The organism is Pseudomonas sp. 10(2024) (genome assembly GCF_045164175.1).
GTDB classification, from domain to species: domain Bacteria; phylum Pseudomonadota; class Gammaproteobacteria; order Pseudomonadales; family Pseudomonadaceae; genus Aquipseudomonas; species Aquipseudomonas alloputida.
The window spans coordinates 4,257,849-4,488,534 of sequence record NZ_CP174006.1; the positions used below are offsets into that span (position 1 = coordinate 4,257,849).

Consider the following 230,686-nt stretch of genomic DNA (forward strand, 5'->3'; position numbering starts at 1 on the left):
CGAGCTTCAACAGATACTCCTTGCTCAGGCTCATTCGCAACCAACCCTCATTCCATTCATCCGCAGAGACCGGCTTGTCATCGCGTATCACTTCATCTGGCAAGGAGGGCTCGCCCGGCTTTGACTTCCCCGTAACATAAACGCGTACAATCTGGCCCTGCGCGAAGAAATGCCAGCTATCACTGTTTAAAGTAAACGTTACACTATCGACGACCTTCGACACTGGAATGTCCGAGGTCGCAAAGTCCGGGCACTGAACCGCTTGAAAAGCATCGGATGTCAGTGGTTGAATTTTCAAGCCATAGGCAGGTGAGCGCTGCTCGCCATCATCAGCATCTTTAACGGTATAAAACACTTTGACCCGCTTGCCAAAATTGGCAGGTACCACAGCACGGGGAATCTGGAACTCCCAGGGATTACCTATGGTCGGTGTATCGGTTTGGTACTTACCTGTAGTACCAAACCCCTCCCAGTACATGGTTATCTTGCCATCATTGGTCTCCGACTCCTGCGGCACCCGGATTGTTGTCCCAAACTTCAAAAGACTCGGGCTGATATAAGCGAATGAAACCATCTCTGGATCAACTTCCTCGCCCGGATCAGGTTCTTGCTGTGTAGCATCCGGGTTGAACGGTGGTTTAAGAACCAACGGCTTCTTCAAGATAAGATCCAAGGGTGTGGAGTCGGCCGCCCCGCCCACCCTGGCCCATTGCCAAGTCAGCTTTACCGCTTCACCGATGTGTTCTTGCAACCATTGCGCCGGCACAAGAAAACGCAAGCGCTTGCTGTCCAGAATTGAACGGTCTATACGCAGCATGTGTCGGCTAACCTTCTTGCTCACAGCCGTAAGCAGCAGTTCATCACCGTGTCGAATGCCGTAATCATCCACTTCAACCGGTAAGCCGTCCCCATACTTGGCCGGGTCAAGCCAGTCGTCACTGTGCCCCGGTATTACCGGGGGGGGCAAACTTGGCGACTGCCCCGCGTTTTGCTTGATGGTGAAGCGCTGGACCGGAGACTGGCTTTTTCCACCGTCTTTATAGTTGACGGTATAGCTCAGCTCGCACCACCCTCCGGCTATTAAAAACTTGATTTCGTCAATTACCCAAAGCAATGGCTCATCAGAACCCTCACCCAACTCTTTGGTGTATTCTTCGGAATTACCTAATTCGTCGCGCCATGAAAGCACAACGTTATCACCCGCTGTCATGAAGGGATAATGGGTGGTAACAACACGGCCATCCCCCTTCAAGCGTGCGAGGTCAATTACAAGACCGTCACTGTCCATGAAGTGCGGGGGCGGCAACATCAGAGCAGGCTCAACTTGCTTGTTGATATAGAAAAACAGCCGGCTGGATGACTCTTCCAGGGCAGGGCCTGGCATGACGTTACCCCGAATATCGGTTCGCGCGTATGAATAGAACGCATAGCCCTTGTTCAGGCCTTGCAGCAGGCCATTATCTATTTCAATCAAGAAACTGCCATCAGGCTCCAGATCAGTCACAGGTAGCGGGTTTGGGTCACGGTCGTGAATTTCGCCCAGTGCGCCACACCCGAAAAAGCGCGGAGCGACGAAATGGCCCAGGTCTATTCCTGGGTACTTGATGTACGTTTTCAGCGCTTCAGTCCCTAAATCTTCAAGACTCAGCGAATCACCCTTCAATAACGGAATCTCGGGGCGCGGCAGCGCCGCAGTTGAAGCCAATAAGCCCTCGGATTGCTCGTCATGCCGCTTGCGAAGTTTCATTCGCTAATCCCCACCGTATTAATTGCTTTGATCAGCACTGGTTTTAACTGCTGATCTCGATGGGGATTTTTTACACCTTGGCCCGCCTTGCCGAAACTAGCACTTTTAACAGGTGGCAACGGTTATGCCGTTTGCTAGTGTCCGTGCTTATGCATCCCGTACCTCACCCCTGGAGCGCTCTTCATCATGGCCACCGAATCCAGTATCAATTCCAATGCTTTCAATTTTTTCAATCACATGCAGAGCGGTGTTGACTCGCGAACGGGCCTTTATTCCTTTCAAATCGCCCTGTCCGCGTTTTACGGCAGTGACCTGTTGGCGCCTGAAATCGAACTGAACCTACGCTACAGCCAACTGAACACGCAGGATCGCGGCTTTGGCAGGGGCTGGAGCCTGCCCACCACCGAGTTCGACCCTGCCCAGAAACGCAGGATCATTTCCCTGGCCAATGGCGAAACGTTCAAAGCCGACGGCCGTGTTGGCACTACCAACCAGTTGACGATGTCGGAGAAAAAGATCGACACGTTCCACCTTTATGAGGACGCTGAAGACCGCTGGCGGGTGGTGCACCGCTCCGGCATGGTGGAAGTGCTCGAGCGAAAAGGTTCAAGCGCGAATGGCAGGGCGGTGCCGACCCGCATCTTCAGCCGCCAGGGGCATTGGCTGAACCTGGAATACGGCACCCATGACGGCTTCCCGATGTTGACCAAGATCACCGACATGCGCGGCGTCACGCTGCTGGAGGCCGTTCGCAACAGAGATGTGCAGTTGAGGATGCCAACTGACACGGGAAACGCCACCTATACCATGGTGTTGGGCACCGACAACCGGGTAACCCGCATCGAATTGCCCACCGACAACCAGGCGAGCTGGCGTTTTTCCTATATCCGCGTCAGGAATGTCGATTGCATCAGCACGGTGTACACCCCTGCGGGCGGATTCGAAGAACTGAAATACGATGATTACGGCCACGAGTTCCCGATCGGTTCGGGCCTGGACCCGCTGCCTCGAGTAACCCGGCATGTGCAGCACCCAGGCAATAAGCAACCCCCGATCGACACGCGTTACACCTATTCCAGCAACGGTCACAACTTCCTGGGTGGCAATGCACCACTGGAGTGGATAGACGATGGCCTGGACAACCTGTTCCGCAAGGATATCGACTATGACTATGCCACCACAGAGACACTCTGGGTGGATGAAAGGCCCGTTCGCAGCACCGTCCGAGAGTTCAACAAGTTTCACCTGAACACCCGTGAAGCTGTGTATCGGGGCACCAAGCTGAACGCCGACAACACTGAAGTCATCGGCAATTTCATTGAAGAGAAAATCACGACGTATAACCTGAAGCCCGGGCGCTTCGAGGAGCAAGTGAACGCCTGTCAGTACCCGATCAAGATCGAAACCCGTTGGCGGCTGCGCGATAGCGGCCGTCAACACGTGGAAACCATCAGGGCCGAGTACGACGATCACGGAAATGTGTTGATGCAGCAAGCAGCGACCGGCGTCGTGGAGACAAACCGTTGGTACCGGAATGGGGATGCGGGTTACCCAGGCAATGCTGAAAACTTTGTGTGCGACCTACACACGAAAACCGTGACACCGGCGGCTGGGCACGGTGGAAACGCCCCAACACTGGTCACGACGCATACGTACAATCAAATCAAAGTACTGGCCAGCAGCAGCGAAGCGACCGGGCAGGAAAGCTGGTGTGCCCTTCATAGCGAAACACTGAGCCACAACGATCGCACACTGAAAGTCACGGCCTATGACTATCACGAGCAGGAAAATGAAGAAGTGCAACAGGCAGAGCCATTGCAACATGGTCGCCTGCAAAAACGCACCACGGGCTTCCCGAACCCCGCCTTTGGCGAGCCGGGCCAGCCTGAAATGCTGGAAAGCACTGTTGACTATGCCTACCAGTTCGAGACGCTCGATTGGGACAAGATGCGCGACGAGCGCTTGCATGATTTGGCTCCAATTACCGTGCTGAAAACGGTGCATGACACCGTGGGGCATGACCTGGCCAGCATGCAGACCAGCGAAGGGCACTCACTGTTCTCTGGCGAACTGGTGCTGAGCACCGACGAGGACAGGGTAGAGAGACGCATCGTCACCGACAAACTGCACCGCAAGATCTTTGAAGTCGTGGCAGGGGGTGGCGCCAGCGAAGCGGTGCGCAGTAATGAGTATGTGCTTTGTGCCGAAGAGGGTGAGCAGGCGAGCCAGCGCTTTACCTCACCTACATGCGTGATCACTGAAACGCGGTTCGATGGTTTGGGCCGCGTGCACCAGGTGTTGGCGAGCCATATAGACCCGACAAGGCCCAACGCTTTGTTCCAGGTCCAGGAACTGGTGCACGACGCCTGGGGACGCGAAATTGAAGACAGGCAGTACGACTGGCTGGAGGGCAAACCCTTCCCTGCCGACGTGCCGTTCCTGGCCCAGCGATACCTGTACGACAACTGGGAAGGACGCAGTGTGGTGATCCGCCACGACAACGTTCAGGAACACACGCTTTTCGACCCCACCGTGGAAGATGAAAACAGGAACGTGTGCAAGACCACATGGTTGCAGGTGGCGCAGCAAACGGAGAAAAGCGAGAAGGTCAGGACCTGGAGCAATGCGTTCGAGAAGGAGGTACGGATAGAACGCCTGAGCCCTGACGATATGATCGAGGCGGAACAGGTGATGCACTACGACGGCCTTGGCCGATGCGTGAGCAAAATTGATGAACGCCAGTATGAGACAACATTTGAATACGACCCGTTCGGCCGCTTGAGTGCCAGCACGCGGCCAACCGAAACGCGTATCGAGCATCGTTATGCCCACCACACGGACGCCGAATGGTCGACCAGTATCACCGCCTTTTCCAACCGCGAGTCCGACCCTCCCTTCGAGGTGGGCAGCCAGTGCTATAACGGGGTGGGCAAGGTGACTTCGCGCACCATTGGCAAGCGCACCGAGGAGTTGCGGTACAAACCCGGCCAATCGAAACCAGCGGCCATGATCACCGGCGCGCGCGATACCATCAGCTACGAGTACGACCTGGCGCTCTCCCCTCATCCTACCCATATGCGCGTGAATGCTGACGTAAAAGGCGACGAGTACATCTATGACCCGATCACAGCCAGGATGAAGGAGTCGCGCGGTGCCAACGGCAAACGGGTCTATCACTACAATGCGCATGATCAGTTAACCGGCGAGACCCTCGAAACGGCAGGCGATGTGCCGCGCACGGCCGAGTATGTCAGCACCTTCCACAACCGCCTGACATCGAGCAAAGATGCCGGGGGCATGACTGCCGTCCATGAATACGACGAGAAAGGGCTCATCACGGCAACACGCCAAGGCAACCTGCTGGCATCCTTCGGCTACAACGGCCTGGGCAGGCTGATATCACTAACCAGCACCGACACAGTTAGCAACAGCTCACTGACCACATCTCTTGAGTACGACGACCACGGGCGTGAAATCAAGCGCACCCAGCAGCTAGACACAAGGCCTTTGCCTACGTTGTCTCAGGTGTGGGGCAAGGACAATTTGCTCGAAAGCCGCGTATTGCGCGACGGGCCCGGGCCTGATGATGTTGTGCTCGGGGAAGCATTCCGCTACGACCGGCTGGGGCGACTGAGCACGGTCGAATACAGCGGCCGCGAGATCCCCAAAGATGAGGCAGGCCGCACGCCCCGCCAACAGGCATTCGATTACGACAGCATTGACAATATTCGTGTCTGCATCACCCGCTTTGATGACGACACCAGTGAGATTGCGACGTATGAATACAACAAAGACGACCGTTTCCTGCTGAAATCGTTGACGCTCTCCACGAGCGGCAGTACGCCAGAAACCTTCACATTCTCCCATGATGCCAATGGTAACCTGACGGTCGACCAGCATGGCCGCGTGCTGGAGTACGACGAAGAAAGCCAGTTGTTGCAAATCAGAGGCCAAAGCCAATATCAATACGACGGTGAAGGGCAACTACTGACCAGCCAGGCAGCCAGTGGCTCGCCAAGGCAACTGTGGTTCGACGAGAACCGGCTGAGTCTGGCCATCCAGGACGGCAACTACACACGATATAGCTTCCATGCCGATATACCGCTGGCCCAACAAAGCGATGCCCCCGCCAGAACGTTGTTGCTGCAAACCGATTCCAGCCACAGTGTCATCGCCGAATGCGAAGCTGGCGCGGTTCGCGACATACGCTACAGCGCCTACGGTCAGCGGCACGTCACGGTGCCTGTCCACAGCAACTTGGGCTTCAACGGTGAGGCACTGGATGAAGGCAGTGACTGGTACCTGCTGGGGCGGGGCATGCGCGCCTATAATCCGGGGCTTAGGCGCTTCAACAGCCCCGATCCGCGCAGCGTGTTCGACACCGGTGAACTGAACCCCTATACCTACTGCCTGAACAACCCGATTGCCTTGCGCGACCCCAGCGGCTTGACTGCAACGGGCGACGGTGGCAGACCGCGGCGCCCTGACGAAGATGACCCGAACTGGCTGGGGCGCAGGAAGCCTGGTGGCGGCACATTGAACTGGATCATGTTGGGCCTTGGGGTAGCGCTTACTGTTGCAGCAGTTTTTACCGCAGGTGCGTCACTGGCTGCGGTAGGGGCACTCGGCGCTGCCGCGAAAGCCGGGATGAGCGCTGCTACCCTGGCCGTCAGAGCAGGTACCGCCAGCTTCCTGCAAAAAGTATTGGTCAAGGTTGCAGCTACCTCCATTAAAGCAGCGCTCATGAACACCCTCTTTGCAGGGCTGTCCCTTGGCGGTACCGCAGCGCAGGCAGTTTCAGTCATCAAGAACGATGAGGCTGCGGGAACGGCGGCAATGATTCTGGGTATAGCTGCTATTTCCACGGGAATTGCAAGAGTGTCATACAGTGCGTTCAAGTTGGCTTTTTCTGGCAGCAAAGCGGCTAATGTAGCACCACTGGGTGTAGTGCAGGAGGTAGCTGAGAATGTAGACGACGCTGCTGGTGGTGCAGCTGGTCGTGTAATTGGTAGTGAAACTGGTGCTTATAATACTCAGTTTTTACATAAGAGCTTTATAGCCAGATACACAGATTTTAATCGTTTTTCTCTCATGCCTCACCGTTGACCGAGCGATACGATCCACTAGTGCTTGTTTAAAGCTAAAACAACTCAATCTCAAATCACAAATAGATACCACCTAAAACGCCGGCCCAACAAGTACCTGCAACCCTAATCCTGGGCTGCAGCCTAAACTGGGCTGGCTTTTTATTTTCTTATTCTTCTCATCGCCCCACCTAGCATTTTTACCAGTATCCACAACTTCCACTCCACGCTAGCCTTCTCTCACCAACAACCGGTAGCAGGCCAACCCGGCCCCTCCTTATCGTGATGTGTATGGGAGCACTTCGCATGAGTAATGACTCGGCACGTCTACTTGCAGCAAAGGCACGTCTTGACTATCAAAAGCAGCGTGTTGCCAGGTTGGCGGCGCAGCAGGTCGATGCCCTGGCGCCCCCTGAAGTTCAAGGGATAGTCGACCCAGCGGACGGGACCTTGAACAAGGACGTCCTCGATGCGGACCTTGATGTGGTCATACAGGAATGGCTAAACCTGCCCGACCCAATCCTGGGTGACAAGGACACATTGCAACTGGAAATGGCTATCGTTGACGGACAGGGTGTCGGTGACTTTCTGGAAGTTGGCGCCAGCGCCCAATACGATAAGGACAGTGTATTCCCTACGACGCTGCAGATACCCAAAGCTGATTACCCCCATGACGGCAAGCGCCAACTGCGCTATAGAATCGACAGGTACAATACGCCTACGCCAGAATACTCTCCCGCAATCGATCTGATATTCGATAAAACACCGCCGTGGGATGCTGTTGAACCTGAAGCAGCGGCACTCAATGGAAACGTGGTGACAGACGATTTTTTCGGCACCAATCCAACCGGCCTGACAGTAACATTACCGCCTTATAATGACCAGGACGAAAAGGATACTTACGCACTTTATTACTCTGACACCGTTCCGGTTGAGGGGCAAATACCACCCCCCATTGGTTATGGCCCACTACCTGCGAACCGGGAACTACTAATAACCAAGGCCGACATAGAAAGGCTGAGTGACGGTCACTTCTACATTGTTTATATCCTGTTGGATAAAGCCACCAACCGCAGCCGCATCTCCAAGATCGCGGAGGTTTATGTAAACCTTGGGTCATTACCCACCGCGCTACAAGCGCCAGTAGTACCCCTCGCCCAAGGTGATGGCCTGATCGACCTGGCCGATGCGCAGGCAGGCGTCATGGTTGAAGTCGACTATACCAACTACCGGAGAAGCGACATTGTCGAGGTCACCTGGGGCACGTCCAAGCCCTTCACCGAAGAAATTGGCTCGCGTGAGCTGCCGCTTTCCATCAGTGTCCCCCACGATCGCCTGCGTGAAGCCTATGGTGCCGCAGATACCGAACTAGAGACCGATGTCAGTTATCGTGTACTGCGCCATGGCGTTCCCTATGGCCCGGAAAGCACCACGCTGAAGGTTGATTTCTCTGTCGCAGGCCCCGACCGCCCCGACCCCGACCCCACTTGGCCAGACCCCATCAACAGCAAACTCGACGCCCCTGCGGTCTGGGGCAAGAACTCTCAACAGGAAAACGTGCTGGATCGGAGTGATTCCGGCGAGGAGGCCACATTCAAGGTCAAACGTCATGACGATGCCAAAGATACTGACATCATGGACTTCTATTGGGCCGGCACGCTGGTCACCGAGGCCACGTACTCTGTCGATTTAAGCGACCCTGCAGATATCGAGCGACCGCTTCCCTGGACCTACATACTTAATGCCAGCAATAACCCCACGCTACCGGTGCACTACACCATCCGCAAAGCGACCGGGGCAGGTAACGAGCAAAACTCGCCTACTGCTGTGGTCAATGCCAATGCCGTTGTCATCGAGCCGGACGCTCCCGAGTTTCAACGTCTGTACAATAATAGATTCCTCAACTGTGAATCCCTTTGGGAAGACCCCCTGAACCCAACTGGCGACCCTGCGTTCAAGGTGTTCGTGCCACCACTGAACCAGTACCTGCCCAATGGCGGTGAGGTAACCCTGACATGGACTGGATGGGGTGGCTACACCGGGGATAATGAGATTCCGGCAGCCAGACTGACCCATCCCCGTACAATCAGCGCAGCAGAAGCGGCCGCGGGCTTTTATTGGGAAGTCAAACCCTACAATCCCCACATCCTCAGTATCTATGACCCCACTGGACTTGGCGCGGATGGTCGCGGCCGCGTCCAGTACAGCTTCCAGCATGGGGGAGAAACCGTCACATCGAAAACAGCCGAAGCTGTGGTCAGCCTGGGCACAGGATCAGGCACCTGTGCGATTCCATGAACGGGGCGCCCATGGACGGGCTGGCAAGGTAGCCCGCGCTCATAGATAGGAAAAGCCGCGAGCTTAATCAGGCTTTTCCTACAGGAAATGTCCGCTAAATCCATAGACTTCGGCACCAATGGCCAGCCTGCAACAGGCGCTGGCCGGTTACGACTTGGACAAGACACAGGTATTCGCATGTCAGCATTCTCCCCCTTGCCCCTACGCCAGGTTCTGCGCGCAGCCACATTCGCCCCTGCGCTCCTGCTCAGCCCGGACAGCTGGGCCCAGACACCGATCAAGAATGACACAACGATCGATGGCAGCGCAGCACTTGACAACTACACGGTAATGGACGGCGCCACCCTCACGGCCAACGGCGCCATTACTCGTGACATCAGGGTGCTGGAGGGCTCAAGGCTGGTGCTCAATGGTAGCCAGGTAAACGCCACTGGCAACGCCGCAGGCCTGCGCATCAGCGCGGCCGGGGCCACTATCAGCAACAGCCGCGTGACATCTGCCTTCCAGGGCCTGTCCATAGGCAGCGGCGCACAGGTTGACGCGTTTGACAGCACCATCAGCGGCGGCGCGGTGGGCGCAGTCATCAACAATAGCCTGCTGACGCTGTCAGCCAGCCACGTCACTGGTACCAACACCAACAGTGCCGGGATCAACCTGTTCGATGGCAACCTGCAGGCCACTGCAGGCAGCCGCATCGTCGGCGACCAGGATGGCCTCCGCGTGCGTGGCGACAGCGGCCAGCCCGCCGGAACCAGCACAGTGGTACTGGATGCCAGCCACGTAGAGGGCCTGAACGGTTCTGCAATTGCCGTCGCTACGGCGGGGAACGCACCGGCGAGTGCCAGGATCGAGGTATTGAACGGCTCCACCCTCAAGGCCGGTAATGGCACACTGGTGGAAGTCGGCGCCGTCGGCACCGCCGATATCCTGGTCAGCGCCAGCGCCCTGGAGGGCGATATCGTCGTCGCCGAAGGCGGCAGCGGCAAGCTGACCTTGGCCAACCAGGCAACCCTCAAAGGCCGCCTGGAAAACCTTGACCTGCTGGCCTTGAACAGTGGTGGCCAATGGACCATGACTGGCGACGCACAGCTCAAGGACTTGGCGCTGGACGGCGGCGCAGTGGCGTTTGGTGATGATGGCGAGTTCTACACCTTGCAGGTGGCCAACCTGGAAGGTAGCGGCACCTTCATCATGAACGCCGACTTTGCCGACGGCAAAAGCGACCTGCTCGAGGTGACGGGTGCCGCCACCGGCAACCATGAGATCCGCGTGACCAGCACAGGCAAAGACCCGCTGGCCGACACCGAACTGCATCTGGTGCATACCGCCGCAGGCGATGCGAGCTTCTCGCTGGCGGGCGGCCCGGTTGACCTGGGCACCTTCGCCTATGGCCTGACCCAGCGCGGCAATGACTGGTACCTGGACGCCTCGATGCGCTCGCTCAGCAATGGCACCAAAACCATCCTGGCACTGGCCAATACCGCCCCTACCGTCTGGTATGGCGAACTTACCACCTTGCGCAGCCGCATGGGGGAGGTACGCCGTAACGACGGCGCAGCGGGTGGCTGGATGCGCAGCTATGGCAACCAGTTCAACGCTTCTACCTCCGGCTTCGGCTACAAGCAGCAGCAACAAGGGCTGTCGTTCGGTGCCGACGGTCGCCTGCCAATCGGCGATGGCAACTGGCTGGTCGGGGTCACAGCGGGCTACAGCAACTCAGACCTCAACTTGCAGGGCGGCAGCTCGGGCAAGGTCGACAGCTACCACATGGGGGCCTACACCACTTGGCTCGACTCGCAAAACGGCTACTACTTCGATGGCGTTGTAAAAGTCAACCGCTACCAGAACCGGGCCGATGTGCAGTTGAGTGATGGCAGCAAGACCAAAGGCGACTACAGCAATCACGGCATCGGGGTGTCACTGGAGGCCGGTCGGCATATCAAGCTGGAGGATGGTTACTTCATCGAGCCTTATGCCCAACTGGCAGCCATGACCATCGAAGGTCAGTCGTATCACCTGGCCAATGGCTTGCAGGCCAGCGGTGAAGACACCCGCTCGCTGCAGGGCAAGCTGGGTACAACTGCCGGGCGCACCTTCGACTACGGCCAGGGCCGCATGATTCAGCCTTATGTACGGGTTGCCGGGGCTCACGAGTTCGTCAACAACAACCGCGTGAAGGTGAACGGCAACAGCCTCGACAATGACCTGGCGGGCTCGCGCGCCGAACTGGGCGCCGGTGTAGTGGCAGCCTGGGACCAGCAATGGCAGGTACATGCGGAGTTCGACTATGCCAACGGCGAGCAGCTCGAACAGCCTTGGGGGGTGAGCGTGGGCGTCCGTTACAACTGGTGATTGCAGCACCCTGCGGCGCCGTCCGGCGCACGCAGGGCACAAATCAGCACTCAATGCTTGTCCTTGACAGGAGACCAAGCCATGTCATTGATTACCCTGATCCGTTCACTCTGGTCCTCGCTCAAGGGGCGGACCACTCAGGCAGACCCGCTCGATCCACCCGAGATCGCGGCGCTGCTGCCAGACCTTGAGGGTGGCGAAACCCACTTGCTGCGCTTCAGCGCAACCCATCAGCCGCTTGAGGTCAGGTTCAAGATGTGGAAGAACTCCAATCCCGCAATGGGTGAGGAAACGCTGACGCTGTACTGGGACGATACAGCAGTCGCTCAAAAGTCATGGACAGCGCCGGTGCCCGAGGACGACCTGTTCCTCCATGTACCGCAACACCTGTTGCTCAGTGAGGGGAGACATAACCTGTTTCATGATGTAAAGCTCTACAACGGCAACCATTCGTCTTCACTACCCTTTCACATCACCATCGACCGAACGCCCCCTCAACTTCCGACGGACAACATGCTGGTGTTCGACCCTGAGGTGGTCCAAAACGGTGTCACCGACGCCTATCTGGTGGAGCACAATGAAGAACTGGAGGCCACTGTGCCCCTTTATTCAGGTATCCGTGTGGGTGATGTGCTGACCTGGTATTGGTCCACCTCCCCCTCCGGCATGGACCAGGCAGGGAGCAGGTCCGTAACACAGGGAGACCTCAACAAACCGCTGAAGGTGATCATCCCAGGCAAGCACATCCGTGATATGGCTGACGGCCTACGCTATGCGCGGTACACGGTTCAGGATTATGTGGGCACGCCAGAGCTGCAGTCGCAAATTGTGCTGCTGGACGCCAAACCCACTCCGTTACCCGTGAACTTCTCCACACCCTACCTAGAGGAAACGGGCAGTACGGGCAGCAGCAGCACGCTGGACCCGCTTCGGGCCTCGAATGGCGCAACCGTCATCATCAAAGCAGGTAACCCCTTCGAGCCCACTGACAGCGTGAGGGTACACTGGGCAAACCCGGGGGAACACGGCGCCTATGACGCCCCCGTCGAGGTGGCTACCGGCAACATCGCCTGCCCCATCCCCAGAACCAACGTTGCGGCCCGTATGGGCAGTAGCCTTGCGCTGTATTACACGGTAACCCGTCGCGGCACAACTCATACATCCGGGCTTCACACGCTGACGGTACGAGCCCCCACCAATCTGCCCCCGCCTCAGTGTGAGGCGATCCAGAGTGGTAAGCTGAGCCTGAGTGGGATGGGAGACCAAGCCACCTTTACCCTCAACATCTGGCCACTCAGGGATACCAGTCAGTTCGTCAGGCTGCACATCACCGGCAAGCGTAACGATGGAGGCGACGCTCCTGTCGTGGTCACAGACGCGACCCCGGTAACGTCGGCAACAGGGATCATGACGGTAGGTTCGGTAACCCCGGCAGCGCTGGGCGTGTTCACGGTCTCTTACCAGATCGACATCCTGTGCTATTTCAGCGTGGACAACAAACTCTCCTGGATCCCGTTCCCTCACGTACCCGTGACACTGGTGGGTTGACAAAAACCACTCGCTCGGCTGTTCAAGGAAACCGGCTTCGACAAGGAACCACGCCCTCAAAGCCCCCGTAGGCTTTGCGCTGTTCGTCTGTGCGAAGGGCGCCTAGCAGTGGCACTTTGAATTTCAAGGCTGATGATGGATTCAGGCAAACTGCGCTGAAACGAAAAAAGACGCCGAAGCGTCTTTTTTCGAGGACTTACAGAATCTCATGCGACTCTGTAGATCTTGATTTGGAGCGGGAAACGAGACTCGAACTCGCGACCCCGACCTTGGCAAGGTCGTGCTCTACCAACTGAGCTATTCCCGCAATTTGAAGCTTTACCACGTTCGGCGTGAAGCGCCTTTACAGCCTTCACCACCACTGCACCGCATAGACGCCACAGTATTTAAACTGGAGCGGGAAACGAGACTCGAACTCGCGACCCCGACCTTGGCAAGGTCGTGCTCTACCAACTGAGCTATTCCCGCATTTGGCGTCCCCTAGGGGACTCGAACCCCTGTTACCGCCGTGAAAGGGCGGTGTCCTAGGCCACTAGACGAAGGGGACACACAACACTTTTCAGTGCACCAGAACATGAACCTCACGATTCAGCCTGGATTTTCTTTTCCTGCCCCGCCGTTAAGCAGTGCCGGAGAAACTGGAGCGGGAAACGAGACTCGAACTCGCGACCCCGACCTTGGCAAGGTCGTGCTCTACCAACTGAGCTATTCCCGCATTGGCGTCCCCTAGGGGACTCGAACCCCTGTTACCGCCGTGAAAGGGCGGTGTCCTAGGCCACTAGACGAAGGGGACACGCTGCTGGCATTACTGCCTGCTTTCACTCCCTGCTGCGTTTCGCTGTGTGCTTTACGCTGCAAGTGGCGCGCATTCTATGGATGGTTCGGGAAGGCGTCAACCCCTTTGTAGAAATTTATTTAAATCAATGACTTCCGGGTACACCCAGCGCTCTTTTGGCAAGCCTGCTGGGGTTTGGCGTTGATTTTCTGGCGTCAAGTCAGCATTAATGTGCCAGCATCCAGTCATGGCACAGTTTGCCGATAGAAAAAGAGAATGGCTGTCAGGGCCTCTCGCGAGCACGCTCGCTCCTACACTCAATCATGCAAACCTATTCATGAGGCATTAACGGTGACACCACTTCTGATCACCCTGCTCATCGTGGCGGGCATCGCGTTGCTGATCGTGATCGGCTACCTCAACAATGTGGTCGAGAATGGCAAGCTTGAGCGCGCCCGGATGAAGATCGAGCTCGCCGACCGCCTGCGCCGCTGTGGCGAGATCACCGAGACGTTCCCCGGCCAGTTCATGACCCCGGCCCTCAAGTTGCTGCTGACCCGCCTGGAGCTGAACCTCAACCAGCGCCTGCTGGCGGTGGACAAGCGCAATGCCGAATTCAAGGCGCGCATCGCCGAACTGGAAGGGCTGATTGCCCTGGGTGACAAGATCCCGGTCAACAACCCACCTAACCCGATCCACACCGAGATCAAGGCCAAGGACGTACGCTTCTTGCTGGAGGCGCTGCACAATCAGGTGACCCGCGCTGCCCATGAGGGCTTCTTGCCCGCCGTCGAGGCCAAGCATTGGGTCAAGGAAATCCGCCATATCCTGGTGCTGCTGCATATAGAGTTCTTCAACAACCTCGGCCAACAGGCCCTGCAAAAAGGCCAACCCGGCCAGGCGCGCCTGGCCTTCGAGCGCGGCGTGCAGTATTTGCGCAAGCAGCCGGAGCCGAAGGTGTATGAAGAGCAGCTGACGTATCTTGAGAAACTGTTGGCCCGGGCCAATGCCCAGGTGCTGGACCGCATGGCACCGGCGGAGGACGAGCACAACGAACTGACCGATGGGCTCAAGACCGATGAGGAAGAAACCTGGAAGAAGAAGGTGATCTACGACTGATTGGTTAACCTGTACCGGCCTCTTCGCGGGTAAACCCGCTCCTACGCGGCGGTGTACCCACATCGGGTGTTGGGCGCAGGCCGTTGTAGGAGCGGGTTTACCCGCGAAAGGGCCGGGGCTGCTGGCCAATATCCCTGGTCATTCATCGTTGCCGCCGCCACCGTATTCGCGGGTAAACCCGCTCCTACAAGCGAAGAGGCCGGCACAGGCAACATCGATCAGCAGTCAGTCAACGTCAGAAAGATCGCCGCCAACCGCTCCAGCCCCACCTGATCCGCCTCGCTGAACCGCCCGACCGTCGGGCTGTCCAGGTCCAGCACGCCAATCAACCTGCCGTCCTTCACCAACGGGATCACCAGCTCACTGTTGGAGGCACTGTCACAGGCAATGTGGCCAGGGAATGCATGTACATCCTCGACCCGCTGGGTCTGTCGCGTTGCCGCCGCAGCCCCGCACACACCTTTACCGAACGGAATACGCACGCACGCCACCTGACCCTGGAACGGGCCCAGTACCAGCTCTTCGTTGCGGTTGAGGTAGAACCCCGCCCAGTTCAGGTCGTCCACCTGGTTATACAGAAACGCGGAAAACTGCGCGGCGTTGGCGATGAAGTCACGCTCATCGGCGAACAGCGCCTGCACTTGCGCCGCCAGCAGGTTATAGCCGTCGAGGCCGGCGCCACTGGCATTGAGGTCGATCATTTACTTTTGCTCCAGCAATTGCAGCCCGACCCAGTAGCGGGCGAACTGATAGGCACAACGGCCATTACGGTTGCCGCGGCCGGTGGCCCAGCGCACGGCGAGGATGTCGAGTTCTTCGGTACGCTGCCACACAAGGCCCGCAGGTTGTGCCAACTGGCCAATCCAGTGCTCCACAACGTTCAGGAAATGGTCCTGGGTGAACGGGTAGAACGACAGCCACAGGCCAAAACGGTCAGACAGGGCAATCTTGTCCTCCACGGCTTCGCTGGGGTGCAGCTCGCCGTCCACACGCTTCCAGTTCTCGTTGTCGCTTTCCTTCTCGGGCACCAGGTGGCGGCGGTTGGAGGTGGCGTACAGCAGCACATTGTCCGGGGCCTGCTCCAGCGAGCCGTCGAGCACGCTCTTGAGCACCCGGTAGTCGCCCTCCCCGGCTTCGAACGACAGATCGTCGCAGAACAGGATGAAGCGTTGCGGCAGCTTCTGCAGCTGCTCGACCACCCGTGGCAGGTCGGCCAGGTGGTCACGTTCGATTTCGATCAGGCGCAGGCCGGCGCTGGCGTGCTCGGCCAGCAGGGCACGTACCAGCGACGACTTGCCGGTACCACGCGAGCCCCACAGCAACGCGTGGTTGGCTGGCAGGCCGTTGATGAACTGGTGGGTGTTGCGGCCCAGCTGGTCGCGTTGTTTGTCGACGCCGATCAGGTCGGTCAGGCGGATGTCCAGGCTGACGTCCAGCGGCAGCAGGTAGCCGCTGCGGCCATCACGCTGCCAGCGCGCGGCCAGTGTGGTGCCCCAGTCGATGCGCGGGCGTTGTGCCGGCAACAGGGGTTCAAGGCGCACCAGTACCGATTCGGCGCGGTCCAGAAAAGCGATCAAGCGAGCGTCCATGACGACTCCTAACAATTTCAGTTTTTTGGGGGCCGCTGCGCGCCCCTTCGCGGGCTTGCCCGCTCCCACAGGGCTTGCAGCCTGGGGCTAAGCTGTACCTGTGGGAGCGGGCAAGCCCGCGAAGGGGCGCCAAGCGACCCCCGCTTGGCGATCAACTGAAATGAACAGACAGACCCACCAGCAGCCGGGGCTATTCGGCTATGCTTGCGCAGCGCAAGGAACGGGAAACCGGCTCGGGACTCATGGATATCAAGTTCACCAATCGCCTGTCATACAAGCAAGCCCGGTTGACAGTCCTGGTCGGCTTCATCCTGGGAACATTGCTCAGTCTCATCCAGATCGGCATCGATTATGCCAGCGAAGACGCGTCCATCAACCGTGAAGTGAACGCGTTGCTGCAAATCAGCCACAACCCGGCCTCGCGTATCGCCTACAACATCGACTCGGAACTGGCGCTGGAGCTGACCCGCGGCCTGCTGCAGTCGCCAGCCGTCATCCGCGCACGGCTGATCGACAACAACGAAACGGTACTGGCCGATGTCGAGCGGCCCAGGCTGCAGGACCGCTACCGGCCACTCAGCGACTTCCTGTTCGGCGAGCAACGCCAGTTCAAGGAGCGCCTGTACCTGACCCACATGCCAGAGGAGTACCTGGGCACCCTGTACCTGGACATCGACACCTTCGCCTTCGGCAGCCGCTTTCTCGACCGTGCCGGCATCACCCTGCTCAATGGTTTTGCCCGCAGCCTGGTGCTCACCGGCCTCCTGCTGGCGCTGTTCTACATGATGCTGACCAAGCCGCTGGTGACGGTGATTGGCGCACTCAGCGGCAGCGATCCGCGCAAACCCCGGCAAACGCGCCTGGAATGCCCACACGGACACGAGCATGACGAAATCGGCGTGCTGGTGAAGGTCGCCAACCAGCAGTTCGTCAGCATGGCCACCGAGATCGAACAGCGGCGCACCGCGGAAAACCGCCTGACCCAGTACCTGAACGAGCTGGAAGACATCGTGTCGGCGCGCACCAACGAGCTCAAGGCCAGCAACAGCAGCCTGAGCCTGTCCAACCAGGAGCTGGAACAAGCCCGCAGCCGAGCGCTGGACATGGCCCAGGCGCGCGCCGCCTTCCTGGCCAACATGAGCCACGAAATCCGCACCCCGCTCAACGGCATGCTCGGCATGATCGCCCTGGCGCTGGACAACCCGCTGCCCAGCGAGCAACGCCAGCAACTGGCTATCGCCCATGACTCGGGCAAGGTGCTGGTAGAGCTGCTGAACGATATTCTCGACTTGTCCAAGTTCGATGCCGGCCAGCTTGAGCTGGAACGCATTGCGTTCGACATGGGCTCGATGGTGGAAGACACTGCCAACCTGCTGTCGCAGAACACCGCGCAAAGCGTGGAGCTGACCTGCCTGATCGCCAGCGACTTCCCCAGCAGCGTGCTCGGCGACCCCACGCGTGTGCGGCAGATCGTCAGCAACCTGCTGTCCAACGCACTGAAATTCACCCGCTTCGGCCGCGTCGACGTGCGCTTGGCGGCCATTGTCGGTGGTGTGCGTCTTGAGGTACGGGATACCGGCATCGGCATCCCCGAAGACGCCCAGGCGCGCATCTTCCAGCCTTTCACCCAGGCCGGCGCCGGCATCACCCGCCAGTACGGTGGCACCGGCCTGGGCCTGGCGCTGACGCGCAACCTGTGCAAGGCCATGCAAGGCCACCTGCACATTCGCTCCGAGCCGGGCTTTGGCAGCTGTTTTACCGCCGAGTTGCCGCTGACCGTGCACACCGAAGCCATCCCGCCAGTGCCCTTGCATGGCCGCGTGGCCGCACTGAGCGCAGCCGGCAGCGGGCTCAATGAACTGTTGCAGCACTTGTTGCCCGCCTGGGGCCTGACCTACCAGCGCCATGACAGTTGCACCACGCTGGATGCGGCAGTGATCGACCTGTTGATCACCGACGACGTCGAGCACCTGTTCGCACTGCGCCCAGCATTGAAAACCCCGATTCTGCTGGTGACTGCCTACGGCAACTTCCTGCCCAACGAGCAATCCCTGGCCTTGGCCCCGCTGCACCAGCTGGCCCGACCATTGGCACGCAACGCCCTGTACCAGACCCTGCGCCGCACCTTGCAAGGCCATGAACCCGAACACCCGCTGGCCATCCCGGCCATTACCCAGGAACAAGGCCGTGCGAGGATTCTGCTGGTAGAGGACAACCCGGTGAACCAGCTGGTGGCCAAGGGCATGCTGGCCAAGCTCGGCTGCCAGGTGCAACTGGCCACCCAGGGCGCGGAGGCCCTTGAGCTGCTGGCGCGTGAGGAATTCGACCTGGTGCTGATGGACTGCAACATGCCGGTGATGGACGGCTACGAGGCCAGCCGGCGTATCCGCCAAAGCGGCCGCTGGCCCGAGTTGCCCATCGTCGCCCTCACCGCCAACGCCATGCCCGAAGAGCGCGAACGCTGCCGGGCGGCGGGCATGAACGACTACCTGGCCAAGCCATTCCGCCGCGAAGAGCTACTGGCCCTGGTCGACCATTGGGTGCCCTTCAGCGGCTGAGCAAACGCTCGATGTCCGCCTCCAGGGCCTGTGGCTTGGTGGTGGGGGCATAGCGCTTGACCTGGCCACTGGCCGGGTCGACCAGAAACTTGGTGAAGTTCCACTTGATCTTCTGGCTACCCAAAATACCCGGCGCGCGCTGCTTGAGTTCGACGAACAGAGGGTGAGCGCCCGGGCCGTTGACCTCGACCTTGCGAAACAGCGGAAAACTCACGCCGAAATTACGCTCGCAGAACTGCGCAATTTCCCGCGCATCGCCAGGTTCCTGCTTGCCGAACTGGTTGCACGGAAAGCCCAGTACCACCAGGCCACGGTCGCGGTAGGCCTGCCACAGTTGCTCCAGGCCCTTGTACTGCGGGGTAAAACCGCACTGGCTGGCGGTATTGACCACCAACAGCACCTTGCCCGGGAAGTCGCCGAGCGTCTTGTGCTCGCCGCCCAGGGTCACGCAGGGAATGTTCAGCATCGTTGCAGCCATGGTCGGGCTCCGGTCAGTCGCGCGGACGAAGGTCGATGCACACCGAGTTGATGCAGTAGCGCAGGCCGGTCGGTGGCGGGCCGTCAGGGAACACATGCCCCAGGTGCGCGTCGCAACGGGCGCAGGTGACCTCGGTACGGATCATGCCGTGGGATGTGTCGCGGATCTCGATCATCGCGCTGTCCTCGATCGGCGCGTAGAAGCTCGGCCAGCCGCAGCCGGCGTCGAACTTGGTCTGCGCATCGAACAGCGCCAGGCCGCAGCAAATGCAATGGTAGATGCCATCGCGGCGCTCGCTGTTGTACTTGCCGCTGAATGGCCGTTCGGTGCCCTTGAGGCGGCAGACCTGGTACTGCTCGGGGTCGAGCATCGACCGCCATTCGTCCAGGTTTTTTTCGATCTTTTTCATGTAGGGACCTCGGCAGGCTGAATTTCACCCCGCACCGTCTTTTCCGGGGCGCGGGTGGCACGTATATTAGTTGGCTTCGTGTGCCAGGCGTTCAGTCTGGCACCCGCTTCCTGCCCTTTCAAACCTTTCGGCGGGGCGTAGCGCGTTTTCTCAATCGGGATCCCATCATGCAGTTCAGCAAATCGAACAAGCTCGCCAATGTCTGCTACGACATTCGCGGCCCAGTGCTCAAGCACGCCAAACGCCTGGAGGAGGAAGGCCACCGCATCCTCAAGCTGAACATCGGCAACCCGGCGCCGTTTGGCTTCGAGGCGCCTGATGAAATCCTTCAGGATGTGATCCGCAACCTGCCCACCGCACAGGGCTACAGCGACTCCAAAGGCCTGTTCAGTGCCCGCAAGGCGGTGATGCAGTACTGCCAGCAGAAAGAAATCGAAGGCGTCACCATCGAGGACATCTACCTGGGTAATGGTGTGTCCGAGCTGATCGTCATGTCGATGCAGGCGCTGCTCAACAACGGCGACGAAGTGCTGATCCCGGCCCCCGACTACCCGCTGTGGACTGCCGCCGTGAGCCTGGCCGGCGGCAAGCCGGTGCACTACCTGTGCGACGAGCAGGCCGACTGGTTCCCGGACCTTGAGGACATCAAGGCCAAGATCACCCCGAACACCAAGGCGCTGGTGATCATCAACCCGAACAACCCGACCGGCGCCGTCTACTCCAAAGAGCTGCTGCTGGGCATGCTGGAGCTGGCGCGCCAGCACAACCTGGTGGTGTTCTCCGACGAGATCTACGACAAGATCCTGTACGACGAAGCCGTGCACATCAGCACCGCCTCGCTGGCCCCGGACCTGCTGTGCCTGACCTTCAACGGCTTGTCCAAGTCGTACCGGGTGGCAGGTTTCCGCTCCGGCTGGCTGATCATCTCCGGGCCCAAGCACCACGCACAAAGCTACATCGAAGGCATCGACATGCTGGCCAACATGCGCCTGTGCGCCAACGTGCCGGCCCAGCATGCCATCCAGACCGCGCTGGGCGGCTACCAGAGCATCAACGACCTGGTGCTGCCGCCGGGCCGCCTGCTGGAGCAGCGCAACCGCACCTACGAACTGCTCAACGATATCCCTGGCGTCAGCTGCGTGAAGCCGATGGGGGCGCTGTATGCGTTCCCGCGGATCGACCCGAAGGTTTGCCCGATCCTCAACGACGAGAAGTTCGCCCTTGACCTGCTGCTGTCGGAGAAGCTGCTGATCGTACAAGGGACGGCGTTCAACTGGCCGTGGCCGGACCACTTCCGCGTGGTGACCTTGCCGCGGGTGGATGACCTGGAAGCGGCAATTGGCCGGATCGGCAATTTCCTGAAGGGTTATTCGCAGTAGGGTTCGACGGGGGGGCGCCGGGGGCCACGAGAGGTTCGACGCGGGGGTGGTGGTGGGGCGCAGATCGAGCGCCGCCCGCGCGGCGCTTCGCGGGTAAACCCGCTCCTACGTTTGTTTCGGGCCAATTATGCCTGTGGGATTTGCGCGCGAAGGCCCTGGCGCATGGCTCGATATCGCGTCGTACAAACAAGGCGATCGCGCGCGCCTGGCACAGGATGGACTGGCCCGAAACAAACGTAGGAGCGGGTTTACCCGCGAAGCGCCGCGCGGGCGGCGCTCGATCTCACAGGCGCCACACCACTTGCGGCAAACACCCAACGGCCTTGACGCAGCCCCCAAGCCGAATGTTTCTTACATCCTGCAACGCTCTATCCCACAGCCCCCACGCCATCCTCTGCCATACTCCGCCGTACACAGTTTGAAATAGTCCCCCGATTGAATCGGCGCGGCAGGCCCCTTATATACCCCGCAGTAAGCGACAACTCATCCGTCAGGAGAACGTAACAACCATGATGCGCATTCTGTTGTTTGTAGCCACCAACCTCGCGGTGGTGCTGGTTGCAAGCATTACCCTGAGCCTGTTCGGTTTCAACGGGTTCATGGCCGCCAACGGGGTCGACCTGAACCTCAGCAGCCTGCTGGTGTTCTGCGCCGTGTTCGGCTTTGCCGGCTCCCTCGTCTCGCTGTTCATCTCCAAGTGGATGGCGAAGATGACCACCGGCACCCAGATCATCAGCCAGCCGCGCACCCGCCACGAGCAGTGGCTGCTGCAAACGGTCGAAGAGCTGTCCCGCGAAGCGGGCATCAAAATGCCTGAGGTGGGTATCTTCCCGGCTTACGAGGCCAACGCCTTCGCCACCGGCTGGAACCGCAACGACGCGCTGGTAGCGGTGTCCCAGGGCCTGCTGGAGCGCTTCTCGCCCGATGAAGTGCGCGCGGTACTGGCCCACGAAATCGGCCACGTTGCCAACGGCGACATGGTCACCCTGGCGCTGGTGCAGGGCGTGGTGAACACCTTCGTGATGTTCTTTGCACGCATCATCGGCAACTTTGTCGACAAGGTCATCTTCAAGAACGAAGAGGGCCAAGGCATTGCCTACTATGTGGCGACCATCGTTGCCGAGCTGATCCTTGGCATCCTGGCCAGCATGATCGTGATGTGGTTCTCGCGCCGCCGCGAATTCCGCGCCGACGAAGCCGGTGCGCAGCTGGCCGGTACCGCAGCAATGATCGGCGCCCTGCAGCGCCTGCGCGTGGAACAAGGCCTGCCAGTGCACATGCCGGACACCATGAAGGCCTTCGGCATCAATGGCGGCCTCAAGCACGGCCTGGCCGGGTTGCTGATGAGCCACCCACCGCTGGAAGACCGCATCGAGGCCCTGCGTCAGCGCGGCTGATTCACAACCTGAGAATACAAAGGGCGACTTCGGTCGCCCTTTTTTATTCCCGGCCTTACGCAGCCTTCTGTGGGAGCGGGCGCGCCCGCGAACACCGGCAAAGCCGGTGCCATCTACCGCGTCGCCTGTTTCGCGGGCGCGCCCGCTCCCACATGGGCCGCGTCAGCCTGCCATACCTGCTTTTCGGCTGACCTGATACACCCGCTCCAACAAACTCGACGCCCCGGCCTGCATGAATTTCGGGCTGTCCTCAATCACCTCCACAGCCTCCAGCTGCTCCACATGCCACCCCGCAAACCCCTGTCTCAGCTCTTCATCCCTGACCGAAAACGGCGGCCCGGCCAACAACGACTGGTCATACTCCAGCGTCACCACCAACCCACGGCAATTCGCCGGCAGCAAACCCGACAACAGCTGCATATACCGCGCACGCATCTGCACCGGCAGCGCAATCACCGCCGCCCGGTCATACAGCCCCACGCAGTCAGCCACATCCTCTGCCCGCAAGGCAAAGAAGTCGCCACACCACAGCTGTACATCTCCACTGCGCCAAACCTCGAATGCGCCCTGCTGCCGCACTTCGGCCTCAAGCCCGTGCTCACGGAAAAAATCCTCCACCGCCCGCCGCGACAGCTCCACACCCAATACGCGATGGCCCTGCCCTGCCAGCCAGGCCAAGTCCAGGCTCTTGCCGCACAACGGCACCAGCACGCGGCTGCCGGGCGCCAACTGCAACTGTGGCCAATACGTCTGCAGATAGGGGTTCACCTGCGCCTGGTGAAAGCCGATCTGGTTGTCGGCCCACCGCTGCTGCCAGAACGCTGGTTCCATGATTACTCCCGATTTTTAGATGATTTGTCGGTAAAACTTGGTTTGGATTTCGATCTGTAGTTATTCGATGATGGTTGCATCTTAACCTTCAGGACCCCGCCATGCTGCCCAGCCTGTTCATTTCCCATGGTTCCCCCATGCTTGCCCTGCAACCCGGCGCCAGCGGGCCGGCACTGTCCGGGTTGGCCAACGCGCTGCCCCGGCCGAAAGCGATCGTGGTGGTGTCGGCACACTGGGAAAGCCGCGAGCTGCTGGTCACCGGCAGCGCGCAGCCCGAAACCTGGCATGACTTCTACGGCTTCCCACCGGCCCTGTATGCGGTGCAGTACCCGGCGCCGGGCGAGCCCGGGCTTGCTGGCCAGATCAGTGAGCGGTTGAAGGCTGCGGGGTTACCCGCGCGACTGGACATGCAACGCCCATTCGACCATGGCGCCTGGGTGCCGCTGTCGCTGATGTACCCGGATGCGCGCATTCCCGTGGTGCAGGTTTCACTGCCCAGCCACATGGGGCCGGCGCTGCAGCTGAAGGTGGGCCAGGCACTGGCGGGGTTGCGTGCCGAGGATGTACTGCTGATGGGTTCGGGCAGCATTACCCACAACCTGGGTGAGCTGGACTGGCATGCAGGGCCGGATGTGATCGAGCCGTGGGCGCTGGCGTTCAGGGATTGGGTGGTAGACCGGTTGCAGGAGGATGACCAGGCGGCGCTGCTGGATTACCGGCAGCAGGCGCCGTTTGCGGTGCGCAACCATCCCAGTGATGAGCATTTGCTGCCGCTGTTCTTTGCCCTTGGGGCCGGGAGCAAGTTCGGCGTGGTGCATCAGGGGTTCACCCTGGGCGCGCTGGGGATGGACATCTATCGGTTCGACTGAAGGGCCTCTTCGCGGGCTTGCCCGCTCCCACAGGTACCCCACAGATTTCAGTACCTGTGGGAGCGGGCAAGCCCGCGAAAGGGCTGGTACAGGCAAAAAAAATCCCCGACCTAAGCCGGGGATTTTTTCATTACGCCAGGATCAATCCTCGCGGTAGCGACGCAGCTTCAGCTGCTTGCCAGCCACGCGGGTGTCCTTGAGCTTGGACAGCAGCTTCTCGAGGCCGTCTTCCGGCAGCTCGACCAGGCTGAAGCTGTCGCGCACCTGGATGCGGCCGATAGCGTCACGCGCCAGGCCACCTTCGTTGAGGATCGCCCCCAGCAGGTTCTTGGCAGCGATACCATCACGGGCACCCAGGGCGGTACGGCAACGCACGCGGCCTTCGGCCAACGGCAGCGGTGCACGGCGCTCACGGTCACCACGGTCAGGACGCTCGCCACGCTCACCGCGCTCGGTACGCTCACCACGCGGGGCGAAGCTCGGCACCAGCGGCTGCTCACGCTCTACCGCCGCCAGGTCCAGCGCCTGGCCATTGGTGGCCTTGCGCAGCAGGGCCGAAGCCAGGGCACGCGCGCTGCAACCCAGGTCGGTGGTCAGGCGGTCGAACAGCTCGCCGTGGGTGGCTTCTGCTTCGGCTACCAGCGGCGCCAGGCTCGAGGTCAGCTTCTTGATGCGGGCATCCAGCACGGCCTGGGCATTCGGCAGGCGCGCTTCGGCAACCTTCTGCCCGGTAACACGCTCGATCACCTGCAGCATACGGCGCTCGCGCGGGGTAACCAGCAGCAGTGCACGGCCATCGCGACCGGCACGGCCAGTACGGCCGATACGGTGTACGTAGGACTCCGGGTCGTACGGCATGTCAACGTTGAACACGTGAGTGATGCGCGGTACGTCCAGGCCACGGGCAGCGACGTCGGTGGCGACGACGATGTCCAGGCGGCCATCCTTGAGCGAGTCGATCACGCGCTCACGCTGGTTCTGGGCGATATCGCCGTTCAGTGCAGCAGCCTTGTAGCCTTTGGCTTCCAGCGCGGCGGCCAGGTCCAGGGTGGCTTGCTTGGTACGCACGAAGGCGATCAGCGCGTCGAACTCTTCCACTTCCAGCAGACGCAGCACAGCCGGGATCTTCTGGTCCGCGTGGACCATCAGGTGGGCCTGCTCGATCGCGGTAACGGTCTGGGTCTTGGTCTGGATCTTGACGTGCTTGGGTTCACGCAGGTGACGCTCGGCGATCGAACGGATCGAAGACGGCAGGGTTGCGGAGAACAGTACGGTCTGACGGGTAGCCGGGATTGCGTCGAAGATCACTTCGAGGTCGTCCATGAAGCCCAGCTTCAGCATCTCGTCGGCTTCGTCCAGTACCAGGTACTGTACAGTCGACAAGACTTTTTCGTCACGACGCAGGTGGTCGCACAGACGGCCCGGGGTGGCCACGACGATTTGCGCGCCGTTGCGGATCGCACGCAGCTGTGGGCCCATCGGGGCACCACCGTAGACGGCGACAACGTTCACGCCCGGCATCTGCTTGGCGTAGGTTTCGAAAGCGGTAGCAACTTGCAGCGCCAACTCACGGGTTGGCGCCAGGATCAGGGCTTGCGGTTCGCGCTTGCTCACATCGATCTTGTTCAGGATCGGCAGGGCGAAGGCAGCGGTTTTGCCGGTGCCAGTCTGCGCCTGGCCGATCATGTCGTGACCGGCGAGGATGATCGGGATCGATTGTTGCTGAATGGCGGACGGCTCTTCGTAGCCGGTAGCCACAACGGCAGCAACAATGTTCGGGTTAAGATCGAGAGCGGCGAAGCCGCCGGTTTCCTGGGTCATGGGTCTGCCTCTAGGTGCATCCGCAAAGACCCATGCTCCAAAGCTGCACATGCCTTGAAAGACCGTCAGGTCACCCAGGCAGCTTTGGCGGCGGGGATTTGCGAAAACGATTGAAAAAGAAAACTTGGGAAGGTCCGCCTAGCGGACGCGCAGCCGAAGCTGGACTCGGAGGATTTGCACCACCTGATTTTGAGGTCCGCTAAAAGACCGGCGCGTACTATACCTGAAATAGTCGCGTACGTGAGGAAAATTTTCATGGAGGCAGGGCCAGTATCGGGCTATCGCGCACGACAGGCTGAATCGATAATCCCCTGAAGCCTTACGCGCTCGGTGTCGGCGCGCGTCCGCCATTCAGGTAGCCGGCCGAATCTCGCGGATCAGTCCGTCGAGGCTGTACCCCAAACGCGGCGCCAGCGCCTCGGCCCGGGCTCTCAAACCGTCCAGGTCCAGCGACTGCTCCAGGTCTGCCGGCACCAGCAGAATCACATTGCCCTCCTTCACAGGCAGCTCCCAGTAATGCCGGTGGTACAACCCGCGCAGCAACGCCGCGCCCAGCGGCCTGCCATCATCGGTGGCCCACTGGTTGATCACCAGCCAGCCGCCCGGGTTCAGGTGCTGCTGGCAGTTCTCCAGAAAGTTCCACGCCAGGTGCCCGACCCCAGGACCATGGTCGGTGTACAAGTCAACGAACAGCAGGTCGGTCTTCTCTGCCGTGGGCAGCAGCTCCAGGGCATCGCCGATGCGCACATACAGCCGCGGGTCGTCGTCCAGGCCCAGGTAATCCATGGCCAGGCGCGGCACATCCGGGCGCAGTTCGATGGCCTCGATGTCTTCCAGCGGCAGGAACTTCATGCAGGCCTGGGTCAGCGTGCCGGCGCCCAGGCCCAGAAACAGTGCGCTCTCCGGCGATTCGTGGCACAGCGCCCCCACCAGCATGGCGCGGGTATAGTCGTACTCCAGCCAGCTGGGGTCGGCGGTGAACACGCAGCTTTGCTCGATCGCATCGCCGAATTCCAGAAAGCGGTAGTCGTCTACTTCGTACACGCTGATGACGCCAAACGCATCCTCCACCCGTGCCAGCAGCCGCTCTTGCCGTTCCGCCGTCATGTCCACCACCCACCTGCGCAAAAACGCGCATTGTCCGCCAACACCCTTGATGCAACAAGCGCAGCGCCAACTGTTACCATGGCTCATAGCCTACAACCGACAAGACCGAGCCCAAGATGAACCAACCGTGGAGCCCCGACAGCTGGCGCGCCCTGCCGATCCAGCAGCAACCGACCTACCCCGATGCCGCGCACCTGCTGAAGGTTGAACAGACCCTGGCCAGCTACCCGCCGCTGGTGTTCGCGGGTGAGGCGCGCGAGCTGCGCCGGCAGTTCGCCGAGGTCACCGAAGGCCGTGCCTTCCTGCTTCAGGGCGGCGATTGCGCCGAGAGCTTCGCCGAGTTCTCGGCTGCAAAAATCCGTGACACCTTCAAGGTGTTGCTGCAAATGGCCATTGTCATGACCTTTGCCGCCGGCTGCCCGGTGGTGAAAGTGGGGCGTATGGCCGGGCAGTTCGCCAAACCGCGCTCATCTGGCGATGAAACCATCGGCGACGTCACCCTCCCCGCCTACCGTGGCGACATCGTAAACGGCATCGGCTTCGACGCCAAAAGCCGCATTCCGGACCCGGAGCGGCTGCTGCAGGCCTACCACCAGGCCACCGCCAGCCTCAACTTGCTGCGTGCGTTCGCCCAGGGCGGGTTTGCCGACCTGCATCAGGTGCACAAGTGGAACCTGGACTTCATCGCCAACTCGGCGCTGGCCGACAAGTACCACCAGTTGGCCAATCGCATCGATGAAACCCTGGCGTTCATGCGTGCCTGTGGCCTGGACAGTGCGCCGCAACTGCGCGAAACCAGCTTCTTTACGGCTCACGAAGCGCTGCTGCTGAACTATGAAGAAGCCTTCGTGCGCCAGGACAGCCTGACCGGCGACTACTACGACTGCTCGGCGCACATGCTGTGGATCGGCGACCGCACCCGCCAGCTCGATGGGGCTCATGTGGAGTTCCTGCGTGGCGTGCACAACCCGATTGGGGTAAAGGTTGGCCCGAGCATGAACCCCGAAGAGCTGATCCGCCTGATCGACACGCTCAACCCGGCGAACGACCCGGGGCGTTTGAACCTGATCGTGCGCATGGGCGCGGGCAAGGTTGGCGACCACTTGCCGGGGCTGATCCGCACTGTCGAGCGCGAGGGGCGCAAGGTGCTGTGGAGTTCCGATCCGATGCACGGCAACACCATCAAGGCCAGCAGCGGTTACAAGACCCGCGATTTTGCGCAGATTCTGGATGAGGTGAAGCAGTTCTTCCAGGTACACCAGGCCGAGGGCAGCCATGCCGGCGGTATCCATATCGAGATGACTGGGCAGAACGTCACCGAATGCATCGGCGGTGCCCGGCCGATCACCGAGGATGCGTTGTCTGACCGGTATCACACCCATTGTGATCCGCGGATGAATGCCGATCAGTCGCTGGAGTTGGCGTTCCTAATTGCCGAAACCCTCAAGCAGGTGCGGCGCTGAGCGCTTTTCGCTTTTCGCTTTTCGCTTTTCGCTTTTGACCTTGCTTCTAAGCGCGCGGTAGCTCAGGCGACGCAGATTGCGACTTCAGGAGGCCGAGCGTAGGCATTGCGGAGGGAGATGACGGGCATGGATGCCCGTCAAGCGCTGAGGCCCCATGGATGGGGCCTGCAGCGCGTGCTCCCGGGAGCAAGGCCGGAGCGAGGGGACCCCGGAGCGTAGCGTAGGGGCCGGATGATGGGAGCCGACGGTTTTTGGTCCCTTTTTGCCACGACAAAAAGGGACCCGCCGTAAGGGCGGAAAGGTGAGTCGGCGTCGCCATCGCAAACGGACTGTACGCCCGATCAGAACCAGCGCTTAAGCTTTGAGCTTTTGAGCTTTTGAGCTTTTGAGCTTTTGAGCTTTTGAGCTTTTGAGCTTTTGAGCTTTTGAGCTTTTGAGCTTTTGAGCTTTTGAGCTTTTGAGCTTTTGAGCTTTTGAGCTTTTGGGCCTTTGGGTTGTGCGCTTTCACATCAAGTAGACATTCATTCACGATGTAGGCGCCTATTCACCTTTCCGCCCTTCCGGCGGGTTACTTTGGTCGTGGCCAAAGTAACCATGGGCCTGTCCCGTGACAACGGACGCCAAGAGGCTGGCTATTGAGCCGCCTTTCTCAAGCCTTTTGCATATTCGTTCGGTGAACGATAGCCCAGTGCTGAGTGCAGTCGACTGCTGTTGTAAAACCCGTGGATGTAGTTTGCGATCGCCAGGTGCGCCTGCTGCTTGCTGGGGTAAACCCGGCAGGCCTCTTCTCGCTTCAACGTGGCAAAGAAGCTCTCAGCCACGGCGTTATCCCAACAATTTCCCTTCCGGCTCATGCTCTGCGTGAAGCCTTTCTTGGCCAGAGCGAAGCGAAATTTGCTGCTTGCATACTGACGCCCCTGATCGGAGTGGAAAACAACACCGTAGAGGCCAAGGCACGCGTTCCAAGCGTTGATGAAGGCTCGCTCAACCAAGTCGTCCGGCATCCGATCCGCCAAGCTGTAACCCAGCACTTGGCGCGTCTGAATGCTCAATACCACTGCCAGATACAACCATCCCTCTTTGGTGGCGATGTAGGTGATATCGCTGACCCAGGTGGGCGTGGCGCTGCTCACGGAAAACTGTCGGGCCAGCACATTGTCCGCTACGGGTAGGTAGTGGTGGCTATCAGTCGTACAGGGTTTGAAACCGCCTTTGCATTTGCCTTGAATATGTTCCTCGTGCATCAGCCGACCTATCCGCTTATGGCCCACTGCATGTGCCTGCCGGCGCAAAGCTTCGACCAACCGTGGTCGGCCATATGTATTCCGGCTGGCCGCGTAGGCCTTGTGCAAATCAACGCGAATCTGAGCGTCTCGATCTGGACGGCCCTGGCGATGCTGATAGTCGTAAAATCCCGAAACTGAGACACCCATCACCCGGCACAGCAATCGCACCGGGAATTGAGCCCGTTCACTAGCGACGAAGGCGTATCTCACCTGGACTCTTTGGCAAAGAATACCGCCGCCTTTTTTAGGATTTCGCGCTCCAGCTTGAGTTCAGCATTCTCGGCCCTGAGCCGCGCCAGTTCGCTGTCGTCTTTACTGACAGGGCGTCGGTCGGGGGAGCTTAACGCGTGTCCTTTGCGAGACGCATCAACCCAGTTATCCAGCGTCTTTACGGGAATCTCGAGTTGCCGGGCGGCTTCGGTTCTTCCTACCGTTTGCGCCAAGGCAACGGCTTGGATTTTGAACTCATCGGTGTAGTTACGGTAGGTTCGAGTGGACATGACAACCTCCAAGAGAACGATTCAAGTATCGCCTCTTGGCGTCCGTTGTCACGGGGCAAGCCCACCAAAACCGTCGGCTCCCATCATCCGGCCCCTACGCTACGCTCCGGGGTCCCCTCGCTCCGGGCTTGCTCCCGGGAGGACCGCGCTGCAGGCCCCATCCTGGGGCCCAGCGCTTGACGGGCATCCATGCCCGTCACCTCCCTCCGCAAGCCCTGCGCTCGGCCTCCTGAAGTCGCAATCTGCGTCGCCTGAACTACCGCGCGCTTAGAAGCAAAAGCCAAAGCAAGAGCTGGAGCTGGAGCTGGAGCAGAAGCGACTGCCACGCCTGGCATCACTTCCTCAGTGGATCATCCCAGAAATGCCGCTCGGCCTCTTGCTGGATATCCGCCCGACTCAACCCCAAGTCGCGCAAAGTTGCATCACTGAGACTGGCCAGTTCCTGACGCTGACGGTACAACTCCAGCCAACGCGCCAGACGCTGCAAGGCCGCATGCCACAGGTAGCTCAGGGAAAAGGCAGGTTGCTGGATGCTGCTGACATGACCTTTCATCGTGAAGCCCTCCGTGTTGATGGCCTCAGTCTCACGCCAGGCTTAAGATCAATCCAACGAATGTTTCTGATGCGATGCATCTCGGAGATTGATGCAATGTCCCAGTACCAGAGCCTCGACGCGGACGTCCTGCGCACCTTCGTCGCCATTGCCGAGCAAGGCGGCTTTACCCGCGCTGGCGAAGTGGTCAACCGCACCCAGTCAGCGGTCAGCATGCAGATGAAACGCCTGGAAGAAGACATTCTGCAGCGCCAGCTATTCGAACGTGATGGCCGTCAGGTGCGGCTGACCGCCGAAGGCCAGGTACTGCTGGGGTATGCCCGGCGCATTCTCAAGTTGCATGGCGAAGTGTTCAACACCCTGCGCATGCCGCACATGGTTGGGCTGGTGCGCATCGGCACACCAGACGACTACGCCATGCGCTTCCTGCCGACCATCTTGTCGAGCTTTGCCCAAGCCTACCCGCTGGTGCAGGTGGAAGTGCATTGCGATTCGTCCAAGCAGCTGATGCTGCGCCAGGATCTGGACCTGACCATCGTCACCCGCGAGCCCGGCAACGAGATTGGCCAGTTGCTGCGCCAGGAACGCCTGGTGTGGGCCGCGGCAGAAGGCTTTTGCCCACACGAACAGCGGCCGATGCCGGTGGCGCTGTTCAACACCGACTGCTTCTGTCGCGCCTGGACCTGCAACGCGCTGGAGGCACAGGGCATCGATTACCGTATTGCCTATACCAGCCCAAGCCTGGCGGCGATCTTTGCCATCGTCACCGCCGGGCTGGCAGTGACCGCGCAGCTGCAGAGCCTGATCGGGGGCAACATCCGCATACTGGGTGAGAGCGAAGGGCTGCCGCAGTTGCCGATGGCCAATGTAATGCTGGTGCGCAGTACACAGCCCCCCTCGCCAATCACCGACTGCATGGCCGACTACATCGTTGAGGGTTTCAAGTGATCGGGGGCCGAAAAACGGCCCCAACCTCTCAAAGCTCAAACCCCAGCATCACCGCACAGACCACCAGAAACACACAGAACATTGCGCGCAATACCTTCTCCGGCAACGCGTGGGCCAGCTTCACGCCCCAGCTGATGCTGAGCAAGCCACCCACCGCCAAGGGAATCCCAACCCCCCAGTCAACGCTATGGTGCACGCCATAGGTCACCAGCGTGACCAAGGTACTCGGCGCCGCCAGCGCCAGTGACAGCCCCTGCGCCACCACCTGAGTAGCGCCAAACACACTGGTCAGGATCGGCGTGGCTACCACGGCCCCACCCACCCCGAACAAGCCGCCCATGGTGCCGGCAAAGCTGCCCAGCACACCCAGCCACGGCCAGGCATGACGCAGCTCGGCACTCGGCGGCGACACCTTCATGAACATCCGCACCACGTTCCACACCGCCAACGCTACCAGGAAGCCGACAAAACCCAGGCGCATGGAATGCGCATCAAGCCCCACCGCCCAGATCGACCCCAACCAGGCGAACAGGAAGCTGCACGCCGACAGCGGCAACGCATGGCGCAACGCGATGCGGTTGCGCTGGTGATACCGCCACAGCGCCAGCAGCACGTTCGGCACCACCATCACCAACGCGGTCCCCTGCGCCAACTGCTGGTCCAGGCCGAAGAGCACGCCCAGCGCCGGAATCGCAATCAGCCCGCCGCCTATGCCAAACAAGCCCCCCATGGTGCCCAGGGCTGCGCCCAGCACGATATACAACAACCACTCGATCATCAGGGCCTCGTCCGCCTGTTCCAATAATGCGAGCATGCTAACGATTGTGCGCTGGCGGGGAAACGCACAGCAGCGCACAATGGCTGTGCGTTTTTCGCAAAAGCAAGGCAGCCATGAGCCCCGATACCCTGACCGACCAATTGAGCCTGTTCCTCGATGTGCTGGAAACCGGCAGCTTTTCTGCCGCCGCCCGTCGCCACCCGCTGACCCCGTCTGCGGTAGCACGGCGCATCGACAACCTGGAAAGCGCCGTCGGCAGCCGCCTGTTCACTCGCAGCACCCACGCGGTGCGGGCCACGCCTGCAGGCAACGCCTTTGCCGAGCGGGCCAGGCGCATCATCGAGGAGTTGCGCCTGGCCCGGGCTGAAGCGGTGTCACTGAGCAATGCCCCGGAAGGCCTGATCCGCATCGACGCCCCTGCCGCGTTTGGCCGCCGCCACCTGGCCCCGGCCATTGCCGACTTCCTGGTGGCCTACCCGGGCCTGGACGTGCAACTGCGTTTGATCGACAGCTTTGTCGACCTGCAGGGCAGCCACCTGGGCGAGGTCGACCTGGTGCTGCGCGCCGGCCCCTTGGCCGACACCCGCCTGGTCGCCACACCGCTCGCCTACATGGTACGCATCGCCTGCGCCAGCCCCGCCTACCTGGCCAGCCGCGGCATCCCCACCTGCCCCAGCGAACTGCCCGGGCATGACGGGCTGGACTGGGATGGCCTGGCGCCGCCGTTCGCCTGGCGCTTCAGTGTGGCCGGGCAAACCCGCCTGTATCGCCCCGCGCGCATGCGCATGGCCGCCAACAACGCCGAAACCCTGTTGTTCGGCGCCCTCGCCGGCCTGGGGATAGCCCACCTTCCCACCTGGCTGATCAGTGAATACCTGCTGCGCGGCGAGCTGATCCCGTTGTTCTGCGACGGCGGCTTGCCTGAAGCGGAGACCAGCGGCATTTACGCGCTACGACTGGCACATGAAACGAACTCTCGCAGCCGTTTGCTGCTCGAATTCCTCAAGAGCCGCTTCAGCCCGATTCCACCCTGGGACCTGGCCTTGCGCAGTGAACTGCGCGATTAATTCGCGCACTGATGATCAGCGTGCCAGAATTTTCCATTGATGACTTTCAAGGACCTGCATGAACGCCGACACCCAAGCCTCCTGTGACGAGCTGCTGCTGGACAACCAGGTCTGTTTCGCCCTGCACTCCACCTCGTTGCTGATGACCAAGGTCTACAAACCGCTGCTGCAGGCGCTAGGCCTGACCTACCCGCAATACCTTGCCATGCTCGTACTCTGGGAGCGTGACGGCCTGACCGTGGGCGAAATCAGCCAGCACCTGCTGACCGACCCGGGCTCGCTGACCCCGCTGCTCAAGCGCCTGGAAAGCGAAGGCCTGTTGCAGCGTAACCGCAGCCGCGAAGATGAACGGGTAGTGATGGTGCAACTGACCGACAAGGGCCGCGCCCTGCAACAGCGGGCCAAAGAGGTGCCGCAATGCATTCTCAAGGCCAGCGGGCGCAGCCTGGAGCAGCTGCAGCAACTGCAAGCCGACCTGCTGATCCTGCGCGACAACCTGCAAAAAAACCTCTGAGCGCTATGCTGTGAGATGGCCGTTCAGATGAACGGTGATGATTTATCTTGCGCGCTAACTAATTGCGCGCTAATTTAAATCCCACACCAACCCCCGCCCTCCTGCAAACGGGAGTGCACAGCACATTAGCGAGGCTCAAGATGCAAAAGGTCACTCCGCTGTACATCGCAGAAGCAACCTCCACCGGTGGGCGCGACGGCAAATCCCGCTCCAGCGACGGCAAGCTGGAAGTCAAGCTCAGCACCCCCAAAGAACTGGGCGGCGCGGGCGGTGACGGCACCAACCCCGAGCAGATGTTCGCCGCTGGTTACTCGGCCTGCTTCATCGGCGCCTTGAAGTTCGTGGCCGGGCAAGAGAAGAAAGCCCTGCCGGCAGATTCCTCGATCACCGCCAAGGTGGGCATCGGCCAGATCCCGGGCGGTTTCGGCCTGGACATCGACCTGCACATCAACCTGCCGGGCCTGGCCCAGGCCGATGCCGAAGGGCTGGTGGAAAAGGCGCACCAGGTGTGCCCGTACTCCAATGCCACCCGCGGTAATGTGGATGTGCGCCTGCACGTAACCGTCTAAGGCGCAAAGGCTTGCGCGATCCCCTGTGGGTGGGTTTACCCGCGAAGAATACACCGCGGTGGATGGCACGGGCTTCGCCCGTGTTCGCGGGCAAGCCCGCTCCCACACGGATCTGCGCCAGCTTTTAGAAATTGAGCACGACAGTTGCACCCACAAAAGCACGAGCACACAGGTATAAAAAAACCCGGCTTGCGCCGGGTTTTTTGCGTCTCGCAAGAAGCATTACTTCTTGGAACGGCCTTTGAAGCTGTTGTCGCGAGTGTCGATGTCGATCCACTCGTCGATCTGGATGAAGTCGGCAACCGAGATCTCGGTACCGTTCGCCAGCTTGGCAGGCTTCATGACTTTGCCGGAGGTGTCACCGCGAGCAGCGTTCTCGGTGTAGACAACTTTACGGCTGATGGTGGTCGGCAGCTCAACCGACACCAGACGGCCTTCGAAGAACACGGCTTCGCAGACGTCTTCCATGCCTTCTTCGATGTACGGCAGAACGGCTTCGATGTCCTCGGCGTTCAGCTCGTACATGGTGTAGTCGGTGGTGTCCATGAAGGTGTACTCGTCACCATTGATGAACGACAGGGTCGCTTCTTTGCGATCCAGGATCACGTCGTCCAGCTTGTCGTCCGCACCGTATACGGTTTCGGTCTTGTAGCCGGTCAGCAGGTTCTTCAGCTTGGTCTTCATGATCGCGCTGTTACGGCCCGACTTGGTGAACTCAGCTTTTTGAACCAGCCACGGGTCGTTGTCGATCCGCAGGACGGTACCGGGTTTCAGTTCTTTACCAGTTTTCATTACGAAGTATCCGAATCTGGATGGATTTATAAAAATCGAGGCCGCGTATCATAGCGAATTTCGGTAAAAGTGTACTAGCGCTGTGGCAAGGTCCGGCTGAGCGGCCTGTCGCGCCCCCCAAAGGCGAGCATGCTGCTGCAGTTCCGGCCAATGCTGGCGGGCCGCCCGCCAGGCCTGGCCCATGTCGAAATCCATGTTCCAGGCACGCCACAGGCCCAACAGGGCTGCATCGGCATCGTCTGACAGGCCGCAGCGATAATGCGCGAGGAACGCTTCGAGCTTTTCCCAATGGGCATTCTCGTCCTGCACATAGATGTGCCACAGCATCGGCTGCCCCGCCCACTGCGCACGCACGAACGAATCTTCGCCACGCACGGCATTGAAATCACAGCTCCATAACAGCCGGTCGAAGTCGTCCTGGCTGACGAAAGGCAGCACCTGAACGGTCAGCGCCCCGCGGGTGCGCACATCACCCACGTGCAGCGGGCCCTCGCCCAACCACTGGCTGAGCCCCGCGACGACGCGCCCTTGCGGGACCAACAGGTGGCAAGGCTGGTCAGCCGTGGCCAGGGCATCAAGCCAGTTGCCCAGCTGCGGGTTTTCATAGGCAAATAGCGAGATCAGCAGCGCACCCGGCACAAGGTCTACACCAAGCCCCTGCAAAAAGGCACGGCGCGCCTCCGCCGACTGCTGGAACGCGTCACGCCGGGCCAGCAGCGAACCTTCGCGCAGCAAACCACCCGTTTTGTCGGTAAAGCCCGGGAAGAAAAATACCTTGCGCAAACCGTTGGGCTGCGGCGAAGGCAACCCGTGGCAACCCTCCACCCAGTCCTCGGCACTCAGGTACTCGAGGTTGAGCCAGAGCGGCGGCTGCGGGCGGGCACGCATGGCCTCGACATAGGCTGCGGGCAACTGGCAGGCGAATGCGCCGATCACCACATCGGCCGGCGCCACCGGCAACCACGCTGCCGGCCAGTGGCGTACATCCACACCGTGCTGCCACTGTTGCGCCGCCGTGGCATCGGCGCCAGGGCACATGGGCGTGAAAGCGTTGAGGTCATCCACCCACAGGCGCACCGCCAGGCCGTGCTCGGCCACCAACTGCCGGGCCAGGCGCCAGGTCACGCCGATATCGCCGTAGTTGTCGACGACGCTGCAGAAGATGTCCCAGGTGGCTTTCATGCGCCCCTCCCGTGCTGGTGCAAAAACCGCGAATTCTGCGCATAAATTGGCGCTGACAAAAGCACCTGCGCAGAAAAATGCCCAAGCGCATGCGACAATGCCCCCCTACCACGTTGCCAGGAGGCTGCCATGCCGCGCCACCGTGAATTGAAGATCACCCTCAAGCCGTTGCCGTTGATCATGTGCGTTGCCTTGGGCCTGTGGCTAGGCGCCATGGCCATTGCCGCGAGCCTGTGGCTGGCCCAGCAATTGTGGCCACAGCAGGTGCAACCTCTGGCCCAGGTTGTAGCCCCGCATGCAGACCGCCCCGTTGCAACGCCTGCACCGGCCACTGCCCAGGATGCCCAGGCCGAGATGTTCGAACGCTACAAGGACATCCTGCACAAACAGGAGCTGCAACAGGCCGCCGATGCCGCCCAAGGCAACCCGCGCAACCTCAACAGCCCCAAGTGCCAGTTCTGGCTGCAGCAAAACCGTACCGCGCCCACCGAAAAAAGCCAGGCCAACGTGCTGGAGTTCTGTTACTGACCATGGACAAGCCCCACCTGCTGGCGCTGATTGTCGCCACCCTCGAGCATGACCTGGACGTGCTGACCCGCGCGGCGCAAACCGCCTACGAGGCCGCCACCGCCGAAGAGAACATCGCCGAGAACAAGTACGACACGCTTGGCCTGGAGGCCTCGTACCTGGCCACCGGCCAGGCGCGCCGCAGTGCCGAGATCCGCCAGGCGCTGGTGATCTACCAGCAGTTGCTGCTGCGTGATTACGACCCGGCGCGCGGTGTGCAGGTAAGCAACCTGGTGACCCTGGAAAATGAAGATGGCGGGCAGCGCCGGCTGTTTCTCGGGCCTGAGGCAGCGGGGTTGAAGATTGGCGAGGGTGACGGGCTGGTGACGGTGATTACCCCGCGTTCGCCGCTGGGGCAGCTGTTGCTGGGCAAGCGGGTGGATGACGAGGTGAGCCTGGGGGCGCAGGTATCGTTCATTGTCGATGTTGTCTGAACCGGCCTCTTCGCGGGCACGCCCGCTCCCACAAGGACCCCACTGTCTTCAGGGCTGTGATATCCCTGTGGGTGCGGGCGGGCCCGCGAAAAGTCCGGCACAGGCAATAATTCTCTAAAGGGCCTGCAGGGCATCGAACCGCCCCGCCAGCCCCTGCTCGGCAAACTGCTCCACCACAAAATCGATGAACGCCCGGGTCTTGCCCGGCAACAGCTTGTGCTCGGCGAAATACAGGCTGATATGCCCATCGTCCACATACCAGTCCGGCAACACCCGCAGCAGCCGCCCGGCCAGCAAGTAGGGCACGGCAAACGGCAGGCTCACCAGGGCAATGCCCAGCCCCTGCTCGGCCACCGCGCACGCCGCGTCCGAATCGCTCATGGTCATCGCCTGGCGCAATTGCAGCGGCTGCTGCGCCTGCCAACGGCTGGTCAACGGCCACGAGCGCACCCGCCCGGTCTGCGGTGACCGCACCAGGATGCCGTCATGGCGTTGCAGCACCTGCGGGTCTTCTATCGGCGCGTGCCGCTGCAGATAGGCCGGCGCCGCCACCAACACCCGGTGCGCGGGGGTCAGCTTGCGCGCCACCACCCCTGGCGGCAGTTCGAAACCACCGCCAATCGCTGCATCGAAGCCCTGGCCGATCAGGTCGACCTGGCGGTTGTCGAAATGCCAATCCGGGGTAATCGCCGGGTAACGGCGCAAGAATTCCCCCAGCAACGGCAGCACGTACAAACGCCCGAACACGGTGCCCATGCTCACCCGTAACGACCCGGCCGGCTGGCCTTCTGCACTGGCCAGGTTGGCCACGGCGTACTGAATGGTGCGAAAGCTGTCACTGACCTCGCCGAGAAAACGCTGCCCCGCTTCGGTCAAGGTCAGCTTGCGGGTACTACGCTGGAACAACCGCACACCCAGGCGCGCTTCCAGCTGCGCAACGTGCTTGCCCACGGCAGCCGGGGTAAGGCTCAGGCGCCTGGCGGCTTCGGCAAAACTGCCGACCTCGGCACTGCGGATGAAGCATTCCAACGCGCTGAATGATTCCATGGCCATGATTAGCAACCAAAGGTTTACTCTGCTGATAGTGATTACCATCTTATCAGTAGGCAATCGAGCGCCGATACTGTGCCCATCCAAGGCATTTCGGCCTGGCTTCCAGCAGGAGAACAGCATGTCCAAGCAACTTACACTCGAAGGCAAAGTGGCCCTGGTTCAGGGCGGTTCCCGAGGCATTGGCGCAGCTATCGTAAGGCGCCTGGCCTGCGAAGGCGCGCAAGTGGCCTTCACCTATGTCAGCTCTGCCGGCCCGGCTGAAGAACTGGCTCGGGAAATTACCGAGAACGGCGGCAAAGCCTTGGCCCTGCGGGCTGACAGCGCTGATGCCGCGGCCGTGCAGCTGGCGGTTGATGACACCGTGAAGGCCTTGGGCCGGCTGGATATCCTGGTCAACAACGCCGGTGTGCTGGCAGTGGCGCCGGTGACAGAGTTCGACCTGGCCGACTTCGATCATATGCTGGCCGTGAACGTACGCAGCGTGTTCGTCGCCAGCCAGGCCGCGGCACGCTATATGGGCCAGGGCGGTCGTATCATCAACATTGGCAGCACCAACGCCGAGCGCATGCCGTTTGCCGGTGGTGCACCGTACGCCATGAGCAAGTCGGCACTGGTTGGCCTGACCCGCGGCATGGCACGCGACCTCGGGCCGCAGGGCATTACCGTGAACAACGTGCAGCCCGGCCCGGTGGACACCGACATGAACCCGGCCAGTGGCGAGTTTGCCGAGAGCCTGATTCCGCTGATGGCCATTGGGCGGTATGGCGAGCCGGAGGAAATTGCCAGCTTTGTGGCTTACCTGGCAGGGCCTGAAGCCGGGTATATCACCGGGGCCAGCCTGACTGTAGATGGTGGGTTTGCAGCCTGATTGAACGGTTGCCTGTGCCGCGACAACGCAGGCACAGGCTTAGCCTTTCTGTGCCCCCAGGCACTGTTCCATCACGTCCAGAAAAGCCCGGGCAGCCGGTGTGGGGCTGGACGACCACACCGCATACAAGTGCCGCACCGGCGCATCCACCAACCGCGCCACGGCCACCCCTTCGATGCCCTGAGCCACCCGCTCGGGCACCAGGCCGACGGCCATGCCCCGCTGCACGAATTTCTCTACCAGACGAACATGCCCGATCTCGAACTGCACCCTGCGCTGCAACCCCACCGCCTGAAACGCCTCGTCGGTCTGTCGTCGCGCCCCGGTGCCTTCGGGGAAATCCACCAACACTTCGCCTGCCAGGTCAGCCAGCGCCAGCTGTGCCCTGCCCGCCAGGCGATGCCCCAACGGCAACACCGCCACCAGTTCTTCCCGGGCCAGCAACCGATGCTGCACCCCCTGCACTACTTCGCCCTGCCACAGCCCGATAAAGCCGACGTCCAGGCGCCGCTCGAGTACGTCAGCGATCAGCAATTCGCTCTTGGCCGTGAGCCAGCGCACATCCACATCCGGATAACGACCGTGGAACACCGCCAACAGGTCGACCAGATCCAGCGCGGTGAGCGAGCTGATTTCACCAATCGCCAGCCGCCCGCGCACCTGGCCGCAGGCCGCTGCCACGTCATCGGCAATGCGCCGGGCCGCTTCCACCGCGGGCCGCGCGCTGAGCACAAAGGCTTCCCCCGCAGGGGTCAGGCGTACCCGCCGCGAACTACGCTCGAACAGGCTCACCCCCAGCTGCGCCTCCAGCCGCGCCACTTGATGGCTAAGGGCCGACTGCACCACATGGCAGCGCTCCGCCGCGCGGGTAAAACTGCCGGTGTCGGCCACGGCAAGGGCATATTCGAGCTGCTTGAGGTTCATCGATCTATCTGCTTTCAAGATGAATAAACTGAAAACTATACATTGGTGTCATGCCTGACACTTGCTGATAATCATCACTACACACCACTGCCCCCACGAGAATTGCATGCACACCCCCACTCTCAGCCGCGCCTTGATCCTGCTGATGGCTACCGCCACAGGCCTGGCCGTGGCCAGCAACTATTACGCCCAACCGCTGCTACACAGCATCGCCCAGCAGTTTGGCTTGAGCACCGCCAGCGCCGGCAGCATCGTGATTGCCGCGCAACTCAGCTATGGCGCCGGCCTGTTGCTGCTGGCACCGCTGGGCGACCTGTTCGAGCAGCGCCGGCTGATTACCGTGATGACCATTGTCTCCACCCTGGGCCTGGTCATCAGCGCCTGCGCACCCAGCCTGCCTTGGCTGCTGCTCGGCACGGCGCTGACCGGGCTGTTCTCGGTGGTGGCACAGATCCTCGTGCCGATGGCAGCGACCCTGAGCGAGCCCCATCAGCGTGGGCGCGCGGTCGGCACACTGATGAGCGGCCTGCTGCTGGGCATCCTGCTGGCGCGTACTGCTGCCGGCTTCATGGCCGAGCTGGGTGGCTGGCGCAGTATCTACGTGCTGGCCGCAGTGCTGATGGCAGTTACCGCCGTGGCGCTGTACCGCAGCCTGCCACAGCACCACAGCCACGCCGGGCTGAAATACCCGGCGCTGATCGGCTCCGTGTTCCGTCTGTTCATCGAAGAGCCCGTGCTGCGCCTGCGCTCGCTGCTCGGTCTGTTGGCATTCAGCCTGTTCGCCCTGTTCTGGACCCCACTGGCGTTTCTGCTGGCGAAAGGCCCCTACCACTATTCGGATGCAGTGATCGGCCTGTTCGGCCTGGCCGGTGCGGCGGGTGCATTGTCGGCCAACTGGGCCGGGCGCCTGGCAGACCGTGGCAAGGGCGCGCTGGGTACCACCGTGGGCCTGGTGGTGTTGCTGCTGTCGTGGGTGCCGCTGTGGTTTGCCGAACAGTCGCTGCTCGCCTTGCTGCTGGGCGTGCTGATGCTCGACCTGGCGGTACAACTGGTGCATGTGAGCAACCAGAACGCGGTGATCGCCCTGCGGCCCGAGGCACGCACGCGGCTGAATGCCGGTTATATCACCTGCTACTTCATTGGCGGGGCACTTGGGTCGTTGCTGGGCACGCAGCTGTTCCAGCGCCAGGGCTGGATGGGGATCGTGGTGGCGGGGCTGGTGATTGGCGGGCTGGCGTTGCTGGCCTGGGGATGGGCCGAACGCAAGCGCAAGAACACCTTGCAGGTGGCCTGAAAATGCTTGCTGGATTCTTCGCGGGCACGCCCGCTCCCACAGGTGCCTCACAAACCTCAGGGCAGTGATACGCCTGTGGGTACGAGCATGCCCGCGAAGAGGCCAGCCATGGCGACAAAGTACCGCACTACCCTCCGTCGCAATGCCGTTGACTTGCCTGCCGGGGCAGCGCTCAGTAAGCGCTGGAATGCCCTTTCCCTGACAGGATGAATTTATGACAAGACTCACGGTACAGTCCGGCGATTTCTTGCAAGGTGAAGGCGAGTATCGCAATGGATCGCTCACACTCAAGACCGCGCGCAGCCCCTCACCCGGTGAGCGGATTTCCCTGGCACGCATCAGCGACTTGCGGCTGGCCAGCCTGGAAACCAACCGCAGCCTTGGCAGCGCCTTGGGCTGGGGCGTGGCCGGCGCCCTGGTGGCAGGGCCAGTAGGGCTGCTGGCCGGGCTGTGGTTGGGTGGCAAGGAAGAAGAAGCGACCTTTCTGGCCACCTTCAAGGATGGACGCAAGCTGATGGCCATTACCGATGGCAAGACCTGGTCGAAGATCGATGACAACTGGCGGCAGCACAAGCGGCCGATCAGGACAGGCTGACTGAATACACCGGGCCTGGATCGTTTTATGTGGAAGGCGGCTGGTAAGATGCCGCCTTTTTCATGGCCTGTGCCGGCCTCTTCGCGGGTAAACTCGCTCCTACAGGGGTATCACCATCTGGTGTATCACCACGCGGTGCATCACCAACCGGTGGAACACCAACCGGTGCATCATCACCCGGTGTAGGAGCGGGTTTACCCGCGAAAGGGCCGGCACAGGTATCGCGCATCCAGGAGCCCCACCGCATGCCCCCGCATCACCCCCGCCTGCCCCTGAGCCTGCTCAGCCTGGGCCTGGCCCTGCAGTGCCCCTCTGTGTTTGCCGAAGACAGCGTGATGCTGGCCCCGTTGCAGGTCTCCGACACCTACGCCAATGATGGCTACCAGGTACGCCAGGCCGCTGTGGGCGGCTTCCAGCCCGCGCCCCTGCTCGACACCCCCGCCTCTGTCAGCGTGTTCAGCCAGCAGTTGCTGGAAGACCGCCAGGTACGCAAGCTTAGCGAAGTGTTGCAAAGCGATGCCTCGGTCGGCGAAAGCTATGCACCCATCGGCTACTACGAAAACTTCAATGTGCGCGGCTTCGAGCTGAACGCCGCCAGTAGCTACCGCATCAATGGCCAGACCATTGCCGGAGAGCAGAACGTAGCCCTGGAAAACAAGCAGCAGGTGGAATTGCTCAAGGGCCTGTCCGGGCTGCAAGCCGGCGTGTCGGAGCCGGGCGGCTTGATCAACTATGTGACCAAGCGCGCCGAAGACATACGCAGCGTCACGGTATCGACCAACGAACAGGGCGAACGCTATCTGGCCACCGACCTTGGCGGCTGGTTCGGCAGCGAAAAGCAGTTCGGCCTGCGCGCCAACCTGGCCCATGAAGACATCCGCACCTACGTCGACCACGCTGACGGCAAGCGCGACTTCGCCTCGCTGGCATTCGACTGGCAGATCAACCCGGATGCCACCCTGCAGCTGGATGCCGAGTACCAGCATCGCGAACAGGCGTCGGTGCCGGGTTACCAACTGCTCGGAGGCACTGACGTGCCCCACGGCATCGACCCGGAAGACCGCCTGGCCTACCAGCATTGGGCAAAGCCCGTGCAGAACGACTCGCTGAACCTGGGCGGGCGCTTCGAATACCGCTTCAACGATACCTGGACCGGCACCGTGAGCGCCTCCCGCAGCAAAGTGGTGATCGACGACTACAGCGCGTTTGCCTGGGGTTCGAGCGAGGGGGCGTTTTTCGGCAGCAATGGTGACTACGACATCTATGACTTCCGCAGCCCCGACGATACCCGCCGTACCGACGAGGCGCAGGCCATGCTCAACGGGCACTTCGATGCGCTGGGGGTGGGGCACGAGCTGACTGTGGGTACCAGTGCGCAGCGACGCACACTGGATCAGCGCCCGTACTACAACGAATGGCTTGGGACCGGCAACATCCATACCGGCGCCCCAGACCTCGATCCATCCGACAAACCCGTCGGCGCCAGCGAACGCCGGCTGGACAGCCGCCAATACGGCTTGTTCGTCAGCGACCGCATCAGCTTCAACGAGCAATGGCAGACCGTGCTGGGCGCCCGTGAAGTGCGCCTGGATGAAAAGACCTGGGACGAGAACGGCGTAGCCGGGCGCCATACCCGCCAATACGAGCTACTGCCCAACGCTGCGCTTATCTACAAACCGCAGCCGAACACCACGGTATACGCCAGCTACGCCAAGGGCCTGTCTGCCGGAGGCACGGCCCCTTGGTTCGCCAGCAATGCAGCTGAGATCCTGGCGCCCACCACCTCCCGCCAATTGGAACTGGGCGTCAAGCACGACTGGCAAGGCCTGAGCCTGAGTGCCGCCCTGTTCCAGATCCGCCAGGCTTACCAGTACGCGCGCCCGGACGGCACCGGCAACTTCACCTATGTGCAGCAAGGCCAGCAGAAGAATACCGGCCTGGAACTGGGCGCCAGCGGCCGGGTGACCCCGAACCTGCAGGTACAGGCCAGTGCGGCAGCCATTCGGGCGCGGGTGCAGAACAGCGGTACCGAAGCCTATGAAGGGCACCAGGCGATCAACGTGCCTAAATTCCGGGCGGCGCTGCATGCGGAATATACCCTGCCGGTTCCGGGGCTCGCGCTGCTGGGCGGTGCGCGGTATAGCGCCAGCAAGTATGCGAGCCAGGCGGGCAATGTTGAGGTTGGCGGGTATACCGTGTTCGACCTTGGCAGCCGCTACAGTACCCGTGTTGCCGGGTATGACACGGTGCTGCGGCTGACGGTGGATAACGTGCTGGACAAGCGTTACTGGCGCGATGTGGGGGATTACCTGGGGGATAACTACCTGTTCCAGGGGGCACCGCGTACCGCTCGGCTTTCGGCTTCGATCAGCTTCTAGATTGCCGGGGCCGCTCTGCGGCCCTTTCGCGACCTGTGGGAGCGGGCTTGCCCGCGAACACGGGCGAAGCCCGTGCCATCCACCACGGTGTTGGCTTCGCGGGCAAGCCCGCTTGTGTCGCGATGGGCTGCACAGCAGCCCCAATGGCCCTGAAAACAAAAAGCCCCCGTACTTTTCAGCGCGGGGGCTTTTCGTAGAATGTGGCGGTGAAGAAGGGATTTGAACCCTTGATACGATTTCTCGTATACACACTTTCCAGGCGTGCTCCTTCGACCACTCGGACACTTCACCGTTTCTCTTCAAGCCTTGCGGCCTGTCGAGGTGCGCTAATTTAGTGAAAGACTTTCCCTTTGGCAAGCATTTTTTTCAATTTTTTCATGTATTTGCACTTGGGCTGCCATGAGCACTGACCGACCAGTCAGCCTTGCTGCTTTACCTCGCCCTTGGCGCTGGGTAACGTCGTCGCCACGCCAACAAAAGGACTCTGCCATGAGCGAGCTGATTACCTACCACGCCGAAGACGGCATCGCCACCCTTACCCTGAACAACGGCAAGGTCAATGCCATATCGCCGGACGTCATCACTGCCTTCAATGCAGCGCTGGACCGCGCTACCGAGGAGCGTGCAGTAGTGATCATCACCGGGCAGCCGGGCATTCTGTCAGGCGGTTACGACCTCAAGGTGATGACCCGCGGCCCCCAAGAGGCCATCAGCCTGGTCACCGCCGGTTCCACCCTCGCCCGCCGGCTGCTGTCGCACCCGTTCCCGGTGGTGGTCGCCTGCCCCGGCAATGCCGTGGCCAAGGGCGCCTTCCTGCTGCTGTCGGCCGACTACCGCATTGGCGTCGAAGGGCCGTACAAGGTATGCCTGAACGAAGTGCAGATCGGCATGACCATGCACCACGCCGGCATTGAACTGGCCCGCGACCGCCTGCGCCGCTCGGCCTTCCACCGCTCGGTGATCAATGCCGAAGTGTTTGACCCGCAGGGTGCCGTGGATGCCGGCTTCCTCGACAAGGTGGTGCCGGCCGAGAAGTTGCAGGAAGCGGCAATGACCGCAGCGCGGGAGCTGAAGAAGCTCAACATGCTGGCGCACAAGAACACCAAGCTGAAAGTGCGCAAAGGGCTGCTGGAGGCGCTGGACAAGGCGATCGAACTGGATCAGCAGCATATGGGCTAGCCGCACGGGCCCTTTTCGCGGGCTTGCCCGCGAAAGGGCCGGAACAGGCCTGCACCAAGGTTTGCCCCAGCCAGTGCACACCCGTACACTGCACCGCGACCGTCTGGTGTGAGTCGTACCATGCTTTATTCATTGCGTATGTTCCTGCTGGGGCTGCATTTTCTTGCCGTTGGCACCGTGGGCCTGCTCATTGGCCTGTGCCGCCCCTTCAACCCTGACAACAGCCGCGTTTTCGCCCGGCTCTACAGCTTGCCGGCCACCTGGCTGATGCGCATCAAGGTCAAGGCCGAAGTCGGCCCATTGTGGGACCACCCGCCCGGCTGCGTGATCGTGGCCAACCACCAGTCCAACTTCGATCTGTTCGTGCTGGGCCAAGTGGTGCCGCAGCGCACCGTCGCCATCGGCAAGAAGAGCCTGGGCTGGATCCCGCTGTTCGGCCAACTGTTCTGGCTGGGCGGCAACGTGCTGGTCGACCGCAAGAATGCCTATCAGGCGCGCAGGGCCATACAGAAGACCACCCGGGTTCTGCAGGACGACACCTCGATCTGGATTTTCCCCGAAGGCACCCGCAATCCCGGCGAGCATCTGCTGGCCTTCAAGAAAGGCGCATTTCACATGGCCATCGAGGCCGGTGTGCCGATCGTGCCGGTCTGCGTCAGCCGCTATGCCAGGCGCCTGAGCCTGAACAGCTGGCGCCAGCGCACGGTAATCGTGCGCTCGCTGCCGCCCATTGCCACGACGGGCATGACGCTGCAGGACCTGCCAGCGCTGATCGAGCAATGCCGTGGGCAAATGCAGCAGTGCATTGACCGCATGGAAAAAGAACTGGCCTGATCCGGGGTTGCTCTGGAGCCGGGTACAGCCCAAGCTGTATCCGTGTTCAAACGAATAAGCGGACAACCATGGGTCGAGTCGTGGCATCGGCGGTGTACAGCGCCGGCAGAAAGGTCACCAACATCAGCATCGACGAAGGCAGCGAGTGGGCGCGCAAGCCGGGGCATTTCGTGTGGATCGGCCTGGAAGAGCCCAATGCCGAAGAGCTGGCCAACCTGCAGTCGCAGTTCAACCTGCACGAACTGGCCATCGAAGATGCCCTGGAAAAACACAGCCGGCCCAAGCTGGAAACCTTCGGTGACGCGTTGTTCATCGTCACCTATTCGCCAGTGCGCCACGAAGGCAAGCTGGAATTCATCGAAACCCATATCTTCGCGGGCAACGGCTACATCATCACCTGCCGCAACGGCCACTCCAAATCCTACGCCATGGTCCGCCAGCGCTGCGAGGCTCGGCCCCTGCTGCTGGAACATGGCGAAGACTTCGTGCTGTACGCCCTGCTCGACTTCGTCACCGAGAACTACCAACCGGTCAGCGAGGCCATTCATGGCGAGATCGAAGCGCTGGAGGAAAGCGTACTGGGCGGCTCGCTGCGGGAAGACGACATCCGCCGCCTGCACAGCCTGCGCCGAGACATCCTGCGCCTGCGCCGCTACGTGGCACCCCTGGTTGAAGTGAGCGAAGAACTGCAGCGCCTGAGCTTCCCGTTCATCGACAAGAACATGCGCCCGTACTTTCGTGATGTGCAGATTCACGTGACGCGGCAGATGGAGGACTTGGCCGGTATACGCGACATTGCCAGCCAGACGATCGAGATCGGCATGCTGCTGGAGTCGTCACGGCAAAGCATCGTGCAGCGCAAATTCGCGGCCTGGGCGGCGATTCTGGCATTCCCTACGGCGATTGCCGGGGTTTACGGGATGAACTTCCAGAACATGCCGGAGCTGAGTTGGCACTACGGTTACTTCGCGGTACTGGGGGTGATTGCGACGGGGTGTGCCGGGTTGTATGCCAGCTTCAAGAAATCGGGTTGGCTTTGATGGCCTCTTCGCGGGCGCGCCCGCTCCCACAGGTCGCACACAATGCTGGAAATTGTGCATCACCTGTGGGAGCGGGCGTGCCCGCGAAGGGTTGCCACCGATTACGCGGCGCTGTCGCCGGCCTTTGACGGCTGCTGGATAAAGCGCAACATCCACTCCCCTACCAAATCACCCTGGTGCTCGGTGGCCAGGCTGGCGACGGCCTTGTGGTACACCTCGTCACCCAGGTATTCCTGGCGCGCATCGAGCAGTGCGCGGGAGTAGTCATGCACGAATTCCGGGTGGCCCTGGAAGCACAGCACCTGGTCGCGAATGTGGTACGCCGCATTCGGGCAGAAATCGCTGGAGGCGATCACCGTAGCGCCTTCCGGCAGTTCGGTCACCTGGTCCTGGTGACTGATCAGCAAGGTCAGTTCCGACACCTCCGGGTCCATCCACGGCGCATGCGCCGCCAACGAGTAGCGATGAATACCCACGCCCCAGCCTTGCTCAGCCCGCTCGGCCTTGCCACCCAGGGTCAAGGCCAGCAACTGGTGGCCAAAACACACGCCCAGCAGCTTTTCACCGCGCTCGTAAAGCTTGAGCAGGTAGGCCTTTAGCGTCTGGATCCACGGGTCGGTACCGAACGAATCGGCCTTGCTGCCCGTCACAAGGTAGGCATCGAACTTTTCACTGTCGGCGGGATAGTCGCCGTGCATCACGTTGTACACACAAAATTCGGCGGCAATCGGCTGACGCGAGAAGAGCTGCTCGAACATCCTGCCGTAGCCCTGATATTGCGCCGTCAACTCCGGTCGCAGGACATCGGTTTCAAGGATGCAGATGCGTAACGACATAGGGGTAGTCCTGAACGACATGGGTGGGAATCTGCTGTAGAGACTGCCGCGAAAGGCACGTACAAGCAAGTAGGCTGCACTGACGAACGGTCACATTTCGTCGGCGCGTGCCGGGTACTTGCGCCACTGTCTAGATAGAGCGTGCCAGCTAGATAGCACTTGGCCTCATAGCCAGAGGAATGGTTTTAGTGCACGGTTAGAACAAAGGGTTCTCAAATATGGATAACGCACACCCTACTGTTGAAGGTATATCCACTTTCAAGAGGCAAGCAGTCCGGCGCCATGCAACGCCACTGCGATCGACCCGAAGCGCGACGACAAGGAAGCCAACGGGTATTCAGGAATAACAACAAGAAGGCGGTCCGCCATGTTCAGACAATCGAAAATTCGCCAAGCCGGGCTCATTTTATTTGCCACCACGTTGCTATTGATCTTGCCGAACCTGACACGTTTGTTTGGCTGACGGCAGCGGTGGCGCCAACGGGCAACGCACAGGTAACCTGCTGGCCTTGATGGTCGGAGATTGCCTATGCGCCACTGCCTTGCCCTGCTAGCGTTGCTCCTGAGCCTGCCCTTGTCGGCGGCGCAACTGCACCTTGAACTGGGCGCTACACCGCGCCAGTGGAGCAGCGCCGAACTGCTTGGCCACCCTGAGGCCCGGGACATCAGCATCGAACAGGACGTATCCTACAAACGCCCCATGCACTATCGGGCAGTGCCGCTGGCCACGCTGCTGGAAGGTGTGAGCGCCCGCGATCACCTGCAGGCCGTGGCGCTGGATGGCTTTGCCGCCGAAATGCCCGCTGCAGCATTGCTGCAGCCAGGGCCAGCACGGGCCTGGTTGGCCGTGGAAGACCCAGGCAAGCCGTGGCCGCCACTGGGTCAAGGCAAGCCAAGTGCCGGGCCGTTCTACCTGGTGTGGACTGCGCCGCAGGCCAGCGGCATCCGCCCTGAACAGTGGCCATTCCAGATCGCCACCCTTCGCAAGCTGGCCCCGGTGGACCAGCGGTTTCCTGCACTGCTACCCGACCCGAAGCTGCCGGCCGACAGCCCGGTGCGTCAGGGCTTTGCCCTGTTCCAGCAGAACTGCCTGGTGTGCCATCGGTTGAACGGTGCGGGGGATGGCCAGGTGGGGCCGGACTTGAATGTGCCGTATAACCCGACCGAGTATTTTCAGCCGGTTTATTTACGCAAGTTGATACGCGACCCGCAAAGCCTGCGGCAGTGGCCGCAGGCGAAGATGCCGGGGTTTGCCGAAAGTGTGTTGAGTGAACAGGAACTGGATGCGCTGTTGGCCTATTTGGGGCACATGGCAACGCGTAAGCCTTGAGGGCCTCTTCGCGGGTAAACCCGCTCCTACACGGTGATGGACAAACACCGGGGGTTGGACACACACCGGGGGTCGGACACAGGCCGTCGTAGGAGCGGGTTCACCCGCGAAATGGCCGGGCCTGCTGGCCAATATCCCTGGCCGTTCACCGTTGCCGCCGCCACCGTATTCGCGGGTGAACCCGCTCCTACAACGGCAGGTGGTGTCCATCCATCAATGTGTAGGCGCGGGTTAACCCGCGAACGGGCCAACACAAAACTGTCAGGCCGTGAGCCGCTCGTGCTTGACGCCCCACCCTTCCACCTCACCCCCATACGGTGTCACCAACTGCTCGAAGGCCTCTTCAAAGTCGCCAATCCCGCCATGGGTGGCGTACATGACCTTGCTCAGTTCCAGGTGCCAGGCACCGTCGCCCAGCTCCTTCACCTGGGCATTGAGCGATTCCCCGCGAAACTGCCCGGCTGCACGACGGGCCCCTGCTTCGTCCGGGAATACGGCATAGAACTCGATGGGGTGGATCTGGGTGAAGTCGAAACCGCCTGCCTTCATCTGGCGCAGGACGTTGCTGCTGATATCGTCGTTCTGGCTGCTCATGAATCGTCCTCCTGAATAAAGCAATGGATAGACTTTCCGTGCACTACGCACCTGCCGGCAACGGCCGGGCAGTTCGAGCTGATGCAAGACGCGAATTATTGAGGCGGCGCCAACCCACAGAACAGGTAGGCCCTCCACCAGCGTAGCGCCTGCCAGGGCACCACGCAAACGTGTGGTTCAGGGTACTTCGTGAATGCTGGTGATGGTCACACCACTATGCTCTTTGAGCCAGCGTGCGGTCGGGGAGATGATACGGTCCTGGAAGTCGTTGAGGTCCAGCTCATCCATCACCGGAAACAGGTGTGAGCGGATGGCCCGCGCAGCGTCTTCCTCGCTGGGGCAATGCTCGGCATGCAACAGCAATGCGGACGGTTCGCCCTTCTGGTCGGCAAAAATGACTTCCCACTCTTTCATTGAACGGACCCTCTCAGTCAACGAACACCAGGTGTGTGATGCCTGAATAACTGACCTTGGGGCGGGGATAATGTTCAGTCCGGGAAAATTGTGCGGGGCCCATTCGCGGACTTGCCCGCTCGCACAGGGCCAGCACAAGGTTCGAGCCCTGTGCAATGCCTGTGGGAGCGGGCAAGCCCGCGAATGGGCCGCAACGCGGCCCCGGTTTACTTCGGTGTGCCGTGCACCACGCCAGCGGTGTTATCCAGCAGGCTCTTGGTCGCCGTCTGGATATACGCTTCCAGCTTCTTGAGCATTTCCGGCTGGTCCGGGCTTTCGATCAGTTCGGCCTTGAACTCGCTGCCCAACTGGTAGCGGTACATCCGCGGGCTCATGTCCTTGGACTCGATCAGGATACGGTCACCCTGCACCAGCCCGACAATCTGCTCGCTGCCCGACGGCTTGATCATGCCCACGCCCTGGTCACCCTCGGGCAGGTTGAGCAGGTCACGCCCCCAGCACTGGTGGCGAGCCTTGCCACCCAGGCGGCCCATGATGGTCGGCACGATGTCGACCTGGGTACCCACGGTGTGGTTCACCGCACCGAATTTCTCCTGAATGCCCGGGGCAATCAGCAGCAATGGCACGTTGAAGCGGCCCAGGTCCAGCTCGGTAACCTGCTGGTGGTTGCCAAAGCCATGGTCACCGACGATGACGAACAGGGTGTCCTTGAAGTAAGGCTCCTTACGCGCCTTCTCGAAGAACTGGCCCAGCGCCCAGTCCGAATAACGCATGGCGGTCAGGTGCTCGTCCAGACGGCCCTGGCCGGTAACCTTCTCTACCGGCAAGTCCTTCGGCAGGGCATACGGCGTGTGGTTGGACAGCGTCTGCAGCAGCGCGTAGATCGGCTTCTTGCCATCGTGCTTGGCCAGCTCTTCGTTGCCGCGGTCGAACATGTCCTGGTCGGACACACCCCAGGTCGGGTCGGAGAACACCGGGTTGACGAAGTCATTACGGCCGATGAAGGTGGTCATCCCCTGGTTGCCGAAGAACCCGGACTGGTTGTCCCAGGCAAAGTCGCCGTTGTAGACATACACGTCGTCGTAGTCACGGGCGCCGAGCAGGGCCGGCAGGCCCGACAGCTTATGGCCGCCTTCCGGGGTCTGCATCAGGTATTCGAAACCTGGCAGGTTGGGGAAGCAGGCCATGGTGGCGAACATGCCCTGGTGGGTATGGGTGCCGTTGGAGAAGAAGCGGTCGAACAGCAGGCCTTCTTTGGCCAGCTTGTCGAAGTACGGGGTGATGTTGTTGGGGCTGCCCAGCGCGCCTACCGAGTGGCCGGCGAAGCTTTCCATCAGGATCACCACCACGTTCTTGATCGGCAGGGTACGGTCAGCTGGCGGCACAAAGTCGCGGCGGATGGCGGCTTCGTCGGCGTCGACCAGGGTGTCGTGGGCGGTCAGCAGTTGCTCGCGCACACTTTGCGTGGCCACGTCCTGCTGCAGGACTGGCTTCCAGATGTTGGCACGGTCCTCGCCAAAGCGGCTCTTGGCGGCGTCGATCAGGGTCAGGGTGCCGTTCAGGCCCAGCTGGTTGACGAAGTTGGAGTCAGTGGTAAAGGCATCACCCCAGCGCATCGGCGGGCCCTGGCGCAGGGTGCCACGGGCAGCGGCCACGGCCACCAGCAGGATCACCATGAATACCGCCAGGCGCTTGTACCACGGGGCAACGCGGTGCAGGCCTTCGGCGCGGGTGGCGCGATCGATACCTTTGAACAGCAGGCTCAGCAGCCAGGTACCGAAGGCCCAGGCCAGCAGGTAGCGGACCACCGGGAAACCGTACCAGAGCATGCTCATGACGGTTTTCGGGTCTTCCTTGATGTACTGGAACACCAGGCCGTTGAGGCGCTGGTGGAACTCGCGGTAGAAGTCCATTTCCATCAGGCCGAGGAACATCACCACGCTCGAAGCGAGGGTCAGCCAGAAACGGAACACGCCACGCCGGGCCATGGCCCAGGGGCTGAGCATGGCCAGCAGCAGGGGGATGCTGATGTACACCACCACCCGCAGGTCGAAGCGCAAGCCGTTGAAGAAGCCTTCGGCGACCGTCGAATAAGGGGTATCGCCGACCATGTCGTTGTTGTAGGCCAGCAGCGCCAGGCGCACCAGGCTGAGCATCAGCATGATCACCAGGCCACTGAGCAGCGTGTAGGCCAGGTGGGATTTCAGGGTCGGCGAAAATGACGTTCGCGCGCCCTGTTGCTTCAAGGCGTCGGAGGTAGCCATGAATGGGAAGGTCCTAGGATTGCGGTTTGCGAAGAGGCGATGGCGCCAGGCCAACGCAGCATTATGCGGGTGCGGATTCTGTTTAAACCAATGTGAAAATTTTGTCACGGCCCCATTACTGGCTATGTCAGTACCGCGCCTAGAGCCGCACATTCCCCCGCGGCCCGGCAATTGCCCAGATCACCAGCCCCACCACCGGCAGCAAGGCGATCAACAAGATCCACAACACCTTGATGCCCACCTCGCTGCCACTCTTGATCACGTTGAGAATGGCCCAGATATCCAGCGCCAGAATGATCAGCCCGACCAGGCTGTTGAAGGTTGATCCCATGTCTGAATTCCTGTCCAGAGGCTTTGCTGCACAGCATAGTCAGCTATCGCGCCAATAGAAGGGAATCCTTGGCGGATGTCGCAGGTCCCTCGATAGACTGACTGCATTCACTGATTCGAGGTTCGTATGCCACCTACCCACAGCCAAAGCGCCGCCCCACCTTCACTGCTGCAGGCCTGGCGCCAGCAAGCCATCGATACCCCCTGGCTCAGTGCCGGCCTGGGGCTGAGCCTGCTGGCGGTGGGCGTGCTGCTGGCCGCCAGCCTCTGGAACGCGGTGAACGGCGACCATGCCGACAACCTGCACCTGGCCATGCTGGGCGGGTTGTCGGGCTTTGGCGCCACCGCACTGGGCGCCGTGCTGGCGGTGGTGCTGCGCGATGTCAACGCGCGCACCCAGGATGTGATGCTGGGCTTTGCTGCCGGCATGATGCTGGCAGCCAGTTCGTTTTCGCTGATTCTGCCAGGCCTGGAGGCTGCCCGCGAGATCACGGGCAATGGCCCGGCCGCGGCGTTTACCGTGGTGCTCGGCATGGGCCTGGGTGTGCTGCTGATGCTGGGCCTGGACCGCTTCACCCCGCATGAACACGAAAGCACCGGTCCGTGCGGGCCCGAAGCCGAGCGCATCAGCCGGGTGTGGCTGTTTGTGCTGGCGATCACCCTGCACAACCTGCCTGAAGGCATGGCGATTGGCGTGAGCTTTGCCAATGGCGACATGAACATCGGCCTGCCGCTGACCAGTGCAATCGCCATCCAGGACATCCCCGAGGGGCTGGCCGTGGCACTGGCCTTGCGCGCCACCGGGCTTTCTAACCTGAAGGCCGCGTTGGTGGCGATAGGGTCGGGCCTGATGGAGCCGCTAGGGGCGGTGATCGGGCTGGGGATTTCTACCGGTTTTGCCCTCGCCTACCCGATCAGCATGGGGCTGGCGGCAGGGGCGATGATCTTTGTGGTCAGCCACGAGGTGATCCCCGAAACCCACCGCAACGGGCACCAGACAGCGGCGACCCTGGGGTTGATGGGCGGGTTTGCGGTGATGATGTTTCTCGACACTGCGCTGGGCTGAAGATTGATGTTTCGTGAGCCGGCCTCTTCGCGGGCTCGCCCGCTCCCACAGGGTTATCACAGGGCCTGATGCGGTGGAGTACCTGAGGGAGCGGGCATGCCCTCGAACAAGCAATCACTGGTATCAGATGTGCACGGCGACTTTCAAAGCCTCCAGCGCCGGCTCGACCTTGATGCCCAGCTCTGCTCCCAACTCCATTACCCGAGCCAGGTCCTGCTGCCCCACCATGACCATCTGCAGCTCGTCATCGAGCAACTGGCTGAAGTTGAGCAGCACATAACCACCCGCCTCCTTGTTCAGCGCGCCCATCTGCACCTGGATGCGGTTGAGCGCGGTCAGTGGCTCGGTACGGGCCAGTTGCTTGGGCTTGAGGGTAAACGGCACGCTGTTGTCGAACGAATCACTGATCTGCTGAAACAGCTCCTGATAGCTGTCGGCCTGGAACACCACGGTATCCGGCAGGCTGCCCAGCACCACCCATTCGCCCAAGGGAATCGGGAAAGTGTCGTCGTAGTTGATGTCGGGGTTGGCGGCCAGGAAGGCGACAGGGTCGGCGTAGGCCTGGGCGGCCTCGTCGGCGATACGCTCGATTTCTGCCTCACGCATGCAGCCGGCGCCAATGAGGCTGATGAATTCGAGCAACTGAGTTTTCATGAAAGGGGGCCTGCGACGGGTGAAAAGTCGCCAAGGATAGCCGCAAATGCCCCCTGGCGGTTAGCCGGCCAGCGCTTGCAGGCGCGCGGCAGTGTCTGCTGCGCCCATGGTTTGCGCCGCCATCAGGGCGGTGATGCCGCGGGCATCCTGGTGCGCCGGGTTGGCCCCTTGTGCCAGCAGGTAGTCGAGGATTTCGCTGCGGTTGAACATGGCCGCCAACATCAGCGCGGTGCGACCGTCCTGTGCGGCAGCATCCACCGGTACGCCATGCTCCACCAGCAGGCGAATCATCGCCAGGTCCCCTTTGAATGCGGCACCGGCAATCGGCAGCTGGCCGTTGTCGTTGGCAATCAGCGGGTCGGCACCTTGCGCCAGCAGCACGCGCACCGCCTCGTGGTGACCGTGGTAGCTGGCCAGCATCAGCAGGGTATCGCCCTTGTGGTTACGCAGGTTGGCCGGCAGGCCGCTGGCAAGCAGGCGCCCGAGCATGTCGGCGTCGCCCTGGCGGGCACGTTCGAACACCTGCTCGGCGAACGCAGCGGTTTCGTCATCGTTCATGGTGGCGGGTGCGGCTTGGCTGGACATAGGGAACCTCCTGGCATAATTGATGGCCCAAGTGTTCGTCAGGCATGCCATTGCGGTCAAAGGTTCAGATTCTATGAAGCCGATAGGCAAACCCTGACCCGTGCAAAATGCACTGTGCAAAATGCACGACCGTGCAGCCTGCACGATTCCGCCTCTGCAAATCCACCGTAACTCCCTGTATTTACTGGTTTTTCGCCAAACAGGATTCTGGCACGGTCACTGCAACCATCAACTCATGTCTGCCACACAACAGCCAGGAGTTGATATGGACCTCATCCAGCAAAAGTTCGCATCGGTATTTTCGGCCTATCAGGTGAATACCAAAGCCCGGCCCGATGGCGGTGTACTGCTTACCCTGCGCGCAGCGGATGGCAAGGTTACCCGCCGGGTGCTGACCTATGGGCAACTGCACAGTGCCGAACAGTTGTCCTGGGCGATCAGTGCCATCCGTCGTGACCTGGCTGAAGAGGCCAGTGAATTGCCGGTGATCTCGATGCTGCAGAGCCAGCAGCGGTTTGCCCTGCCGACTTACCGCTGAGGGGTGTATTGCCTGAACTGGCCTCTTCGCGGGTAAACCCGCTCCTACATTGACTGCGCGATGTCTAAGGGCGGCGCAACATTGACTGCGCGATGCCTAAGGGCGGCGCAACCGCTGTAGGAGCGGGTTCACCCGCGAAGAGGCCGGCAATGCCATTACAGCTCGTCGATCCCAAGAAATGCCCGCGCCGTCACATCCCCGGTAAACCGGGCCTCCACACCCTGCTCGCTGCCATACAAGCGCAACGCCAGGCAAAACGGTGTATCACCCAAATCAACCCAACGCCGCGTCCCGGCCGGCACCAGCAGCTGGTCACCCTTCTCGCACAGCACTGAATACACCCAGTCCCCCAGCCGCAGGCCAACCTGCGCCCGCCCGCTGACCACGGCAAACAGCTCGTCGGCATCATGCACATGTTCCTCACGCACATCGACCTGTGCCGGGTCTTCACCGTCGCGGTTGAGCAGCGCGAAGGCCTTGCTGCCATGCGCCGTCATCAACTCATCCAGATACGCGCGGCAAACCTCCAGCACCTCGTCCTGGGCCGTGCCCGGGCGCACCCGCAGGCCAGGTTCGGCATGCACAAAGCGCACGCCCTGCTCGGCCAACGTAGCGGCGATGTCGTCGTGGTGAGTCAGCACCTTGTTCGGCAGTGCCGGGCTGGCGGGGTGGAAAACGCTGAGAATGCTCATCAGGGGCGGGTCCTGGTCGGTTGCGAACAAAGGGCAATGATAACGGCTGCGGCCAAGGCTGCGGCACTGGCCATACCAAAGGTGAAGGTGGGGCCCAGCAGCTTCCAGCTGTAGCCTGAGTACAGCGCCCCCAGCGCACCGCCGGTCCCCGACAGCGCTGCGTAAAGCGCCTGGCCCTGGCCCTGCTGGCGGGCGCCGAAGCTGGCCTGGACGAAAGCGATGCTGGCGGCATGGAAGCAGCCGAAGGTGGCCGCGTGCAGCAGCTGGGCGAAGATCAGTACTGCCGGCTCCTGAGCCAGGTTACCCAGCAGCAGCCAGCGCAATGCCGCCAGCAGGAAGCTGACCAACAACACGCGCTGCACGCTGAAACGGGCGAACAGGCGGCTCATGACCATGAACATCAGCACCTCGGCCACCACCCCAAGCGCCCATAGAAGGCCGATGGCACCGCGCGTGTAGCCCAAGTGCTCCAGGTGCAGGGTAAGGAAGGTGTAGTAAGGCCCGTGGCTGAGCTGCATCAGGGCCACGCACACGTAGAACGCAATCACCCCCGGGGCACGCAACTGCTGCAGGAAGCCCCCGGTGCCGCTGCGCCCGCCCTGCTCCACCGGCTGGGCATTGGGCACCCACAGGCTGGCGGCAACGATGCCGGCCATGATCGTGACCAGCGCCACCGGGTAGATGTCCAGGCTCAACCATTCGAACAAGCGGCCCAGGCCAACCACGGTGAGGATGAAACCGATCGAACCCCACAGACGTACCTGGCTGTAGCGCGACGTCTGCCCGTGCAGGTGGGCCAGGGTGATGACCTCGAATTGCGGCAGCACCGCATGCCAGAAGAACGCGTGCAGGGCCATCACCAGCGCCAGCCAGGCGTAGCTTTTGCCGAAGAAGATCAGGGCGAAGGTGGCCAGGGTGCACAGCGCGCCAAGGCGGACGATCAACAGACGCTGGCCCGTGCGATCGCCCAGCCAGCCCCACAGGTTGGGGGCCACGCAGCGCATCAGCATGGGGATGGCCACCAGCTCGCCGATGCGCGCCGGGGAAAAGCCCAGGTGGTCGAAGTACAGCGCCAGGAACGGTGCGGTGGAGCCCAGCAGGGCGAAGTAGAACAGGTAGAAGCTGGACAGGCGCCAGTAGGGGATGGGTTGCATGGGGTGGCCTTGTGGGGACCTGGGCCGGCCTCTTCGCGGGTGAACCCGCGCCTACGCGGATTTCACCCTGTCACTGCACCTGAGGGCAGTGATATCCCAATGTAGGAGCGGGTTTACCCGCGAAGAGGCCGGTGCAGTTGGATCAGCGCTGGCCCAGCACCGGGGTATTCACTTGCACATCGGCATTCTGCGCACGGTGGCGCAGCAGGTGGTCCATCAACGCGATGGCCATCATCGCCTCGGCAATCGGCGTGGCACGGATGCCCACGCACGGGTCGTGGCGGCCCTTGGTGATGACGTCCACCGGGTTGCCATCGACATCGATCGAGCGGCCCGGGGTGGTGATGCTGGAAGTGGGCTTCAGTGCCAGGTGGGCAACGATCGGCTGGCCCGAGGAAATACCGCCCAGAATGCCGCCTGCATTGTTGCTGAGGAAGCCGTCCGGGGTCAGCTCGTCCCGGTGCTCGGTGCCGCGCTGGGCCACACTGGCGAAACCGGCGCCGATTTCCACGCCCTTGACCGCGTTGATGCTCATCAGCGCATGGGCCAGCTCTGCATCCAGGCGGTCGAAGATCGGCTCGCCCAGCCCGGGCATCACGCCTTCTGCGACCACGGTGATCTTGGCGCCCACCGAATCCTGGTCTCGGCGCAGCTGGTCCATGTAGGCCTCCAGCTCAGGTACTTTGTCCGGATCGGGGCTGAAGAAGGCGTTCTGCTCCACCGACTCCCAGGTCTTGAACGGGATTTCGATCGGGCCCAGCTGGCTCATGTAGCCACGCACGGTGATGCCCTGGGTGGCCAGGAATTTCTTGGCGATAGCGCCGGCGGCCACGCGCATGGCGGTTTCACGGGCCGAGCTGCGGCCGCCACCGCGGTAGTCGCGGATACCGTACTTGTGGTGGTAGGTGTAGTCGGCGTGGGCCGGGCGGAACAGGTCCTTGATGGCCGAGTAGTCCTTGGACTTCTGATCGGTGTTGCGGATCAGCAGGCCGATCGAGCAACCGGTGGTGCGGCCTTCGAACACGCCGGAAAGGATTTCCACCTCGTCGGCTTCCTGGCGCTGGGTGGTGTGCCGGCTGGTGCCGGGCTTGCGCCGGTCAAGGTCGTGCTGCAGGTCGGCGAGGGAAATTTCCAGGCCCGGTGGGCATCCATCGACAATGGCGACCAACGCCGGGCCATGGCTCTCGCCAGCGGTGGTGACAGTGAACAGCTTGCCGTAGGTATTGCCGGACATGGACGCTCCGCGAGTTCTGCCTGAAATGGACGAAAGCAGCAGTATACAGATGGTTTGATCGCCTGTGCGGGCCTCTTCGCGGGTAAACCCGCTCCTACACGGTCACCACCAGGTTCCAATGGTGTGCAGCCCCCCGTAGGAGCGGGTTCACCCGCGAAGAGGCCGAACCTGCCATGCACACCCGAGAACCTTCCCGCAAACATTGGGTCAAACCCACATCTCCCCATGTAGTACCGCATGATGTCGCGCCTCGTCGCCTTGCTCTTCCTGCTGTGCACTGGCCTGGCCCAGGCCGCCGCCCCCACTGTACTGCAACGCCCGATCGACCTGGACACCGGCCAGGGCGTGCTGCACGGCAGCCTGCTGCTGCCGCAACAGGACACCCCGCCGCCAGTGGTGCTGATCATCGCCGGCTCCGGTCCCACCGACCGCGACGGCAACAACCCGGCGTCGGGCCGGGTCGACAACCTGAAGCGCCTGGCCCTGCTGCTGGCCAACGAACACATTGCCAGCGTGCGTTACGACAAACGCGGGGTGGCCGCCAGCCAGCCGGCCACGCCTGACGAGCGTGACCTCAGCGTGGAGCGCTATGTGGCCGATGTGGTCGCCTGGAGCCACAAGCTCAAAGCCGACCCGCGCTTCGGCCCGCTGATCCTGATTGGCCACAGCGAAGGCGCACTGATTGCCAGCCTGGCCGCCGAGCAGGCGGGCGCCAGCGCAGTCATCACCCTGGCCGGCAGCGGCCGGCCGCTGGCCGAGGTACTGCACGAACAACTGGCCCAGCGCCTGCCGCCCGCGCAACTGGCCGGTGGCAGTGCCCTGCTCGACCGCCTGCAGGCCGGGCAGACCAGCCTGGATGTGCCTGCGCCGTTGCGCCAGGTGTTTCGCCCCAGCGTGCAGCCGTACCTGATTTCGCTGTTCCAGCAAAACCCGGCAGCCGCCTTTGCCCGCCTGCCCATGCCCGCGCTGATCGTGCAGGGGCGCAACGACGTGCAGGTGGACGTGGCCGACGCCCAACGGCTGAAAGCGGCCAAGCCAGATGCACAACTGGTCCTGATCGATGGCATGAACCACATGCTGCGCATCAGCCCCAAGGGCATGAGCCAGCAGCGCGACAGCTACCTCAACCCCGAGCTGCCGCTGGCGCGTGAGCTGGGCGAGCGAATTGTGACGTTCATCCAGCATTTGCCTTCGGCGTAAGTCAAACAGGCTCAGGTCTCAGCCATGCCTGCCGATACAGCAGGCATAGCTGAGGACAAGCCCTGATGACCACCTCCCCCACCGCCGTCGAGCCGGCCGAAGAACCCCAGGAAACCCCCGCCCTGCCCTGGGCCGAGCTGACCGCCGAACATTTCCAGCTGCTACGCCTGGCAGCACTGCCGACCGACCGCAGCACCGGCGCGCGGCCGCTGCGTTTTGTGCAGTTCGGCTATGCCGAGCGCCATGACAAGGCACACAGCCTGCTGCGCATGGAAATCCAGTTGCCTGGACAGAAAGTGCACAAAGAGCAGAACCGCCTGGACATCCGCGTCGACCATGCCGAGCGCCTGGTGCGCATTGGCAATGAACATGGCCTGCAACTGGAACCGGTGAACCGTGGCATCGGCCGTTTCATGCTGGCCCAGGCCGCTCAGTGGTTGCAGCGCAAGTGGTCGCACTACCGGGTGGAAGGCATGGCGCTGCCGAGCAAGGACGCCCTGAACGAGGACTCACGCCTGCGCCGAGACCAGTGCTTGCGCGGGGTGGGTATCGAGGTGCAGTACGAGGACAGCCAGCACCTCAAGGGCCGTATCGCGGATATGACGGTGGGCCAGCTGAAGGCCGCCTGGAGCAGCGAGCGCCTGCAGCGGGTGGAGATTCTGGATGCCGCCAACCTGCTGCAGCAGGCGGACCAGCAACTGCAGGAAAAGGAAGGGCAACTGCGCGAGCGGGATGAGCGCGTGGCCAAATACCAGCGCGAAGACGGCGGATTGCGTTTCACCATTACCTGCCTGGTGGCGTTTGCCGTGTTCCAGGCAGGGCTGTTGATCTGGATTGCAACCCGCTAAGACCGCATCAGCCGGTGGAGATTGGGGCCGCTTCGCGGCCCATCGCGACACAAGGCCGCTCCCACAGATTGATCGCGCACCTTGTGGGAGCGGCCTTGTGTCGCGATGGGCTGCAAAGCAGCCCCAAATAGCCTAAACGCGGGCCTTGAACAATTCCTGATGCTGGCGGCACTGCTCAGCGGTGAGCATGAACACCCCGTGCCCGCCACGCTCGAATTCCAGCCAGGCAAAGTCCACCTCGGGGTACAACGCCTCGACATGCACCTGGCTGTTGCCCACTTCGACAATCAACAAACCCTTCTCGGTCAGGTGGTCAGCCGCTTCGGCCAGCATCCGCCGTACCAGGTCCAGGCCGTCGCTGCCGCAGGCCAGGCCCAGTTCGGGCTCATGGTGGTACTCGGCCGGCATGTCGTCGAAGTCTTCGGCGTCGACATACGGCGGGTTGGACAGGATCAGGTCGAAACGCTGCCCCGGCAAACCGCCAAAGCCATCGCCCTGCACGGTGTACACGCGCCCGTCCAGGCCATGGCGCTCGATGTTCTGGTTGGCCACTTCAAGGGCCTGGAACGACAGGTCGGCCAACACCACCTCGGCCTCGGGGAACACGTCGGCGGCGACGATGCCGATGCAACCCGACCCCGTGCACAGGTCCAGAATGCGCGCCGGCTCGCTGGCCAGCCACGGCTCGAAACGTTTTTCGATCAGCTCACCAATGGGCGAACGCGGCACCAGCACCCGCTCGTCGACGATGAACGACATGCCGCAGAACCAGGCCTCGCCCAGCAGGTAGGCGGCCGGTACACGTTCTTCGATACGGCGTTTGAGCAGGTGCTGAAGGCGTACCCGCTCATCGTCCTCGAGCATGCAGTCCAGGTAGCTGTCGGCTACCTCCCATGGCAGGTGCACCGCACCCAGCACCAGCAGGCGGGCTTCGTCCCAGGCGTTGTCGGCACCGTGACCGAAGAACAGGTCATGCTCGTGGAAGCGGCTGACCGCCCAGCGGATGTAGTCGCGCAGCGTGCGCAGACGAGATGTGATCACGGGGTACTCCTATTTTCAGACCGGACAAAAGTCTAACAGCCCCACCCGCACATTTGTTCCTTTGCCTTGCCCAAAGGCTAGCCACAGGCCAGTAACCACGCCGCTTGCGTTGTCAACCATTCCCATTGGCGCCAAGGCAGGGGAGAATAGGTATACAAAAGCCCTATCCAAGGAGCCCTTGATGTCCGTTCCAACCACGATGTTTCGCCTCACTGGCCGCGACTATCCGCCGGCCAAGCTGAGCCACGCCAGCCTGATCATCATCGATGCACAAAAGGAGTACCTCAGTGGTCCCCTGAAGCTGTCGGGCATGGACGAGGCCGTGGCCAACATCGCCAGGTTGCTCGACGCCGCCCGTAAAAGCGGCCGTCCGATCATCCATGTTCGCCACCTGGGCACTGTTGGTGGCCGTTTCGACCCCCAGGGGCCGGCTGGCCAGTTCATTCCGGGGCTGGAGCCGCTGGAAGGTGAAATCGTCATCGAAAAACGCATGCCCAACGCGTTCAAGAACACCAAGCTGCACGAAACATTGCAGGAGCTGGGCCACCTGGACCTGATCGTCTGTGGTTTCATGAGCCATTCCAGCGTCAGCACCACCGTTCGCCGCGCCAAGGACTATGGTTATCGGTGCACCCTGGTAGAAGACGCGTCGGCCACCCGTGACCTGGCATTCAAGGACGGCGTCATTCCGGCCGCGCAGATTCACCAGTGCGAAATGGCCGTGATGGCTGACAACTTCGCTTGCGTGGCCCCCACCGCCAGCCTGATCTGAGCGGCTTGCAGGACCGCCCGGCAGCCGGGCGGAACCCGATGGGCAGCAGCAGGTCGAATTCCGGATATCCACCGAGGAGAGCGGAATGAAGCTTAAAGGCAGTTTCGACGCCAAGCGCCTGCGCCCGCGCGAACCGCGTAACTGGGGCGCCCGCCTGGCGGCCGGCCTGTCGGCCCTGCTGGCGACGCTGGGCGTATTGCTGGCCATGGCCGGCGTCGCCGGCCTGCTGGGCAACTACCCTGCCCTGCAGGAATTGAATGCCAACAAACCGTTGTCCGGCACCCTGACCGTGGCGGGCCTGGTATTGCTATGGCTGGGTGTGCGCTTCTGGCGGCGCAGCCGTATCCGCTTGCGCCGCGGGCGGGAGCTTAACCTGTCGCCGCACCTGATGAAGAAGCACGATTGATGGTTTTGCGTAACCTGTGCGGGCCTCTTCGCGGGTAAACCCGCTCCTACAGGTACCCCGCCGCCTTCAGGCTCTGTGACATCCCCGTAGGAGCGGGTTCACCCGCGAAGAGGCCCGCACAGGCTGCCCCGGCAACTCATGCAGTGAAGCTGAAATCCTCGGGGGTGCTGCGCACCCCTTTCGCGACACAAGGCCGCTCCCACCCCGATCGCATCGGCCTGAAGCCATGTGCAATCCCTGTAGGAGCGGGTTCACCCGCGAAGAGGCCCGCACAGGCTGCACACGGCCCCACAGTCGCGTAAACTACGCCGCCTACGTGGAGGCATCATGCAAGACGACGATTTTTCCCTGTTCAAGGCCGAAGTGCGCGGCGTAAAGCCGATCCGCCACGACCGCGCCGAAGTCGGCAAGCCCAAGGCCGACCGCCAGCAGCTGGCCGGCCTGCGCCAGGCGGCGACCGTGCGCAGTGACAAGGCTTTGGTCATCGATGGCATGTCCGACCAGTTCGTCATCGACGTAGGCGCCGAAGACGAGCTGATGTGGCGCCGCGATGGCGTGCAGGAAGGCCAGTTGCGCAAGCTGAAGCTGGGGCAGATTCCGTTCGAGGGCAGCCTCGACCTGCACGGCATGACGGTGGAAAAGGCCCGCGAAACCTTGTGGGACTTCATCGCCGAAGCCACCAAACTGGAGGTGCGCTGCGTGCGGGTGACCCACGGCAAGGCCGCGCGCCTGGACGGCAAGCGCCCGATGATCAAAAGCCACGTCAACACCTGGCTGCGCCAGCACCCGCAAGTGCTCGGTTTTGCCTCGTGCAGTGCCCGCCACGGCGGCACCGGCGCGGTGTATGTGATGCTGAAGCGAACCATGCTCGAAGGCCGCGACGAGTAACGCCGCGCTTGCAGCGCCGCCCTCACCGCCGTACCCTTCGTTTTTGCGATTTTTTCCCACAGGTAGATCCATGTCCCTGGAACAGAACTACACCGAGATCCTCAGCCAGATTGGCGAGGACGTCTCCCGTGAGGGCCTGCTCGACACGCCCAAGCGGGCTGCAAAGGCGATGAAGTACCTTTGCCGCGGTTATGAGCAAACACTGGAAGAAGTCACCAACAACGCTTTGTTCAGCTCTGACAACAGCGAAATGGTGCTGGTCCGGGACATCGAGCTGTATTCGATGTGCGAACACCACATGCTGCCGTTCATTGGCAAGGCACACGTTGCCTACCTGCCGAAGGGCAAGGTACTGGGCCTGTCGAAGGTGGCACGTATCGTCGACATGTACGCCCGCCGCCTGCAGATCCAGGAAAACCTCAGCCGCCAGATCGCCGAAGCCGTGCAGCAGGTAACCGGTGCCGCGGGTGTGGCCGTGGTGGTCGAAGCCAAGCACATGTGCATGATGATGCGCGGTGTCGAGAAGCAGAATTCGACCATGATCACCTCGGTGATGCTGGGTGAGTTCCGCGACAACGCCGCCACCCGTAGCGAGTTCCTCAGCCTGATCAAGTGATTGGTTGCTGACCCCGAGCCGACCCTTCAGGGTCGGCTTTTGCATTTCAGGAGTTGCCCATGATCGTCAAAGCCCTGCGGGTTGGCCTCGGCCAGCTCATCGTCTTCGGTGACTGGATCAGCCGCCCGGCCAAGCGCAAACGCGACGCCGCCGCCCAGGCCCGCATCGAGCAAGCGGCCAAGGGGCTGGCGCTGTACCAGTTCCACGCCTGCCCGTTCTGCGTCAAAACCCGCCGCACCCTGCACCGGTTGAACGTGCCGGTGGCGCTGCGCGACGCCAAGAACGACCCGGTGCACCGCCAGGCCCTGCAAGAAGGTGGCGGCCGGGTGAAAGTGCCATGCCTGCGCATTGAAGAAGCCGGCAAGGTGACCTGGATGTATGAGTCCAAGGCAATCATCGCTTACCTGGATGAGCGGTTTGCCGCCATCTGACTGACGCTGCAGATCCCTTGTGGGAGTGGGCGAGCCCGCGAAGCAGGCACCGCGGTGGTTGGCACGGGCTGCGCCCGTGTTCGCGGGCACGCCCGCTCCCACAAGGATTGCGCAAGCGCCTGGAAAAAAGGTCGGTTTTCAACCCACCATCGGCACATGCCGCGGGTGGCTGATGACCCGCTCAAGCCAGACCCTAACCACCGGAATAAGCGGTTTGCCGCCATCTGACTGACGCTGCAGATCCCTTGTGGGAGCGGGCGAGCCCGCGAAGCAGGCACTGCGGTGGTTGGCACGGGCTGCGCCCGTGTTCGCGGGCACGCCCGCTCCCACAAGGATTGCGCAAGCGCCTGGAAAACAGGTCGGTTTTCAGCCCACCATCGGCACATGCCGCGGGTGGCTGCTGACCCGCTCAAGCCAGGCCCTTACCGCCGGAATAAGCGGTTTGCTGCCATCTGACTGACGCTGCAGATAGATCCCCCTGTGGGAGCGGGCGAGCCCGCGAAGCAGGCACCGCGGTGGTTGGCACGGGCTGCGCCCGTGTTCGCGGGCACGCCCGCTCCCACAAGCCTGGAAAACAGGTCGATTTTCAACCCACCATCGGCACATGCCGCGGGTGGCTGCTGACCCGCTCAAGCCAAGCCCTTACCGCCGGAATAAGCGGTTTGCCGCCATCTGACTGACGCTGCAGATCCCTTGTGGGAGCGGGCGAGCCCGCGAAGCAGGCACCGCGGTGGTTGGCACGGGCTGCGCCCGTGTTCGCGGGCACGCCCGCTCCCACAAGCCTGGAAAACAGGTCGATTTTCAGCCCACCATCGGCACATGCCGCGGGTGGCTGCTGACCCGCTCCAGCCAGGCCCTTACCGCCGGGTACTCTGCCAGGTCGAACCCGCCCTGCTGCGCCACATGGGTGTAGGCATACAGCGCCACATCGGCAATCGAGTACTGCTCACCCACCAGGTAAGGCGTCATCTGCAACTGGCGCTCCATCACCTTCAGCGCCTTGTAGCCGCCCTTGTGCAACTTGCGGTACTCGTCCAGGCGCTCGTCCGGCAGCCCCAGGTAGAACTGGATGAACCGCGCCACGGCAATGTACGGCTCATGGCTGTACTGCTCGAAAAACTGCCACTGCAGCACCTGGGTACGCAGGCGCGGTTCGCTGGGCAGGAACTCGCTGCCATCGGCCAGGTAGTTGAGAATGGCGTTGGACTCCCACAGGTAGCTACCGTCTTCCAGTTCCAGCACCGGTACCTTGCCGTTAGGGTTCATCGCCAGAAACTCGGGCGTTTCGGTCTCGCCCTTGAGGATGTCCACCGGGTGCCATTCATACGGCCGGCCCAGCAGGCTCAACATGAGCTTGACCTTGTAACAATTACCCGACTGGTAGTCGCCATAAACCTTGTACATCGACCCTCCCTGCAAAGCAGTTTCGCAATTGCGCCCAATATTTGGCGACTGTACGGCTAAAAGCAATGGCCGCTGTATGGCAAGGATCAACCTTGCTCGCTGTAGTCTGAAAAAACTGCTTACACCTTTACAAGGATTTTGTTCATGACCGATGCCACTTCCGCACGCCTGCGGCCCCTGGCAGACACCTCCCCCTCGGCGGTGGTCGCCGGCTTCATTGCCATGCTCACCGGCTATACCAGTTCGCTGGTGCTGATGTTCCAGGCCGGCCAGGCGGCCGGGCTGACCACCGCGCAGATCTCGTCGTGGATCTGGGCGCTGTCGATCGGCATGGCGGTATGCAGCATCGGCCTGTCGCTACGCTACCGCACACCAATCACCGTCGCCTGGTCCACCCCCGGCGCGGCGCTGCTGATCACCAGCCTGGGTGGGGTCAGCTATGGCGAAGCCATTGGCGCCTACATCACCTGCGCCTTGCTGGTGCTGGTGTGCGGCCTGACCGGCAGCTTCGAGCGCCTGGTCAAACGCATCCCGGCCTCGCTGGCCTCGGCGCTGCTGGCGGGCATCCTGTTCAAGATCGGCAGCGAAATCTTCGTGGCCGCGCAGCACCGCACGCTGCTGGTGCTGGGCATGTTCTTCAGCTATCTGCTGGTCAAGCGCCTGTCGCCGCGCTATTGCGTGCTGGCCGCGCTGCTGGTGGGCACGGCATTGTCCGGCGCGTTGGGCCTGCTGGACTTCAGCGGCTTCCACCTGGAAGTGGCCAAGCCGGTGTGGACCACCCCAAGCTTCTCGCTGGCGGCAACCATCAGCATCGGCATTCCGCTGTTCGTGGTGGCCATGACCTCACAGAACATGCCCGGCGTGGCCGTCCTGCGTGCCGACGGCTACCAGGTACCGGCCTCGCCGCTGATTTCGGCCACCGGCTTTGCCTCGCTGGTGCTGGCGCCGTTCGGCTCGCACGGGGTCAACCTGGCGGCGATCAGCGCGGCGATCTGCACCGGGCCGCATGCCCATGAAGACCCGGGCAAACGCTACACCGCGGCAGTGTGGTGCGGGATTTTCTACGGCATTGCCGGGGTGTTCGGCGCCACCTTGGCGGCACTGTTCGCGGCATTGCCGAAAGAACTGGTGCTGTCGATTGCGGCACTGGCGCTGTTTGGTTCGATCATGAACGGTTTGACCGTGGCCATGAGCGAGGCGCGTGAGCGGGAGGCAGCGGTGATCACCTTTATGGTGACCGCTTCGGGGCTGACCTTGTTTTCGATTGGTTCGGCGTTCTGGGGGATTGTGGCGGGGGTGTTGGCTTTGGTGATTCTTAACCCGCGCAGGGGGTGAGGGTTGTTGTTGCCTGTGGTGGCCTCTTCGCGGGTAAACCCGCTCCTACGACGGGAAATCACACAACCCGCGAATGGGCCGGCACAGACAACGAGATTACAACCTGAAATGCCCCACCATGCCCTTCAAATCGGTGCCCAGCTGCGCCAGCTCGACACTGGACCGGGCATTGTCCTGCATCGCCAATGCCGCCTGGTCCGCACTGCCGCGAATCTGCGTGACACTGCGGCTGATCTCTTCCGCCACCGAACTCTGCTGCTCGGCGGCTGCGGCAATCTGCTGGTTCATCTGCTGAATCAATGACACCGCTGCGGCAATGCTGCCCAGCGCACTCTCGGTCTGCAGTGCATCGGCCACGGCCAGCCGCACCAGCTCGGTACTGCCGCGGATCTGCGCCACTGACTGTTGGGCATTGCCGCGCAGGCTGGCCACCAAGGTCTCGATCTGCTCGGTGGATTGCCGGGTACGCCGCGCCAGCGCGCGCACTTCATCGGCCACCACGGCAAAGCCGCGCCCCTGCTCGCCGGCGCGGGCAGCCTCGATGGCGGCATTCAGCGCCAGCAGGTTGGTTTGCTCGGCCACGCTCTTGATCACTTCCAGCACGTCACCAATGGTGTGGATTTCGGCACTGAGGCTGTCGATGCCGGCGCTGGCAGCTTCTGCCGCCGACGCCAGCTGCTCGATGCGCTGCATGCTCTGGCGCACCACCTGCTGGCCGGTGTCGACCTTCTCGTCCGCGGCCTGGGCCGCCTGCGCCGCCTCCTCGGCATTGCGCGCCACATCGTGCACGGTGGCAGTCATCTGCTGCATGGCGGTCGCCACCTGTTCGGTTTCCTCCTTCTGGCTGCCCACCTCACGGTTGGTCTGCTCGGTCACCGTCGACAACGCCTGGGCGCTGCCGGCCAATTGTTCGATACCCTGCTGCAAGCCGCTGACAATGCCCGAGAGCCCCGCCGCCATCTGCTGCATGGCCTGCATCAGTTGCCCCACCTCATCCCGGCGCGGCGCCTGGGCGTCGAAGCCCAGTTCACCCGCCGCAATGCGCTGGGCGCGGGCGATCACATGCTTCAACGGGCCGACCACAGCGCGGGTAATCAGCCAGGCCGCCAACACGCCGACAAGCAACGCCAGCGCCGTGGCCAGGCCGATGGCGATGGCATTGCGCTGCAGCTCGCCTTGCAGGGCCTGCTCCTGCCCAAGATAGGCTTGGTCGACACGCCCGGTAACCCGCTCGGCGCTGGCTTGCAACTGCGCCTTCAGCCCCTGCTCGCGGGCCAGCTGGTCGGTGTACTCGTTGAGTTTTTCCGAGAAACTGCCAATGTGCCCCGCCACTTCGCCCAACACACTCTGGTAACCGGCATCGCCAACCGCGCCTTGCAACTGGCTGACCAGGCCAGCGGCCTCCACCGTCTGGGCAATACGCTCCTGGCTCACACCCTCCTCGCCCTTGCGGCTTTTTTCCAGGCGTACCCGTGCTTCGTCCATGGCCTGCAGCATCAGCCGCGACACCTGGGCCACCTGCGCGGCTTGCTCAAGAAACTCGCCACCCTGCTGGCCCTGGGACTGCTTGAGGGTGTACACGCCGTCATCGGCCAGGCCGGCCTGCAGCACATCAAGGTTGTTGGACACGTTGGACACCGACCAGCTGGCCATGTCCAGCGCCAGCTCCTTGGCTTGCACGGCCTCGACAAAGGCTTCGAATGCCTGGCCATAGGCGGCGAGATCGGTTTGCGCCGCCGCCAGCGCCGGCAGGCCTCGGGCGCGTTCAACCAAACCCTGCAGGCCGCCACGCAAAGCGTCGGCCTGCTGCATGTCGGAGCGCAGGGCAAACGCCTGCTCATGCTCGCGCAAGCGCAGCAAGTCGGTATTGAACTGGGCCAGCTGACGCAAGCTGTCGAAGCGCTGGCCAACGCTTTGCAACGCCACGACGCCGATGGCCGCCACCGCCAGCGTCAGCAGCAGCACCAAGGCAAAGCCCAGGCCAAGTTTGCGGGCCATGCCCAGGTTGGCCAGCACACCGTGCTTGCTCGTGCCCATCACCGATCCCCTTTCAGCCAGTGAGGTTATCCCGAAGGCTAAGGGTGGCAACGTTATCTGCCAATGAACAAGGGCCTGGCGTCAGAATAGTGTCAAATAGCTATGTCTTGTCGTTTTTGGCTGCAAAAGGGTCGCTTTCAGTGCCAGCTGTAAAAGATATCACTAGGCCATCAATGATAGCCCGTCCCTCAACCTGCGACGGCACCTGCCCATATTAAATCGACGCAAGTAAAACATTCATTTATTCCAATCCACACTTTATCGAACACTATTGACGCCATTAAATTTGCGCCAAAAGTGGGGTATTGAAATTTTTTTAAACACCCCTGCACACAATAAAAACGTCGCTATCGTGATCGGTAACTGGCCCGTTCTCCGGACCTGCAGTGCACCCTGGAGTTTGCAATGAAAACAGCCATGTTTACTGCTGTGGTCACCCCGTTGCTGCTGTTTACTGTGCCAACCGTTGGCTATGCCGAAACTTCCACCGCCCCGTTGTTCACCCTTGGCCTACAAGGGAGCTACACCCAACTGGAACTCAACGGCCGTAATAATGAAACCGAAGATATGCCCGAAGGTGGCTTATTCATTAACTACGGCAACAAGATGACGGCCAGGCAAGGCCTTGTCTACCAGGCCGAAGCCAGCGGCATGTACTCGAAACAGCATGACCAGAAGCTCAAGGACGGCCAGGCCGACCTGGACCTGGGCTGGCGCTTGGCACTGGCCGAACGGCATTCAGTCGACCTGCTGCTGGGCGCCGGCTACAAGTGGAACCGGTTGGAACCCAATACCAGTCGCCATGATGTCGACCTTACCAACCGCACGCCGTTCGCCAAACTGGCGGCGGGGTACAATTACCGCTTCAATAATGCCACCTTGCGTTTCGAAGCGGGCATACGCCAGGTTATCAATGGCGATTCGCAATTGAAAATACATGGCGTCAGCAACGAAGAGGTTGATTTGAAAGATACCACCAACCCCTTTGCCGAACTTAGCGTGCTGTTCAACCAACACGGTACTGTGCCGGTATACGCTTCGCTTTACTTCAGCCGCTACAACTATGAACTGGACGGGCAGTTCCTGATGACCGACTCGGACGAACAAACCCGTGACGAGTACGGCCTGAAAATAGGCGTCAGCTTTTAGCCGGGTGGCCGGCTGGCTGCCCGGCTTGCTCAGAACGGCCTGGGCACGCCCCTCCTGTCCATACGCGACATCGTAGGCCTTGGCCTGGTGATCGCATTTGTCAGGGGCGGACTTGCCCACGAAGCAGCCCGCACGGCATCCACTCAGATCGCCGTAGCCCCACCATCCACCGTCAGGCAATGCCCGGTGGTAAACGCCGCGCCATCACTGCACAGGTACAGCACGGCGCTGGCGATTTCCTCAACCTTGCCAATGCGCCCTACCGGGTGCATGGCTGCGGCGAACTCGGCCTTGCGCGGGTCGGCCTGGTAGGCGCGGCGGAACATGTCGGTGTCGATCACGGCCGGGCACACGGCGTTCACGCGGATGCCCTTCTTGGCGTACTCGATGGCCGCCGACTTGGTCAGGCCGATGACCGCATGCTTGCTGGCGCTGTAGATGCTCATCTTTGGCGCCGCCCCTAGCCCCGCCACCGACGCGGTATTGACGATGGCCCCACCGCCTTGGGCCAGCAACAAGGGCAACTGATACTTCATGCACAACCACACGCCCTTCACGTTCACGCCCATGATGGCATCGAACTCCGCTTCGCTGCCTTCGGCCAGGCGGTGTTGCTCGATCTCGATCCCGGCGTTGTTGAAGGCGTAGTCCAGCCGGCCGTAGGCGGCCATCAGGCGCTCATGCAACTGGCGCACCTCGGCGTCGCGGGTCACGTCGCAGGCAATGAACAGCGCTTCGCCGCCCGCCGCGTGGATCTGCGCCACGGTGGCCTCGCCGCCGACCGGGTCGAGGTCGGCCACCACCACTTTCATGCCCTCGTGGGCGAACGCCAGGGCAGTTGCCCGGCCGATACCGGCAGCCGCGCCGGTCACCAGGGCTACCTGGCCAGAAAAGGTCATGCTCATCGCGTGCTCCTGTGAGGGTTTGGGGTGGGGTTCAGAGCATAGTCAGCCACCACTCGGCCGGGCAGCATCATCACAGCAACGGTTGGGCTACCATGCTTGTCAGTGATTTTAAGGAACCGTCTTCATCAACAAGGTAGATTGAACGCCTTACGCCCTCCACCGCCCACAAGGACCCGCCATGACCCAGACCAACCGCCGCTTCCTGCTTGCCAAACGCCCGGTCGGCGCCGTGCGCCGTGACGACTTCAGCTTCGAGACCGTACCCGCCGAACAACCCGGCGAAGGCCAGGTACTGGTGCGCAACCTGTACCTGTCGCTGGACCCGGCCATGCGTGGCTGGATGAACGAAGGCAAGTCCTACATCCCGCCCGTGGCCCTGGGCCAGGTAATGCGTGCGCTGGGTGTGGGTGAGGTGGTTGCCTCCAATCACCCCGGCTACCAGCCCGGCGACCACGTGAGCGGCGCCCTCGGTGTGCAAGACTACTTCACCGGCGAGCCCCAGGGCCTGCACAAGATCGACCCCAAGCTGGCCCCCCTGCCCCGTTACCTGTCAGCCTTGGGCATGACCGGCATGACCGCCTACTTTGCCCTGCTGGAGGTTGGCCAACCCAAAGCTGGCGACACCGTGGTCATTTCCGGCGCGGCCGGTGCGGTGGGCAGCATTGTCGGGCAAATTGCCAAAATCAAAGGCTGCCGCGTGGTCGGCATTGCCGGCGGTGCCGAGAAGTGCCAGTACCTGAAAGACGAACTGGGCTTTGACGGCGTGATCGACTACAAGGCCGAAGACGTGCTGGCCGGCCTGAAGCGCGAATGCCCCAAAGGCGTGGACGTGTACTTTGACAACGTGGGCGGCGACATCCTCGATGCCGTCCTGACGCGCATCAACTTCAAGGCACGCATCGTGATTTGCGGCGCGATCAGCCAGTACAACAACAAAGAAGCGGTGAAAGGCCCGGCCAACTACCTGTCGCTGCTGGTGAACCGCGCGCGCATGGAAGGTTTTGTGGTGATGGATTACACCAAGGACTACGGCAAGGCCGCGCAGGAAATTGCCGGCTGGTTGGCCAGTGGTCAGGTGAAGAGCAAAGAGGATGTGGTGGAAGGGCTGGAAACCTTCCCGGAGACCTTGTTGAAGCTGTTCAGCGGGGAGAATTTTGGCAAGTTGGTGTTGAAGGTTTAAACGCCCCTGCACGGCACCGATGGCCCGGCACATGCCCTTGTAATCGGGTTCACCCGCGAAAGGGCCGGGCCTGCCGGCCAATTTCCACCGGCCGCCCACCGTTGCCCCCGCCACCGTATTCGCGGGTAAACCCGCTCCTACACGGATCTGGACTGCGCCCCAAATGTTGGATACTCGGCGTTAGCCTATCTCAGCCTGAACCCTGTAGGCCACAGGGCTCAGGCCGTTCAGTTTCATTTTTATCCGGTCATGGTTGTAGTAGTGGATGTATTCATCCAGGCCCGCCTTAAGCTCTGCAACATTCTCGAAGCGTTCGCGGTAGAAGTATTCCGACTTGAGCGTCCCAAAAAAGCTCTCCATCGCAGCGTTGTCTAGGCAATTGCCCTTACGTGACATGCTTTGCTCAAGACCTGCCTCTTTCAACCGTTTGCAGTAGTCGGGATACCGGTAGTGCCAGCCTTGATCTGAGTGCAGAAGCGGATTGCTACCCGCTGGAAGTCGATTAATCGCCGCCTCCAGCATCTCACCTACCAGTGTGAAGCGTGGCCGGGTGGCGGTGTGGTACGCAACGATCTCACCGTTGTACAGGTCCATCACCGGCGAGAGGTAGAGCTTTTCCCCAGCCACTTTGAACTCGGTGACGTCCGTCACCCATTTCTGGTTGGGCTGTTCGGCTTTGAAATCGCGCTTGAGGATGTTCGGTGCTGCTTCACCCATTAGTCCCCGATAAGATTTGTACTTCTTGAGGCGTACGGTGCATTTGAGGTCCAGCTCAACCATTAGGCGGCGTACTTTTTTACTGTTAACCATTTGTCCTTCGCTGCGTAGCGTAGAGGTGATCCGACGATAACCATAACGGCCTCGGTGCCGGTGGCTGATCTCCTGGATTGCCGCCTTGAGCGAGGCACACTGATCCCCGGCCGCGAGCACGCCAAGCTGGTAGTAGTAAGTACTGCGGGGCAGGCCAGCCACCTTGAGCAGTCGGGTAAGCGAGTAGCGCTTACGCAGCGCCGCCACTAGCCGGGTTTTTTCCTGGCTATCTTCAGCCTCGCCTTCTCCTCGTCTAACTCCTCGAGCTTTTTTAGGTAAGCGTTCTCCACTTCAAGCATGGCCAACCTCTCGAGCAACTCCGCGCGGGTGAGTTCCTCAATGGGCTTGGAAGCAGTTTCTACAGGCTTGCGTGGAGCTTTGCGCATCGCGGTAACCAGCATCTCTTTACGGTTGGACAGGGACTGACTCCCGCCACTGTAATACTGTTCTTGCCACCTGCGAACCAGTGTCGAGTTGCCGAGATTAAAAAGTGCTGCCGTGGCCCGTAACGAGAGGTTGTCGCGCAGCTTGCGGTGGATAACGCCGAGTTTGAATTCGACGCTGTAGTGGCCGCCTGGTTTGTTAAGACTGGCCTCACCGTGCACGCGATAGGCCTCGACCCAGCGGCGAAGCAGGGTCGGATCGATCTGGAACTGCGCGGCGATATGGCGAAAGCCCCGCCCGCGATCAAGAAACGCTTGGATAGCAGACAGCTTGAACTGCTTTGAATATTTGCTCATAAAAACCCCAGAAGATGGACGGATGTCCAACATCTGGGGTGCAGTCCAATCGGGGGTGCAGCCACATCAGCGGTTCGACACAGGCATCGGTGGCCCGAAAGGGCCAGGCCTGCCGGCCAATTTCCACCGGCTATCCACCGTTGCCGCCGCCACCGTGTTCGCGGTGACACACATCGGTGGCTGGGCACAGCCCGTCGTAGGAGCGGGTTCACCCGCGAAAGGGCTAGCCCTGCCGACCAATCTCCACCCGCCGTCCACCGTTGCCCCCGCCCCCGTATTCGCGGGGGACACACATCGATGGCCCGGCACAGCCCGTCGTAGGAGCGGGTTCACCCGCGAAAGGGCCAGCCCTGCCGACCAATCTCCACCCGCCGTCCACCGTTGCCCCCGCCCCCGTATTCGCGGTGACACACATCGGTGGCTAGACACAGCCCGTCGTAGGAGCGGGTTCACCCGCGAAAGGGCCAGCCCTGCCGGCCAATTTCCACCAGCCGTCCACCGTTGCCACCGCCCCCGTATTCGCGGGGGACACACATCCATGGCCCGGCACAGCCCGTCGTAGGAGCGGGTTCACCCGCGAAAGGGCCGGGCCTGCCGGCCAATTTCCACCGGCCGTTCACCGTTGCCGCCGCTACCATATTCGCGGGTAAACCCGCTCCTACACACGGGTCGGGGGTGCAGCCACATCAGGGGTTCGACACAGGCATCGGTGGTTCGGCACAGGCCCTTGCTGGACAGCCGCAGGTTAATTACCCACGGATCTCCGCCACGACCGCTGCCAACGCTTGCGCAGGGTCTGCAGCCTGGCTGATCGGCCGGCCGATTACCAGGTAGTCCGAACCGGCATCCAGTGCCTGACGCGGGGTGAGGATGCGGCGCTGGTCATCCTGCGCGCTGCCCGCCGGGCGAATGCCCGGGGTCACCAATTGCAGCGAGGGGTGCGCCGCCTTCAGTGCCGGGGCCTCGAGCGCCGAGCACACCAAACCGTCCATACCCGCTTTTTCCGCCAGCGCCGCCAAACGCAGCACTTGCTCCTGGGGGTCGACATCCAGGCCAATGCCCGCCAGGTCTTCACGCTCCATGCTGGTCAGCACGGTCACGCCAATCAGCAACGGCTGCGGGCCGCTGCGCTTGGCCAGTTCTTCACGGCAGGCCGCCATCATGCGCAGGCCACCGGAGCAATGTACGTTGACCATCCACACGCCCATCTCGGCGGCAGCCTTTACCGCCATGGCGGTGGTGTTGGGAATGTCGTGGAACTTGAGGTCCAGGAACACTTCGAAGCCCTTGTCACACAGGGTTTCGACAATGCCCGAAGCGCTGCTGGTGAACAGCTCCTTGCCAACCTTCACCCGGCACAGCGCAGGGTCAAGCTGGTCAGCCAGCTTCAGGGCGGCCTCACGGGTAGGGAAATCCAGGGCGACGATCAGGGGCGTCTGGCAGGCGGACATGGGCAGGGTCTCTTGGCAAGTCGAAAACGGCGCGCATTGTAAACGAAGTGGCGCAGGCTTTGGGGCCCGCAGGTCACGGAATTGGCCCAACAAGGCCTGGCACCTATAATTGAACCAACGGAACGGGCAATTGCTCAAAATTCATGTAACCGTTGCCCACGGCCCGATCTAAGGAGAACGACAATGCCCTGGTATGCCTGGCTGATACTCATCATAGCCCTCGGCTCGATTGTCGGCGGGTTGATGCTGCTGCGCGACACGGCCAAGAAACTGCCGCTGACCGAAGAACAACTGCGCAAGGTACATGAGCGTAATGCCGAAGCGGATGCCAAGGACGCGCAGGACCGCTAAAGGCCGGGCCAGGGCATCACCCCGGCCCCTGCCCGCTTACTCCACCATCACCTTGTCCCGGTTGCGCTCCAGCAACGCATTGCCTATCCCCTTTATCTCCAGCAACTCATCCACTGAAGCAAACGGCCCATTGGCCTCGCGGTAGGCCACGATAGCCTCCGCCTTGGCCTTGCCAATGCCGTTCAGCTCCTTTTGCAGGGTGAGTGCATCCGCCGTGTTCAAGTCCAGCCTTGGCGCCTGCTGTGCCTGGGCCTGGGCCACCACCGGCACCGGTTCGGGCACAGCCATGGTGCTGGCCGGGGCGGCGCTCAGGGAGAACGACAGACTGGCGAACAGCGGCAGCAGCAGATACGACAGAACGTTATTGCGCATGGTCAACACTCCTTGGGTTGGTCATTTTCCAGCAACCGCTTTCCTTCGGCTGCGCAACCAACCGTAGCGGGTAACCCGGCCGCACAATACCCAACTACCCCGGCGAATGGTTACCGAATCGGTCAGCAAAACGGTCAACTTCGCCCACCCATCAACCGTGGCCGTTTACGCCCCGCTCGGCCCGGCCCTGAACGCACAAGGCCCTGGCCCTGTGCCTGTAGCCAAATCCCCGTTTGTCCGATACCCGCTGCCCACCACTGCCCGGCCATTCTCCTACAACGCCCGCCGAACAAGGCCCGCCCGGTAAACTGCCCTTCCCCAGTCGGTAAGCTTCCCCCCGGCAAACTGGCACGCCATTGCCCGCCTGCTAGATTCTTGAGCAATGGAAACCGGCCTGCTTCAAGGACCCGAGCAAGAGGATCACTGCCGTGCCCCTCAAGACCCTGACTGTTTTCGGTACCCGCCCAGAAGCCATCAAGATGGCCCCGCTAGCTCTGCAACTGGCGCAGGACAGCCGCTTCGAAGCCCGCATGTGCGTCACCGGCCAGCACCGGCAAATGCTCGACCAGGTGCTGGAGCTGTTCGGCATCAGCCCCGATTACGACTTGAACATCATGAAAGCCGGCCAGGACCTGACCGGTGTGACCACCGCCATCTTGCAAGGCATCCGACCGGTGCTGGCCGCGTTCAAGCCCGACGTGGTGCTGGTGCACGGCGACACCGCCACCACCTTTGCCACCACTCTGGCGGCTTACTACCAGCAAATCCCCATTGCCCATGTAGAGGCCGGCCTGCGCACCAACAACCTGTATTCACCCTGGCCCGAAGAAGGCAACCGGCGCCTGACCGGGGCCCTTGCCGCGCTGCACTTCGCGCCCACCGCCACCTCGCGCGACAACCTGTTGCGCGAAGGCACCGACCCGGCGCACATCTTCACCACCGGCAACACCGTGATCGACGCCTTGCTGGAGGTGGAGCAAAAGCTGCAAAGCCCCGCGCTGAAGGCCCGTTTCGCCAGCCACTTCAGCTACCTGGCAGCCGAGCGCCGGCTGTTGCTGGTCACCGGCCACCGGCGCGAGAACTTTGGTGGCGGCTTCGAGCGCATCTGCCAGGCCCTGGTGCAGATTGCGCGGCAATTCCCCGAGTTGGACGTGGTGTACCCGGTCCACCTCAACCCCAACGTGCGCGAGCCGGTCAACCGGCTGTTGGGGGATGTGAGCAACATCCACCTTGTCGAACCGCTGGATTACCTGCCGTTCGTTTACCTCATGACCCGGGCCTATGTGATTCTGACCGACTCGGGTGGCATTCAGGAGGAAGCGCCGGCCCTGGGCAAACCGGTGCTGGTGATGCGCGACACCACCGAGCGCCCGGAAGCCGTGGCGGCAGGTACGGTCAAGCTGGTGGGCACCGAAGTGGCATCGATTGTGCGGGCGTTGAGTACCTTGCTGACCGATGAGGCGGCGTACTGCGAAATGAGCTTTGCCCATAACCCCTATGGCGATGGCAAGGCCTGCGCGCGCATACGCGAAGCCCTGGCAACCTGGACCAGCCCCCACCGCTCAATGTAGGAGCGGGTTCACCCGCGAATACGATATCCGCAGCCCCGCTAAACCCCCAGTAAAAACTGGCCACCAGCCCCACCCCGACCTGAGCCTACCCCCGCTCGGCGTAGGAGCGGGTTCACCCGCGAATACGATATCCGCAGCCCCGCTAAACCCCCAGTAAAAACTGGCCAGCGTCCCCACCCCGACCTGAGCCCACCCCCGCTCGACGTAGGAGCGGGTTCACCCGCGAATACGGTAGCCGCAGCACCGTTGCACACCCAGTAAAAACTGGCCAGCAGCCCCCCTTCCGCGTGCCCCCCCAACAACAGTCAACAATCACCGCGTAGATATTTGCCTTGGAATGCACATTCCTAACGTCAGACTTTCCTGAAACCCCGCCCCACCTCTTCAACTCGGACAACCAAGCGAACTATCCTACGCGCCAGTCAGAAGCAGCTGAATTGTCGGGGAAATGCCTCAGGGATAACGTCACCGGGTCGCCATGTTGGTGACCGGGTGTGAGAACCCGTTGTGCACTGCTGCTCTACTGTTCAATGGCAGCCATTCGCGGGCAAGCTTCGGCTTGGCCGTTTTCAGTGCATCGGTTTCTCACCCCGCGCAATGGCTGCCACCTTTGTCCGTGAGAAAGATCGAGGTGGTAGGTTCTGTCAACGCACTGGAATCTCACCATGAAAAACAACAACCAATCCCCCCTCCTCACCGCAGGCATCGAAACCTTCCTCGAAGCCGGCAACCCCACCCTGGACCTGCTGCGCGTCCAACCCGGCATCCCCGTCGATGACGCCTATGAACACGTCTCCGTCCTGCTGGGCTACTGCAAGCACTTGGTACGCGAAGGTGACATGGAAGACGACCACAAGATGCTGGGCGCAGCGGATTACCTGCTGGCCACCGCAAAAGCCCTGATGAACGACATCGAGATTGCGAAAAACAGGCATCACTGAAGGGAATGACGCGAGACCAGGCGAGGCTATGCCTCGCTTGCAGTCAGAAGAAATGGGCTTCATCAGGCCAGTCGTGGCGAGGGCAAACCACTGCATTGGCCAAGCCCCCCACACTGTGGGAGCGGGCGCGCCCGCGAACACCGGCACCGCCGGTGCCAGCCACCCCATGCCTACAAGATCACAGCCCCCACCCGCTGCTCAAATCTCACTGCGCGGATAAACACTGATAAACGCCGAAATGGCAATTGCATCCCCATCATCCACCTTCACCCGCGGGCTCTGCCCCGAGCGTTTGATATCCGAGGCAAAATCAGCGGTCTTGAATGCCTGCTCAAGCTCGTCACCGCCCACCCCGGCATAAACGACCACCTGGGTACCGGTATTGTGCTTTTGCAGGGGCAGCTGCTTGATCTGAACCTGCACCCCCGCCTTGGTCAGCGCAACGGCAATTTCCTTGGCAAAGCGCACGGCCTCCTTGTCATCTTTGTGGATATTCAGCAACACCACCGGCGCCAGCGTCTTAGCCTTCAGCTCGCCCGCCAATGCCTTGAACGCATCATGCGCCTGCGGCGTCAGCGCTCTGGGCTTCAGGCTGGCCTCCAGCTTCAACCGCTCGGCCTTCTCGCGCTCCAGTTCGGCCCTGAGCGCATCGTTCTGCTCAATGAGTTGCTCGATCTCCAGCCTGGCCTGCACGTCCGACTCGTGGACGACAGTAACCGCCTGCGCCCCACGGGAAACGGGCACTTCGGCTTGCTGGTTTTTTACATCCGAGGTCATATGGGCAATGATCATCGCACTGGCGGCGATCAGCGCAGCGATTACCGCAGTGGCAGAGGCTATGGCATGGATAAGGCTGGCTGCGTCTGCTGAAATATCAGGCATAAACAACTTCTTGAAGTTAGGGATGTTCATCGTTTCACGGTCAGGCAGGCGTGCCGGGCGGATGCCACGGTACGGGTACAAGTCGAGCCAGAAGGCTAGCGAGGTCTGGCAGATTGCCATAATTTTGCAGATTTTGCTGTAAATACATGGGTTTCGCGGCCAATGTCGCAGCTCCGCTTGCGCTTGGACTTACGCTTTCTAAAGCTACCTCCGCCTTCGGAAGGCACCGCTACCCCTCAATTATCGCTGCAAAAATCTGCGGGTCCGGTGCATTTTTGGGGGGCAAACCTTACAGTCAGCGACAGACGATCGAAACCCTACGCCTTGACTGCATAGTGTGAACCCATTCACTTCCAAAACTGTCCGTCCAGCGTAAGCTGTGAAGCAATGTCGGAAACAAAAATCTGTAGGCTCAAGACTTCCCAAAACGATATCAATATGCCACCATCCATCTACGCCATTCGTCTCGAATGCGGCTAAAGGATTAGAACTTTCGATTGCATTTGCAGCGTCTTGCTTGACGCTTACGCCCTCTCGCGCTTACCCTTCCGCCCCTTAGAACAGGGAAGTGTCCGGAAGATCCGTCTGAAATCGCCTCAGGGCGAACCTTTCCTGAAGATGAATTCCGGCGTGCCTAGGCGCGCTGCATTGCTTTGCGGTCGCCATCTTGAAAGCTCGTTCGTCTCTGCAGATCCAGAAATCGGTCATCTTCGCCCTCGTGCTTCGCGAGGCACGGTCTCGTGTTGGCGATAGTCGCCTGGGAGCCTTGTGGCTGCTGCTCGAACCAGTATGCCACCTGCTTATCTTCTCCATCCTGTTTGCGATGCTCCGGGCCCGCACTGTCGCTGACGTCGAATACCCTGTATTCGTTTTAGTTGGTATGGCTCCGTTTTTGCTTTACCGAAATACGGCATTGCGCTTGATGGATAGTCTGCGCGAAAACCGTTCGCTATTCGGATACAAACAAATTAAACCGCTTGACACTTATGTCGCGCGAGTGATAGTTGAAACATGCATTAGTGCAACTGTCTACGCCATTTTGGTATTTGGCTTTGCCTGGTTCGGCTTTAACATGTCCGTACACAGCCCCCTAGAATGGATAACGACACTCGCCCTAGGGCTTTTCTTCGCGTTTGGCTTGGGCATGTTTTTCGCGATGATCACACATGCACTCCCAAGCATTAAAATAATTATCAGAATGGCATTCTTCCCGCTGTATTTTATCTCAGGCGTGTTAATTCCACCGGCCTACCTACCACCAGCGATGATGCCTGCACTTTTACTAAACCCATTTCTGCACCTGCTGGAGCTTATTCGAGCGGAAGTTCTGCCGAATTATATTCCGGTTGACGGCGTTTCCGAAGCTTATGTTGTCACAGTCACAGTAGTACTAATGTTCCTGTCGCTTGGCGCCTATCGCGCTCGCAGGATGCACCTCATTTCCACTAAGAACGGTTGAGTACGGGTCAAACGTGTTCGAGCTTAGAAACGTAACCAAGTCTTACCTGACACCCAATGGGCGCAGATACGTATTTCGTAATCTTTCGCTAGCCATTCCACCAGGTAAAAACATTGGTCTAATCGGCCGAAATGGGGCAGGCAAATCAACACTAATGCGCCTACTCGGCGGGGCTGATGTACCAGACTCTGGAAGCATTGTGACCGACCGAAGTATTTCTTGGCCTGTAGGCTTGACTGGCGGATTTCAAGGCAGCATGACCGGTCGTGATAATATAAAGTTTGTGTGTCGCATTTACGGCGCCGAGGGCGAGTCAATGCGTGAAAAAATTCGCTTTGTACAGGAGTTTGCAGAGATTGGCGACTGGATCGACGAGCCAATCAAAACGTACTCATCCGGCATGCGCTCCAGAGTCGCATTCGGGCTCAGCATGGCTTTCGATTTCGACTATTATTTGATCGATGAAGTCATGTCGGTCGGCGACGCACAGTTCAAACGAAAATGCGCTGAAGTATTCGAAGATAGATTAAAGAAATCCAACGTTGTCTTGGTCTCGCACTCGATGCCGGAAATCAAGAAATTATGCGATATCGTACTATTGGTTCGCGGCGGGGGAATCCACGTTTACGACGATGTCGATGAAGGCATCCAAGCCTATAACAGCTGACCAACCCTTTACTTAACTTTGCAACACCGCTACATATCAAGGATGCATCCAACTATGAGCAGTTCGGGCAACAAGAAAGGCTGGGGACTGGCGATCGCCATGGTAGTCCTGCCCATGGTCCTAGCGGCCGTTTATTACAGCGTTTTCGCCGTAGACCGCTATGTGAGCACCGCCCAAGTGGTAGTGCGCCAAGATGGCAACAACCAAGGTGCTCAGGTTCCTGGCTTAGCCACCCTGCTTACCGGCACTAATCCCGCCTCGCGAGAAGAAACCCTCTATTTGCGCGAGTACATCACTTCCATGGACATGATGCTACTCCTAGAGCAAGAAGTTCAATGGGTTGAAGCCTACGCAGCCCAGAGAAGCGATATATTCTTTTGGCTTGACAGCGATGCTCCTCGCGAGGACCTGCTAAAGTACTACCAACGCCTAGTATCTGCGCACTACGACGAAACAACTGGGTTGCTCCGGGTTGAAGTTCAGGCCTTCACTCCAGAGCTTTCGGAGAAGATGTTGCGCACTATTCTTCAAGCAAGCGAACACTTTGTAAACGAAGTGAGCCACAATATTGCGCGCGAGCAAATGAAGTTTGCGCAAGGCGAACTGGAAACTGCTCGAGTAAATTACACAAAACGAAAAACGCAACTACTTAATTTCCAGAACGATAACAAGGTTCTCGACGGAGGCAACACTGCCCAAAATCGTGCCACTATTATCGCTGAGCTGGAGAGCCAGTACACTAAAGAGCAAGCAGTGCTCACCGAAATGACCTTCAAGCTTCGCGGTGACGCTCCGCAGGTGCGACAGCAGAAGCAAAAAGTAGAAGCGATTACCCAGCAGCTCGTTAAAGAGAAGCGTCTACTTGTATCTTCTCCGCAAGGCTCGCAGTTGAACGTAGTAGCATCGCGCTTTCAACAACTGACGCTAGACGCCGGGATTGCAGAAGAGACATACAAAAGTGCTGTAGCTGCGCTGGACAACGCCCGGATCGAAGCGAGTAAAAAAATTCGGACACTCGTTACTGTAGTGAGCCCAAACACCCCTCAATTGGCACTGTATCCCGAACGCCTGTACAACCTGGCAACCATCTTGCTCGGTCTACTGATGCTATACGGTATTACCCGCTTCATCCTGGCTTCCATCGAGGATCATCGTGATTAAACTTCAGCCTGTGTCCAAGATATTTAACCTGAAACTGGCGGCACTGGCCTTGGCGACCGTTGGTCTTGCCGGTTGCGGCGGTGCCATATCGGGGGCCGGCCCATACAAAGGTGAAATCGAAAGCAAAAATGAGGCGTACAATCTCGTCGACATTAATGCAAATACGATTTCCCCTTATATGCGCGGTGTTGAGCCTCCTCCTCTGGCAACAGTTAGCAAGCCTGTTTCACCAGAGGTTCGCCTAATGCCTGGAGATACTCTGAACGTATTGATTGCCGATACGGCTCCGGAGGGATCCGCCCTGTTTGCTCCTCTCGCGAGCGGTGGAACCCAGTTGAAATCGCGAATTGACACTCAAGGTATGCTCTCCCTGCCATATGTAGGCCGGCAGTTCGTCGGAGGGATGACGCTCAACCAGGTTGAGGACATGATTCGACGCCAATTGAAAGGCATAACTACAGATGTCCAGACACATGTAGAGCTTGTTGGTGACCTATCTGGCTCTGTATTGGTGGCAGGCGCAGTAAAAAGCCCAGGACGTTTCAGCACCCTGCAGGGTCCGTTGACTTTGCTAGATGCAATCAACCAAGCTGGCGGCCCTGTTATCGAACCGCACTTGGTCAACGTCACTGTGCGTACCGGAAGCCAAGTTCAGCAGTTCAACTACGAGGACGTGCTTGCTGGCAACAATATGGTTTTGCGACCAAATTCTGAAGTAGTGCTCGACAGAGCTCGTCAGCGCTTCGTAGCCATGGGGGCTGTCACTGAACCTGGACTGAAGGATTTGCCCAGCCAACATACAACCCTGCTGGATGCACTGGGAAGTGTTGGCGGCCTGCGAGAAGCCAATGCAAACCCTGAGGGTGTTTTCGTCTTCCGCATGGCAAGCGGTGCAAGCAAGCCAACTGTCTTACGGTTGAACATGCGCGATCCGGCCGCCATTTTCTATGCCCGCCAAGTTATGATCAAACCAGACGATACGATCTACGTAACCAACGCTGCAGTTTATGAGTGGCAAAAAGTCATTTCGCCTATAGTTCAAACGATGATTCTTGGGCGCTCCGTTGGTGCGTACCAGTAAAAATTAAAATTATTTCCGGCAGCCCAGCTGCCGGATTGCGAATTTGCTGACCGCTCCAGGAAGGGATGCATGGACCCCGCGATGAATGGAATCTACATACTAGTTGACCCGTTCAACCGAAAAGACAGTGGTGTCACCACATATACCCGCTATGCATCCGAGCAGTTAGCAATCCTTGGATTGACAGTCAAGGTCATCGAAAAGGGATTGGAAGAGACACTCGAGGCTTTTCGCCTTCGTGTGCGCGATGAAGTTGAGCAAACTCCCAACATCTTGTGCGTCGAGGCACCGGAATCCCTTAGCAGCACGCGCTTCGTTGCTAATAATATTCCGTTACACATCAGACTTCATTGCTCCAGGAGTTTGGGGGCAGTTGTTCAAGGCTTACCATTTAGCAAAGAGGAAGTCCACTTCGAGAAAATCGAGATTGAACGCTCGAATTTCTTAAGCTCTCCGTCCTGGGCGTCATTTATTGCCAGCAAAGAGCTATTTGGATTCAGGAAAACTCCAAACGTTTTCCCAAATCCTGCCGCCTCGAATGCAATACCACAGTTAGCGCAAAAAAAATATGACGTTACGTTCGTTGGGCGATACCAGAAGCTCAAAGGCACTTCCACTCTGGAGCAACTTGCCAGCAATCTTCCCGACCTAAAATTCGCCATCGTATGCCCGCCAATCGATGCGGCTCCAGCAGCCAACAATATGGCTTTTTTAGATGGCACCTCTATGGACAAGGATGAAATTTACGCGCTCTCAAACGTAGTAATTATTCCAAGCCTGTTCGAAACATCGTCAATGGTCGCCATCGAAGCGCTAACACGCGGGTGTCACGTAGTACTTTGGCAACACCTTGGGGTGGTCGAGTACTTTTCCAACTTGGCAGAGCTTATCCCTGTCAAGCCAGGTGACATCCAGAAGTTTTCGGACAAAATCTCGAAAACCTACAAATTACCTAGGACAGTTGAGAACTTTGGTCTTACCGCTCAAATAAACCTAGCGTTCAGAAATGGTCTCACAGAGACACTCAAAGGGGGAAAGAAGGTTTCTCTGACCACCAGGCCCGAAAAGCGCATTGAAAAACATCTAAAAACCCTGGTCAAAAGCCAACTAAAAAATATCATGAAGAAAAAACAGTCCCCCTTTGTAAAAAAAACTAAAAAGCTATTTCTGCATCCTATCGATTTTTTTCGCGACTCCACAGAAGCGAAGTACATCAGGAGGAAACTTCAGGAGCGCCGATTGAAGCAATTGACGCACCTAAAGATTGAGTTCAAAGATCACCCAATAATCGCAGAAAAACCTGCGGCTCCCGTTACCGTCATAGTGAAATCCCCTACAGTGAAAGCCATAGTGGACAACGCCCAACCGAAGCAAAAAAAGGCAATTTTGGAAAATTACATCACTTCAATTAGCGATGAAGGTCGTATTGAGTTTAAAGTACGCCCCGCCAAACCCAAGGGATATGGGACAGCTTTTCTTCACCAAAGCGATGTCGACCCCGAGCTGGTTCTATCCATTCTCGATAAGCTGAACACGTATGATGATTTCATGTATGTGAATACGGAGAGAATGCAGCTGGGTGCCTTTGACATCTCAGAAGATCAGTCGCCACTTTCCATAATCAACAGGATTGACGCAAAAAACAAAGGCAACCTGGCAGAAATCAATTTTTTGATTATGCTAAACGCCCCTGCCAACCTGTGCTACGCCCTGAGATACTCAGGAACTGACCAGAGAATCATTCTGATCAAAACTGAGGAAGATTTGGTAGTTAATCCTGAGGCAGTGGATGTTGTTATCACTCTCTTCCCCGAGGAAGAAGCCACTAGCCTGAGTCGTTTAATCACTCTAGAATCGATTGACGACATCCCTGTAGCCATCCGACGAGCCCTGCAGGAAGGTTTCCCGCGTAAGAAAGACATGCTACTGCCAGTCCTTATGAACGAAGAGGCGAAATTCGATAGATCGGAGTTTTTCAATTTTGATCATCGCTACTACCAAGGCGTAATGAAAATACGCCCGGTTGATCATGCCGGATCAACCAATATGATCGAGATTTATGAAGACCTTGCTAAGTCGACAGTCGGCTTTGCACTACTGGAATCGGTTTATATGAGGTATCGCTCACAATGCGAGGCCGTCGAACAAGGTGGTTCGCCTCTCAACCTCATTAAAGCCTGCTTGAAAGATGGAGTGATGATTGATGTCCAGGAAGTATAAGATAGTCCATATCTCTCAGACTCCGCTGGTGGCTGCCCCCGCGAAAGTCGCGCTCGCCCAGCGTCTGATTGGTCATGACTCCATCGCCATTGCGCTGAACGATTACCCCAACAACGGCCCACTCTTTCAAAAATTTATTGAAGATTACATCGTTGAAACCGAGTTCACCAAGCCGCTGATTGATGCTGCTATTCGCGAAGCGGATATTATTCAAATTCACAACGATCTACCCCCCGCTTGGGCTGAGCGCCTGATTCACGCCAACCAAGCAGCAAAATACTTTTACCAAGTCCACTCTCCCCTGAGAGAAGGGCCGCTTTATGTGCCACGACAGAATGATATCAATCTACCATTCCTGGCCAATTTTGTAGTGGGACAATTCCAGCCCAGGATCCATAACAATCATATTTTTGTCCCAAACATCATTCACGACACGCCCATGGCGAGCATCAGGCAAAAAGGTGAGAAGCTTCGAGTTATCTTCAGCCCAACTCACTTAAGGCCTGGCCGCTGGAACAACAAGTATGTGGCAGAGCTTGAAACAGCGATGAACTCGCTTGTTAGCCTCGGCAAGATCGAAGCTGTGGTACCTGACAAACCTGTTTCTCCAAAAGTTTTGATGGCAGTACGAAAGACGTGCCACGTTACTATTGATGAGATTGCCACTGGCGGATTCCACCAGGTATCAATTGAAGGTCTGGCAGCTGGCAACGTCACAATTAACAGGGCGGACTACTTCAGTAAGGCAGTATTTTCGACATTCGCCGACGGCAACAAGCCTCCATTTTTCTATGCCACAGGTGAGTCGATCGCTGACACGCTTCATGAATTAGCGAATGACTGGAAGAAGACCGCTGAACTTCAAGAAGCAAGCCTGGACTACTTCAAGTCCTACTTGACCCCAGAAAAAATGGCTAGGGTGTTCGATAACGCTTATGAAAATTTTTAAATCTATTTCGTCTCTGAAAAATCGCGAGAAAGGCAAACGTGCCTTTATCTTGGCAAATGGCCCTTCTATTCTTTCAGAAGACCTTTCTCTTCTGAAAGGAGAAGTGACCATTGGCATGAATGCCTCCACCATGCTGGAAGAGCAGCATGGTTTCACCACTGACTATTATGTGCTCTCGGACAAGCGCTTCTTGACGCACCCCGAGAAAAGCCATTTCGGCACTACCGACCTCGACCCCAAGACGATTCGAATCCTTCGCGAAGAGCTTCGTGAAGTTGATGATAGAACACTTCCGAACAAGAGCTACTACGTCCCAGCTCTCCAGCGGGACGGTTTTTCAAGAGATATTCGCGCCGGCTATTTCTTTGGCTGCACGACGACTATGCTTGCCATTCAGTTCGCCTACTATCTCGGCATCAAAGATATTTATCTACTCGGCTGCGACCTCAAGTACTCGGCTGAGTCGCCCCGTTTTTACAAAGAAAGCAACCCGCAACTGGAAGATAGCTTCACCAGTATTCAGATCTGGAATATTGCAAACGCTAATACCATCATGAACAAAGAGGGGAAACGCATAGTCAACTGCAGCAAAGCGTCTTTCTTGCGCCCCTATCTAGATTACGAGGAATTCTCTTCACTGTTCGGGAAACGGGTGGTAGCCGCATGAAGTTCATGGAGAATAAGAACGAAGCTGCGCTGGCCCTAAGAAGACTATACCAACTTAAAGCCAACACAAGAATCGACCAAGCTCAATTTGAATCTTTAATGGAGAAAACTTCATACTTTGGATTCGTCGACATTGAGATTGATGATATCTTATTCTCCATGTTCAGCAACAATGATGACTTCGTTGCTCGCACTTATTTCTGGCATGGAAAAAATGCGTACGAATCCACAAGCCTTAGGCTTTGGACTACGCTCGCCAAGTTGTCGTCACATGTCATCGACATTGGCTCCTACACCGGCGTCTACTCCCTAGCTGCAGCGAAAAGCAACCCTAAGTCTAAAGTCTTTGCTATAGAGGCTTTAGACCGGGTTTACTCCCGCCTGCTCGCCAATAAGCGTGCCAATGGGGCATCCAACCTCAAGTGCTTCAATATAGCCATTACGGATGGCAGTCCAGAAGTAGAGCTATTCATTTACTCTGGTGAAGACATTCTCGTTTCTGGCTCGACTACAGTTTCAGAAGTAACTGATCGCTCACCAGTAGAAAGCCGTATTGTCCGGGCCACCAGCCTTGATAAATTTGTGCAGGATCAAAACATCCCCAGAATCGAGCTTCTGAAAATTGATGCGGAGGGTGCTGAGCACCTCATCCTTAGCAGCGCGCAGAACATTATCGGAGCATCTAAGCCTGATATTATATGCGAGCTACTACCCACATCTCTAACTGAAACGATTCATGCCTCACTGAAGCCACATGGCTACAGATATTATAGAATATCGGAGTCATCTCTAATCCTGACTGAAACTCAGACTCCTCCAGCGTCGATTGAGCCACCAGACTTCAATATTCTGATGACCACCATGAGCGCATCGGAATTAGAGCAGGCACTTCCATTTTTGACTTTCGAACACCTAGATTAACGGGCGACCCTAAACATGATCCAAATTTCTCAACATATCAAATGCTCTAACGACAGCCCATTTGTCCTCTTCGGAGGCATCAACGTATTGGAGTCCGAAGACCTCGCCCTGACTGCTTGCGCTGAATATGTACGTGTCACAGAAAAGCTTGGCATTCCATATGTTTTCAAAGCCAGCTTTGACAAGGCTAATCGGTCCTCCATCCATTCCTATCGCGGGCCAGGCATGGAAAAAGGCCTGCGAATTTTCGAGAAGGTAAAATCTGAGTTCGGCGTACCTATCATTACTGACGTTCACGAGATTTATCAAGCTGCTCCTGTTGCAGAAGTTGTAGACATCCTTCAACTCCCAGCGTTCTTGGCTCGCCAGACCGACTTGGTCCTCGCTTTGGCCAAGACAGGGAAGCCGGTGAACATCAAGAAGCCTCAGTTCTTGAGCCCGTCACAAATGCAGAACATCGTGCATAAGTTCAAAGAAGCAGGCAACGATCAATTAATTCTTTGCGATCGTGGTTCGTGCATGGGCTACGACAACTTGGTAGTCGACATGCTTGGGTTCGGTGTGATGAAGCGCACCTGTGACAATCTGCCAATCATTTTTGACGTCACCCACGCACTCCAGAACCGCGACCCATCTGGTGCCGCATCGGGTGGTCGCCGCGACCAAGTAGTAGACCTTGCCCGCGCGGGCATGGGCGTCGGTCTTGCGGGACTTTTCCTTGAGGCCCATCCCAACCCAGACCAAGCCAAATGTGACGGACCAAGCGCCCTGCCGCTAGATAAGCTGGAACCATTCCTGATGCAGATTAAAGCACTTGATGATCTGGTTAAATCATTCCCACCCCTGCAAATCTCGTAAGCAGATCTTAGGTAGCAAGGATTGTGAACATGCCAAGCTCTGAACAACGGATCGCGATCGTTATCCCAGCCCGATTCGGCTCAACACGCTTGCCAGGTAAACCGCTGGCCGATATTGCAGGAAAGCCAATGGTACAGCACGTTTACGAGCGTGCTCTTCAGGTTGCTAACGCAAATGATGTAGTCATCGCTACCGACGATGAACGTGTCGCAGAAGCGGTACGCGCATTCGGCGGAAAATACGTTATGACTTCACCGGATCACCCTTCTGGTACTGATCGACTAGCAGAAGTGATGCGTGAGGTTGATGCAGATATCTACATTAATCTCCAGGGGGATGAACCGCTAGTACGTCCGGCTGATATTGAGTCCCTAGCCGCAGGCATGCTTGCCGACGCTGGAGTGAGCGTTGGAACGCTTTGTCACCCGATCGACGAACAGGAGGCTAGAAACCCCAACACCGTGAAGGTTGTGCTTGCCACTAACGGTAACGCATTGTATTTCAGTCGCTCGCCAATCCCTTACCCGCGAGACAAAGAAGCGACTTCTTATTTGAAGCACGTTGGTGTCTATGCGTATAGGCGTGATGTAGTTGCGCAGTATTCTACACTACCCCAACCAATGATGGAGCATGCTGAGAAGCTTGAGCAACTTCGTCTAATGGCTGCTGGATATTGCATTCGAGCCTATATAGTCGAACCGACAGGACCTGGCGTAGATACGCCAGAGTGCTTAGAACACGTCAGAGCTATCATCACCGGCCAACAACCTACACCCAAACCGACTCTCAAAGATATCCGTTTAGTCATCACCGACGTTGATGGTGTTCTAACTGATGGTGGCATCTACTATGATGCTACGGGAGAATGCATTAAACGCTTCCATGTGCGTGACGGACTGGGAATGCGCATGCTAGAAGAGAACGGTGTACGAGTTGCAGTGCTGTCGGGTCGTGACTCTGCTACCTTACGAAAACGCGTGTCTGACTTAGGTATCAGTCTGTGCCAATTTGGGGTTAAAGATAAGCACAGTGCCTGCATGCAATTGATGGATGAAGCAGGTGTAACATCTGCGCAAACAGCATGCATTGGTGATGACAGTATTGACCTACCAGCCTTCTCAGCTTGCGGCATTTCTTTCGCTGTAGCGGATGCCCCTATTTACGTGAAGGCAGCAGCGACTCAAACGCTACTGGCCAGCGGTGGAACAGGGGCTTTCCGTGAGGTGGCCGATGCCATTCTATGCGCCCAAGATAAAGAAAGTGTGCTCAGCACAGCATTAGGTTATGCCAAGGTAATGAGCGCTATGGCTCAGTAACAAGGCGCATGAGGGAGAGTAATTCTACTTTCCCCATGCTTTTCAAAGGAAGCCAATACCAGAGTGGGCCTAGCTTACAGCACGCCCTTTTGCCCAGAAATCAATAATGTCGAATAGCCGGTGTTTATTGATAGTGGTCTCGCTATGCCCACCGCCAGTGAACTCTCGACTGTAGCAAATCTTTAAATCTGTAAGCGATCCAATGAGCTTGTTAACAGCCGCCACATCTGCGGGATAATCGCCATGCTCAATATGTATCTTTGGCTTAACGTCAAAACGATAAACAAAGTCATTTAAATCAACCCAAGTATCTCCAATCGCCCGAATTTGCCTCTCCCAGTTTTGCAAGGAGTGACGACGGGTACTTGCATAATCGATTTGGGGATTTATGGAGACCACACCTGCAACACCAAGCGTAAACCCAAAATAAAGCGCAGCATATCCGCCCATAGAAGAGCCGACCATATATACATCGGACGCTTTAAGCCCGCGCGACTCTAGCTGCTCATTAATAAACTTAATATGCCTAATATACATAGAGGACGTACTATCCCCCAGGTAGTAATGCTGCGAGTCATCCTTGAAAATCATGTATAGATCTTCGCAGCCTCCCGCATGACGCTCAAAAAACCATGACCAACGCTCATACTTACCGGGATTCATGCTCGAAAACGAAATTACTGCTCGTTTGGGATTAGCCCCAGACATCACCAAAGCTTCAACACCATTCCGCTGAATTTCATATTTCAAAATATCAACTTTGGATAATTCCGCCTGCTTTATATTCGTATTATTTGGCGATTCAACGGCGTTCATCATGTCTCATCTCTATACAGATCAACTTAAAACAGCATTATTGAAAGCGGATCTCAGCATCCTTAATGCAACCACCACTTCACTCCACTCGAATATAGATCATTATTCGAGCGTGGAAAAGCAGGGAGTGAGAAATGAGCGTGGAGGAGTGCCGACAAAGCCAGCATTTCCGGAGGGAGGGGGGGGGGAAGGGGAAATGCCCAGGCAGCGCACCAGAGCGCACGCTGCCAAGACAAACAAGACCGCCTACAAGGTCTAAGACCGATCAGTCAAAAATCTCAACAACCCCCACAACAGCGCCTTCACCGTCAGTTACAGCCAACGCCCGAATTTTGTTGTCCAGCATGTAGGCCTCAGCCTCAGAAAGCTGAGAATCCTCGCGAATAGTGTGTGGGCTGGCGGTCATGAATTGCTCAACCGAGGCTTGAATAACGCTCTCGTCCTCCAGAAGCGCCCGACGCAGGTCGCCGTCCGTAACGATACCGACCAGCTTGTCGTTATCCATCACCACCGTCATGCCCAAGCGGCTACGAGTCATGACCAGCAAGCAATCATGGAAGCTGGTAGACGGTGAAACAACAGGTGCCGGGGAGTGCATGACGTCACAAACACGGGTCAGCAGCTTGCGACCCAGGCTGCCACCGGGGTGGTAGCGGGCGAAGTCCATTGGCTTGAACTGGATAGCCTCAATCAGCGCCACTGCCAGTGCATCACCCATGGCCATAGTCGCCAGCGTCGAAGTGGTGGGGGCCAGATTGTTCGGGCAGACTTCACGCTCGACCGAAATGTCGAGCCAGATGTCTGCATGCTTGGCCAGCGTAGATTTGCCGTTCCCAGTCATGGCGATGATCTTGTTACCGAAAGACTTCAGGCTAGGAATCAGCTTGATCAGCTCTTCGGTTTCGCCGCTGTAGCTGATCAGGATCAGCACATCGATTGGCTTGAGCATGCCCAGGTCGCCGTGGAAGGCTTCGGCCGGGTGCAGGAAAAAGCTGGGGGTGCCAGTGGATGCGAAGGTAGCGACCATCTTCTGGCCGATCAGGCCAGATTTACCCATGCCGCACACCACGGTACGCCCCTGGCAACCAAGGATCAGTTCAACGGCGCTCTGGAACTCGCCATCCAGGCGGTCGGCCAACTGAGTCACGGCTTGAGCTTGAGCGATAAGAGCTTCTTTGGCGATGCTGAGGTGATTCATTTTCGTCCCTGACGACAGCGAATGTATACGAAGGCGCGAATGTTAAGGTTTTTACAGCTGGAAGCATAGTGCGGAAGCCCCAGTCTCAGAGCAATCTGACTGACGGTGACGCCAACAGAACAGAGAACTAAGCACCGACTTTGCGCCAATGATGGCATTGAGATATCAAATTTAATCTGTTTCTTCACACCCCAGCCTCTGCAGGCTTTTACACCCGGCAACCAGTTAACTAACTTCGTAGGAGTGCCTTATACAAGGTGCCAACTCGGCCTGATTGCCCGTGAACGCCCTAGCCATTGGACTCGTTCTGACGCAAATCATTAAGTGATTAGACGTGGATACCACAACTCTCGGACGATCGATGAAGGCTTGTTGTCTATGCAGACCCTCGGCCTGTTCGGCGCGCCGCCAGATAAATACTGGTGGAGCTACTCCCGCGCAACGACACCAAAAAAGTGGGATGCATCGCTTGGCCTTGCACAAACCCCGCCCCCAGCGGCAACCCTTGAACCACAAGGCGTTCAGCCCTCTCCCCCCCTCCAAATCAATATCTTGTTGTAACTTTTCGTTGTACACAGGCCGCTCATACAGCAGCATACCCCCCTTTCTCAGCTTCAAATTGGACGTATGGCAGTGGCAACATGGATGTTATGAATCCTCCTACACGCCGGCACGTAGCCAGCAAAACACACTACCGCTGGCAAAGCGCCTCTCTCGAAAGTCATCTTCACGCTCTAGTCCCACAATGGGAAGGAAAGACGCTGGAGATTACGACCGAGGTGCTGGGCGGTAATGCTTCGTTCGTGAACTACGTACGCCACCATCGGCTACAGGACCCTTGTACCGGTCAACCTGTAGAGGTCGTGGAAAAATCGATTCGCAAAATAGCGTTTATCGGCAGCCAGGAAGCGCGCTTTCACCGCGCAGATGGCATGCTGACCGGCAGCATACATTTTCACTACCCCGCCTGCCTGGGGGTTATTGAAACACCATGGGAAAGCTTGATCTTCACCGAGTTCGTACGCGGCAAGCCCCCACGAATGCACAAGATCGGCAAACCGCTGGCGCTAGGTATTGCAGAACTGGAGACGTTAAGCCATGACTATCTAGAAGCGCAGCCACTTGTAAAGGCACCTCTGCTTTGGAGCATGGATTTCTTCAGGCCTTGGTTCCAACTTCGCCCACGCTTCAATTTCTCCCGGTGTTTGCCAGGATTGGTGAAGCTTGGGCTCGAAGACGAAAGGTTTGCTGGCCTTGCCGAGCGCTTCAAGGCATTTGTGCCGTTGACCCGAAAAATGGCAGCCAAAGCACGGCGCAGCGAGCGCTGCATCAGCCACATGGATTACCTGCAAAAAAATCTCTTCGTCGACAAGAGCCAATTGCACCTGATCGACTGGAGCGAGGTAAAGGTTGGGCGCATAGGCTTTGACGGCGGGGCCTACCTGGGCAGCCTGTTCCGGCGCAAAGACATGAAGGTATTCCTGGCAGCACAGGCAGAGTTCATAGAGGCGTACCGAGCTGCCCTGCCGGAGCGCTTCGATGTGGAACGGGCGCTAAGGAACTTGCGCTACGTGTTTCTCCTCACGGCGCTGTTCCATTGCTTGCGTCCAGAAACGGTCGCTGAGTACAAGGAGCGCGACCGGATGGCGTTGCTGCTGGAGAAATACAACTATTTGCTGGGGATGCTGGATCAGGAGTAAATGAGCTTTTGTACCCACCGGGGAAAAAGCTTCGCGGGTAAACCCGCTCCTACAGGCGTGCGTTACGTTCCCCAGCGGTGTGGTACGCCGCGGTTTCGGGGAGTTTGCCGGAATCAGATGTCATTTTGATGCCATAGGTCATCATCTGCACATATCGTCTAATTTCTTTTCGCGATTTTTGCTCAGCGGCACGCCTACAAATGTGAATTTGTATTAAGATTCGCCATCCTTTGTTTCCACCGGACCCGCAGGGCTCTAGGCCCATGCCGCCCCTTTGCTGAATGGATGCCGCTCCACGTATATGGACGACGCTTCGCCCCGCCCTCGCCTGCTGATCCTGTCAAAAGGAGCCCAGCGCATCAGTACGTTGCCTGCCTTGCTGCCCGAATTCGCGCTGCAAAGCGGTGCTGTGCGCGATGTCGAGCTCGCTGATTGGGTAATGGCCTGGGGCCGCAAACCAAGCGCCATCAAGGCAATGGCCGAGGCGCACAAGGCTGGCAAGCCCGTTCTCACGCTGGAAGACGGCTTCATCCGTTCCGTGGGCCTGGGCGCCGACGAGCCGCCCCTGTCGCTGATCGTCGATGACGTGGGCGTGTACTACGACGCTTCCCAGCCGTCCCGCCTCGAACAGTTGATCGCCACGCCCCTCGACGCCGAGCAAACCCAACGTGCCCTGGCGCTACGTGACCTGTGGCAGCAGCAACGGGTGTCGAAGTACAACGACGCACGCATCGAGCTGCCAGCGTTGCCGGCCGACTGCGTGCTGGTGGCCGACCAGACCTGTGGCGATGCCTCGTTGCAAGGTGCAGGGGCCAGCGATTTCCGGGCCATGCTGGAGGCGGCATTGGCCCGCTACCCGCATAGCACCATCGTGCTCAAGGTGCACCCCGACGTGGTGGCCGGGCGCAAGGCCGGGCACTTCGACCTGGCAGCGCTGGCCAGCAACCCGCGGGTGCAGGTACTGGCCCACAATGTTCACCCGGCCGATTTGCTGCCCCGCATGCGTGCAGTGTTCGTGATGACGTCGCAACTGGGCTTCGATGCCCTGCTTTGGGACGTCCCGGTGCACACCTGGGGCATGCCGTTCTATGCCGGCTGGGGGCTGACCGACGATCGCTTGCCGGCACCTTCGCGCCGCAAGCCTGTGCCGTTGGCGCAACTGATTCATGCCAGCCTGGTGGCCTACCCGCGCTATGTCTGCCCGGAACGTGGGCAGCCGTGTACGCCAGAGGTGCTGATCAACTGGCTGGGCCTGCAACGGCGGCACCGCAGCGTGTTGCCAGGCACCGTACAGATGCTGGGTTTCAGCCGCTGGAAAGAACCGCTGGCAAACCTGTTTTTCAATGGCGCGGCCATTCGCTTCGTCAAGCCCGAGCAACCGCTGGCGCAAGACTTGCCCGTGGTGTCCTGGGGCTGCAAGCACGACACCCACCTTAGCGCCCACCCCCTGCCCGTCAACCGAGTGGAAGACGGCTTCCTGCGCTCGGTCGGCCTGGGCGCCGGCAAGGCGCGACCGTTATCGTGGGTGGTCGATGACCTGGGTATTTACTACGACGCCACCCGGCCTTCGCGCCTGGAGCGCATCCTGGCTGAAGAGCCGTTCGACCCGCAGTTGTTAGCCCGCGCGCATGCTTTGCGCTTGGCCATCTGCGCGGCGGGGCTGACCAAGTACAACTTGCCCGGCGCCAGCTGGCAGCGCCCCGCGCATGCGCAACGGGTGATCCTGGTGCCTGGCCAGGTGGAGGGCGATGCCTCCATCCGCTTTGGCGGTAACCGTATCCGCAGCAACCTGCAACTGCTGCGCGCCGTGCGCGAGCAAAACCCTGATGCGTGGGTGTTGTACAAACCCCACCCAGAGGTATTGGCCGGCACGCGCGCCCGCGGTGACGACGAAGCGCAAACCGTGCACTGGTGCGATGAGGTGATCGGCGATACGCCACTGCAGCAATTGCTGGAAGTGGTCGATGAATTGCATGTACTGACCTCGCAGTCGGGCTTCGAGGCCCTGCTGCGCGGTGTGCCGGTGACGACCTACGGCCAGCCGTTCTACGCCGGCTGGGGGCTGACCCGCGACATGGACCTTCAAGCAGCGGTGCAGGCACGGCGCAGCCGACAACTGACGCTGGACCAGCTGGTAGCGGGCACGCTGCTGCTCTACCCCACTTACGTAAGCCTGGTGACCAACCGCTTCACCACCGCCGAACGAACCTTATACGAACTACAAAATTGGCACGCCTTACCGCAGCCTGGAGCTCCCTCCCGATGGCAGGACTTGAAACGACGCTTGAGCAGTTTGTTGGGCATGAAGCGCCCGACCAACTGAATGCAAGGGCGACGCGTGGTCCGCTGCTGCGTATCCCGTCACACAATTTTCTGCTGCTTCAGGGTGTAAGTTCGCCCTTCTTCAGCCGCCTTGCCAAGGGGCTGCGCGATATCGGCCAGCGGGTGCACAGTGTGCGCTTCAACGTCGGTGACGCCCTGTATGGCCCGGGCGGCGCGCAGCTGACCTGCCCGCATGCCCCGGAAGACATGGAGGCCTGGTATTCACAGGTGTTCCGCCAACTGGATATCACCGACCTGGTGCTGTTCGGCGACTGCCGCCCGGTACACCGCCCGGCCGTGACCTTGGCGCGGCTGTCGGGTATTCGCGTGCACGTGTTCGAGGAAGGCTACTTTCGGCCCTATTGGGTGACACTGGAGCGCGACGGGGTCAACAACAACTCGCGTTTGCCACGAGACCCGCAGTGGTACCGCGATGTGGGCAAGTACATTCCGCGCTACCAGAATGGCAACCCATTCAAGCTGTCGTTCGCCGCACGTGCCACGCACGATGTGCTGTACCACGCCGGCGGCGCGCTGAACCGGCTGTGCTTCCCGCGCTACCGCACCCATGCCCCGTTCAACGCGGCCAAGGAGTACGCCGGTTTCATCCGCCAGGGCATGCGCCTGCTGCGCGCCCGTGTGCATGACGACGCGCTGGTGGCCGAAGTGGCCCGCGAGCGGCACCCCACGTTTTTGCTGCCCTTGCAGCTGGACAGCGATGCGCAAATCCGCGACCACTCGCCGTTCCAGAACATGACCCAGGTGATCGAGCATGTGATCGACTCGTTCTCGCTCAACGCGCCCTTCGATGCGCGCCTGCTGGTGAAGAACCACCCGTTGACGCCCGGGCTGGTCAACTACCGCAAGGTCACCGAACAGTTGGCGCGCAAGTACGATGTGGCCGAGCGTGTCGACTTCATGGAAAGCGGGCACATGCCTACGCTGCTCTCGCACATCACCGGCATGATCACCGTCAACAGTACCGCGGGGGCTTCTGCATTGCTGCACCACCGCCCTACCTGCACGCTGGCCGAGCCGATCTACGCGATGCCGGGGCTAACCCACCAGGGCGGGCTGGATGATTTCTGGCAGCAGCCCGAAGCGCCCGACAACACGCTGTTTCAACGCTTCCGCAACACCGTCATCCACACCACCCAGGTCAACGGCGGCTTCTACACCGCCTGCGGCATGGACATGGCCGTGGCCAACTGCCTGGAAGTGCTGATGGCGAAAACCTCAAGAATCGAAAAATACCTATGAGTTCGCATGCCTCACCCCGCTGCATCCTCATCACCGGCGCCACAGGCGGTATCGGTGGCGCGCTGGCGCCTGCCTACGCCGCCCCGGGGGTGACGCTGATCCTGCAAGGCCGGCGCCAGGACCGCCTGGCCGAAATGGCCGAACAATGCCGCGCCCTGGGTGCCCAGGTGTTGCTGGAGGCCCTCGACGTGCGCGACCTGGACGCCCTGCGGGCCATGGTGCGCCGGGTGAGCGAGCAGCATCAGCCCGACCTGGTGCTGGTGGGCGCAGGGCTTAACACCGCCGTGGGCGCCAATGGCGAAGCGGAAGACTGGGACGACAGCCGCGCCCTGATGGAAGTGAACGTGATGGCCGCCCTGGCCACCGTCGAAGCCGCCCTGCCCGCCATGCGCAGCCGTGGCGACGGGCAGATCGCCCTGTTCAGCTCGCTGGCGGGCTGGCGTGGCTTGCCGGTCACTCCGACCTACAGCGCCAGCAAGGCCGCCATCCGGGTGTACGGCGAGGCCATCCGCGACTGGCTGGCGCCGGAAGGGGTAAAAGTGAATGTGATTGTGCCGGGGTATGTGGAGTCGAAGATGTGCTTCGAAATGCCCGGGCCTAAACCTTTTCTGTGGACCGCCGACAAAGCGGCCAGGCGTATCAAGCGCGGGCTGGCGGCGAACCAGGCGCGTATCAGCTTTCCGTTCCCGCTCAACCTGGGCACCTGGCTGCTGGGGCTTATCCCGCAGTGGCTTTCTTCGATGATCCTGCGTGGGTTGAAGTACAGTGATTGATGTTTCCATGTTGCCGGTCGCTTTGATCGGCCTGGGCTTGACCGTCGCGGTCGAGCGCCTGCTGGTTCCCCGCCCTGCCCTGCGTCGCCCGGCCGATTGCTGGCTGCTGCACGCGGGGCTGTGGTGTGTGGCCTTCGGGCTGTTGTATGCACTGACGGCGCGGCCGTTGTTCAGTGGCGTGAATGTGTTGCTGCTGTGGCTGCTGATCGTGCTGGTCAGCAACGCCAAGTATCACTCGCTGCGCGAGCCGTTTGTGTGTGCAGATTTCGAGTATTTCAGCGATGCAGTGAAGTTCCCGCGGTTGTACTTGCCGTTCTTTGGCTTTGGCAAGGCCGCGCTGCTGGCGGTGGGCTTTCTGGTTTACCTGTGGGCGGGGTTGAGCTTCGAGGTGGCGGGCGCGCGGCTTGAGGCGTTGCTGCCGTTGGCGCTGGGCCTGGGCTTGCTGCGCCTGGGGCATCGGCCTGTGAAGCCGAGCTTTGATGCCGAGCAGGATGTGCGTGGCTGGGGGTTGGCGGCCAGCTTGTGGCGGTACTTCTGGGCGGCGCGGGCGCCGGTGGATCGGGACGGGCTGGGCTCGCCGTTTGCGGGTGGGGCGGCGCCGGCCTCTTCGCAGCCGCCAGTGGCCCAGGCCGGGGCGCTGCCGGACTTGGTCTCGGTGCAGAGTGAGTCGTTCTTCGATGTGCGTGGGCTGTGGCCTGGCGTGCGTCCGCAAGTGCTCGAACAGTACGACCTGCTGGCCAGCCAGGCGCTGGCCCGGGGCAAACTGCAGGTGGCAGCCTGGGGCGCCAATACGGTGCGAACCGAGTTCGCCTACCTTACCGGCATCCCCGCCGACCGGCTGGGCGTGCACCGCTTCAACCCGTACCGGGTGCTGGCCCGCCAAGGCCTGCCCAGTATCGCCTCCAGGCTCAAGGCGCAGGGGTACCGGACCATTTGCATCCACCCGTACGACGGTGGTTTCTATGGCCGCAACAAGGTGTTGCCGGCATTGGGCTTTGATGAATTCATCGATGTGAAGGCGTTCAACGCTTCGCAAAAGGCCGGGCCGTTCATTGGTGATTGCGCCGTGGCAGACAAAATCCGCGCGCTGCTGCAGGCGCCAGGCCGCACCCAGCCACTGTTCATCCATGCAGTCACCATGGAAAACCATGGCCCGTTGCACCTGGAAAGTGTAGCCGCGCACGAGCTGCCCACCTGGTTCGACCGCCCGCTGCAACCGGGCATGAAAGACCTGGCGCCCTACCTGCGGCACATCGGCAATGCCGACCGCATGCTGGGCATGCTGCGCGAAACCTTGCTGGCCCAGCCGAACGAGGCGCTGCTGTGCTTCTTTGGCGACCATGTGCCGATCCTGCCCGAGGTGTACCAGGCTGTGGGTGCGCCCGCGGGTGATACCGACTACCTGGTGTGGTCCAACCGCCGCCAGCCTGGCTGTGGGGCCAGGCCAATGCCGGTGCAGCAGCTTTCCAGCACATTGCTGGGCCATGCCTTGGCGCCGGCAACCCGCCAGGACACGCCCATGGCCAGTGCCGGGGTAGCCTGACAACGTGGTGCGTATCGTTTTGGGATCGGACCTGTCGCCGGAGCGTGCCGCAGACCCTGCCTTGGCCCGCTTGCTGACCGAGGGGCGGGGGTCGCTGGCGTTTCTGATTGGCAATACGGCCTGCCGCTATCGCCTGCTGGGCGCGGCTATCCACTGGGACCGTGTGCTGCTGGCCTTCGACGGCGAGCAGGCACTGGGCTTTGCCGCGTTCAAGCATGGCCGGCGCGGGCCGTTTGCCTTGCACTGGCGGCCGTTCGTTGGTGAGTTCGGCGTGTTGAGTGGCTGGGTGCGGTTTATCGGGTTCTGCCTGAGCGAACTGCGCGAATGGCGCTACCCGTTCTTGCTGTACGGGCTGCGGGTCAGCAAGGCCGCACGCCAGCAAGGCGTGGGCTCGGCGCTGGTGCAGGCGTGCTGCGCGCACGCCGCCGGCCAGGGCTTTAACCAGGTAGAGCTGGAGGTGCCGCTGAGCAATCATCGGGCGCAGCATCTGTACCTGCATAATGGCTTTGCCTTGCGTCGCAAGCGCTGGGTGCCGTTCCCGCCGGTGCGTAACATGTGGCGGGCCGTGTAATGCACAACACACCGCCCTTTGCACCCCACTCGCCCGAAGGTTACTCGCCACCCGATGCCCTGGTAGACGGCAGCGGCTGGGTCGGCATCATGTCGCAATGGGTGGCCTGGAAGGTCCTGCACCTGCCGCAGTTCCTCGGCCCGGAAGGCCCGCCCTTCTGGCTGTGGCGCCGTGGCCGCAAGGCGCCCAAGGGGCTCAAGGCCATTGCCGGCATCGGCTACAAGCAGTCGTCGGCCCATGCCCGGGTGCTGTGCCAGCGCTGGGGGCTGCCCTACATTGCGCTGGAAGACGGCTTTTTGCGTTCTTCTTCGCTGGGCATCGAGGGCGATACGCCGATGTCCATGGTGGTCGACCCGGTGGGCATCCACTACCTGGCCGACCGCCCTTCGCTGCTGGAAAACATCCTGCAGCAGCCCGAGGCGCTCAGCGCATATGAACTGAACTGCGCCCGCGAACTGATTGCCTTGATGCGCAGCAGCGGCATCGGCAAGTACAACAACGCCCAGGACCTGCCCGACGACGACCCGCTGGGCCGCGAGCGGCCGCTGGTGCTGGTGGTGGACCAGACTGCCGGGGATTATTCGATCCCGGGCGGCGGGCTATGCGAAGCCGATTACGTGCGAATGCTGGATGAGGCCCTGGCAGAAAACCCGGATGCCGACGTGCGCGTGCGCATTCACCCGGACTGCCTGGGCGGGCAAAAGCCCAGTTGCCTGCTGGATGCCGCGCGGGCCCGTGGGGTAACGCTGGAGGCGCGGCCGGTAGCCTGGGCGTCACTGGCCCGGCGTGCCCGGCGAGTGTACGTGGGCACCAGCCAGGCCGGGCTGGAGGCGTTGATCCAGGGCGTGCCGGTCACCTGCTTCGGGCTGCCGTTCTATGCGGGCTGGGGGCTGACCGATGACCGCATGGCCATTGCTCGCCGGCAGGCACGGCCAGACCTTGTGCAACTGGTGGCGGCGGCCTATGTGCGCTACTGCCGTTATGTCGACCCATTGAGCGGCCAATTGACCGATGCCTTGACCGTTGCCCGCCAGTTGGCCAGCAAGAAAGCCCGCGATGCTGCGTTTGCCGGCCCCACCACGGTGCTGGGCGTGAAGCGGCACAAGCAGCACAACATCCGGCGTTTTTTCGCAAGCCGTTGGGGGCAGTTGCGCTTCAGCGTGGACAGCCCGCAACTGATAAGCCAGGTAGCGGCCGAACAGGGCCGGCTGCTGGTATGGGCTGCGCGCGAGCCGGCCGGCCTGGCCGAACGTGCGCGCCAGGCGGGGGTGCCACTGTGGCGGGTCGAGGATGGTTTCTTGCGCTCCACGGGGTTGGGGGCTACCAACAGCCCGGCGCTGTCACTGGTGCTGGACCGGGGTGGCATTCATTACGATGCGCAGTCTGCCAGCGACCTGGAGCAGCTGTTGCAGCATGGTGAATTCGACGCCCCATGCCTGGCCGAAGCGGCGCGCTTGCGAGCGCAGATCGTTGCCAGCGGCACCAGCAAGTTCAACCTGCGCAGCAATGTGCGCCCGGCGCTGCTAGGGCAGCCGGGGCAACTGCGGGTACTGGTGGTGGGCCAGGTCGAGGATGACGCCTCGGCGCTGTGCAGCGGTGGCGGTGCCGGGTGCAACCTGCGGCTGCTGCAACAGGTGCGCGCGCGGTTGCCGGATGCCTGGATTCTGTACAAGCCACACCCCGACGTGGAAGCCGGCAAGCGCCGCGGGCAAATTGCCCCGGCACAGCTGGTGGGGCTGGCCGATCAGGTACTGGCGGGTGTGGACATCGCCAGCCTGTATGGCCAGGTCGATGCACTGCATACGCTCAGTTCCACCGCCGGTTTCGAAGCCTTGCTGCGCGGGCTGCCGGTGGTCACCTATGGCACGCCGTTCTATGCCGGCTGGGGCCTGACCGAGGACCATCAGCCCTTGCCCCGCCGCACCCGGCGTTTAACCCTGGACCAGTTGGTAGCCGGCGCCTTGTTGCGCTATGCGCGCTATGCCGACGTCCAGCAAGACCTGCCCTGCGATGCCTGGCACGCCCTCGCCTGCCTCAGCGCGCCCCACCCGGCGCCGGTGGCCTATCGGCGAGTGGCGCCGTTGCTCAACTATACCCGGACCATGCTCGGCTGTGGCCGGCCATTGGCCCCATCAAAGGACTAGATCATGCCTGTTTCGATCAAGGACATCGGCCGTTACGCGGCACTCCCCTGGCATTGCCTGCAGTTGGCTACCCATGCCAAGTCGTTCGAGAACAACCCGGTGCTGGGCAGCGCCCGGCTCAATGCCCTGGGCCTGCATGTGCAGCGTCGTCAGTTGGCGATGGCCATGGCAGGTTACCGTCGCAATGCGCTGGCCTCGCGGCTGGATGCCGGTGAGCGTGCGCATTTTGAGCAGAACGGTTTTTTCATTCGTGAAAACGCCCTGCCTGCCGAGCAGTTTGCGGCCTTGCGCGCCGAGCTGGGTGCATTGCGCAGCACTGGCTGGGAAATGCGCCAGGGCCGCGCGGTTACCCGCCGGGTCAGCCTTGACCAGGACGTGCTGGCGCAAAACCCGGCCAGTGCGGCGTTTGTGGCGGACCGTGGGGTGCGCGACCTGATTGCCTATGCGTCGTCCAATACCGGTGGCATTACCTACCAGTTGCAGTCGATCGTGATCGACGCCGCCAATGCCGACCAGGACCCGCAGACCCGCCTGCATGCCGACACCTTCCACCCCACGGCGAAGGCGTGGTTGTTTCTGGACGATGTGGCGGATGACCAAGGGCCGTTCAGTTATGTGCCGGGGTCGCACCGCCTGACGCCGGAGCGTTTGGCCTGGGAGTATCGTCAAAGCCTGGGGGCGGCGCGCTCCGGCGAGCAGATGCACCGTGAGGGTTCATTCCGCATCGACGAGCCCGAGCTGGCTGCCCTCGGTCTGCCGCCGCCCCGTCGCTTCGCGGTGCCAGCCAACACCCTGGTGGTGGCCGACACGTCTGGTTTCCATGCCCGCTGTGCGAGCCATCAGGCCAGCCACCGCGTCGAGATATATGCCAGCCTGCGGCGTAACCCGTTCATCCCCTGGCGCGGGGCGCACCTGTTTGCATTGCCATGGATTGCCAACCACCACATGCGCTGGGATATCCGGTTGAAGCGGTTGATGGGGTTTGGCAAGAAGAGCCATTGGCGGTTTGTGGAGCAGTTGAATGCGTATGAGGCACCGCATATCTGACCCACGCCCGGCCCGGACCGGCCCGGTAGTTGAAGGCAGGCCGTCGTAGGAGCGGGTTTACCCGCGAAAGGGCCGGGCCTGCGGGCCAATATCCCTGGTCATTCACCGTTGCCGCCGCCACCGTATTCGCGGGTGAACCCGCTCCTACACCTGATCTGGGGTGGACACAGGTCGGTGGTTGGGCGCCGACCGTCGTAGGAGCGGGTTTACCCGCGAAAGGGCCGGGCCTGCGGGCCAATATCCCTGGCCGTTCATCGTTGCTGCCGCCACCGTATTCGCGGGTAAACCCGCTCCTACACCTGATCTGGGGTGGACACAGATCGGTGGTTGGGCGCACGCCGTCGTAGGAGCGGGTTCACCCGCGAAAGGGCCGGGCCTGCGGGCCAATATCCCTGGCCGTTCACCGTTGCTGCCGCCACCGTATTCGCGGGTAAACCCGCTCCTACACCTGATCTGGGGTGGGCACAGATCGGTGGTTGAGCGCCGACCGTCGTAGGAGCGGGTTCACCCGCGAAAGGGCCGGGCCTGCTGGCCAATATCCCTGGCCAATCACCGCCCCCCTGGTCAGTGGGCACATTCTGCAATGGTTGAATCGCTGCTGGCGTCATGTGGGCGTCTACGCTGGCTCGAACGATCGAAGCCTTCAAGGATGACCACATGCACTACGCCCACGCCCACCATCTGCGCCGCCACCGGGTTTCACACCCCGGCAGGCTGTACATGCTGACAACCGTCACCCACCAGCGTCGCCCGCTGTTTCACAACTTCAACCTGGCCAGGCTGGTGGTCAACCATCTGCGCCAGGCAGACCGGGAAAACAGCTGCGCCACGCTGGCCTGGGTGGTCATGCCCGACCATGTGCATTGGCTGATAGAACTGAAACAGGTGACACTGGCCACGTTGATGCGCCGCTTCAAATCAAGGTCCAGCCATGCGTTGCACAAGGCCGGCGTAACAGCCAACCCCATCTGGCAGGCGGGCTACTGCGATCGCGCCATGCGCAAGGATGATGACCTGCTCAACGCCGCTCGCTACATCATTGCCAACCCGGTCAGGGCCGGCCTGGCACCCAATGTCGGCGAATACCCACACTGGGATGCCATCTGGCTGTAGGCGTAGCCCTCACCCCAGCCGCGCCATCTCCTGCGCCACCACCGCAACGGTATGCCTGATCTGCTCTTCCGTATGCTCGCAAGACACAAAAAACCGCACCCGCGCCGAATGCTCCGGCACCGCGGGGTACAGGATCGGCTGGGCATTGATGCCACGCTCGAACAGGGCGCTGGACAAGCGGCCGGCCTTGAACGAACTGCCGGTAATCACCGGGATCACCGCCAACCCGGTACTGGTCGCCGTGTCCAACCCAGCTTCACGCGCCAGGCGCAGGAACAGCTCCCCTCGCGCCTGCAGTTGCGCTACTCGCTCGCTGTCTGCAGCCAGCAGCTTCAACGCTGCCAACGCAGAGGCCGTGACCGCCGGCGGCATGCCAACACTGTACAAGAAGCCCGGCGCCAGAAACTTCAGGTGCTCGATCAGTGCCGTGCGGCCCGCAATGTACCCGCCGCAACTGGCCAGGGTCTTGCTCAAGGTCCCCATCCAGATGTCGACGTCATCGCCAGCCAACCCATAGTGCTCGCGAATACCTTTGCCCGTCGCACCCATCACCCCCAGCGAATGAGCTTCATCCACCATGAGGAAAACCTTGTGCTTATGCTTGAGCTCGACGAACCGGGGTAGCTCGGGGTAGTCGCCGTCCATGCTGTAGATGCCTTCCACCACCACCAGCACCCGCTCGAAGTGCTGGCGTTGCTCGCCCAGCAGGCGGTCCAGCGCCTGCCAGTCGTTGTGGGCAAAACTCAGACGGCGGGCACCGGACAGCTGGATACCCTGCAGCACGCTGTTGTGAATCAGCTCGTCATGCACCACCAGGTCGCGTGGCCCGAACAGGTAGCCGATGGTGGTGACGTTGGTGGCATGGCCGCTGACCATCACCACTGCATCGTCCACCTCGTACAGGCGCGCCAGTTCGCGCTCGAGCTCGCGGTGCAGCGGGCGGTCGCCAGACACCGGGCGGCTGGCCGACACCGAGGTGCCGTAGCGGTCGATCGCCGCCTTGGCCGCTTCGGCCACGGTTGGGTGGCCGGAGTAGCCCAGGTAGTTGTAACTGGCAAAGTTGAGAAACTCGCGCTCGCCAATCTGCGTCTGGGCACCGGCGGTGCCCTGGTGCATACGGAAGAACGGGTTGCTCACGCCCAACTGCATGGCGCTTTGCTGGAGTACCCGCAGTTGCTGGTACCCCGGGTGCAGATCAAAGCGATAGTGCGCTTCGGGCACCTTCAGGGCAGCCTGCTGTACCTGCTCCAGGGTGGCGCCCTGCTCGCCCTCGGCAGCCACATGGCGGCGCCGGGCGAGGGCTTGCTGGATCAGGCGTTGCTTGGCATCGCCACCAAGGCCGGTCGGGGTTCTGGCTGTCATCTGGCACTCTTAATCAATCAATCGGTTGGGTGCCGCGTTGCCGTCGGCCAAGGCTGCGTTCAACTGCGCCAACTCTTCGGCACTGTGCTCGCTGCCATGGCGGGCAAGCACATTCTGCGCCAGTTGCTCTTCGCCGCTGCCCGCTTCACCACGCAGCAGCTCCAGCAAGCGTGCGGCAAGCTTGTCGATGCTGGAGCTGTCACTCAGCTCCATCACCGGCAGGCGAATACCGAAACGCTCCTCCAGCGCCACCACCAACTCAACGCTCATCAACGAATCGAGCCCCATTTCCTGCAGCGGGCGCTGGGCATCCAGGCGTGCTGGCGGCAGGCGCAAAATCTCGCACACCTCGTGCTTGAGCATGTCTACGAAGCGTTCGAGCAGTTCGTCATCGTCAAGCTCCTCCAGCATGCGCTGGATGTCTTCACCGCCCCCTTCATCCTCATGGTCGCCGCCATAGGCACGGGCCAGTTCGCTGAAGCGCGGTGTAGTGGCGCTCGGCAGGAAGCGCGCCAGGGCCTTGAAGTCCAGCTCCAGCACGCCATGGCCGTTATCACCCTGCAACAGCATGGCCTCGAGCTGTGCCAAGGCTGCCTCGGCCCGCAGCGCCGAGCCCCCCATGCGGCTCTGCAGGGCGTCCTTGATCTGGCTGTTGCGCGCCAGGAAACCGACATCGTCGATGGCGCCCCACAGCACGGCAGTGGCTGCCTGGCCCTGAGCACGACGGTGCCGCGCAAGGGCTTCGAGCCAGTGGTTGGCCGCCACGTAGTTGGCCTGGCCGGGGTTGCCGAACAAGGTGGTGGCCGAGGAGAACATCACGAAGAAGTCCAGCGCCAGGCCCTGGGCCAGCTCGTGCAGGTACTGCGCACCCTTGGCCTTGGGTTCCAGCACGCGACGCAACTGGTCGCCGTCAAGGTTGCGGATCAGGCTGTCGTCAATCACCGTCGCGGCATGCACCAGGCCACGCAGTGGCCATGGGCTGGCGCCAATGCGATCGAACACCCCGCGCAGTTGCTCACGGTCGGTGATGTCGCACGCCACGGCCTGCACATCGATACCTTGGGCGTGCCACAAGGCCAGCTGCGGTTGGGCCTCTTCACTGGCCGGGCCACGACGGCCCAGCAACACCAGGTGACGGGCACCTTTGTCGATCAGCCACTGCGCAGTACGCAGGCCAAAGCCACCCAGGCCGCCGGTGACCAGGTAGCTGGCATCGGCGGCAAGCTGCAATGCCCGCACCGGCTGCACGCGGGTGTCGACGGTTTGCTGGATCGGGTTGGCGTACGTCACCACGACCTTGCCAATCTGCCGCGCCTGCTGCATGTAACGGTAGGCCTCGACCACCTGGTTGGCGTCGAACTCGCGGAACGGCAACGGATGCAGGATGCCCTGCTCGAACAGCTCCATCATCTCGGCGAACAGGCGGCGGGTGAGCGCGGGGCGCTCGCTCATCAGCTGGTCAGCGTCGATACCGAAATAGCTGATGTTGTTGCGGAACGGGCGCAAGCCGATACGGGTGTTCTGGTAGAAGTCGCGCTTGCCCAGCTCCAGGAAGCGACCAAACGGCTTCAGCACCTGCAGGTTGCGGTTGATGGCCTCACCGGCCAGCGAATTGAGCACCACGTCCACGCCACGCCCACCGGTGGCCGCCAGCACCTGGTCGGCATAAGCCAGCGAACGGGAGTCGTAGATGTGGCTGACGCCCAGCAGGCGCAGGAAGTCGCGCTTCTCGTCGCTGCCTGCGGTGGCGTGGATTTCTGCGCCCAGCCATTTGGCGATCTGGATGGCAGCGATGCCCACGCCACCGGCAGCGCCGTGGATCAGCACCTTCTCGCCCGGCTCCAGGCGCGCCAGGTGATGCAGCGCGTAGTACACGGTGAAGAAGGTACTCGGAATGGTCGCCGCCGCTTCGAACGACATCCCTTCGGGGATGCGTGCAACGGCGTTGGCGTTGGTGACCAGGCGGTTGGCGAAGCTGCACGGGCCAAAGCCCACCACACGGTCACCCGGGGCGAAGTCGCCCACTGCCTCGGCGCCTTTGCCTTGCACCACACCGGCAAATTCGAAGCCCAAGGTAGGGCCGGAGAAGCCGTTTTCGATGGCTTCATCCGACAGCAGGCCGAGGGCGAACATCACGTCACGGAAGTTAAGGCCCGTCGCACGCACCTGAATGTCCAGCTCATCCGCCGCCGGTTGACGCGGCTCACGCACTTCCCAGCGCAGGTTGCGCAGCTGGCCCGGCAGGTCGAAGCCCAGGCACACCCACTGCGCATCGCCCACTGCGCGGCGCGGCTGGTCGGCCAGCACGCGCAGGCGCGGCACGTAGCGACGGCCTTCGGCGTCCAGGGCCAGCTCGGTTTCGCTGTCGGCGTGCAGCAACGCAGGTACCGCCAGCTCGACCGCTGCCGCGTGGGCCAGATCGAGCAGGCGAATACGACAGTTCGGGGATTCGTTGGCCAGGGTACGGCCAAAGCCCCACAACGCAGCGTCGCCGATGGCCGCAACCTCAGCGGCGGTGTCGACGCTGTACAGGTGCTCGGCAGCGCCACGGCTGAACAGCCAGCACTGCGGGGCGATCGTCAGCGACTCACAGGCCTGCACCAGCGCGGCCGCTTGCATGCAGCGCTCGGCCTGGCCATCGAGGCCTGTGCCGCTGTCGAAACCAGCCAGGTGCAGCACATGCTCAGGGGGCTGGGCAAAGGCGCCAAGCTGGGCCGCCAGCGCCTGGGCGTCACCCGGCTGCAACAGGTCAACCTGCTGGCCTTGGGCGCGCAGTTGCTCTGCCAGGCGCAGGGCAGCGCCCTGCCCGGCTTCGGCGAGTACGGCCCAGCGCTGCACGGCCACGGGTGCAGCAGTGTCGGCACCGGCGGGCTTGTCCGCCAGCAACAGGTAGCTACCACAGGCGTTACCCGGCAACGCTTCCAGCGTGCGCAGCGCGATCAGGCCGTGCCGCTGCAGCTCATGGCTCCAGAACGCCGGGCCTTGCTGGCGCGACAACGCCTGCTGCGGGCCGGCCAGCCACCAGTCTGGCTGGGCACCGAAGACGAAATCGGCCCAGCGCGCCGGATACTGCCCAAGCAGCGCCAACTGGCCGTGCGGGTTGAGCCGGCCACTGGCCAGGCGCAGGGCGTCACCCACGGTACCAAGGGGGCCAAAGTCGGTAGGCACCAGTACCCAGTCGAACGTACCGGCGTCGGCCAGTTGCTCCAGGCCAAGCACCTCCAGCGCCGGGCAATCGTCACGCAGACGCTGCTCAAGCTCAGGCTCGGCGACGCAGTAGGCATAATCGAGGCGATCGAAATCCAGGCCGGCGTACAACAGCTCGGCAAACGAAGCGCCACCGAAGCCGAATTCCAGCACACGCAGGCGCTGGCCGCGCGGCAGTTGCGCCAGGCGCGCGGCCAAGGTCTGGCCAATGCCGCTGAGCAGGTGCTGCTGCCCTGCCGCACCCAGCACCAGGCGCGCCAGGCTGGCACCGCTGGTTTCGCGCGGTTGCAGGGTGTCGAAGGCCTGGCTGCCATCCAGCAACGCCGACAGATGTCGGCCGATGCGGCCAACGGAATGGATAATCTGGAAGTACTCGGGGTAGCTCTTGAACAGCTCTTGCCAGATAGCCTGCGAGGTCGGGCGCTCGCCCTGGTCGACCAGTTGCCAGCTGCCATCCGCGCTACGCTGCAGGCTGCCGTCGTGCTCGGCATGGCGCAACAGCATCCCCAGGAAGTCGCCCTGGCCCTGCGACCACTGCGCGACCTGCTCGGCACTGATGCGGCCGCCGGCCTGTTCCACCGCATCGAGGACAAAGCTGTTGCACAGCACATCCAGCAGTGGCTCCACTTCATTCAGGTAACGCACCTGTGCCGGCTCGTCGGCCAGGCACTGCAAGGCCTCGACCAGCGGCGAGCAGGCCACGGCGTTACGCTGCACAGGCACAACCGCGCCTGGCGCGGCCTGCCCCACATGGCCCATACGCTTGATGTCGCCACTGCGGTCGTACTGCAGGCGCACGGCACGCATGCGCGCATCCTTGATCGCCAGCACGGCAGCGCCGCTGGCATCGAACAGGGTGAAGTCGACCAGCAGCGAATGCGCGGTGCGCTTGCGCTGACGCACCTCGGCCAGCACCGGCACACCGCCGGCATTGGTAAAGGCAACGCGCCCAAGCTTGACGGGGATGAACGCCAGGCCATCGTCATGCCCCTGGCGGCTGGCCAGCAGCTCGGTAATCAGCTGGAAGGCACCATCCAGGAGCGCCGGGTGCAGGTGCAGGCTTGCCAGTTCGTGTTCGATGGCAGCAGGCACGACCAACTGAGCCAACACGCGCTCCCCTTCCACCCAGGCTGCGGCCACCGTCTGGTAAGCGGGGCCGTAGTTCAGGCCAACCGCGCAGGTCATTGCCAGGTGCTGCTCGCCGGTGAAGTCTGCCGGGCGGGCTGGCAACGCCGGTGCGCGGGTGTCCAGCAGCACACCGCGCGCTTCGCCCGGCAAGCGTGCGACCACGTGCTGTACCCAGTCTTCGCGTTGCATCAACGTGCGCGAGCTGATGCGCAACGTGCCGTCGGCCTCTTCGACCTGCACGCGCACTTTCTTGATGACCTCGCTGCTCAGCAGCAGAGGGTTGTGGATTTCCAGCTCTTCGACATCGACGAACTCGCCCGGCTGGTGCAGTTGCGCCACGGCCAGGGCCAGCTCGGTAAAGCCTGCACCCGGGAACAGTACCGACTCACCCACCTTGTGGTCGGCCAGGGTCGGGTACTGCTGGGTATCCAGGCGGTTTTCCCAGGTCAGCGCCTGGTCTGTTACCGGGTAACCCAGCAACGGGGGCACGCGCTCGTGGCTCAGCGGGCCATAGGCCTCGGCAGTGACCGGCAAGCTGAAATGGTCGTGCTGCCAGGCATAGTTAGGCAGGCGCAGCGGGCGCCCGGTCACCGGGAAGCGTGCCTGCCACTGTGGCTCGACGGCGGCAAGCTGCAGGCGGGCTACGGTACGTTCCAGCAGCAGCGGGCTGTGGTCGTTGCGCTTGAGGGTGCCAATCACCTGCCCCGGTTGTTCGCACTCAACCAGCACATCGTTGACGTAGCTGCGCAGGATCGCATGCGGGCCCACTTCGACGAACAGGTTAAGGCCATTGCGCACCAAGGCAGCCAGCGCGCCCTGGAACAGCACCGGGAAGCGAATGTTCTGCCACCAGTACTGGCTGTCCAGGCGTTCGCCGTTCAACTGGCCACCGACGACAGTGGAGTAGAACGGGATCTTCGTAGCCTGCGGGCGGATATGCGCGAGGTCGTCGATAACCGCTTGCTTGATCGGGTCCATGGCCGGCGAGTGGAAGGCGTAGTCCAGGTCCAGGCGACGGGCGAATACCTGGCGCTCTTCCAGGGCCGCTTCCAGCAGTGCCAAGGCGTCGACCTCACCGGCCACAGTGGCGCCGCGGGCGCTGTTCTCGCCCGCCACAACCAGGCGGCCATCCAGTTTCAGTTCGGCAATCAGTTGCGCCGTGGCCTCACCCGAGAGGCCGACCGCCGTCATCTTCCCGGTACCACGGGTCAGGCCCTGCAGGCGGCTGCGGTGGTAGATGACCTGGGTGGCGTCCTCCAGGCTCAACGCGCCGCTGGCCCAGGCCGCCGCCACTTCACCCACACTGTGGCCGATCACCGCCACCGGGTGGATGCCTTCGGCAGCCAGCACTTGGGTAACCGCCACTTGCAGGGCAAACAGCGCAGGCTGGGCGATTTCGGTACGTGCATAGCGGCCTTCGCCGTTGTCACCCAGCAGTTCGGCGCGCAGCGAGTAGCCCGCCAAGGGCTGGAACAACGCGTCCACTTCATCCACGGCGGCGGCGAACAGCGGCTGGTCGAGCATCGCCCGGCCCATGCCCTGCCATTGCGAGCCGTTGCCGGAATAGACAAACACCGGTGCCGAGGCGCCGTCCAGAGCCTGGCCGGCCTCCAGCACTGCACTCAGTTCGCTGAGGGTCGGGTCCTGGGCATAGTCGTCCAGCGCCTGGGCGGCTTCGGCCGCGTTGTCGCAGACCAGCAGCAGGCGGTGGCTGTGTGCATCGCGGCGGAACATCGCCTGGTAGGCCACATCGTAATAGTCGGCCTGGGGCTGCCCGGCCAGGTAGGCGGCAAAGCGCTCTGCGGTTGCGCGCAGGCCTTGTTCGCTCTTGGCACTGAGCAGTAACGGCACGCGCCGGGCGCTGGCCGCTTGCGCTGCCGGCGCCTGTGGCTCGGGGCTTTGCAGGATGACATGGGCGTTGGCGCCGCCAAAGCCGAACGAGTTCACCCCCACGGTCAACTGGCCATCGGCCTTGAGCGGAAGGGGCTCGGTGACCACCTGCAGGTTGAGGTCGGCGAACGCGATGTTCGGGTTGAGCGCCTGCACGCCAATGGTAGCGGGCACGGTGCGCTCGGCCAGGCAGTTCAGTGCCTTCATCAGGCCAGCCACGCCAGAGGCGGCTTCAAGGTGCCCGAGGTTGCTCTTCACCGAGCCGATTGGCAGCGGGTTGCCGGCGCCGCGCGCCTGGCCCAGTGCTTCGCCGATGGCGCGGGTTTCGATCGGGTCTCCCACGGCGGTACCGGTGCCGTGGGCTTCCAGGTAGTCCAATTGCTCGGGGGCGATGCCGGCCTGGGCGTAAGCGCGCTTGAGCAACGCCGCCTGGGCCTCGGCATTGGGCAGGGTCAGGCTGGACTTGCGCCCGTCGGTGTTCACCGCACTGGCCGCCACCACCGCCAAAATGGTATTTCCATCGGCCACTGCCTGGTCGTAGTCCTTGAGCAGGAACAACCCGCCGCCTTCGGAGCGGGCGTAACCGTCGCCGTTTTCGTCGAACGACTGACAGCGCCCGGTGCGCGACAGCATGGTCGCCTTGGCGAAGATCATGAAGCCGAACGGGTGCATGTGCAGGCTGATACCGCCCGTTACGGCTTGGTCGACATCACCGCTGAGGATGGCCTGGCACGCCTGGTGGAAGGCCACCAGCGACGACGAGCAGGCGGTGTCGATGGCCATGCTCGGGCCACGCAGGTCGTAGAAGAACGACAGGCGGTTGGCCGCGATACTCATGGTGTTGCCGGTCGCCGTGGCGCCATCGATGGCCGACAGGTCCTCGAGCAGGCGGTAGGACTGCTCGACACCGGCGATGCCCAGGTACACGCCGCAGTTGCTGCCACGCAGGCTGGACGGCTTGACCCCGGCGTTTTCGAAGGTTTCCCAGCACATTTCCAGCAGCATGCGCTGCTGCGGGTCCATCATCGCGGCTTCACGCGGCGAGATGCTGAAGAAGCCAGCGTCGAAAGCGCTGATATCACCCAGGGTGCCTGAGGCGAAGGTGTAGCTGGATGCAGGGCTGGCCTTGTCCGGGTGCAGGAACTCGCGTTTGTTCCAACGCGACGGGTCAACCTGGGTCACCAGGTCGCGGCCCTCCATCAGGTTTTGCCAGAAGCCTGCATTGGAAGAGCCAGGAAAACGGTACGCACAACCAACGATTGCAACCTTTCTACGCTTGATCAAAACCTATTCCTTCAAATCTCATCGGGCACCGTCCCATCCGTCGGACAGCCGGCATGCCTGGCCTGGCCACGAAACTGGCCATTCGTTATATGTCACTGATGATTGTCTGGGTACCTGAAACTGCCATGCACGCAGGGGGCGCAAGACTCATGGTCTGGAACTGGCGTGGGAATGTTCAGATTTGTGTGTGCAGATGATACGCGGGTTGTGGGGGTGGGAAAACCCTGGGGTGAGGGATGGTTCACAGCGTAGGAGCGGGTTTACCCGCGAATACGGTGGCGCCGGCAACGGTGAACGGCGGGTGGAAATTGGCCAGCAGGCCCGGCCCTTTCGCGGGTAAACCCGCTCCTACACGACGGCCTGTGCCCACCCACCGACCTGTGTCCACCACCAGCCTGTGTCCAACCCCGAGGTGTGTCCACCACCAATCTGCGTAGGAGCGGGTTTACCCGCGAATACGGTAGCGCCGGCAACGGTGAACGGCGGGTGGAAATTGGCCAGCAGGGGCGGCCCTTTCGCGGGTAAACCCGCTCCTACACGACGGCCTGTGTCCAACCCCTGAGGTGTGTCCACCACCAATCTGCGTAGGAGCGGGTTTACCCGCGAATACGGTGGTGGCTGCGACGGTGAATGGCGGGTGGGGATTGGCCAGCAGGGCCGGCCCTTTCGCGGGTAAACCCGCTCCTACACGACGGCCTGTGTCCAACCACCGATGGGTGTCCACCACCAATCTGCGTAGGAGCGGGTTTACCCGCGAATACGGTGGTGGCTGCGACGGTGAACGGCGGATGGAAATTGGCCAGCAGGCCCAGCCCCTTCGGGGCTTGAACCGCCCGTGGAATGGCGGCCCCGCCCCACCGAGGTTGTTACCTCAATAAACCGTGCCTTGAATCAAACGCAGCAGATACTGGCCATAACCGGTCTTGGCCAGCGGTGCTGCCAGCGTTTCCAACTGTTGGGCATCGATCCACCCCTGCCGGAATGCCACCTCTTCGGGGCAGGCCACCTTCAGCCCTTGCCGCCGCTCGATCGTCGCGATATACCCACTTGCCTCGAGCAACGAGTCATGCGTCCCGGTATCCAGCCAGGCATACCCGCGCCCCATGATCTCTACCGACAAACGGTGCTGCTCCAGGTACGCGCGGTTCACGTCGGTAATCTCCAGCTCACCACGCGCGGATGGCCGAATGCTTTTGGCAATCTCGATCACGTCGTTGTCGTAGAAGTACAACCCGGTCACGGCATAGTTGGACTTGGGTTTGGCCGGTTTCTCTTCCAGGCTGATGGCATTACCTTGCCCGTCGAATTCGACCACGCCATAACGCTCGGGGTCTTGCACGTGATAGGCGAACACACTGGCGCTGCCCTGGCGGTCCATCGCGTTGCGCAGCAACTGCTGGAAGTCGTGGCCGTAATAGATGTTGTCACCCAGCACCAGCGCGGTGGGGGCGTTGCCGAGGAAGTCTTCGCCAATTAGAAACGCCTGGGCCAGGCCGTCCGGAGATGGCTGCACGGCGTAGGTGATGTTGATGCCCCAGCGGTGGCCGTTGCCCAGCAGCTGCTCGAAGCGCGGGGTGTCTTGCGGGGTGGAGATGATCAGGATGTCATGAATGCCCGCCAGCATCAGTGTGGTCAGCGGGTAATAGATCATCGGCTTGTCGTACACCGGCAGCAGTTGCTTGGAAATTGCCAGGGTCGCCGGGTGCAGGCGGGTACCCGACCCACCCGCCAGAATGATGCCTTTACGCTTCATAGTGGTCCTTTCTCGTGGATTTCCGTCAGCATGCGAGCCACACCCAGGCGCCAGTCTGGCAGGGTCAGGGCAAAGGCCTTCTGCAGTTTATGGGTATCGAGACGCGAGTTGGCCGGCCGCATGGCCGCCGTCGGGTAAGCCTCTGTGGTCAAGGGGGTGACGTTCTCGGCATGAGCTTTCAGCGGCACGCCATGGACCGCCGCTTGCTCCAGTACGTAACGGGCATAGCCGCACCAGGTGGTTTCACCCTCAGCGGCCAGGTGGTACAGGCCAGCCAGGGATGGGTTGCGGCGCGTGGCGACAATGGCGTGGGCGGTGATGTCGGCGATCAGTTCTGCACCCGTCGGGGCACCGTGCTGGTCATCGATCACGCCCAGGCTGTCACGCTCCGCAGCCAGGCGCAGCATGGTTTTGGCGAAATTGTTGCCGCGTGCGGCATACACCCAGCAGGTGCGGAAGATCAGGTGCTGGCAACCGGCAGCCTGGATCGCTTGCTCGCCGGCCAGCTTGCTGGCGCCATAGGTATTCAATGGGTCAACGGCATCGTCTTCGCGCCAAGGCTGGGTGCCCTGCCCCGGGAACACATAGTCGGTGGAGTAATGTACCAGTAGCGCGCCACATTCGGCGGCAGCGCGGGCCAGCACGCCGACGGCGTCGGCGTTTACCTTGAAGGCTTGCTCACGGTCACTCTCGGCCTTGTCCACGGCAGTGTAGGCCGCCGCATTGACGATGACATCGGGGGCATAGACACGGACAGTTTCGGCCAGGCCCGGCAAGTTGGCCAGGTCGCCACAGTACGCCTGGCTGCGAGCGTTCAGCGCCAGCAACTGCCCCAGTGGGGCCAGGCTGCGTTGCAGTTCCCATCCTACCTGACCGTCCTTACCCAGCAGCAGCACCTTCATGCAGAACGCCCTGCGTAGTTTTTTTCTACCCAGTCGCGGTAACTGCCAGACTGCACGTTCTGCACCCAGTCCTGGTTGTCGAGGTACCAGGCCACGGTTTTGCGGATGCCGGTTTCGAACGTTTCCGCAGGCTTCCAGCCAAGCTCCTGCTCCAGCTTGCGGGCATCGATGGCATAACGGCGGTCGTGACCTGGACGGTCGCTTACATAGGTGATCTGTTCGGCGTAGGGCTTGCCGTCGGCGCGTGGGCGCAGTTCGTCCAGCAGCGCGCATACGCGGTTGACGATGTCCAGGTTGGGCTTTTCATTCCAACCGCCGACGTTGTACACCTCACCAGCTTTGCCGGCCTCCAGTACGCGGCGGATGGCGCTGCAGTGGTCCTTTACGTACAACCAGTCGCGAATCTGCTGACCGTCGCCATATACCGGCAGCGGCTTGCCGGCCAGGGCGTTGACGATCATCAGCGGGATGAGCTTTTCCGGGAAGTGATAAGGGCCGTAATTGTTCGAGCAATTGGTGGTCAGCACCGGCAGGCCGTAGGTGTGGTAGTACGAACGCACCAAGTGGTCGCTGGCAGCCTTGCTGGCCGAGTACGGGCTGTTAGGCTGGTACTGGTGGGTTTCAGTGAAAGCCGGTTCGTCGGCAGTCAGAGAGCCATACACTTCGTCGGTAGACACATGCAGGAAGCGGAATGCCTGCCGCGCCGGCTCATCAAGGCCGCCCCAGTATGCACGCGCGGCTTCCAGCAACTGGAACGTGCCGACGACGTTGGTTTCGATGAAGGCTTGCGGGCCATGGATCGAGCGGTCGACGTGAGACTCGGCGGCAAAGTTGATGATGGCGCGGGGCTGATGGGCATTGAGTAATTCCGCGACCAGCCGGCTATCGGCAATGTCGCCGTGCACGAAGATATGGCGCTTGTCGCCCTGCAGGCTGCTCAGGGTCTGCAGGTTGCCTGCATAGGTGAGTTTGTCCAGGTTGACCACGGGTTCGTCATCGCCGGCCAGCCAGTCCAAAACGAAGTTCGCCCCGATAAAGCCTGCACCGCCGGTTACCAGAATGGTCATGTTTGTCTGCTTCCGTTGTCAGGGTCTGCGCTTCCACTTTCAGGATTCTAGCCTGTCGGCGGTTGATTCGAGAGCGAAGACGATGGCAACGTGATATTCAGGCTGGAATGGCGGAGATACAGGGGCCGCGCTGCGGCCCTGTGGAAGCAGGTTTACCTGCAAAGCAAGGTCAAGGCTCCAGGCGCCGCTGCTGGTAAATCCAGTCGACAATCTCGCCTTCCGGCGAATAGCCGCTCACGGTTTCACGCAGCAACTGCCGTACCCGCACAAAGTCATCAACCGCCGCTGCCGCCATCAGCTGCCGCAGGAACTCCTTGAGCGTATCCCAGGGCAGGAAGTCTTCGTTGGCACTCATGATCATCGGGTGACGGGTCGCAATGACGTTATCGCCGATCAGCAACTCTTCATACAGCTTTTCACCCGGACGCAACCCGGTGAACTCAATGGCAATATCACCCATCGGGTTACGCTCGGAGCGCACACTGAAGCCAGACAGGTGAATCATCTTCTCGGCCAGTTCCACAATTTTCACCGGCTCGCCCATGTCCAGCACGAACACATCGCCCCCCTTGCCCATGGAGCCGGCCTGAATTACCAGCTGCGCGGCCTCGGGAATGGTCATGAAGTAGCGGGTGATCTTGGGGTGGGTGACGGTAAGCGGGCCGCCCGCCTTGATCTGCTTGTGGAACAGCGGAATCACCGACCCCGATGACCCCAGCACGTTACCGAAGCGCACCATGGTGAAGCGGGTCTTGTTCACCTGCGAAACGTTGCTGCTGTCGCCAAACAGCACCGGCGCCACTTCGCGGCTCAGCGCCTGCAGGGTCATCTCGGCCAAGCGCTTGGTGCTGCCCATCACATTGGTCGGGCGCACGGCCTTGTCGGTGGAAATCAGCACGAAGTTGGCAACCCCGGCCTGCAACGCGGCCTGGGCAGTGTGCAGTGTGCCGATGACATTATTCATCAGGCCTTCGGTGATGTTGTGCTCCACCATCGGCACGTGCTTATAGGCGGCTGCGTGATAGACAGTGTCGACGTGCCAGGTGCGCATGATGTCCAGAAGCTGGGACTGGTTGCGCACCGAGCCCAGGATGGGTACCAGGCTGACCGTAAGGGATTCACGGGCAACACGCTGCTCCAACTCGGAGAGGATGCTGTAGAGGTTGAATTCACTGTGATCGAAAAGCAGCAAGTACTTGGGCGTCTGCCCCAAAATCTGCCGGCAAAGCTCTGAACCAATGGAACCACCAGCCCCGGTCACCAACACCGTTTGCTCGGTAATGCAGCGCTCCAGGAGGTCAGCCTGGGCAGGCACTGTATCCCGCCCCAGCAAGTCGCCAATGTCGACCTCCTGAATATCATCGACTTTCACCCGGCCGCTGGCCAAGTCCATGATGCCCGGCACACTGCGAACATGGAGCGGATAGCCTTCCAGGAAGTTGAGAATCTCCCTGCGACGGGTGCGCGTCGATGAAGGGATGGCCAGCAGAATTTCCTGGGCGCCCGTCACGTTGATCATCTGGTCAAGTTGCTCTGGACGGTAGACCTGCAGCCCTGCAATCACGCGATCACTGATACTGGGATCGTCATCGATGAACGCCACAGGGCGCATGGCCCGGTCCATGCGCAAGGCAGCCACCAGCTGGTTACCGGCGGCACCTGCACCATAGATGGCGACTTTGGGCAGGCCATCGTCACGTTGGGCGAACGGTACATGTTGCGCGGCTGCGGCAAACCAGTCGCCCAGGAAGTACTGGCGCATGGCCAGACGCAGCCCGCCGATCATGATCAGGCTGAGCCACCAGTAGTTGAAGGTGATTGAGCGTGGCACGACGTTCTGGTGGTTACTGGCCCAATAAATGATGAACCCCAGAAGCAGCGCGGACAGCGTAACGGCCTTGATGATGGCAATCAGAGCGTCGTTGCCGAAGTAGCGCATGACGGCGCGATACAAACCAAAGCGGATAAACAGAGGGATGGAAACCACAGGCGCGCAAAGGAACAACCAGGTATGGTCAATCAAGGGGTTGGCCATGTCGTCGATGCCCAAACGCACCACAAATGCCATCCAAAGTGCAACCCATACCAGCACTACATCTGTCAGCACCTGCAACAGACGCTTCTGTCTACGCGGTAAACCGAGCAGTTTTTTGCGTACTTTGTTCATAGGCTCCCAGAGTTCTTTTTCTGATTGTATTAACCGATTCTTCGACACTTCCGCTGTACAACAGCTATTCCAGGCTACCCGCGCGGTAATAAACTGCAATCAGCGCCAGAGGTACGTAGGCAACGATCAGCCCTAGTACACCGTCTAGACCCAACAACAAAACGCACAGCGCGACCGGCAGCAGCCAGAACAGATTCAATGCGGTGACCGCCAAGGTTACCGGCAGGTGCCTGCCGTGACGACGAGATGCAAACTGATAAGCATGACTGCGATGAGCTTCATAAACCTTGTCTCCGCGCAACAAACGGCGAACCAACGTATAGCTGGCGTCGACAATGAAGACCCCCAACAAGATCAGCCAGCACCAGAACAGCTGGGAAGACAGCCACGCTGCTTGTAGGGACAGCCCCCCCAGGATAATTCCAAGGAAACCACTGCCTGCATCACCCATGAAGATTTTTGCGGGCGGGAAGTTCCAGAACAAAAAGCCCGCCACAGCCGCGGCCAGCAGGAGCGGCAGTGCCGTCATACTCCCCTGCCCACTCAACCAGTAAAGCAGACTGGCACCCAGGCAAACGGTGATTGCCTCGACACTCGCAATGCCATCAATACCATCCATGAAGTTGTACAGGTTGAGCAGCCAGACCAGGTATATCGCAGCCAATACTGCTCCGGCCCACCCAAGGTCGAGCGACCAACCGAACACCTGCAGTACGGGCAACCCACCCAGCCAGAACAGAATCCAGATGGCCGCAGCAAAGTGCCCCAGCAACCGCCAACGAGCGGCGATATGCCCATGGTCGTCCATAAAACCAAGCGCGGCGATCACCGCCCCCGCCCCGCCCAGCGCAACCAACGCGTCAGTCTGCCCTCCGGGTTGGAATGCCATCACTGCCAATGCGGCCAGAAACGCGACGACAATCGACACTCCACCGCCACGGGGCGTGGGGATTGAATGTGAGCTTCGGGCATTGGGGACATCGATAATGTTCTTGGCCAAAGCATAACGTCTCAATGTGCCGGTCATGGCTAACGAGCACAACAGCACTGCGGGTAGAAGCCACCAAAGCATCATTTGTTCGACGATTCCTGAAAATGTTGGGCAGTCGTCCTGAGCGCCGCATCGACACTCACCGGAGGTTGCCAACCGAGTACCTTACGCGTTTTTTCGATATCCACTTGCAATGACCCACATAGCCTTTTGGAAAGCGCCGTCCGACCCAACAGTTTGGCGCCACCACTGAGTATCCAGCTTGGTACGGGTAGCAACCGCGCCGGTGCGCCCAATGCTTGGGCCATACGGCGCAGAAGTGCAGTGGTGGAAAGGTCCTCTCCGTCACTTACCAGAAAAACCTGGTTTGCGGCCGCTGGGTGGTCAATGCAGATCGTGATAAGGTCAACCAGATTGTCGAGTGCTACCAGGCTACGTCGATTGTCAATGGCCCCAAACGGCAATGGCACCCCCTTACTCAACCAACGCATCATGGCCTGGAAGTTTGCTTTGACTCCAGGGCCATACACCAGCACCGGCCGTATGATTACGACCTCCAGCCCGGACGCTTTCGCCAATGCCCACAATTCGGCCTCCGCCTCCATCTTCGAGATACCATATGGGTCTTGAGGTTGTGGGCGGTCGTGCGCGGTATAGGGTTGCCCGAGTGCAGTCTCCTCGCCATTGACCTTGATCGAGCTGACAAAAACGAAGCGCTTTACTCCTGCTGCGACTGCTTGCCGGGCAAGGTTCATGGTGCCCTGCACGTTGACCTTGCGAAATGCAGCAAGCGGGTCGGCCTCGGTATCATTCATCACATGAACACGAGCTGCACAATGAATCACCGTATCGCAGCCGAGCAGCGCTTCGCCCCACTGACATGCTTCTTCAAACGAATCGAAGGGCACCGCCTCTACCGCGGGCGGTAGGGGAGAACTGCTGCCACGAATCGTAGCCACGATGGGCATGCCATCGGCCAACAGCCTTTGCAATACGGCACTGCCCACGAAGCCACTGGCTCCGGTGAGAAATACACGGTGGTTCATCAGGTTGTCCTTCGTAAGGTGGCACTGCTAAACAACTGCTCAAGACGTGTCAGCAGCACATGGCGAGCGAATTCCTGTTCATAAAAGCGCCGACCGCTATCCCCCATTGCCTGGCGCTGCTCAGGTGCAAGCTTGGCCATCTTTCGCGTAATGACTGCTAACGCTTCGCCATCGCCAGATGCACAGGCATAACCTGCACCAGACTCGTTGATGACCCGAGCAGCCTCACCATTAATCATGCCCAGTACCGGCCTACCAGAAGCCAGATAGGCCTGCACCTTGCCAGGTATGGTCTGTTCGAATACGTCGTTGGTGCGTAAGGAAACCAACAAGGCGTCAGCTTGGGCAAATAGGGGCGGCATGGCATCAAGAGGATGGCGCCCCAACAAATGCACGTTGTCCAGACCGCGATTGCGTACCTCATCGGCCAGCCAAGCGCTCATGCGACCGTCCCCGACGATGACCCAGCGAACAGGAACCTCACCGCGTAACGCCTGCGCGGCGTCAAGGACAGCCGGAAAATCTTGCGCTTCACCGATGTTGCCAGCAAAGACGACCGTAAATACCGAGTTGTCCTGAGCTATGAGCGTACAGGGCTTGTCCATCGAGGCCGAAAAGTCGTCTTCAGCCCAACTGGGGAAGTATACCAACCGGTCGTCCTCGATATTCCGTGTGCAATACCGACGCACGTTGTCGAAAAAGCCACGGGACTGCAAAAGCAGATAGTCAGTGCGGTTGTATATCCACGATACCGCCTTGCCCACCAAGCCCAGCAATCGTTGGTCGTGGATGACGTTAACCGCGCGCAATGTCTCCGGCCACAGGTCGAGAACCCAGACAAATACCGGAGCACGTTTCAACCGCCCGATTATAACAGCGGGTATGGCCGCGAGAATGGGAGAAACGGCATAGACGAAGACAGCATCGAACTTGCGCCCGCGCAACTTAAATGCCCCCATCAAAGATGCGAGCACGCAGAACGAGAGATAGTTGAGCACCAGTTGCACACTACGTGTGCCACGGGGTACCAGCGGCACACGAACAACCTGCGCCCCCTCGTAGAATGAGTAGGCTTCTGGGTTGGCTTTATAGTCTCGGAAAACACGCCCCTCTGGATAGTTGGGGAGCCCTGTCAGTACCGTCACTTCATGACCCCTGGCAGTGAAGTCGCGGACCATATCATTGATCCGCATGTTTTCCGGCCAGAAGTACTGCGTTACAACCAGTACACGCATTTTTTCAGCAGGCATCGATAGCTTCCGGTTCAGTAGCGCTTCCATACTACGCGATTCACGTAGTCGGTATAGCTGTGCAAAATTCGCACAACCTTGTCGGAAACATTTGGCATGCTGTAATCGTAAACCAGACGCAGGTCGCGTTTAGCGCCTCGCGCCTGCCGTTCGAGGATGCCCAAGCCTTGCAGTACACGCTCTACCTCAAGACCTACCATCATCGCCGCAGCCTCTTCCATCCCTTCAGGCCGCTCGTGCGCCTCGCGAATGTTCAATGCGGGGAAGTTTAGAATAGAAGCTTCTTCGTTGATTGTGCCGCTGTCAGAAAGCACGGCGCGGGCTTCAGACTGCAGCTTGTTGTAATCCTTGAACCCTAGCGGTTTCAGCAAACGCACGTTGGCGTGGAAATTGATACCCATGGCATCAACTCGTTTCTGCGTACGTGGGTGGGTAGAGACGATTACCGGCAGCTCGAACTCTGCCGCCACGGTATTTAGTACATCCACCAGCTTGAGAAAATTCTTGTCGGAATCGATGTTCTCTTCGCGGTGAGCACTCACGACAAAGAATTTACCCGACTCTAATCCAAGGCGTTGCAGAACGTCCGATGCCTCGATACCTATGCGATAGTGCTCAAGGACTTCGAACATAGGGCTGCCGGTTTTGACGATCTGATCGGCTGGCAGACCTTCGCGCAGCAAGTAATCTCGGGCGATGGTGCTGTAGGTGAGATTTATATCAGCGGTATGGTCTACGATGCGGCGGTTGATTTCTTCCGGAACACGCATGTCGAAGCAGCGATTGCCCGCCTCCATGTGAAAGGTCGGGATCTTCCGGCGCTTGGCGGGCAACACAGCCATGCAGCTGTTGGTGTCGCCAAGGACCAACAAGGCCTCCGGCTTGACCTCAGCCAGCACTTTGTCCACCGCGATGATCACATTACCGATGGTTTCAGCCCCACTCGCGCCTGCAGCGTTCAGGAAATGATCAGGTTTGCGGATACCCAAGTCCTGGAAGAAGATTTCATTAAGCTCGTAGTCATAATTCTGGCCGGTGTGAACCAGAATATGCTCGCAGTATTCATCCAGGCGCGCAATCACGCGCGATAGCCGGATGATCTCCGGGCGGGTGCCGACAACAGTGACAACTTTCAGTTTTTTCATCAGTTCATCCTCTCGGGCCCGTTCAGGCTTCGGTGCCTACTGGCCGAGCGTAGGTATCAGGATTCTCACGGTCGAAAATTTCGTTGGCCCAAAGCATGACGATCATCTCGTCATCACCGATGTTGGTGATGTCGTGGGTCCAACCTGGGACAGTCTCGACAATCTCCGGCTCTTCGCCAGAGGTGAACAGTTCGTGGAACGCCCCTGACACCACATGACGGAAGCGAAAACACGCCTTACCTTTGATCACCAAAAATTTTTCTGTCTTTGTGTGGTGGTAATGGCCGCCTCGGGTGATGCCCGGGTGCGCGGTGAAGTAGGAAAACTGGCCACTGTCCTTGGTTTTTAGCATTTCGACAAACACGCCTCGCGGGTCGCCATGCTTGGGCACCTTATAGGTGAAACTCTCGGGGGGGACGTAGCTCAGGTAGGTCGAATACAGGGCTCGTATCAAGCCGGTACCCACTGCCTCCGTGACCATGCTCGCACGGCTGTCGCGGAAGGTACGTAGCATGTCTGCCAGTTCCCCCACCGTGATGCTGTACTGCGGCTCTACCTGAGCAAACGGCGTGCCGGACTTCACTCCATCTAGCACCTGGACAAATGCTTTGATTACATCATCGATGTAAACGAGGTTGATAAGCGCATGAGGGTCATTGATGGTGATTTCCAAGCCATGCACGATGTTGTGGCAAAACGTTGCCACAGCCGAGTTATAGTTCGGCCGTGCCCACTTGCCAAACACGTTAGGCAGGCGGAACAGATGCACGGCCGAGCCATGCTGCGACTGTAACTCGGACAGAGCCTCTTCGGCGCCACGCTTGCTGGCACCATAGGCGTTATCCAGCTCAGCCTGGCTCGACGAAGTATAGAGGACAGGAATCTGCCGCCCAGTTGCCTTGATCGCCCGGCACAGTTCCAAGGTCAGGTCAGCGTTGCCCACCTTGAATTCCTCGGGGTCTTTTGGTCGGTTTATGCCCGCCAGATGGAATACAAAGTCCACATCACGAACCTTTTCGGGCAGCGACTCAAGGGCATGCTCCCGAGTGAAAAGCACTACCTCGATATCCTTGCGCTCGCCAAGGTGCACCAGCAGGTTGCGCCCTACGAATCCATTTGCCCCAGTGACCAGTACTTTCATCGCTTCACTCCTCCGGGGTGGCATGCTCGCCGCGTTCGATGGCGCGAATGAATTCGAGTTTACGCAGCAGTTGCTGCATCCCTGCAACATCAAGCCGCTGGGTGTTGTGGGAGTTATAGTCCTCGGTAATTGAGAGACGGGTCTCGCCCTCTTCCACAAACTTCGCATAGTTCAAGTCACGCAGATCTGGCGGCACACGGTAGTAATCCCCCATGTCCTCGGCACATACCAGTTCTTCCCGGCTCAGCAGGGCTTCGTAGAGTTTTTCGCCATGACGGGTACCGATGACATTGATCGGGTGCTGCGGCTTGCCAACCAGTTCGGTCAGCGCCTTGGCCAGCACTTCGATGGTGGCTGCAGGCGCTTTCTGCACAAACAAGTCGCCGTTGTTACCGTGCTCAAAGGCATACAGCACCAGGTCGACGGCGTCGGACAAGGTCATCATGAATCGCGTCATGTTAGGGTCAGTCAGTGTCAGGGCCTGACCGGCACGAATCTGCTCGATGAACAGAGGGATGACCGAACCGCGAGAAGCCATCACATTGCCGTAGCGAGTACCGCAAATCACAGTCTTTTTCTCATCGACGTTACGTGATTTTGCAACCATCACCTTTTCCATCATCGCCTTGGAAATACCCATGGCGTTGATCGGGTAGACAGCCTTGTCAGTACTCAGGCAAACAACCCGACGCACTTCGTTCTGAATAGCTGCCTCCAGAAGGTTCTCGGTACCAATCACATTGGTTTTGACCGCCTCCATAGGGTGGAATTCGCAGGATGGAACCTGCTTCAGCGCGGCCGCATGAAAGATATAATCAACACCTCTCGTCGCGTTCAAAAGGCTCTGGTAATCACGCACATCGCCGATATAAAACTTCAGCTTAGAGTTGGCATATCGCTTGCGCATGTCATCCTGTTTCTTTTCGTCCCGACTGAAAATGCGGATTTCTGCAATATCAGTATCCAGAAAACGCTTGAGAACAGCATTGCCAAACGATCCGGTTCCGCCGGTAATGAGTAATTTCTTGCCTTCAAACATAGGTTTTCCCTTTTATGGCATCCAGCACCTTAGCGATCTGAGCACTGGGCATTTTATGATCTGCAACAAATTTTTTTGCCAACAACCCCATCTCGCTGAGCTCATCGACATCGAACGAGGCCACCTTGGCTATCATCTCTTTCAGCCCCTCTGGACCGGGTGGAACCAGGTAGCAAAAACGATAATATTCTTTAGGTATACCGTCAAGCGCATACATCATGACCGGCACACCAGAAGACATGTACTCAATTATCTTTGATGGAAACGAGTACTTAGTGAACGCCGACTCATTATCACGCGGATTAATCAGCAGCGTCGCTTCACGTTGCAACTTCAGAACAGCATTTCTGTCCAGCTGCCCCAGGTATCTCACTCTACAATTGGCTGCAGAAACTCTTTCCACATTGGCACGATCATCGCCATCACCACAAATATAAAGCTCGTAATTCTCAACATTGGATGCAAGGAATGCATCCAGCAGCTTGCGAATACCATACCGTCTGTCCAAGGTACCGCTATACAAGAAATAGGGCTTGCGCACGGACGAAGTCGGGCGATTGACATAATCACTGTCTGCTATACCTTCAACAACAACCTTTTTGAGTTTTGGAGAAAATACGTCAAGCATCGCATCAGTGATTGCGACGACGCTGTCGGCTCCATTGACAATTCGGTATGAAATGCGTGCCAAACCCTGAAAGACAAGTTTAGTCAGGCCGGAGCGAACTGCCATATACTCTGGAAGGTCCGGCACAATCACGCAAAAATCCACATCCTTACGCGTTGCACGGATCAACCTGCACGCAAGAAGAAACGGAAGGTGCATCGAATAACAGACCAGTAACGTGCGCTCCCCTCCGCCTTTTGGCAGGCTGTCTTGTATGCCACGATAGGCAACCATCACCTTGTGCAGGTTCTTGATGATCGTCAGGTTGAAAAAGGACTTATTTTTGACGGTGGCCCCATTCATCTGTTCTAGCGCGACTGCGGGCGAATAGAACATTTCCTTATACCTTCGCGGGTACGCACCTATAAACGGAAGATTGACCACCGTTATCCCGCTGATCTCAGGACACTCGCTGAAACCACGGATATAGTTTTTCTGCAACGTGTCTGCCGCAAACTGAATGCTACCCTGCGAATAGCTGACAATTGACTCACGGTCAGTATCTGTGAATACGCCCCCCAGAAACACTACTCTCATAAATTCGCCTCAACCTGAACGTCTATCCTTGCACCCACCAGAGTCTGCTCCACTATATATGCCCCATCAACCCAGCCCTAACAGCGCATTATTCTTAAACAGCGGTATAACTGAATATTCAGCCACGGGGACCAAAAAGAACAAGACGAGGTAGAGCATCAAGAACGACAAATAACACAAGATAATGAAATAACTTCTCCTCCATATAAACAACGCGTTAACGCAATGCAATAAATTGAAGAAAAGTACAAAACGGAGTAACCGGATAAAAATCTCTGACTCAAAATACAGGGGAATAAAAAGCAGCGACAAACAATTGACATTACAAATAAAAACCAACTCTCTATCACGCTCATCAGCCGCTATACCACGCAACAGATACTTCCGCTCCCCCAGCGCCACGACCATCAAAGACAACACCGAAAACAAATGAACAGCCGAATTGAAAAGCGAACTTTTCAATGAAGTAGCGTAATAGCTAAAGTGCGCAGCTATTGAATCTGGAAGCGTTACAAAATAACGAACCATCACGTAAGCAGATATAAAAATGCAGTAGAAAGAAATAAGGCGTGCCAACGGTAGCACCCGCCCCAGAGGCACTACCACGAATACCATGTAAACAAGCGAAGACTGATGGATACTGGTCGCCAGCAAAATCAGCAACGCGTAGGCCAGGCGGCCCCGCCAGCCCCCTTCATACAAATACAACATCGCCTGTAAACATATGGCAAAAGCCAGAAAATTCCGCATCAAAACAAAATCTAACGCGAAGAAGCAAACAAAATAAGCCAGCATTGATGCCACGGGTGCAATAGCTTTTTTCAGGACGTAGCGATATACAAGCAGCAGCGTCACCAGTGAGAGGGCTACCTGGAACTGACCAAATGTTATTCCCGCCTGCTTCGCTAGTATATTGAGATAGCCATATCCAACTTCCTTACCCCAACTAGCCAGGGTAACACGCGTATTATAATACAACTCATAACCTTCACGATCGCCATTCCAAGTATTCCACCCGTACAGCGCCCACATCAGCAGGAACACTGGGACGGACAAAATAATCGAGAGATACCTGCTCTGTATCGTCGCCATGGCTTAGGCTAACTTGCTCTTTAAGTAACCAAGAATACTTTCTGTCTTACGAATACCAAGCAGTTTTCTAACAGCGCGCGAAAGTCTTGATTTTGCGGAGAAAAACTTCGGATGGAGAATAATTTTGGCAACGGCAACCTCAAAGGCATCATCAATCAACAATGCCTTCGGATGCCTTAACGGAAATTCCATTGGCCGTGTTGGTAAACCGCAGAATCGCTCGGTCATTACATCCTCCATTGATGTGCCACCGTGCGTCGAATGATTATCTACTCCAATATTGGTAATCTGATTGTATGCCGGAACAATGCCGTACAAATTGTGGGCACGAATGGAAAAACTCATTTGGTAGTCCCATGAATAGAACCGTCCAGTCTTGGCTTTAGCATCCAATTCATACTCAACATTGTACCGATCCTGATAGTAGAGCTTCTCGTATACATATTCCTTACGAATACGATCACGCACATAGGGGTCTTGCCACAGGGCAAGCTCACCGTCATAGAAGGGTATGAACTTACTCGCCCATGATGCCCAACCACATGGCATCATGTTCTTGGTAAATACATAACTGGAGCCATCTTGCGGCGCATACGTCTTTAGATAGTTCGTGCCGCAGATCCACAAGACTCGAGTATCGTTCTCGTATCTTTTTAATAGCTCTTTGCAGAACTGAAAAAAGGTAATCTCCGGAAAATTATCGTCTTCCAAAAAAATGGCAAACGGCTCTCGCTGCAGCACCCACTTTGCGCCGCCAGCAATATTTTCGTAAACACCTACGTTCTGAGCCTCATATTTTTTTACGACTTCGCACTCCCAGGTAATGGCGCGCTCAATCGCGTCACGACACTCAGCTACCTGACTCCGCTCGTCGTCGGTTCGCCCACCATCAGAGAGCAGGTAAAGACGCGCAGGAGCGATTTTGGCAAGCTGCTTGATGATTTCCAGGGGTTTGTCGATGCGCTTGAACAAGAACAAAGCCACCGGGACGTCGAATCTTTCCATAAAATCGCCTACCTTTCACTTCTTGACCGGGCGTCAAATCCAGACAACCTATTGATATTCAGGCACTTTTTTTACAAGACTGTAGCTGTATGCTATCTCAAGCATGGCTGAGCTCACCAAACCGAGCACAACAGAACTTATATCCCAATGGACGCTCAAGTAAAGCGCACAAAAGCAATAGAACGAGATGATCGAAACGATCTGATTTTTTAGCACTAGACTATAACACTGGTTTGGCACATAGATAAAATAAATATGACTACCGACAATGAGGTAGGTCAAGATACTGATGCTGAGCAGGATCGATAGGTAATATGCTTGCTCCATGCCTGGCGGCGCTATAAACGCCACCACCCAATACCCACCAACCACAACCGACAATATGCACAGCAGGCCTACGCCAAGCTCAATCTTTATGATCTTGCTAATCAATTCACGTCGCGCACTGCGAATCAGAGCTGGGAACAATGCCGCATTAATATTTGACGCCAACAGGCTCGGCACCGAAAAAATCTTGTTCGCAAGGTCATAGATCGCAACCTCTCGCATACCGAAGAGACTACCAATAATAATTTCAATACTTTTCTGCTTAAATGTGTTGGCCGCTGTAGACCAGAAAAACGGCTGCACTTCCAACAACAATGCCATTACCTCCTTACCAGCCGGAAACGCAGGGCGCTCGCACCCCCGACTTGCAACTAGAAATGCCAGTAGGCTGGCAAGCACGTTGACCCCGACAGTAATCGCAGTGTAAAACACCACGTCCCCTTCTTGGGTAACTAGCAGAAAGATTAACGGCAACGACAACAGCTTCAACATCAGCTGAATAGTCGTCAACACCTTCATCTTCTGCATGCCATGGAAGTACCACTGCGGCAGAAGCACACTGGACAATACATTGGCATAGGCCAGGACAAACACCTGCCAATGCTCACGCATAAACTCGAAAACCATCATCAACAGCAAGAATATTGCCGTAGCAACACAGACTAACCAACTTTTGGCCAACAACACGCGAGCCATCAGGCTGCCATGCCCGAGCTTATTATCTTGCTCAAGCGATACTAGCTTTGCTGCATGAATATCGAAGCCGAAATTCACTAGCACCATGAAATACATGGCAACACCGGATGCAAATACATACAACCCAAAATTTTCTACCCCAAGCCGGTGAATAACATAGGGATAGATGAGGAGGTAAAAGAAAGAGTTCATGACCTGCAATGCCGTCATATGCAGGTAATTACTAACCACTTTCAGGTTGTTTTTATAAAGTATTTTAACCTGACTCAAGTTCAATTTACGCCCCTTTTACCACATCAGCCAGCACCTGAGCCAAGCCATTCGTTAAGCGAATCGCTCTTTCTTTCCACGCACGAAAAACCGAATCAGCGCAATGAATATTCCCAGACCTAACCCCAGCAAGAGCCCACCCAATACAATCAACAACTTTCTTGGCTTAATGGGTTGATCGGGCAATGCAAGCACGCCATCTCGCCGATAAACACGAAAGGCATCCTCGCTCACATTAAAGTTTCGATAAAATGCCATACGCTCTTCAAGCTGACGCAAGTTATCAATATATGGGTCGTCCGAGTTACGCTTCTCCATGTTATCTATTTCGGCCTGAATAGCATCACTACCACGCATATATGCGAGATCTCCATCCATTCGCGCCGATAACTCCGAAGCACTCCCCGTAATGATAGGAGGCTTCTTTAAGCCCACAGCCAAGGCAATTGCCAGCGCCTCTCTCAACTTACTAAGCCGATCCTCCCGTTCCTTGCGCGCCACCTCACGTTTGCCAGAGATTTCTCTATCCAACATGACGGCACGCAAGGAAGCATCTGAAACGGCATTTTTCACCAACTCGTTCTTGGTCATTTCAGCGGCGGTATCCGCCAGTGCATCTGCCCACTTAACCGCTACCGCGGGCTCAGAATGAGAGACGCTGACCACATAGCGCGCAGCCGAATCATCACCTGCTTTGCTAATTACAAACGAGCGAGAAAATTGTCTGAACATCACATTCTGAGACATCGTTTTTTCGCTTCCAGGAAGCGAGGGAAGATAGATTTCTTCAAACACTTGACGTCGCGCATTTTCCGAATACAGCAATCGCGCATATAAATCATATACTTCCCTAACGGAAATTAACGGCAGGCCAACTGCGTCACCGCGCCCATAATTAATGGCAGAAATATCGTTATGAGAAGGCGCAACGATTGCAAGATCAGCCTGATAAATAGGCTGGCGCGTAAAAGCATAAATTACTGCCAACAACAATAATGCGATCGTTAATCCGAATATCAAAACCTTTTGTTCTAACAAGCTTTTGAATAGCTCGCTTAGATCAACTTCCTCGCCACCACGATATCGCTCGCTAGCCATTCGATTGTTTTCCTTGTTTTCACTTGCACTGCTGCATTCGCCCCTCCCCAACCACCTAGCCAGCAACCAAAAAAACGAGGGGTAAATAAACACAACGGATGTCGAACAGCATCCGCAGGGGGGGGGGAAATTTTACTACCCAAAAAGTGCTGCTCGAGGCACTCCTCATACCAGCAGGCTCTTCAGCGCTAGGATATCCCATACGAAAGCAATAGCAAGAGTGACGGCAATGCACCTCCATACAAATGCGAATAAATATCAATTGAAAGGCTTTGGATTTTGACTATACAATCAATATAAAATCTGGTAACCCGTTTTCCAGGACGTTCGTTTAGGGTTGAAGTAGAGATCGCTTGGCTCTAAAAGTTCCAGAGAAAATTGTCATTAGTCTGTCCTGCTATTTTGGTATACCAACTTCCAATGCGACGCTCGAAGCAGCAGCGCTGCCGCGCAATGACTGTAGTAGTTGCCGCTTGGCCCTTGCCTCACCATGAACAAGTAACACTCGTCTCGCAGGTGACTGCCCCTGCAAAGCGAAGCGCACGAGCCCAAGCTGATCTGCATGCCCTGCAAAGCCAGCGATAGTCATGATCTTAAGCCGTACGTCATACATCCGCCCATCCAGGTCAACCTGCACAAAGCCTTGCGCTCCTTCGCTAGCCTGTATCACCGCCCCCGGAGTCCCCTTAGCCTGGTACCCCACAAACATCACCTCATGCCGCGGATCCCCCAGCATGGCCTTGAGGTAATTGACGATGCGCCCACCCGAACACATGCCATTGCCGGCAATCACGATCGCCGGTCGCCCGGTGCTCTTGAGGTAATTGACCACCTGCTGGTGGCGGGCATGGGTGTCCACACAGATCAGTTGGCTGAAGCCGAGCGGATCGCGCCCGGCTGCTACACGCGCCCTGGCTTCAGCATTCCAGTATTCGTGCAGCTCCCGGTACACGCGGGTGATGCGCTGAGCCAAGGGCGAATCGAGGATGATGGGCAACTGTGACCAGTCGATTGGCTCACCGTCCGGAGCCGGACCGGTAGTGTTCAGCAGGGCTTTGCGGTGCAGAATGTCTTCCAGCTCGTACAACAGCTCCTGCGTGCGACCAAGACTGAATGCAGGAATCAGGAGGGTGCCCTTGTCGGCGAGGGCTCGGTCGATGGCGTCTTCCAGCCGCTGACGGCGGTCGTCTGCCTGCGGGTGCAGGCGGTCGCCGTAGGTGCTTTCCAGCACCAGCACGTCAGCACGCTCCGGGGGCTGCACCGGGCGCAGCAGCGGGTTGCCACAAGCGCCCAGATCGCCAGAAAACACGTACCGGCTGTTGGTTTGCTCATGCTGCATATCGCACTCGACATAAGCGGAACCCAGCAGATGCCCTGCACGCTGCAGGCGAATACGACAGGCAAGACCAGGGCACTCAACCACCGTGTGCCACTGCTCGAAGGGCAGCGGCACGATAAGGTCACGGATGAAATCGAGATAGCGCGCCACCTGCGCAGGCTCGCTGCTGATGCTCAGCTTGTAGGCGTCTTCCAGCACCAGCGGCAGCAGCCGGGCCGAAGGCTCGCTGCACAGGATAGGGCCACGGTAACCCGCTGCCAGCAGCGCAGGGATGCGCCCAACATGGTCGAGATGGACATGGGTGATGACCAGGGCCTGAATACCCTGGATATCAAAACCGAGGGGGGCGGATTCTGCACCGGGCGGCGCATCACTTCCCTGTTCCAGCCCGCAGTCGACTAGCAAACTGGTGGATGGGCCGAGGTGCAGCTGGTGACAGGACCCGGTGACACCCCGGGTACCACCGTGATGGGAAAGGCTGGGATATTCCATGCTGCGCACACTCGCCTGGACCGAAAATGAAGTGGACTATTACTCCATGACGACCGACGCATGCATAGGTGAACCTTTCTTTAGTAGGTGTAGGAAATTTCCTTAGTTGCCGTTCAATGCCGCCTGACGAGCAGAAGCCCTGATCTTGCGCTTGCTGCGCAGCACGCCGTAGGCCCCCAGCAACGGCCCGACTGCCAGGCCAATGACCAAGGCAGCCAATACCAGGACAGCAACCGGCATGGCGGGTGCAGCCCAACCGAACAGGACCAATGACACGGTTTGCTGGTTCTCCAGCACGAAGAACAACACCACAGCCGCCAATAGCAGCACGAACACCGCCGCCAGGGCGCGCTTGAGGTTACGCATCAGATTGCTCCTTGTGGAATCAGGTGTGGGCCTCTTCGTGCTCGTCTTCATTGACCCGGTCACGCAACTCTTTGCCGGGCTTGAAGTGCGGCACGAACTTGCCTTCGAGGCTGACCGACTGGCCGGTCTTCGGGTTACGGCCTACGCGAGGGGCGCGATAGTGCAGCGAGAAGCTGCCAAAACCGCGGATCTCGATGCGATCGCCGGTAGCCAGGCATTGTGACATCTGCTCAAGCATGGTCTTGATGGCCAGCTCCACATCCTTGGACGAGAGCAGCCCCTGATGGGTGACAATACGTTCGATCAGCTCCGACTTCGTCATATTTTTCCCTTCGTTATCAAGCAGCTAGATCATTGCTTAACCAGTTTGTAGCACGCTGGGAAGGATTTGAACAGGGTGGATCTTGACTTAATAAAAAAATTCAAGATTGAAGTAATTCAAGAATGGTCTACCACTCAGGCAGGCCAGCGCTGCCTGATTCGCGGGCAAGCCCGCTCCTACAACGGGGCGTGTCGGCCTGAGGCGAGTGTGATCCAGCGCCATCGGTGTAGGAGCGGGTTTACCCGCGAACACCGGCGAAGCCGGTGCCATCCACCGCGCCGCCTGATTCGCGGGCAAGCCCGCTCCTACAACGGGGCGTGTCGGCCTGAGGCGAGTGTGATCCAGCGCCATCGGCGTAGGAGCGGGTTTACCCGCGAACACCGGCGAAGCCGGTGCCATCCACCGCGCTGCCTGATTCGCGGGTGAACCCGCTCCTACAACGGGCTTCGCCAGCCTGAAGCTGGCGTGTTCCAGCAGTGCCATCCGCCGCGCCACCTGGTTGCGGAGCAAAAAAAAGGGCGACCCGAGGGTCGCCCTTTTTACCGATCAAACAGAACTCAGTTCTGCTTGGCCATTGCTTCGCGCAGCAGCGCAGCCATGGTGGTGTCGGCAGCAGCTTCCGGAGCGTTTTTCAGGCTCTGGATAGCTTCGCGCTCTTCAGCGTCGTCTTTCGATTTGATCGACAGGCTGATAACGCGGGACTTGCGGTCAACGCTGATGATCTTGGCTTCGATCTCTTCGCCTTCTTTCAGAACGTTACGCGCGTCTTCAACGCGGTCACGGCTGATTTCGGAAGCTTTCAGAGTGGCTTCGATGTCGTCGGCCAGGGTGACGATGGCGCCTTTGGCATCAACTTCTTTCACGATGCCCTTGACGATAGCGCCCTTGTCATTGACAGCAACGAAGTTGGAGAACGGATCGTCTTCCAGCTGCTTGATGCCCAGGGAGATGCGCTCGCGCTCTGGGTCAACCGACAGGATGACGGTTTCCAGCTCGTCGCCCTTCTTGAAACGACGTACGGCTTCTTCGCCGGTTTCGTTCCAGGAGATGTCGGACAGGTGAACCAGACCGTCGATGCCGCCGTCCAGACCAATGAAGATACCGAAGTCGGTGATCGACTTGATGGTACCGGTGATCTTGTCACCCTTGTTGAACTGGCCGGAGAAGTCTTCCCATGGGTTGGACTTGCACTGCTTGATGCCCAGGGAGATACGACGACGCTCTTCGTCGATGTCCAGAACCATGACTTCCACTTCGTCGCCAACCTGAACGACTTTCGACGGGTGGATGTTCTTGTTGGTCCAGTCCATTTCGGAAACGTGTACCAGACCTTCAACGCCTTCTTCCAGCTCAGCGAAGCAGCCGTAGTCGGTCAGGTTGGTAACGCGAGCCTGTACGCGAGTACCTTCTGGGTAACGGGCAGTGATAGCTACCCACGGATCTTCGCCCATCTGCTTCAGACCCAGCGAAACGCGGTTGCGCTCACGGTCGAACTTCAGAACGCGTACGTCGACTTCGTCGCCAACGTTAACGATTTCCGATGGGTGCTTGATGCGCTTCCAGGCCATGTCGGTGATGTGCAGCAGGCCGTCGATACCGCCCAGGTCCACGAATGCGCCGTAGTCGGTGAGGTTCTTGACGATACCTTTGACTTGCTGGCCTTCCTGCAGGGTTTCCAGCAGGGCTTCGCGCTCGGCGCTGTTCTCGGCTTCCAGCACGCTGCGACGGGAAACGACAACGTTGTTGCGCTTCTGGTCCAGCTTGATGACCTTGAATTCCAGCTCTTTGCCTTCCAGGTGGGTGGTGTCGCGCACTGGGCGGACATCAACCAGGGAGCCCGGCAGGAACGCACGGATGCCGTTAACGTCGACAGTGAAGCCGCCCTTAACCTTACCGTTGATAACGCCCTTGACCACTTCTTCGGCGGCGAAAGCTGCTTCCAGAACAATCCAGCACTCGGCGCGCTTGGCTTTTTCACGGGACAGCTTGGTTTCGCCAAAGCCGTCTTCGACCGCGTCCAGCGCAACGTGAACTTCGTCACCGACCTTGATGGTCAGCTCGCCAGCTTCGTTGTAGAACTGCTCGAGCGGGATGACGCCCTCGGACTTCAGGCCAGCGTGTACGGTAACCCAGTCGCCGTCGATGTCGACAACGATACCGGTGATGATCGCACCCGGCTGAAGATTGAGGGTTTTCAGGCTTTCTTCAAAGAGTTCTGCAAAGCTTTCGCTCATTTTAATTCCTGTAGATTCGGGCGAAACAGACGCCCATAACCACATTCCAGACAATGTGGGTTCGTTTTAAGTAAAGGAAAGCCGGCAGGACGTTGACTGGTGCCCCTGCCTGCTTTCCTGGCTATCAGATAAGGTCGCGCTGGGCGATCTCGCTTCTGATACGTTGCAACACCTGCTCGATGGACAACTCGGTAGAGTCCAACTGAATGGCATCGGCCGCTGGCTTCAGCGGGGCCACTGCACGTTGGGTGTCACGTTCATCACGCGCACGAATCTCATCCAGCAGACTCGACAGACTAACATCTTCACCCTTGCCCTTCAACTGCAGGTAGCGGCGACGTGCGCGCTCCTCCGCGCTGGCGGTGAGGAAGACCTTCAATGGCGCATCCGGGAACACCACGGTACCCATGTCGCGACCGTCAGCAATCAGCCCCGGCACTTCGCGGAACTCACGCTGACGGACCAGCAGCGCATCACGCACTGCCGGCAGCGAGGCCACCATCGATGCACCGGCACCGACGGTTTCGGTACGGATGACGTTGCTGACGTCCTCACCCTCAAGGATGATCTGTTGTAGCTTACCGGGCTCGGCAGCGATGAACTGCACATCCAGATGGGCGGCAAGCTTGGTCAGCAGCTCTTCGTTGGTCAGGTCGACGCCGTGGTTGCTGGCATTGAATGCCAGCAAGCGATACAGCGCGCCGGAGTCCAGCAGCTTCCAGCCCAGCTCGCGGGCAATCAGCCCGGCGACCGTGCCCTTGCCCGAGCCGCTTGGTCCGTCGATGGTGATAACCGGTGCCATTGAATTCACGACTTGCCCTCTTCTGCCACGCGAATCCCCACTTCGGCGCACAGCGCCAGGAAGTTGGGGAACGAGGTGGCGACGTTGGCGCAGTCGTGAATGCGAATCGGCGCACTGGCGCGCAGCGAAGCCACGCTGAAGGCCATGGCGATGCGGTGGTCACCATGCCCATGCACTTCGCCGCCGCCCATCTGGCCGCCGTCGATGATGATGCCGTCCGGGGTCGGCTCGCACTTGATGCCCAAGGTGGTGAGGCCATCGGCCATCACCTGGATACGATCGGACTCCTTCACCCGCAGCTCTTCGGCGCCACGCAGCACGGTACGCCCTTCAGCGCAGGCAGCGGCCACGAACAAGACCGGGAATTCGTCGATGGCCAGCGGCACCAACGCTTCAGGAATGTCGATACCCTTCAGCTTGGCACCGCGCACACGCAGGTCGGCCACGGGTTCGCCACCCACTTCACGCTGGTTTTCCAGGGTGATGTCGCCGCCCATCAGGCGCAGGATGTCGATCACGCCAGTACGGGTCGGGTTGATGCCGACATGCTCCAGCACCAGCTCGGAGCCTTCAGCGATAGAGGCTGCGACCAGGAAGAACGCTGCCGAGGAAATGTCAGCCGGCACTTCGATCCGCGTAGCGGTCAGTTTGCCACCGGACTGCAGCGAGGCCACCGGGCCATTGCTGTCGACCGAATAGCCAAAACCGCGCAGCATGCGCTCGGTGTGGTCACGGGTAGGCGCAGGCTCGGTGACAGTGGTCTTGCCTTCGGCGTACAGGCCGGCCAGCAGCAGGCAGGATTTGACCTGGGCGCTAGCCATCGGCAGCGTGTAGGTCAACCCTTTGAGCTTGTGGCCACCGCGGATGGTCAGCGGCGGGCGGCCGTCCGGGCCGGTCTCGACCACAGCACCCATTTCGCGCAGCGGGTTGGCCACACGGTTCATCGGGCGCTTGGACAGCGAGGCGTCGCCGGTCATGGTGACATCGAACGGCTGACCGGCCAACAGGCCCGACAGCAGGCGCATCGAAGTACCGGAGTTACCTACGTACAGCGGCCCTGGTGGCGGCTTCAGGCCATGCAGGCCCACGCCGTGAATGGTCACACGACCGTGGTTGGGGCCTTCGATGACCACACCCATGTCACGGAATGCCTGCAGGGTCGCCAGCGCATCTTCGCCTTCGAGGAAGCCTTCGACCTCGGTAGTACCTTCGGCCAGCGAGCCGAGCATGATCGAGCGATGGGAAATCGACTTGTCGCCCGGTACACGGATCCGCCCGTTCAGGCGGCCACCCGGTTGGGCCTGGAAAATCAGATCGTTGGCGTTCATAGCGTCCACATAGGCCCGGCGGGCCAGGATTTTACTGAAATGCTCGCGGGCAACCCGTGCGCGGGTGAATACACCCAGCAGCTGGTGCCCATCCCCTTCAGCGATCGCGTCGCGCAGGGCGTCGAGATCACTGCGAAATGTATCAAGCGTGCGCAGGACAGCGTCGCGGTTGGCGAGGAAGATGTCATGCCACATGGTCGGATCGCTGCCGGCGATTCTTGTGAAATCGCGGAACCCACCCGCAGCGTACCGGAAGATCTCGAGGTTTTCATTGCGTTTGGCCAGTGAGTCGACCAGGCCAAAGGCCAGCAGGTGTGGCAGATGGCTGGTGGCGGCCAGTACTTCGTCATGGCGCTCGACCGACATGTGCTCCACATCGGCGTCCAGCGCACGCCACAGGCGGTCAACCAGGGCCAGCGCGGCGGGGTCGGTTTCGGCCAGCGGCGTGAGGATGACCTTGTGCCGACGGAACAAGGTGGCATTGGACGCCTCTACCCCGCTCTGCTCGGAACCAGCGATGGGGTGGCCCGGGACGAAGCGCGGCAGGCGGGCACCGAAGACGGCACGCGCCTCACGCACGACGTTGCCCTTGGCGCTACCGACGTCGGTGATGATCGCATCACCCAGGTCGAGCAGGGCCAGGCGCGCGAGGACTTTTTCCATGGCCAGGATCGGTACGGCCAGCTGGATGACATCGGCGCCCACACAAGCGGCGGCAAGGTCTTCTTCGCAGCGGTCGACCACGCCCAGGGCCACGGCCTGCTTGCGCGAGGGGGCATCCAGGTCGACACCGACCACTTCGCGGCACAGGCCGCTTTCACGCAGGCCCTTGGCGAACGAGCCGCCGATCAGGCCTAGACCGACCACGACCAGGCGGTCGATGATGGGCGCGGGTTTGGTTTTTGCTGCATTTACCACTGGTGCGAACCCTGTTCAGAAATCTAGGTAGCCTGTGAGGGCCATTGGGGCCGCGGCGCGGCCCTTCGCGGGCTAGCCCGCTCCCACAGAGATCGGCATCACATGCTCACTGTGGGAGCGGGCATGCCCGCGAAGGGCTGCAAGTCAGCCCCAAGGCCCCTGAATCAAAGCACCGCCTTCGGATAAGAGCCCAGCACCTTCAGCGCCACAGCCTCCTGGCTGATCTGCTCGAGCACCGCCTTGATCAGCGGGTCGCGGTGGTGGCCGACGAAGTCGATGAAGAACACGTAGGTCCACTTGCCGCTGCGCGACGGGCGGGTCTCGATGCGGGTCAAGTCGATGCCGTTCTGATAGAACGGCACCAGCAACTCATGCAACGCACCTGGCTTGTTGCTCATCGAAACGATGATCGAGGTCTTGTCGTCGCCGGTGGGCGGTACTTCCTGGTTACCGATCATCAGGAAGCGCGTGGAGTTGTCCGGGCGGTCTTCGATCTTCTCGGCCAGACGGGTCAAGCCGTACAGGTTGGCCGCCATATCGCCGGCGATCGCCGCCGAGTTCCACTCGCCCTTAACCCGCTTGGCCGCTTCGGCATTGCTCGATACGGCCACGCGCTCCACGTTCGGGTAGTGAGCGTCCAGCCACTTTCGGCACTGGGCCAGCGACTGGGCGTGGGAGTAGATGCGGGTGATGCTGTCGGTCTTGGTGTTCTCGCCCACCAGCAGGTGGTGGTGGATACGCAGCTCGACCTCACCGCAAATCACCATGTCATGCTCGAGGAAGCTGTCCAGGGTGTGGCTGACCGCACCTTCAGTGGAGTTTTCCACCGGCACCACACCGAAGTTGACGGCACCGGCCGCCACTTCACGGAACACTTCGTCGATGGCCGCCATCGGCCGACTGATCACCGCGTGGCCAAAGTGCTTCATGGCCGCCGCCTGGGTGAAGGTGCCTTCAGGGCCGAGGTAGGCGATTTTCAGCGGCTCTTCCAGGGCCAGGCACGACGACATGATTTCGCGGAACAGCCGCGCCATCTCTTCGTTGCCCAGCGGGCCCTTGTTGCGTTCCATCACGCGCTTGAGCACCGCAGCTTCACGCTCAGGACGGTAGAACACCGGCTTCTCGCCCTCTTTCAGCGAGGCCGTCTTGACCCGGGCCACTTCTTCGGCGCAGCGGGCGCGGTCACTGATCAGCTCGAGGATTTTCTCGTCGAGGCTGTCGATGCGCACGCGCAGCGCCTTGAGCTCCTGTTCGGACATGTCAGCCATGCTCCTTCTCGAATTCAGCCATGTAGCCTACCAGCGCTTCTACCGCTTCCAGGCCCAGGGCGTTGTAGATGGAGGCGCGCATGCCGCCAACCGAACGGTGGCCCTTGAGGTTAAGCAGGCCACGCGCGTCGGCGCCAGCGAGGAAGGCCTTGTCCAGGCGCTCGTCAGCCAGGCGGAACGGCACGTTCATCCACGAACGGGCGTTGACGCTAATCGGGTTGGTGTAGAACTCGCTGCGGTCGATGAAGCCGTAAAGGCGGTCTTTCTTGGCACGGTTGCGCTGCTCCATGGCCTCGACACCACCCTGCTCTTTCAGCCACTCGAAGACCAGGCCCGAGAGGTACCAGGAGTAGGTGGCCGGGGTGTTGTACATCGAGCCGTTGTCAGCCGAAACCTTGTAGTCGAGCATGGTCGGGCAGCTGCTGCGGGCATGGCCCAACAGGTCTTCGCGCACGATCACCACCACCAGGCCGCTTGGGCCGATATTCTTCTGCGCGCCGGCGTAGATCAGGCCGAACTGCGACACATCGATCGGGCGCGAGAGGATGTCGGACGACATATCGACCACCAGCGGCACGTCACCGGTTTGCGGCACCCAGTCAAACTGCAGGCCACCGATGGTCTCGTTGGACGCATAGTGCACGTAGGCTGCGTTTTTGGTCAGGTTCCACTCGTTCTGGCCGGGGATGGCCAGGTAGTCGTAAGGCTTGGCAGTGGCGGCGACGTTGACGTTGCCGAAACGGCGCGCTTCCTCGATGGCCTTTTTCGACCAGATGCCGGTTTCGATGTAGTCGGCCGTGCCGTTTTCCGGCAGCAGGTTCAGCGGGATTTCAGCGAACTGCTGGCTGGCGCCCCCTTGCAGGAACAGCACCTTGTAGTTGGAGGGGACGGACAGCAGGTCACGCAGGTCCTGCTCGGCCTTTTCGGCGATGGCCACGTAATCGTCGCTGCGATGGCTCATTTCCATCACCGACAACCCCTTGCCACGCCAGTCCAGCATCTCGGCCTGTGCGCGCTGCAGGACAGCGTCAGGAAGCGCGGCAGGGCCTGCGCAGAAGTTAAAGGCTCGTTTGCTCACATCCACTCTCGCTCTGCCAAATAGAACAAAAACTATCACATGGGTTAGCAGCGACCCTGTGGGAGCGGGCGAGCCCGCGAACACCGGCAAAGCCGGTGCCATCTACCGCAGTGTCTGCTTCGCGGGCATGCCCGCTCCCACAAGGCCGGGCTTTGCCAGCTGTTATCAGTCAAACGGGGCGACCTTGGTCGCCCCGCTCGGGTTTACGCTTGCTTACTCTTGCGGGGCCTCGTCGGCACCTGCAGCTTCTTCATTTTCATTGTCTGGCGCTACAGCCTCGACACCCTCCTCGTCCGTCTCGATCACTTCATCGAGTTCGTCCTCGGACGGCTCCTGGATACGCTCCAGGCCCACCAGTGTCTCATCGGCCGCCAGCTTGATCAGCGTAACGCCCTGGGTGTTGCGGCTGAGGCTGGACACCTCGCCAACCCGGGTGCGAACCAGCGTGCCCTGGTCGGAAATCAGCATGATCTCCTCGCCTTCCTGCACCTGGATAGCCCCGATCAGCAGGCCGTTGCGCCCTTTGGTACCCATGGCGATCACACCCTGGCCACCGCGGCCGCGACGCGGGAACTTGGACAGCGGGGTGCGCTTGCCAAAGCCACGCTCGGAGGCGGTGAGGATCTGCGAGCCGGACTCCGGGATCAGCATCGAAATGATCCGTTGGCCTTTGCCCAGCTTCATGCCGCGCACACCACGGGCGTTGCGGCCCATTTCACGCACGACGCTCTCGGCAAAGCGGATGACCTTGCCAGCGTCGGAGAACATCATGACTTCCTTGGCGCCATCGGTGATGGCCGCGGCAATCAGGGTGTCCCCTTCCTTCAGCTTCAGGGCGATCAGGCCGTTGGAGCGCGGACGGGCGAACTGCACCAGCGGGGTCTTCTTGACGGTACCGGAAGCGGTCGCCATGAAGATGTACGCACCGGTCGGCTCTGCAACCCACTCCGGGGTGTCGCCGTCTTCTTCGTCGACTTCCTCGGCCTCTACCAGCTCACCCTCGAGCACGGTGTCTTCAGCCTCGTCCAGTTCTTCGTCGAGGTCGGCGTTCTGCTGCAGCGCTTCGAGGTCGATCTGCAGCATGGCGGTGATGCGCTCACCCTCCTCCAGCGGCAGCAGGTTGACCAGCGGACGACCGCGGGCAGCGCGGGACGCTTCGGGGATTTCGTAGGTCTTCTTCCAGTACACCTTGCCCTTACTGGAGAACAGCAACAGGGTGGCATGGCTGTTGGCGACCAGCAGGTGCTCGATGTAGTCCTCGTCCTTCACGCCGGTCGCCGACTTGCCTTTGCCGCCGCGGCGCTGGGCCTGGTAGGCGGACAATGGCTGGGTCTTGGCATAACCACCATGGGAGATGGTGACCACGCGCTCTTCTTCCGGGATCATGTCGCCGTAGTTGAGGTCGTGGCTGGCATTGAGGATTTCGGTGCGGCGCACATCGCCGTACTCGGCACGGATGGCCTCCAGCTCCTCGCGAATCACTTCCATCAGGCGCTCGGCGCTGCTGAGGATGCGGATCAACTCGCCAATCTGCTCGAGGATTTCCTGGTACTCGGCCAGCAGCTTCTCGTGCTCCAGGCCGGTCAGGCGGTGCAGGCGCAGGTCGAGAATGGCCTGGGCCTGTTCCGGCGACAGGAAGTACTTGCCGTCATGCAGGCCATACTGCTCCGGCAGGTCCTCAGGGCGGCAGGAATCGGCGCCGGCGCGCTCGACCATGACCTGCACAGCACTGGATTCCCACGGCGTGGAAACCAGGGCTTCCTTGGCTTCGGACGGCGTCGGCGAGGCCTTGATCAGGGCAATGACCGGGTCGATGTTGGACAGCGCAACCGCCTGGCCCTCAAGGATATGGCCACGTTCACGGGCCTTGCGCAGCTCGAATACGGTACGGCGGGTCACCACTTCACGGCGGTGGCGGACGAACGCTTCGAGCAGATCCTTGAGGTTGAGCAGGCGCGGACGGCCGTCGACCAGGGCCACCACGTTGATGCCGAATACGCTCTGCAGCTGGGTTTGCTGGTAGAGGTTGTTCAGCACCACCTCCGGCACCTCGCCGCGACGCAGCTCGATGACGATGCGCATGCCGTCCTTGTCGGACTCGTCGCGCAGCTCGGTGATGCCTTCGATCTTCTTCTCTTTGACCAGCTCGGCGATCTTTTCGATCAGGCGCGCCTTGTTCAGCTGGTACGGCAGCTCGGTGATCACGATCTGCTGGCGGCCGCCAACCTTGTCGATGTCCTCGATCTCGGAGCGGGCGCGCATGTAGATGCGGCCACGGCCGGTGCGATAGGCCTCGATGATGCCCTGACGACCGTTGATGATGCCGGCAGTCGGGAAGTCCGGGCCAGGGATGAACTGCATCAGCTCATCGATGGTGACTTCCGGGTTGTCGATGAGCGCCAGGCAGCCATCGATGACCTCGCCGAGGTTGTGCGGCGGAATGTTGGTCGCCATGCCCACGGCAATACCGCTGGAACCGTTGACCAGCAGGTTGGGAATACGCGTCGGCATGACCGCCGGGATCTGCTCGGTGCCGTCGTAGTTGGGCACCCAGTCGACGGTTTCCTTGTGCAGGTCCGCCAGCAGTTCGTGGGCCAGTTTGGTCATGCGCACTTCGGTGTATCGCATGGCAGCAGCGTTGTCGCCGTCCACCGAACCGAAGTTGCCCTGGCCGTCGACCAGCAGGTAGCGCAACGAGAACGGCTGGGCCATACGCACGATGGTGTCGTAGACCGCAGTGTCGCCGTGCGGGTGGTACTTACCGATCACGTCACCGACCACACGGGCGGATTTCTTGTACGGCTTGTTCCAGTCGTTGCCCAGTTCGCTCATCGCATAGAGAACGCGGCGATGCACGGGCTTCAAGCCGTCACGCGCATCGGGCAGCGCTCGCCCGACAATCACGCTCATCGCGTAGTCGAGGTAAGACTGTCTCAGTTCGTCTTCGATATTGACCGGGAGGATTTCTTTGGCCAGTTCGCCCATGAGAAGCCTGATTCCTTTTTCTGGTGAAACTTCGCAGCTCCATCAAGGGCCGAACGAAGCTCGCCGCCGCAGCGCATAAGGGTGCGACGACTTACGACAAATCAATGAGTTGTGCCATGGATCTGCGCAATGAAGGCCGCCGTGATGGGCGGTCTTGGAAACTGCCGGATGTTATCACAAACGCGGGGGCGGTGGGGAGAGGTGGCAGTTGGTCTCAGCCGCGTTTGAAACCTGGTTTCTGTATTGCCTGCACCGGCCTCTTCGCGGGCTCGCCCGCTCCCACAGGTTCACCACAGCCCCAAGGCCATGCGATATCCCTGTGGGAGCGGGCAAGCCCGCGAAAAGGCCGGTGAGGCGATACAAAATCAGTGCAGGCGCTTGCGGCAAACCAGCTGAGCCAGCTTGGCAGCATCCGGGCGCTCGACGATGCCGCGCTCGGTCACGATCACATCGATCAGGTCGGCCGGCGTCACATCGAACACCGGGTTGAACACCTCGACACCCGGCGACACCCGGGTACCGCCGAAGTCCAGCCACTCGTCGGCGTCACGCTCCTCCAGCGGGATATCCTCACCCGTGGCCAGGTTCAGGTCGATGCTGGTGCTCGGCGCCACGACCATGAAGCGCACGCCATGGTGCATGGCACTGACGGCCAGCTGATAGGTGCCGATCTTGCCGGCCATGTCGCCATTGGCAGCGATGCAGTCCGCCCCCACCACCACCCAGGTGATGCCCTTGGTCTTCATGAGGTGGGCCAGCGCCGAGTCGGCACAAAGGGTCACCGGGATGCCCTCGTTGGCCAGCTCCCAGCCGGTCAGGCGCGAGCCCTGCAGCCAAGGGCGAGTCTCACCGGCATAAACCCGCTCGACCATGCCTTCCAGGTAGCCGGCACGGATCACCCCCAGTGCGGTGCCAAAGCCACCACTGGCAAGGGCGCCGGCGTTGCCGAAGGTGAGCAGGGCCTGGGCATTGCCCTGATGGCGACGGATCAGCTCGATACCCTGCTGGGCCATGGTCAGGTTGGCCTCACGGTCGCTGTCGTGAATGGCCACCGCTTCGGCCTCCAGCGCTGCCAGAACGTCTTCTTCCGGCCGCAGGCGCTGCAGGCGCTCGCGCATGCGGTTCAGCGCCCAGAACAAGTTGGCGGCAGTAGGGCGCGCCTCGGCGAGGGTGAGAAAGTCGTCTTCAAGGTCCATTTCCCAATCGCCGCCTTCGGCCAGCCGCTCTTCAAGGGCCAGTACCAGGCCGTAAGCTGCGGCAATACCGATCGCCGAGGCGCCGCGCACCGCCATGTCACGGATGGCTGCGGCCACCTGCGCAACATTGTCGCAGGCCAGCCAACGCTCCTCCGACGGCAGCAGGCGCTGGTCGAGCAGGTGCAAGGCGCCGCCCTGCCAGCGGATCGCGGTCACCTTCTCCGCCGCCAAAAGTCGCTCGCGCATCGCCTCTCCCCGTCATTCGGATATCAAAAACCGGCGATTATAGCGACCCTCGCGGCCAAGCGCTCGGGTATACTCCGGCGCAATTTTGCGAAGTTTCAGAGGACTGTTCAATGAGCAACGTCGACCGCGCCGAAATCGCCAAGTTCGAAGCGCTGGCCCACCGCTGGTGGGACCGCGAAAGCGAGTTCAAGCCGCTGCACGAAATCAACCCGCTGCGCGTCAACTGGATCGACGAGCGCGTCAGCCTGGCCGGCAAGAAAGTGCTGGACGTGGGTTGCGGTGGCGGCATCCTCAGCGAAGCCATGGCCCTGCGCGGCGCCACGGTCACCGGTATCGACATGGGCGAGGCGCCACTGGCGGTGGCTCAGCTGCACCAGCTGGAGTCCGGCGTGCAGGTGGAATACCGGCAGATCACCGCCGAAGCCCTGGCCGAGGAAATGCCTGAACAGTTCGACGTGGTCACCTGCCTGGAAATGCTCGAGCACGTGCCCGACCCGTCTTCGGTGATTCGCGCCTGCTACCGCATGGTCAAGCCGGGCGGCCAAGTGTTCTTCTCCACCATCAACCGCAACCCCAAGGCCTACCTGCTGGCCATCGTCGGCGCCGAGTACATCCTGAAGATGCTGCCGCGCGGCACCCATGACTTCAAGAAGTTCATCCGCCCGTCCGAGCTGGGCGCCTGGAGCCGCGATGCCGGCCTGCAGGTGAAGGACATCATCGGCCTCACCTACAACCCGCTGACCAAGCACTACAAGCTCAACAGCGACGTCGACGTCAACTACATGATCCAGACCCTGCGCGAGGAATAAGCATGCGTTTGCGAGCAGTACTCTTCGACATGGACGGCACCTTGCTGGACACGGCGCCGGACTTCATCGCCATTTGCCAGGCCATGCTCGCCGAACGCGGGCTGCCGGCCGTTGACGACAACCTGATCCGTGGCGTGATCTCGGGTGGCGCCCGGGCCATGGTTGCCACTGCGTTCGCCATGGACCCGGAGGCAGACGGCTTCGAGGCCCTGCGCCTGGAGTTCCTCGAGCGTTACCAGCGCGACTGCGCGGTGCACAGCAAGCTGTTCGAGGGCATGGCCGAGCTGCTGGCCGACATCGAGAAAGGCAACCTGCTGTGGGGCGTAGTCACCAACAAGCCGGTGCGCTTCGCCGAACCGATCATGCAGCAACTGGGCCTGGCCGAGCGTTCGGCGTTGCTGATCTGCCCGGACCACGTGAAAAACAGCAAACCCGACCCCGAGCCGCTGATCCTGGCCTGCAAGACGCTGAACCTGGACCCGGCCAGTGTGCTGTTCGTTGGCGACGACCTGCGCGACATCGAGTCCGGCCGCGACGCGGGTACCCGCACGGCAGCAGTGCGCTACGGCTATATTCATCCAGAGGACAACCCCAACAACTGGGGTGCCGACGTGGTGGTGGACCACCCGCTGGAACTGCGCAAAGTGATCGACAGCGCGCTGTGCGGGTGCTGAACCCAGACCGATGACCGGGCACCGCCCTTTTGTAGGAGCGGGTTTACCCGCGAATGCGTCCGATCAGGCGCCAGTGTTGTCCGGGCTGGCGCATTCGCGGGTGAACCCGCTCCTACAATAGGCCCAGGCCGCCCACACGAACTCGAAGGACAGAACCATGTTCGACTACACCGCCCGCCCCGACCTGCTGCAAGGCCGGGTCATCCTGGTTACCGGTGCCGGCCGTGGCATTGGTGCCGCGGCTGCCAAGGCCTATGCCGCACTGGGTGCCACCGTGCTGCTGCTGGGCAAGACCGAGGCCAACCTGAACGAGGTCTACGACCAGATCGAAGCCGCCGGCCACCCGCAGCCGGTGGTCATCCCGTTCAACCTGGAAACCGCCCTGCCACACCAGTACGACGAGCTGGCGGCCATGATCGAAGGCCAGTTCGGCCGCCTCGATGGCCTGCTCAACAATGCGTCGATCATCGGCCCGCGCACGCCGCTGGAACAGCTGTCGGGCGACAACTTCATGCGCGTGATGCACATCAACGTCAATGCCACCTTCATGCTCACCAGCACCCTGCTGCCGCTGCTGAAGCTGTCGGAGGACGCTTCGGTGGTGTTCACCAGCAGCAGCGTGGGGCGCAAGGGCCGGGCTTACTGGGGCGCTTATGGCGTGTCGAAGTTCGCCACCGAAGGCCTGATGCAGACCCTGGCCGATGAACTGGAAGGCGTGGCGCCGGTGCGCGCCAATAGTATCAACCCAGGCGCCACGCGCACGGCGATGCGGGCCCAGGCCTACCCCGGCGAGAACCCGCAGAACAACCCGCTGCCCGAAGAGATCATGCCGGTGTACCTGTACCTGATGGGGCCGGACAGCACAGGGGTGAACGGGCAGGCGTTCAACGCCCAATAAACCTGCATCGGCCTCTTCGCGGGCTTGCCCGCTCCCACAGGTAGGGCGCAGTCCTTGAGGGTTGCGGTGATCCCGTGGGAGCGGGCAAGCCCGCGAAGAGGCCGGTACAGGAAAGCGATCAGCCCGCAGCCAACGCCGGCCGCATACGGCCTTGCTGGCGCCCTTCCAGCTGCATGCAGCGCTCCAGGAACAGGAACATGCAGTCGTAGCTCTTGCAAATGGCCCTGCGCAGCTCGGTCCGCAACCCCAGGGTGGGGTTCTCACCGGCCAGGGTACAGATGATTTCCAGCGCCTCCCACGGGTGCGCATCGTCATACTGGGCATGCATCTTCAGCCACTTCATCGCCCGCTTGCGCCCTTCTTCAGGGAACCCCTGCGCATAGGTGTCGGTCGAGCACACCACCGCTGACCATTCACCGGTCGCGCCTTCGATGGCGTAGTTGGTCGCTGCCATGGAAATAGCCAGGTTCTCGGTAGCGCACACTCGCCAGCACCAGTCGTTCAGGCCGTTCAGCTCGGGCGGCACTTCTTGCGCCTGCAACTCGTGCAGGTGCACACCGTGCGCCTGGCACCAGTTCACCCAGTAGTCGGCATGGTTGAGCTCGACGCGGATGTTGCGCATCAGCCAGCGCCGCGCCATGTCCTCGCCCTGATGCCGGCCATAGCGGGTCTTGGTCAGGTTATGCGCCATGTACAACGAAAACTGCTCCACCACCGGCCAGCCCCCGATCAGGTACTGACGGATGGTCGATTGCTTCAGCTGGCCATCGCGTAGTCGTGCATAAAACTCATGCTCAACCACCCGGCGCTTGCTCTCGCGGCAGTCTTCAATCAGTTGCTGGGCCCATTGGGGGTAACTGGCGGGGTCCATCAAAGGCCCGATACGAACGAATGCGTCAATCACTTTCAGCTCCTTGATCCTTGTGATTTCCAACTAGCGAAATGTGCCAGGTGCTCGCTGCAACAGAGGCCGGGCGGCGATCCGTTGGCGCTGCAGACTGTCACAGGTGAACACCTGGGGGCGTTCGATCAGGTAGCCCTGGGCGTAATCCACGCCTATTTCCTGCAAGGCCTGCTCGATCAAGGGTGTTTCGACGAACTCGGCAATTGTGCGCTTACCCATCACATGGCCGATATGGTTGATGACCTCGACCATGGCCCGGTTGACCGGGTCGTCGAGCATGTCCTTGACGAAACTGCCGTCAATCTTCAGGTAGTCCACGGGCAAATGCTTGAGATAAGCGAACGAGGACATGCCGGCGCAAAAATCATCGAGCGAGAAACGGCAACCCAGCCCTTTCAGCTCGTTGATGAAGCGAATGGCGCTGCCCAGGTTGGCAATGGCGCTGGTTTCGGTAATTTCAAAGCAGATCATTCGCGGCGGAATGGCGTATTCGACGAACAACCGCTGGAGGTATTCAAGGAACTTGTCGTCGCCAATGCTGGACCCCGACAGGTTGATGGCACAGGTCGACAACGGCCCTTCACGCCCTTCTTCCAGGCACTGGCGTATGACCATGAACACATTGCGCACCACCCAGCGGTCCAGCGCGGTCATCAGGCCGTAGCGCTCGGCCGCCGGGATGAAGCTGCTGGGCAGGATGGTGCGGCCGCTTTCATCGTGCAGGCGCAACAGAATTTCGATATGGCCCGGGCCCTCGAAGGTTTTGAGCGGGGCGATTTCCTGGGCGTAGAGGCAAAAGCGGTTTTCTTCCAGGGCCACATGTAAGCGCTGGATCCAGGCCATTTCGCCAAAACGCATGGACAGCTCGCTGTCGTCGGCGTGGTACACCTGCACACGGTTTCGGCCCTTTTCCTTGGCCATGTAGCAGGCCATGTCGGCGGCGCGCAGCGAGGCCTCCAAGGTACCGGGGGCCTGGGCCATATGCACCAGACCAATACTGACCGTGGTCACGAACGGCCGCCCTTTCCATACGAAGTGCAGGCTCTGCACCATCTGGCGCAATTGTTCGCCAATGCGCTCGGCCTGGTCGGGCGGGCAGTTTTCCAGCAGCACGCCAAATTCATCGCCGCCCAGCCGCGCCAGCGTATCGCCCTCACGCAGGCCGGATTGCAGCACCGCGCAGATGTGCCGCAGCAACTCATCGCCGGCAGCGTGGCCACAGGTGTCGTTGACCAGCTTGAACTGGTCGAGGTCGAGGAACATCAGCGAATGCCGCCCGGCCTGACGCGCCAGGTCGTTGAGCGCCTGCTCCAGGCGGTATTCAAACTCGCGGCGGTTGGCCAGCCCGGTCAGGGCGTCGTGGGTTGCCTGCCAGGACAGGTTGGCGATGTACTGGCGTTCCTGGGTCATGTCGTGCAGCACCAGTACGATGCCACTGACCTGGCCATCATTGAGGATCGGCGAGCCTACCAGGTTGATCGACACGGTACTGCCGTCCAGGCGCTGGATCAGCCGAGCATGCTCGGAGCCGCCCTTGAGGCTGCCGCTGAGCACCTGCTCGACCAAGCTGCGACCGTCCTCCTCGGCGTGTTCATCCACCAGGCTAAACAGTGCCGACAGCGGCAGGCCCTGGGCCTGGCCGGATTGCCAGTGGGTCAACTGCTCGGCGGCCGGGTTCATGTAGCCGATATTGCCCTCGACATCGGTGGTGATCACCGCATCCCCGATGGCCTGCAGGGTAATCTGCGCACGCTCTTTTTCTTCCTGCAGGGCGCTGGCAAAGGCCTGGCGCTGGGCCAACAGCTTGCTGGAGCGGCGCCAGGCAATGGCGATCAGGAACATTGCGGTCAGCAGGTTGGTGATCAGCAGCACCCGCAGCAACATGCGCGAGCCTTCACCCAAGGCATCACTGAAGGCCTTAGCCGCCGGGGTCACGCCTTCGTTGATGGCGACAATGCGGGCCTTCCAATCGCTGACAGTGTCTGGATCCGCCGGGCCATTGGCAAAACGCTGGCGCATTTCACCGGCCAGTACATCCAGCTTGGCCAGATAGTCGTCACCGATGTCCCAGTAATCGATGGCTGTCTGCATATAGCTGACATGGCGAAAGTTGCGGTAGAACCAGATGATCCGATCGACATCGTCAGGGTGGTTGCCACCTTGCAGAACCGCCTGTCGCGCGGCGTCCAGATCAGGGCTGGGGTGGTCGAGCACCTCGCGCAGACGATGGTCACCCTGGGGCACGGTAATGGCCTGGCGATAGCGCTGGTAGGTGCTGTCGTCCTGCGTCTCGCCGTACAGACTGAGGTAGTAGATGGCATCTTTCTGCGCCTTGGACCACAGGCTTTCGCCCGCGACATAGGCACGTACGGCCGAGAGCGTATAAAGGCTGAGGCTGCCCAACGCCACCTGAAGGACCACGACGGCGATGAAAGGCCATGTGATGCCGAGCAACTTTGGCGCTTCGAGTGTGCGATGTCCCTTCATGGAGTCCCTGTCACAGAGCAGATAAGGCGTAAATCGACCCAGACAAGCACAGCGTAGGCCATTTGCCATCGCTGTGGCGGGGATTTTTATGACAAGGAATCGGGGATTTTTACAGCGTACGCGCTGGCCATTGTAGGAGCGGGTTTACCCGCGAAGAAGACACCGCGGTGGATGGCACGGGCTTCGCCCGTGTTCGCGGGCAAGCCCGCTCCCACAGGGTCGCACCAGCTTTTAGAAATTGAGCAAGACTGTTGCTCCCAAAAGCCCGGTGAAGGCAGCCAGATAATCAGCTCTGCTGCAGATGCCCATACAGCTTGGCGTATAACCCACCCTCGGCAATCAGCTGCTGATGGTCGCCGTCTTCGGCCACGTGCCCGCCATCGAACACCAGCACCCGGTCGGCCTGTTTCACCGCCGACAAGCGGTGGGCGATGATCAGCGTGGTGCGGCCGCTGAGAAAGCACGCCAAGGCCTGATGCAGGTTGTACTCGGTGGCGGCATCCAGGGCTGAGGTGGCCTCGTCGAGGATCACCACCTTGGGCTCAGCCAGTACCATGCGGGCAATGGCCAGGCGCTGGCGCTGGCCACCGGACAAGCGCACGCCTGAACGCCCTACCACACTGTCCAGGCCCTGCGGCAAGGCGGCGATGGTGGCATCCAGCTGGGCGATGCGCAGCGCCTGCCAGCACGCATCATCGCTGCAGTCGCGGCCCATGGTCAGGTTGGCACGCACGCTGTCGTTGAACAGCGACGGGTGCTGCAACACCACCGCGACGTTCTCGCGCAGGGTTTCCAGGCCGATTTCCTGGAGGCTGGCCCCGCCAAAGCGGATGGTCCCGGCCTGGGCACTGTAAAGGCCCAGCAGTAGCTGCACCAGCGTGCTCTTGCCGCCGCCGCTGGCACCGACAATCGCCACCTTCTCACCCGCAGCGATGGACAGGTCGAGGTGCTCGAGCACCGGCTCGTCGGCATAGGCAAAGCGCAGGTCGCGCACTTCAATGCCCACCGTTTCGCGCCCGGCGAACGGGTCGCTGGCGGCCGGGTATTGCGGCTCGTCGGCACGCGCCAGCAGCTCGTTGAGGCGGCTCAGCGCACCGCCTGCGGCGTAGTACGCATATTGCAGATTAAGCAGTTGCTCCACCGGACCGATCATGAACCACAGGTAGCTGAACACCGCCAGCATCTGGCCGATCGACAGGTCGGAAAACAGCACGGTCAGCATCGCCGCCGCGCGGAAGATGTCGATGCCGAACTGGAACAGCAGGCCACTGGCACGGCCACTGGCATCGCTTTTCCATTGCGAGTCCACGGCGTAATCGCGCACCTCGCGGGCACGCAGGCCCAGGCGGCCAAGGAAGTAGCCCTGGCGGTTGCCGGCGCGGATTTCCTGGATGGCATCGAGGGTTTCCGCCAGCGCCTGGGTAAAGCGCGCGGTGCTGTCGTTTTCGAGCTTTTTCAGGTGCTTGACGCGCTTGCCCAACTGCACGGTGAAGTAGATCACCAGCGGATTGAACAGCAAGATCAGCAAGGCCAGCTGCCAGTGCATCCAGATCAGGATGGCCGCCGTGCCGGTCAGTGTCAGCATGGCCACCAGGAAGCGGCTGAGGGTTTCGCCAACGAACTTGTCGAGGGTGTCCAGGTCGGTGACCAGGTGGGTGGTCACCGTGCCGCTGCCCAGGCTTTCGTACTCTTTCAGCGAAATACGCTTGAGGCGCTCGATCAGGCGGATGCGCAGGCGGTAGACGATGTCCTTGGCCAGCCCGGCGAACAGCTTGGACTGGATCACGTTGAACGCCAGCGCAGCCAGGCGCAGGCACAGGGTGAGCGCCAGCATCAGGCCGATGTAGCCGGCTGCCACCTGCCAGCTGGACGGCAGCAGATGGTTCATCCACTTCAGCGCGGCATCGCCATGGCCGAGCAGTACTTCGTCCACCAACAGCGGCAGCAGCAGCGGAATGGGCACACTGCAACACGCCGCCAGTAACGCAATGAGGTTGGCTGACCAGAGGTTTTTCTTGTGATGCAGGGCCAGGCGGCGGATTTCCGCCCAGCTCAGTCGATCGCCCGCAGTGTATGGCTTGCCCGGTACCGGGTCGGGTGACCCTGGTACATCAAGCACAGGCGGCCTGCTGCAGCCAGCGGCCGAGCAAGGGTTGCAGGCGCTCCAGCGGCTGGTAGCCGTTGGTCAGCAAGGCCAGTTGGCCATTGCGCTCGGCCAGCAGGGTCGGGAACCCGGCAATACCCAGGTCCTGGGCCCAGGCGAAGTCGGCCGCGGTGGCTGCGCGGGTATCGGCACGGGCGAAGGCTTCGGCGAACGCGGCACGGTCGAAGCCACACTGCGAGGCCAGCTCGACCAGCTGCGGCGCGGTGGTCACATCGATGCCCTGTTCGTAGAACGAACGCTGGATCAACGCCAGCAGCGGCCAGACGCGCTCGGCATCCAGCTCGCGGGCCGTGACCAGCGCGCGGCAGGCCGGCTCGGTGTCGTAGACGAAGCCGTCCGGCATGGCCCCCTCGAAGCGGAAAGGCTGGCCGGTAGCATCAGCCACCGCCTGCCAGTGTTCCAGGATGTACTTGCGAGTGGAGCTGTCCAGGGCGCTGCCGCCGGTACGCAGCCCGCCCGTTACCAAGCGGGCAGGCACGCCTGCCTCACGCGCCTGGGCGATCAGGGCCGCAGCCACTGGCGCAAAACCCCAGCACCAGGAGCACATCGGGTCCATCACATAGATCAGGCGTGCAGACATGCTTCAAGCCTCGGCTTTGTAGTTGTAACCGATCGGGTGCGGCAGGTTGCGGGCCTTGGCCAGCTCGATCTGCTTCTGCCGGTCGATGGCACTGCGCCGGGTCTTCTCGCTCAGGCTGTCCCAGCAATGCGGGCAGCTGACACCTGGCGAATAGTGCTCGGACGCGCGCTCCTCTGCATTGATCGGATGGCGGCAGGCGTGGCACTGGTCGTACTCGCCTTCGCTCAGGTCATGGCGCACCGTGACCCGGTTGTCGAAGACGAAGCAGTCGCCGTCCCACAGGCTTTCTTCCTGAGGCACTTCCTCGAAGTATTTCAGGATGCCGCCCTTAAGATGATAGACCGACTCGAAGCCTTCACCGAGCATGTAGCTGGAGGCTTTTTCGCAACGGATGCCGCCGGTGCAGAACATGGCGACCTTCTTGTGCTTGCTCGGGTCGAAGTTGGCCTTGATGTACTCCGGGAACTCACGGAAGGTTTCGGTCTTCGGGTCGATGGCGCCCTTGAAGGTACCGATGGCCACTTCGTAGTCGTTGCGGGTGTCGATCAACAGCACTTCCGGGTCGCTGATCAGGGCGTTCCAGTCCTTGGGCTCGACATAGGTGCCAACGGCCTGGTTGGGGTCTACGCCCGGCACGCCGAGGGTGACGATCTCTTTCTTGAGCTTGACCTTGGTGCGGTAGAACGGCTGTTCGTCGCAGTACGATTCTTTGTGGTCGATATCGACCAGACGCGGGTCGCTGCGCAACCAGGCCAGCAGGCCATCAATGCCTTCCCGGGTGCCCGACACGGTGCCGTTGATGCCCTCCTGGGCCAGCAGCAGGGTGCCTTTGACGTTGTTGTCGAGCATGGTCTTGAGCAGCGGCTCGCGCAGCTCGACGTAGTCTTCCAGGGTGACGAACTTGTACAGCGCCGCGACGACGATGGCTTGAGACATGTAACGGAATCTCCAGGTGGTTGCCCTCGTAAGGGGCGGACCGGGTTTGACAGGTACAGAAAAAGCATGGGGGCGCTTTGTGCCCCTTTCGCGACACAAGGCCGCTCCCACAGGGACCGCGTAACCCGATGGCTAGTGCGGTTCCTGTGGGAGCGGCCTTGTGTCGCGAAAGGGCCGCAAAGCGGCCCCCGGATCTTGCAGGATTCTACCAGAACAACAGAAAGGTTTCAGTGCCCGCCGCCGGCACACACCGGCGAGGCCGGAGCAACGCCGACCTTGGCCCACTCTTCGGCGGTGTAGGTGTGGATGGCCAGGGCATGGATCTCGCCCATCAGTTCACCCATGGTGGCGTACACCTTCTGGTGGCGCTTGACGCTGTTCAACCCGGCGAACTGCTCGCTGACGATCACCGCCTTGTAGTGGGTCTCCTGACCACGACTGTGCATGTGACTTTCGTTGAGCACTTCCAGGTGTTGCGGCGCCAGCGCGGCCAGTTGCTGTTCGATACGTTGTTGCATGATCATTGCGGCGTACTCACTTCTTCGCTGGGGCGGCGGCCTTGCCTGCGTTCGGGTCCAGCTCTTTGGTCATGTCTTCCAGCAGCTTGTTCACCACCGGTACTGCTGGCTCCAGGCTCTGCTGGGTCAACTGTGCCGACTGCTGAGTGACCTTAGGCATTTCACGCAGCACTTTCTTGCCCAGCGGCGATTCGTAGAACTTGACCAGGTCCTTCAGCTCCTGCTCGGTGAAGGTCCGGGTGTACAGGTCGACCATCTTCGGCTTCAGCTTGTTCCAGCCGATGGCGTTGTCCAGCGCGGCATTGGCCTTGGCCTGGTAGCTTTCCAGCACGGGCTGCTTGGCGGCCGGGGCCTTGGTCTGGGCGAAACGCTGGGCGAACATCTGCTGCACTTGCATGTACACCGGGGTGCCCAGCTTGTCGGCGTTGGCCAGGGTCAGGAATTTCTCGGCAGCAGCGTTGTGGCTGGCGGTGGCAGCGAGTACCTGGCCGCTGGCGCAAACCAGGGCAACGGCGGCACAAAGGACACGGAGACGGGTCATTGCATTTCCTTCAAAGAGGGGGAGGCGGGCACCTCAGAGTAGAGCATTCTGCGCCGTGGTGGCGATGTGCTCAAGTGGCACGACGAGCGACGGAACCGCTCGGTCGAATCAGGGCCTAAACTGCGATTTCGAACTACACAGGAGTGAGTACAGAATGAGCCGTATCGAGACAGACAGCCTGGGCCCGGTCGAAGTTCCGGAGGACGCCTACTGGGGTGCGCAGACCCAGCGTTCGCTGATCAACTTCGCCATTGGCAAGGAACGCATGCCCCTCGCGGTATTGCACGCCCTGGCACTGATCAAGAAGGCCGCGGCGCGCGTCAACGACCGCAATGGCGACCTGCCGGCCGACATCGCCCGGTTGATCGAACAGGCCGCCGATGAAGTGCTGGATGGCCAGCACGACGATCAGTTCCCGCTCGTCGTCTGGCAGACGGGCAGTGGTACCCAGAGCAACATGAACGTCAACGAGGTGATCGCCGGACGCGCCAACGAACTGGCCGGCAAAGGCCGTGGCGGCAAGGCGCCAGTACACCCCAATGACCACGTCAACCGCTCGCAGAGCTCCAACGACTGCTTCCCCACCGCCATGCACATTGCGGCAGCTCAGGCGGTGCATGAAAAGCTGCTGCCTGCCGTCACCGAACTGTCTTCGGGGCTGGCCGAGCTGTCGATGCGTCACCACAAGCTGGTAAAAACCGGCCGCACGCACATGATGGACGCCACGCCGATTACCTTCGGCCAGGAAGTGTCGGCCTTCGTCGCCCAGCTCGATTACGCCCAGCGCGCCATCCGCGCCACCCTGCCGGCGGTGTGCGAACTGGCCCAGGGCGGCACTGCCGTGGGTACCGGGCTGAACGCTCCGCAGGGTTTTGCCGAGGCCATCGCGGCCGAGCTGGCGGCGCTGTCCGGCCTGCCGTTCATCACTGCACCCAACAAGTTCGCCGCCCTCGCCGGCCACGAACCGCTGACCAGCCTGGCGGGAGCCCTGAAGACCCTGGCCGTGGCCCTGATGAAAATCGCCAACGACCTGCGCCTGCTGGGGTCCGGCCCTCGCGCCGGGCTTGCCGAGGTGCGCCTGCCAGCCAACGAGCCGGGCAGCTCGATCATGCCGGGCAAGGTCAACCCCACCCAGTGCGAGGCGCTGTCGATGCTGGCCTGCCAGGTACTGGGCAACGACGCGGCCATCGGCTTTGCCGCCAGCCAGGGGCATTTGCAGTTGAACGTGTTCAAGCCGGTGATCATCCATAACCTGCTGCAATCCATCGAGTTGCTGGCCGATGGTTGCCGCAACTTCCAGCAGCATTGCGTGGCGGGTATCGAGCCGGATGCCGAGCAGATGGCCGCGCACCTGGAGCGCGGGTTGATGCTGGTGACGGCGCTGAACCCGCATATTGGCTATGACAAGGCGGCAGAAATTGCCAAGAAGGCTTACAGCGAGGGCACGACCTTGCGCGAGGCGGCCTTGGCGTTGAAGTACCTGACCAATGAGCAGTTCGACCAGTGGGTGCGGCCGGAGAACATGCTGGCGCCGGGCGGCAAGGGCTGACTGCCCTGTAGCCTGTACCGGCCCTTTCGCGGGTGAACCCGCTCCTACGCCGAGAGGCGATCCATCGTAGGAGCGGGTTCACCCGCGAAAGGGCCGTACAGGCAATCGACAGACCTAGGCCAACCGCGCCCTGCGGGCCCGCCAACCCGCCACCAGCGAGGGCCCCAGCGCCACCAGCGCCGAACCGAACACCACCGTGACCGCCCCCACATAGCCCAGGGCATTGATGTCCTCGGCATGCACATACTCAGGCCACACCCATGCTGCCAGCGCTACCGCAACAAAGGTAACCAGCGGGGTCAGCGCCAGCGTGGCACTTACCCGCGACGCCTCCCAGTGCGCCAGCGCTTCGGCGAACGCGCCGTAAGCCACCAGGGTGTTCAGGCAACAGGCCAGCAGCAGCCAGCCTTGCACCGGGGTCAGTTGCAAGGCCTCCAGCGGGTGCACCCAAGGTGTCAGCAACGCAGCGCAGCTGAGGTAGATCACCATCATCACCTGCTGCGAGTGCCACACGGTCAGCAACTGCTTCTGGCTCAGGGCGTAGAACACCCAGATGCTGGTCGCCAGCAAGATGGTCAACACGCCGGTGGTGTAGGTACCCAGCGAAGTCAGCAGCTCTTCCAGGCGCTGGTTGAAGAACAGGCCAAAGCCTGCCAGCAGCACCAACAGGCCCATGCCCTGCCCCACACTGAAGCGCTCGCGGAACACGAACACGCTGGCAACCAGCAACAGCACCGGGCCGATCTGTACCACCAGTTGTGCAGTGCCCGGGCTAAGCAGTTTGAGACCGATCAGGTAGAGCACGTAGTTGCCCATCAGGCCGAGCACCGCAACCAGCACCAGGCCCCTGCCCCTGGGCGCAAGCTTGCGTATGGACGGCAAACGCCGCTGAGCCGCCAGCCAGGCGAACAGCAGGCCGCCGGAGACCAGCAGGCGGTACCAGGTGACAGTGATCGGATCGACCACTTGCAGTACCTGCTTGAGCTTGATCGGCAGGATGCCCCAGAGCAGCGCTGTCAGAAGTGCCAGGAACAGCCCATAGCCCCAGCGGCCAGAAGTGGTGTGCATAAAATCCTCGATCAAGCCCGTGGTGGGGGTTGTTGAATTCTACGGGGTTGGAGGACGGAGACGGTGGAGAGTGCCGAGAAAAGAATTCATCAGGTCATTCTTTTGGGGCATGGCTGGGGGGAGATGTTGCCTGTGCTGACCCTTTCGCAGCTCAGCGCGCGATCCCCCGTAGGAGCGGGTTTACCCGCGAAAAGGCCAGCACAGGCAACATCACCTTCGGCTATTTCTTGTGCTTGGCAAACGCCGCCTCAAGCGCCTGGTTGATGGTGCGCACCACTTTCACCCGCGCCCAGCGCTTGTCATTGGCCTCCACCAGCGTCCAAGGGGCAATCTCGCTGCTGGTGCGGTCGACCATGTCGCCCACCGCCTGGGAGTATTCGTCCCACTTGTCGCGGTTGCGCCAGTCATCCTCGGTGATCTTGTAGCGTTTAAACGGAATTTGCTCACGCTCTTCGAAGCGCTCCAGTTGGGTCTGCTGGTCGATCGCCAGCCAGAACTTGACCACCACCACGCCGGCATCCACCAACTGCTCTTCAAAGTCGTTGATCTCGCTATAGGCACGCATCCAGTCAGCGGGGCTGCAGAAGCCTTCCACCCGCTCCACCAGCACCCGGCCATACCAGGAACGGTCGAAGATGGTGAACTTGCCCCGTGCCGGGATGTGCCGCCAGAACCGCCACAGGTACGGCTGGGCGCGCTCTTCTTCGGTCGGCGCGGCAATCGGCACGATACGGTACTGACGCGGGTCCAGCGCCGCCGCCACGCGGCGGATGGCGCCCCCCTTGCCGGCGGCGTCGTTGCCTTCGAACACCGCCACCAGGGCGTGCCGGCGCATGCGCTTGTCACGCAGCAGGCCGGCCAGACGCGCCTGTTCGGTGATCAACTGTTCCTGATAGTCGGCCTTGTCCAGGCGCAAGGTCATGTCCAGGGCGCCAAGCAGGCTGCGGTCGTCGATGCTGCGGCCCAATGGAGCCACGTTGCCCTGGTGCTTGCCCTTGGGATTGTGGGCCAGCGCGGCTTGCAGGCTTTCCAGCAGAATGCGCCCCACCGCCAGGCTACGGTAATTCGGGTCTACCCCTTCGATGATGTGCCATGGCGCATAGTCGCGGCTGGTGCGGCGCAGCACGCGCTCGCCAAAGCGCACAAAGCGGTCATAGGTTTGCGACTGCTGCCAATCCAGCGGGCTGATCTTCCAGCTGTGCAGCGGATCGTCCTTGAGCGATTTCAGCCGTGCCTTCATCTGCTTCTTGGACAGGTGGAACCAGAACTTGATGATCAGCGCACCTTCATCGCACAGCATCTCCTCCAGGCGTTCGGCACCGGTAATGGCCTGATCGAGCACGGCATCCTTGAACACCCCGTGCACCCGCCCCTGCAGCATCTGGCTGTACCAGTTACCAAAGAACACACCCATCCGCCCCTTGGGTGGCAAGGCCCGCCAATAGCGCCAGGCGGGTGGGCGGGCCAGCTCTTCGTCGGTCTGCTGGTCGAAGGTGAGCACATCGATCATGCGCGGGTCCATCCACTCGTTGAGCAGTTTTACCGTCTCACCCTTGCCGGCGCCTTCAATGCCGTTGATCAGCACGATCACCGGAAAACGCGCCTGCTGCTTGAGTTCGTACTGGGCTTCGAGCAGGGCCTCGCGTAAAGCGGGTACCTCGGCGTCGTAAGCCTCCTTGTCGATGCTGTGGCCGATTTCGGCAGATTCGAACATGCACTGGCTCCTTCAATGGATAAGCAAGACTAGCGGATTTCATTTCGGCCTGTATTGACCTCTTCACCAGTGAACGCGCTCCCACAGCTCAGCCGGATGGCATAAAATCCCGCCATCCGCTGCAACCGAGCCCACCATGCCCACCCTCCTCCAGCACGCCCAGATCGACTGGGACGACCAGGGCCGCCCCCATTCGCGGCACTATGACGACGTCTATTTCGCAGTCAACGAAGGCATCGAAGAAACCAAGCACGTGTTCCTCGGCCAGACCCGCCTGGCCGAACGTTTTGCCAACCTGGCGCCATTTGCCTGCACGGTGATCGGCGAAACTGGTTTTGGCACCGGCATGAATTTTTTCTGCGCCTGGCAGCTGTTCGACCAGCACGCACACAGCGACGCGCGCCTGCACTTCGTCAGCGTCGAGAAGTACCCCCTCGACCAGGCCGACATGGCCCGCGCAGTGCGCCTGTGGCCTGAACTGGCCGCCTATACCGAGCCGCTGCTGGAGCAATACGTGGCGGTGCACCCGGGCTTTCAGCAGTTCACCTTCGCCGGTGGCAGGGTCACCCTGACCCTGTTGATAGGCGATGTGCTGGAACAGTTGCCGCAACTCGATGCGCAAATCGATGTGTGGTTCCTCGACGGCTTCGCCCCCGCCAAGAACCCCGACATGTGGACCCCGGAGCTTTTTGCGCAACTGGCGCGGCTATCGCATCCGGGCACGGTGCTGGGTACCTTCACCACCACCGGCTGGGTACGTCGCAGCCTGGTCGAAGCCGGCTTCGCCATGAAGAAGGTGCCAGGCATCGGCAAGAAGTGGGAGGTGATGAGCGGCGCCTACGTCGGCCCCCTGCCCGGCCCATGCGCGCCTTGGTACGCGCGCCCTGCGGTGACACAGGGGCCGCGCGAGGCGCTGGTGATCGGTGCCGGACTTGCCGGAAGCAGCAGCGCCGCCAGCCTGGCCCGGCGTGGCTGGCAGGTTACCGTGCTGGAGCGCCACGAAGCCCCCGCCCAGGAGGCTTCGGGCAACCCGCAAGGGGTGCTGTACCTCAAGCTGTCTGCCCATGGCACCGCGCTGTCGCAGATGATCCTGTCCGGGTTCGGCTACGCCCGGCGCCAGCTGCAGCGCTTGCAGCGTGGCCGTGACTGGGATGCCTGCGGGGTGCTGCAACTGGCTTTCGACAGCAAGGAGGCCGAACGCCAGGGCAAGCTGGCTGCCGCCTTCGACCCCGGCTTGTTGCACTGCCTGGCGCGCGCCGAGGCCGAAGCCATCGCCGGCGTGGCGTTGCCTGGCGGCGGGTTGTTCTACCCCGAAGGTGGCTGGGTGCACCCGCCAGCGCTGTGCCAGCAGCAGTTACAGCACCCTGGCATTCATTTGGTGACGCACCAGGAAGTGCTCGAACTGCGCAAAGTGGATGAACAGTGGCAAGCCTGGGCTGGCGACCAGCTGTTAGCCCGCGCTCCAGTGGTGGTCCTGGCCGGCGCGGCGGATGTGCTGCGCTTCGAACCTTGCGCGCAGTTACCACTCAAGCGCATCCGCGGGCAGATCACCCGCTTGCCGGCCACCGCCAGCAGCCAGGCACTGCGCACCGTGGTGTGCGCGGAAGGCTATGTGGCACCGCCGCGCGAGGGTGAACATACACTGGGCGCCAGTTTTGACTTCCATAGCGAAGACCTTGCGCCAACAGTGGCCGAGCACCAGGGCAACCTGGCGCTGCTGGACGAAATTTCCGTCGATCTGGCGCAACGGCTGGCTGTGGCTGAACTGGCCCCCGAGCAATTGCAGGGACGTGCTGCGTTCCGTTGCACCAGCCCGGATTACCTGCCGATCGTCGGCCCCATCGCCGACGCACAGGCGTTTGCCGAAGCCTATGCAGTACTGGGCCGGGATGCGCGGCAAGTACCGGATGTGCCCTGCCCTTGGCTGGGCGGGTTATATGTGAACAGCGGGCATGGCTCACGCGGGTTGATCACGGCGCCGTTGAGTGGCGAGCTGGTGGCGGCCTGGGTATGTGGGGAACCGCTGCCATTGCCGCGGGCGGTGGCGGAGGCTTGCCATCCGAACCGGTTTGGATTGCGCCGGTTGATCCGGGGGAAATGATTGCATCGGGTTGCCTGCCCGGCCACATATAACCAAACATTCTAAAACTCTCGAAAAGCACATAGGTCAGTTCCTTAAGGTGCCCTAATCCGGGGCATCACCTCCCCAACGGAAAAACCGGTAAGGACTTATGTGCGGATTAGCAGGAGAGTTACGTTTCACCCCCATCGACCAAGCCCCTCGCCCAGCCGACCTGGCTGCGGTAGAGCGCATTACCCATCACCTGGCCCCGCGAGGCCCGGATGCCTGGGGCTTCCATAGCCAGGGCCCGATCGCCCTGGGCCATCGGCGCCTGAAGATCATGGACCTGTCCGACGGCTCGGCGCAGCCGATGGTCGACAATACGCTGGGCCTGTCGCTGGCCTTCAACGGTGCCATCTACAACTTCCCCGAACTGCGCGAGGAACTGCAGGCGCTGGGCTACAGCTTCTGGTCCGACGGCGACACCGAGGTGCTGCTCAAGGGCTACCACGCCTGGGGCGCGGCGCTGCTGCCCAAGCTCAACGGCATGTTTGCCCTGGCCATCTGGGAGCGCGACAACCAGCGCCTGTTCCTGGCCCGCGACCGCCTGGGCGTCAAACCCCTGTACCTGTCGCGCAACGGCGAGCGCCTGCGCTTTGCCTCGACCCTGCCGGCACTGCTCAAGGGCGGCGACATCGACCCGATGCTCGACCCGGTGGCCCTCAACCACTACCTGAACTTCCACGCCGTGGTACCGGCACCACGCACCCTGCTGGCCAATGTGCAGAAGCTGGAGCCCGGCACCTGGATGCGCATCGACCGCCATGGCGAAGTGGAACGCCAGACCTGGTGGCAGCTGAAGTACGGCCCCAACCCGGACGAGCGTGAACTTGATCTGGAAGGCTGGACCACCCGCGTACTCGACGCCACCCGCGACGCCGTGGCAATCCGCCAACGGGCAGCCGTCGATGTGGGTGTGTTGCTGTCCGGCGGCGTCGACTCCAGCCTGCTGGTCGGCTTGCTGCGCGAAGTGGGCGTTGACGACCTGTCGACCTTCTCCATCGGCTTTGAAGATGCCGGCGGCGAGCGCGGCGACGAGTTCCAGTATTCGGACCTGATCGCCAAACACTACGGCACTCGTCACCACCAGTTGCGCATTGCCGAGCACGAAATCATCGACCAACTGCCGGCCGCGTTCCGCGCCATGAGCGAACCGATGGTCAGCCACGATTGCATCGCCTTCTACCTGCTGTCGCGGGAAGTGGCCAAGCACTGCAAGGGCGTACAGAGCGGCCAGGGTGCCGATGAGCTGTTCGCCGGTTACCACTGGTACCCGCAGGTGGACGGCGCCGACGATGCCTATGCGGCCTACCGTGAGGCGTTCTTCGACCGCAGCCACGCCGAATACCGCGACACCGTGCAGGCGCCCTGGCTGCTGGAAACCGACGCTGCCGGCGACTTCGTGCGCGAACACTTCGCGCGCCCCGGCGCACCGGCTGCCGTGGACAAGGCGCTGCGCCTGGACAGCACCGTGATGCTGGTCGACGACCCGGTCAAGCGGGTGGACAACATGACCATGGCCTGGGGCCTGGAGGCGCGTACGCCGTTCCTCGATTACCGCCTGGTGGAACTGTCGGCACGCATTCCCGCCCGCTTCAAGCTGCCCGACGGCGGCAAGCAGGTGCTCAAGCAGGCGGCGCGACGGGTGATCCCGCATGAGGTGATCGACCGCAAGAAGGGTTACTTCCCGGTACCGGGCCTGAAGCATCTGGAAGGTGCCACCCTGGGCTGGGTACGCGAACTGTTGACCGACTCCAGCCAGGACCGAGGGTTGTTCAACCCGACCATGCTCGACCGCCTGCTGAGCAACCCGCACGGCCAGCTGACGCCATTGCGCGGTTCCAAGCTGTGGCAACTGGCGGCGCTTAACCTGTGGCTGAGCGAACAAGGAATCTGACCGATGAAAGCCCATGAAATCGCTTATGGTCAGCGCCTGCTGCGCGGCCAGACGCCGTCCTACGAGCGTCTGCAAGCGCGCCTGGCCGGCGACGGCAGCCAGCCTCACGACCAACCGCGTGCCGTGCACTGCGGCTGGGGCCGGCTGCTGATAGGCCACACCTACCCCGACCCGGTTTCCCTGGCCGAGGACTTGCTCGACGAGCACCCGGGCGAACGCGACATCGCCCTGTACGTTGCCGCCCCGCAGCAGGTGTTGGCACAGGCCCCTCAGCAGCTGTTCCTCGACCCGTCCGACACCCTGCGCCTGTGGTTCACCGATTACCGCCCGGCGCAGCGGGTATTTCGCGGCTTCCGCGTGCGGCGGGCGCAGAACTCCGCCGACTGGCAGGCGATCAACACGCTGTACCAGGCGCGCGGGATGCTCCCCGTCGACGCCGAGCTGCTTACCCCTCGCCACTTGGGTGGCCCGGTGTACTGGTTGGCAGAGGACGAAGACAGCGGCGCGGTTATCGGCAGCGTCATGGGCCTGAACCACACCAAGGCGTTCGATGACCCCGAGCATGGCAGCAGCCTGTGGTGCCTGGCGGTGGACCCACACTGCACCCGCCCCGGCGTGGGTGAAGTGCTGGTGCGCCACCTGATCGAACATTTCATGAGCCGTGGCCTGGCCTACCTGGACCTGTCGGTGCTGCACGACAACCGCCAGGCCAAGCGCCTGTACCAGAAACTGGGTTTTCGCAACCTGCCCACCTTCGCAGTCAAGCGCAAGAACGGTATCAACGAGCAGCTGTTCCTCGGGCCTGGCCCGCAAGCCGACCTCAACCCCTACGCACGCATCATCGTCGACGAGGCCCTGCGCCGGGGCATCGAAGTGCAGGTGGACGACGCCGCTGGCGGCCTGTTCACCCTGAGCCTTGGCGGGCGGCGCATTCGCTGCCGGGAATCGCTCAGCGACCTGACCAGTGCCGTGACCATGACCCTGTGCCAGGACAAACGCCTGACCCAGCATGCCCTGCACAACGCCGGGCTGCAGGTGCCCGCGCAACAGCTGGCAGGCAATGCCGATGACAACCTGGCGTTTCTGGAAGAGCATGGCGCGGTGGTGGTCAAGCCGGTCGATGGCGAGCAAGGCCAGGGCGTGGCGGTGAACCTGACCTGCATCGACGACATCACCCGCGCCGTGGCACATGCCCGCCAGTTCGACAGCCGCGTGCTGCTGGAAAGCTTTCATGCCGGGTTCGACCTGCGCATCGTGGTGATCGGCTACGAGGTGGTGGCCGCCGCCATCCGCCACCCGGCGCAGGTGCTGGGCGACGGTAAGCACAGCGTGCGCCAGTTGATCGAAGCCCAGAGCCGTCGCCGCCAGGCCGCCACCGGTGGCGAAAGCCGCATTCCGCTGGACGACGAAACCGAGCGCACCTTGCGTGCAGCGGGCGTTGGTTATGACGACGTGTTGCCGGCCGGCCAGCGCCTGGCCGTGCGGCGCACGGCCAACCTGCACACCGGCGGCACCCTGGAGGACGTCACCGAAAGCTTGCACCCGGTGCTGGCCGATGCTGCCGTGCGCGCGGCACGGGCACTGGAAATTCCGGTGGTGGGGCTGGACTTCATGGTGCGTGATGCCGGGCAGCCGGAGTACGTGATCATCGAGGCCAACGAACGTGCTGGCCTGGCCAACCATGAACCGCAGCCCACGGCCGAGCGTTTTATAGACCTGCTGTTTCCCCATAGCCGGCCTTTGGCGTAAACCCGTGCCGGCCTCTTCGCGGGCAAGCCCGCTCCCACAGGGATATCACCGCCCTTGAAGGTGGCGCAGTACCTGTAGGAGCGGGTTTACCCGCGAAGGCAGCGCTGTACCTGTAGGAGCGGGTTTACCCGCGAAGACGGCGCTGTACCTGTAGGAGCGGGTTTACCCGCGAAGAGGCCGGCACAGGAGTAAAGGAGTCCCCAACCATGTCCGAGCAACACCCCGAACCCGATCTCGACTACCTCAAACGCGTGCTGCTGGAAATGCTCGCCATCCCCAGCCCCACTGGCTTCACCGACACCATCGTGCGCTACGTGGCCGAGCGCCTTGACGAACTGGGCATCCCCTTCGAGCTGACCCGCCGCGGCACCATTCGCGCCACCCTCAAAGGCCGGCAGGCCACCCCCGACCGCGCCGTTTCTGCCCACCTGGATACCATCGGCGCCAGCGTGCGTCAGTTGCAGGACAATGGCCGCCTGGCCCTGGCGCCCGTCGGCTGCTGGTCCAGCCGTTTTGCCGAGGGCAGCCGGGTTAGCGTGTTCACCGATACCGGGGTATTCCGTGGCAGCGTGCTGCCGCTGATGGCCAGCGGGCATGCCTTCAACACGGCGATCGACCAGATGCCGATCAGCTGGGACCACGTGGAAGTGCGCCTGGATGCCTACTGCGCCACCCGCGCCGACTGTGAGGCACTGGGCGTAAGCATTGGTGATTTCGTGGCCTTCGACCCCTTGCCCGAGTTCACCGAAAGCGGCCACATCAGCGCCCGTCACCTGGACGACAAGGCTGGCGTAGCGGCATTGCTGGCGGCACTGAAGGCTGTGGTGGAAAGCGGTCGCCAGCCGCTGATCGACTGCCACCCGCTGTTCACCATCACCGAGGAGACCGGCTCGGGTGCAGCCGGCGCCCTGCCTTGGGACGTCAGCGAGTTCGTCGGCATCGACATCGCCCCGGTGGCGCCTGGGCAGGCTTCCAGCGAGCATGCGGTCAGTGTGGCCATGCAGGACTCGTCGGGGCCTTACGACTACCACCTGTCCCGGCACCTGCTGAAACTGGCCGGCGACCATGACTTGCCGGTGCGGCGCGACCTGTTCCGCTATTACTTCAGCGACGCCCATTCGGCGGTGACTGCCGGGCACGATATTCGTACCGCGCTGGTGGCCTTTGGTTGCGATGCCACCCATGGTTACGAGCGCACCCATATCGACAGCCTGGCAGCGCTGAGCCGGTTGTTGTCAGCCTACCTGCTGAGCCCGCCCGTGTTTGCCAGCGACTCGCAGCCGGCCAATGCATCGCTCGAGCGCTTCAGCCACCAGCTGGAGCATGATGCGCAGATGGAGAGCGACACGCGGGTACCGGCCGTGGACAGCCTGGTCGGAAACAAAGGCTAAACGCCCTTGGGGCTGCAAAGCGGCCCCAACACCTCGAATGTTTCGCGTAGCATGCCCATACCTATTTCAGACACCGCCCGACCATGCTGATCCCCTACGACCAATTGCAAGCCGAAACCCTGACCCGCCTGATCGAGGACTTCGTCACCCGCGACGGCACTGACAACGGCGACGACACCCCGCTGGAAACCCGCGTGCTGCGGGTACGCCAGGCATTGGCCAAAGGCCAGGCTTTCATCCTGTTCGACCTGGAAAGCCAGCAATGCCAGTTGCTGGCCAAGCATGATGTGCCCCGCGAGCTGCTCGAATAGCAGGCCAGGCCTCTTCAGGCCTTGCTCTGCTTGGACGCCTTGATGCGCTTGTAAACTTCGGCTCGATGCACCGGCACCTCACGCGGAGCAGCCACACCAAAGCGCACCACGCCGTCCCGGGTCTCTACCACCATGATCCGGATGTCATCGCCAATCACGATGACCTCCCCTACTTCGCGCCCTATTACCAGCATGTTCCGATCCTCCTGCGAAAGGGAAAACCGGAGCCTGCCCCGTAGGTATTCAGCTACTCAATAGCTCCACTACGATTCAGAAGCCTCTTACACTTTTGAGTAACTTCTCCTACAGACCAATCATCGCGACGGGGCTTTTGCCCGCATTTTCACCGCCATTTCGGCCATCTCGTCATACAGCCGCTCAGGGGCCTGGCGTTTCAGTTGCCAGGCCTGGCGCCCTGCCTCATGGGGCAGGATGAGGAACTCGCCTGCAGCGACCTGCTGATGGATATAGTCGGCAATGTCCGCCGCACTGATCGGCGAACCTTCGAGCAGCTTGCCCACCTGCGCCTTCATCGCCGGGTTCGGCCCGCGGAACGAGTCCAGCAGGTTGGTCTGGAAGAACGACGGGCACACCACGTGCACCGCCACCTCCACCTGACGCAACTCCACCAGCAGGCTTTCCGACAAGGCCAGCACACCGGCCTTGGCCACGTTGTAGTTGCTCATGCCCGGGCCCTGCATCAGTGCCGCCATCGAGGCGACATTGATAATGCGCCCCTTGCTGCGCTCCAGCAGCGGCAGGAAGGCCTTGCAGCCCTTGACCACGCCCATCAGATTGACCGCGATCTGCCAGTCCCAGTCCTCTAGCGTCAGTTCGGCGAAGAACCCGCCCGAAGCGACGCCGGCGTTGTTGACGATCACATCGACCCCACCGAACTTCGCTTCGCAGGCCTGGGCCAGGGCCGTCAGCTGGCTATAGTCGCGCACATCGCAGCGCTGGACGAAGCCGTCGCCACCGGCCTGGCGAACCTGCTCCAGCGTTTCGCGCAGGCCGGCTTCGTTGACATCGGCCAATGCCAGGCGCCAGCCCTCACGGGCCCAGCGCAGGGCGATCTCGCGGCCGAGGCCAGACCCGGCGCCGGTGATCATGATGCGTTTTTGCATGGTCGCAGGCCTTGTTCTGACAGGTAGTCCGGTGAGTCTAATCAAGGCGTCGCCATCCGGGAGGATTCATCAGGGCAGTGAATGGGCGGGCATGATTGGGTAGACGGCTGCACGGGGATGGAATCTTTACCAACCCGCACCGGTCCGAATTATCGAGAGGCCAGCAATCTCAGGCTCTTGCCCCCTAATCACGCAAGGACTTTGACATGACCACGATCCTTATCATCATCCTGATTCTGCTGCTGATCGGTGGCTTACCGGTCTTCCCCCACTCGCGCAGCTGGGGCTATGGCCCTTCCGGCATAATCGGCGTGGTGTTGGTGATTCTGTTGGTATTACTGTTGCTTGGGATGATATGACGCGCTGCGGATAGCCACTTCAAACAGTCACTTGAGGTGAATGGCAAGCGGGTCACACCACCCGGTTGCCATTCTACAGGTTCGCATCGAACACCATTGTCACGACGGCCTGATACTCGATACCAGGCAACATGTCCTGTTTCTGGGTGTGGCCGCGAGGGTATACATGAAAATGCAACTGCCCTTGGCTGCCGGTCACACCCTCCGGCGGGACTTCCAGGCTCATGGCGCTCTCAGCTCCGCCAAAGGTCATTGCCTGCCGATAGAGCGAACGGCCATTGTAGGAAACCCCTGGCAAGGTCATGGCCAGGTACAGCGGTATGCCATGGCCCTTGGCCGACCGTAGATTGCACGTGCTATCCAACCCGGTGCTGCACAGCGCCCAGACGTTGAATGGCCCACTGGCAGTCAGGCTGAAGCCCACGTCTTTTTCCAGTTTCTCTGCCACACCCCGTCCTCGGCTCCCAGGCCCGTGCGCCTGCTGCGGCACCAGTTCCACCTGCTCGGAACCCGGCTCAAAACGCACCTCAAGGTCATGCACCACCTCCAGTTCGACGTTGATCGCCACTGAATCGGCCGTGAGCCCGGCGACCGTTCGGCTCGAACCCAGGCCAATATCCCTGTCGGGGCCTATCGAATAGACCACGCGCCCTCGGTACACGCCCGACTTCAAGCTCGCCGGCAAAGGCGTCTTCAGCCTGTAGCCCAGCGTAAGGTGACTCACATGGTAAGTGCTCGCATTCTCCGCGTTGAGGTTGGCCCAGCACCCGTTGCTGGCTGGCGACCACAGAAACAGGCGATGCGCCGCGCTCGCCAACGCAACCTGGCAACCGCTCGAGTCCAGGCCCGTGCGCGCCGCAAGCGTCGGTGCCCCATCGTCCGAAGTTACCGCACCGCCCAGGTGGGTAATGGCAAAGTCCATGCTGACTTGCTCGCCGGTCTTGTCACGGACCATCAGTAGCGCAGTTGGCTGGACAGGGGCCGAGAGGTAGAAGCCATCGGTGCCTTCGCCATCGACTGTTTTCGAGTATTCGACCCCCACATCCAACAGATCCTGCAGCGGATCGCCACAAAGCTGCGGCAACTGAGTACAGACAGGGGATGACCGGGGTGTCAGGTTTTCAAATTGCCGGGTCTCGCCGCGGTAACGCAGCTTGAGCGTAATGTCGGCCGCCTGCGCCCACGATGAGCCGAACACGCCAGACAGCAGTACCAGCATTGCACACTTGCGAAACATGCCCCTACCTCTCACTCTGCCTTGAAGTTCATGGCTTTGCGCGCATCGCCTTCCACCTGTTCGAAGCGGTATTCGACACCGGGCTTCTCGACGAACTCGCGCGTACGTCCAGGACGAAGATGGTGCTTGGCCGGAGGCTCACACTCGTCCTCGTTCAGCACACAGACCTGGACGTTGTCGAGCAGCACCGTGGCATTGCCCTCGTTGCGCACGGTCCATTTCCCACCGGCTCGCTCGATCGAGGTCTGATACCGCGTGGCAGCAGGCTTGGTAATCAAAATGGTGCCGTAGCCGGCCAGAAACTGCACACCGGCACTGAGTTCCTTGCGGTAAGCGTCAAGCTCCGTTTCATCCAGTGCGAAGCTGTCATCCTGTTCCGGCACCACCGGGACGAAGCGCAGCCGGTAGTAACGCTCCTGGTTTCGTTCACCGCGATACAGCAACCGCACGGCCTGCATGCCGCGTGCCGGGATGATCATCCGCGCAGGGCTCGCAACAACGCTGCGCTGGTCGAAGGGCAGCTCATCGACTTCCACCTCACGGGGTTCGGCCTGGCCGTCGTAGACCAGCTCCAGCACGCTGACCTTGACGAACGCTGTACTGTCCCCCCGGTTGTAGATGCGTTTGGCATAGGTGCCCTTGCCTGGCTCGAGGTAGTCATAGAGCGCGCCGACATCCAGCTGTGGCCCGGCCTGGGCAAACCACGGCAGCATCAGCGCAACGAACAACAAGGGTGACAAGTGAAATGTGAACCTGTGCATCTTCAACCTCTGTTTACTCAACATCCAATCCATCGACCCGGGAATCGGGCCCTCTACAGCGTCATGCCGAAAGCCGGCTCAGCCCACACTGGGCACACACCGCTGATCACCCACGATCAGCAGGTCATCCTCGCGATCAAAGTTGTCCGGCGGTAATGTCAGAAGGCAGCTACCTGCCGCGTCATGGCGAATTTCCAAGGTGGGCCGTGACTCACTCATTTCGACGTTGAAATAGCCATCCACCTCGACAACCGTGCGCCCGGCGTCATTGACCACATGCGCGCCGTGCAGTGGCTGGCCTTGCCCGTCGAGCAGCCGGCCAAACACGGTGACCGTTCGCATGACCTTCACTGTGTGGTACCCCACCCCACCGCGGTTGAGGTGATAGTCCACAGCGAGGGGTTGGATCTGTGCTGGCGGCACGTCCTTCGTGTCGAAGTCGAAGCGCACATGGCCAGACTTGAACGTCGTCACCGGCACGATATTGCGCCCGGGGTGCAGCACTGCACTCATGCCCTGGCCATCGTTGGCGCGCAGCTTTACACCGTGCAGATCGCTTTCGACATCGATGATCAAGCCGGCTTCGAGCGGCAGGTTGCTGCCACCCATGGCCAGCTTCCCGGCGCCCAGCGCCAGGGTGCTTTCCAGGTTGAGGCCACCGCTGAGGTTATTGTTGAAAGAGGAACTCTGGGCATAGGCATCGCCCTGCAGCGCCTGGCTGTGGAACCGCCCATTGGCCGCCAGGCTGGTGCCATAGCCGTCGAGCGTCGCGCTGCCCCCCAGGCTGTGCACGGGGCCCAGGTCGACGTTCTGCCGATACCACAGCGAAGCGTAGGGGTCATTGCCCCCCTCACGCGAGGCGCGGCTACCCACATCGACCCCAAGCTGCCTGCCATCGCGCTCAAGCTTCATGCTTACAGCAACGTTGACGCCGCGGCTGCGGACACCGGCGCTGCTGCGCGTTCCAGGCCTGTCGAAAAGTGACAGGCGAACACTGCTCTGATGCCCCCGCAGTTTTCCGAAGAACGCCCAGCTCAGGTCGGCCCCCAGGCCGCTTGCCGAGCCCGCACTGTGTTCCAGGCGCAGCGTCGCTGAACTGCGCGCGGTTACCCGCTGGTTGATCGAAAAGGCGGTGCGGCTGCGCACCTGGCGCTGGGAAGTATCGTCGCGACCGCTACTACCAGACTCCAGCCAGGTCTGGTTGTGGCTCAGCAACAACGAGCCCCAAGGGTGGGTGTAGGTCAACTGCAGATCGCCGCCGTTGCCCAGGCCCTGGGTCTGATTGAGGCTGGCGTAAAGCTTGAACCGTTCATGCACGTCCCAGTCCAGCGAGGTCCCCAACTGCAGGTCAGCATCGACCTGTTGCACTGACAACCCCAGCACCGCGGCAGGATGCATCAGGTAGTTGGAAAGGGCACCGAACACCGGGCTCTGTTCACGATTGCCATCCGAGTTGCTCAGCAGCTCGACCTGCTGGCCCAGATACAGGTTGTAGCGCCAGCGGTTATCCATGTTCTGCCACCGGCTGGGCTTGTAGATGGACACTTCGCTGCGCGAGGTCTCCAGGCCGTCTTCGAGCAAACGCAGCTCCACATCATAGATGCCGCCGGGCAATACCCGCGTGTCGATCGCCTGCAAACCCGGCTGTACCGGCTGACTGTTGATCAGCGAACCATTGCGATAGATTTCGACGATACCCGGGCGGTTCGGCGTGACGTAGACAGGGATGGCGCTGGCTTGGCCATTGTCGACCAGCAGGCTGTCACTGCTGCCCAGCATCAAGCCAAGCGTGCTATCAGGGCGGCGCCCGAGTAGCGATGGCTGGCGCACCAGGCCTTGTGCGCCAGTGGAGAAGTAACCCAGCCGAAAGAAATGCTCTTCCTGCAGGCGCTCCGCGTAAAGCTGGTTCATGCGGTAACGCATATCGCCTTGCTCAGATGGGCTACGATCCACGCGTGCATCGGCAAGCGTCGTCCAGTTATGCAGGTTGCCCTGACCGAGCAGGCCGATTCTGCCCGTGGTCTGATTGCCATCATTGACCAGGTTGAGCTGGTTACGCAGCAGCAACCCAGCGTCACTCTGCTCCGGGAGGCGGTGGAAGAGCGCGTCCTGCTCCCGCTTCTCGGCATTGGACGTCAGCAATGACAACTGGGAATTGGCCAGGCTGTAATGGATAGCCTGCAACCCGTCCGGGCAGTTTTGCAGGCAGTCGCCCAGCATGCGCCCGCCCTCCAGGCGCTGTTGCCATAACTGCCTGAGTGTGGCCGGCTCTGTGCTCTGCTCAGTGTCGGTAAACGCCAGCAACTGCACACGGTTATCACGGCTCAATACCACCATGGCATCACCGAGGTAGCGTTGATCAAGCTCCACTCGCACGGCAAGCGGCACATCGAAAAAGTGCGCCTCGAAGTCTTCTGGCAGACGCCCGAATGTATTCAGGTCAATGGCACTGGACGCGCGCTCGGCCAATACTTCGAGGGGCATAAGGCAGGCAGCACCCAGCAGCCAGACAGCGAGTGCGCGGCCGGGTGCAGCAAACTGGAACATGATTCAATCCACTTCAACACCTGCCCCTACACTGGTAAACATCCAGTAAGTTGAGGCAGGCGGCACTGCTTCAATCAAAGGCTGGTGGAGGAAGTTTCAAACAACACGCTCACTGTCCCGGTATAATCACCCTTCAGATAACCATTGTCGGGCTTTATGGCCTTAAACGTAATGGGAAGATCATTGCCAGCTTTAGCATCTTCCGCGCTCATGACCTCCGCGGGCATCAAATCCATCTTTTTATCCCCAACAGTGATGACAAGATCAATCTTCTCGTCGGTTTGTGGGTCTTGCAGCGATGCTGTGTGCAGCAGGTGGGCCTGAATAGCGCCGACATCACTCTGTGCCGAGAACTTTTCACTGACCTCCTTGAAGTCTTCGCGGCCCGGCTCATATTCAAGCGTCACGCCTTTCTCCAGCCAGTCCCCTACAGGGGCCACTGAAAAATCATTCCCGGGAATGATCGCCGTCACTGAAATATTCTGGGTGATCGGCGTAGGGTCGGACGCGACAGCGGCACCGGCAAACAATGCAAGGAACGGGACAGCCAATACATAGGATTTCACATCAAACTTCCTTTAACGGTTGCACATCAAATAGCGGGAACCCTGGGGCCCCCGAATGAAATTGCGAATCAGGGCGCCCCTGTTTCAAACATCAAGGTGGCTTGCGTGACATAGGTGCCGGGCACGCGAGTCGATGCCGATTCCCCCATCGGATAGAACCTGAACTGAATGGTTTTCCCCTGAGCGGCTTCAGCAGCACTGACGATTTCAACCGGCGCCGTGCCCATTCTTATGCGATTCAACATGATGTGGTACCGACGGGGCGCTTCTCCGCCATTTACCCGTGTGAACCGATACTCCGAACGGTCTGTTTTCGCGTAAATCGGGCCGTAGGAACTTTTTACAAACACTTCTTTTTCAATTTGCTTGAAGACACCCCTGTCCGGGTCATATTCAGCGTGAAGCACGTCTTCCCACCAATTGCCAACCGAGTTCACCTGAAATTCAGGTACCGACACGACAGCCTGGACACTGATGTCCTGCGGTATTTCCTTTGCCCCAGCAGCGCCCGCCACGCCAAGCAGAGCGAAGGTGATTAAACAGCGTAACTTCATTGAATATTCCCCAAATGTGCCGGCATCTATAGAGCACTTACGACATGAGGGAACTTTATGGGCAGAGCCTCACTATGTATGTAGGCTGTTTCTGACTGCATAAAATAAAAAACGCCCCGACAGGCGGGGCGTTTTTCAATGCAGGGGATTGACGTTAGTGCGAGACCGCCCCGCTGGCACCCAGGCCAGTCTGCGAACGCACGAACTGCGGGAAGAACAGCGCGCGCTCATCCTCAGCCGCCTTGGACTTGTCGGTGACCGAGAAGAACCAGATGCTGACGAAGGCAATGGCCATCGAGAACAGCGCCGGGTACTCGTACGGGTAGATTGCCTTCTCGTGGCCGAGAATCTGTACCCAGATGGTCGGGCCAAGGATCATCAGCGTCACCGCACTCACCAGGCCCAGCCAGCCGCCGATCATGGCACCGCGGGTGGTCAGCTTCTTCCAGTACATCGAAAGCAGCAGTACCGGGAAGTTGCAGCTGGCCGCAATGGAGAACGCCAGGCCGACCATGAAGGCGATGTTCTGCTTCTCGAACAGAATCCCCAGGCCGATCGCCAGCACACCCAAAGCGACAGTGGTGATCTTCGATACGCGGATCTCGTCCTTGTCGTTGGCTTTGCCCTTGCGCCAGACGCTGGCGTACAGGTCGTGGGACACTGCCGAGGCACCAGCCAGGGTCAGGCCAGCCACCACTGCCAGGATGGTGGCAAAGGCTACCGCCGAGATGAAGCCGAGGAACACACTGCCACCCACCGCATTGGCCAGGTGCACCGCGGCCATGTTGTTGCCGCCCAGCAGAGCGCCTGCGGCGTCCTTGAATTCCGGGTTGGTGCTGACCAGCAGGATCGCGCCAAAGCCAATGATGAAGGTGAGGATGTAGAAGTAGCCGATGAAGCCGGTGGCGTACAGCACGCTCTTGCGCGCTTCCTTGGCGTCACTGACGGTGAAGAAGCGCATCAGGATGTGCGGCAGGCCGGCAGTACCGAACATCAGTGCCAGGCCCAGGGAGAATGCCGAGATCGGGTCCTTGACCAGGCCACCGGGGCTCATGATCGCCTCGCCCTTGGCGTGTACCTTGATCGCTTCGGAGAACAGCGTGTTGAAGTCAAAGCCTACGTGCTTCATGACCATCAGCGCCATGAAACTGGCACCGGACAGCAGCAGCACAGCCTTGATGATCTGTACCCAGGTGGTGGCCAGCATGCCGCCGAACAGCACGTACAGGCACATCAGGATACCCACCAGGATCACCGCCACATGGTAGTCCAGGCCGAACAGCAGCTCGATCAGCTTGCCGGCGCCGACCATCTGCGCGATCAGGTAGAACGCCACCACGACCAGCGAACCGGAGGCCGACAGGGTGCGGATTTCCTTTTGCCCGAGGCGGTACGAGGCCACGTCGGCGAAGGTGTACTTGCCCAGGTTGCGCAAGCGTTCGGCAATCAGGAAAAGAATGATCGGCCAGCCAACCAGGAAGCCGATCGAGTAGATCAGGCCGTCGTAACCCGAGGTGAACACCAGCGCGGAAATACCCAGGAACGAGGCGGCCGACATGTAGTCGCCAGCAATCGCCAGGCCGTTCTGGAAGCCGGTGATCTTGCCCCCGGCAGCGTAGTAATCCGATGCCGACTTGTTGCGTTTGGAGGCCCAGTAGGTGATGCCGAGGGTGAAGGCGACGAAGGCCACGAACATGGCGATGGCGGAAACGTTCAGCGGTTGTTTCTGCACCTCGCCGGTCAGGGCATCGGCGGCCCACACGGCGGGTGCGAAGGCTCCGCAGGCCAGTACGGCCAGGGCTTTGGTTTGGCGAATCATTGTTGCGCCTCCTTCAGGATTTCCTTGTTCAGCTCATCGAATTCGCCGTTGGCGCGGCGTACGTAGATGGCGGTCAGGACGAATGCCGAAACGATCAGGCCGACGCCCAGGGGAATGCCCCAGGTAATCGATGACTCAGGACTGAGCTTGGCGCCCAGCACATGAGGACCGTAGGCGATCAAGAGGATGAAGGCGCAGTACAGGCCGAGCATGATCGCCGAGAGAATCCAGGCGAACCGTTCGCGTTTGGTGACCAGCTCCTTGAAACGGGGGCTGTTTTGTATCGAGAGGTAAATGCTGTCGTTCATTGTTTTTGTCCTAGCAGCACAGATACGGGATGGAACCCACACCCTTACTTTATGCTGCCGATGGACGCCAACCAGACGACCTTAGTCTTAGATGCAACGGTGTTTTACCGATTGCGTAACAAAGTAATGACCCGTTCGCGGGTAAACCCGCTCCTAGCAGGAGCGGGTTTACCCGCGAAGAAACCCTATTGGCCCTGGAAGGTTATTACTTGCCAGTCCACTCCTTCACACGATCAGGGTGCTTGGCGACCCAGTCCTTGGCGGCCGCTTCAGGCTTGGCCCCTTCCTGGATCGCCAGCATCACCTCGCCAATCTCGTCCTTGGACTGCCAGTTGAACTTCTTCAGGAACTCCGCCACTTCCGGTGCCTTGGTGGCCAGTTCCTTGCTGCCGATGCTGTTCACGGTTTCTGCCGCGCCATATACGCCTTTCGGGTCTTCGAGGAACTTCAGCTTCCACTTGGCGAACATCCAGTGCGGAACCCAGCCGGTCACCGCAATCGACTGCTGCTTGGCATAGGCACGGCCCAGTTCCGCAGTCATCGCCGCACCCGAGCTGGCCTGCAACTTGTAACTGGTCAGGCCATAGTCCTTGATCGCCTGGTCGGTCTTGAGCATCACACCGGAGCCTGCGTCGATGCCAACAATCCTGTCCTTGAAGCTGTTATCGGTCTTGAGGTCGGCAATGCTCACTGCCTTGACGTACTCGGGGACGATCAGGCCGATCTTGGCGTCCTTGAAGTTCGGGCCGTAGTCGACCACGTTGTCCTTGTTCTTGGCCCAGTACTCACCGTGGGTCACCGGCAACCAGGCCGACAACATGGCATCGAGCTTGCCAGTTGCCACACCCTGCCACATGATCCCCGTGGCCACGGCCTGCAACTTCACGTCATAGCCGAGTTTTTGCTTGATTACTTCGGCGGCCACGTTGGTGGTCGCAACGCTGTCGGCCCAACCATCCACGTAACCAATGCTTACTTCTTTGGCCATAGCCTGTGCAGTGCTCATGGCCATTACCAGGGCGGTGCCCACACCCAGGAAACGTCGCATTTTCTTCAAAGTTGCCATCAAAGCATCCCCTCGTCAGGTCTTGGAGATTGCATCATCTTCCTGCAACACAAGTCGACCTGATCCAGCTGCGACCTGCACCCGCCCCATATGCGACAGCACTATGCCATTAGCGCCATCGGCCTGCCTCGGCCTGCGCGATCCTTGCATGCCAAAGGTTTGGCGCCGGGCTACTATCTAACCTTTTGTGCCAGACGATGGACCGCCACATGCCCAGTTGTAGCCGCCTGTTATTGCCGTTGTACCTGCTTGCCTGCCTGCTGGCCCTGGTCGGGCTGGGGGGGCTCTGGTACGGGCTGGGCAAGCCTGTGCACCTGCCCGATGCGGCCAGCCCTGCACACAAGCTGCAATGCGCTTCGTACACGCCGTTTGACAAAGACCAGTCGCCTTACGACCAGCCGTTTCGCCTGCGCCCAGCGCGGATGGACGCCGACCTGGCGTTACTGGCCGAGCGGTTTCAGTGCATCCGTACCTATTCCATGAGCGGTCTTGAGGCAATCCCGGCGCTGGCACGCAAGCATGGGCTGAAGGTGATGCTGGGCGCCTGGGTGAACGCCCACCCGGCCGACACCGAGAAGGAAATCAACCTGCTGATCGCTGCTGCCAACGCCAACCCTGACGTGGTCAGCGCGGTGATCGTCGGCAATGAGACACTGTTGCGCAAGGAGGTGACCGGTGCCCACCTTGCCAAATTGATCGCGCGGGTGAAGCGCGAGGTCAAGGTGCCAGTGACCTACGCCGATGTGTGGGAATTCTGGCTGCAGCACCCGCAGGTGGCCCCGGCAGTGGACTTCCTGACCATCCATCTGCTGCCCTACTGGGAGGACGACCCGCGTGGCATCGACGATGCCTTGGCCCACGTTGCCGATGTGCGCCGGGTGTTCGGCACACGCTTCGCGCCCAAGGACATACTGATTGGCGAAACCGGCTGGCCCAGCGAAGGCCGCCAACGCGAAACGGCGGTGCCCAGCCGGGTCAATGAGGCGCGCTTCATCCGTGGCTTCGTGGCCATGGCCGAGCGCAATGGCTGGCACTACAACCTGATTGAAGCCTTCGATCAGCCCTGGAAACGCGCCAATGAGGGCGCAGTGGGTGGCTACTGGGGGCTGTACGACGCGGACCGGCAGGACAAGGGTGTGCTCGAAGGGCCCGTGAGCAACCTGCATGACTGGCCGCAGTGGTTGCTGGCCAGCACCGTGCTGATGGTGATCATGCTGGTGCTGGCCGGGCGCCCCGCTACACCGATGGCCGCCGTGCTGCTGCCACTGCTGGCAGCGTTTGGCGCCGCTTGCCTGGGCCTGTGGGGCGAGTTGATGCGCACCCATGCGCGCTTTGCCGGGGAATGGCTGTGGGCACTGATGCTGGCCGGGCTGAACCTGCTGGTACTGGCCCACGCGTTGTTGGCGCTGACGCGGCGGGCCGGCTGGCGTGAACGCTTGTTCGCCTGGCTGCAGGTGCGAGCCGGCTGGCTGTTGCTGGCGGCGGGCTTCGCTGCGGCGGTGAGCATGCTGGCAATGGTGTTCGACCCGCGCTACCGCAGCTTCCCCAGCGCAGCGCTGGCGTTGCCGGCGCTGGTGTATGTGCTGTGGCCAGTGCGCGCCCGGCGGGCGGAGGTGGCGTTGCTGGCGTTCATCGTCGGCGCCGGGGTGGCGCCGCAGTTGTTCGTCGAAGGGCTGGAGAACCAGCAGGCCTGGGGCTGGGCGGTGGTGAGTGTGCTGATGACAGCGGCGTTGTGGCGAAGCTTGCGGATGCGACAGGCTTGATACTGCATAGTCCTCGAGCCCGGCGCGGACCTTGTAGGAGCTCCCACAGGTACGCGCAGCTGCTTACAATGGGGGTTGCCTGACCAGGCGCAACCCCGCCAGCACCAGCGCAAACACCGCAATGCTGGCGGTGTACAGCACCAGCGCCGGCACCGCGAACACCAGTGCCAACACTGCCAGCCACCAGCCGGCACGCGCGGAAACGAACTGGGCCAGTAGCGCAAGGCCCAATCCGCCCCAGGCCATGACTTGATGGTGAATGCCCAACCCCAGCAGCGAACGCACCTCGCACTGCCAATAGGCGGTCGGCACTGCGCACAGCCCTACCCACTGGCCGTCCTCCATCAGGCCGTAACGCACGCCATAACTGGCCGCGAGCCAACCCCCCAGGAACAGCAGCAACAGCGCCGTCGGCAGCGAACGAGACATCCTGTTCTCCAATAGCGGTAATCGAAAGCATCCATGATCGCTTATGGCCGTTTCTAAGGCAAAATCACACCCCGGCAGCTATGTTGCAGATAGCAAGTACGCCAAATGCCACCGCAGCGGGCAACTTTGCCCACCTGGCTGTGGTCCTAGCCTGCACACTGCTCGACCTTGCGTTCTTTTGGGGGATTACATGCTTCGATCTTTGCGCCTCGCTGCCCTGCTCGGCAGCTTGCTCATGGCTGTGGCCGCTTCAGCGCGGGATATCGACGCTGCCAGCTATGGCTACCCTCTTACCAACCCGTTCGAGGCCACCATCGCCACCACGCCGCCGGACAAGCGCCCTGACCTGCCCAGCGACGATGAAATCACTCAGTCCGACTACAGCCTGAACTTGCGCCCGGAACGCGAGTTCACGTTGCCCGACAACTTCTGGGCAGTGAAGAAGCTCAAGTACCGCCTGGCCCGCCAGGATCGCGAAGCGCCGCTGATCTTCATCATCGCCGGCACCGGCGCGCCCTACAGCAGCAGCATCAATGAATACCTGAAGAAGCTGTTCTACCAGGCCGGCTTCCACGTGGTGCAACTGTCATCGCCCACCAGCTATGACTTCATGAGTGCGGCCTCGCGCTTTGCTACCCCCGGCATCAGCCAGGAAGACGCCGAAGACATGTACCGGGTGATGCAGGCCGTGCGCGCCCAGCATCCACGCCTGCCGGTCAGTGATTTCTACCTCACCGGTTACAGTCTGGGTGCGCTGGACGCCGCCTTCGTCAGCCACCTTGACGAAACCCGCCGCAGCTTCAACTTCAAGCGTGTGCTGCTGCTCAACCCACCGGTCAACCTCTACACCTCGATCAACAACCTCGACAAGCTGGTGCAGACCCAGGTCAAGGGCATCGACCGCAGCACCACGTTCTACGAGCTGATGCTGGAAAAACTCACCCGTTACTTCCAGGACAAGGGCTACATCGACCTGAACGACGCCCTGCTGTACGACTTCCAGCAGTCGCGCCAGCACCTGTCCAACGAACAGATGGCCATGCTGATCGGCACTTCGTTCCGTTTCTCGGCAGCCGACATCGCCTTCACTTCCGACCTGATCAACCGCCGTGGCCTGATCATTCCGCCGAAGTTCCCGATCACTGAAGGCAGCAGCCTCACGCCGTTCTTCAAGCGCGCCCTGCAGTGCGACTTCGACTGCTACATGACCGAACAGGTGATTCCGATGTGGCGCGCCCGCACCGACGGCAACAGCATCCTGCAGTTGGTCAACCAGGTCAGTCTGTATGCCCTGGAAGACTATCTGCGCAGCAGTGACAAGATCGCCGTGATGCACAACGCCGACGACGTCATTCTCGGCCCGGGCGACATTGGCTTCCTGCGCAAGGTGTTCGGCGAACGGCTGACCCTCTACCCCCATGGCGGCCATTGCGGCAACCTCAACTACCGCGTCAACAGTGACGCCATGCTGGAGTTCTTCCGTGGTTAACAAACTCCTCTTCGCCACTGCCCTGCTTGCCGCTGGCCACACCCTGGCCGCCGAAACCGCACCCCGAGCCAGTGTGGTCGAGGCCGACCCGCAGGTGATCGGCACCGCGCCACTGGTGCCCGAAGCCGATGGCTTCCTCGACCCGCTGCGTGAGCTGAAATTCAACCCGGGGCTGGACCAGCGCGAGTTCGAGCGCTCAACCCTGCAGGCGCTGAACGTGTACGACCCGCTGGAGTCGATCAACCGGCGCATCTACCACTTCAACTACCGATTGGACCAATGGGTGCTGCTGCCGCTGGTGAATGGCTATCAGTATGTCACCCCAAGCTTCGTGCGCACGGGGGTGAGCAACTTCTTCAACAACCTTGGCGATGTGCCGAACCTGTTCAACAGCGTGTTGCAGCTCAAAGCCAAGCGCTCGGCAGAAATCACCGCGCGACTGATGTTCAACACGATCATCGGCGTGGGTGGGCTGTGGGACCCGGCGACCAGCATGGGCCTGCCGCGCCAGAGCGAGGACTTTGGCCAGACCCTGGGCTTCTATGGCGTACCGGATGGGCCGTACCTGATGCTGCCGGTGCTAGGGCCATCGAACCTGCGCGATACCACCGGGCTGGTGGTGGACTATGCGGGAGAGCAGGCGGTCAACTACCTGAACGTGGCCGAAGCCAGCACCGATCATCCGGAAATCTTCGCACTGCGCGTGGTGGACAGGCGCTATACGACCAAATTCCGCTATGGCCAGCTGAATTCGCCGTTCGAGTATGAAAAGGTGCGGTATGTGTATACCCAGGCGCGCAAGTTGCAGATAGCCGAGTAAGCCTGCTGCGGCCCTTTCGCGGGTGAACCCGCTCCTACACAGGTATTGGCGCAACCCCTTGTCGCGAAAGGGCCCGCACAGGCGACATCAAATCCCCAGGAATTCGCAAAGCTCGCGCTTCTTGGCCAGGGCATCGCGCCGCCCCAGCTCGATCAGTTCACTGCAATAGCTGGCCTCGAACAGCAAATAGCTCAACACCCCCGCCCCGCTGGTGCGCGTTGCCCCCGGCCCTCGTAAGAACAGGCGCAGCGCCGCCGGCAACTCGCGGCGGTGCCGAGCGGCAATCTCATCCAGCGGCTGGCTGGGCGCCACCACCAGCACGTCGATCGGCGCCAGCCCCAGGCGCCGGGCATCCAGGTGCGCCGGCAACAGCCCGCTCAAGTGATTGAGGCGCTGCAGCAGTTCGATATCGCCTTCCAGGCTGTCAATGAACGTACTGTTGAGCATGTGCCCGCCGATCTGCGCCAGGCTCGGCTGCTGCCCGCTGAACACGCGCTGGGGCGGCACCGGTGGCGCTGGCCGCTGCGGGTTTCCGCTGACCCCGACCACCAGCACCCGGCTGGCGCCCAGGTGCAAGGCCGGGCTGATCGGCGCCGACTGGCGCACTGCACCGTCGCCGTAATACTCGCCGCCCAGTTGCACCGGGGCGAACAGCAGCGGGATCGCCGCACTGGCCAGCAGGTGGTCGATGGTCAACGGTGCGGGTACGCCGATACGCCGGTGGCGCAGCCAGGCCTCGATGGTGCCGCGGCCCTGGTAGAAGGTCACCGCCTGGCCAGACTCGTAGCCAAAGGCGGTCACCGCCACGGCGCGCAGTTGCTCGGCGGCCAAGGCATGGCCGATGCCATCCAGGTTCAGGTGCGTTTGCAGCAGGCTGCGCAACGGGCTGCTGTCGAGCAACGCCACGGGGGCCTGGCCACCCAGCCCCAGCAGGCTGTGGCCAACGAAACGGCTGGCCTGGCGCACGACCCCGGGCCAGTCGCTGCGGATGACCAGATGGCTGCGGAAATTCTGCCAGAAGGCAGTGAGCCGCTGCACGGCGTCGTTGAAGTGCACGGCACCACTGGCCAGGGTGACGGCGTTGATGGCCCCGGCGGAGGTGCCGACGATGACCGGAAAAGGGTTGTCCGCGCCGGCGGGCAGCAACTCGGCGATGCCCGCCAGCACACCGACCTGGTAGGCGGCGCGGGCGCCGCCGCCAGACAGGATGAGACCGGTTACCGGGGGTGGTGCCATGGCGTCCTTCCTGGGGTTGATGTGTTTTCAGCGCTTCTTCTTGTCATACAGCCGCGGCGCACCCTCGGGCCGCGACTTGAACCGGCGGTGCGCCCACAGGTACTGCTCGGGGCACTCGCGCAACACGCTCTCGACCCATTGGTTGATGCGCAGGCAATCGGCCTCTTCGCTTTCCCCGGGGAAATCCGTCAGCGGCGGGTGGATGACCAGCCGATAGCCGCTGCCATCCTCCAGGCGCTTCTGGGTGAACGGAATCACCTGCGCCTTCCCCAACCGGGCGAACTTGGTGGTAGCGGTCACCGTCGCCGCGGGGATGCCAAACAACGGTACGAAGATGCTCTGCTTGGCGCCGTAGTCCTGGTCCGGTGCGTACCAGATCGCCCGGCCCGAACGCAGCAGCTTGAGCATGCCACGTACGTCCTCGCGCTCCACCGCCAGCGAATCGAGGTTGTGACGCTCGCGGCCGCTGCGCTGGATGAAGTCGAACAGTGCATTGCCGTGTTCGCGGTACATGCCGTCGATGGTGTGCTGCTGGCCGAGCAGCGCGGCACCGATTTCCAGGGTAGTGAAGTGCACCGCCATGAGGATCGCGCCCTGCCCCGCCTGCTGGGCGGCCTGCAGGTGCTCAAGGCCCTCGATATGGGCCAGGCGCGCCAGCCTGGCCTTGGGCCACCACCAGCTCATGGCCATTTCGAAGAAGGCGATGCCGGTGGAGGCGAAGTTGGCCTTGAGCAAACGCTGCCGTTCGTCGACCGACAGCTCCGGGAAGCACAGCTCCAGGTTGCGCGCGGCGATGCGCCGACGTTCACCGGCAAAGCGATACATGACGGCGCCCAGCGCGGCACCGATCTTCAGCAGCACCCGGTACGGCAACTGAACCACCAGCCACAGCAGGCCCAGGCCCAGCCACAGGCCCCAGAACTTGGGGTGAAGGAAATAGGGACGAAAACGCGGGCGTTCCATTGAAGCATCCGGAAAGACAAAGGCCGCGCATTCTACAACGGATCAGCGCATGTTGCGGGCAACCGGTGTTCTCGTTATAAGTCAGGGCACTTTTTTCGCAACAAGCCGTCTATGCAGACCATGAGCCCAAACCACACATCCGACACCGCCTCCGTGTTCCAGCTCAAGGGCAGCATGCTCGCCATTACGGTACTGGAACTGGCACGCAATGACCTTGAAGCCCTCGACCGCCAGTTGGCGGCCAAAGTCGCCCAGGCCCCGAACTTCTTCAGCAATACACCGCTGGTGCTGGCGCTGGACAAGCTGCCGGCCGACGAAGGGGCGGTCGACCTGCCCGGCTTGATGCGAATCTGCCGCCACCACGGCCTGCGTACCCTGGCCATCCGCGCCAACCGCATCGAGGACATCGCCGCCGCCATCGCCATCGACCTGCCGGTGCTGCCGCCGTCAGGGGCCCGCGAACGGCCGCTGGAGCCCGAGCCCGAGGTGGTCAAAAAGCCCGAACCGGCCCCGGCGCCACCACCGCCCCCCGAACCCGAGGTGCGCCCGACCCGCATCATTACTTCGCCAGTACGCGGTGGCCAACAGATCTATGCTCAGGGAGGTGATCTGGTTGTGACGGCTTCGGTCAGCCCAGGTGCGGAACTTCTGGCCGATGGCAACATCCATGTGTACGGCGCCATGCGCGGCCGCGCCCTGGCTGGCATCAAAGGCAACACCAAGGCGCGTATCTTCTGCCAGCAGATGACCGCCGAAATGGTCTCGATCGCCGGCCAGTACAAAGTCTGCGAAGACCTGCGCCGGGATCCACTGTGGGGGACCAGCGTGCAAGTCAGCCTGTCTGGTGACGTGTTGAACATCACCCGTCTTTAACGGATACTTGCCAGCATTTTTAGAGCAACTTTTTTACCGTTGCCTTTATTTCGCTATTTCAGTTTTTTGCAGGGACAAGTGTCCCGACTATTTTTAGGGGTGAAACACCTTGGCCAAGATTCTCGTGGTTACTTCCGGCAAGGGGGGTGTGGGCAAGACCACTACCAGCGCCGCCATTGGTACCGGCCTCGCACTGCGCGGCCACAAGACCGTCATTGTCGACTTCGACGTGGGCCTGCGTAACCTCGACCTGATCATGGGCTGCGAACGCCGCGTGGTGTACGACTTCGTCAACGTGGTCAACGGCGAAGCCAACCTGCAACAGGCCCTGATCAAGGACAAGCGCCTCGAGAACCTGTACGTGCTGGCCGCCAGCCAGACCCGTGACAAGGACGCGCTGACTCAGGAAGGCGTGGAAAAGGTACTGATGGACCTGAAGAAGGACTTCGAGTACGTCATCTGCGACTCGCCGGCCGGTATCGAAAAAGGTGCTCACCTGGCCATGTACTTCGCTGACGAAGCCATCGTGGTGACCAACCCGGAAGTTTCGTCGGTACGTGACTCCGACCGCATGCTGGGCATTCTGTCGAGCAAGTCGCGCCGCTCCGAAAACGGCGAAGAGCCGATCAAGGAGCATCTGCTGATCACCCGCTACCACCCGGAGCGCGTCGTCAAAGGCGAGATGCTGAGCGTGGCCGACGTGGAAGAAATCCTGTCGATCAAGCTCAAGGGTGTGATCCCGGAATCGCAGGCCGTCCTCAAGGCGTCCAACCAAGGTATCCCGGTCATTCTCGATGACCAGAGCGATGCCGGCCAGGCCTACAGTGATGCGGTCGACCGCCTGCTGGGCAAAGAGAAGCCGATGCGCTTCATCGATGTACAGAAGAAGGGATTCTTCGAGCGCATTTTCGGGAGCAAATAAACCATGAACCTTTTTGACTTCTTTCGTGGCAGACAGAAACAGACCAGCGCGTCGGTAGCGAAAGAGCGTCTACAGATCATCGTGGCGCACGAGCGCGGCCAACGCAGCGAACCGGACTACCTGCCCGCGCTGCAGAAAGAACTGCTGGAAGTGATCCGTAAATATGTGAACATCGGCAACGATGATGTGCATATCGAGCTGGAAAACCAGGGCAGCTGCTCGATTCTGGAGCTGAACATCACCCTGCCGGATCGCTGATCCGCGTAGTCGACAATTTGGGGCTGCCTTGCAGCCCTTCGCGGGCAAGCCCGCTCCTACAGGGGAACGCATATCCTTTGTAGGAGCGGGCTTGCCCGCGAAGGGCCGCAAAGCGGCCCCAGCGTTTACTGCTATTTTCGTGAGACCTGCAATGCCGCTGTCGAATGTCCAGATCCTCTTCGAAGACGCCGCCATCCTGGTGATCAACAAACCGACCCTGCTGCTGTCGGTACCTGGCCGTGCCGAGGACAACAAGGACTGCCTGATCACCCGTCTGCAGGAAAACGGCTACCCCGATGCGCTGATCGTGCACCGTCTGGACTGGGAAACCTCCGGCATCATCCTGCTGGCCCGCGATGCCGACAGCCACCGCGAGCTGTCGCGCCAGTTCCACGACCGTGAAACCGAAAAAGCCTACACCGCACTGTGCTGGGGCCAGCCGGCGCTGGACAGCGGCAGCATCGACCTGCCGCTGCGCTACGACCCACCGACCAAACCACGGCATGTGGTGGACCACGAGCAGGGCAAGCACGCCCTGACCTTCTGGCGTATCGTCGAGCGCTGCGGCGATCACTGTCGGGTGGAGCTGACGCCGATTACCGGGCGTTCGCACCAGCTGCGCGTGCACATGCTGTCGATCGGGCACCCGCTGCTGGGTGATCGCCTGTACGCCAACCCGCAAGCCCTGGCGGCCCATGAGCGGCTGTGCCTGCATGCCTCGATGCTGAGCTTTACCCACCCGGTGTCCGGGCAGCGGTTGAAGTTCGAGTGCCCGGCACCGTTCTGATTTTGCAGGGCCTGTAACGGCCTCTTCGCGGCTAAAGCCGCTCCTACAAGGACCGCACTGCGCTCAGGGCTGTGCAATACCTGTGGGAGCGGCGTTAGCTGCGAAGATGCAGACACAAATTGTCGACATTCTGCGTTAAACTCGCGCCACTGCTGTCTGGAGTGAGCTATGCGCGACGCACTGAATACCGGCCTCATCGAATTTCTCAAGGCCTCCCCCACGCCCTTCCATGCCACCGCCAGCCTGGTCCAGCGCCTTGAGGCGGCCGGCTACAAGCGCCTGGACGAGCGCGACAGTTGGGACCCTGAGGCTGGCTGCCGCTACTACGTCACCCGCAACGATTCTTCAATCATCGCCATCAAACTGGGCAAGCAGTCGCCGCTGCTCAATGGCATCCGCATGGTCGGCGCCCACACTGACAGCCCGTGCTTGCGGGTCAAGCCTCAGCCCGAGCTGCAGCGCCAGGGCTTCCTGCAACTGGGCGTGGAAGTGTATGGCGGCGCGTTGCTGGCACCCTGGTTCGACCGCGACCTGTCGCTGGCCGGCCGCGTCACCTACCGCCGTGACGGCAAGGTCGAAAGCCAGCTGATCGACTTCAAGCTGCCAATCGCGATCATCCCCAACCTGGCGATCCACCTGAACCGCACCGCCAACGAAGGCTGGGCGATCAACCCGCAGAACGAACTGCCCCCCATCCTCGCCCAAGTGGCCGGTGACGAACGCATCGACTTCCGCGCCCTGCTCACCGAGCAACTGGCCCGCGAGCATGAGCTGATCGCCGACGTGGTGCTGGACTACGAGCTGAGCTTCTATGACACGCAGGACGCCGCGCTGATCGGTCTGAATGGCGACTTCATCGCCGGCGCCCGCCTGGACAACCTGCTGTCGTGCTACGCCGGTTTGCAGGCCCTGCTGGCCGCCGACAGCGACGAGACCTGTGTGCTGGTGTGCAACGACCACGAAGAAGTCGGCAGTTGCTCGGCCTGCGGTGCCGATGGCCCGATGCTGGAGCAGACCCTGCAGCGCCTGCTGCCCGATGGCGACACCTACGTGCGCACCGTCCAGCGCTCGCTGATGGTATCGGCCGACAATGCCCACGGCGTGCACCCCAACTACGCCGACAAGCATGACGGCAACCACGGGCCGAAGCTCAACGCCGGGCCCGTGATCAAAGTGAACAACAACCAGCGCTACGCCACCAACAGCGAGACGGCCGGGTTCTTCCGCCACTTGTGCATGGCCGAGGAAGTACCGGTGCAGAGCTTTGTGGTGCGCAGCGACATGGGCTGTGGCTCGACCATCGGGCCGATCACCGCCAGCCACCTGGGTGTGCGCACGGTGGATATCGGTTTGCCGACCTTTGCCATGCACTCCATTCGCGAGCTGTGTGGCAGCCATGACCTGGCGCACCTGGTGAAGGTACTGACCGCGTTCTACCGTAGCCGCGAGCTGCCTTGATGTAAGCAGGTGCGGCCTGTTCGCGGCGGTTCGACGCCGCGAACAGGCCGAGCCTGCTCAAACGTGCTCAAGGTCAATCACGCCTCGTTTGCCAAGCGCTATGCTTGTTACATGGCCCCACTGCAAAAGGATTGCTGTCCATGTCCCCGTTCCTGTCACTGTTCGTACCGGTGTTCCTGTTCCTGATGCTGCTGACCATCGGCTTCAGCATGCGCGAACGCAACATCGGTGTACTGATGATGTGGATCGGCACCTTGGGTATATTCGGCCTCACCTGCTGGAAGATCCTCGAGAAACTGCCGACATAAACCTCTACACTCGGTCAATCGTTTGACCTGAGGTAGATTTGCCAGTGCCTGCCCTCCTGCGTTACCTGTTCCTGTTGCTCTTGCTTTTCATTGCCCCGGTACAAGCGGCGGGCTTGCCTGGCCTGCTGGGCGGCAGTGCGCCCGCGCAACCAGAGGCCACCGAGCCGCTGGGCAAGTCGCTGGACGAGGTGATCAAGAACCTCGAAAACGACCAGCAACGGGCCAAGCTGCTGGCCGACCTGAAAAAACTGCGCGACGCCACCCGGCAATCGCAACCCAGCGTTGAACAGGGCGTACTCGGCCTGATCGGCGGTGCCCTGCATGACTTTGAAAAACAGTTCAGCGGCGATGCCAGCCCATTCCACCGCTGGGCCGCGGAAATCGAACAGGCCCAGGCCGAACTGGCGGAACTGGTGGTGCCCGTGCACCAGTGGCCGGCGATCCTGTTCGGTTTTGCTGCAGTGATTGCCGTGTGGAGCGTGCTGGCCTATGCCTTCAACTGGGTCGGCCATCGGGTCCGCCTGCGCTTTGGCCTGAGCGAGGAACTGCCACAGCACCCGCGGACCTGGGACCTGGTGCGCTTTGCCTTGCGCAAGCTCGGCCCCTGGTTGGTAGCACTGGTGTTCACGGTGTACCTGAGTTTCGTGCTGCCGCCATCACTGGGTAAATCCCTGGCCATGGTGCTGGCCTACGCACTGGTGGTCGGCACCTGCTTTTCGGCCATTTGCGTCATCGCCTTTTCCTTGCTGGACGGCCCACACCGCCACCGCGCCCTGCACATCCTGCGGCGCCAGGCGTTTCGCCCGTTGTGGCTGATTGGCAGCTTCGCCGCGTTTGGCGAGGCGATGAGCGATCCACGCATGCTGGTTGCCCTCGGTACCCACCTGGCCCACACCCTGGCTACCTTGGCCAATGTGATTGCGGCACTGTGTACCGGGCTGTTCATCCTGCGCTTCCGCCGGCCGATCGCCCACCTGATCCGCAATCAGCCACTGTCGCGACGCCTGACCCGACGTACCCTCAGCGATACCATCGAGATCCTCGGCAGCTTCTGGTTCATTCCGGCGCTGATCCTGGTGGCCATTTCGCTGTTCGCCACCTTCGTCTCCGCCGGCGACACCAGCACCGCCCTGCGCCAGTCGCTGATGTGCACCGTGCTGGTGGTGGTGTGCATGGTGCTCAACGGTCTGGTGCGCCGCCATGCCGCCAACCCCAAGCGGGCCAGCAAGCGCCAGGCGGTGTACACCGAACGCCTGCGCAACTTTGGCTACCTGCTGGTGCACCTGTTCATCTGGCTGGTGTTCATCGAGTTGGGCCTGCGCGTGTGGGGCGTGTCAATGATCAGCTTCGCCGAGGGCGACGGCCATGACATCAGCCTGCGCCTGCTGGGCCTGGCCGGCACGCTGATCGTGGCCTGGCTGGTGTGGATCCTTGCCGACACCGCCGTACACCATGCCCTGGTGCGCTCGCGCCGGGGGCTGGCCAACGCCCGTGCGCAAACCATGATGCCGTTGATTCGCAACGTGATGTTCGTGGTCATCTTCATCATCGCGGTCATCGTCGCCCTGGCCAACATGGGCATGAACGTCACCCCACTGCTGGCCGGTGCCGGTGTGATCGGCCTGGCCATCGGTTTTGGCGCGCAGTCGCTGGTGGCCGACCTGATCACCGGCCTGTTCATCATCATCGAAGATTCGCTGGCCATCGACGATTACGTGGATGTCGGCGGCCACCTGGGCACGGTGGAAGGGTTGACCATTCGTACCGTGCGCCTGCGCGACATCGACGGCATTGTGCATACCATCCCGTTCAGCGAAATCAAGAGCATCAAGAACTACTCGCGGGAGTTCGGCTACGCGATCTTCCGCGTGGCAATCCCGCACAGCATGAACATCGACCAGGCGATCTCGCTGGTTCGCGAAGTGGGGCAGAAGCTGCGCAACGACCCGCTGATGCGCCGCAATATCTGGTCGCCGCTGGAGCTACAGGGGGTGGAGAGCTTCGAGTCAGGGTCGGCGATCTTGCGGGCGCGGTTCAAGACCGCGCCGATCAAGCAGTGGGAGGTGTCGCGGGCGTTCAACCTGGCCTTGAAGCGGCAGCTGGATGAAGCCGGGCTGGACCTGGCGACGCCGCGGTTGTCGGTGCAGGTGGTGACAGCCGGTGGGGGTGGAATGACCGAGGCCGGCTCGTAGGAGCGGGTTTACCCGCGAAGAAGGCAACACATCATCCAGCCTGGGCACGAATGCGGATCGCATCATGCCGCCAATACTCGAGGTCACAGTCGATCAAGTGCCCATGCTGGTCGCTGTTGACCCGGGTAATGTGCAACCCCGGGCTGCCCGCCGACACTTTCAAAGCGCTTGCTGCCTCCACCGGCAACGCTGTCGGCAGGATCTCGAAGCACACCTGCCCGTACTCGATGCCATACACCCGCCCATAAATCTCGGTCAGTGACTGCGCCAGGTCGTGTTCGAGAATGCCTGGAAAGTACCGGGGGTTGAGGTAATGCTCGGCATACAGCACCGCCCGCCCGTCAATCCGCCGTAACCGGCAGACGCGCACCACACTGGACAACGCCGGCAGCTGCAAGCGTGCACAGATGGCCGCCGAAGCCGGCTGCAGCCTCGCCGACAGCAGTTCGGTACTGGCCACCCGCCCCTGATCGCGCACCATGGCATGGAAGTGGCTGCGCTCGATCAGGTCGTAGGTCAAGCGCTGCGGCGCAACGAACCAGCCTCGGCGCTCTTCGCGGTAGATCAAGCCTTGGGCCTCCAGCTGCACCAATGCCTCGCGCAGGGTAATGCGCGTGGTGTCGAACACCTCGCTGAGCCGCCGCTCGGCCGGCAGCTTGCCGCCCGGCGCCAGCAGGCCATGCTCGATCTGCTCCTGCAGGGCATGGCAGATGGCTGTTACCGCACGCGGGGGCATCGACTGCATCGAAAGGTTACCTATCTGGACTAGTCCAGCCCCATCACAGGGCAGGTTGAGAATAGTGCAAGCCTAGGCAGGGCTGATGAACATCCTGTGACAAAGCTTGAGCCAGCCACTGCCAGAAACGCGCCAAGCCAGCAGAACCGGGGCGATTACCTGGTCTACGCTGTAGCTTCAGGGCCCTTGCCGGCCCCCTCCCTACATCAAACTGTCACGCAAGCGGCCTACCTTGGCTCAAGGTTTGCTGACCTAGACCAAAGGTGCCAGTCAAAGGCTTGCAACGGCTTTACCCAGAACAACGATCGCAAAGGCACCCACCCAAAGGAGCTTCGGATGAAAAAGTTCTTCATGGCGTCACTGCTTGGTTCGGCCATCGCGTTGTGCACCACGGCCATGGCCGCCAGCACTGACCTCAAGGCCCTGGAAGACGCCGCCCGCAAGGAAGGCACTGTCAACAGCGTGGGCATGCCCGACGCCTGGGCCAACTGGAAAGGCACCTGGGAAGACCTGGCCAGCAAGTACGGCCTCAAGCACAGCGACACCGACATGAGCTCGGCCCAGGAACTGGCCAAGTTCGAAGCCGAGAAGGACAACGCCAGCGCCGACATCGGTGACGTGGGTGCCGCCTTCGGCCCGATCGCGGTGACCAAGGGCGTCAGCCAGCCTTACAAGCCAAGCACCTGGGACCAGGTGCCGGAATGGGCCAAGGACAAGGACGGCCACTGGGCGCTGGCCTATACCGGCACCATCGCTTTCATCATCAACAAGGACCTGGTCAAGGAAGAGGAACGGCCGAAAACCTGGCATGACCTGGAAAAAGGCAAGTACAAGGTCGCCATCGGTGACGTCGGCACCGCCGCCCAGGCCGCCAACGGTGTGCTGGCTGCGGCCATCGCCTACAAGGGTGACGAAACCAACGTGGCGCCGGGCCTGCAGCTGTTCACCAAGCTGGCGCAGCAGAAGCGCCTGTCACTGGCCAACCCGACCATCCAGACCCTGGAAAAGGGCGAAGTGGAAGTTGGCGTGGTGTGGGACTTCAACGGTCTGAGCTACCGTGAACAGATCGACCCCAAGCGTTTTGAAGTGCTGATCCCCTCGGACGGCTCGGTGATTTCCGGCTATACCACGGTCATCAACAAGTACGCCAAGCACCCCAACGCGGCCAAGCTGACCCGTGAATACATCTTCAGCGACGCCGGGCAGATCAACCTGGCCAAGGGCCATGCGCGGCCGATCCGGGCCGAGCACCTGAAGCTGCCGGCGGATGTGCAGGCCAAGCTGCTGCCCAACGACCAGTACGCTGCCGCCCAGCCGATCAAGAATGCCGAAGCCTGGGAAGCCACCTCGAAGAAACTGCCGCAGATGTGGCAGGAGCAGGTGATCATCGAGATGGAGTAAGGGGCTGGGCTTTGTAGTGCCTGATCCGGCCCTTTCGCGGGTAAACCCGCTCCTACACAGGGATACGCGATACATGTAGGAGCGGGTTTACCCGCGAAGATGCCAACGCGGTTCATGACTGGAGAAAACATGCAACACAACGTCATCCTGGTCCTGCTCGACGGCCTCAACTACCAGGTCGCTCACCATGCGATGGGCCACCTGCACGCCTACGTCGAAGCCGACCGCGCCGCGCTGTACCGCGTGGAATGCGAGCTGCCATCGCTGTCGCGGCCGCTGTACGAATGCATCCTCACCGGCGTGCCACCGATCGACAGCGGCATCGTGCACAACAACATCAACCGCCTGTCCAACCAACGCAGCGTGTTTCACTACGCCCGCGAGGCCAACCTGGGCACCGCGGCGGCGGCCTATCACTGGATGAGCGAGCTGTACAACCGCTCGCCCTTCGATCCGCAGCGCGATCGCCATACCCACGCGCCGAAACTGCCGATCCAGCACGGGCTGTTCTACTGGGACGACCGTTACCCCGATTCGCACCTTCTGGCCGATGGCGAGTACCTGCGCCGCCGCCACGCGCCCAACTTCCTGCTGGTGCATCCCATGAGCGTTGACGACGTGGGTCACCGCCACGGCCTGGACAGCAGCCAGTATCGCAACGCTGCGCGCAGCGTCGACATCCTGCTGGCCGACTACCTGCCCGGCTGGCTCGAAGAGGGCTACCAGGTGTTGGTCACCGCCGACCACGGCATGAACAACGACCGCTCGCACAACGGCCTGCTGGCGGAAGAACGTGAAGTGCCGCTGTTCGTCTTCGGCGATGCCTTCAGCCTGGACCCGGCCGCCAAACCGCTGCAGACCGAACTGTGCGGCACCATCTGCGAGCTGCTGGGCGCCGCGCACGACAAGACGGTTTGCCGGGAGTTGCTGAAGTGAATGGCGGCATACGTGGCCGCTACCTGGCCCTGCTCTGCCTGCTGCCGTTCGCCGTGTTCTTCGTCATTTTCCAGGTCGCCCCGCTGGCCTGGGTGGCGATCAACAGCCTGCAATCGGAGGCCGGCTGGGGCATCGACAACTTCAGCAAGGTGTTCGCCTCCAAGTTCTACCTGCAGGCGTTGCAACGCAGCCTGGAAATCAGCTTCTGGTCGAGCGTGTTCGGCATCGTCATCGCTACCCTCGGCGCCTATTCACTGCGCCAGGTGGACTCGAAGCTGCGCGACTTCGTCAGCGCCTTCGCCAACATGACCAGCAACTTTGCCGGCGTACCGCTGGCCTTTGCCTTCATCATCCTGCTTGGCTTCAACGGCGCACTGACCCTGCTGCTGAAGCAGGTCGGCCTGCTGGAAGACTTCAGTATCTATTCCAAAAGCGGGTTGATCCTGGTGTACACCTACTTCCAGATCCCGCTGGGCGTCTTGCTGCTGTACCCCGCCTTCGACGCCCTGCGCGAAGACTGGCGCGAGTCAGCCGCGCTGCTGGGCGCCAACCACTGGCAGTTCTGGCGACACATCGGCCTGCCGGTGCTGGCCCCGGCACTGCTGGGCACCTTCGTCATCCTGCTGGCCAACGCCCTGGGCGCCTACGCCACCGTGTACGCACTGACCACCGGCAACTTCAACGTACTGCCGATCCGCATCGCTGGCCTGGTGGCGGGCGATATCAGCCTCGATCCGAACCTGGCCAGCGCCCTGGCGATGGTGCTGGTGGGGCTGATGACGCTGGTCACGGTGGTGCATCAATGGCTGCTGAAAAGGAGCTACCATGCGCGCTGACATCCGCTCCGGCGGCTGGTACCACCGCCTCGTGGTCTACCTGCTGTTCCTGATCCTGCTGCTGCCCCTGGCCGGCACCCTGCTCTACTCGCTGGCCACCAGCTGGTCGGCGAGCCTGCTGCCCAGTGGCCTGACCCTGAAGTGGTATGCGGCGCTGTGGAGCGAGCCACGTTTCCTCGCCGCGTTCGGCCAGTCGCTGCTGGTGTGCGTAGGCGCACTGCTGCTGTCGGTGGTGCTGATCTTGCCACTGCTGTTCGTGGTGCATTACCACTTCCCGCGGCTCGACGCGCTGATGAACATCCTCATCCTGCTGCCTTTCGCGGTCCCGCCGGTAGTGTCGTCGGTGGGGCTGCTGCAGCTGTATGGCAGCGGGCCGATAGCCATGGTCGGCACACCGTGGATCCTGATCGGCTGCTACTTCACCATCGCCCTGCCGTTCATGTACCGGGCCATCACCAACAACCTGCAGGCCATCAACCTGCGCGACCTGATGGACGCCGCCCAGCTGCTCGGCGCCAGCACCTGGCAGGCCGCACTGCTGGTGGTGCTGCCGAACCTGCGCCAGGGCCTGATGGTGGCAGTGCTGCTGTCGTTCTCGTTCCTGTTCGGCGAATTCGTGTTTGCCAACCTGCTGGTCGGCACCCGCTACGAGACCCTGCAGGTGTACCTGAACAACATGCGCAACAGCAGCGGCCACTTCAACAGCGCGCTGGTCATCTCCTACTTCGCCTTCGTGCTGGTACTGACCTGGGTCGCCAACCGCCTGAACAAGGACAAGACCTGACATGAGCTTCGTCAGCGTACAGAAACTGCAGAAAAGCTACGCCGGCAGCCCGGTGTTCGAACGCATCGACTGCCACATCGAACGCGGCGAATTCGTCACCCTGCTCGGCCCGTCCGGCTGCGGCAAGTCCACCCTGCTGCGCTGCATTGCCGGACTGACCTCGGTGGACAGCGGGCAGATACTGCTCGACGGCCACGACATCGTGCCGCTAAGCCCGCAAAAGCGTGGCATCGGCATGGTGTTCCAGAGCTACGCGCTGTTCCCTAACATGACCGTGGAGCAGAATGTCGCCTTCGGCCTGCGCATGCAGAAGGTCAAGGCCGACGAAAGCCAGCTGCGGGTACGCGAGGTGCTGGAGCTGGTGGAGCTGGGCAAGTTCGCCGGGCGCTACCCGCACCAGCTTTCCGGCGGCCAGTGCCAGCGCGTGGCCCTGGCACGCTCACTGGTCACCCGCCCGCGCCTGCTGCTGCTCGACGAACCGTTGTCGGCGCTGGATGCGCGTATCCGCAAGCACCTGCGCGAGCAGATCCGCGCCATCCAGCGCGAACTGGGGCTGACCACCATCTTCGTCACTCACGATCAGGAGGAAGCGCTGACCATGTCCGACCGCATCTTCCTGATGAACCAGGGGCGCATCGTCCAGAGCGGCGATGCCGAAACCCTCTACACCGCCCCCGTAGACCTGTTTGCCGCCGGTTTCATCGGCAACTACAACCTGCTCGACGCCGACAGCGCCAGCCGCCTGCTGCAGCGCCCGGTGGCCAGCCGCCTGGCGATCCGCCCGGAGTCGATCACCCTTGGCGAGCACGGCGAGCTGGACGCCGAGGTGCGCAGCCACAGCCTGCTGGGCAACGTGATCCGCTACCGGGTGCGGGTGCGCGAAGTGGAGCTGGTGGTCGATGTGCTCAACCGCTCGCCGGCCGACTTGCATGCGGACGGAAAACGGGTAAGCGTGTCGATCGACCCCACTGCGCTGCGGGAAGTGGCTTAAGGAGACTCAACACAATGGCACTGGCAATTTTCGATCTGGACGAAACCCTGATCCACGGCGACTGCGCATCACTGTGGAGCGAGCAGATGGCCCGGCTGGGCTGGGTCGACGGCAAGGATTTCCTGCGCCGCGACCATGAACTGATGGAAGCCTATGGCAGGGGCCACCTGCAGATGGAGGACTACATGGCCTTCAGCCTGGAGCCGATTGCCGGGCGCACCCTGGAAGAAGTCGAGCACCTGGTGACACCGTGGGTCGAAGAAGTGATCGAACCGATCATCTACGGCGACGCCTGCCGCTGCATTGCCGAGCACCGCAAGCGTGGAGATCGCATTTTGATCATTTCCGCTTCGGGTACGCACCTGGTCGGGCCGATTGCCGCGAGACTGGGCGTGGATGAGTACCTGGCCATCGAGCTGGAGGCAGTGAACGGGGTGTACACCGGCAAGACCCACGGGGTGCTGACCTATCGTGAGGGCAAGATCACCCGGTTGCTGGAGTGGCTGGATCAGGAGCAGGAAAACCTGGAGGGCGCGAGTTTCTATTCCGATTCGAGGAATGACTTGCCGTTGTTGTTGAGAGTGGATCACCCGCATGTGGTGAACCCGGACGCGGTGTTGCGCGAGCATGCCGAGATCAATGGGTGGCCGATTCTGAGCTGGAGCTGAAGGTTTTTATGGGCTGTGCCGGCCCCTTCGCGGGTAAACCCGCTCCTACATCGCACAGTGTTCAAATTATGGCGATCCCGATGTAGGAGCGGGTTTACCCGCGAAGGGGCCAGGCCTGCTTACACCAGGCTAGGGTCGATCACCATCACCAGCTTGCCCGACACCTGGTTGGTCTCCAGCTCGGCATACGCCGCCTGGGCAAACTCCACCGGGTAGGTATCGACCAGCTGCGGCGACAACCGCCCCTCGGCGAACAGCGGCCATACTTGCTGCTGCAGTTCGCGCAGCAGCTCGGCCTTGAAGCCGTCATCACGGTTGCGCAGGGTGGAACCGGTAATTTCCAGACGCTTGCCCAGCACCTGGGCCAGGTCCAGCTCGAACTTGCGTCCGCCCATCAGGCCGATGATCACCCAGCGCCCGTCACGGGCCAACAGCTTGAGGTTCAGCTCACCGTAGCTGGCGCCCACCGGGTCGAGAATCACATCGAACGGGCCGAAACCTTCCAGCTCGTCCAGGTTCTCGTTACGTACCACCCCCCCCGCAGCGCCCAGCGCCTGGCAGTAGGCCAGGCGGTCCTGAGAACCGACGCTGACCCATACCGGGCTGCCGAACGCCTTGCACAGCTGGATGGCGGCCGAGCCAACGCCACTGGCGCCGGCGTGCACCAGCACCTTCTCGCCAGCCTTCACTGCCCCGAGCTGGAAGATGTTCAGCCAGGCGGTGGCATACACCTCCGGCAACGCTGCCGCCTCATGCAGGCCAAGGCCTTCGGGTACCGGCAATACGTGACGGGCATCGACCACCACTTCCTCGGCCATGGCGCCGCTGGCCAGCAGGGCGCAAACGCGGTCACCCACGCGCCAGGCGGCACCAGCCCCCACCTCTTCAACCACCCCGGAACACTCCAGCCCCATGTATGGGCTGGCACCTGGTGGTGGCGGGTACAAACCTTTCATCTGCAGCAGATCGGCGCGGTTCAGCCCCGCAGCGGCCACGCGAATGCGCACTTGGCCCGCGTCACAGGTCGGGCGTTCGGCCTCGACCCACTCCACATGTCCGTCAACGCCTTGCAATGCCTTCACAGTGCCTCCATAGTTGAATCATGACTGGGCCTGAGGTCGCTTACCTCAGGCCTTTTGCAGTATTTGCCCGGCTCCATGGAACCGGCAACGGAAAAGACGGCCTACTATGCGTGATCAATTGCCTCCACGTCGAATCAGCATGAAGCATTTCCTTCCAAGCACCGCACTGGCTGTGATGATCGGCCTGGGCAGCCTCACGCTCGGCGGCAATGCGGCGGCCGCCAACAAGTGGGACAGCCTGCAGCCGGACCGCGACGAGATCGTCGCCAGCCTCAACGTGGTGGAATTGCTCAAGCGCCACCACTACAGCAAGCCGCCCCTGGACGATGCCCGTTCGGTCATTATCTACGACAGCTACATCAAGCTGCTGGACCCGGCGCGCAGCTACTTTACCGCTGCCGACATTGCCGAATTCGATAAATGGAAAACGCAATTCGACGATTTCCTTAAGAGCGGCAACCTGGACCCGGGCTTCACCATCTACAAGCGCTACCTCGACCGCGTCAAGCAACGCCTGGACTTCGCCCTGGCCGAGCTGAACAAGGGTGTGGACAAGATTGACTTCACCACCAGGGAAACCTTGCTGATCGACCGCAAGGACGCGCCGTGGATGAAGAACCAGGCCGAGCTCGACGACTTGTGGCGCAAACGCGTCAAAGACGAAGTGCTGCGCCAGAAGATCGCCGGCAAGGAACCCAAGCAGATCCAGGAAACCCTGATCAAGCGCTACAAGAACCAGCTCACGCGCCTGGACCAGACCCGTGCCGAGGACATCTTCCAGGCCTACATCAACACCTTCGCCCAGTCCTACGACCCACACACCAACTACCTGTCGCCGGACAACGCCGAAAACTTCGACATCAACATGAGCCTGTCGCTCGAAGGCATTGGTGCAGTGCTGCAAAGCGACAACGACCAGGTCAAGATCGTGCGCCTGGTGCCAGCAGGCCCGGCAGCCAAGACCAAGCAGGTGGCCCCGGCTGACAAGATCATCGGCGTGGCCCAGGGCAACAAGGAAATGGTCGACGTGGTGGGCTGGCGCCTGGATGAAGTGGTCAAGCTGATCCGTGGCCCGAAAGGCTCGGTGGTGCGCCTGGAAATCATCCCGGCCAGCAATGCGCCTAGCGACCAGACCAGCAAGATTGTGTCGATCACCCGTGAAGCGGTGAAGCTTGAAGAACAGGCGGCGAAGAAGTCGGTGCTCAAGCTCAAGCAGGACGGGCGTGACTACAAGCTGGGCATCATCGAGATCCCGGCCTTCTACCTGGACTTCAAGGCCTACCGCGCTGGCGACCCCGAGTACAAGAGCACCACGCGTGACGTGAAGAAGTTGCTCACCGAACTGCAGAAAGAGAAAGTCGACGGCGTGGTCATCGACCTGCGCAACAACGGCGGCGGCTCGCTGCAGGAAGCCACCGAGCTGACCAGCCTGTTCATCGAGAAAGGCCCGACCGTGCTGGTGCGCAACAGCGATGGCCGCGTCGACGTGCTGGAAGACGAAAACCCGGGGGCCTTCTACAAGGGCCCGCTGGCACTGCTGGTCAACCGCCTGTCGGCCTCGGCATCGGAGATCTTCGCCGGTGCCATGCAGGACTACCACCGCGCGCTGATCATCGGTGGCCAGACCTTCGGCAAAGGCACCGTGCAGACCATCCAGCCGCTCAACCATGGCGAGCTGAAGCTGACCCTGGCCAAGTTCTACCGGGTTTCCGGGCAGAGTACCCAGCATCAGGGGGTGCTGCCGGACATCGACTACCCCTCGATCATCGACACCAAGGAAATCGGCGAGAGCGCCCTGCCAGAGGCCATGCCGTGGGACACCATCCGCCCGGTGGTCAAGCCTGCGGCCGATCCGTTCAGGCCGTTCCTGGCCCAGCTCAAGGCGCAACATGAGGCGCGCAGCGACAAGGATGCCGAGTTCACCTACATCCGCGACCGCCTGGCCCTCACCCAGAAGCTGATGAACGAGAAAACCGTCAGCCTCAACGAGCAGGAACGCCGCGCACGCCACGACAGCATCGAGAGCAAGCAACTGGCGCTGGAAAACACCCGCCGCAAGGCCAAGGGTGAAGAACCGCTGAAAGAGCTGAAGAAAGAGGACGAAGACGCTCTGCCGGTCGAGGATGAAAATACCAAGCCGGAAGACGATGCTTACCTCGCGGAAACCGGTCGCATCCTGATCGACTACCTCAGTGCCAGCACCAAGGTGGCCAAGAAGTAAGGCACCTCAGCAATGATGGCAGAATAATGTGACCTGTCATCAAACAGTCATCGTGCTGTCGTGAAATATGAGGGCCGGGCATGCAGATGCCCGGCCCTTACTTTTCAGGAATCCATCATGACCGTTGCCGAACAGCTCAGTGCCTTGAGTGCCATCCTGGCTCAGCGCAGTATTCACAGTCTGTTCCAGCCAATCATGTGCCTGAGTGAACATAGGGTATTCGGCCATGAGGCGCTGAGCCGTGGCCCGTCCAATAGCCCGCTGCATGCACCGCTCAACCTGTTTACCATCGCCCGCCAGGCCGGCCGCCTGACCGAGCTGGAGGCCGCTTGCCGAGAAAGCGCCTGCCGACGCTTCAGCGAGCAGCAACTGCAGGGCAAACTGTTTCTCAACATCTCACCTGAATCGCTGCTGGAGCCGCACTACCCCTCCGGCCTGACCCTGAAACTGCTCGAACAGGTTGGCCTGCCGCCCAGCCGGGTGGTGATCGAGTTGACCGAGCACACGCCCACCGACGACTTCCAGCTGCTGTCCAATGCCCTGCACCACTATCGCGACATGGGCTTCTCGATTGCCATCGACGACCTGGGCGCGGGCTATTCCAGCCTGCGCCTGTGGTCGGAGCTGCGCCCCGAGTACGTGAAGATCGACCGGCACTTCATTGATGGCATCCACCGTGACCCGCTCAAGCGCGAGTTTGTAGGCTCTATCTTGCAGATCGCCCGGGCATCGAAGGCACAGGTGATTGCCGAGGGCATCGAGCTGGCGGAAGAGCTGGCGGTGCTGGTGGAGATGGGCGTGGACCTGGTGCAGGGCTATTTGCTAGGGCGGCCACAGGAGATGGGGGTGCGCGACAGCGGGCTTTTACCAGCACTGACGCAGGTGCCACTGGCTGAACAACCGACAGTGCACTTGAATGCCACGATCGGGCAGCTGCTGGAGCTGTTTGGCCGATACCAGCACCTGGAGGCATTGGAAGTGGTGGATGCCGATGGCAGGGGGTGCGGGTTGATTCACAGGGATGCGCTGCCTGTGCCGGCCTATTCGCGGGTGAACCCGCTCCTACGGGGGCCTGTACCCAACCACCGATCCGGCGTAGGAGCGGGTTTACCCGCGAATACGGTAGCAGCGGCAACGGAGAACGACGGGTGGAAATTAGCCAGCAGGCCCTGCCCTTTCGCTCAGGGTCACCACCTGTAGCGAACAGGCTGGAACGGGCAACGCTTCAGGCCGTTTCGGGATAGCTGTACTCGAACACCCGAACCACCTCAGAGGCATGCCACGAGGCGGCCTCCATGCCATCGACCGGCCCGGTAAACCGCCCCAGGCGCTCGACGCACTCAAAGAAGCCTGTACGCGGCAAACGGCTGGCGCCTTGGCTGATCACCAGCGAACTGCGCAATGGCTGCTCGGCACGGGCATCCAGCACCGCCAGGTATTCCAGCGCGGCAGTCAGCGTCTGCATGGCCGGGCTGGGTAGCTGCAAGCGCTCGATCAGCGCTCGGTATGTCAGCAAGTGACGTTGACGACGGGCCAGGTCAAGCTCGCCCAACAGGTTATCCCAGTGCTGACGGCTGATCCTGACCTGGCTCATGATGGCTCGCTCCAGCCAGCCACCCCCAGATGCCAGGCCAGGGCGCGGCGGATGGCAGCATCTGGCTGGCGTTCACCCGATTCGATCATGGCCAGATACGCCGGGCTCACCCCGACATTGCGCGCCAGTTGCTCCGGGGCAATGCCCTTGGCCTGGCGAATCTGGGCGACTTCGCTGAAGGCTGGCAGGGGCGCGCTGGCAGTAACGCCCTGCGCCTCACTGGAAACCGCCTCGGCTGGTGCCTGCCCTGCAGCGCTGAGCAACGCCTGGTATTGCTCCCAGGGAACGACGGCGTACTCGGGTTGACCGTCCCGGCTGATGACCTGAATACCCATTACAAACCCCTTTAAAAAGGATTACAGCATGTAATCCGTAGGCATAACCCTTATGCCAATTATATTACCAACTCCGAGGTCTGTGCAGTTGAGGTGAGATTCAGGCCGGTTTCATTACTTGTTGCGCTCCAGCCGCAGCGCTTCCGGGGTAGCCGGCAGGCGCTCGACCACGCGCAGCCGTTCGGGTGCCTGGCTATCGCGCCAGGCCTTGAAGCGCGCCAACTCGTCGGCCACGGTTTTCAGCACCCAGCCGAGCACCGCGATGTCATCGAGGAAACCCACCCCCAGCAACCAGTCCGGGATGGCATCGATGGGGCTGACGAAATACAGCAGGCCAGCCACGACAGTGACCAGTGCCTTGGGGCTGATGGCGCGATACTCCCCCCTCCACCAGGCCAGGCACAGCGACTGCAGCAGCTTCACATCTTCACGCAGTTGGCCGAGGCGCGGGCCTTTGCGCGCCACCGCGAACAACAAGGCCGGCAAACGACCGCGGCTGAGCAGGCGCTCGGCCAATGGCAGGAAACGGGCAAAATTCCAGGGTGCGCTCATGGAGCCTCCGAGAGGAAAAGGTTATCCACATTTATTGTGGATAACCTTGTGAACAGGGCGACGTTTCCGACCCCAGGTGCCTGCCAGGCAAGGGGCCCGGTCAGATCGGGCGTTTTTTACACAGTCGTTTCACGCCATGACTACCTGCGCCGCAAACGATTTGCGTCAGAAACATCCTACTTCTTCACGCTGCATTTCCTCGGACAGTATCAGCTGTTGCAGGTTCGTCCAATCGGCACAAACGAAAACGCCCCAACCATGTGGGGCGTTTCCGACAACCAGCCAATGTTACTTGGCAGGTGCTTCTTCAGGGGCTTCGGCTTGCGGCTCGGCACCTTGCAACTGGGCCGGGTCCTTGATGGCAATCAGTTCCAGGTCGAACACCAGTACCGAGTTGGCCGGGATCAGAGGGCTTGGGCTTTGTGCGCCATAGGCCAGTTCAGCCGGGATGAACAACTTGTACTTCTCGCCGACGTGCATCAGCTGCAAACCTTCGACCCAACCTGGGATCACACCGCTGACCGGCAGGTCGATCGGGCTGCCACGCTCAACGGAGCTGTCGAATACCTTGCCATCGATCAGCTTGCCTTCGTAGTGGACAGTGACCACGTCAGTCGGTTTGGGCTGCGGGCCGTCGGCCTTCTTGACCACTTCGTACTGCAGGCCCGAGGCAGTGGTAACCACGCCTGGCTTCTTGGCGTTTTCTTCGAGGAATTTCTTGCCGGCGGAGGCGGCTTCTTCGCTGGCCTTGGCCAGGCGCTCCTCGGCGCGTTTCTGCAACGCGGTGAAAGCTTCTACCAGCTCTTCGTCCTTGATGCGTTGTTCTTTCTTGCTAACGGCGTCTTCGATGCCGAGGGCGACTGCTTTCGAATCAAGGTCTTCCATGCCTTCCTGAGCCAGGCTCTTGCCCATGTTCAGGCCGATACCGTAGGAGGCTTTCTGCGCCGGAGTCTTCAGCTCGGGGCTGCTGGCTTGTTGATCGCAGCCAGCCAGTACCAGGCCTACCAGGGCAACCGCAGCCGCCAAACGATGCTGTTTCATGCTATTTCCTTGTTCATGCGCCATGAGGGCAATCAGGGTAAAGCCGCGAGCTTATCAGGCGGCCATGACCAATGGCTACCGGCATAGGAGCGGGTTTTCGTAAGGAAGTTCAGTCATTAAAAGCTTCTTCATCGAAGCTTTACAGCCATTGGCCAGTATTGACCCTTTGTGCCTGGTTTGCCGATTTTTTGTGGCCTTTTATTTCTGCGGGTTCTGAGGAGGGAAACATCAGGCCAGGCAGCCCCCCCGGAACCTCAGGGATACCGACCCTCTCGATATTCCCCTGCCACCTCCCGCAGCACCTCACCCACCCACTGCCCCGGCAAACTCAACGGCAAGGCGGCATTGCGGCAAATCCCCACCGACCCTCCCGGCTCACGCACACCCAGGTCAAGCTCGACCAGTTCGCCACGGCGCAGGTCGAGCAGCACGGCATCACGCGGCGCCACCCACAGGCCATCGCTGCCCAGCAGGTAGCGCCGACTCAGGGCCAGCGACAGGGTTTCCAGGCGCTGCGCCGGCATCTGGATGCCGCATTGCACGAACAGGCTGTCGGCGTGCTGGCGGATGGTGGTGCCGGCCGGCGGCAGCACCAGCGGGTAACGCCCCACCTGCCCCCGCTCCACGGGCGTGCTGGCCAGCAGCGGGTGACCCGGGCGCACCACCAGGCTCATCGACTCGCTGTACAGGTGCTCGAACGACAGGCCCTGGATCTGTGGGCTGTCGGTCATGCGCCCGACCACCAGTTCCAGCTCCCCCAGGTGAAGTTGGCCAAGCAACTGCGCGCTGACCCCGGTGACCACGCTGATCACCAGCGCCTCATGGCGCTGATGCAGGCGGCACAGCACCTCGGGCATGAGCAGGCCTTCGACCGTGGACAGCACGCCAATGCGCACCTGCGACGGCGCCCGCGCTTCACCGCGCAGGCTGCTGACGCCATCACGCAGCGCCTGCACACTGGGCCCGGCGTAACGCATGAAGCGGGTGCCGGCCGGAGTCAGCTCGACACCCTGGCGGCTACGCTCGAACAGGCGCGCCTCGAGCAGGTCCTCAAGCTCCTTGAGGGTCTTGGAAATCGCCGGCTGGCTGATCGACAGGATATCGGCCGCCCTGGCCAGGCTGCCCTGCCGGGCAATCTCCAGGAAGCACAGCAAGTGGCGGTATTTGATACGGGTGTCCAGGTTCATGACAGCAAGCTTACCGCATCGCTACCTGCGGCGTATCCGGGTCGCGTTGCTGGCGGCGGAACTGGCCAGGTGGCAGGCCGTGGATCTGGCGGAAACGTCGGGAGAAGTAGGCTTCGTCGGCAAAGCCACAGAGCCGCGCCACCTCGCCCACCGGGCGGCTGCCGTTGAGCAGGTAGTTGCGTGCGGCGTGCATGCGCCGCTCCAGCACCAGCTCGCTGAAGGTCTTGCCGATTTCCTTGCGCAGCCAGTGGGTCAGGTAGGTCGGCGACAGGTAGGTGGCGGCGGCGACTTTCTGCAGGTTCAGATCGGGGTCGTCGATATGCCGGCGCAGGTAGTCGCTCATGCGGCCCAGCGCGGCGCGGCGGCTGAGCTGGGCCGCGTTGCTGTCGGCCAGTTCGCGCAGCGGCTCGGCATACAGGCCACAGACCTGGCCGATCAGCTGCAGCAACAGGCCTTTGAGGATTTCGCGGGTGCCGAAACGGCGGTTGGCATCCAGCGCACGCATGCGCTCGAGGGTTTGCCGTACCTCGGCAAAGTCCGGGTCACTCAGGTGGAAGTCGAGATGCTCCTGAAAGCGGAACGGCGACAGCTCCGGCGCCTGCAGGATCGACACTTCCTCCAGGTCCATCGGGTCGCAGGCCAGGTGCGGCAGCAGGAACGTCTGGGAGAAATTGATCACCACGAAGTCGCTGTCCTCCGGATGCGGGATCACATGCACCCGGTGCGGCAGGATGAAGGCCAGGGTGTTGCGTCTGAATGGGCGTTGCACGCTGCCGATGTGTTGCACCGTGTCGCCGCCGAGATTGACCTGGATCTGGAAGTACTCATGACGATGCGGCGCGGTCTCGGCGGGACGCCCGCGCTGATCGCGGATGTAGAAATCCATCAGCTCGCTGCGCTGCTGCATGACATAGGTCGGAACCTCGCGCTTGGGGGGCATAGGCAATCTCCGGGATACGGGCGCTTTAAGTTGTACGACGTCCAAACTCTGCAATTTAACCCCTTATGCAAAAACCTGCGCAACCGCAAATCCACGCAGCCCTCTGAGAATGCGCTATTCAGCCAATATTTCAGGCGAAACCCTGGCTGAGAAATTTCTTGGACAGCACAGCACTGCCCCGCCTCCAATGAAAAAAACGGTCTAAATACCCCGTTGCATTCACCGCGTTGTACGACCACCTTAGAAAAGGGACTGCAGCCCAACCTCTACCAACAACAACAAACGAGGTCGACTCATGTCGAGCACGCCTACCCCCCGCGCCGCGTCGTCGTACACGCTGGACGCGGCCCCCGCCCAGCGCCTGCCTACCCGCCGCCGCTGGTTCATGCTGTCGCTGCTGCTGGTGGCGACCATCATCAACTACGTCGACCGGGTGAACATTTCCATCGCAGCGCCGTTCATGGCCAAAGACCTGGGCCTGGACAAGGTCGAGATGGGCCTGATTTTCTCCGCTTTCGCCTGGACCTACGCGTTGGCCCTGGTACCGGCTGGCTTCATTGCCGACCGCTTCGGCTCACGCCTGACCTATGGCGTGTCGCTGATCAGCTGGTCGGCGGTCACCGTGGCCCAGGGCCTGGCCAGTGGCTTCGCCTCGCTGTTCGGCCTGCGCCTGGCGGTCGGCGCCATGGAGGCCCCGGCCTTCCCGGCCAACAGCCGTGCGGTTACGGTATGGTTCCCCGCTCGCGAGCGCGGCATGGCCAGCAGCATCTACGTATGTGGCCAGTACCTGGGCACCGCGCTGTTCACCGGCGCGCTCCTGTGGCTGGCGACCACCTATGACTGGCGCCACGTGTTCTACAGCACCGGTCTGGTCGGCATCCTGTTCGGTGCAGTGTGGCTGTTCCTGTATCGCGACCCGCTCAACTGCAAGAAGGTCAGCAAGGAAGAACTGGCCTATATCGAGCACGGCGGCGGCCTGGTGAAAAGCAGCCAGGAACGTACGCGCTTCGACTGGCGCCAGGTTGCCGAACTGTTCCGCTATCGCCAGATCTGGGCGATCTGCCTGGGCAAGTTCGCCAGCACTTCGGCGCTGTACTTCTTCCTCACCTGGTTCCCCACCTACCTGATCGAAGAGCGTCAGCTGACGTTGATCAAGGTCGGCATCTTCGCGGTCATGCCGTTCATTGGTGCCACGGTCGGCATCCTCCTGGCGGGCATCGTCTCTGACCTGCTGATCCGCAAGGGCTACTCGCTGTCGTTTGCCCGCAAGCTGCCGCTGGTGGTGGGCTCGATGCTGGGGATGTCGATCGTGCTGGTGAACTTCACCGACTCCAATGTGCTGTGCATCGCCGTGCTGACCCTGGCGTTCTTCGCCCAGGGCATAGCCTCGTCGTCGTGGGCGGCGGTATCGGAAGTGGCACCCAAGGAACTGATCGGTCTGACCGGCGGCGTCACCAGCCTGGCCGCGAACATTGGAGGCATTGTCACCCCGATCGTGATCGGCGCGATCGTGCACGCCAGTGGCTCGTTCGCCATGGCGTTCTGGTTCATCGGTGGTGTGGCGTTGATGGGCACGCTGTCTTACTCGCTGCTGCTTGGGAAGCTGTATCGCATCGAGCTGAAGACTGCGGGCTGAGCCAAGGCGTGTATTGACGGTACCGGCCTCTTCGCGGCTAAAGCCGCTCCTACGGGGGGACGGTATTGCCCCTGGGTTTGACGCTATCCCTGTAGGAGCGGCTTTAGCCGCGAAAGGGCCGGTACAGGTGCCTTGGATAGTCCAACCCAACCCCGCTTTCGTCCAACTTTGCCGGCCAGCCGCTGGATACGCTGTCCACTCCAGTACGGAGGATCTAACCATGACCTACCTGTTCAACCCGCCGGCCATCGTCAGCCTGCCGATCCGTGGCAGCGATGCGCGCTTCCCGGTCGGCCGGGTGTTCTGCCTCGGCCGCAACTACCCGTGGCCGGAATCCTACGGCGCGGCGCCGCAGGAGCCTGTGTTTTTCATGAAACCGGCAAGCAACGTGGTCGAGGCACTGGGCGAACTGCCCTTCCCGCCGCAGACCGACGAGTTCTGCCATGAAATCGAGCTGGTCGCGGCCATCGCCAAAGGCGGCGTCAACATCGCCCACGAGCATGCCCTGGAGCACGTGTTCGGCTTTGCCGCCGGTCTGGACATGACCCGTCGCGATCACCAGCGCAAGGCCAAGGCCGAGGGCCTGCCGTGGGAAGGCGCCAAGGTGTTCGAGGCTTCGGCACCGATGACCGCCATCGTTCCCGCCAGCGAATGCGACTGGCCGCTGGATACGTCGCTATGGCTGCAGGTCAATGGCCAGGAGCGCCAACGTGCACACCTCAGCCAGCAGACCTGGGCATTGGCCGAAGTGATCAGCAGGCTGTCTCGCCAACTGCCACTGCGCCCGGGCGACCTGATCATGACCGGCAGCCCGCCCGGCGTGGCACCGCTGAACCCGGGCGACACCCTTCACGCCGGCATCGATGGTATCGGCGAACTGCACCTGCACGTCGGTCCTCGCCCTGCCGGGCATGCCGCCAACGCCGCCTGAACCTGCTGGAGCCTATCGATGAGCCAAAACAAGAAAGTCGCGCTGGTCACCGGTGCTGGCAGTGGCATCGGCCGTGCCGTCGCCCTCGCCCTGCTCGAGGACAACTTCAGCCTGGTCCTCGCCGGGCGCCGCGCCGAACCGCTACAAGCCGTCGTCGAGCAAGCGCTAGCAGCGGGCGGTGAGGCCTTGGCCGTTCCCACTGACGTGCGCGATGAGCAAAGCGTTGCGCAATTGTTCGCCACCATCGAGGAGGTGCATGGCCGCCTCGACGTGATGTTCAACAATGCCGGCATCAACGCCCCCGCTGTCCCCGTCGACGAGCTGCCGTTGGAGAACTGGCGCAACGTCATCGCCACCAACGTCGATGGTGTATTCCTGTGCGCCCGCGCCGCCTTCGGCCTGATGCGCCGCCAGCAGCCGCAAGGCGGGCGGATCATCAACAACGGCTCGATCTCGGCGCACACCCCACGCCCGTTCACCGCACCTTACACCGCCAGCAAGCATGCGGTGCTGGGCCTGACCAAGGCGCTGGCGCTGGATGGTCGGCCTTACAACATCGTGTGCAGCCAGGTGGACATCGGCAACGCCCTGACCGAGTTGTCCGAGCGCATGACCCGGGGGGTGCGCCAGGCCAATGGCGAGATCGCCGCCGAGCCGATGCTCGACGTGCGCCATGTGGCCGATGCGGTGCGCTACATCGCAGCGCTGCCGCTCGACGCCAACGTACTGAACATGACCGTGATGGCCAGCAACATGCCGTTCGTTGGCCGTGGCTGATCCCAGTTTATGATGGAGTGACCGATGAAACCAGAAGTCCTGCAACTGAGCCCTATCCTGATCCCGCAGATCCGTGAGCGCCTGGAACAGCTGTTCACCGTACACCGCTACTACGAACAGGCCGACAAGGAGGCCTACGTCAGCCAGCATGCTGGCAATATTCGCGGCGTGATCACCGGCGGCCACACCGGCATCAGCCAGGCGCTGATGGCGCGCCTGCCCAACCTCGAAGTGATCGCCGTCAATGGCGTCGGCACCGACGCGGTAGACCTGGCCTATGCCCGCGATCGCGGCATCCAGGTGACGGCGACCATCGGTGCGCTCACCGAGGACGTCGCCGATCTTGCCATCGGCCTGCTGATCGGCTTGTGCCGGGGTATCTGCACCGGTGACCGCTTCGTTCGCGCCGGCCGTTGGGCCACCAGCACCACGCCCCTGGCACCGCTGCCACTGGCCCGGCAGGTGTCGGGCATGCGCGTGGGCATCGTCGGCATGGGCCGGGTCGGTCGGGCGGTAGCACAGCGGGCGGCAGCCTTCGGTTGCCCGATCCGCTACACCGATCTACAGGCGCTGGATGTGCCCTACGGGTTCGAGGCAGATCTGCTGCAGTTGGCCAAGGACAGCGATGCGCTGATCCTCGCGGCGGCGGCTGATAAGGGCGAGGCGCTGATCAATCGCGACGTGCTTCAGGCGTTGGGCAGCGAGGGGTACCTGATCAATATCGCACGCGGCAAGCTGGTAGATGAGCCTGCGTTGATCGCCGCGCTGCAGGCTGGCGAGATCGCTGGCGCGGCGCTGGATGTGTTTGTCGATGAACCGCGAGCGCCCGAGGCGTTGTTCGAGCGTGAAGATGTGGTGCTGCAACCGCATCGCGCCAGTGCCACGGTACAGACACGCACGCGCATGGGCGAGATGGTGGTGGCCAGCCTGGTGGATGTGTTTGCCGGGCGCACGCCGCAGGGGTTGGTTATCTAGTCGGCTTGTGCTGGCCTCTTCGCGGGCAAGCCCGCTCCCACAGGTGCAGCGCCGTATTTGAAGGCGGTGCAGATTCCGTAGGAGCGGGCTTGCCCGCGAAGAGGCCGGCACAGGCAGCAAAGGGGTATCAGGCCACCGCCAGCTCCACCGCCTCCCCCTTCAACCGCACCGGCCACACCCGCAACCTCTGCCCGGCATCCTCCAGGCACTCCCCACTCAGCAGGCTGAAATGCTGCTTGTACAACGGCGCCGCCACCACCAGCTCGCCCTGCACACTGCCCACCAGCCCACGGCCGATGATATTGGCGCCGGAGCGCGGGTCACGGTTGTCCACCGCGTATAACGGCTGCGCCTGCCCCGGCAGGTAGAACAACGCCACCTGGGCCCCATCGAGCCAAACCACGACCCCGGAATCGGCCACCAGGTCTTGCGCCTGGCACACCGTCTGCCAGTTTTCTTGCGTGTTCACAGCAACATTGGCTAGGTTCATCAGACAGCCTCCTCGACAGTTGGGATCAGGTGCAGCGGTGCAGCGGGCCGGCGTTGTTCGCGTTCGCGCACGAAGTGCACGTCCGGGTCGGCGCGTCGGTCGTTGACGAAGGTACGGAAGCGCTTGAGCTTCTCGGGGTCGTTGAGGGCATTGGCCCATTCGCATTCATACTGGTCGACCACATGCTGCATCTGCGCTTCCAGCTCGTTGGCCAGGCCCAGGCTGTCGTCGATGATCACCTGCTTCAGGTAGTCCAGCCCGCCTTCCAGGTTTTCACGCCACACTGAGGTGCGCTGCAGCTTGTCGGCCGTGCGGATGTAGAACATCAGCACGCGGTCGATCAGGCGTACCAGGGTTTCGTCGTCCAGGTCGGTGGCGAACAACTCGGCATGCCGCGGGCGCATGCCGCCGTTGCCGCACACGTACAGGTTCCAGCCCTTGTCGGTGGCGATAACGCCGATGTCCTTGCTCTGCGCCTCGGCGCATTCACGGGTGCAACCCGATACCGCGAACTTGAGCTTGTGGGGGCTGCGCAGGCCCTTGTAGCGATCTTCCAGGCGCAGGGCCATGGCGACACTGTCCTGCACGCCGTAACGGCACCAGGTGCTGCCCACGCACGACTTCACCGTGCGGGTCGACTTGCCGTAGGCGTGGCCGGTTTCGAAACCGGCCTCGATCAGTTCGCCCCAGATCAGCGGCAGCTCGTGCAACTGGGCGCCGAACAGGTCGATGCGCTGGCCACCGGTGATCTTGGTGTACAGGTCGTATTTCTTGGCCACCTGGCCGATGACGATGAGCTTGTCGGGGGTTATTTCACCACCGGGAATGCGCGGCACCACCGAATAGGTGCCGTTTTTCTGCATGTTGGCCATGAAGGTGTCGTTGGTGTCCTGCAGCGGCACCAACGCCGGGTCCATGATCGGCTGGTTCCAGCACGAGGCGAGAATGTTGCCCACCGCCGGCTTGCAGATGTCACACCCCAGATGGCCCTTGCCATGGCGCTCGAGCAGTTCGCTGAAGGTGCGAATACCCTCCACCCGCACCAACCCGTACAACTCCTGCCGGGTGTAGGCAAAGTGCTCGCACAGGCTCTTGTCCACCGCCACGCCGCGGGCCGTCAGCTCGTGCTCGAAGACGTGCTTGAGCAGAGCCGCGCAACCGCCGCAGCCGGTCGCGGCCTTGGTGCAGCCCTTGACCGCAGCGAGGTCACTGCAGCCACTGTCGATCGCGGCGCACACCGCCCCCTTGCTGACGTTGTGGCAGGAGCAGATGGTCGCACTGTCGGGCAGCGCATCGGCGCCCAGGGCCGGCGCACCACCGCCTTGTGGCAAGATCAGCGCTGCCGGGTCGGCCGGCAGGGCGATGCCGTTCTGGGCGTACTGCAACAGGGTGTCGTAATAGCTGTTGTCGCCGACCAGCACCGCGCCGAGCACGTGCTTGCCGCTGGCATCCACCACCAAACGGCGGTAAGCGCTGTTGGCTTCATCGATGAAGCGATAGCTGCGCGCGCCCGGCGTGGCACCGTGGGCATCGCCGATCGAACCGACATCCACACCCAGCAGCTTGAGCTTGGTCGACATGTCGGCGCCGGTGAACGCCACTGCCGCCTCGCCCATCAGCAGCCCGGCCAGGTTGCGCGCCATGCTGTAGCCCGGGGCGACCAGGCCGAACACGCTGCCGTTCCACGAGGCGCACTCGCCGATGGCGAAGATGCGTGGGTCGCTGCTGCGGCAGTGGTTGTCGATGACCACGCCTCCGCGCGCGGCGATGTCAAGGCCGCAACCCCGGCCCAGTGCATCCTGTGGGCGGATACCGGCGGAGAACACGATCAGGTCGGTTTCCAGGTGCTCACCGCCGTCGAAGTTCATGCGGTAGCGGTAGGTTTCACCGGCACTGACCGACTGGGTGGCGCGTGACAGGTGCACCCCCACACCCAGTGCTTCGATCTGCGCCTTCAACGCGGCACCGCCCTCGCCGTCCAGCTGTACCGGCATCAGCCGTGGGGCGAATTCCACCACGTGGGCTTCCAGCCCCAGCGACTTGAGGGCGTTGGCCGCTTCCAGACCAAGCAGGCCACCGCCGACCACCACCCCTCGGCGGGCACCGGCTGCGGCAGCACGAATGCCATCGAGGTCGTCCAGGGTCCGGTAGACCAGGCGGGCATTGCCGCTGGAGCCTTCGATCGGCGGCACGAAGGGATAGGAGCCGGTGGCCAGCACCAGTCGGTCGTAGCCATAGCGACCTTCGGCAGTGACGACTTCGCGGCGCTCGCGGTCGATCTCCAGCACGGCCTCACCCAGGTGCAGGTGTACGCCATTGGCCTCGTAGAAATCGTGCTCACACAGGGCCAGGGTTTCGGCACAGCTGCCGCCGAAGTATTCGGACAGGTGCACGCGGTCATACGCGCGTTGGCGCTCTTCGCCGAATACCCGCACCTCGAAGCGCTGCAGGCCGCCGCGACTGACCAGTTGTTCGACGCAATGGTGGCCGACCATGCCGTTGCCGACGATGACCAGTCGCTCTCGTTGCCCGCTGCTCGCTGTTGCCTTCATAAGCCGATCCTCGATCAAAAAAAAAAGCGCCTGGAGCCGAAGCTCCAGGCGCCTTTGCCTGTATTCATCACGGTAGGGGGCCCGGTTGATCGCCGTTGATCAGTGGGCTTTGTTGTATCCGAGGTTAAGCAGGGAGCGTGCCAATTGAGTTGCCTGGGATGCCTGGGTTGCCTGTGCCGGCCTCTTCGCGGGTAAACCCGCTCCTACACTTGCGCTGGGCCCGCCCAGCCAATGCACATTCAAGGTGCACAACACCCCATCTTGGAGCACTTCAGTACACATCGCGCCGATAACGCCTGGCCTTGCTCAAGCCTTCGACATAAGCCGCAGCCGCCGCCGCATCCATCCGGCCATGCTCGGCGACGATCACCCGCAACGCCGCATCCACATCCCTGGCCATGCGCTGCGCATCGCCACACACATAGAAATACGCCCCCGCCTCCAGCCACTGCCACAGCTGCGCACCCTGCTCGAGCATGCGCTGCTGCACATAGATCTTCTCGACCTGGTCCCGCGAGAACGCCGTGTCCAGCCGCAGGTGCCCCGCCGCCTGCCAGGCCTGCAACTGCTCCTGGTAATAGAAATCGGTCGCTGCGTACTGCTCGCCGAAGAACAGCCAGTTGTCGCCTTTTGCCCCCCGTGCCTCTCGCTCCTCGAGGAACGCCCGGAACGGTGCAATGCCAGTACCAGGGCCCACCATGATCACCGGCACGCTGTCGTCCTCGGGCAAGCGAAAGTGCTTCGACACCTGCGGGAAGATCGCCACTTTCTGCACCTGCGCACGGTCGGCAAGAAAGCTTGAGCACACGCCTTTACGTTCGCCATAACGCACCGTCGATACCGTCAGATGCACCTGGCCTGGGTGCGCCAGCGGGCTGGAGCTGATCGAATAGAGCCGCGGCTGCAATGGCTTGAGCAGTTCCAGCCAACTGGCCAGCGGCAACTGCTGGGGGAAGGCGCGCAGCACATCGACCAACTGCCGGCCCCACAGCCAATCTTGCAGCTCGGCCTTGCATTCAGGCTGCAGCAAGCGCTGCAGGTCAGGCGCGTTGCTGGCAAATGCCTGCAGTTGTTGCGCAGTGACCTTGGCAATTTCCAGGTGTGTTTGCAGGGCTTCGGCCAATGGCATGGCGCAATGACCTTTAAGCTCGACCATCGCCTGGCCATCGAGCTGCATCAGGGTCAGCAGCTCTTCTACCAGGGCCGGGCAGTTGCGCGGCCACACGCCCAGGGCATCGCCGGCAGCGTAAGTGAAGCCGCTGCCGCTCAGGTCGAAGACCAGCTGGCGGGTTTCCTTGCTGGCGCCGGGGCCATTGAGCAGGCGGTTTTCCAGTACGGTGGCCATCCAGGGTTGCTGCTTGCTGAAGGCTGATACGGGTGCAGGTTCACTCGCCGGAGGTGGCGCCGCGGCAGTGCCCAGTGCAGGCAATAACGCTTCGAGCCAGCCGGCAAAGGCTTCGTCGAAGTCTGGCTCGCAGTCCACCCGCGCCAGCAGGCGCTGCCCTCCCAGCTCGGCCAGGCGCTGGTCGAGCTTGCGGCCAAAACCGCAGAACTGGTCGTAACTGGAGTCGCCCAGGGCCAGTACGGCATAGGGCAGCCCGGCGCAGTGAGCGCCCTCCTCGCCCTGCAAAGCCTGCCAGAAGGCCGCGCCGCTGTCGGGCGCGTCGCCATCGCCAAAGGTGCTGGCGATCAACACCACACTGGCAGCACCCTGCAGCTGGCTTGGGCTGACCGCCTCCAGGCAGCTGAGTTGCACGTTCAGACCGGCACCGCGCAGGCGCGCGGCACAGCGTTCGGCCAATTGCTCACCATTGCCCGTCTGCGAGGCCCACAGCACCTGATGCCATGGCGCGGCCTGTGCCGCGATGGGTGCAGTTGCAGGCTGGGCGAACAGCCCGGCCAGCAAGCCGTCGACAAACAAACGACGGCTGGCAGCCAGCGGCGCACTGGCCGGCAGGCGGGGTACGCCCTCGGCGCGGGCCTGGTCCAGGCCCAGCAGGAAACCTTGCAGGTAATGACGCTCTTCTTCGGCCAGCACTGGAACCGGCAAGGTGTGCAGGCCAAGCAGACGGGACAGGGTGGCGGTCGGCATGCGGACAGGCTCTACAGTGGCAGTGTTCAGATCAAGGGCGTCGATGCGCTCGCCTGCGACCCGCTCCAGGGCTACGGCGCAGTGTTTGAAGGCAGGCTGCAGCGACAGCGGGTCGACCGCATCGCAGGTCGCGGCATTGATCGCCAATTGCTCGCCGATCAGGTCGTTCCAGTGAAACGGCGCAAAGCAGTTGCCCGGCATGACCCGGTCACTGATGCGCGCCGGCAACACGGCGTGCCCCCGGCGCGAGCGAACGGCCACCTGGTCCTTTTCAGCGACACCCAGCCGGGCGGCATCCTCAGGGTGAATCTCAAGGTAGGGGCCGGGCTCCAGCTTGTTCAGTGCCGTCACCTTGCCGGTCTTGGTCAATGTGTGCCATTGGTGCTGCACACGCCCAGTATTCAGCACCATGGGGTAGTCATCGTCCGGCACTTCCGCTGCCGGCAACCAGGGCCGGGCAAAGAAGCGCGCCTTGCCGCTGGCGGTAGGGAAGGCCAGTGCCGGCCGCCTACCCCGGGCATCAAGCAGTAGCGCCTGGCTGCTGCCGTCGTTGAGGTAGCGCAGCGGGCTGCGATGCTGTTCGCTGCCCGGTGCACAGGGCCACTGGCGCGGCTGCGTACGCAATTCGGCATAGCCGATACCGCGCAGGTCATAACCGGTAACAGGGTTGTGGAAGCGGCGTATTTCCTCATACACCGCTTCGGCATTGGGGTAGTCGAAGGCGTCGGCATAGCCCATGGCGCACGCTACGCGGGCAATGATCTGCCAGTCCGGCAGACTTTGCCCGGGGGGCTCGACAGCGCGCGGCATCAGGGTCAGGTTGCGCTCGCTGTTGATCATCACACCCTCGCCTTCGGCCCACAGCGCGGCCGGCAGCAGGATGTCGGCGTAGCGGTTGGTTTCGGTGTCGAGGAAGGCGTCCTGGGTAATGACCAGTTCGGCCTTGCGCAGGCCGTCGATCACTTGCTGGCGGTTGGCGACACTGGCCACCGGGTTGCTGCAGATGACCCAGCAGGCTTTCACTTCACCGGCTTTCATCTGCCCGAACAGCGCCACCGTACCCTCGCCGCCCTCGCTGCGCAGGCTGCCGGGTGGCAGTTGCCACTGCCGTTCGACGAACGCGCGGTCATCTTCCACCAACGCTGAGCGCTGGCCTGGCAAGCCGGGGCCCATGTAGCCCATGTCGCGGCCGCCCATGGCATTGGGTTGGCCGGTCAGCGAGAACGGGCCGCTACCGGGGCGGCAGATGGCACCCGTGGCCAAGTGCAGGTTACAGATGGCGTTGCTGTGCCAGGTGCCGTGAATGCTCTGGTTCAAGCCCATGGTCCAGCAGCTCATCCAGTTGTTGGCGCTGCCGATCCATTCGGCGGCCTTGATGATATCGGCCTCGGCCAGCCCGGTGATGGCGGCGACGCGCTCGGGGGTATAGTCGTCGAGGAAGGCCGGCATTTCGTCCCAGCCTTCGGTGTGGCGGGCGATGAAATCGGGGTTGGTGTGGCCGTTGCGATGCAGCAGGTGCAAAAGGCCGTTGAGCAAGGCCATGTCACTGCCGGGGCGCACCTGCAGAAACAGGTCGGCCTTGTCGGCGGTGGCGCTGCGCCGCGGGTCGACGACGATCAGCTTCGCACCGGCCTTGACCCGATCAAGCAGGCGCAGGAACAAGATCGGGTGGCAGTCGGCCATGTTGGCGCCGATCACCAGAAATACGTCGGCGTGCTCGAAGTCCTGGTAACTGCCAGGTGGGCCATCGGCGCCAAGCGACAGCTTGTAGCCACTGCTGGCGCTGGCCATGCACAGGCGCGAGTTGGACTCGATGTGGCGCGTACGGATAAAGCCCTTGGCCAACTTGTTGGCCAGGTACTGGGCCTCCAGCGACATTTGCCCGGACACGTACAGCGCCACGGCATCCGGGCCGTGCTGGTCGATAATGCCGCGCAGACGCTCGGCGGTGGCAGCGATGGCCTGGTCCATGCTGGTGCGCACTGGCGGCTGGCTGCGTTGCTGGCGCAGGTAGGCGTCGGCCATGCGCCCGCTGGCACTCAGTGGCTGGTGTGCGGTGAGGCCTTTGGTACATAGGCGGCCAAAGTTGCTCGGGTGCAGCTTGTCGCCGCTGATCTTGCCGACCTTGCCATCGGCAACGCTCATGACGATGCCGCAGCCCACGCCGCAGTAGGGGCAGACGCTGCGTACTTCGCTGTTGGCCATGGGCGGGCTCCTGTGGAGAACGCAAAAGGCGCCGGCTGCCCCGGCATGCTGATGCAAGCGGGGCAACACGGCGCCTTTGTCGTGAAGTGGTGAGGGCTGTCGACGTTGACAGCCCGGGATGAGGGTAGATCAGCAATTTATGGGCCAGCTATACCGGCCCTTTCGCGGGCATGCCCGCTCCCACAGGGATATCGCAAGGCCTGAGGGCGGCGCAGTACCTGTGGGAGCGGGCGTGCCCGCGAAGAGGCCTGAACAGGTTACGCACCATGCGGTGGCAACCTCACGCTCCCAGGCGCTTTGCTGGGGCAATTTCCAGCATGGGCAACTGCCCTCCCCCCATGTCCCAGGTGATCCTCAAGCCCCCCGCCCAACTCGACTGATGCGCCGCACCGGCCAGTTGCTGACCCAGGTGTTTGCCAAACTCGACAGCTTCATCCGCCCCGATGTGACCACGATGCAGATCAACGACCGCGCCGAGGCGTTCATCGTCGATACGCTCAAGGCACTGCCGGGGACCGAGGACGGGTTTGAGGTGCTGACGCTGAGGGAAGAAGAGTGGCGCAGCTAGCCCCTTGTTGCAGAGGGGCGGAGACGATCGCATGATGCAGAAACAAAAAAAGCGACCCTAAGGTCGCTTTCTTTGTTACTTCCGGGTGTTCAGTGGGCCCTGGAAGTGGAATATGGCGCAGCGGACGGGACTCGAACCCGCGACCCCCGGCGTGACAGGCCGGTATTCTAACCGACTGAACTACCGCTGCGCTATACATCGAGTGGTGGGTGATGACGGGATCGAACCGCCGACCCTCTGCTTGTAAGGCAGATGCTCTCCCGGCTGAGCTAATCACCCATGTCTCTCGGTGTGGCGCGCATTCTACGGGCGACTTGGCGCTCTGGCAAGCACTTATCGAAGTTTTTTCACACTTCGGTCAAACACCAAAAATCAGGCACAAAAAAAAAGCGACCCTAAGGTCGCTTTCTTTGTTACTTCCGGGTGTTCAGTGGGCCCTGGAAGTGGAATATGGCGCAGCGGACGGGACTCGAACCCGCGACCCCCGGCGTGACAGGCCGGTATTCTAACCGACTGAACTACCGCTGCGCTATACATCGAGTGGTGGGTGATGACGGGATCGAACCGCCGACCCTCTGCTTGTAAGGCAGATGCTCTCCCGGCTGAGCTAATCACCCTTCGTCTCGGTGTGGCGCGCATTCTACGGAGCACCCCGCACCCTGGCAAGCACTTTTTAAACTTTTTGCAAAAAAAACCTCAGGCCTTTCAAAGACCTAGCGTTGTCGGGCGATTCTTTCATGCATAAGCCACTGCTGGCCCTCTGACAGGGCTGGCCTGAATTCACCGCTCGGAGAATAATGCCCGCCTTATGCATTAAGGAGAGATTGCCCCTCATGTGGTTCAAGAACCTGCTGACCTACCGCCTGACCCAGGAAGTTCCGTTCGAGCCTGAAGCGCTGGAAGCCGCCCTGGCCAGCAAGCCGGCCCGCCCCTGCGCCAGCCAGGAGCTGACCACTTATGGTTTCGTCGCGCCGTTCGGCAAAGGCGAAGACGCTCCCCTGGTGCATGTCAGCGGCGAGTACCTGCTGATTGCCGCGCGCAAGGAAGAACGCATCCTGCCGAGCAGCGTGGTCAACGACGCGGTCAAGGAAAAGGTCGAAGAGATCGAGACCGAGCAAATGCGCAAGGTCTATAAAAAGGAACGCGACCAGATCAAGGACGAAATCATCCAGGCGTTCCTGCCGCGTGCGTTCATCCGCCGCTCGATGATCTTCGCTGCCATTGCCCCGCGCCTGGGCGTGATCCTGGTCAACTCGGCCAGCGCCAAGCGCGCCGAAGACCTGCTGTCGACCCTGCGTGAAGTGATGGGCTCGCTACCGGTGCGCCCGGCCACGGTGAAGATTGCGCCAGTGGCCACCATGACCGACTGGGTCAAGTCGCAGCAAGCCGCCGAAGGCTTCTATGTACTGGACGAGTGTGAGCTGCGCGACACCGCCGAAGATGGCGGTATCGTGCGCTGCAAGCGCCAGGACCTGACTGGCGAAGAGATCCAGCTGCACCTGAGCACCGGCAAAGTGGTGACCCAGCTGGCCCTGGCCTGGCAAGACAAGCTGTCGTTCATCCTCGACGACAAGATGGTCATCAAGCGCCTGAAGTTCGAAGAACTGCTGCAGGAGCAGGCCGAGCAGGACGGTGGCGATGAGGCTGCGCAACAGTTCGACGCCAGCTTCCAGCTGATGATGATGACCTTTGCCGAATTCCTGCCGGTGCTGTTCGAGGCGCTGGGTGGGGAAGAGATCCCGCAAGGGGTCTGACGGGTATGAGATGCGGTGCTGGCTTGAATCGTTTCCACCAGCACCGGCCTCTTCGCGGGTAACCCCGCGCCTACGACGGCCTGCGCCCAATCACCAATGTGTGTCCACCACCAATCTGTGTAGGAGCGGGTTTACCCGCGAATACGGTAGCGGCGGCAACGGTGAACGACGGGTGGAAATTGGCCAGCAGGCGTGGACTTGCCCGGAAGGCCGCAGATTGGCACCATGGCACCCACTGTGAGGACGACCTCACGACGCACCGCGTGACCACTCCGGGGACGGCCCCATCATTCAAACGATGGAGACACACTCATGTCCTGGATCATCCTGTTTTTCGCCGGCCTGTTCGAGGTCGGCTGGGCCGTCGGCCTCAAATACACCGACGGTTTCACTCGACCGCTACCCACTGTCCTTACCGTCGGCGCCATGGTCATCAGCCTGGGCCTGCTGGGCCTGGCCATGAAGGAGTTGCCGCTGGGCACCGCCTATGCCATCTGGACCGGCGTAGGCGCAGTCGGTACGGTCATCGCCGGGATCATTCTGTTCGGCGAGTCCATGGCCCTGGTGCGGCTGGTCAGTGTGGCGCTGATCGTCTGCGGCCTTGTCGGCCTGAAAGTCAGCGCCAGCTAACCCCTATCGCAGAGGGCCGCGCAGGCGGCTGACCTGTTCGCGCAACACCTCAGGCTGCGCCGCCTCCACCGGGACGGCGGCGCCTGCCACGATGGTCACCCGCGACCACAGGCGCTTGAAGAAGCCCTTGGCCGGGTCGCGGCTGAAGAAGCTACCCCACAACCCCTGCAAGGCCAGCGGAATCACCGGTACCGGCGTTTCTTCGAGGATGCGGCTGACCCCACCCTTGAAGACATCGATTTCGCCATCGCCCGTCAGCTTGCCTTCCGGGAAGATGCACACCAGTTCACCATCCGCCAGGTATTCGGCAATGCGCGCGAAGGCCCGCTCGTACGTCGCCTGGTCTTCGTTACGCCCGGCAATCGGGATGGCACCGGCAGTGCGAAACACGAAGTTGAGCACCGGCAGGTTGTAGATCTTGTAGTACATGACAAAGCGGATCGGCCGGCGTATGGCCCCGCCCAGCAGCAACGCATCGACGAACGATACGTGGTTGCACACCAGCAACGCTGCACCTTCGTCGGGGATGCGCTCAAGGTCTCGGTGCTGCACGCGGTACATCGAATGGCTGAGCAGCCAGATCAGGAAACGCATGGTGAACTCGGGCACGATCCTGAAGATATAGGTGTTGACCGCGATATTGAGCAGCGACACCACCAGGAAAAGCTGCGGGATGCTCAGCTTGGCCACGCCTAGCAGGATGATGGTGAGCACCGCCGACACCACCATGAACAAGGCATTGAGGATGTTGTTGGCCGCGATCACCCTGGCGCGCTCGTCCTCGGCCGTGCGGGCCTGGATCAACGCATACAGCGGCACGATGTAGAAGCCGCCGAACACACCCAGGCCAATGATCGACAGCAAGATCCACCAGGCCTGGCTCATGCCCAGCAGTGCCAGCCAGTCGTGCGGCGCTGCTGCAGCCGGTACATCACCGGAGTGCCACCACCACAGCAGGCCGAACAGGGTCAGGCCGAACGAGCCGAACGGCACCAGGCCGATTTCCACCTTGCGTCCACTGAGCCGCTCGCACAGCAGCGAGCCCAGGGCAATGCCCACCGAGAACAGGGTCAGCACCAGGGTCACCACCGTGCCATCACCGTGCAGCCAATCCTTGGCATAGGCCGGGATCTGCGTGAGGTAGATGGCGCCGACAAACCAGAACCACGAGTTGCCGACGATCGAACGCGACACCGCCGGCGGCTGGCCCAGGCCCATGCGCAAGATCACCCACGACTGCTTGAAGATGTTCCAGTCCAGCGGCATTTGCGGCGAGGCGGCAGCCGCCCGAGGGATCCAGCGGCTGGCGAGGTAGCCGAGTACCGCCGTGCCGACCACGCCACCGGCTACCACCGTTGCGTAGCTGTCGGCCGACATCATCATGCCCGCGCCGATGGTGCCGGCGAGGATGGCGAGGAAGGTGCCGGTTTCCACCAGCCCGTTACCGCCCACCAGCTCTTCCTCGCGCAGGGCCTGCGGCAGGATCGAATACTTCACCGGGCCGAACAGCGCCGAGTGGGTCCCCATACCGAACAGCGCCACCAGCATCAGCGCCAGATGGTTGGTGACAAAGCCCAGTGCTCCAATCGCCATGATCACGATTTCGGCCAGTTTGATTGCCCGGATGAGCGCATCCTTGGCGAACTTCTCGCCAAACTGCCCGCCCAGCGCCGAAAACAGGAAAAACGGCAGTATGAACAGCAAGGCACACAAGTTGACCCAGATCGATCGGTCACCATCGCCCAGGCTGAGCTTGAACAAAATCGCCAGGATCAGCGACTGCTTGAACAGGTTGTCGTTGAAGGCACCCAGCGACTGAGTGATGAAGAACGGCAGGAAACGCCGCTTGCCGAGCAAGGTGAATTGCGAAGAGTGACTCATCGTCCTTGGTCCTGAGGGCTTTTCAATTGGAGGCTCGCCAAGCGCGCCGGGCCACAAATCTGCATGGGAAATGCGCTGGCTGGCAAGCACCGGCTCAGCATGACCACGCAAGCTTGCGTTCAAGGACCTGCTGGCAGTTGCAGCACTGGCGCTAGGTCACTCGAAGCCAAACAACGCCCGCGCGGTATCCAGCAACAGTGCCTGGCGCAACTGCGCTGAACAACCCAAGGCCTCGAACTGTTCGACAGTGCTGCCGAAACTGACCTCCGACTCATGCTGGGTATGCGGCCAGTCACTGCCCCACATCAACCGCTCTGCGCCGTAATGGGCTTCCAGCGCGCACAGCGCCTGACGGGCGAATGCCAGGTTCTCCTCCGGCGAGCCCTGCAGCCTGTAGATGCCGGACACCTTCACCCACACCTTGCCCCGACCGCTCAGGGTCAGCAGTTCGGCAAACCCCGGCTGGCCCAGGCCACGGCGGGCATCTGGCCGGCCGAAATGGTCAATCACGATGTCCAGCCCATAGGGCTGCAATGCCCGCACCAGCACTGGAATGTCCGCCACCTGACGGTGCAGTTCCACGTGCCAACCCTGCTCGCCGATGCGCTCCAGCAGGGGCCGCCACTGCGCGCCGGTCAGGTCAGGCATGTCTTGCCCCATGAGGTTGAGGCGTACCCCCCTGACTCCCAACCGGGCCATTTCCGTCAAGGTCGCCCGCTCGACATCCCGCTCCAGCATCACCACCCCGCGCAGTTGCCCTGGCACGGTCTGCAAGGCGCTGAGCAGGTAGCGGTTGTCGGTACCCAGGAAGCTGGGCTGGACCAGTACGCCATGGCTGAAACCATGGGCCCGCAGTTGGCCCAGGTAGTCGCCCAGCGGCGCATCGTAGTTGGGCGCATAACGCCGCTGGCTGGCCAGGTTCAGCCCACGGCTGAACACGTGGGCGTGGCTGTCGATGGCAGTCAGGTGCAAAGCGGGTGCGTCGGGCATGGTTCTCATACAAACAGGTTCAGGTTACTTGGCGACGACACCGGCCGTTTCCGGCGCAGGTGCAGATTCAAGGTTGCGGCCACGGGTTTCGGGCAGGCACAGGGCTGCGATCACCGCAACGCCATAGGCGATGCCGGCATCGATGCCGATGGCACTGCCCAGCGACATCGACTCGCTCATGTGCCCGACCAGGAACGGGAACACGGCCGACAGCACGCGACCGAAGTTGTAGCAAAAGCCCACCCCGGCGCCGCGCACGTCAGCCGGGTACAGTTCATTGAAAAACGCACCCAGGCTGGCCGGGATGCCGGCGGCGAAAAAGCCCAGCGGGAAGCCGAGGAACAGCATCTGCGTATTGGTCAGCGGGAAGAACACGTAGGCCTGCACGGTCAGTACACAGCACAGGGCGAACAGCAGGATGTTCTTGCGCCTGCCAATACGGTCGATCAGCAGGCCGCTGACCACGCAGCCGCACCAGAAGGCCAGGATGATCACCGCCAGGTAACCGCCCGAGTTCAGCACCGAAAGGTTGCGCTCTGTCTTGAGGAAGGTCGGCAACCAGGTCATCACCGCGTGGTAGCCACCGTGGGCACCCAGGCCGAGCAAGCCGCCCAGCAGGGTCACACGCAGCAGTTCAGGGCGGAAGATGCCAGCCATCGACTGCAAGAAGCTGGAAGGGATGGCCTTTTCTTTCTGCAGGCGCTGGAAGCTGTCCGGCTCGGGCACGTTGCGGCGTACCCAGATGATCAGCAGCGATGGCAGCAGACCGACGAAGAACATCACCCGCCAGGCAAACTCCTGCGGCACCAGCGAGTAGATCAGCGTAAACAATGCCACCGCCAGGCCCCACCCCACAGCCCAGGCACTCTGCACCGTGCCCATGACCTTGCCGCGATACTTCGGGTTGATGGTTTCGGCCATCAGCACAGCGCCGGCTGCCCATTCGCCACCGATGCCAAAGCCTTGCATGGCCTTGACGAACAGCAACGGGTAGAAACCAGTGACGAACGCCGAAAGGAAGGTGAAGAACGAGAACCAGAGAATCATCCATTGCAGGGTACGCACGCGACCATAGCGGTCGGACAGTGTGCCACCCAGCCAGCCGCCGATTGCCGAGGTCACCAGGGTCAGGCCACTGATCAGGCCGGCATCGCCCTTGGTCAGGGAGAACGCGGCGATCAGCGCGGGGATGGCCAGGCCGAACATCTGCACTTCCAGCGCATCGAGCGACCAGCCGCCGAAACAGGCCCAGAATGTCTTGCGTTCCCGTGAGGTGATCTCGCGATACCAGCTGAACATGATTGTTATCCTTCTAGTCGTGGGTGTGACGGGCAGGCGAAGCCACTGCGCCGTGGCAGCACGGCGCAGACAGGTAAAAGGGTGAAGCGACCGGTTTAACGAATGTCGATGCGGTAGCGGAAGTGCTGCGCATGGCCGCGCGAGCGGCGCCATTCCAGAGGTTTGCCGGCGTAATCGCGGGCCAGGCGCTCGATCACGACCACCGGGCTGTCGGCCGGCAGTTGCAGCAAGCGGCCATGCACCGCGTCGACCGCTTCGGCGGTCAGGGTTTCTTCGGCGTAGGCGACCACCTGACCGCACAGCGCTTCGTAGATCGGGTACAGCAGCGGGCCCTCGCTGTTCAGATCCACGTCCAGCAGCGGCTGGAAGGTTTGGCGCGGCAGCCAGATTTCTTCGGCCAGCACCGGCTGGGCGCCGAGCAGACGTGTACGAATGATGCGGATCACTTCTGCCTCCCCTGCCAGGCCCAATGCCTCGGCCACCGCGGAAGGCGCCGGCAGCGACTCGATGGAGAGAATGCGGCTTTCCGGCACTATGCGCTCGCCATTGGCGGCCTCGAAACGGAAGAAGCGGAACAGCGACGACTGGAACTGTGGGCGGCGAATGAAGGTGCCGCGGCCCTGCTGGCGCTCCAGCACGCCTTCGGCCACCAGGACATCGACGGCCTTGCGCACGGTACCGATCGACAGGTCGAACTCGGTGGCCAAGGCTGCTTCGGTCGGGATCGCTTCCCCCGGGCGCCAGCGGTTGTTGGCAATTTGCGCGACCATGTGGTCGCGCAGTTGTTGGTAGCGGGGCAGTCGAGCATCACCGGTCAATGGGTGCATGGGTCTCGCTCTCGTCTTGTTATATAAACATATATATGAATTTTTCGAGAGTATTCCCTGAGCCTGACGGGCTGTCAATCCTCCGCCTGTCGCCCTTTGGTAGGCGAAACGTCCTTGTGTCGGGAGGACCGCATGTGGCTTATGCTTGTGCTCGGCAAACCCGCACAACAAGGACGTGGCAATGCTCGCCGCCATAAAACGCTACCCGCACACCGTTCGCCTGCTGCTCACCACCACCTTCACGCTTACCGTCGCCCGTGCCCTCACCCTGCCCTACCTGGTGGTTTACCTGGCCGACAATTTCCAGCTGCCGATCAGCCAGATCGGCCTGCTGATCGGTGGCGCGCTGATCGTCGCCTCGCTGTTGAGTCTGTACGGTGGTCATCTGGTCGACACCTTGAGCAACCACACGCTGGTCAGCGCCAGTACCCTGCTGTTCGCCCTGGCCTTCGTCGGCGCGGTCGCCAGCCGTTCGGCACTGCCGTTCTTCTTTTGTCTGGTGTTGATCAACCTGGCCCTGGCAGTGGTCGATATCGCCGCCAAGGCAGGCTTCTGCGCGTTACTGCCGGTGGATGAGCGGGCCGAGGTGTTCGCCATCAAGTACACCCTCAGCAACGTTGGCTACGCCGCCGGCCCGTTGCTGGGCGTGGCCATGCTTGAACTGAACGACCATGTGCCGTTCCTCGCCTCTGCCCTGCTTGGCCTGGCCATGTGCCTGGCTTATTGGCGCCTGGGTGATCGCAGCCTGCAGGCCAGCGCGCCGGACAAACCTGCGGCCGGCTTCGGCCAAGTGGCGCTGGGGCTGGCGCGGGATCGTCGGCTGGTGTGCTTTACCGTGGGTGGGGTGCTGAGCGCGGTGGTGTTCGGCCAGTTCACCGCCTACCTGTCCCAGTACCTGGTGGTCACCAGCAACCCGGCCGAAGCGGCACGGCTGATCGGCTATCTGGTCACCACCAACGCCGTGACGGTCATTGCCTTGCAGTACCTCATTGGCCGGCGTA

192 protein-coding genes, 10 tRNA genes and 5 pseudogenes (2 of these 207 only partly in view) are annotated in these 230,686 nt (G+C 61.2%); 94 read left to right on the forward strand and 113 right to left on the reverse strand.

Going from position 1 to position 230,686, the window contains the following annotated elements; genetic code table 11:
* Window positions 1-1,747, reverse strand: the 5' portion of a protein-coding gene (locus ACI7M0_RS19265) for a hypothetical protein (RefSeq protein ID WP_129933225.1). It extends 98 nt beyond the left edge of the window; 1,747 of the gene's 1,845 nt are visible here — the first part of the coding sequence; its start codon is at window positions 1,745-1,747; the stop codon falls past the left edge of the window.
* 186 nt (window positions 1,748-1,933) lie between these two features.
* Here ACI7M0_RS19265 and ACI7M0_RS19270 point away from each other — a divergent pair, with 186 nt between their 5' ends.
* From ACI7M0_RS19270 to ACI7M0_RS19285, 4 genes are all read left to right on the forward strand, one after another.
* Window positions 1,934-6,853 (forward strand): RHS repeat domain-containing protein, encoded by a 4,920-nt coding sequence (locus ACI7M0_RS19270; RefSeq protein WP_129933227.1) that lies wholly within the window; start codon window positions 1,934-1,936, stop codon window positions 6,851-6,853.
* Between the two features lie 284 nt (window positions 6,854-7,137).
* The gene (locus tag ACI7M0_RS19275) at window positions 7,138-9,129 is read left to right on the forward strand and encodes a hypothetical protein (protein WP_405314475.1); all 1,992 of its coding nucleotides are present in this window, start codon (window positions 7,138-7,140) and stop codon (window positions 9,127-9,129) included.
* 177 nt (window positions 9,130-9,306) lie between these two features.
* Window positions 9,307-11,481: an autotransporter outer membrane beta-barrel domain-containing protein gene (locus ACI7M0_RS19280; RefSeq protein WP_129934027.1), complete on the forward strand. Its 2,175-nt coding sequence runs from the start codon at window positions 9,307-9,309 to the stop codon at window positions 11,479-11,481.
* A gap of 81 nt (window positions 11,482-11,562) precedes the next feature.
* A complete protein-coding gene (locus tag ACI7M0_RS19285; protein WP_129934026.1) occupies window positions 11,563-13,029 on the forward strand; it encodes a hypothetical protein in 1,467 nt (488 codons plus the stop codon).
* A gap of 231 nt (window positions 13,030-13,260) precedes the next feature.
* Here the strand turns inward: ACI7M0_RS19285 and ACI7M0_RS19290 are convergent.
* The 5 genes from ACI7M0_RS19290 to ACI7M0_RS19310 all read right to left on the reverse strand — a co-directional run bounded on the left by ACI7M0_RS19290 (window position 13,261) and on the right by ACI7M0_RS19310 (window position 13,822).
* A tRNA-Gly gene (locus ACI7M0_RS19290) sits at window positions 13,261-13,336 on the reverse strand.
* A gap of 85 nt (window positions 13,337-13,421) precedes the next feature.
* Window positions 13,422-13,497, reverse strand: a tRNA-Gly gene (locus ACI7M0_RS19295).
* Window positions 13,498-13,500: 3 nt separating this feature from the next.
* Window positions 13,501-13,576: transfer RNA gene (locus tag ACI7M0_RS19300), tRNA-Glu, on the reverse strand.
* 92 nt (window positions 13,577-13,668) lie between these two features.
* Window positions 13,669-13,744: transfer RNA gene (locus tag ACI7M0_RS19305), tRNA-Gly, on the reverse strand.
* Between the two features lie 2 nt (window positions 13,745-13,746).
* Window positions 13,747-13,822: transfer RNA gene (locus ACI7M0_RS19310), tRNA-Glu, on the reverse strand.
* Window positions 13,823-14,155: 333 nt separating this feature from the next.
* Between ACI7M0_RS19310 and ACI7M0_RS19315 the strand changes: the two genes are divergently transcribed.
* On the forward strand, window positions 14,156-14,923 hold the full coding sequence (locus tag ACI7M0_RS19315; RefSeq protein ID WP_020193184.1) for a hypothetical protein: 768 nt from the start codon (window positions 14,156-14,158) through the stop codon (window positions 14,921-14,923).
* Window positions 14,924-15,141: 218 nt separating this feature from the next.
* Here ACI7M0_RS19315 and ACI7M0_RS19320 read toward each other — a convergent pair whose 3' ends face one another.
* Complete coding sequence (locus ACI7M0_RS19320; protein WP_129933990.1) at window positions 15,142-15,624, reverse strand: GAF domain-containing protein; 483 nt, start codon at window positions 15,622-15,624, stop codon at window positions 15,142-15,144.
* Window positions 15,625-16,512: an ATP-binding protein gene (locus ACI7M0_RS19325; RefSeq protein WP_129933989.1), complete on the reverse strand. Its 888-nt coding sequence runs from the start codon at window positions 16,510-16,512 to the stop codon at window positions 15,625-15,627. It lies immediately after the preceding gene.
* A gap of 200 nt (window positions 16,513-16,712) precedes the next feature.
* Here ACI7M0_RS19325 and ACI7M0_RS19330 point away from each other — a divergent pair, with 200 nt between their 5' ends.
* Window positions 16,713-19,070, forward strand: a complete 2,358-nt coding sequence (locus ACI7M0_RS19330) for an ATP-binding protein (protein ID WP_129933988.1) — start codon at window positions 16,713-16,715, stop codon at window positions 19,068-19,070.
* On the opposite strand, the gene ACI7M0_RS19335 is transcribed toward ACI7M0_RS19330, so the two are convergent.
* Window positions 19,060-19,548 (reverse strand): glutathione peroxidase, encoded by a 489-nt coding sequence (locus tag ACI7M0_RS19335; protein ID WP_010952902.1) that lies wholly within the window; start codon window positions 19,546-19,548, stop codon window positions 19,060-19,062. The genes ACI7M0_RS19330 and ACI7M0_RS19335 overlap by 11 nt on opposite strands.
* Window positions 19,549-19,561: 13 nt before the next feature.
* Window positions 19,562-19,957: a peptide-methionine (R)-S-oxide reductase MsrB gene (gene msrB, locus ACI7M0_RS19340; RefSeq protein WP_129933987.1), complete on the reverse strand. Its 396-nt coding sequence runs from the start codon at window positions 19,955-19,957 to the stop codon at window positions 19,562-19,564.
* Window positions 19,958-20,124: 167 nt separating this feature from the next.
* Here msrB and ACI7M0_RS19345 point away from each other — a divergent pair, with 167 nt between their 5' ends.
* The gene (locus ACI7M0_RS19345) at window positions 20,125-21,336 is read left to right on the forward strand and encodes a pyridoxal phosphate-dependent aminotransferase (RefSeq protein ID WP_012271123.1); all 1,212 of its coding nucleotides are present in this window, start codon (window positions 20,125-20,127) and stop codon (window positions 21,334-21,336) included.
* A 509-nt stretch (window positions 21,337-21,845) separates the two neighbouring features.
* Window positions 21,846-22,733 carry a protease HtpX gene (htpX, locus tag ACI7M0_RS19350; protein WP_010952899.1) on the forward strand — a complete coding sequence of 296 codons (888 nt, stop codon included), beginning with the start codon at window positions 21,846-21,848 and terminating at the stop codon, window positions 22,731-22,733.
* A gap of 162 nt (window positions 22,734-22,895) precedes the next feature.
* Here htpX and ACI7M0_RS19355 read toward each other — a convergent pair whose 3' ends face one another.
* Window positions 22,896-23,564 carry a thiopurine S-methyltransferase gene (locus tag ACI7M0_RS19355; RefSeq protein WP_129934003.1) on the reverse strand — a complete coding sequence of 223 codons (669 nt, stop codon included), beginning with the start codon at window positions 23,562-23,564 and terminating at the stop codon, window positions 22,896-22,898.
* A gap of 101 nt (window positions 23,565-23,665) precedes the next feature.
* Here ACI7M0_RS19355 and ACI7M0_RS19360 point away from each other — a divergent pair, with 101 nt between their 5' ends.
* The gene (locus ACI7M0_RS19360; RefSeq protein WP_129934002.1) at window positions 23,666-24,433 is read left to right on the forward strand and encodes a class III extradiol ring-cleavage dioxygenase; all 768 of its coding nucleotides are present in this window, start codon (window positions 23,666-23,668) and stop codon (window positions 24,431-24,433) included.
* A gap of 141 nt (window positions 24,434-24,574) precedes the next feature.
* Here ACI7M0_RS19360 and ACI7M0_RS19365 read toward each other — a convergent pair.
* Together ACI7M0_RS19365 and ACI7M0_RS19370 are read right to left on the reverse strand one after the other, a co-directional pair.
* Window positions 24,575-26,288 (reverse strand): annotated as a pseudogene (locus tag ACI7M0_RS19365) (DEAD/DEAH box helicase).
* 317 nt (window positions 26,289-26,605) lie between these two features.
* Complete coding sequence (locus tag ACI7M0_RS19370) at window positions 26,606-27,361, reverse strand: spermidine synthase (protein WP_129934001.1); 756 nt, start codon at window positions 27,359-27,361, stop codon at window positions 26,606-26,608.
* A 116-nt stretch (window positions 27,362-27,477) separates the two neighbouring features.
* On the opposite strand from ACI7M0_RS19370, the gene ACI7M0_RS19375 reads away from it, so the two are divergent.
* On the forward strand, window positions 27,478-28,824 hold the full coding sequence (locus ACI7M0_RS19375) for a class II 3-deoxy-7-phosphoheptulonate synthase (protein WP_010952895.1): 1,347 nt from the start codon (window positions 27,478-27,480) through the stop codon (window positions 28,822-28,824).
* A gap of 632 nt (window positions 28,825-29,456) precedes the next feature.
* Here ACI7M0_RS19375 and ACI7M0_RS19380 read toward each other — a convergent pair.
* The 3 genes from ACI7M0_RS19380 to ACI7M0_RS19390 form a co-directional block, all read right to left on the reverse strand.
* Window positions 29,457-30,320: an IS3 family transposase gene (locus ACI7M0_RS19380; protein WP_129934056.1), complete on the reverse strand. Its 864-nt coding sequence runs from the start codon at window positions 30,318-30,320 to the stop codon at window positions 29,457-29,459.
* On the reverse strand, window positions 30,317-30,610 hold the full coding sequence (locus ACI7M0_RS19385; RefSeq protein WP_129934057.1) for a transposase: 294 nt from the start codon (window positions 30,608-30,610) through the stop codon (window positions 30,317-30,319). Before ACI7M0_RS19385 ends, ACI7M0_RS19380 begins: the two co-directional genes overlap by 4 nt.
* Window positions 30,611-30,944: 334 nt before the next feature.
* A complete protein-coding gene (locus ACI7M0_RS19390; protein WP_121161956.1) occupies window positions 30,945-31,163 on the reverse strand; it encodes a DUF1127 domain-containing protein in 219 nt (72 codons plus the stop codon).
* Window positions 31,164-31,259: 96 nt separating this feature from the next.
* Between ACI7M0_RS19390 and ACI7M0_RS19395 the strand changes: the two genes are divergently transcribed.
* Window positions 31,260-32,111: a LysR substrate-binding domain-containing protein gene (locus ACI7M0_RS19395; RefSeq protein ID WP_103462854.1), complete on the forward strand. Its 852-nt coding sequence runs from the start codon at window positions 31,260-31,262 to the stop codon at window positions 32,109-32,111.
* A gap of 28 nt (window positions 32,112-32,139) precedes the next feature.
* Here ACI7M0_RS19395 and ACI7M0_RS19400 read toward each other — a convergent pair whose 3' ends face one another.
* Entirely contained in the window at window positions 32,140-32,889 is a 750-nt protein-coding gene (locus tag ACI7M0_RS19400; protein WP_003252877.1) for a sulfite exporter TauE/SafE family protein, read from the reverse strand.
* A gap of 113 nt (window positions 32,890-33,002) precedes the next feature.
* Here ACI7M0_RS19400 and ACI7M0_RS19405 point away from each other — a divergent pair, with 113 nt between their 5' ends.
* From ACI7M0_RS19405 to ACI7M0_RS19415, 3 genes are all read left to right on the forward strand, one after another.
* A complete protein-coding gene (locus tag ACI7M0_RS19405; protein WP_010952891.1) occupies window positions 33,003-33,956 on the forward strand; it encodes a LysR family transcriptional regulator in 954 nt (317 codons plus the stop codon).
* A 58-nt stretch (window positions 33,957-34,014) separates the two neighbouring features.
* Entirely contained in the window at window positions 34,015-34,470 is a 456-nt protein-coding gene (locus tag ACI7M0_RS19410) for a MarR family winged helix-turn-helix transcriptional regulator (RefSeq protein WP_104962298.1), read from the forward strand.
* Window positions 34,471-34,610: 140 nt separating this feature from the next.
* Window positions 34,611-35,039 carry an organic hydroperoxide resistance protein gene (locus ACI7M0_RS19415; protein WP_104962299.1) on the forward strand — a complete coding sequence of 143 codons (429 nt, stop codon included), beginning with the start codon at window positions 34,611-34,613 and terminating at the stop codon, window positions 35,037-35,039.
* A gap of 222 nt (window positions 35,040-35,261) precedes the next feature.
* Here ACI7M0_RS19415 and efp read toward each other — a convergent pair whose 3' ends face one another.
* On the reverse strand, window positions 35,262-35,831 hold the full coding sequence (gene efp / locus ACI7M0_RS19420) for an elongation factor P (protein ID WP_003252871.1): 570 nt from the start codon (window positions 35,829-35,831) through the stop codon (window positions 35,262-35,264).
* A 48-nt stretch (window positions 35,832-35,879) separates the two neighbouring features.
* On the reverse strand, window positions 35,880-37,013 hold the full coding sequence (gene earP, locus ACI7M0_RS19425) for an elongation factor P maturation arginine rhamnosyltransferase EarP (protein WP_129933937.1): 1,134 nt from the start codon (window positions 37,011-37,013) through the stop codon (window positions 35,880-35,882).
* A 129-nt stretch (window positions 37,014-37,142) separates the two neighbouring features.
* On the opposite strand from earP, the gene ACI7M0_RS19430 reads away from it, so the two are divergent.
* Window positions 37,143-37,541 carry a hypothetical protein gene (locus tag ACI7M0_RS19430; protein WP_020193656.1) on the forward strand — a complete coding sequence of 133 codons (399 nt, stop codon included), beginning with the start codon at window positions 37,143-37,145 and terminating at the stop codon, window positions 37,539-37,541.
* Between the two features lie 2 nt (window positions 37,542-37,543).
* Window positions 37,544-38,014: a GreA/GreB family elongation factor gene (locus tag ACI7M0_RS19435; protein ID WP_104962301.1), complete on the forward strand. Its 471-nt coding sequence runs from the start codon at window positions 37,544-37,546 to the stop codon at window positions 38,012-38,014.
* 114 nt (window positions 38,015-38,128) lie between these two features.
* Here ACI7M0_RS19435 and ACI7M0_RS19440 read toward each other — a convergent pair whose 3' ends face one another.
* Complete coding sequence (locus ACI7M0_RS19440; protein WP_064490988.1) at window positions 38,129-39,067, reverse strand: LysR family transcriptional regulator; 939 nt, start codon at window positions 39,065-39,067, stop codon at window positions 38,129-38,131.
* 118 nt (window positions 39,068-39,185) lie between these two features.
* On the opposite strand from ACI7M0_RS19440, the gene ACI7M0_RS19445 reads away from it, so the two are divergent.
* On the forward strand, window positions 39,186-39,935 hold the full coding sequence (locus tag ACI7M0_RS19445) for a 3-oxoacyl-ACP reductase family protein (RefSeq protein ID WP_129933936.1): 750 nt from the start codon (window positions 39,186-39,188) through the stop codon (window positions 39,933-39,935).
* A 39-nt stretch (window positions 39,936-39,974) separates the two neighbouring features.
* Here the strand turns inward: ACI7M0_RS19445 and ACI7M0_RS19450 are convergent, their stop codons facing one another.
* Window positions 39,975-40,859 carry a LysR family transcriptional regulator gene (locus tag ACI7M0_RS19450; RefSeq protein WP_020190954.1) on the reverse strand — a complete coding sequence of 295 codons (885 nt, stop codon included), beginning with the start codon at window positions 40,857-40,859 and terminating at the stop codon, window positions 39,975-39,977.
* Between the two features lie 106 nt (window positions 40,860-40,965).
* Here ACI7M0_RS19450 and ACI7M0_RS19455 point away from each other — a divergent pair, with 106 nt between their 5' ends.
* The 3 genes from ACI7M0_RS19455 (at window position 40,966) to ACI7M0_RS19465 (ending at window position 45,126) form a co-directional block, all read left to right on the forward strand.
* Window positions 40,966-42,153, forward strand: a complete 1,188-nt coding sequence (locus ACI7M0_RS19455; protein WP_129933935.1) for an MFS transporter — start codon at window positions 40,966-40,968, stop codon at window positions 42,151-42,153.
* A gap of 214 nt (window positions 42,154-42,367) precedes the next feature.
* Complete coding sequence (locus ACI7M0_RS19460) at window positions 42,368-42,748, forward strand: hypothetical protein (protein WP_012053335.1); 381 nt, start codon at window positions 42,368-42,370, stop codon at window positions 42,746-42,748.
* A 245-nt stretch (window positions 42,749-42,993) separates the two neighbouring features.
* Window positions 42,994-45,126, forward strand: coding sequence for a TonB-dependent siderophore receptor (locus tag ACI7M0_RS19465; RefSeq protein ID WP_405314478.1), 2,133 nt, complete (start codon window positions 42,994-42,996; stop codon window positions 45,124-45,126).
* A 201-nt stretch (window positions 45,127-45,327) separates the two neighbouring features.
* Here the strand turns inward: ACI7M0_RS19465 and ACI7M0_RS19470 are convergent.
* A tRNA-Ser gene (locus tag ACI7M0_RS19470) sits at window positions 45,328-45,417 on the reverse strand.
* Window positions 45,418-45,615: 198 nt separating this feature from the next.
* On the opposite strand from ACI7M0_RS19470, the gene ACI7M0_RS19475 reads away from it, so the two are divergent.
* The 3 genes from ACI7M0_RS19475 to ACI7M0_RS19485 all read left to right on the forward strand — a co-directional run bounded on the left by ACI7M0_RS19475 (window position 45,616) and on the right by ACI7M0_RS19485 (window position 48,179).
* Window positions 45,616-46,305: a crotonase/enoyl-CoA hydratase family protein gene (locus ACI7M0_RS19475; protein ID WP_129933740.1), complete on the forward strand. Its 690-nt coding sequence runs from the start codon at window positions 45,616-45,618 to the stop codon at window positions 46,303-46,305.
* Window positions 46,306-46,425: 120 nt separating this feature from the next.
* The gene (locus tag ACI7M0_RS19480) at window positions 46,426-47,139 is read left to right on the forward strand and encodes a 1-acyl-sn-glycerol-3-phosphate acyltransferase (protein ID WP_104887204.1); all 714 of its coding nucleotides are present in this window, start codon (window positions 46,426-46,428) and stop codon (window positions 47,137-47,139) included.
* A gap of 68 nt (window positions 47,140-47,207) precedes the next feature.
* On the forward strand, window positions 47,208-48,179 hold the full coding sequence (locus ACI7M0_RS19485; RefSeq protein ID WP_010952874.1) for a magnesium and cobalt transport protein CorA: 972 nt from the start codon (window positions 47,208-47,210) through the stop codon (window positions 48,177-48,179).
* Window positions 48,180-48,280: 101 nt separating this feature from the next.
* Here the strand turns inward: ACI7M0_RS19485 and ACI7M0_RS19490 are convergent, their stop codons facing one another.
* Window positions 48,281-49,015, reverse strand: a complete 735-nt coding sequence (locus tag ACI7M0_RS19490) for an amidotransferase (RefSeq protein ID WP_010952873.1) — start codon at window positions 49,013-49,015, stop codon at window positions 48,281-48,283.
* A gap of 529 nt (window positions 49,016-49,544) precedes the next feature.
* Here ACI7M0_RS19490 and ACI7M0_RS19495 point away from each other — a divergent pair.
* Window positions 49,545-50,345, forward strand: coding sequence for a cytochrome c (locus ACI7M0_RS19495; protein WP_129933739.1), 801 nt, complete (start codon window positions 49,545-49,547; stop codon window positions 50,343-50,345).
* Between the two features lie 261 nt (window positions 50,346-50,606).
* On the opposite strand, the gene ACI7M0_RS19500 is transcribed toward ACI7M0_RS19495, so the two are convergent.
* From ACI7M0_RS19500 to ACI7M0_RS19515, 4 genes are all read right to left on the reverse strand, one after another.
* Entirely contained in the window at window positions 50,607-50,939 is a 333-nt protein-coding gene (locus ACI7M0_RS19500) for a ribonuclease E inhibitor RraB (RefSeq protein ID WP_003252824.1), read from the reverse strand.
* Window positions 50,940-51,116: 177 nt separating this feature from the next.
* Entirely contained in the window at window positions 51,117-51,353 is a 237-nt protein-coding gene (locus ACI7M0_RS19505; RefSeq protein ID WP_020192211.1) for a hypothetical protein, read from the reverse strand.
* 206 nt (window positions 51,354-51,559) lie between these two features.
* Entirely contained in the window at window positions 51,560-53,617 is a 2,058-nt protein-coding gene (locus ACI7M0_RS19510) for an LTA synthase family protein (protein ID WP_121161966.1), read from the reverse strand.
* Between the two features lie 139 nt (window positions 53,618-53,756).
* A complete protein-coding gene (locus tag ACI7M0_RS19515) occupies window positions 53,757-53,948 on the reverse strand; it encodes a PLDc N-terminal domain-containing protein (protein WP_003252818.1) in 192 nt (63 codons plus the stop codon).
* Between the two features lie 126 nt (window positions 53,949-54,074).
* Here ACI7M0_RS19515 and ACI7M0_RS19520 point away from each other — a divergent pair, with 126 nt between their 5' ends.
* Window positions 54,075-55,013, forward strand: coding sequence for a ZIP family metal transporter (locus ACI7M0_RS19520; RefSeq protein ID WP_162497228.1), 939 nt, complete (start codon window positions 54,075-54,077; stop codon window positions 55,011-55,013).
* Between the two features lie 123 nt (window positions 55,014-55,136).
* On the opposite strand, the gene ACI7M0_RS19525 is transcribed toward ACI7M0_RS19520, so the two are convergent.
* Complete coding sequence (locus ACI7M0_RS19525) at window positions 55,137-55,667, reverse strand: hypothetical protein (protein WP_129933738.1); 531 nt, start codon at window positions 55,665-55,667, stop codon at window positions 55,137-55,139.
* A gap of 60 nt (window positions 55,668-55,727) precedes the next feature.
* Window positions 55,728-56,252 carry an ankyrin repeat domain-containing protein gene (locus ACI7M0_RS19530; RefSeq protein ID WP_104962309.1) on the reverse strand — a complete coding sequence of 175 codons (525 nt, stop codon included), beginning with the start codon at window positions 56,250-56,252 and terminating at the stop codon, window positions 55,728-55,730.
* Between the two features lie 265 nt (window positions 56,253-56,517).
* On the opposite strand from ACI7M0_RS19530, the gene ACI7M0_RS19535 reads away from it, so the two are divergent.
* Window positions 56,518-56,790 (forward strand): DUF3509 domain-containing protein, encoded by a 273-nt coding sequence (locus ACI7M0_RS19535; RefSeq protein WP_003252809.1) that lies wholly within the window; start codon window positions 56,518-56,520, stop codon window positions 56,788-56,790.
* A 155-nt stretch (window positions 56,791-56,945) separates the two neighbouring features.
* Here ACI7M0_RS19535 and ACI7M0_RS19540 read toward each other — a convergent pair whose 3' ends face one another.
* From ACI7M0_RS19540 to aroC, 3 genes are all read right to left on the reverse strand, one after another.
* A complete protein-coding gene (locus tag ACI7M0_RS19540) occupies window positions 56,946-57,482 on the reverse strand; it encodes an oxidase (RefSeq protein WP_129933736.1) in 537 nt (178 codons plus the stop codon).
* Window positions 57,482-58,636, reverse strand: a complete 1,155-nt coding sequence (locus tag ACI7M0_RS19545) for an MFS transporter (RefSeq protein ID WP_020192206.1) — start codon at window positions 58,634-58,636, stop codon at window positions 57,482-57,484. Before ACI7M0_RS19545 ends, ACI7M0_RS19540 begins: the two co-directional genes overlap by 1 nt.
* Before the next feature lie 142 nt (window positions 58,637-58,778).
* Window positions 58,779-59,870, reverse strand: coding sequence for a chorismate synthase (gene aroC, locus ACI7M0_RS19550; protein ID WP_129933735.1), 1,092 nt, complete (start codon window positions 59,868-59,870; stop codon window positions 58,779-58,781).
* Between the two features lie 237 nt (window positions 59,871-60,107).
* Here aroC and ACI7M0_RS19555 point away from each other — a divergent pair, with 237 nt between their 5' ends.
* Together ACI7M0_RS19555 and ACI7M0_RS19560 are read left to right on the forward strand one after the other, a co-directional pair.
* A complete protein-coding gene (locus ACI7M0_RS19555; RefSeq protein ID WP_129933734.1) occupies window positions 60,108-61,070 on the forward strand; it encodes an alpha/beta hydrolase in 963 nt (320 codons plus the stop codon).
* A 65-nt stretch (window positions 61,071-61,135) separates the two neighbouring features.
* Window positions 61,136-61,918 carry a hypothetical protein gene (locus tag ACI7M0_RS19560; RefSeq protein WP_129971904.1) on the forward strand — a complete coding sequence of 261 codons (783 nt, stop codon included), beginning with the start codon at window positions 61,136-61,138 and terminating at the stop codon, window positions 61,916-61,918.
* Window positions 61,919-62,050: 132 nt separating this feature from the next.
* On the opposite strand, the gene prmB is transcribed toward ACI7M0_RS19560, so the two are convergent.
* Complete coding sequence (gene prmB, locus ACI7M0_RS19565; RefSeq protein WP_020190530.1) at window positions 62,051-62,959, reverse strand: 50S ribosomal protein L3 N(5)-glutamine methyltransferase; 909 nt, start codon at window positions 62,957-62,959, stop codon at window positions 62,051-62,053.
* A gap of 181 nt (window positions 62,960-63,140) precedes the next feature.
* Here prmB and ACI7M0_RS19570 point away from each other — a divergent pair, with 181 nt between their 5' ends.
* The 5 genes from ACI7M0_RS19570 (at window position 63,141) to ACI7M0_RS19590 (ending at window position 66,072) form a co-directional block, all read left to right on the forward strand.
* A complete protein-coding gene (locus tag ACI7M0_RS19570; RefSeq protein WP_003252796.1) occupies window positions 63,141-63,731 on the forward strand; it encodes a cysteine hydrolase family protein in 591 nt (196 codons plus the stop codon).
* Between the two features lie 85 nt (window positions 63,732-63,816).
* Entirely contained in the window at window positions 63,817-64,137 is a 321-nt protein-coding gene (locus ACI7M0_RS19575; protein WP_020190529.1) for a hypothetical protein, read from the forward strand.
* A 327-nt stretch (window positions 64,138-64,464) separates the two neighbouring features.
* The gene (locus ACI7M0_RS19580) at window positions 64,465-65,025 is read left to right on the forward strand and encodes a Smr/MutS family protein (protein WP_104962313.1); all 561 of its coding nucleotides are present in this window, start codon (window positions 64,465-64,467) and stop codon (window positions 65,023-65,025) included.
* Window positions 65,026-65,095: 70 nt separating this feature from the next.
* Window positions 65,096-65,641: a GTP cyclohydrolase I FolE gene (gene folE / locus ACI7M0_RS19585; protein ID WP_003252789.1), complete on the forward strand. Its 546-nt coding sequence runs from the start codon at window positions 65,096-65,098 to the stop codon at window positions 65,639-65,641.
* Window positions 65,642-65,700: 59 nt separating this feature from the next.
* Window positions 65,701-66,072 carry a glutaredoxin gene (locus ACI7M0_RS19590; protein WP_010952857.1) on the forward strand — a complete coding sequence of 124 codons (372 nt, stop codon included), beginning with the start codon at window positions 65,701-65,703 and terminating at the stop codon, window positions 66,070-66,072.
* A 366-nt stretch (window positions 66,073-66,438) separates the two neighbouring features.
* Here the strand turns inward: ACI7M0_RS19590 and ACI7M0_RS19595 are convergent.
* The 3 genes and pseudogenes from ACI7M0_RS19595 to ACI7M0_RS19605 form a co-directional block, all read right to left on the reverse strand.
* Window positions 66,439-66,504: pseudogene (locus tag ACI7M0_RS19595) on the reverse strand (glutathione S-transferase family protein); the annotation flags it as partial.
* Window positions 66,505-66,658: 154 nt separating this feature from the next.
* A pseudogene (locus tag ACI7M0_RS19600) lies at window positions 66,659-66,724 on the reverse strand (glutathione S-transferase family protein); the annotation flags it as partial.
* A 149-nt stretch (window positions 66,725-66,873) separates the two neighbouring features.
* Window positions 66,874-67,476: a glutathione S-transferase family protein gene (locus ACI7M0_RS19605; RefSeq protein WP_104887197.1), complete on the reverse strand. Its 603-nt coding sequence runs from the start codon at window positions 67,474-67,476 to the stop codon at window positions 66,874-66,876.
* A 144-nt stretch (window positions 67,477-67,620) separates the two neighbouring features.
* On the opposite strand from ACI7M0_RS19605, the gene ACI7M0_RS19610 reads away from it, so the two are divergent.
* Complete coding sequence (locus tag ACI7M0_RS19610) at window positions 67,621-68,811, forward strand: benzoate/H(+) symporter BenE family transporter (RefSeq protein WP_129934000.1); 1,191 nt, start codon at window positions 67,621-67,623, stop codon at window positions 68,809-68,811.
* A gap of 96 nt (window positions 68,812-68,907) precedes the next feature.
* Here ACI7M0_RS19610 and ACI7M0_RS19615 read toward each other — a convergent pair whose 3' ends face one another.
* Entirely contained in the window at window positions 68,908-69,789 is an 882-nt protein-coding gene (locus ACI7M0_RS19615) for a methyl-accepting chemotaxis protein (protein WP_371264248.1), read from the reverse strand.
* Between the two features lie 27 nt (window positions 69,790-69,816).
* Window positions 69,817-70,848, reverse strand: a pseudogene (locus ACI7M0_RS19620) (methyl-accepting chemotaxis protein); the annotation flags it as partial.
* A gap of 405 nt (window positions 70,849-71,253) precedes the next feature.
* Here ACI7M0_RS19620 and ACI7M0_RS19625 point away from each other — a divergent pair.
* Window positions 71,254-71,997, forward strand: a complete 744-nt coding sequence (locus ACI7M0_RS19625; RefSeq protein ID WP_104962318.1) for an outer membrane beta-barrel protein — start codon at window positions 71,254-71,256, stop codon at window positions 71,995-71,997.
* A 143-nt stretch (window positions 71,998-72,140) separates the two neighbouring features.
* Here ACI7M0_RS19625 and ACI7M0_RS19630 read toward each other — a convergent pair whose 3' ends face one another.
* Window positions 72,141-72,902 (reverse strand): SDR family oxidoreductase, encoded by a 762-nt coding sequence (locus ACI7M0_RS19630; RefSeq protein WP_054889466.1) that lies wholly within the window; start codon window positions 72,900-72,902, stop codon window positions 72,141-72,143.
* A gap of 178 nt (window positions 72,903-73,080) precedes the next feature.
* Between ACI7M0_RS19630 and ACI7M0_RS19635 the strand changes: the two genes are divergently transcribed.
* Window positions 73,081-74,082, forward strand: a complete 1,002-nt coding sequence (locus ACI7M0_RS19635) for an NADP-dependent oxidoreductase (protein WP_014591984.1) — start codon at window positions 73,081-73,083, stop codon at window positions 74,080-74,082.
* Window positions 74,083-74,262: 180 nt separating this feature from the next.
* Here ACI7M0_RS19635 and ACI7M0_RS19640 read toward each other — a convergent pair.
* Both ACI7M0_RS19640 and pyrF read right to left on the reverse strand, forming a co-directional pair.
* A protein-coding gene (locus ACI7M0_RS19640; RefSeq protein ID WP_256658304.1) for an IS3 family transposase occupies window positions 74,263-75,632 on the reverse strand; the annotation gives its coding sequence in 2 pieces (ribosomal slippage) (window positions 74,263-75,150 and window positions 75,153-75,632; 1,368 coding nt in all).
* 749 nt (window positions 75,633-76,381) lie between these two features.
* A complete protein-coding gene (gene pyrF, locus ACI7M0_RS19645) occupies window positions 76,382-77,083 on the reverse strand; it encodes an orotidine-5'-phosphate decarboxylase (RefSeq protein ID WP_010952851.1) in 702 nt (233 codons plus the stop codon).
* A gap of 183 nt (window positions 77,084-77,266) precedes the next feature.
* On the opposite strand from pyrF, the gene ACI7M0_RS19650 reads away from it, so the two are divergent.
* A complete protein-coding gene (locus ACI7M0_RS19650; RefSeq protein WP_010952850.1) occupies window positions 77,267-77,434 on the forward strand; it encodes a DUF2897 family protein in 168 nt (55 codons plus the stop codon).
* Between the two features lie 36 nt (window positions 77,435-77,470).
* Here ACI7M0_RS19650 and ACI7M0_RS19655 read toward each other — a convergent pair whose 3' ends face one another.
* The gene (locus tag ACI7M0_RS19655) at window positions 77,471-77,806 is read right to left on the reverse strand and encodes a helix-hairpin-helix domain-containing protein (protein WP_020193049.1); all 336 of its coding nucleotides are present in this window, start codon (window positions 77,804-77,806) and stop codon (window positions 77,471-77,473) included.
* A gap of 428 nt (window positions 77,807-78,234) precedes the next feature.
* On the opposite strand from ACI7M0_RS19655, the gene wecB (ACI7M0_RS19660) reads away from it, so the two are divergent.
* Window positions 78,235-79,377, forward strand: a complete 1,143-nt coding sequence (wecB, locus tag ACI7M0_RS19660) for a non-hydrolyzing UDP-N-acetylglucosamine 2-epimerase (protein ID WP_129934031.1) — start codon at window positions 78,235-78,237, stop codon at window positions 79,375-79,377.
* A 665-nt stretch (window positions 79,378-80,042) separates the two neighbouring features.
* Window positions 80,043-80,318 carry a DUF3077 domain-containing protein gene (locus tag ACI7M0_RS19665; protein ID WP_020193848.1) on the forward strand — a complete coding sequence of 92 codons (276 nt, stop codon included), beginning with the start codon at window positions 80,043-80,045 and terminating at the stop codon, window positions 80,316-80,318.
* 198 nt (window positions 80,319-80,516) lie between these two features.
* Here the strand turns inward: ACI7M0_RS19665 and ACI7M0_RS19670 are convergent, their stop codons facing one another.
* Window positions 80,517-81,320 carry a hypothetical protein gene (locus tag ACI7M0_RS19670; protein WP_129933561.1) on the reverse strand — a complete coding sequence of 268 codons (804 nt, stop codon included), beginning with the start codon at window positions 81,318-81,320 and terminating at the stop codon, window positions 80,517-80,519.
* A gap of 547 nt (window positions 81,321-81,867) precedes the next feature.
* Between ACI7M0_RS19670 and ACI7M0_RS19675 the strand changes: the two genes are divergently transcribed.
* The 10 genes from ACI7M0_RS19675 (at window position 81,868) to kdsB (ending at window position 92,498) form a co-directional block, all read left to right on the forward strand.
* Window positions 81,868-82,659, forward strand: coding sequence for an ABC transporter permease (locus ACI7M0_RS19675; RefSeq protein ID WP_104887190.1), 792 nt, complete (start codon window positions 81,868-81,870; stop codon window positions 82,657-82,659).
* A 13-nt stretch (window positions 82,660-82,672) separates the two neighbouring features.
* Window positions 82,673-83,326 (forward strand): ABC transporter ATP-binding protein, encoded by a 654-nt coding sequence (locus ACI7M0_RS19680; protein WP_070384196.1) that lies wholly within the window; start codon window positions 82,673-82,675, stop codon window positions 83,324-83,326.
* A gap of 54 nt (window positions 83,327-83,380) precedes the next feature.
* Window positions 83,381-84,487 (forward strand): ABC transporter permease, encoded by a 1,107-nt coding sequence (locus ACI7M0_RS19685; RefSeq protein WP_104887189.1) that lies wholly within the window; start codon window positions 83,381-83,383, stop codon window positions 84,485-84,487.
* Window positions 84,480-85,568: a polysaccharide biosynthesis/export family protein gene (locus ACI7M0_RS19690; protein WP_177410011.1), complete on the forward strand. Its 1,089-nt coding sequence runs from the start codon at window positions 84,480-84,482 to the stop codon at window positions 85,566-85,568. The genes ACI7M0_RS19685 and ACI7M0_RS19690 overlap by 8 nt, the downstream gene beginning before the upstream one ends.
* Before the next feature lie 69 nt (window positions 85,569-85,637).
* Window positions 85,638-87,788, forward strand: a complete 2,151-nt coding sequence (locus ACI7M0_RS19695; protein WP_129933559.1) for a glycosyltransferase — start codon at window positions 85,638-85,640, stop codon at window positions 87,786-87,788.
* On the forward strand, window positions 87,772-88,737 hold the full coding sequence (locus tag ACI7M0_RS19700; RefSeq protein ID WP_104887187.1) for a hypothetical protein: 966 nt from the start codon (window positions 87,772-87,774) through the stop codon (window positions 88,735-88,737). Before ACI7M0_RS19695 ends, ACI7M0_RS19700 begins: the two co-directional genes overlap by 17 nt.
* Window positions 88,724-89,404, forward strand: a complete 681-nt coding sequence (locus tag ACI7M0_RS19705) for a 6-hydroxymethylpterin diphosphokinase MptE-like protein (RefSeq protein WP_129933557.1) — start codon at window positions 88,724-88,726, stop codon at window positions 89,402-89,404. The genes ACI7M0_RS19700 and ACI7M0_RS19705 overlap by 14 nt, the downstream gene beginning before the upstream one ends.
* The gene (locus tag ACI7M0_RS19710) at window positions 89,401-90,324 is read left to right on the forward strand and encodes an FkbM family methyltransferase (protein WP_070384201.1); all 924 of its coding nucleotides are present in this window, start codon (window positions 89,401-89,403) and stop codon (window positions 90,322-90,324) included. Before ACI7M0_RS19705 ends, ACI7M0_RS19710 begins: the two co-directional genes overlap by 4 nt.
* Before the next feature lie 15 nt (window positions 90,325-90,339).
* Window positions 90,340-91,182 (forward strand): 3-deoxy-8-phosphooctulonate synthase, encoded by an 843-nt coding sequence (gene kdsA / locus ACI7M0_RS19715; protein ID WP_129933555.1) that lies wholly within the window; start codon window positions 90,340-90,342, stop codon window positions 91,180-91,182.
* A 29-nt stretch (window positions 91,183-91,211) separates the two neighbouring features.
* The gene (kdsB, locus tag ACI7M0_RS19720) at window positions 91,212-92,498 is read left to right on the forward strand and encodes a 3-deoxy-manno-octulosonate cytidylyltransferase (RefSeq protein WP_104887184.1); all 1,287 of its coding nucleotides are present in this window, start codon (window positions 91,212-91,214) and stop codon (window positions 92,496-92,498) included.
* 69 nt (window positions 92,499-92,567) lie between these two features.
* Here the strand turns inward: kdsB and ACI7M0_RS19725 are convergent, their stop codons facing one another.
* Entirely contained in the window at window positions 92,568-93,317 is a 750-nt protein-coding gene (locus tag ACI7M0_RS19725; protein WP_129933553.1) for an alpha/beta fold hydrolase, read from the reverse strand.
* A gap of 262 nt (window positions 93,318-93,579) precedes the next feature.
* Complete coding sequence (locus ACI7M0_RS19730; protein WP_104887182.1) at window positions 93,580-94,512, reverse strand: SIS domain-containing protein; 933 nt, start codon at window positions 94,510-94,512, stop codon at window positions 93,580-93,582.
* A 641-nt stretch (window positions 94,513-95,153) separates the two neighbouring features.
* Here ACI7M0_RS19730 and ACI7M0_RS19735 point away from each other — a divergent pair.
* From ACI7M0_RS19735 to ACI7M0_RS19775, 9 genes are all read left to right on the forward strand, one after another.
* Entirely contained in the window at window positions 95,154-96,212 is a 1,059-nt protein-coding gene (locus tag ACI7M0_RS19735; RefSeq protein ID WP_177413615.1) for a phosphotransferase family protein, read from the forward strand.
* Window positions 96,213-96,513: 301 nt separating this feature from the next.
* Window positions 96,514-98,535, forward strand: coding sequence for a capsular polysaccharide biosynthesis protein (locus ACI7M0_RS19740; RefSeq protein WP_129933551.1), 2,022 nt, complete (start codon window positions 96,514-96,516; stop codon window positions 98,533-98,535).
* Window positions 98,475-99,794, forward strand: coding sequence for a capsule biosynthesis protein (locus ACI7M0_RS19745; protein ID WP_129933549.1), 1,320 nt, complete (start codon window positions 98,475-98,477; stop codon window positions 99,792-99,794). The genes ACI7M0_RS19740 and ACI7M0_RS19745 overlap by 61 nt, the downstream gene beginning before the upstream one ends.
* Window positions 99,791-100,567 (forward strand): SDR family oxidoreductase, encoded by a 777-nt coding sequence (locus ACI7M0_RS19750; RefSeq protein WP_003252728.1) that lies wholly within the window; start codon window positions 99,791-99,793, stop codon window positions 100,565-100,567. The genes ACI7M0_RS19745 and ACI7M0_RS19750 overlap by 4 nt, the downstream gene beginning before the upstream one ends.
* Window positions 100,568-100,574: 7 nt before the next feature.
* A complete protein-coding gene (locus ACI7M0_RS19755) occupies window positions 100,575-102,110 on the forward strand; it encodes an LTA synthase family protein (protein WP_129933547.1) in 1,536 nt (511 codons plus the stop codon).
* A gap of 4 nt (window positions 102,111-102,114) precedes the next feature.
* On the forward strand, window positions 102,115-102,681 hold the full coding sequence (locus tag ACI7M0_RS19760; RefSeq protein ID WP_129933545.1) for an N-acetyltransferase: 567 nt from the start codon (window positions 102,115-102,117) through the stop codon (window positions 102,679-102,681).
* Window positions 102,681-104,825, forward strand: a complete 2,145-nt coding sequence (locus ACI7M0_RS19765; RefSeq protein WP_129933543.1) for a capsular polysaccharide biosynthesis protein — start codon at window positions 102,681-102,683, stop codon at window positions 104,823-104,825. The genes ACI7M0_RS19760 and ACI7M0_RS19765 overlap by 1 nt, the downstream gene beginning before the upstream one ends.
* Before the next feature lie 3 nt (window positions 104,826-104,828).
* The gene (locus ACI7M0_RS19770) at window positions 104,829-105,872 is read left to right on the forward strand and encodes a phytanoyl-CoA dioxygenase family protein (protein ID WP_004577660.1); all 1,044 of its coding nucleotides are present in this window, start codon (window positions 104,829-104,831) and stop codon (window positions 105,870-105,872) included.
* A gap of 657 nt (window positions 105,873-106,529) precedes the next feature.
* Window positions 106,530-106,985, forward strand: coding sequence for an REP-associated tyrosine transposase (locus ACI7M0_RS19775; RefSeq protein WP_129933969.1), 456 nt, complete (start codon window positions 106,530-106,532; stop codon window positions 106,983-106,985).
* A gap of 9 nt (window positions 106,986-106,994) precedes the next feature.
* Here the strand turns inward: ACI7M0_RS19775 and ACI7M0_RS19780 are convergent, their stop codons facing one another.
* The 27 genes from ACI7M0_RS19780 to mtnA all read right to left on the reverse strand — a co-directional run bounded on the left by ACI7M0_RS19780 (window position 106,995) and on the right by mtnA (window position 148,623).
* Complete coding sequence (locus ACI7M0_RS19780; protein ID WP_129933968.1) at window positions 106,995-108,347, reverse strand: aminotransferase class I/II-fold pyridoxal phosphate-dependent enzyme; 1,353 nt, start codon at window positions 108,345-108,347, stop codon at window positions 106,995-106,997.
* 9 nt (window positions 108,348-108,356) lie between these two features.
* A complete protein-coding gene (locus tag ACI7M0_RS19785) occupies window positions 108,357-115,856 on the reverse strand; it encodes a type I polyketide synthase (RefSeq protein WP_129933967.1) in 7,500 nt (2,499 codons plus the stop codon).
* A gap of 871 nt (window positions 115,857-116,727) precedes the next feature.
* Window positions 116,728-117,609 (reverse strand): glucose-1-phosphate thymidylyltransferase RfbA, encoded by an 882-nt coding sequence (gene rfbA, locus ACI7M0_RS19790; protein ID WP_014592009.1) that lies wholly within the window; start codon window positions 117,607-117,609, stop codon window positions 116,728-116,730.
* Window positions 117,606-118,511: a dTDP-4-dehydrorhamnose reductase gene (rfbD, locus tag ACI7M0_RS19795; protein ID WP_019439159.1), complete on the reverse strand. Its 906-nt coding sequence runs from the start codon at window positions 118,509-118,511 to the stop codon at window positions 117,606-117,608. The genes rfbA and rfbD overlap by 4 nt, the downstream gene beginning before the upstream one ends.
* The gene (gene rfbB / locus ACI7M0_RS19800) at window positions 118,508-119,578 is read right to left on the reverse strand and encodes a dTDP-glucose 4,6-dehydratase (RefSeq protein WP_104962345.1); all 1,071 of its coding nucleotides are present in this window, start codon (window positions 119,576-119,578) and stop codon (window positions 118,508-118,510) included. Before rfbB ends, rfbD begins: the two co-directional genes overlap by 4 nt.
* 169 nt (window positions 119,579-119,747) lie before the next feature.
* The gene (locus tag ACI7M0_RS19805; RefSeq protein WP_129932283.1) at window positions 119,748-121,745 is read right to left on the reverse strand and encodes a nucleoside-diphosphate sugar epimerase/dehydratase; all 1,998 of its coding nucleotides are present in this window, start codon (window positions 121,743-121,745) and stop codon (window positions 119,748-119,750) included.
* A gap of 64 nt (window positions 121,746-121,809) precedes the next feature.
* The gene (locus tag ACI7M0_RS19810) at window positions 121,810-122,820 is read right to left on the reverse strand and encodes a glycosyltransferase family 4 protein (RefSeq protein WP_129932284.1); all 1,011 of its coding nucleotides are present in this window, start codon (window positions 122,818-122,820) and stop codon (window positions 121,810-121,812) included.
* Window positions 122,817-123,782 carry an SDR family oxidoreductase gene (locus ACI7M0_RS19815; protein WP_129932285.1) on the reverse strand — a complete coding sequence of 322 codons (966 nt, stop codon included), beginning with the start codon at window positions 123,780-123,782 and terminating at the stop codon, window positions 122,817-122,819. The genes ACI7M0_RS19810 and ACI7M0_RS19815 overlap by 4 nt, the downstream gene beginning before the upstream one ends.
* Complete coding sequence (locus tag ACI7M0_RS19820; RefSeq protein ID WP_129932286.1) at window positions 123,782-125,032, reverse strand: glycosyltransferase family 4 protein; 1,251 nt, start codon at window positions 125,030-125,032, stop codon at window positions 123,782-123,784. The genes ACI7M0_RS19815 and ACI7M0_RS19820 overlap by 1 nt, the downstream gene beginning before the upstream one ends.
* Window positions 125,033-125,046: 14 nt before the next feature.
* Complete coding sequence (wecB, locus tag ACI7M0_RS19825) at window positions 125,047-126,177, reverse strand: non-hydrolyzing UDP-N-acetylglucosamine 2-epimerase (RefSeq protein ID WP_064614019.1); 1,131 nt, start codon at window positions 126,175-126,177, stop codon at window positions 125,047-125,049.
* 22 nt (window positions 126,178-126,199) lie between these two features.
* Window positions 126,200-127,318 (reverse strand): NAD-dependent epimerase/dehydratase family protein, encoded by a 1,119-nt coding sequence (locus ACI7M0_RS19830; protein ID WP_129932287.1) that lies wholly within the window; start codon window positions 127,316-127,318, stop codon window positions 126,200-126,202.
* A gap of 4 nt (window positions 127,319-127,322) precedes the next feature.
* Window positions 127,323-128,357: a polysaccharide biosynthesis protein gene (locus ACI7M0_RS19835; RefSeq protein WP_129932288.1), complete on the reverse strand. Its 1,035-nt coding sequence runs from the start codon at window positions 128,355-128,357 to the stop codon at window positions 127,323-127,325.
* Window positions 128,350-129,561: a glycosyltransferase gene (locus ACI7M0_RS19840; protein ID WP_129932289.1), complete on the reverse strand. Its 1,212-nt coding sequence runs from the start codon at window positions 129,559-129,561 to the stop codon at window positions 128,350-128,352. Before ACI7M0_RS19840 ends, ACI7M0_RS19835 begins: the two co-directional genes overlap by 8 nt.
* A gap of 66 nt (window positions 129,562-129,627) precedes the next feature.
* Window positions 129,628-130,653, reverse strand: a complete 1,026-nt coding sequence (locus ACI7M0_RS19845; protein ID WP_129932290.1) for an EpsG family protein — start codon at window positions 130,651-130,653, stop codon at window positions 129,628-129,630.
* A 3-nt stretch (window positions 130,654-130,656) separates the two neighbouring features.
* A complete protein-coding gene (locus ACI7M0_RS19850) occupies window positions 130,657-131,658 on the reverse strand; it encodes a glycosyltransferase family 2 protein (RefSeq protein WP_129932291.1) in 1,002 nt (333 codons plus the stop codon).
* Window positions 131,659-131,706: 48 nt separating this feature from the next.
* Window positions 131,707-132,957, reverse strand: coding sequence for a lipopolysaccharide biosynthesis protein (locus ACI7M0_RS19855; protein ID WP_129932292.1), 1,251 nt, complete (start codon window positions 132,955-132,957; stop codon window positions 131,707-131,709).
* A 48-nt stretch (window positions 132,958-133,005) separates the two neighbouring features.
* Window positions 133,006-134,049: a Wzz/FepE/Etk N-terminal domain-containing protein gene (locus ACI7M0_RS19860; RefSeq protein WP_129932293.1), complete on the reverse strand. Its 1,044-nt coding sequence runs from the start codon at window positions 134,047-134,049 to the stop codon at window positions 133,006-133,008.
* Window positions 134,050-134,446: 397 nt separating this feature from the next.
* Window positions 134,447-135,880 (reverse strand): MBL fold metallo-hydrolase, encoded by a 1,434-nt coding sequence (locus ACI7M0_RS19865; RefSeq protein ID WP_129932294.1) that lies wholly within the window; start codon window positions 135,878-135,880, stop codon window positions 134,447-134,449.
* A gap of 102 nt (window positions 135,881-135,982) precedes the next feature.
* Window positions 135,983-136,246, reverse strand: coding sequence for a lipopolysaccharide assembly protein LapA domain-containing protein (locus tag ACI7M0_RS19870; protein WP_020192380.1), 264 nt, complete (start codon window positions 136,244-136,246; stop codon window positions 135,983-135,985).
* 19 nt (window positions 136,247-136,265) lie between these two features.
* Window positions 136,266-136,568, reverse strand: coding sequence for an integration host factor subunit beta (gene ihfB, locus ACI7M0_RS19875; protein WP_010952810.1), 303 nt, complete (start codon window positions 136,566-136,568; stop codon window positions 136,266-136,268).
* 557 nt (window positions 136,569-137,125) lie between these two features.
* Complete coding sequence (gene rpsA / locus ACI7M0_RS19880) at window positions 137,126-138,802, reverse strand: 30S ribosomal protein S1 (RefSeq protein WP_003252673.1); 1,677 nt, start codon at window positions 138,800-138,802, stop codon at window positions 137,126-137,128.
* Between the two features lie 124 nt (window positions 138,803-138,926).
* Window positions 138,927-139,604, reverse strand: coding sequence for a (d)CMP kinase (cmk, locus tag ACI7M0_RS19885; protein WP_003252672.1), 678 nt, complete (start codon window positions 139,602-139,604; stop codon window positions 138,927-138,929).
* Between the two features lie 5 nt (window positions 139,605-139,609).
* Window positions 139,610-141,817, reverse strand: coding sequence for a bifunctional prephenate dehydrogenase/3-phosphoshikimate 1-carboxyvinyltransferase (locus ACI7M0_RS19890; RefSeq protein ID WP_231114300.1), 2,208 nt, complete (start codon window positions 141,815-141,817; stop codon window positions 139,610-139,612).
* A 197-nt stretch (window positions 141,818-142,014) separates the two neighbouring features.
* Window positions 142,015-143,109 (reverse strand): prephenate dehydratase, encoded by a 1,095-nt coding sequence (gene pheA / locus ACI7M0_RS19895; protein ID WP_003252669.1) that lies wholly within the window; start codon window positions 143,107-143,109, stop codon window positions 142,015-142,017.
* Between the two features lies 1 nt (window position 143,110).
* Window positions 143,111-144,196 (reverse strand): 3-phosphoserine/phosphohydroxythreonine transaminase, encoded by a 1,086-nt coding sequence (gene serC / locus ACI7M0_RS19900; RefSeq protein ID WP_010952806.1) that lies wholly within the window; start codon window positions 144,194-144,196, stop codon window positions 143,111-143,113.
* Between the two features lie 213 nt (window positions 144,197-144,409).
* Window positions 144,410-147,181, reverse strand: coding sequence for a DNA gyrase subunit A (gene gyrA, locus ACI7M0_RS19905; RefSeq protein ID WP_104962366.1), 2,772 nt, complete (start codon window positions 147,179-147,181; stop codon window positions 144,410-144,412).
* Between the two features lie 365 nt (window positions 147,182-147,546).
* Window positions 147,547-148,623, reverse strand: coding sequence for an S-methyl-5-thioribose-1-phosphate isomerase (gene mtnA, locus ACI7M0_RS19910; protein ID WP_020192573.1), 1,077 nt, complete (start codon window positions 148,621-148,623; stop codon window positions 147,547-147,549).
* Window positions 148,624-148,733: 110 nt separating this feature from the next.
* On the opposite strand from mtnA, the gene ubiG reads away from it, so the two are divergent.
* From ubiG to ACI7M0_RS19925, 3 genes are all read left to right on the forward strand, one after another.
* Window positions 148,734-149,432 (forward strand): bifunctional 2-polyprenyl-6-hydroxyphenol methylase/3-demethylubiquinol 3-O-methyltransferase UbiG, encoded by a 699-nt coding sequence (ubiG, locus tag ACI7M0_RS19915; protein ID WP_003252662.1) that lies wholly within the window; start codon window positions 148,734-148,736, stop codon window positions 149,430-149,432.
* A gap of 2 nt (window positions 149,433-149,434) precedes the next feature.
* Window positions 149,435-150,106 carry an N-acetylmuramic acid 6-phosphate phosphatase MupP gene (gene mupP, locus ACI7M0_RS19920; RefSeq protein WP_010952803.1) on the forward strand — a complete coding sequence of 224 codons (672 nt, stop codon included), beginning with the start codon at window positions 149,435-149,437 and terminating at the stop codon, window positions 150,104-150,106.
* Window positions 150,107-150,263: 157 nt separating this feature from the next.
* Window positions 150,264-151,004: a YciK family oxidoreductase gene (locus tag ACI7M0_RS19925; protein WP_003252656.1), complete on the forward strand. Its 741-nt coding sequence runs from the start codon at window positions 150,264-150,266 to the stop codon at window positions 151,002-151,004.
* A gap of 118 nt (window positions 151,005-151,122) precedes the next feature.
* On the opposite strand, the gene ACI7M0_RS19930 is transcribed toward ACI7M0_RS19925, so the two are convergent.
* The 7 genes from ACI7M0_RS19930 to ACI7M0_RS19960 all read right to left on the reverse strand — a co-directional run bounded on the left by ACI7M0_RS19930 (window position 151,123) and on the right by ACI7M0_RS19960 (window position 159,134).
* A complete protein-coding gene (locus tag ACI7M0_RS19930; RefSeq protein ID WP_010952802.1) occupies window positions 151,123-151,908 on the reverse strand; it encodes a TenA family transcriptional regulator in 786 nt (261 codons plus the stop codon).
* 30 nt (window positions 151,909-151,938) lie between these two features.
* The gene (locus ACI7M0_RS19935) at window positions 151,939-154,395 is read right to left on the reverse strand and encodes an EAL domain-containing protein (RefSeq protein ID WP_129932296.1); all 2,457 of its coding nucleotides are present in this window, start codon (window positions 154,393-154,395) and stop codon (window positions 151,939-151,941) included.
* 286 nt (window positions 154,396-154,681) lie between these two features.
* Window positions 154,682-156,514 carry an ABC transporter ATP-binding protein gene (locus tag ACI7M0_RS19940; protein ID WP_010952800.1) on the reverse strand — a complete coding sequence of 611 codons (1,833 nt, stop codon included), beginning with the start codon at window positions 156,512-156,514 and terminating at the stop codon, window positions 154,682-154,684.
* On the reverse strand, window positions 156,507-157,139 hold the full coding sequence (locus ACI7M0_RS19945; protein ID WP_049587258.1) for a DsbA family protein: 633 nt from the start codon (window positions 157,137-157,139) through the stop codon (window positions 156,507-156,509). Before ACI7M0_RS19945 ends, ACI7M0_RS19940 begins: the two co-directional genes overlap by 8 nt.
* 3 nt (window positions 157,140-157,142) lie before the next feature.
* Entirely contained in the window at window positions 157,143-158,075 is a 933-nt protein-coding gene (locus tag ACI7M0_RS19950; RefSeq protein ID WP_121162045.1) for a rhodanese-related sulfurtransferase, read from the reverse strand.
* 227 nt (window positions 158,076-158,302) lie between these two features.
* Window positions 158,303-158,599 (reverse strand): BolA family transcriptional regulator, encoded by a 297-nt coding sequence (locus ACI7M0_RS19955; protein ID WP_129932297.1) that lies wholly within the window; start codon window positions 158,597-158,599, stop codon window positions 158,303-158,305.
* A gap of 10 nt (window positions 158,600-158,609) precedes the next feature.
* Window positions 158,610-159,134 carry a DUF2059 domain-containing protein gene (locus ACI7M0_RS19960; protein ID WP_010952796.1) on the reverse strand — a complete coding sequence of 175 codons (525 nt, stop codon included), beginning with the start codon at window positions 159,132-159,134 and terminating at the stop codon, window positions 158,610-158,612.
* A gap of 154 nt (window positions 159,135-159,288) precedes the next feature.
* Here ACI7M0_RS19960 and ACI7M0_RS19965 point away from each other — a divergent pair, with 154 nt between their 5' ends.
* Window positions 159,289-160,683, forward strand: a complete 1,395-nt coding sequence (locus ACI7M0_RS19965; RefSeq protein ID WP_010952795.1) for a class II fumarate hydratase — start codon at window positions 159,289-159,291, stop codon at window positions 160,681-160,683.
* A 114-nt stretch (window positions 160,684-160,797) separates the two neighbouring features.
* Here the strand turns inward: ACI7M0_RS19965 and ACI7M0_RS19970 are convergent, their stop codons facing one another.
* A complete protein-coding gene (locus tag ACI7M0_RS19970; protein WP_129932298.1) occupies window positions 160,798-161,751 on the reverse strand; it encodes a DMT family transporter in 954 nt (317 codons plus the stop codon).
* A gap of 220 nt (window positions 161,752-161,971) precedes the next feature.
* Window positions 161,972-163,465: a polyphosphate:AMP phosphotransferase gene (gene pap, locus ACI7M0_RS19975; protein WP_010952792.1), complete on the reverse strand. Its 1,494-nt coding sequence runs from the start codon at window positions 163,463-163,465 to the stop codon at window positions 161,972-161,974.
* Between the two features lie 136 nt (window positions 163,466-163,601).
* Here pap and mnmC point away from each other — a divergent pair, with 136 nt between their 5' ends.
* From mnmC to ACI7M0_RS20000, 5 genes are all read left to right on the forward strand, one after another.
* Window positions 163,602-165,566, forward strand: a complete 1,965-nt coding sequence (mnmC, locus tag ACI7M0_RS19980) for a bifunctional tRNA (5-methylaminomethyl-2-thiouridine)(34)-methyltransferase MnmD/FAD-dependent 5-carboxymethylaminomethyl-2-thiouridine(34) oxidoreductase MnmC (RefSeq protein ID WP_129932299.1) — start codon at window positions 163,602-163,604, stop codon at window positions 165,564-165,566.
* A gap of 130 nt (window positions 165,567-165,696) precedes the next feature.
* Entirely contained in the window at window positions 165,697-167,484 is a 1,788-nt protein-coding gene (locus tag ACI7M0_RS19985) for an N-acetylglutaminylglutamine amidotransferase (protein ID WP_129932300.1), read from the forward strand.
* Between the two features lie 3 nt (window positions 167,485-167,487).
* Window positions 167,488-169,233 carry an N-acetylglutaminylglutamine synthetase gene (ngg, locus tag ACI7M0_RS19990; RefSeq protein WP_129932301.1) on the forward strand — a complete coding sequence of 582 codons (1,746 nt, stop codon included), beginning with the start codon at window positions 167,488-167,490 and terminating at the stop codon, window positions 169,231-169,233.
* 206 nt (window positions 169,234-169,439) lie between these two features.
* On the forward strand, window positions 169,440-170,624 hold the full coding sequence (locus ACI7M0_RS19995; RefSeq protein ID WP_104962374.1) for an osmoprotectant NAGGN system M42 family peptidase: 1,185 nt from the start codon (window positions 169,440-169,442) through the stop codon (window positions 170,622-170,624).
* Window positions 170,625-170,707: 83 nt separating this feature from the next.
* Entirely contained in the window at window positions 170,708-170,935 is a 228-nt protein-coding gene (locus ACI7M0_RS20000) for a YheU family protein (protein ID WP_004575803.1), read from the forward strand.
* Window positions 170,936-170,949: 14 nt separating this feature from the next.
* On the opposite strand, the gene csrA is transcribed toward ACI7M0_RS20000, so the two are convergent.
* On the reverse strand, window positions 170,950-171,129 hold the full coding sequence (gene csrA / locus ACI7M0_RS20005) for a carbon storage regulator CsrA (protein WP_004575804.1): 180 nt from the start codon (window positions 171,127-171,129) through the stop codon (window positions 170,950-170,952).
* 120 nt (window positions 171,130-171,249) lie between these two features.
* Window positions 171,250-172,059: an SDR family oxidoreductase gene (locus tag ACI7M0_RS20010; protein ID WP_020193054.1), complete on the reverse strand. Its 810-nt coding sequence runs from the start codon at window positions 172,057-172,059 to the stop codon at window positions 171,250-171,252.
* A gap of 206 nt (window positions 172,060-172,265) precedes the next feature.
* Here ACI7M0_RS20010 and ACI7M0_RS20015 point away from each other — a divergent pair, with 206 nt between their 5' ends.
* Window positions 172,266-172,418 (forward strand): DUF3309 family protein, encoded by a 153-nt coding sequence (locus ACI7M0_RS20015; protein ID WP_003252624.1) that lies wholly within the window; start codon window positions 172,266-172,268, stop codon window positions 172,416-172,418.
* Window positions 172,419-172,491: 73 nt separating this feature from the next.
* Here ACI7M0_RS20015 and ACI7M0_RS20020 read toward each other — a convergent pair whose 3' ends face one another.
* From ACI7M0_RS20020 to ACI7M0_RS20055, 8 genes are all read right to left on the reverse strand, one after another.
* Window positions 172,492-173,655 carry a hypothetical protein gene (locus ACI7M0_RS20020; RefSeq protein ID WP_129932302.1) on the reverse strand — a complete coding sequence of 388 codons (1,164 nt, stop codon included), beginning with the start codon at window positions 173,653-173,655 and terminating at the stop codon, window positions 172,492-172,494.
* A gap of 11 nt (window positions 173,656-173,666) precedes the next feature.
* On the reverse strand, window positions 173,667-174,440 hold the full coding sequence (locus tag ACI7M0_RS20025) for a hypothetical protein (RefSeq protein ID WP_064491538.1): 774 nt from the start codon (window positions 174,438-174,440) through the stop codon (window positions 173,667-173,669).
* A gap of 54 nt (window positions 174,441-174,494) precedes the next feature.
* The gene (locus ACI7M0_RS20030; protein WP_129932303.1) at window positions 174,495-176,963 is read right to left on the reverse strand and encodes a CS1-pili formation C-terminal domain-containing protein; all 2,469 of its coding nucleotides are present in this window, start codon (window positions 176,961-176,963) and stop codon (window positions 174,495-174,497) included.
* A gap of 74 nt (window positions 176,964-177,037) precedes the next feature.
* Window positions 177,038-177,529: a CS1 type fimbrial major subunit gene (locus ACI7M0_RS20035; RefSeq protein ID WP_129932304.1), complete on the reverse strand. Its 492-nt coding sequence runs from the start codon at window positions 177,527-177,529 to the stop codon at window positions 177,038-177,040.
* Window positions 177,530-177,597: 68 nt separating this feature from the next.
* A complete protein-coding gene (locus ACI7M0_RS20040) occupies window positions 177,598-178,083 on the reverse strand; it encodes a hypothetical protein (protein ID WP_129932305.1) in 486 nt (161 codons plus the stop codon).
* Window positions 178,084-178,237: 154 nt separating this feature from the next.
* Entirely contained in the window at window positions 178,238-179,902 is a 1,665-nt protein-coding gene (locus ACI7M0_RS20045; protein WP_012053405.1) for a cation acetate symporter, read from the reverse strand.
* The gene (locus ACI7M0_RS20050; protein WP_010952786.1) at window positions 179,899-180,210 is read right to left on the reverse strand and encodes a DUF485 domain-containing protein; all 312 of its coding nucleotides are present in this window, start codon (window positions 180,208-180,210) and stop codon (window positions 179,899-179,901) included. The genes ACI7M0_RS20045 and ACI7M0_RS20050 overlap by 4 nt, the downstream gene beginning before the upstream one ends.
* A gap of 205 nt (window positions 180,211-180,415) precedes the next feature.
* Complete coding sequence (locus tag ACI7M0_RS20055; protein ID WP_014592048.1) at window positions 180,416-181,276, reverse strand: glycine betaine ABC transporter substrate-binding protein; 861 nt, start codon at window positions 181,274-181,276, stop codon at window positions 180,416-180,418.
* Window positions 181,277-181,473: 197 nt separating this feature from the next.
* Here ACI7M0_RS20055 and ACI7M0_RS20060 point away from each other — a divergent pair, with 197 nt between their 5' ends.
* Window positions 181,474-183,039 (forward strand): beta (1-6) glucans synthase, encoded by a 1,566-nt coding sequence (locus tag ACI7M0_RS20060; protein ID WP_129932306.1) that lies wholly within the window; start codon window positions 181,474-181,476, stop codon window positions 183,037-183,039.
* Window positions 183,040-183,102: 63 nt separating this feature from the next.
* On the opposite strand, the gene ACI7M0_RS20065 is transcribed toward ACI7M0_RS20060, so the two are convergent.
* Window positions 183,103-183,468: a hypothetical protein gene (locus ACI7M0_RS20065; RefSeq protein WP_014592050.1), complete on the reverse strand. Its 366-nt coding sequence runs from the start codon at window positions 183,466-183,468 to the stop codon at window positions 183,103-183,105.
* A 190-nt stretch (window positions 183,469-183,658) separates the two neighbouring features.
* On the opposite strand from ACI7M0_RS20065, the gene ACI7M0_RS20070 reads away from it, so the two are divergent.
* Window positions 183,659-184,957, forward strand: a complete 1,299-nt coding sequence (locus ACI7M0_RS20070) for a serine protein kinase PrkA (RefSeq protein WP_020193404.1) — start codon at window positions 183,659-183,661, stop codon at window positions 184,955-184,957.
* A 73-nt stretch (window positions 184,958-185,030) separates the two neighbouring features.
* Entirely contained in the window at window positions 185,031-185,777 is a 747-nt protein-coding gene (locus tag ACI7M0_RS20075) for a VacJ family lipoprotein (protein WP_050545954.1), read from the forward strand.
* 87 nt (window positions 185,778-185,864) lie between these two features.
* Here ACI7M0_RS20075 and ACI7M0_RS20080 read toward each other — a convergent pair whose 3' ends face one another.
* On the reverse strand, window positions 185,865-187,013 hold the full coding sequence (locus tag ACI7M0_RS20080; protein ID WP_020193406.1) for a patatin-like phospholipase family protein: 1,149 nt from the start codon (window positions 187,011-187,013) through the stop codon (window positions 185,865-185,867).
* Window positions 187,014-187,040: 27 nt separating this feature from the next.
* On the reverse strand, window positions 187,041-187,976 hold the full coding sequence (locus tag ACI7M0_RS20085; RefSeq protein ID WP_104962383.1) for a lipid A biosynthesis lauroyl acyltransferase: 936 nt from the start codon (window positions 187,974-187,976) through the stop codon (window positions 187,041-187,043).
* A gap of 111 nt (window positions 187,977-188,087) precedes the next feature.
* Here ACI7M0_RS20085 and minC point away from each other — a divergent pair, with 111 nt between their 5' ends.
* From minC to ACI7M0_RS20120, 7 genes are all read left to right on the forward strand, one after another.
* Entirely contained in the window at window positions 188,088-188,849 is a 762-nt protein-coding gene (gene minC / locus ACI7M0_RS20090; protein WP_020192896.1) for a septum site-determining protein MinC, read from the forward strand.
* 109 nt (window positions 188,850-188,958) lie between these two features.
* On the forward strand, window positions 188,959-189,771 hold the full coding sequence (gene minD / locus ACI7M0_RS20095; protein WP_003252574.1) for a septum site-determining protein MinD: 813 nt from the start codon (window positions 188,959-188,961) through the stop codon (window positions 189,769-189,771).
* A 3-nt stretch (window positions 189,772-189,774) separates the two neighbouring features.
* A complete protein-coding gene (gene minE / locus ACI7M0_RS20100) occupies window positions 189,775-190,029 on the forward strand; it encodes a cell division topological specificity factor MinE (RefSeq protein ID WP_003252572.1) in 255 nt (84 codons plus the stop codon).
* Between the two features lie 151 nt (window positions 190,030-190,180).
* Window positions 190,181-190,816 carry an RluA family pseudouridine synthase gene (locus ACI7M0_RS20105; RefSeq protein ID WP_019436776.1) on the forward strand — a complete coding sequence of 212 codons (636 nt, stop codon included), beginning with the start codon at window positions 190,181-190,183 and terminating at the stop codon, window positions 190,814-190,816.
* Window positions 190,817-190,984: 168 nt separating this feature from the next.
* Window positions 190,985-192,274, forward strand: a complete 1,290-nt coding sequence (locus tag ACI7M0_RS20110) for a M18 family aminopeptidase (protein ID WP_129932307.1) — start codon at window positions 190,985-190,987, stop codon at window positions 192,272-192,274.
* A gap of 140 nt (window positions 192,275-192,414) precedes the next feature.
* A complete protein-coding gene (locus ACI7M0_RS20115; RefSeq protein ID WP_016501052.1) occupies window positions 192,415-192,582 on the forward strand; it encodes a hypothetical protein in 168 nt (55 codons plus the stop codon).
* Between the two features lie 44 nt (window positions 192,583-192,626).
* Window positions 192,627-194,774 carry a mechanosensitive ion channel family protein gene (locus tag ACI7M0_RS20120; protein WP_049587301.1) on the forward strand — a complete coding sequence of 716 codons (2,148 nt, stop codon included), beginning with the start codon at window positions 192,627-192,629 and terminating at the stop codon, window positions 194,772-194,774.
* A gap of 31 nt (window positions 194,775-194,805) precedes the next feature.
* Here ACI7M0_RS20120 and ACI7M0_RS20125 read toward each other — a convergent pair whose 3' ends face one another.
* The gene (locus tag ACI7M0_RS20125) at window positions 194,806-195,519 is read right to left on the reverse strand and encodes a UTRA domain-containing protein (protein WP_129933440.1); all 714 of its coding nucleotides are present in this window, start codon (window positions 195,517-195,519) and stop codon (window positions 194,806-194,808) included.
* 327 nt (window positions 195,520-195,846) lie between these two features.
* Here ACI7M0_RS20125 and ACI7M0_RS20130 point away from each other — a divergent pair, with 327 nt between their 5' ends.
* The 6 genes from ACI7M0_RS20130 to ACI7M0_RS20155 all read left to right on the forward strand — a co-directional run bounded on the left by ACI7M0_RS20130 (window position 195,847) and on the right by ACI7M0_RS20155 (window position 201,126).
* Window positions 195,847-196,911 carry an ABC transporter substrate-binding protein gene (locus ACI7M0_RS20130; RefSeq protein ID WP_129933442.1) on the forward strand — a complete coding sequence of 355 codons (1,065 nt, stop codon included), beginning with the start codon at window positions 195,847-195,849 and terminating at the stop codon, window positions 196,909-196,911.
* A gap of 129 nt (window positions 196,912-197,040) precedes the next feature.
* Window positions 197,041-197,847: an alkaline phosphatase family protein gene (locus ACI7M0_RS20135; protein WP_003252558.1), complete on the forward strand. Its 807-nt coding sequence runs from the start codon at window positions 197,041-197,043 to the stop codon at window positions 197,845-197,847.
* Window positions 197,844-198,683, forward strand: coding sequence for an ABC transporter permease subunit (locus ACI7M0_RS20140; protein ID WP_129933444.1), 840 nt, complete (start codon window positions 197,844-197,846; stop codon window positions 198,681-198,683). Before ACI7M0_RS20135 ends, ACI7M0_RS20140 begins: the two co-directional genes overlap by 4 nt.
* A complete protein-coding gene (locus ACI7M0_RS20145) occupies window positions 198,673-199,467 on the forward strand; it encodes an ABC transporter permease (protein WP_129933449.1) in 795 nt (264 codons plus the stop codon). Before ACI7M0_RS20140 ends, ACI7M0_RS20145 begins: the two co-directional genes overlap by 11 nt.
* Window position 199,468: 1 nt before the next feature.
* A complete protein-coding gene (locus ACI7M0_RS20150) occupies window positions 199,469-200,458 on the forward strand; it encodes an ABC transporter ATP-binding protein (RefSeq protein WP_010952771.1) in 990 nt (329 codons plus the stop codon).
* Window positions 200,459-200,472: 14 nt separating this feature from the next.
* Window positions 200,473-201,126 (forward strand): HAD family phosphatase, encoded by a 654-nt coding sequence (locus tag ACI7M0_RS20155; RefSeq protein ID WP_064491333.1) that lies wholly within the window; start codon window positions 200,473-200,475, stop codon window positions 201,124-201,126.
* A gap of 119 nt (window positions 201,127-201,245) precedes the next feature.
* On the opposite strand, the gene ACI7M0_RS20160 is transcribed toward ACI7M0_RS20155, so the two are convergent.
* Window positions 201,246-202,208, reverse strand: coding sequence for an NAD(P)H-quinone oxidoreductase (locus tag ACI7M0_RS20160; RefSeq protein WP_014592061.1), 963 nt, complete (start codon window positions 202,206-202,208; stop codon window positions 201,246-201,248).
* A 139-nt stretch (window positions 202,209-202,347) separates the two neighbouring features.
* On the opposite strand from ACI7M0_RS20160, the gene ACI7M0_RS20165 reads away from it, so the two are divergent.
* Together ACI7M0_RS20165 and ACI7M0_RS20170 are read left to right on the forward strand one after the other, a co-directional pair.
* Window positions 202,348-204,429 (forward strand): carboxy terminal-processing peptidase, encoded by a 2,082-nt coding sequence (locus ACI7M0_RS20165; protein ID WP_162497229.1) that lies wholly within the window; start codon window positions 202,348-202,350, stop codon window positions 204,427-204,429.
* Between the two features lie 117 nt (window positions 204,430-204,546).
* Entirely contained in the window at window positions 204,547-205,629 is a 1,083-nt protein-coding gene (locus ACI7M0_RS20170) for an EAL domain-containing protein (RefSeq protein ID WP_129933451.1), read from the forward strand.
* Between the two features lie 25 nt (window positions 205,630-205,654).
* Here the strand turns inward: ACI7M0_RS20170 and ACI7M0_RS20175 are convergent, their stop codons facing one another.
* From ACI7M0_RS20175 to ACI7M0_RS20200, 6 genes are all read right to left on the reverse strand, one after another.
* The gene (locus tag ACI7M0_RS20175; protein ID WP_003252539.1) at window positions 205,655-206,023 is read right to left on the reverse strand and encodes a hypothetical protein; all 369 of its coding nucleotides are present in this window, start codon (window positions 206,021-206,023) and stop codon (window positions 205,655-205,657) included.
* Window positions 206,020-206,358 (reverse strand): multiprotein-bridging factor 1 family protein, encoded by a 339-nt coding sequence (locus ACI7M0_RS20180; RefSeq protein ID WP_104962387.1) that lies wholly within the window; start codon window positions 206,356-206,358, stop codon window positions 206,020-206,022. The genes ACI7M0_RS20175 and ACI7M0_RS20180 overlap by 4 nt, the downstream gene beginning before the upstream one ends.
* 114 nt (window positions 206,359-206,472) lie before the next feature.
* Window positions 206,473-206,910, reverse strand: coding sequence for a YkvA family protein (locus tag ACI7M0_RS20185; protein WP_010952766.1), 438 nt, complete (start codon window positions 206,908-206,910; stop codon window positions 206,473-206,475).
* 288 nt (window positions 206,911-207,198) lie between these two features.
* Window positions 207,199-207,951 (reverse strand): FKBP-type peptidyl-prolyl cis-trans isomerase, encoded by a 753-nt coding sequence (locus tag ACI7M0_RS20190; RefSeq protein WP_010952765.1) that lies wholly within the window; start codon window positions 207,949-207,951, stop codon window positions 207,199-207,201.
* Window positions 207,952-208,205: 254 nt separating this feature from the next.
* Complete coding sequence (gene pcaQ, locus ACI7M0_RS20195) at window positions 208,206-209,138, reverse strand: pca operon transcription factor PcaQ (RefSeq protein WP_010952764.1); 933 nt, start codon at window positions 209,136-209,138, stop codon at window positions 208,206-208,208.
* A 10-nt stretch (window positions 209,139-209,148) separates the two neighbouring features.
* A complete protein-coding gene (locus tag ACI7M0_RS20200; protein ID WP_129933453.1) occupies window positions 209,149-210,078 on the reverse strand; it encodes an AraC family transcriptional regulator in 930 nt (309 codons plus the stop codon).
* A gap of 295 nt (window positions 210,079-210,373) precedes the next feature.
* Here ACI7M0_RS20200 and ACI7M0_RS20205 point away from each other — a divergent pair, with 295 nt between their 5' ends.
* The 4 genes from ACI7M0_RS20205 to ACI7M0_RS20220 all read left to right on the forward strand — a co-directional run bounded on the left by ACI7M0_RS20205 (window position 210,374) and on the right by ACI7M0_RS20220 (window position 214,397).
* Window positions 210,374-211,714, forward strand: coding sequence for an MFS transporter (locus tag ACI7M0_RS20205; RefSeq protein ID WP_104962390.1), 1,341 nt, complete (start codon window positions 210,374-210,376; stop codon window positions 211,712-211,714).
* A 220-nt stretch (window positions 211,715-211,934) separates the two neighbouring features.
* Complete coding sequence (locus ACI7M0_RS20210) at window positions 211,935-212,645, forward strand: fumarylacetoacetate hydrolase family protein (protein WP_104962391.1); 711 nt, start codon at window positions 211,935-211,937, stop codon at window positions 212,643-212,645.
* A gap of 18 nt (window positions 212,646-212,663) precedes the next feature.
* The gene (locus ACI7M0_RS20215) at window positions 212,664-213,422 is read left to right on the forward strand and encodes an SDR family oxidoreductase (protein ID WP_129933456.1); all 759 of its coding nucleotides are present in this window, start codon (window positions 212,664-212,666) and stop codon (window positions 213,420-213,422) included.
* A gap of 24 nt (window positions 213,423-213,446) precedes the next feature.
* Complete coding sequence (locus ACI7M0_RS20220; RefSeq protein WP_129933458.1) at window positions 213,447-214,397, forward strand: 2-hydroxyacid dehydrogenase; 951 nt, start codon at window positions 213,447-213,449, stop codon at window positions 214,395-214,397.
* 127 nt (window positions 214,398-214,524) lie between these two features.
* Here the strand turns inward: ACI7M0_RS20220 and nirD are convergent, their stop codons facing one another.
* The 3 genes from nirD to ACI7M0_RS20235 all read right to left on the reverse strand — a co-directional run bounded on the left by nirD (window position 214,525) and on the right by ACI7M0_RS20235 (window position 221,736).
* Window positions 214,525-214,887 (reverse strand): nitrite reductase small subunit NirD, encoded by a 363-nt coding sequence (gene nirD / locus ACI7M0_RS20225; RefSeq protein WP_064493500.1) that lies wholly within the window; start codon window positions 214,885-214,887, stop codon window positions 214,525-214,527.
* Window positions 214,887-217,439 carry a nitrite reductase large subunit NirB gene (nirB, locus tag ACI7M0_RS20230; protein ID WP_129933460.1) on the reverse strand — a complete coding sequence of 851 codons (2,553 nt, stop codon included), beginning with the start codon at window positions 217,437-217,439 and terminating at the stop codon, window positions 214,887-214,889. Before nirB ends, nirD begins: the two co-directional genes overlap by 1 nt.
* A 271-nt stretch (window positions 217,440-217,710) precedes the next feature.
* The gene (locus tag ACI7M0_RS20235; protein ID WP_129933462.1) at window positions 217,711-221,736 is read right to left on the reverse strand and encodes a bifunctional nitrate reductase/sulfite reductase flavoprotein subunit alpha; all 4,026 of its coding nucleotides are present in this window, start codon (window positions 221,734-221,736) and stop codon (window positions 217,711-217,713) included.
* 338 nt (window positions 221,737-222,074) lie between these two features.
* Here ACI7M0_RS20235 and ACI7M0_RS20240 point away from each other — a divergent pair.
* Window positions 222,075-222,256, forward strand: a pseudogene (locus tag ACI7M0_RS20240) (type I methionyl aminopeptidase); the annotation flags it as partial.
* Window positions 222,257-222,417: 161 nt separating this feature from the next.
* Here ACI7M0_RS20240 and ACI7M0_RS20245 read toward each other — a convergent pair.
* The 4 genes from ACI7M0_RS20245 to ACI7M0_RS20260 all read right to left on the reverse strand — a co-directional run bounded on the left by ACI7M0_RS20245 (window position 222,418) and on the right by ACI7M0_RS20260 (window position 222,921).
* Window positions 222,418-222,494, reverse strand: a tRNA-Asp gene (locus ACI7M0_RS20245).
* A gap of 13 nt (window positions 222,495-222,507) precedes the next feature.
* Window positions 222,508-222,583: transfer RNA gene (locus tag ACI7M0_RS20250), tRNA-Val, on the reverse strand.
* 172 nt (window positions 222,584-222,755) lie between these two features.
* Window positions 222,756-222,832: transfer RNA gene (locus ACI7M0_RS20255), tRNA-Asp, on the reverse strand.
* A 13-nt stretch (window positions 222,833-222,845) separates the two neighbouring features.
* Window positions 222,846-222,921: transfer RNA gene (locus tag ACI7M0_RS20260), tRNA-Val, on the reverse strand.
* Window positions 222,922-223,137: 216 nt separating this feature from the next.
* Between ACI7M0_RS20260 and rdgC the strand changes: the two genes are divergently transcribed.
* Window positions 223,138-224,058 carry a recombination-associated protein RdgC gene (rdgC, locus tag ACI7M0_RS20265; RefSeq protein WP_003252510.1) on the forward strand — a complete coding sequence of 307 codons (921 nt, stop codon included), beginning with the start codon at window positions 223,138-223,140 and terminating at the stop codon, window positions 224,056-224,058.
* A gap of 312 nt (window positions 224,059-224,370) precedes the next feature.
* Window positions 224,371-224,688, forward strand: coding sequence for a quaternary ammonium compound efflux SMR transporter SugE (gene sugE / locus ACI7M0_RS20270; RefSeq protein WP_010952753.1), 318 nt, complete (start codon window positions 224,371-224,373; stop codon window positions 224,686-224,688).
* Between the two features lie 3 nt (window positions 224,689-224,691).
* On the opposite strand, the gene ACI7M0_RS20275 is transcribed toward sugE, so the two are convergent.
* The 4 genes from ACI7M0_RS20275 to ACI7M0_RS20290 form a co-directional block, all read right to left on the reverse strand.
* Window positions 224,692-226,569, reverse strand: a complete 1,878-nt coding sequence (locus ACI7M0_RS20275; protein WP_129933916.1) for an MFS transporter — start codon at window positions 226,567-226,569, stop codon at window positions 224,692-224,694.
* Between the two features lie 156 nt (window positions 226,570-226,725).
* On the reverse strand, window positions 226,726-227,559 hold the full coding sequence (locus ACI7M0_RS20280; protein WP_129933917.1) for an amidohydrolase: 834 nt from the start codon (window positions 227,557-227,559) through the stop codon (window positions 226,726-226,728).
* A gap of 24 nt (window positions 227,560-227,583) precedes the next feature.
* Window positions 227,584-228,858 (reverse strand): MFS transporter, encoded by a 1,275-nt coding sequence (locus tag ACI7M0_RS20285; RefSeq protein ID WP_129933918.1) that lies wholly within the window; start codon window positions 228,856-228,858, stop codon window positions 227,584-227,586.
* 95 nt (window positions 228,859-228,953) lie between these two features.
* Window positions 228,954-229,685, reverse strand: a complete 732-nt coding sequence (locus tag ACI7M0_RS20290) for a GntR family transcriptional regulator (protein ID WP_020189988.1) — start codon at window positions 229,683-229,685, stop codon at window positions 228,954-228,956.
* A 181-nt stretch (window positions 229,686-229,866) separates the two neighbouring features.
* Here ACI7M0_RS20290 and ACI7M0_RS20295 point away from each other — a divergent pair, with 181 nt between their 5' ends.
* Window positions 229,867-230,686, forward strand: partial view of an MFS transporter gene (locus tag ACI7M0_RS20295; protein WP_010952748.1) — the 5' portion only. 359 nt of this gene lie beyond the right edge of the window; 820 of the gene's 1,179 nt are visible here — the first part of the coding sequence; it begins with the start codon at window positions 229,867-229,869; its stop codon lies beyond the right edge, outside the window.

Excerpts from the sequence above, each read along its gene's own strand:
- efp (WP_003252871.1), bottom strand. The coding sequence starts at position 35,831 with ATGAAAACTGGTAAAGAACTGAAACCCGGTACCGTCCTGCGGATCGAC.
- ACI7M0_RS20025 (WP_064491538.1), bottom strand. The coding sequence starts at position 174,440 with ATGTTGAGTAAACAGAGGTTGAAGATGCACAGGTTCACATTTCACTTG.
- ACI7M0_RS20285 (WP_129933918.1), bottom strand. The coding sequence starts at position 228,858 with ATGTTCAGCTGGTATCGCGAGATCACCTCACGGGAACGCAAGACATTC.
- ACI7M0_RS19935 (WP_129932296.1), bottom strand. The coding sequence starts at position 154,395 with ATGAAGGGACATCGCACACTCGAAGCGCCAAAGTTGCTCGGCATCACA.
- ACI7M0_RS19700 (WP_104887187.1), top strand. The coding sequence starts at position 87,772 with ATGTCCAGGAAGTATAAGATAGTCCATATCTCTCAGACTCCGCTGGTG.
- ACI7M0_RS19995 (WP_104962374.1), top strand. The coding sequence starts at position 169,440 with ATGTCCGAGCAACACCCCGAACCCGATCTCGACTACCTCAAACGCGTG.
- ACI7M0_RS19345 (WP_012271123.1), top strand. The coding sequence starts at position 20,125 with ATGCAGTTCAGCAAATCGAACAAGCTCGCCAATGTCTGCTACGACATT.
- rfbA (WP_014592009.1), bottom strand. The coding sequence starts at position 117,609 with ATGAAGCGTAAAGGCATCATTCTGGCGGGTGGGTCGGGTACCCGCCTG.
- ACI7M0_RS20110 (WP_129932307.1), top strand. The coding sequence starts at position 190,985 with ATGCGCGACGCACTGAATACCGGCCTCATCGAATTTCTCAAGGCCTCC.
- ACI7M0_RS19325 (WP_129933989.1), bottom strand. The coding sequence starts at position 16,512 with ATGGACGCTCGCTTGATCGCTTTTCTGGACCGCGCCGAATCGGTACTG.
- ACI7M0_RS19815 (WP_129932285.1), bottom strand. The coding sequence starts at position 123,782 with ATGAACCACCGTGTATTTCTCACCGGAGCCAGTGGCTTCGTGGGCAGT.
- csrA (WP_004575804.1), bottom strand. The coding sequence starts at position 171,129 with ATGCTGGTAATAGGGCGCGAAGTAGGGGAGGTCATCGTGATTGGCGAT.
- ACI7M0_RS20080 (WP_020193406.1), bottom strand. The coding sequence starts at position 187,013 with ATGGCACCACCCCCGGTAACCGGTCTCATCCTGTCTGGCGGCGGCGCC.
- msrB (WP_129933987.1), bottom strand. The coding sequence starts at position 19,957 with ATGAAAAAGATCGAAAAAAACCTGGACGAATGGCGGTCGATGCTCGAC.
- ACI7M0_RS19840 (WP_129932289.1), bottom strand. The coding sequence starts at position 129,561 with ATGAGAGTAGTGTTTCTGGGGGGCGTATTCACAGATACTGACCGTGAG.
- ACI7M0_RS19335 (WP_010952902.1), bottom strand. The coding sequence starts at position 19,548 with ATGGCTGCAACGATGCTGAACATTCCCTGCGTGACCCTGGGCGGCGAG.
- ACI7M0_RS19510 (WP_121161966.1), bottom strand. The coding sequence starts at position 53,617 with ATGGCTACCTCCGACGCCTTGAAGCAACAGGGCGCGCGAACGTCATTT.
- ACI7M0_RS19965 (WP_010952795.1), top strand. The coding sequence starts at position 159,289 with ATGAGCCGTATCGAGACAGACAGCCTGGGCCCGGTCGAAGTTCCGGAG.
- ACI7M0_RS19955 (WP_129932297.1), bottom strand. The coding sequence starts at position 158,599 with ATGATCATGCAACAACGTATCGAACAGCAACTGGCCGCGCTGGCGCCG.
- rdgC (WP_003252510.1), top strand. The coding sequence starts at position 223,138 with ATGTGGTTCAAGAACCTGCTGACCTACCGCCTGACCCAGGAAGTTCCG.
- ACI7M0_RS19950 (WP_121162045.1), bottom strand. The coding sequence starts at position 158,075 with ATGTCTCAAGCCATCGTCGTCGCGGCGCTGTACAAGTTCGTCACCCTG.
- ACI7M0_RS19665 (WP_020193848.1), top strand. The coding sequence starts at position 80,043 with ATGAAAAACAACAACCAATCCCCCCTCCTCACCGCAGGCATCGAAACC.
- ACI7M0_RS20105 (WP_019436776.1), top strand. The coding sequence starts at position 190,181 with ATGCCGCTGTCGAATGTCCAGATCCTCTTCGAAGACGCCGCCATCCTG.
- minC (WP_020192896.1), top strand. The coding sequence starts at position 188,088 with ATGCAGACCATGAGCCCAAACCACACATCCGACACCGCCTCCGTGTTC.
- ACI7M0_RS20135 (WP_003252558.1), top strand. The coding sequence starts at position 197,041 with ATGCAACACAACGTCATCCTGGTCCTGCTCGACGGCCTCAACTACCAG.
- ACI7M0_RS20190 (WP_010952765.1), bottom strand. The coding sequence starts at position 207,951 with ATGAAACAGCATCGTTTGGCGGCTGCGGTTGCCCTGGTAGGCCTGGTA.
- ACI7M0_RS20055 (WP_014592048.1), bottom strand. The coding sequence starts at position 181,276 with ATGGCAACTTTGAAGAAAATGCGACGTTTCCTGGGTGTGGGCACCGCC.
- ACI7M0_RS19430 (WP_020193656.1), top strand. The coding sequence starts at position 37,143 with ATGCCGCGCCACCGTGAATTGAAGATCACCCTCAAGCCGTTGCCGTTG.
- ACI7M0_RS19505 (WP_020192211.1), bottom strand. The coding sequence starts at position 51,353 with ATGAAAGAGTGGGAAGTCATTTTTGCCGACCAGAAGGGCGAACCGTCC.
- ACI7M0_RS20155 (WP_064491333.1), top strand. The coding sequence starts at position 200,473 with ATGGCACTGGCAATTTTCGATCTGGACGAAACCCTGATCCACGGCGAC.
- ACI7M0_RS20050 (WP_010952786.1), bottom strand. The coding sequence starts at position 180,210 with ATGAACGACAGCATTTACCTCTCGATACAAAACAGCCCCCGTTTCAAG.
- ACI7M0_RS20045 (WP_012053405.1), bottom strand. The coding sequence starts at position 179,902 with ATGATTCGCCAAACCAAAGCCCTGGCCGTACTGGCCTGCGGAGCCTTC.
- ACI7M0_RS19765 (WP_129933543.1), top strand. The coding sequence starts at position 102,681 with ATGCACAACACACCGCCCTTTGCACCCCACTCGCCCGAAGGTTACTCG.
- ACI7M0_RS19530 (WP_104962309.1), bottom strand. The coding sequence starts at position 56,252 with ATGTCCAGCCAAGCCGCACCCGCCACCATGAACGATGACGAAACCGCT.
- ACI7M0_RS19395 (WP_103462854.1), top strand. The coding sequence starts at position 31,260 with ATGTCCCAGTACCAGAGCCTCGACGCGGACGTCCTGCGCACCTTCGTC.
- ACI7M0_RS20180 (WP_104962387.1), bottom strand. The coding sequence starts at position 206,358 with ATGGGTATTCAGGTCATCAGCCGGGACGGTCAACCCGAGTACGCCGTC.
- ACI7M0_RS19735 (WP_177413615.1), top strand. The coding sequence starts at position 95,154 with ATGGATGTTATGAATCCTCCTACACGCCGGCACGTAGCCAGCAAAACA.
- ACI7M0_RS19575 (WP_020190529.1), top strand. The coding sequence starts at position 63,817 with ATGAAGCTTAAAGGCAGTTTCGACGCCAAGCGCCTGCGCCCGCGCGAA.
- ACI7M0_RS19400 (WP_003252877.1), bottom strand. The coding sequence starts at position 32,889 with ATGATCGAGTGGTTGTTGTATATCGTGCTGGGCGCAGCCCTGGGCACC.
- ACI7M0_RS19455 (WP_129933935.1), top strand. The coding sequence starts at position 40,966 with ATGCACACCCCCACTCTCAGCCGCGCCTTGATCCTGCTGATGGCTACC.
- ACI7M0_RS19445 (WP_129933936.1), top strand. The coding sequence starts at position 39,186 with ATGTCCAAGCAACTTACACTCGAAGGCAAAGTGGCCCTGGTTCAGGGC.
- ACI7M0_RS20210 (WP_104962391.1), top strand. The coding sequence starts at position 211,935 with ATGACCTACCTGTTCAACCCGCCGGCCATCGTCAGCCTGCCGATCCGT.
- ACI7M0_RS19925 (WP_003252656.1), top strand. The coding sequence starts at position 150,264 with ATGTTCGACTACACCGCCCGCCCCGACCTGCTGCAAGGCCGGGTCATC.
- ACI7M0_RS20040 (WP_129932305.1), bottom strand. The coding sequence starts at position 178,083 with ATGAAGTTACGCTGTTTAATCACCTTCGCTCTGCTTGGCGTGGCGGGC.
- ACI7M0_RS19375 (WP_010952895.1), top strand. The coding sequence starts at position 27,478 with ATGAACCAACCGTGGAGCCCCGACAGCTGGCGCGCCCTGCCGATCCAG.
- ACI7M0_RS19850 (WP_129932291.1), bottom strand. The coding sequence starts at position 131,658 with ATGGAAAGATTCGACGTCCCGGTGGCTTTGTTCTTGTTCAAGCGCATC.
- ACI7M0_RS20130 (WP_129933442.1), top strand. The coding sequence starts at position 195,847 with ATGAAAAAGTTCTTCATGGCGTCACTGCTTGGTTCGGCCATCGCGTTG.
- ACI7M0_RS20165 (WP_162497229.1), top strand. The coding sequence starts at position 202,348 with ATGAAGCATTTCCTTCCAAGCACCGCACTGGCTGTGATGATCGGCCTG.
- ACI7M0_RS19485 (WP_010952874.1), top strand. The coding sequence starts at position 47,208 with ATGGGTCGAGTCGTGGCATCGGCGGTGTACAGCGCCGGCAGAAAGGTC.
- ACI7M0_RS19870 (WP_020192380.1), bottom strand. The coding sequence starts at position 136,246 with ATGCGTAACCTCAAGCGCGCCCTGGCGGCGGTGTTCGTGCTGCTATTG.
- ACI7M0_RS19280 (WP_129934027.1), top strand. The coding sequence starts at position 9,307 with ATGTCAGCATTCTCCCCCTTGCCCCTACGCCAGGTTCTGCGCGCAGCC.
- ACI7M0_RS20015 (WP_003252624.1), top strand. The coding sequence starts at position 172,266 with ATGACCACGATCCTTATCATCATCCTGATTCTGCTGCTGATCGGTGGC.
- ACI7M0_RS19650 (WP_010952850.1), top strand. The coding sequence starts at position 77,267 with ATGCCCTGGTATGCCTGGCTGATACTCATCATAGCCCTCGGCTCGATT.
- ACI7M0_RS20020 (WP_129932302.1), bottom strand. The coding sequence starts at position 173,655 with ATGTTTCGCAAGTGTGCAATGCTGGTACTGCTGTCTGGCGTGTTCGGC.
- ACI7M0_RS19740 (WP_129933551.1), top strand. The coding sequence starts at position 96,514 with ATGGACGACGCTTCGCCCCGCCCTCGCCTGCTGATCCTGTCAAAAGGA.
- ACI7M0_RS20220 (WP_129933458.1), top strand. The coding sequence starts at position 213,447 with ATGAAACCAGAAGTCCTGCAACTGAGCCCTATCCTGATCCCGCAGATC.
- ACI7M0_RS20065 (WP_014592050.1), bottom strand. The coding sequence starts at position 183,468 with ATGTCTCGTTCGCTGCCGACGGCGCTGTTGCTGCTGTTCCTGGGGGGT.
- gyrA (WP_104962366.1), bottom strand. The coding sequence starts at position 147,181 with ATGGGCGAACTGGCCAAAGAAATCCTCCCGGTCAATATCGAAGACGAA.
- nirD (WP_064493500.1), bottom strand. The coding sequence starts at position 214,887 with ATGAACCTAGCCAATGTTGCTGTGAACACGCAAGAAAACTGGCAGACG.
- ACI7M0_RS19460 (WP_012053335.1), top strand. The coding sequence starts at position 42,368 with ATGACAAGACTCACGGTACAGTCCGGCGATTTCTTGCAAGGTGAAGGC.
- ACI7M0_RS19500 (WP_003252824.1), bottom strand. The coding sequence starts at position 50,939 with ATGAGCAGCCAGAACGACGATATCAGCAGCAACGTCCTGCGCCAGATG.
- ngg (WP_129932301.1), top strand. The coding sequence starts at position 167,488 with ATGAAAGCCCATGAAATCGCTTATGGTCAGCGCCTGCTGCGCGGCCAG.
- pyrF (WP_010952851.1), bottom strand. The coding sequence starts at position 77,083 with ATGTCCGCCTGCCAGACGCCCCTGATCGTCGCCCTGGATTTCCCTACC.
- ACI7M0_RS19390 (WP_121161956.1), bottom strand. The coding sequence starts at position 31,163 with ATGAAAGGTCATGTCAGCAGCATCCAGCAACCTGCCTTTTCCCTGAGC.
- ACI7M0_RS20125 (WP_129933440.1), bottom strand. The coding sequence starts at position 195,519 with ATGCAGTCGATGCCCCCGCGTGCGGTAACAGCCATCTGCCATGCCCTG.
- minE (WP_003252572.1), top strand. The coding sequence starts at position 189,775 with ATGAACCTTTTTGACTTCTTTCGTGGCAGACAGAAACAGACCAGCGCG.
- ACI7M0_RS19810 (WP_129932284.1), bottom strand. The coding sequence starts at position 122,820 with ATGATGCTTTGGTGGCTTCTACCCGCAGTGCTGTTGTGCTCGTTAGCC.
- ACI7M0_RS20290 (WP_020189988.1), bottom strand. The coding sequence starts at position 229,685 with ATGCACCCATTGACCGGTGATGCTCGACTGCCCCGCTACCAACAACTG.
- ACI7M0_RS20010 (WP_020193054.1), bottom strand. The coding sequence starts at position 172,059 with ATGCAAAAACGCATCATGATCACCGGCGCCGGGTCTGGCCTCGGCCGC.
- ACI7M0_RS19730 (WP_104887182.1), bottom strand. The coding sequence starts at position 94,512 with ATGAATCACCTCAGCATCGCCAAAGAAGCTCTTATCGCTCAAGCTCAA.
- ACI7M0_RS19410 (WP_104962298.1), top strand. The coding sequence starts at position 34,015 with ATGAACGCCGACACCCAAGCCTCCTGTGACGAGCTGCTGCTGGACAAC.
- pap (WP_010952792.1), bottom strand. The coding sequence starts at position 163,465 with ATGTTCGAATCTGCCGAAATCGGCCACAGCATCGACAAGGAGGCTTAC.
- ACI7M0_RS19475 (WP_129933740.1), top strand. The coding sequence starts at position 45,616 with ATGAGCGAGCTGATTACCTACCACGCCGAAGACGGCATCGCCACCCTT.
- ACI7M0_RS20185 (WP_010952766.1), bottom strand. The coding sequence starts at position 206,910 with ATGAGCGCACCCTGGAATTTTGCCCGTTTCCTGCCATTGGCCGAGCGC.
- rfbD (WP_019439159.1), bottom strand. The coding sequence starts at position 118,511 with ATGAAGGTGCTGCTGCTGGGTAAGGACGGTCAGGTAGGATGGGAACTG.
- mupP (WP_010952803.1), top strand. The coding sequence starts at position 149,435 with ATGCGTTTGCGAGCAGTACTCTTCGACATGGACGGCACCTTGCTGGAC.
- ACI7M0_RS20030 (WP_129932303.1), bottom strand. The coding sequence starts at position 176,963 with ATGTTCCAGTTTGCTGCACCCGGCCGCGCACTCGCTGTCTGGCTGCTG.
- ACI7M0_RS19285 (WP_129934026.1), top strand. The coding sequence starts at position 11,563 with ATGTCATTGATTACCCTGATCCGTTCACTCTGGTCCTCGCTCAAGGGG.
- wecB (WP_064614019.1), bottom strand. The coding sequence starts at position 126,177 with ATGAAAAAACTGAAAGTTGTCACTGTTGTCGGCACCCGCCCGGAGATC.
- ACI7M0_RS19555 (WP_129933734.1), top strand. The coding sequence starts at position 60,108 with ATGATGTCGCGCCTCGTCGCCTTGCTCTTCCTGCTGTGCACTGGCCTG.
- ihfB (WP_010952810.1), bottom strand. The coding sequence starts at position 136,568 with ATGACGAAGTCGGAGCTGATCGAACGTATTGTCACCCATCAGGGGCTG.
- ubiG (WP_003252662.1), top strand. The coding sequence starts at position 148,734 with ATGAGCAACGTCGACCGCGCCGAAATCGCCAAGTTCGAAGCGCTGGCC.
- kdsB (WP_104887184.1), top strand. The coding sequence starts at position 91,212 with ATGCCAAGCTCTGAACAACGGATCGCGATCGTTATCCCAGCCCGATTC.
- ACI7M0_RS19780 (WP_129933968.1), bottom strand. The coding sequence starts at position 108,347 with ATGACAGCCAGAACCCCGACCGGCCTTGGTGGCGATGCCAAGCAACGC.
- kdsA (WP_129933555.1), top strand. The coding sequence starts at position 90,340 with ATGATCCAAATTTCTCAACATATCAAATGCTCTAACGACAGCCCATTT.
- ACI7M0_RS19370 (WP_129934001.1), bottom strand. The coding sequence starts at position 27,361 with ATGACGGCGGAACGGCAAGAGCGGCTGCTGGCACGGGTGGAGGATGCG.
- ACI7M0_RS19435 (WP_104962301.1), top strand. The coding sequence starts at position 37,544 with ATGGACAAGCCCCACCTGCTGGCGCTGATTGTCGCCACCCTCGAGCAT.
- rfbB (WP_104962345.1), bottom strand. The coding sequence starts at position 119,578 with ATGACCATTCTGGTAACCGGCGGTGCAGGCTTTATCGGGGCGAACTTC.
- rpsA (WP_003252673.1), bottom strand. The coding sequence starts at position 138,802 with ATGAGCGAAAGCTTTGCAGAACTCTTTGAAGAAAGCCTGAAAACCCTC.
- ACI7M0_RS19625 (WP_104962318.1), top strand. The coding sequence starts at position 71,254 with ATGAAAACAGCCATGTTTACTGCTGTGGTCACCCCGTTGCTGCTGTTT.
- ACI7M0_RS19515 (WP_003252818.1), bottom strand. The coding sequence starts at position 53,948 with ATGGGATCAACCTTCAACAGCCTGGTCGGGCTGATCATTCTGGCGCTG.
- ACI7M0_RS19835 (WP_129932288.1), bottom strand. The coding sequence starts at position 128,357 with ATGTTTGAAGGCAAGAAATTACTCATTACCGGCGGAACCGGATCGTTT.
- ACI7M0_RS19590 (WP_010952857.1), top strand. The coding sequence starts at position 65,701 with ATGATCGTCAAAGCCCTGCGGGTTGGCCTCGGCCAGCTCATCGTCTTC.
- ACI7M0_RS19540 (WP_129933736.1), bottom strand. The coding sequence starts at position 57,482 with ATGAGCATTCTCAGCGTTTTCCACCCCGCCAGCCCGGCACTGCCGAAC.
- ACI7M0_RS20115 (WP_016501052.1), top strand. The coding sequence starts at position 192,415 with ATGTCCCCGTTCCTGTCACTGTTCGTACCGGTGTTCCTGTTCCTGATG.
- ACI7M0_RS20275 (WP_129933916.1), bottom strand. The coding sequence starts at position 226,569 with ATGAGTCACTCTTCGCAATTCACCTTGCTCGGCAAGCGGCGTTTCCTG.
- ACI7M0_RS20150 (WP_010952771.1), top strand. The coding sequence starts at position 199,469 with ATGAGCTTCGTCAGCGTACAGAAACTGCAGAAAAGCTACGCCGGCAGC.
- ACI7M0_RS19985 (WP_129932300.1), top strand. The coding sequence starts at position 165,697 with ATGTGCGGATTAGCAGGAGAGTTACGTTTCACCCCCATCGACCAAGCC.
- ACI7M0_RS19775 (WP_129933969.1), top strand. The coding sequence starts at position 106,530 with ATGCACTACGCCCACGCCCACCATCTGCGCCGCCACCGGGTTTCACAC.
- ACI7M0_RS20060 (WP_129932306.1), top strand. The coding sequence starts at position 181,474 with ATGGACCGCCACATGCCCAGTTGTAGCCGCCTGTTATTGCCGTTGTAC.
- ACI7M0_RS19610 (WP_129934000.1), top strand. The coding sequence starts at position 67,621 with ATGACCGATGCCACTTCCGCACGCCTGCGGCCCCTGGCAGACACCTCC.
- ACI7M0_RS19490 (WP_010952873.1), bottom strand. The coding sequence starts at position 49,015 with ATGTCGTTACGCATCTGCATCCTTGAAACCGATGTCCTGCGACCGGAG.
- ACI7M0_RS19845 (WP_129932290.1), bottom strand. The coding sequence starts at position 130,653 with ATGGCGACGATACAGAGCAGGTATCTCTCGATTATTTTGTCCGTCCCA.
- ACI7M0_RS20200 (WP_129933453.1), bottom strand. The coding sequence starts at position 210,078 with ATGCCCCCCAAGCGCGAGGTTCCGACCTATGTCATGCAGCAGCGCAGC.
- ACI7M0_RS19945 (WP_049587258.1), bottom strand. The coding sequence starts at position 157,139 with ATGTCTGCACGCCTGATCTATGTGATGGACCCGATGTGCTCCTGGTGC.
- ACI7M0_RS19440 (WP_064490988.1), bottom strand. The coding sequence starts at position 39,067 with ATGGCCATGGAATCATTCAGCGCGTTGGAATGCTTCATCCGCAGTGCC.
- ACI7M0_RS19685 (WP_104887189.1), top strand. The coding sequence starts at position 83,381 with ATGAGCAGTTCGGGCAACAAGAAAGGCTGGGGACTGGCGATCGCCATG.
- ACI7M0_RS19960 (WP_010952796.1), bottom strand. The coding sequence starts at position 159,134 with ATGACCCGTCTCCGTGTCCTTTGTGCCGCCGTTGCCCTGGTTTGCGCC.
- ACI7M0_RS19545 (WP_020192206.1), bottom strand. The coding sequence starts at position 58,636 with ATGCAACCCATCCCCTACTGGCGCCTGTCCAGCTTCTACCTGTTCTAC.
- ACI7M0_RS19525 (WP_129933738.1), bottom strand. The coding sequence starts at position 55,667 with ATGAAAACTCAGTTGCTCGAATTCATCAGCCTCATTGGCGCCGGCTGC.
- ACI7M0_RS19535 (WP_003252809.1), top strand. The coding sequence starts at position 56,518 with ATGGACCTCATCCAGCAAAAGTTCGCATCGGTATTTTCGGCCTATCAG.
- ACI7M0_RS19755 (WP_129933547.1), top strand. The coding sequence starts at position 100,575 with ATGTTGCCGGTCGCTTTGATCGGCCTGGGCTTGACCGTCGCGGTCGAG.
- pcaQ (WP_010952764.1), bottom strand. The coding sequence starts at position 209,138 with ATGAACCTGGACACCCGTATCAAATACCGCCACTTGCTGTGCTTCCTG.
- ACI7M0_RS20070 (WP_020193404.1), top strand. The coding sequence starts at position 183,659 with ATGCTTCGATCTTTGCGCCTCGCTGCCCTGCTCGGCAGCTTGCTCATG.
- ACI7M0_RS19330 (WP_129933988.1), top strand. The coding sequence starts at position 16,713 with ATGCTTGCGCAGCGCAAGGAACGGGAAACCGGCTCGGGACTCATGGAT.
- ACI7M0_RS19830 (WP_129932287.1), bottom strand. The coding sequence starts at position 127,318 with ATGAAAGTACTGGTCACTGGGGCAAATGGATTCGTAGGGCGCAACCTG.
- ACI7M0_RS19705 (WP_129933557.1), top strand. The coding sequence starts at position 88,724 with ATGAAAATTTTTAAATCTATTTCGTCTCTGAAAAATCGCGAGAAAGGC.
- ACI7M0_RS19275 (WP_405314475.1), top strand. The coding sequence starts at position 7,138 with ATGAGTAATGACTCGGCACGTCTACTTGCAGCAAAGGCACGTCTTGAC.
- ACI7M0_RS19655 (WP_020193049.1), bottom strand. The coding sequence starts at position 77,806 with ATGCGCAATAACGTTCTGTCGTATCTGCTGCTGCCGCTGTTCGCCAGT.
- sugE (WP_010952753.1), top strand. The coding sequence starts at position 224,371 with ATGTCCTGGATCATCCTGTTTTTCGCCGGCCTGTTCGAGGTCGGCTGG.
- ACI7M0_RS19405 (WP_010952891.1), top strand. The coding sequence starts at position 33,003 with ATGAGCCCCGATACCCTGACCGACCAATTGAGCCTGTTCCTCGATGTG.
- ACI7M0_RS20170 (WP_129933451.1), top strand. The coding sequence starts at position 204,547 with ATGACCGTTGCCGAACAGCTCAGTGCCTTGAGTGCCATCCTGGCTCAG.
- ACI7M0_RS19320 (WP_129933990.1), bottom strand. The coding sequence starts at position 15,624 with ATGATCGACCTCAATGCCAGTGGCGCCGGCCTCGACGGCTATAACCTG.
- pheA (WP_003252669.1), bottom strand. The coding sequence starts at position 143,109 with ATGTCCGAACAGGAGCTCAAGGCGCTGCGCGTGCGCATCGACAGCCTC.
- aroC (WP_129933735.1), bottom strand. The coding sequence starts at position 59,870 with ATGTCCGGCAATACCTACGGCAAGCTGTTCACTGTCACCACCGCTGGC.
- ACI7M0_RS19385 (WP_129934057.1), bottom strand. The coding sequence starts at position 30,610 with ATGTCCACTCGAACCTACCGTAACTACACCGATGAGTTCAAAATCCAA.
- ACI7M0_RS19605 (WP_104887197.1), bottom strand. The coding sequence starts at position 67,476 with ATGTACAAGGTTTATGGCGACTACCAGTCGGGTAATTGTTACAAGGTC.
- ACI7M0_RS19415 (WP_104962299.1), top strand. The coding sequence starts at position 34,611 with ATGCAAAAGGTCACTCCGCTGTACATCGCAGAAGCAACCTCCACCGGT.
- ACI7M0_RS19695 (WP_129933559.1), top strand. The coding sequence starts at position 85,638 with ATGGACCCCGCGATGAATGGAATCTACATACTAGTTGACCCGTTCAAC.
- htpX (WP_010952899.1), top strand. The coding sequence starts at position 21,846 with ATGATGCGCATTCTGTTGTTTGTAGCCACCAACCTCGCGGTGGTGCTG.
- ACI7M0_RS19865 (WP_129932294.1), bottom strand. The coding sequence starts at position 135,880 with ATGGAATATCCCAGCCTTTCCCATCACGGTGGTACCCGGGGTGTCACC.
- ACI7M0_RS19615 (WP_371264248.1), bottom strand. The coding sequence starts at position 69,789 with ATGCAGGCCATGCAGCAGATGGCGGCGGGGCTCTCGGGCATTGTCAGC.
- ACI7M0_RS19560 (WP_129971904.1), top strand. The coding sequence starts at position 61,136 with ATGACCACCTCCCCCACCGCCGTCGAGCCGGCCGAAGAACCCCAGGAA.
- ACI7M0_RS19745 (WP_129933549.1), top strand. The coding sequence starts at position 98,475 with ATGGCAGGACTTGAAACGACGCTTGAGCAGTTTGTTGGGCATGAAGCG.
- cmk (WP_003252672.1), bottom strand. The coding sequence starts at position 139,604 with ATGGCACCGGTTATCACCATCGACGGACCAAGCGGCTCGGGCAAGGGC.
- ACI7M0_RS19725 (WP_129933553.1), bottom strand. The coding sequence starts at position 93,317 with ATGATGAACGCCGTTGAATCGCCAAATAATACGAATATAAAGCAGGCG.
- ACI7M0_RS20000 (WP_004575803.1), top strand. The coding sequence starts at position 170,708 with ATGCTGATCCCCTACGACCAATTGCAAGCCGAAACCCTGACCCGCCTG.
- ACI7M0_RS19465 (WP_405314478.1), top strand. The coding sequence starts at position 42,994 with ATGCCCCCGCATCACCCCCGCCTGCCCCTGAGCCTGCTCAGCCTGGGC.
- ACI7M0_RS19355 (WP_129934003.1), bottom strand. The coding sequence starts at position 23,564 with ATGGAACCAGCGTTCTGGCAGCAGCGGTGGGCCGACAACCAGATCGGC.
- ACI7M0_RS20085 (WP_104962383.1), bottom strand. The coding sequence starts at position 187,976 with ATGGAACGCCCGCGTTTTCGTCCCTATTTCCTTCACCCCAAGTTCTGG.
- ACI7M0_RS19670 (WP_129933561.1), bottom strand. The coding sequence starts at position 81,320 with ATGGCAATCTGCCAGACCTCGCTAGCCTTCTGGCTCGACTTGTACCCG.
- ACI7M0_RS19750 (WP_003252728.1), top strand. The coding sequence starts at position 99,791 with ATGAGTTCGCATGCCTCACCCCGCTGCATCCTCATCACCGGCGCCACA.
- ACI7M0_RS19710 (WP_070384201.1), top strand. The coding sequence starts at position 89,401 with ATGAAGTTCATGGAGAATAAGAACGAAGCTGCGCTGGCCCTAAGAAGA.
- ACI7M0_RS19450 (WP_020190954.1), bottom strand. The coding sequence starts at position 40,859 with ATGAACCTCAAGCAGCTCGAATATGCCCTTGCCGTGGCCGACACCGGC.
- ACI7M0_RS19970 (WP_129932298.1), bottom strand. The coding sequence starts at position 161,751 with ATGCACACCACTTCTGGCCGCTGGGGCTATGGGCTGTTCCTGGCACTT.
- ACI7M0_RS19520 (WP_162497228.1), top strand. The coding sequence starts at position 54,075 with ATGCCACCTACCCACAGCCAAAGCGCCGCCCCACCTTCACTGCTGCAG.
- mtnA (WP_020192573.1), bottom strand. The coding sequence starts at position 148,623 with ATGCGCGAGCGACTTTTGGCGGCGGAGAAGGTGACCGCGATCCGCTGG.
- ACI7M0_RS20205 (WP_104962390.1), top strand. The coding sequence starts at position 210,374 with ATGTCGAGCACGCCTACCCCCCGCGCCGCGTCGTCGTACACGCTGGAC.
- ACI7M0_RS20235 (WP_129933462.1), bottom strand. The coding sequence starts at position 221,736 with ATGGCCAACAGCGAAGTACGCAGCGTCTGCCCCTACTGCGGCGTGGGC.
- ACI7M0_RS19630 (WP_054889466.1), bottom strand. The coding sequence starts at position 72,902 with ATGAGCATGACCTTTTCTGGCCAGGTAGCCCTGGTGACCGGCGCGGCT.
- ACI7M0_RS19495 (WP_129933739.1), top strand. The coding sequence starts at position 49,545 with ATGCGCCACTGCCTTGCCCTGCTAGCGTTGCTCCTGAGCCTGCCCTTG.
- ACI7M0_RS19570 (WP_003252796.1), top strand. The coding sequence starts at position 63,141 with ATGTCCGTTCCAACCACGATGTTTCGCCTCACTGGCCGCGACTATCCG.
- ACI7M0_RS19635 (WP_014591984.1), top strand. The coding sequence starts at position 73,081 with ATGACCCAGACCAACCGCCGCTTCCTGCTTGCCAAACGCCCGGTCGGC.
- nirB (WP_129933460.1), bottom strand. The coding sequence starts at position 217,439 with ATGAAGGCAACAGCGAGCAGCGGGCAACGAGAGCGACTGGTCATCGTC.
- ACI7M0_RS19360 (WP_129934002.1), top strand. The coding sequence starts at position 23,666 with ATGCTGCCCAGCCTGTTCATTTCCCATGGTTCCCCCATGCTTGCCCTG.
- ACI7M0_RS20215 (WP_129933456.1), top strand. The coding sequence starts at position 212,664 with ATGAGCCAAAACAAGAAAGTCGCGCTGGTCACCGGTGCTGGCAGTGGC.
- ACI7M0_RS19770 (WP_004577660.1), top strand. The coding sequence starts at position 104,829 with ATGCCTGTTTCGATCAAGGACATCGGCCGTTACGCGGCACTCCCCTGG.
- ACI7M0_RS19270 (WP_129933227.1), top strand. The coding sequence starts at position 1,934 with ATGGCCACCGAATCCAGTATCAATTCCAATGCTTTCAATTTTTTCAAT.
- ACI7M0_RS19860 (WP_129932293.1), bottom strand. The coding sequence starts at position 134,049 with ATGGCTAGCGAGCGATATCGTGGTGGCGAGGAAGTTGATCTAAGCGAG.
- earP (WP_129933937.1), bottom strand. The coding sequence starts at position 37,013 with ATGAAAGCCACCTGGGACATCTTCTGCAGCGTCGTCGACAACTACGGC.
- folE (WP_003252789.1), top strand. The coding sequence starts at position 65,096 with ATGTCCCTGGAACAGAACTACACCGAGATCCTCAGCCAGATTGGCGAG.
- ACI7M0_RS20145 (WP_129933449.1), top strand. The coding sequence starts at position 198,673 with ATGCGCGCTGACATCCGCTCCGGCGGCTGGTACCACCGCCTCGTGGTC.
- ACI7M0_RS20280 (WP_129933917.1), bottom strand. The coding sequence starts at position 227,559 with ATGCCCGACGCACCCGCTTTGCACCTGACTGCCATCGACAGCCACGCC.
- ACI7M0_RS19805 (WP_129932283.1), bottom strand. The coding sequence starts at position 121,745 with ATGAACAAAGTACGCAAAAAACTGCTCGGTTTACCGCGTAGACAGAAG.
- ACI7M0_RS19820 (WP_129932286.1), bottom strand. The coding sequence starts at position 125,032 with ATGCCTGCTGAAAAAATGCGTGTACTGGTTGTAACGCAGTACTTCTGG.
- mnmC (WP_129932299.1), top strand. The coding sequence starts at position 163,602 with ATGCCCACCCTCCTCCAGCACGCCCAGATCGACTGGGACGACCAGGGC.
- ACI7M0_RS20175 (WP_003252539.1), bottom strand. The coding sequence starts at position 206,023 with ATGAGCCAGGTCAGGATCAGCCGTCAGCACTGGGATAACCTGTTGGGC.
- ACI7M0_RS19580 (WP_104962313.1), top strand. The coding sequence starts at position 64,465 with ATGCAAGACGACGATTTTTCCCTGTTCAAGGCCGAAGTGCGCGGCGTA.
- ACI7M0_RS19480 (WP_104887204.1), top strand. The coding sequence starts at position 46,426 with ATGCTTTATTCATTGCGTATGTTCCTGCTGGGGCTGCATTTTCTTGCC.